Source organism: Rosenbergiella collisarenosi (assembly GCF_018494085.1).
Lineage (GTDB): Bacteria > Pseudomonadota > Gammaproteobacteria > Enterobacterales > Enterobacteriaceae > Rosenbergiella > Rosenbergiella collisarenosi.
The window spans coordinates 1-230,686 of the sequence record NZ_JABBFP010000004.1 but is presented as its reverse complement, the minus strand read 5'-3'; the positions used below and the strand labels follow the sequence as shown (position 1 = coordinate 230,686).

General features: G+C 47.8%; 222 protein-coding genes, 2 tRNA genes, 1 other RNA gene, 7 pseudogenes and 2 riboswitches (1 of these 234 cut by a window edge). Of the genes and pseudogenes, 158 read left to right on the top strand and 74 right to left on the bottom strand.

What is annotated here, in order from left to right:
• The 8 genes from HGT70_RS08990 to HGT70_RS08955 form a co-directional block, all read left to right on the top strand.
• A protein-coding gene (locus HGT70_RS08990; RefSeq protein ID WP_425328685.1) for an ABC transporter substrate-binding protein crosses the window boundary here: on the top strand, positions 1-626 show its 3' portion. The gene continues 307 nt to the left of window position 1, outside the view; the window shows 626 of its 933 coding nt (coding positions 308-933); its start codon lies beyond the left edge, outside the window; it ends in the stop codon at positions 624-626.
• Between the two features lie 9 nt (positions 627-635).
• Positions 636-1,148 (top strand): GNAT family N-acetyltransferase, encoded by a 513-nt coding sequence (locus HGT70_RS08985; RefSeq protein ID WP_214195636.1) that lies wholly within the window; start codon positions 636-638, stop codon positions 1,146-1,148.
• Positions 1,149-1,157: 9 nt separating this feature from the next.
• The gene (locus tag HGT70_RS08980; protein WP_214195635.1) at positions 1,158-2,096 is read left to right on the top strand and encodes an amino acid ABC transporter permease; all 939 of its coding nucleotides are present in this window, start codon (positions 1,158-1,160) and stop codon (positions 2,094-2,096) included.
• On the top strand, positions 2,080-2,859 hold the full coding sequence (locus HGT70_RS08975) for an amino acid ABC transporter ATP-binding protein (RefSeq protein ID WP_214195634.1): 780 nt from the start codon (positions 2,080-2,082) through the stop codon (positions 2,857-2,859). The genes HGT70_RS08980 and HGT70_RS08975 overlap by 17 nt, the downstream gene beginning before the upstream one ends.
• 9 nt (positions 2,860-2,868) lie before the next feature.
• Positions 2,869-3,765, top strand: a complete 897-nt coding sequence (locus tag HGT70_RS08970; protein WP_214195633.1) for a transporter substrate-binding domain-containing protein — start codon at positions 2,869-2,871, stop codon at positions 3,763-3,765.
• Between the two features lie 70 nt (positions 3,766-3,835).
• Positions 3,836-4,402 carry a YceI family protein gene (locus tag HGT70_RS08965; protein WP_071432293.1) on the top strand — a complete coding sequence of 189 codons (567 nt, stop codon included), beginning with the start codon at positions 3,836-3,838 and terminating at the stop codon, positions 4,400-4,402.
• Positions 4,403-4,548: 146 nt separating this feature from the next.
• A complete protein-coding gene (lpxP, locus tag HGT70_RS08960) occupies positions 4,549-5,472 on the top strand; it encodes a kdo(2)-lipid IV(A) palmitoleoyltransferase (RefSeq protein WP_071432291.1) in 924 nt (307 codons plus the stop codon).
• Between the two features lie 87 nt (positions 5,473-5,559).
• Positions 5,560-6,054, top strand: coding sequence for a GNAT family N-acetyltransferase (locus tag HGT70_RS08955; RefSeq protein WP_214195632.1), 495 nt, complete (start codon positions 5,560-5,562; stop codon positions 6,052-6,054).
• Between the two features lie 35 nt (positions 6,055-6,089).
• Here the strand turns inward: HGT70_RS08955 and HGT70_RS08950 are convergent, their stop codons facing one another.
• A complete protein-coding gene (locus tag HGT70_RS08950; protein ID WP_157725381.1) occupies positions 6,090-6,551 on the bottom strand; it encodes a hypothetical protein in 462 nt (153 codons plus the stop codon).
• Between the two features lie 307 nt (positions 6,552-6,858).
• Here HGT70_RS08950 and HGT70_RS08945 point away from each other — a divergent pair, with 307 nt between their 5' ends.
• Both HGT70_RS08945 and HGT70_RS08940 read left to right on the top strand, forming a co-directional pair.
• The gene (locus HGT70_RS08945; protein WP_425328683.1) at positions 6,859-7,086 is read left to right on the top strand and encodes a type II toxin-antitoxin system HicA family toxin; all 228 of its coding nucleotides are present in this window, start codon (positions 6,859-6,861) and stop codon (positions 7,084-7,086) included.
• Positions 7,087-7,151: 65 nt separating this feature from the next.
• A complete protein-coding gene (locus HGT70_RS08940; protein WP_071432285.1) occupies positions 7,152-7,559 on the top strand; it encodes a type II toxin-antitoxin system HicB family antitoxin in 408 nt (135 codons plus the stop codon).
• A gap of 343 nt (positions 7,560-7,902) precedes the next feature.
• Here HGT70_RS08940 and gsiD read toward each other — a convergent pair whose 3' ends face one another.
• From gsiD to HGT70_RS08915, 5 genes are all read right to left on the bottom strand, one after another.
• Positions 7,903-8,811, bottom strand: a complete 909-nt coding sequence (gene gsiD / locus HGT70_RS08935) for a glutathione ABC transporter permease GsiD (protein WP_214195631.1) — start codon at positions 8,809-8,811, stop codon at positions 7,903-7,905.
• A 9-nt stretch (positions 8,812-8,820) separates the two neighbouring features.
• Positions 8,821-9,741, bottom strand: coding sequence for a glutathione ABC transporter permease GsiC (gene gsiC / locus HGT70_RS08930; RefSeq protein ID WP_071432283.1), 921 nt, complete (start codon positions 9,739-9,741; stop codon positions 8,821-8,823).
• A gap of 42 nt (positions 9,742-9,783) precedes the next feature.
• Positions 9,784-11,316, bottom strand: coding sequence for a glutathione ABC transporter substrate-binding protein GsiB (gene gsiB, locus HGT70_RS08925; protein ID WP_214195687.1), 1,533 nt, complete (start codon positions 11,314-11,316; stop codon positions 9,784-9,786).
• Entirely contained in the window at positions 11,316-13,205 is a 1,890-nt protein-coding gene (locus HGT70_RS08920; RefSeq protein WP_214195630.1) for an ABC transporter ATP-binding protein, read from the bottom strand. Before HGT70_RS08920 ends, gsiB begins: the two co-directional genes overlap by 1 nt.
• 233 nt (positions 13,206-13,438) lie before the next feature.
• Positions 13,439-14,212, bottom strand: coding sequence for a deaminated glutathione amidase (locus HGT70_RS08915; RefSeq protein ID WP_214195629.1), 774 nt, complete (start codon positions 14,210-14,212; stop codon positions 13,439-13,441).
• Between the two features lie 132 nt (positions 14,213-14,344).
• Here HGT70_RS08915 and HGT70_RS08910 point away from each other — a divergent pair, with 132 nt between their 5' ends.
• Complete coding sequence (locus HGT70_RS08910) at positions 14,345-14,689, top strand: gamma-glutamylcyclotransferase family protein (RefSeq protein ID WP_071432278.1); 345 nt, start codon at positions 14,345-14,347, stop codon at positions 14,687-14,689.
• 108 nt (positions 14,690-14,797) lie between these two features.
• Positions 14,798-14,874: transfer RNA gene (locus HGT70_RS08905), tRNA-Ile, on the top strand.
• A gap of 157 nt (positions 14,875-15,031) precedes the next feature.
• On the opposite strand, the gene HGT70_RS08900 is transcribed toward HGT70_RS08905, so the two are convergent.
• The 6 genes and pseudogenes from HGT70_RS08900 to HGT70_RS08875 all read right to left on the bottom strand — a co-directional run bounded on the left by HGT70_RS08900 (position 15,032) and on the right by HGT70_RS08875 (position 17,187).
• Entirely contained in the window at positions 15,032-15,250 is a 219-nt protein-coding gene (locus HGT70_RS08900) for a DNA-binding transcriptional regulator (RefSeq protein ID WP_000468307.1), read from the bottom strand.
• Between the two features lie 63 nt (positions 15,251-15,313).
• A pseudogene (locus HGT70_RS08895) lies at positions 15,314-15,802 on the bottom strand (phage late control D family protein); the annotation flags it as partial.
• Positions 15,795-16,043, bottom strand: a pseudogene (locus tag HGT70_RS08890) (phage tail tape measure protein); the annotation flags it as partial. The pseudogenes HGT70_RS08890 and HGT70_RS08895, both read right to left, overlap by 8 nt.
• A gap of 3 nt (positions 16,044-16,046) precedes the next feature.
• Positions 16,047-16,231, bottom strand: a pseudogene (locus HGT70_RS08885) (baseplate assembly protein); the annotation flags it as partial.
• 6 nt (positions 16,232-16,237) lie between these two features.
• Positions 16,238-16,583, bottom strand: a pseudogene (locus tag HGT70_RS08880) (GPW/gp25 family protein).
• A pseudogene (locus HGT70_RS08875) lies at positions 16,580-17,187 on the bottom strand (phage baseplate assembly protein V). Before HGT70_RS08875 ends, HGT70_RS08880 begins: the two co-directional pseudogenes overlap by 4 nt.
• A gap of 136 nt (positions 17,188-17,323) precedes the next feature.
• Here HGT70_RS08875 and HGT70_RS08870 point away from each other — a divergent pair.
• Complete coding sequence (locus HGT70_RS08870) at positions 17,324-18,094, top strand: hypothetical protein (RefSeq protein WP_214195628.1); 771 nt, start codon at positions 17,324-17,326, stop codon at positions 18,092-18,094.
• Between the two features lie 15 nt (positions 18,095-18,109).
• On the opposite strand, the pseudogene HGT70_RS16605 reads toward HGT70_RS08870, so the two are convergent.
• Positions 18,110-18,463 (bottom strand): annotated as a pseudogene (locus HGT70_RS16605) (phage virion morphogenesis protein); the annotation flags it as partial.
• Between the two features lie 279 nt (positions 18,464-18,742).
• On the opposite strand from HGT70_RS16605, the gene HGT70_RS08855 reads away from it, so the two are divergent.
• Both HGT70_RS08855 and HGT70_RS08850 read left to right on the top strand, forming a co-directional pair.
• On the top strand, positions 18,743-19,183 hold the full coding sequence (locus HGT70_RS08855; RefSeq protein ID WP_214195627.1) for an STM2901 family protein: 441 nt from the start codon (positions 18,743-18,745) through the stop codon (positions 19,181-19,183).
• Positions 19,184-19,185: 2 nt separating this feature from the next.
• On the top strand, positions 19,186-19,500 hold the full coding sequence (locus tag HGT70_RS08850; RefSeq protein ID WP_214195626.1) for a DUF1493 family protein: 315 nt from the start codon (positions 19,186-19,188) through the stop codon (positions 19,498-19,500).
• Positions 19,501-19,595: 95 nt separating this feature from the next.
• On the opposite strand, the gene HGT70_RS16855 is transcribed toward HGT70_RS08850, so the two are convergent.
• A complete protein-coding gene (locus tag HGT70_RS16855; RefSeq protein ID WP_214195685.1) occupies positions 19,596-19,907 on the bottom strand; it encodes a lysozyme inhibitor LprI family protein in 312 nt (103 codons plus the stop codon).
• Positions 19,908-20,009: 102 nt separating this feature from the next.
• Between HGT70_RS16855 and HGT70_RS08840 the strand changes: the two are divergent.
• The 10 genes and pseudogenes from HGT70_RS08840 to HGT70_RS08795 all read left to right on the top strand — a co-directional run.
• A pseudogene (locus HGT70_RS08840) lies at positions 20,010-20,325 on the top strand (integrase core domain-containing protein); the annotation flags it as partial.
• A 297-nt stretch (positions 20,326-20,622) separates the two neighbouring features.
• Positions 20,623-21,642 (top strand): HNH endonuclease, encoded by a 1,020-nt coding sequence (locus HGT70_RS08835; protein WP_214195625.1) that lies wholly within the window; start codon positions 20,623-20,625, stop codon positions 21,640-21,642.
• Positions 21,642-22,232 (top strand): class I SAM-dependent methyltransferase, encoded by a 591-nt coding sequence (locus tag HGT70_RS08830; RefSeq protein ID WP_214195624.1) that lies wholly within the window; start codon positions 21,642-21,644, stop codon positions 22,230-22,232. The genes HGT70_RS08835 and HGT70_RS08830 overlap by 1 nt, the downstream gene beginning before the upstream one ends.
• Positions 22,233-22,809: 577 nt before the next feature.
• The gene (locus HGT70_RS08825) at positions 22,810-24,132 is read left to right on the top strand and encodes an MmgE/PrpD family protein (protein ID WP_214195623.1); all 1,323 of its coding nucleotides are present in this window, start codon (positions 22,810-22,812) and stop codon (positions 24,130-24,132) included.
• 16 nt (positions 24,133-24,148) lie between these two features.
• Positions 24,149-25,498 (top strand): LLM class flavin-dependent oxidoreductase, encoded by a 1,350-nt coding sequence (locus HGT70_RS08820; RefSeq protein WP_071432243.1) that lies wholly within the window; start codon positions 24,149-24,151, stop codon positions 25,496-25,498.
• Between the two features lie 2 nt (positions 25,499-25,500).
• Positions 25,501-26,397, top strand: a complete 897-nt coding sequence (locus HGT70_RS08815; RefSeq protein WP_214195622.1) for an ABC transporter substrate-binding protein — start codon at positions 25,501-25,503, stop codon at positions 26,395-26,397.
• On the top strand, positions 26,394-27,296 hold the full coding sequence (locus HGT70_RS08810; protein ID WP_071432239.1) for an amino acid ABC transporter permease: 903 nt from the start codon (positions 26,394-26,396) through the stop codon (positions 27,294-27,296). The genes HGT70_RS08815 and HGT70_RS08810 overlap by 4 nt, the downstream gene beginning before the upstream one ends.
• Positions 27,293-28,054: an amino acid ABC transporter ATP-binding protein gene (locus HGT70_RS08805; protein ID WP_214195621.1), complete on the top strand. Its 762-nt coding sequence runs from the start codon at positions 27,293-27,295 to the stop codon at positions 28,052-28,054. Before HGT70_RS08810 ends, HGT70_RS08805 begins: the two co-directional genes overlap by 4 nt.
• Before the next feature lie 161 nt (positions 28,055-28,215).
• Positions 28,216-29,370 (top strand): FMN-dependent L-lactate dehydrogenase LldD, encoded by a 1,155-nt coding sequence (gene lldD, locus HGT70_RS08800; protein WP_214195620.1) that lies wholly within the window; start codon positions 28,216-28,218, stop codon positions 29,368-29,370.
• Positions 29,371-29,411: 41 nt separating this feature from the next.
• Positions 29,412-29,951 carry a GNAT family N-acetyltransferase gene (locus HGT70_RS08795; protein WP_214195619.1) on the top strand — a complete coding sequence of 180 codons (540 nt, stop codon included), beginning with the start codon at positions 29,412-29,414 and terminating at the stop codon, positions 29,949-29,951.
• Positions 29,952-30,039: 88 nt separating this feature from the next.
• On the opposite strand, the gene HGT70_RS08790 is transcribed toward HGT70_RS08795, so the two are convergent.
• Positions 30,040-31,551: an L-lactate permease gene (locus HGT70_RS08790; RefSeq protein ID WP_241649762.1), complete on the bottom strand. Its 1,512-nt coding sequence runs from the start codon at positions 31,549-31,551 to the stop codon at positions 30,040-30,042.
• A 294-nt stretch (positions 31,552-31,845) separates the two neighbouring features.
• Between HGT70_RS08790 and HGT70_RS08785 the strand changes: the two genes are divergently transcribed.
• The 7 genes from HGT70_RS08785 (at position 31,846) to HGT70_RS08755 (ending at position 39,649) form a co-directional block, all read left to right on the top strand.
• Positions 31,846-33,165: an MFS transporter gene (locus HGT70_RS08785; protein WP_214195684.1), complete on the top strand. Its 1,320-nt coding sequence runs from the start codon at positions 31,846-31,848 to the stop codon at positions 33,163-33,165.
• A gap of 82 nt (positions 33,166-33,247) precedes the next feature.
• A complete protein-coding gene (locus HGT70_RS08780; protein WP_214195617.1) occupies positions 33,248-33,775 on the top strand; it encodes a YtfJ family protein in 528 nt (175 codons plus the stop codon).
• A 128-nt stretch (positions 33,776-33,903) separates the two neighbouring features.
• Positions 33,904-34,800 carry a polyprenyl synthetase family protein gene (locus HGT70_RS08775; protein WP_071435112.1) on the top strand — a complete coding sequence of 299 codons (897 nt, stop codon included), beginning with the start codon at positions 33,904-33,906 and terminating at the stop codon, positions 34,798-34,800.
• Positions 34,801-34,809: 9 nt separating this feature from the next.
• Entirely contained in the window at positions 34,810-36,081 is a 1,272-nt protein-coding gene (locus tag HGT70_RS08770; protein ID WP_071432229.1) for a glycosyltransferase, read from the top strand.
• Between the two features lies 1 nt (position 36,082).
• On the top strand, positions 36,083-37,231 hold the full coding sequence (crtY, locus tag HGT70_RS08765) for a lycopene beta-cyclase CrtY (RefSeq protein WP_214195616.1): 1,149 nt from the start codon (positions 36,083-36,085) through the stop codon (positions 37,229-37,231).
• An 8-nt stretch (positions 37,232-37,239) separates the two neighbouring features.
• Positions 37,240-38,721 (top strand): phytoene desaturase, encoded by a 1,482-nt coding sequence (locus HGT70_RS08760; protein WP_214195615.1) that lies wholly within the window; start codon positions 37,240-37,242, stop codon positions 38,719-38,721.
• Complete coding sequence (locus HGT70_RS08755) at positions 38,714-39,649, top strand: phytoene/squalene synthase family protein (protein WP_214195614.1); 936 nt, start codon at positions 38,714-38,716, stop codon at positions 39,647-39,649. Before HGT70_RS08760 ends, HGT70_RS08755 begins: the two co-directional genes overlap by 8 nt.
• Positions 39,650-39,658: 9 nt before the next feature.
• On the opposite strand, the gene HGT70_RS08750 is transcribed toward HGT70_RS08755, so the two are convergent.
• Together HGT70_RS08750 and HGT70_RS08745 are read right to left on the bottom strand one after the other, a co-directional pair.
• Positions 39,659-40,261: a pentapeptide repeat-containing protein gene (locus tag HGT70_RS08750; RefSeq protein ID WP_071432219.1), complete on the bottom strand. Its 603-nt coding sequence runs from the start codon at positions 40,259-40,261 to the stop codon at positions 39,659-39,661.
• A 5-nt stretch (positions 40,262-40,266) separates the two neighbouring features.
• Complete coding sequence (locus tag HGT70_RS08745; RefSeq protein WP_071432217.1) at positions 40,267-40,773, bottom strand: sterol desaturase family protein; 507 nt, start codon at positions 40,771-40,773, stop codon at positions 40,267-40,269.
• 196 nt (positions 40,774-40,969) lie between these two features.
• Between HGT70_RS08745 and HGT70_RS08740 the strand changes: the two genes are divergently transcribed.
• Entirely contained in the window at positions 40,970-41,344 is a 375-nt protein-coding gene (locus HGT70_RS08740) for a VOC family protein (protein ID WP_071432215.1), read from the top strand.
• A 40-nt stretch (positions 41,345-41,384) separates the two neighbouring features.
• Here HGT70_RS08740 and HGT70_RS08735 read toward each other — a convergent pair whose 3' ends face one another.
• On the bottom strand, positions 41,385-41,798 hold the full coding sequence (locus HGT70_RS08735) for a DoxX family protein (RefSeq protein WP_071432213.1): 414 nt from the start codon (positions 41,796-41,798) through the stop codon (positions 41,385-41,387).
• Between the two features lie 106 nt (positions 41,799-41,904).
• On the opposite strand from HGT70_RS08735, the gene HGT70_RS08730 reads away from it, so the two are divergent.
• From HGT70_RS08730 to HGT70_RS08715, 4 genes are all read left to right on the top strand, one after another.
• Positions 41,905-42,795 (top strand): LysR family transcriptional regulator, encoded by an 891-nt coding sequence (locus HGT70_RS08730; protein WP_214195613.1) that lies wholly within the window; start codon positions 41,905-41,907, stop codon positions 42,793-42,795.
• Between the two features lie 228 nt (positions 42,796-43,023).
• Positions 43,024-43,695, top strand: a complete 672-nt coding sequence (locus HGT70_RS08725; protein ID WP_071432184.1) for an amino acid ABC transporter permease — start codon at positions 43,024-43,026, stop codon at positions 43,693-43,695.
• A 4-nt stretch (positions 43,696-43,699) separates the two neighbouring features.
• Positions 43,700-44,464, top strand: coding sequence for an amino acid ABC transporter ATP-binding protein (locus tag HGT70_RS08720; protein ID WP_071432182.1), 765 nt, complete (start codon positions 43,700-43,702; stop codon positions 44,462-44,464).
• Between the two features lie 17 nt (positions 44,465-44,481).
• The gene (locus HGT70_RS08715) at positions 44,482-45,252 is read left to right on the top strand and encodes an amino acid ABC transporter substrate-binding protein (protein WP_071432180.1); all 771 of its coding nucleotides are present in this window, start codon (positions 44,482-44,484) and stop codon (positions 45,250-45,252) included.
• A 32-nt stretch (positions 45,253-45,284) separates the two neighbouring features.
• On the opposite strand, the gene HGT70_RS08710 is transcribed toward HGT70_RS08715, so the two are convergent.
• Entirely contained in the window at positions 45,285-46,430 is a 1,146-nt protein-coding gene (locus tag HGT70_RS08710; RefSeq protein WP_214195612.1) for an amidohydrolase, read from the bottom strand.
• Positions 46,431-46,650: 220 nt separating this feature from the next.
• Here HGT70_RS08710 and HGT70_RS08705 point away from each other — a divergent pair, with 220 nt between their 5' ends.
• From HGT70_RS08705 to HGT70_RS08680, 6 genes are all read left to right on the top strand, one after another.
• Positions 46,651-47,904 (top strand): OprD family outer membrane porin, encoded by a 1,254-nt coding sequence (locus tag HGT70_RS08705; RefSeq protein ID WP_214195683.1) that lies wholly within the window; start codon positions 46,651-46,653, stop codon positions 47,902-47,904.
• 126 nt (positions 47,905-48,030) lie between these two features.
• The gene (locus HGT70_RS08700; protein ID WP_214195611.1) at positions 48,031-48,840 is read left to right on the top strand and encodes a MetQ/NlpA family lipoprotein; all 810 of its coding nucleotides are present in this window, start codon (positions 48,031-48,033) and stop codon (positions 48,838-48,840) included.
• Positions 48,841-48,968: 128 nt separating this feature from the next.
• Positions 48,969-50,240, top strand: a complete 1,272-nt coding sequence (locus HGT70_RS08695) for an OprD family outer membrane porin (RefSeq protein ID WP_071432172.1) — start codon at positions 48,969-48,971, stop codon at positions 50,238-50,240.
• A 61-nt stretch (positions 50,241-50,301) separates the two neighbouring features.
• A complete protein-coding gene (locus tag HGT70_RS08690; protein WP_241576305.1) occupies positions 50,302-51,672 on the top strand; it encodes an amidohydrolase in 1,371 nt (456 codons plus the stop codon).
• A gap of 269 nt (positions 51,673-51,941) precedes the next feature.
• The gene (locus tag HGT70_RS08685) at positions 51,942-52,199 is read left to right on the top strand and encodes a type II toxin-antitoxin system Phd/YefM family antitoxin (protein WP_071432168.1); all 258 of its coding nucleotides are present in this window, start codon (positions 51,942-51,944) and stop codon (positions 52,197-52,199) included.
• Entirely contained in the window at positions 52,199-52,618 is a 420-nt protein-coding gene (locus tag HGT70_RS08680; protein WP_071432166.1) for a type II toxin-antitoxin system VapC family toxin, read from the top strand. The genes HGT70_RS08685 and HGT70_RS08680 overlap by 1 nt, the downstream gene beginning before the upstream one ends.
• Positions 52,619-52,886: 268 nt before the next feature.
• Here the strand turns inward: HGT70_RS08680 and HGT70_RS08675 are convergent, their stop codons facing one another.
• The 5 genes from HGT70_RS08675 to HGT70_RS08655 form a co-directional block, all read right to left on the bottom strand.
• Positions 52,887-54,518, bottom strand: a complete 1,632-nt coding sequence (locus HGT70_RS08675) for a GMC family oxidoreductase (protein ID WP_214195610.1) — start codon at positions 54,516-54,518, stop codon at positions 52,887-52,889.
• A 29-nt stretch (positions 54,519-54,547) separates the two neighbouring features.
• Entirely contained in the window at positions 54,548-56,029 is a 1,482-nt protein-coding gene (locus HGT70_RS08670; protein WP_342355574.1) for a c-type cytochrome, read from the bottom strand.
• 65 nt (positions 56,030-56,094) lie between these two features.
• Entirely contained in the window at positions 56,095-56,679 is a 585-nt protein-coding gene (locus HGT70_RS08665; RefSeq protein ID WP_244968879.1) for a sorbitol dehydrogenase family protein, read from the bottom strand.
• A gap of 192 nt (positions 56,680-56,871) precedes the next feature.
• Positions 56,872-59,151, bottom strand: a complete 2,280-nt coding sequence (locus HGT70_RS08660) for an FdhF/YdeP family oxidoreductase (protein ID WP_214195609.1) — start codon at positions 59,149-59,151, stop codon at positions 56,872-56,874.
• A gap of 117 nt (positions 59,152-59,268) precedes the next feature.
• Complete coding sequence (locus HGT70_RS08655; protein WP_071432160.1) at positions 59,269-59,685, bottom strand: DoxX family protein; 417 nt, start codon at positions 59,683-59,685, stop codon at positions 59,269-59,271.
• 281 nt (positions 59,686-59,966) lie between these two features.
• Here HGT70_RS08655 and HGT70_RS08650 point away from each other — a divergent pair, with 281 nt between their 5' ends.
• Positions 59,967-60,731, top strand: a complete 765-nt coding sequence (locus tag HGT70_RS08650; RefSeq protein WP_214195608.1) for a tyrosine-protein phosphatase — start codon at positions 59,967-59,969, stop codon at positions 60,729-60,731.
• On the opposite strand, the gene HGT70_RS08645 is transcribed toward HGT70_RS08650, so the two are convergent.
• The 4 genes from HGT70_RS08645 to HGT70_RS08630 all read right to left on the bottom strand — a co-directional run bounded on the left by HGT70_RS08645 (position 60,728) and on the right by HGT70_RS08630 (position 66,173).
• Positions 60,728-61,372: a ZinT family metal-binding protein gene (locus tag HGT70_RS08645; RefSeq protein WP_071432156.1), complete on the bottom strand. Its 645-nt coding sequence runs from the start codon at positions 61,370-61,372 to the stop codon at positions 60,728-60,730. The two genes, HGT70_RS08650 and HGT70_RS08645, sit on opposite strands and share 4 nt — an antisense overlap.
• A 143-nt stretch (positions 61,373-61,515) precedes the next feature.
• Positions 61,516-63,021, bottom strand: a complete 1,506-nt coding sequence (gene proP / locus HGT70_RS08640) for a glycine betaine/L-proline transporter ProP (RefSeq protein ID WP_071435108.1) — start codon at positions 63,019-63,021, stop codon at positions 61,516-61,518.
• Between the two features lie 105 nt (positions 63,022-63,126).
• A complete protein-coding gene (locus HGT70_RS08635; protein ID WP_214195607.1) occupies positions 63,127-64,854 on the bottom strand; it encodes a thiamine pyrophosphate-dependent enzyme in 1,728 nt (575 codons plus the stop codon).
• A gap of 74 nt (positions 64,855-64,928) precedes the next feature.
• The gene (locus HGT70_RS08630; RefSeq protein WP_214195606.1) at positions 64,929-66,173 is read right to left on the bottom strand and encodes an aromatic amino acid transporter; all 1,245 of its coding nucleotides are present in this window, start codon (positions 66,171-66,173) and stop codon (positions 64,929-64,931) included.
• Positions 66,174-66,507: 334 nt separating this feature from the next.
• Between HGT70_RS08630 and HGT70_RS08625 the strand changes: the two genes are divergently transcribed.
• From HGT70_RS08625 to HGT70_RS08600, 6 genes are all read left to right on the top strand, one after another.
• Positions 66,508-67,155: an OmpA family protein gene (locus tag HGT70_RS08625; RefSeq protein ID WP_071432152.1), complete on the top strand. Its 648-nt coding sequence runs from the start codon at positions 66,508-66,510 to the stop codon at positions 67,153-67,155.
• Positions 67,156-67,175: 20 nt separating this feature from the next.
• Positions 67,176-67,595, top strand: a complete 420-nt coding sequence (locus tag HGT70_RS08620; RefSeq protein ID WP_214195605.1) for a DUF2382 domain-containing protein — start codon at positions 67,176-67,178, stop codon at positions 67,593-67,595.
• Positions 67,596-67,603: 8 nt separating this feature from the next.
• Complete coding sequence (locus HGT70_RS08615; RefSeq protein ID WP_214195604.1) at positions 67,604-68,389, top strand: YsnF/AvaK domain-containing protein; 786 nt, start codon at positions 67,604-67,606, stop codon at positions 68,387-68,389.
• A gap of 283 nt (positions 68,390-68,672) precedes the next feature.
• Positions 68,673-70,055 (top strand): uracil-xanthine permease family protein, encoded by a 1,383-nt coding sequence (locus tag HGT70_RS08610; protein ID WP_214195603.1) that lies wholly within the window; start codon positions 68,673-68,675, stop codon positions 70,053-70,055.
• A 134-nt stretch (positions 70,056-70,189) separates the two neighbouring features.
• Positions 70,190-70,852, top strand: a complete 663-nt coding sequence (locus HGT70_RS08605; RefSeq protein ID WP_214195602.1) for a YecA/YgfB family protein — start codon at positions 70,190-70,192, stop codon at positions 70,850-70,852.
• A 17-nt stretch (positions 70,853-70,869) separates the two neighbouring features.
• Entirely contained in the window at positions 70,870-71,712 is an 843-nt protein-coding gene (locus HGT70_RS08600; protein WP_214195601.1) for a GNAT family N-acetyltransferase, read from the top strand.
• A gap of 47 nt (positions 71,713-71,759) precedes the next feature.
• Here HGT70_RS08600 and rpoD read toward each other — a convergent pair whose 3' ends face one another.
• From rpoD to rpsU, 3 genes are all read right to left on the bottom strand, one after another.
• Positions 71,760-73,604 (bottom strand): RNA polymerase sigma factor RpoD, encoded by a 1,845-nt coding sequence (rpoD, locus tag HGT70_RS08595; RefSeq protein ID WP_071432140.1) that lies wholly within the window; start codon positions 73,602-73,604, stop codon positions 71,760-71,762.
• A gap of 227 nt (positions 73,605-73,831) precedes the next feature.
• Positions 73,832-75,577, bottom strand: coding sequence for a DNA primase (dnaG, locus tag HGT70_RS08590; protein WP_214195600.1), 1,746 nt, complete (start codon positions 75,575-75,577; stop codon positions 73,832-73,834).
• 122 nt (positions 75,578-75,699) lie between these two features.
• Entirely contained in the window at positions 75,700-75,915 is a 216-nt protein-coding gene (gene rpsU, locus HGT70_RS08585) for a 30S ribosomal protein S21 (protein WP_001144069.1), read from the bottom strand.
• A gap of 280 nt (positions 75,916-76,195) precedes the next feature.
• Here rpsU and tsaD point away from each other — a divergent pair, with 280 nt between their 5' ends.
• A complete protein-coding gene (gene tsaD / locus HGT70_RS08580; RefSeq protein WP_214195599.1) occupies positions 76,196-77,209 on the top strand; it encodes a tRNA (adenosine(37)-N6)-threonylcarbamoyltransferase complex transferase subunit TsaD in 1,014 nt (337 codons plus the stop codon).
• A 24-nt stretch (positions 77,210-77,233) separates the two neighbouring features.
• Here the strand turns inward: tsaD and plsY are convergent, their stop codons facing one another.
• Complete coding sequence (gene plsY / locus HGT70_RS08575) at positions 77,234-77,845, bottom strand: glycerol-3-phosphate 1-O-acyltransferase PlsY (protein ID WP_071432129.1); 612 nt, start codon at positions 77,843-77,845, stop codon at positions 77,234-77,236.
• Positions 77,846-77,954: 109 nt separating this feature from the next.
• Here plsY and folB point away from each other — a divergent pair, with 109 nt between their 5' ends.
• Positions 77,955-78,317 (top strand): bifunctional dihydroneopterin aldolase/7,8-dihydroneopterin epimerase, encoded by a 363-nt coding sequence (gene folB / locus HGT70_RS08570; RefSeq protein WP_214195598.1) that lies wholly within the window; start codon positions 77,955-77,957, stop codon positions 78,315-78,317.
• 116 nt (positions 78,318-78,433) lie between these two features.
• Positions 78,434-79,252, top strand: coding sequence for an undecaprenyl-diphosphate phosphatase (gene bacA / locus HGT70_RS08565; protein WP_071432125.1), 819 nt, complete (start codon positions 78,434-78,436; stop codon positions 79,250-79,252).
• Between the two features lie 79 nt (positions 79,253-79,331).
• Here bacA and HGT70_RS08560 read toward each other — a convergent pair whose 3' ends face one another.
• Together HGT70_RS08560 and HGT70_RS08555 are read right to left on the bottom strand one after the other, a co-directional pair.
• The gene (locus HGT70_RS08560; protein ID WP_214195597.1) at positions 79,332-80,564 is read right to left on the bottom strand and encodes a multifunctional CCA addition/repair protein; all 1,233 of its coding nucleotides are present in this window, start codon (positions 80,562-80,564) and stop codon (positions 79,332-79,334) included.
• Between the two features lie 2 nt (positions 80,565-80,566).
• Positions 80,567-81,187, bottom strand: coding sequence for a TIGR04211 family SH3 domain-containing protein (locus HGT70_RS08555; RefSeq protein WP_071432121.1), 621 nt, complete (start codon positions 81,185-81,187; stop codon positions 80,567-80,569).
• A 187-nt stretch (positions 81,188-81,374) separates the two neighbouring features.
• Between HGT70_RS08555 and HGT70_RS08550 the strand changes: the two genes are divergently transcribed.
• The 3 genes from HGT70_RS08550 to hldE all read left to right on the top strand — a co-directional run bounded on the left by HGT70_RS08550 (position 81,375) and on the right by hldE (position 87,039).
• Positions 81,375-82,697, top strand: a complete 1,323-nt coding sequence (locus HGT70_RS08550; protein WP_214195596.1) for a CYTH domain-containing protein — start codon at positions 81,375-81,377, stop codon at positions 82,695-82,697.
• 11 nt (positions 82,698-82,708) lie between these two features.
• Positions 82,709-85,525, top strand: a complete 2,817-nt coding sequence (glnE, locus tag HGT70_RS08545; RefSeq protein ID WP_214195595.1) for a bifunctional [glutamate--ammonia ligase]-adenylyl-L-tyrosine phosphorylase/[glutamate--ammonia-ligase] adenylyltransferase — start codon at positions 82,709-82,711, stop codon at positions 85,523-85,525.
• Between the two features lie 89 nt (positions 85,526-85,614).
• Complete coding sequence (gene hldE, locus HGT70_RS08540; protein WP_071432115.1) at positions 85,615-87,039, top strand: bifunctional D-glycero-beta-D-manno-heptose-7-phosphate kinase/D-glycero-beta-D-manno-heptose 1-phosphate adenylyltransferase HldE; 1,425 nt, start codon at positions 85,615-85,617, stop codon at positions 87,037-87,039.
• Positions 87,040-87,082: 43 nt separating this feature from the next.
• Here the strand turns inward: hldE and ubiK are convergent, their stop codons facing one another.
• Positions 87,083-87,406 carry a ubiquinone biosynthesis accessory factor UbiK gene (gene ubiK, locus HGT70_RS08535; protein ID WP_071432113.1) on the bottom strand — a complete coding sequence of 108 codons (324 nt, stop codon included), beginning with the start codon at positions 87,404-87,406 and terminating at the stop codon, positions 87,083-87,085.
• A 176-nt stretch (positions 87,407-87,582) separates the two neighbouring features.
• Positions 87,583-87,732, top strand: a riboswitch (FMN riboswitch).
• 105 nt (positions 87,733-87,837) lie between these two features.
• Here ubiK and ribB point away from each other — a divergent pair.
• The gene (ribB, locus tag HGT70_RS08530) at positions 87,838-88,497 is read left to right on the top strand and encodes a 3,4-dihydroxy-2-butanone-4-phosphate synthase (protein ID WP_071432111.1); all 660 of its coding nucleotides are present in this window, start codon (positions 87,838-87,840) and stop codon (positions 88,495-88,497) included.
• A 518-nt stretch (positions 88,498-89,015) separates the two neighbouring features.
• On the opposite strand, the gene HGT70_RS08525 is transcribed toward ribB, so the two are convergent.
• Positions 89,016-90,893 (bottom strand): hypothetical protein, encoded by a 1,878-nt coding sequence (locus HGT70_RS08525; protein WP_214195594.1) that lies wholly within the window; start codon positions 90,891-90,893, stop codon positions 89,016-89,018.
• A 215-nt stretch (positions 90,894-91,108) separates the two neighbouring features.
• Between HGT70_RS08525 and ygiD the strand changes: the two genes are divergently transcribed.
• On the top strand, positions 91,109-91,891 hold the full coding sequence (gene ygiD / locus HGT70_RS08520; RefSeq protein ID WP_071432105.1) for a 4,5-DOPA-extradiol-dioxygenase: 783 nt from the start codon (positions 91,109-91,111) through the stop codon (positions 91,889-91,891).
• Positions 91,892-91,947: 56 nt separating this feature from the next.
• Here ygiD and tolC read toward each other — a convergent pair whose 3' ends face one another.
• A complete protein-coding gene (tolC, locus tag HGT70_RS08515) occupies positions 91,948-93,450 on the bottom strand; it encodes an outer membrane channel protein TolC (protein WP_214195593.1) in 1,503 nt (500 codons plus the stop codon).
• Between the two features lie 208 nt (positions 93,451-93,658).
• Between tolC and nudF the strand changes: the two genes are divergently transcribed.
• From nudF to parE, 5 genes are read left to right on the top strand one after another with little or no spacing between them, the layout of a single operon-like run.
• Positions 93,659-94,294, top strand: coding sequence for an ADP-ribose diphosphatase (gene nudF / locus HGT70_RS08510; protein ID WP_071432101.1), 636 nt, complete (start codon positions 93,659-93,661; stop codon positions 94,292-94,294).
• Positions 94,291-94,722 carry a DUF1249 family protein gene (locus HGT70_RS08505; protein ID WP_071432100.1) on the top strand — a complete coding sequence of 144 codons (432 nt, stop codon included), beginning with the start codon at positions 94,291-94,293 and terminating at the stop codon, positions 94,720-94,722. Before nudF ends, HGT70_RS08505 begins: the two co-directional genes overlap by 4 nt.
• 39 nt (positions 94,723-94,761) lie before the next feature.
• Positions 94,762-95,586: a 3',5'-cyclic-AMP phosphodiesterase gene (cpdA, locus tag HGT70_RS08500; protein ID WP_071432098.1), complete on the top strand. Its 825-nt coding sequence runs from the start codon at positions 94,762-94,764 to the stop codon at positions 95,584-95,586.
• A 2-nt stretch (positions 95,587-95,588) separates the two neighbouring features.
• The gene (gene yqiA / locus HGT70_RS08495) at positions 95,589-96,170 is read left to right on the top strand and encodes an esterase YqiA (RefSeq protein ID WP_071432096.1); all 582 of its coding nucleotides are present in this window, start codon (positions 95,589-95,591) and stop codon (positions 96,168-96,170) included.
• 30 nt (positions 96,171-96,200) lie between these two features.
• Entirely contained in the window at positions 96,201-98,096 is a 1,896-nt protein-coding gene (gene parE, locus HGT70_RS08490) for a DNA topoisomerase IV subunit B (protein WP_071432094.1), read from the top strand.
• A gap of 12 nt (positions 98,097-98,108) precedes the next feature.
• On the opposite strand, the gene HGT70_RS08485 is transcribed toward parE, so the two are convergent.
• A complete protein-coding gene (locus HGT70_RS08485; protein ID WP_071432092.1) occupies positions 98,109-98,696 on the bottom strand; it encodes an NAD(P)H-dependent oxidoreductase in 588 nt (195 codons plus the stop codon).
• 199 nt (positions 98,697-98,895) lie between these two features.
• Between HGT70_RS08485 and parC the strand changes: the two genes are divergently transcribed.
• From parC to ftsP, 3 genes are all read left to right on the top strand, one after another.
• Entirely contained in the window at positions 98,896-101,133 is a 2,238-nt protein-coding gene (gene parC, locus HGT70_RS08480; RefSeq protein WP_214195592.1) for a DNA topoisomerase IV subunit A, read from the top strand.
• A 136-nt stretch (positions 101,134-101,269) separates the two neighbouring features.
• A complete protein-coding gene (locus tag HGT70_RS08475; RefSeq protein WP_214195591.1) occupies positions 101,270-102,007 on the top strand; it encodes a 1-acylglycerol-3-phosphate O-acyltransferase in 738 nt (245 codons plus the stop codon).
• 54 nt (positions 102,008-102,061) lie between these two features.
• On the top strand, positions 102,062-103,498 hold the full coding sequence (gene ftsP / locus HGT70_RS08470) for a cell division protein FtsP (RefSeq protein ID WP_071432085.1): 1,437 nt from the start codon (positions 102,062-102,064) through the stop codon (positions 103,496-103,498).
• 38 nt (positions 103,499-103,536) lie between these two features.
• Here the strand turns inward: ftsP and dkgA are convergent, their stop codons facing one another.
• Positions 103,537-104,367: a 2,5-didehydrogluconate reductase DkgA gene (gene dkgA / locus HGT70_RS08465; RefSeq protein WP_071432083.1), complete on the bottom strand. Its 831-nt coding sequence runs from the start codon at positions 104,365-104,367 to the stop codon at positions 103,537-103,539.
• Positions 104,368-104,463: 96 nt separating this feature from the next.
• Positions 104,464-105,663, bottom strand: a complete 1,200-nt coding sequence (gene metC, locus HGT70_RS08460) for a cystathionine beta-lyase (protein WP_214195590.1) — start codon at positions 105,661-105,663, stop codon at positions 104,464-104,466.
• Between the two features lie 301 nt (positions 105,664-105,964).
• Here metC and exbB point away from each other — a divergent pair, with 301 nt between their 5' ends.
• From exbB to HGT70_RS08440, 4 genes are all read left to right on the top strand, one after another.
• Positions 105,965-106,690, top strand: coding sequence for a tonB-system energizer ExbB (gene exbB / locus HGT70_RS08455; RefSeq protein WP_214195679.1), 726 nt, complete (start codon positions 105,965-105,967; stop codon positions 106,688-106,690).
• Between the two features lie 5 nt (positions 106,691-106,695).
• Positions 106,696-107,118, top strand: a complete 423-nt coding sequence (gene exbD / locus HGT70_RS08450) for a TonB system transport protein ExbD (protein WP_071432079.1) — start codon at positions 106,696-106,698, stop codon at positions 107,116-107,118.
• Positions 107,119-107,280: 162 nt separating this feature from the next.
• Complete coding sequence (tcuC, locus tag HGT70_RS08445) at positions 107,281-108,582, top strand: MFS transporter (RefSeq protein WP_071432076.1); 1,302 nt, start codon at positions 107,281-107,283, stop codon at positions 108,580-108,582.
• 198 nt (positions 108,583-108,780) lie between these two features.
• Positions 108,781-110,853: a putative bifunctional diguanylate cyclase/phosphodiesterase gene (locus tag HGT70_RS08440; RefSeq protein WP_241576339.1), complete on the top strand. Its 2,073-nt coding sequence runs from the start codon at positions 108,781-108,783 to the stop codon at positions 110,851-110,853.
• A 50-nt stretch (positions 110,854-110,903) separates the two neighbouring features.
• On the opposite strand, the gene ftnA is transcribed toward HGT70_RS08440, so the two are convergent.
• The gene (ftnA, locus tag HGT70_RS08435) at positions 110,904-111,422 is read right to left on the bottom strand and encodes a non-heme ferritin (RefSeq protein WP_071432074.1); all 519 of its coding nucleotides are present in this window, start codon (positions 111,420-111,422) and stop codon (positions 110,904-110,906) included.
• Positions 111,423-111,741: 319 nt separating this feature from the next.
• On the opposite strand from ftnA, the gene prfC reads away from it, so the two are divergent.
• The 9 genes from prfC to HGT70_RS08390 all read left to right on the top strand — a co-directional run bounded on the left by prfC (position 111,742) and on the right by HGT70_RS08390 (position 120,431).
• A complete protein-coding gene (gene prfC, locus HGT70_RS08430) occupies positions 111,742-113,331 on the top strand; it encodes a peptide chain release factor 3 (protein WP_071432072.1) in 1,590 nt (529 codons plus the stop codon).
• A gap of 175 nt (positions 113,332-113,506) precedes the next feature.
• On the top strand, positions 113,507-114,088 hold the full coding sequence (locus HGT70_RS08425) for a BON domain-containing protein (RefSeq protein WP_214195589.1): 582 nt from the start codon (positions 113,507-113,509) through the stop codon (positions 114,086-114,088).
• Between the two features lie 72 nt (positions 114,089-114,160).
• A complete protein-coding gene (locus HGT70_RS08420; protein ID WP_071432068.1) occupies positions 114,161-114,322 on the top strand; it encodes a DUF1328 domain-containing protein in 162 nt (53 codons plus the stop codon).
• Between the two features lie 53 nt (positions 114,323-114,375).
• Positions 114,376-115,167, top strand: coding sequence for a TatD family hydrolase (locus HGT70_RS08415; RefSeq protein WP_214195588.1), 792 nt, complete (start codon positions 114,376-114,378; stop codon positions 115,165-115,167).
• 94 nt (positions 115,168-115,261) lie between these two features.
• Positions 115,262-116,041: a deoxyribose-phosphate aldolase gene (gene deoC / locus HGT70_RS08410; RefSeq protein ID WP_214195587.1), complete on the top strand. Its 780-nt coding sequence runs from the start codon at positions 115,262-115,264 to the stop codon at positions 116,039-116,041.
• A 73-nt stretch (positions 116,042-116,114) separates the two neighbouring features.
• Positions 116,115-117,335: a phosphopentomutase gene (gene deoB, locus HGT70_RS08405; RefSeq protein WP_214195586.1), complete on the top strand. Its 1,221-nt coding sequence runs from the start codon at positions 116,115-116,117 to the stop codon at positions 117,333-117,335.
• Between the two features lie 55 nt (positions 117,336-117,390).
• The gene (deoD, locus tag HGT70_RS08400) at positions 117,391-118,104 is read left to right on the top strand and encodes a purine-nucleoside phosphorylase (RefSeq protein ID WP_071432061.1); all 714 of its coding nucleotides are present in this window, start codon (positions 117,391-117,393) and stop codon (positions 118,102-118,104) included.
• Positions 118,105-118,273: 169 nt separating this feature from the next.
• Positions 118,274-120,256, top strand: coding sequence for a penicillin-binding protein 2 (mrdA, locus tag HGT70_RS08395; RefSeq protein ID WP_157725378.1), 1,983 nt, complete (start codon positions 118,274-118,276; stop codon positions 120,254-120,256).
• 99 nt (positions 120,257-120,355) lie between these two features.
• Positions 120,356-120,431, top strand: a tRNA-Phe gene (locus HGT70_RS08390).
• A 125-nt stretch (positions 120,432-120,556) separates the two neighbouring features.
• On the opposite strand, the gene HGT70_RS08385 is transcribed toward HGT70_RS08390, so the two are convergent.
• Positions 120,557-121,090 (bottom strand): NB-ARC domain-containing protein, encoded by a 534-nt coding sequence (locus HGT70_RS08385; protein WP_214195585.1) that lies wholly within the window; start codon positions 121,088-121,090, stop codon positions 120,557-120,559.
• 396 nt (positions 121,091-121,486) lie between these two features.
• A riboswitch (Fluoride riboswitch) is annotated at positions 121,487-121,556 on the top strand.
• 156 nt (positions 121,557-121,712) lie between these two features.
• On the opposite strand from HGT70_RS08385, the gene crcB reads away from it, so the two are divergent.
• From crcB to HGT70_RS08300, 18 genes are all read left to right on the top strand, one after another.
• Positions 121,713-122,090: a fluoride efflux transporter CrcB gene (gene crcB / locus HGT70_RS08380; RefSeq protein ID WP_071431905.1), complete on the top strand. Its 378-nt coding sequence runs from the start codon at positions 121,713-121,715 to the stop codon at positions 122,088-122,090.
• Positions 122,091-122,156: 66 nt separating this feature from the next.
• Entirely contained in the window at positions 122,157-123,029 is an 873-nt protein-coding gene (locus tag HGT70_RS08375) for a glucosamine kinase nucleotide-binding domain-containing protein (protein ID WP_214195584.1), read from the top strand.
• A gap of 386 nt (positions 123,030-123,415) precedes the next feature.
• Complete coding sequence (locus HGT70_RS08370) at positions 123,416-123,715, top strand: hypothetical protein (RefSeq protein ID WP_214195583.1); 300 nt, start codon at positions 123,416-123,418, stop codon at positions 123,713-123,715.
• A gap of 177 nt (positions 123,716-123,892) precedes the next feature.
• Entirely contained in the window at positions 123,893-124,138 is a 246-nt protein-coding gene (locus HGT70_RS08365; protein WP_071431901.1) for a hypothetical protein, read from the top strand.
• On the top strand, positions 124,138-124,440 hold the full coding sequence (locus tag HGT70_RS08360) for a hypothetical protein (RefSeq protein ID WP_071431899.1): 303 nt from the start codon (positions 124,138-124,140) through the stop codon (positions 124,438-124,440). Before HGT70_RS08365 ends, HGT70_RS08360 begins: the two co-directional genes overlap by 1 nt.
• Positions 124,441-124,507: 67 nt before the next feature.
• Positions 124,508-124,750, top strand: a complete 243-nt coding sequence (locus tag HGT70_RS16715; protein ID WP_157725373.1) for a biofilm development regulator YmgB/AriR family protein — start codon at positions 124,508-124,510, stop codon at positions 124,748-124,750.
• A 450-nt stretch (positions 124,751-125,200) separates the two neighbouring features.
• A complete protein-coding gene (locus tag HGT70_RS08350; RefSeq protein WP_214195582.1) occupies positions 125,201-125,536 on the top strand; it encodes a hypothetical protein in 336 nt (111 codons plus the stop codon).
• A complete protein-coding gene (locus HGT70_RS08345; protein WP_214195581.1) occupies positions 125,530-126,285 on the top strand; it encodes a glycosyltransferase family 2 protein in 756 nt (251 codons plus the stop codon). Before HGT70_RS08350 ends, HGT70_RS08345 begins: the two co-directional genes overlap by 7 nt.
• A 5-nt stretch (positions 126,286-126,290) precedes the next feature.
• Positions 126,291-128,027 carry a hypothetical protein gene (locus HGT70_RS08340; protein WP_214195580.1) on the top strand — a complete coding sequence of 579 codons (1,737 nt, stop codon included), beginning with the start codon at positions 126,291-126,293 and terminating at the stop codon, positions 128,025-128,027.
• A gap of 4 nt (positions 128,028-128,031) precedes the next feature.
• Complete coding sequence (locus HGT70_RS08335) at positions 128,032-128,523, top strand: hypothetical protein (RefSeq protein ID WP_214195579.1); 492 nt, start codon at positions 128,032-128,034, stop codon at positions 128,521-128,523.
• A complete protein-coding gene (locus HGT70_RS08330; protein WP_214195578.1) occupies positions 128,523-129,527 on the top strand; it encodes a WavE lipopolysaccharide synthesis family protein in 1,005 nt (334 codons plus the stop codon). The genes HGT70_RS08335 and HGT70_RS08330 overlap by 1 nt, the downstream gene beginning before the upstream one ends.
• Before the next feature lie 20 nt (positions 129,528-129,547).
• Positions 129,548-130,186, top strand: coding sequence for a PI-PLC domain-containing protein (locus tag HGT70_RS08325; RefSeq protein ID WP_214195577.1), 639 nt, complete (start codon positions 129,548-129,550; stop codon positions 130,184-130,186).
• Complete coding sequence (locus HGT70_RS08320; protein WP_214195576.1) at positions 130,176-130,814, top strand: HAD family hydrolase; 639 nt, start codon at positions 130,176-130,178, stop codon at positions 130,812-130,814. Before HGT70_RS08325 ends, HGT70_RS08320 begins: the two co-directional genes overlap by 11 nt.
• Positions 130,808-131,530 carry a glycosyltransferase family protein gene (locus HGT70_RS08315; protein ID WP_214195575.1) on the top strand — a complete coding sequence of 241 codons (723 nt, stop codon included), beginning with the start codon at positions 130,808-130,810 and terminating at the stop codon, positions 131,528-131,530. Before HGT70_RS08320 ends, HGT70_RS08315 begins: the two co-directional genes overlap by 7 nt.
• A 28-nt stretch (positions 131,531-131,558) precedes the next feature.
• A complete protein-coding gene (locus HGT70_RS08310) occupies positions 131,559-133,568 on the top strand; it encodes an autotransporter domain-containing protein (protein ID WP_214195574.1) in 2,010 nt (669 codons plus the stop codon).
• A 47-nt stretch (positions 133,569-133,615) separates the two neighbouring features.
• Positions 133,616-134,056: an acyltransferase family protein gene (locus HGT70_RS16850; RefSeq protein ID WP_071431881.1), complete on the top strand. Its 441-nt coding sequence runs from the start codon at positions 133,616-133,618 to the stop codon at positions 134,054-134,056.
• Positions 134,056-134,715 carry an acyltransferase family protein gene (locus tag HGT70_RS16845; protein ID WP_369127807.1) on the top strand — a complete coding sequence of 220 codons (660 nt, stop codon included), beginning with the start codon at positions 134,056-134,058 and terminating at the stop codon, positions 134,713-134,715. The genes HGT70_RS16850 and HGT70_RS16845 overlap by 1 nt, the downstream gene beginning before the upstream one ends.
• The gene (locus HGT70_RS08300; RefSeq protein WP_071431877.1) at positions 134,715-134,966 is read left to right on the top strand and encodes a FaeA/PapI family transcriptional regulator; all 252 of its coding nucleotides are present in this window, start codon (positions 134,715-134,717) and stop codon (positions 134,964-134,966) included. Before HGT70_RS16845 ends, HGT70_RS08300 begins: the two co-directional genes overlap by 1 nt.
• A gap of 58 nt (positions 134,967-135,024) precedes the next feature.
• On the opposite strand, the gene HGT70_RS08295 is transcribed toward HGT70_RS08300, so the two are convergent.
• Positions 135,025-135,633: a hypothetical protein gene (locus HGT70_RS08295; RefSeq protein ID WP_214195573.1), complete on the bottom strand. Its 609-nt coding sequence runs from the start codon at positions 135,631-135,633 to the stop codon at positions 135,025-135,027.
• 394 nt (positions 135,634-136,027) lie between these two features.
• On the opposite strand from HGT70_RS08295, the gene HGT70_RS08290 reads away from it, so the two are divergent.
• A complete protein-coding gene (locus HGT70_RS08290) occupies positions 136,028-136,498 on the top strand; it encodes a hypothetical protein (RefSeq protein ID WP_214195572.1) in 471 nt (156 codons plus the stop codon).
• Between the two features lie 169 nt (positions 136,499-136,667).
• On the opposite strand, the gene treF is transcribed toward HGT70_RS08290, so the two are convergent.
• Entirely contained in the window at positions 136,668-138,335 is a 1,668-nt protein-coding gene (treF, locus tag HGT70_RS08285; protein WP_214195571.1) for an alpha,alpha-trehalase TreF, read from the bottom strand.
• Positions 138,336-138,604: 269 nt separating this feature from the next.
• Here treF and HGT70_RS08280 point away from each other — a divergent pair, with 269 nt between their 5' ends.
• Positions 138,605-139,399 carry a siderophore-interacting protein gene (locus HGT70_RS08280; protein WP_214195570.1) on the top strand — a complete coding sequence of 265 codons (795 nt, stop codon included), beginning with the start codon at positions 138,605-138,607 and terminating at the stop codon, positions 139,397-139,399.
• Here the strand turns inward: HGT70_RS08280 and HGT70_RS08275 are convergent.
• From HGT70_RS08275 to trmB, 4 genes are all read right to left on the bottom strand, one after another.
• Positions 139,396-140,385 (bottom strand): MDR family oxidoreductase, encoded by a 990-nt coding sequence (locus HGT70_RS08275; RefSeq protein ID WP_214195569.1) that lies wholly within the window; start codon positions 140,383-140,385, stop codon positions 139,396-139,398. The genes HGT70_RS08280 and HGT70_RS08275 overlap by 4 nt on opposite strands.
• A gap of 50 nt (positions 140,386-140,435) precedes the next feature.
• Entirely contained in the window at positions 140,436-141,152 is a 717-nt protein-coding gene (locus tag HGT70_RS08270; protein ID WP_071431866.1) for a DUF2884 family protein, read from the bottom strand.
• Between the two features lie 71 nt (positions 141,153-141,223).
• Positions 141,224-141,550 (bottom strand): YggL family protein, encoded by a 327-nt coding sequence (locus HGT70_RS08265; protein WP_214195568.1) that lies wholly within the window; start codon positions 141,548-141,550, stop codon positions 141,224-141,226.
• Entirely contained in the window at positions 141,550-142,269 is a 720-nt protein-coding gene (gene trmB / locus HGT70_RS08260) for a tRNA (guanosine(46)-N7)-methyltransferase TrmB (RefSeq protein WP_071431862.1), read from the bottom strand. Before trmB ends, HGT70_RS08265 begins: the two co-directional genes overlap by 1 nt.
• A 143-nt stretch (positions 142,270-142,412) precedes the next feature.
• On the opposite strand from trmB, the gene mutY reads away from it, so the two are divergent.
• From mutY to mltC, 3 genes are read left to right on the top strand one after another with little or no spacing between them, the layout of a single operon-like run.
• Positions 142,413-143,486, top strand: coding sequence for an A/G-specific adenine glycosylase (gene mutY, locus HGT70_RS08255; protein ID WP_214195567.1), 1,074 nt, complete (start codon positions 142,413-142,415; stop codon positions 143,484-143,486).
• A gap of 12 nt (positions 143,487-143,498) precedes the next feature.
• Positions 143,499-143,777 (top strand): oxidative damage protection protein, encoded by a 279-nt coding sequence (locus HGT70_RS08250; RefSeq protein WP_071431858.1) that lies wholly within the window; start codon positions 143,499-143,501, stop codon positions 143,775-143,777.
• Between the two features lie 42 nt (positions 143,778-143,819).
• Positions 143,820-144,896 (top strand): membrane-bound lytic murein transglycosylase MltC, encoded by a 1,077-nt coding sequence (gene mltC, locus HGT70_RS08245; RefSeq protein WP_071431856.1) that lies wholly within the window; start codon positions 143,820-143,822, stop codon positions 144,894-144,896.
• A gap of 74 nt (positions 144,897-144,970) precedes the next feature.
• On the opposite strand, the gene hemW is transcribed toward mltC, so the two are convergent.
• From hemW to HGT70_RS08225, 4 genes are read right to left on the bottom strand one after another with little or no spacing between them, the layout of a single operon-like run.
• Complete coding sequence (gene hemW, locus HGT70_RS08240; protein WP_214195566.1) at positions 144,971-146,116, bottom strand: radical SAM family heme chaperone HemW; 1,146 nt, start codon at positions 146,114-146,116, stop codon at positions 144,971-144,973.
• Positions 146,109-146,720, bottom strand: coding sequence for an RdgB/HAM1 family non-canonical purine NTP pyrophosphatase (gene rdgB, locus HGT70_RS08235; protein ID WP_071435093.1), 612 nt, complete (start codon positions 146,718-146,720; stop codon positions 146,109-146,111). Before rdgB ends, hemW begins: the two co-directional genes overlap by 8 nt.
• Positions 146,721-146,723: 3 nt before the next feature.
• Positions 146,724-147,278: a YggT family protein gene (locus HGT70_RS08230; RefSeq protein WP_071431852.1), complete on the bottom strand. Its 555-nt coding sequence runs from the start codon at positions 147,276-147,278 to the stop codon at positions 146,724-146,726.
• Between the two features lie 13 nt (positions 147,279-147,291).
• The gene (locus tag HGT70_RS08225) at positions 147,292-147,996 is read right to left on the bottom strand and encodes a YggS family pyridoxal phosphate-dependent enzyme (protein WP_214195565.1); all 705 of its coding nucleotides are present in this window, start codon (positions 147,994-147,996) and stop codon (positions 147,292-147,294) included.
• A 14-nt stretch (positions 147,997-148,010) separates the two neighbouring features.
• Between HGT70_RS08225 and HGT70_RS08220 the strand changes: the two genes are divergently transcribed.
• The gene (locus HGT70_RS08220) at positions 148,011-149,048 is read left to right on the top strand and encodes a type IV pilus twitching motility protein PilT (RefSeq protein ID WP_214195564.1); all 1,038 of its coding nucleotides are present in this window, start codon (positions 148,011-148,013) and stop codon (positions 149,046-149,048) included.
• Here HGT70_RS08220 and ruvX read toward each other — a convergent pair.
• The 8 genes from ruvX to metK all read right to left on the bottom strand — a co-directional run bounded on the left by ruvX (position 149,011) and on the right by metK (position 156,175).
• Positions 149,011-149,433: a Holliday junction resolvase RuvX gene (gene ruvX, locus HGT70_RS08215; RefSeq protein ID WP_071431846.1), complete on the bottom strand. Its 423-nt coding sequence runs from the start codon at positions 149,431-149,433 to the stop codon at positions 149,011-149,013. The genes HGT70_RS08220 and ruvX overlap by 38 nt on opposite strands.
• A complete protein-coding gene (locus tag HGT70_RS08210; protein WP_071431844.1) occupies positions 149,433-149,996 on the bottom strand; it encodes a YqgE/AlgH family protein in 564 nt (187 codons plus the stop codon). The genes ruvX and HGT70_RS08210 overlap by 1 nt, the downstream gene beginning before the upstream one ends.
• A 56-nt stretch (positions 149,997-150,052) precedes the next feature.
• Positions 150,053-151,003, bottom strand: a complete 951-nt coding sequence (gene gshB, locus HGT70_RS08205; protein WP_214195563.1) for a glutathione synthase — start codon at positions 151,001-151,003, stop codon at positions 150,053-150,055.
• Between the two features lie 96 nt (positions 151,004-151,099).
• On the bottom strand, positions 151,100-151,831 hold the full coding sequence (gene rsmE, locus HGT70_RS08200) for a 16S rRNA (uracil(1498)-N(3))-methyltransferase (RefSeq protein WP_071431840.1): 732 nt from the start codon (positions 151,829-151,831) through the stop codon (positions 151,100-151,102).
• Positions 151,832-151,903: 72 nt separating this feature from the next.
• Positions 151,904-152,623: a deoxyribonuclease I gene (gene endA / locus HGT70_RS08195; protein ID WP_214195562.1), complete on the bottom strand. Its 720-nt coding sequence runs from the start codon at positions 152,621-152,623 to the stop codon at positions 151,904-151,906.
• A gap of 83 nt (positions 152,624-152,706) precedes the next feature.
• Positions 152,707-153,219 carry a SprT family zinc-dependent metalloprotease gene (locus tag HGT70_RS08190; protein ID WP_214195561.1) on the bottom strand — a complete coding sequence of 171 codons (513 nt, stop codon included), beginning with the start codon at positions 153,217-153,219 and terminating at the stop codon, positions 152,707-152,709.
• A gap of 49 nt (positions 153,220-153,268) precedes the next feature.
• Entirely contained in the window at positions 153,269-154,666 is a 1,398-nt protein-coding gene (locus tag HGT70_RS08185) for a sugar porter family MFS transporter (protein WP_071431835.1), read from the bottom strand.
• A gap of 354 nt (positions 154,667-155,020) precedes the next feature.
• Complete coding sequence (gene metK / locus HGT70_RS08180; RefSeq protein ID WP_071431833.1) at positions 155,021-156,175, bottom strand: methionine adenosyltransferase; 1,155 nt, start codon at positions 156,173-156,175, stop codon at positions 155,021-155,023.
• 596 nt (positions 156,176-156,771) lie between these two features.
• On the opposite strand from metK, the gene speA reads away from it, so the two are divergent.
• The 10 genes from speA to HGT70_RS08130 all read left to right on the top strand — a co-directional run bounded on the left by speA (position 156,772) and on the right by HGT70_RS08130 (position 168,591).
• Positions 156,772-158,748 carry a biosynthetic arginine decarboxylase gene (gene speA, locus HGT70_RS08175; protein WP_214195560.1) on the top strand — a complete coding sequence of 659 codons (1,977 nt, stop codon included), beginning with the start codon at positions 156,772-156,774 and terminating at the stop codon, positions 158,746-158,748.
• Between the two features lie 51 nt (positions 158,749-158,799).
• A complete protein-coding gene (gene speB / locus HGT70_RS08170; RefSeq protein WP_071431829.1) occupies positions 158,800-159,729 on the top strand; it encodes an agmatinase in 930 nt (309 codons plus the stop codon).
• A gap of 37 nt (positions 159,730-159,766) precedes the next feature.
• Entirely contained in the window at positions 159,767-160,177 is a 411-nt protein-coding gene (locus HGT70_RS08165) for a YidB family protein (RefSeq protein ID WP_071431826.1), read from the top strand.
• 122 nt (positions 160,178-160,299) lie between these two features.
• Positions 160,300-162,288, top strand: coding sequence for a transketolase (gene tkt, locus HGT70_RS08160; RefSeq protein WP_071431824.1), 1,989 nt, complete (start codon positions 160,300-160,302; stop codon positions 162,286-162,288).
• A 329-nt stretch (positions 162,289-162,617) separates the two neighbouring features.
• Positions 162,618-163,646 carry an erythrose-4-phosphate dehydrogenase gene (gene epd, locus HGT70_RS08155; protein WP_214195559.1) on the top strand — a complete coding sequence of 343 codons (1,029 nt, stop codon included), beginning with the start codon at positions 162,618-162,620 and terminating at the stop codon, positions 163,644-163,646.
• A gap of 40 nt (positions 163,647-163,686) precedes the next feature.
• Entirely contained in the window at positions 163,687-164,850 is a 1,164-nt protein-coding gene (gene pgk / locus HGT70_RS08150; protein ID WP_071431820.1) for a phosphoglycerate kinase, read from the top strand.
• Between the two features lie 88 nt (positions 164,851-164,938).
• Complete coding sequence (fbaA, locus tag HGT70_RS08145) at positions 164,939-166,018, top strand: class II fructose-bisphosphate aldolase (protein WP_071431818.1); 1,080 nt, start codon at positions 164,939-164,941, stop codon at positions 166,016-166,018.
• 171 nt (positions 166,019-166,189) lie between these two features.
• A complete protein-coding gene (mscS, locus tag HGT70_RS08140) occupies positions 166,190-167,047 on the top strand; it encodes a small-conductance mechanosensitive channel MscS (protein WP_214195558.1) in 858 nt (285 codons plus the stop codon).
• A 132-nt stretch (positions 167,048-167,179) separates the two neighbouring features.
• Complete coding sequence (locus tag HGT70_RS08135; RefSeq protein WP_214195557.1) at positions 167,180-167,821, top strand: LysE/ArgO family amino acid transporter; 642 nt, start codon at positions 167,180-167,182, stop codon at positions 167,819-167,821.
• A 2-nt stretch (positions 167,822-167,823) separates the two neighbouring features.
• Entirely contained in the window at positions 167,824-168,591 is a 768-nt protein-coding gene (locus HGT70_RS08130; RefSeq protein ID WP_071431812.1) for an oxidative stress defense protein, read from the top strand.
• On the opposite strand, the gene HGT70_RS08125 is transcribed toward HGT70_RS08130, so the two are convergent.
• The gene (locus HGT70_RS08125) at positions 168,527-169,435 is read right to left on the bottom strand and encodes a LysR family transcriptional regulator ArgP (protein ID WP_071435091.1); all 909 of its coding nucleotides are present in this window, start codon (positions 169,433-169,435) and stop codon (positions 168,527-168,529) included. The two genes, HGT70_RS08130 and HGT70_RS08125, sit on opposite strands and share 65 nt — an antisense overlap.
• Before the next feature lie 150 nt (positions 169,436-169,585).
• Here HGT70_RS08125 and rpiA point away from each other — a divergent pair, with 150 nt between their 5' ends.
• On the top strand, positions 169,586-170,254 hold the full coding sequence (rpiA, locus tag HGT70_RS08120; protein WP_071431810.1) for a ribose-5-phosphate isomerase RpiA: 669 nt from the start codon (positions 169,586-169,588) through the stop codon (positions 170,252-170,254).
• A 229-nt stretch (positions 170,255-170,483) separates the two neighbouring features.
• Positions 170,484-171,722: a phosphoglycerate dehydrogenase gene (gene serA, locus HGT70_RS08115; RefSeq protein WP_214195556.1), complete on the top strand. Its 1,239-nt coding sequence runs from the start codon at positions 170,484-170,486 to the stop codon at positions 171,720-171,722.
• Between the two features lie 30 nt (positions 171,723-171,752).
• Here the strand turns inward: serA and HGT70_RS08110 are convergent, their stop codons facing one another.
• The 3 genes from HGT70_RS08110 to zapA all read right to left on the bottom strand — a co-directional run bounded on the left by HGT70_RS08110 (position 171,753) and on the right by zapA (position 172,983).
• Positions 171,753-172,349 carry a 5-formyltetrahydrofolate cyclo-ligase gene (locus HGT70_RS08110; RefSeq protein ID WP_425328684.1) on the bottom strand — a complete coding sequence of 199 codons (597 nt, stop codon included), beginning with the start codon at positions 172,347-172,349 and terminating at the stop codon, positions 171,753-171,755.
• 79 nt (positions 172,350-172,428) lie between these two features.
• Positions 172,429-172,612: non-coding RNA, 6S RNA (ssrS, locus tag HGT70_RS08105), on the bottom strand.
• A 41-nt stretch (positions 172,613-172,653) separates the two neighbouring features.
• A complete protein-coding gene (zapA, locus tag HGT70_RS08100; protein WP_048912634.1) occupies positions 172,654-172,983 on the bottom strand; it encodes a cell division protein ZapA in 330 nt (109 codons plus the stop codon).
• A 163-nt stretch (positions 172,984-173,146) separates the two neighbouring features.
• Here zapA and HGT70_RS08095 point away from each other — a divergent pair, with 163 nt between their 5' ends.
• The 9 genes from HGT70_RS08095 to trhA all read left to right on the top strand — a co-directional run bounded on the left by HGT70_RS08095 (position 173,147) and on the right by trhA (position 183,676).
• The gene (locus HGT70_RS08095; RefSeq protein ID WP_071431805.1) at positions 173,147-173,716 is read left to right on the top strand and encodes a YecA/YgfB family protein; all 570 of its coding nucleotides are present in this window, start codon (positions 173,147-173,149) and stop codon (positions 173,714-173,716) included.
• 41 nt (positions 173,717-173,757) lie between these two features.
• Positions 173,758-175,101 (top strand): Xaa-Pro aminopeptidase, encoded by a 1,344-nt coding sequence (gene pepP, locus HGT70_RS08090; protein WP_342355575.1) that lies wholly within the window; start codon positions 173,758-173,760, stop codon positions 175,099-175,101.
• Entirely contained in the window at positions 175,098-176,276 is a 1,179-nt protein-coding gene (ubiH, locus tag HGT70_RS08085) for a 2-octaprenyl-6-methoxyphenyl hydroxylase (RefSeq protein WP_214195554.1), read from the top strand. Before pepP ends, ubiH begins: the two co-directional genes overlap by 4 nt.
• Before the next feature lie 15 nt (positions 176,277-176,291).
• Complete coding sequence (ubiI, locus tag HGT70_RS08080) at positions 176,292-177,500, top strand: FAD-dependent 2-octaprenylphenol hydroxylase (protein ID WP_214195553.1); 1,209 nt, start codon at positions 176,292-176,294, stop codon at positions 177,498-177,500.
• A 9-nt stretch (positions 177,501-177,509) separates the two neighbouring features.
• Positions 177,510-178,151, top strand: a complete 642-nt coding sequence (gene pncA, locus HGT70_RS08075; RefSeq protein ID WP_214195552.1) for a bifunctional nicotinamidase/pyrazinamidase — start codon at positions 177,510-177,512, stop codon at positions 178,149-178,151.
• A 359-nt stretch (positions 178,152-178,510) separates the two neighbouring features.
• Entirely contained in the window at positions 178,511-179,605 is a 1,095-nt protein-coding gene (gcvT, locus tag HGT70_RS08070) for a glycine cleavage system aminomethyltransferase GcvT (RefSeq protein ID WP_214195551.1), read from the top strand.
• 14 nt (positions 179,606-179,619) lie between these two features.
• Entirely contained in the window at positions 179,620-180,006 is a 387-nt protein-coding gene (gcvH, locus tag HGT70_RS08065; RefSeq protein ID WP_071431795.1) for a glycine cleavage system protein GcvH, read from the top strand.
• An 8-nt stretch (positions 180,007-180,014) separates the two neighbouring features.
• Positions 180,015-182,882 carry an aminomethyl-transferring glycine dehydrogenase gene (gene gcvP, locus HGT70_RS08060; protein WP_214195550.1) on the top strand — a complete coding sequence of 956 codons (2,868 nt, stop codon included), beginning with the start codon at positions 180,015-180,017 and terminating at the stop codon, positions 182,880-182,882.
• Positions 182,883-183,022: 140 nt separating this feature from the next.
• Positions 183,023-183,676, top strand: coding sequence for a PAQR family membrane homeostasis protein TrhA (trhA, locus tag HGT70_RS08055; RefSeq protein WP_071431791.1), 654 nt, complete (start codon positions 183,023-183,025; stop codon positions 183,674-183,676).
• A gap of 48 nt (positions 183,677-183,724) precedes the next feature.
• Here the strand turns inward: trhA and ygfZ are convergent, their stop codons facing one another.
• Complete coding sequence (gene ygfZ / locus HGT70_RS08050) at positions 183,725-184,684, bottom strand: tRNA-modifying protein YgfZ (protein WP_214195549.1); 960 nt, start codon at positions 184,682-184,684, stop codon at positions 183,725-183,727.
• Between the two features lie 228 nt (positions 184,685-184,912).
• Here ygfZ and sdhE point away from each other — a divergent pair, with 228 nt between their 5' ends.
• Both sdhE and HGT70_RS08040 read left to right on the top strand, forming a co-directional pair.
• A complete protein-coding gene (gene sdhE / locus HGT70_RS08045; RefSeq protein WP_214195677.1) occupies positions 184,913-185,179 on the top strand; it encodes an FAD assembly factor SdhE in 267 nt (88 codons plus the stop codon).
• A complete protein-coding gene (locus HGT70_RS08040) occupies positions 185,154-185,570 on the top strand; it encodes a protein YgfX (RefSeq protein ID WP_214195548.1) in 417 nt (138 codons plus the stop codon). The genes sdhE and HGT70_RS08040 overlap by 26 nt, the downstream gene beginning before the upstream one ends.
• 4 nt (positions 185,571-185,574) lie before the next feature.
• Here HGT70_RS08040 and fldB read toward each other — a convergent pair whose 3' ends face one another.
• Positions 185,575-186,093, bottom strand: coding sequence for a flavodoxin FldB (gene fldB / locus HGT70_RS08035; protein ID WP_214195547.1), 519 nt, complete (start codon positions 186,091-186,093; stop codon positions 185,575-185,577).
• Positions 186,094-186,234: 141 nt separating this feature from the next.
• On the opposite strand from fldB, the gene xerD reads away from it, so the two are divergent.
• From xerD to HGT70_RS07910, 25 genes are all read left to right on the top strand, one after another.
• Positions 186,235-187,122: a site-specific tyrosine recombinase XerD gene (xerD, locus tag HGT70_RS08030; protein WP_071431785.1), complete on the top strand. Its 888-nt coding sequence runs from the start codon at positions 186,235-186,237 to the stop codon at positions 187,120-187,122.
• Between the two features lie 30 nt (positions 187,123-187,152).
• Complete coding sequence (gene dsbC, locus HGT70_RS08025; protein WP_214195676.1) at positions 187,153-187,854, top strand: bifunctional protein-disulfide isomerase/oxidoreductase DsbC; 702 nt, start codon at positions 187,153-187,155, stop codon at positions 187,852-187,854.
• 4 nt (positions 187,855-187,858) lie between these two features.
• Entirely contained in the window at positions 187,859-189,589 is a 1,731-nt protein-coding gene (gene recJ, locus HGT70_RS08020) for a single-stranded-DNA-specific exonuclease RecJ (RefSeq protein WP_214195546.1), read from the top strand.
• 85 nt (positions 189,590-189,674) lie between these two features.
• Positions 189,675-190,773 (top strand): peptide chain release factor 2 gene (gene prfB, locus HGT70_RS08015; RefSeq protein ID WP_157725366.1). Its coding sequence is split into 2 segments (ribosomal slippage): positions 189,675-189,749 and positions 189,751-190,773, totalling 1,098 coding nucleotides; the frame shifts between segments, so codons are not numbered across the junction.
• Positions 190,774-190,784: 11 nt separating this feature from the next.
• A complete protein-coding gene (gene lysS / locus HGT70_RS08010) occupies positions 190,785-192,305 on the top strand; it encodes a lysine--tRNA ligase (protein ID WP_071431781.1) in 1,521 nt (506 codons plus the stop codon).
• A gap of 644 nt (positions 192,306-192,949) precedes the next feature.
• Complete coding sequence (locus HGT70_RS08005; RefSeq protein ID WP_214195675.1) at positions 192,950-194,416, top strand: capsule assembly Wzi family protein; 1,467 nt, start codon at positions 192,950-192,952, stop codon at positions 194,414-194,416.
• 69 nt (positions 194,417-194,485) lie between these two features.
• The gene (locus tag HGT70_RS08000) at positions 194,486-195,625 is read left to right on the top strand and encodes a polysaccharide export protein (RefSeq protein ID WP_214195545.1); all 1,140 of its coding nucleotides are present in this window, start codon (positions 194,486-194,488) and stop codon (positions 195,623-195,625) included.
• The gene (locus tag HGT70_RS07995) at positions 195,625-196,062 is read left to right on the top strand and encodes an arsenate reductase/protein-tyrosine-phosphatase family protein (protein WP_280527734.1); all 438 of its coding nucleotides are present in this window, start codon (positions 195,625-195,627) and stop codon (positions 196,060-196,062) included. The genes HGT70_RS08000 and HGT70_RS07995 overlap by 1 nt, the downstream gene beginning before the upstream one ends.
• An 8-nt stretch (positions 196,063-196,070) precedes the next feature.
• Positions 196,071-198,236, top strand: a complete 2,166-nt coding sequence (locus HGT70_RS07990) for a polysaccharide biosynthesis tyrosine autokinase (protein ID WP_214195543.1) — start codon at positions 196,071-196,073, stop codon at positions 198,234-198,236.
• 62 nt (positions 198,237-198,298) lie between these two features.
• Positions 198,299-199,702: an undecaprenyl-phosphate galactose phosphotransferase WbaP gene (gene wbaP, locus HGT70_RS07985; protein WP_214195542.1), complete on the top strand. Its 1,404-nt coding sequence runs from the start codon at positions 198,299-198,301 to the stop codon at positions 199,700-199,702.
• Positions 199,703-200,926 carry an EpsG family protein gene (locus HGT70_RS07980; RefSeq protein WP_214195541.1) on the top strand — a complete coding sequence of 408 codons (1,224 nt, stop codon included), beginning with the start codon at positions 199,703-199,705 and terminating at the stop codon, positions 200,924-200,926. It abuts the gene before it with no gap.
• 1 nt (position 200,927) lies between these two features.
• Entirely contained in the window at positions 200,928-201,926 is a 999-nt protein-coding gene (locus HGT70_RS07975) for a glycoside hydrolase family protein (RefSeq protein WP_214195540.1), read from the top strand.
• A 13-nt stretch (positions 201,927-201,939) separates the two neighbouring features.
• Entirely contained in the window at positions 201,940-202,791 is an 852-nt protein-coding gene (locus HGT70_RS07970; protein WP_214195539.1) for a beta-1,6-N-acetylglucosaminyltransferase, read from the top strand.
• The gene (locus HGT70_RS07965) at positions 202,784-203,695 is read left to right on the top strand and encodes a glycosyltransferase family 2 protein (protein WP_214195538.1); all 912 of its coding nucleotides are present in this window, start codon (positions 202,784-202,786) and stop codon (positions 203,693-203,695) included. Before HGT70_RS07970 ends, HGT70_RS07965 begins: the two co-directional genes overlap by 8 nt.
• Positions 203,696-203,697: 2 nt before the next feature.
• Entirely contained in the window at positions 203,698-204,555 is an 858-nt protein-coding gene (locus tag HGT70_RS07960; RefSeq protein ID WP_214195537.1) for a hypothetical protein, read from the top strand.
• An 11-nt stretch (positions 204,556-204,566) separates the two neighbouring features.
• Entirely contained in the window at positions 204,567-205,496 is a 930-nt protein-coding gene (locus HGT70_RS07955) for a glycosyltransferase (protein ID WP_214195536.1), read from the top strand.
• Positions 205,493-206,554: a dTDP-glucose 4,6-dehydratase gene (rffG, locus tag HGT70_RS07950; protein ID WP_214195535.1), complete on the top strand. Its 1,062-nt coding sequence runs from the start codon at positions 205,493-205,495 to the stop codon at positions 206,552-206,554. Before HGT70_RS07955 ends, rffG begins: the two co-directional genes overlap by 4 nt.
• 18 nt (positions 206,555-206,572) lie before the next feature.
• A complete protein-coding gene (gene rfbA, locus HGT70_RS07945; protein ID WP_214195534.1) occupies positions 206,573-207,442 on the top strand; it encodes a glucose-1-phosphate thymidylyltransferase RfbA in 870 nt (289 codons plus the stop codon).
• A complete protein-coding gene (gene rfbC / locus HGT70_RS07940) occupies positions 207,443-207,979 on the top strand; it encodes a dTDP-4-dehydrorhamnose 3,5-epimerase (RefSeq protein WP_214195533.1) in 537 nt (178 codons plus the stop codon).
• Entirely contained in the window at positions 207,976-208,803 is an 828-nt protein-coding gene (locus HGT70_RS07935) for a glycosyltransferase (protein WP_214195532.1), read from the top strand. The genes rfbC and HGT70_RS07935 overlap by 4 nt, the downstream gene beginning before the upstream one ends.
• Entirely contained in the window at positions 208,803-209,744 is a 942-nt protein-coding gene (locus tag HGT70_RS07930) for a glycosyltransferase family 2 protein (RefSeq protein WP_214195531.1), read from the top strand. Before HGT70_RS07935 ends, HGT70_RS07930 begins: the two co-directional genes overlap by 1 nt.
• A 43-nt stretch (positions 209,745-209,787) precedes the next feature.
• Positions 209,788-211,218, top strand: a complete 1,431-nt coding sequence (locus HGT70_RS07925; RefSeq protein ID WP_214195530.1) for a lipopolysaccharide biosynthesis protein — start codon at positions 209,788-209,790, stop codon at positions 211,216-211,218.
• 4 nt (positions 211,219-211,222) lie between these two features.
• Positions 211,223-212,077 (top strand): dTDP-4-dehydrorhamnose reductase, encoded by an 855-nt coding sequence (gene rfbD, locus HGT70_RS07920; protein WP_214195529.1) that lies wholly within the window; start codon positions 211,223-211,225, stop codon positions 212,075-212,077.
• Between the two features lie 131 nt (positions 212,078-212,208).
• On the top strand, positions 212,209-212,412 hold the full coding sequence (locus HGT70_RS07915; protein ID WP_214195528.1) for a hypothetical protein: 204 nt from the start codon (positions 212,209-212,211) through the stop codon (positions 212,410-212,412).
• A gap of 1 nt (position 212,413) precedes the next feature.
• Positions 212,414-212,797, top strand: coding sequence for a hypothetical protein (locus HGT70_RS07910; protein WP_214195527.1), 384 nt, complete (start codon positions 212,414-212,416; stop codon positions 212,795-212,797).
• Between the two features lie 60 nt (positions 212,798-212,857).
• Here HGT70_RS07910 and HGT70_RS07905 read toward each other — a convergent pair whose 3' ends face one another.
• The 6 genes from HGT70_RS07905 to HGT70_RS07880 form a co-directional block, all read right to left on the bottom strand.
• Positions 212,858-213,805 (bottom strand): Csu type fimbrial protein, encoded by a 948-nt coding sequence (locus tag HGT70_RS07905; RefSeq protein ID WP_214195526.1) that lies wholly within the window; start codon positions 213,803-213,805, stop codon positions 212,858-212,860.
• Positions 213,802-216,165 (bottom strand): fimbria/pilus outer membrane usher protein, encoded by a 2,364-nt coding sequence (locus HGT70_RS07900; protein WP_214195525.1) that lies wholly within the window; start codon positions 216,163-216,165, stop codon positions 213,802-213,804. Before HGT70_RS07900 ends, HGT70_RS07905 begins: the two co-directional genes overlap by 4 nt.
• Entirely contained in the window at positions 216,165-216,932 is a 768-nt protein-coding gene (locus tag HGT70_RS07895; RefSeq protein ID WP_214195524.1) for a fimbrial biogenesis chaperone, read from the bottom strand. Before HGT70_RS07895 ends, HGT70_RS07900 begins: the two co-directional genes overlap by 1 nt.
• Positions 216,933-216,935: 3 nt before the next feature.
• A complete protein-coding gene (locus HGT70_RS07890) occupies positions 216,936-217,448 on the bottom strand; it encodes a Csu type fimbrial protein (RefSeq protein ID WP_214195523.1) in 513 nt (170 codons plus the stop codon).
• Between the two features lie 15 nt (positions 217,449-217,463).
• Positions 217,464-218,006, bottom strand: a complete 543-nt coding sequence (locus tag HGT70_RS07885; RefSeq protein ID WP_214195522.1) for a Csu type fimbrial protein — start codon at positions 218,004-218,006, stop codon at positions 217,464-217,466.
• A 640-nt stretch (positions 218,007-218,646) separates the two neighbouring features.
• Positions 218,647-219,555, bottom strand: coding sequence for a LysR family transcriptional regulator (locus HGT70_RS07880; protein WP_214195521.1), 909 nt, complete (start codon positions 219,553-219,555; stop codon positions 218,647-218,649).
• A 119-nt stretch (positions 219,556-219,674) separates the two neighbouring features.
• Between HGT70_RS07880 and hpxD the strand changes: the two genes are divergently transcribed.
• Positions 219,675-220,706 carry a molybdenum cofactor-independent xanthine hydroxylase subunit HpxD gene (gene hpxD / locus HGT70_RS07875; protein ID WP_214195520.1) on the top strand — a complete coding sequence of 344 codons (1,032 nt, stop codon included), beginning with the start codon at positions 219,675-219,677 and terminating at the stop codon, positions 220,704-220,706.
• Positions 220,707-220,714: 8 nt separating this feature from the next.
• Positions 220,715-221,683 (top strand): PDR/VanB family oxidoreductase, encoded by a 969-nt coding sequence (locus HGT70_RS07870; RefSeq protein ID WP_214195519.1) that lies wholly within the window; start codon positions 220,715-220,717, stop codon positions 221,681-221,683.
• Between the two features lie 34 nt (positions 221,684-221,717).
• Here the strand turns inward: HGT70_RS07870 and HGT70_RS07865 are convergent, their stop codons facing one another.
• A complete protein-coding gene (locus HGT70_RS07865; RefSeq protein WP_214195518.1) occupies positions 221,718-222,038 on the bottom strand; it encodes a hypothetical protein in 321 nt (106 codons plus the stop codon).
• A 260-nt stretch (positions 222,039-222,298) separates the two neighbouring features.
• On the bottom strand, positions 222,299-222,649 hold the full coding sequence (locus HGT70_RS07860) for a hypothetical protein (protein ID WP_214195517.1): 351 nt from the start codon (positions 222,647-222,649) through the stop codon (positions 222,299-222,301).
• Positions 222,650-223,352: 703 nt separating this feature from the next.
• Between HGT70_RS07860 and HGT70_RS07855 the strand changes: the two genes are divergently transcribed.
• The 5 genes from HGT70_RS07855 to HGT70_RS07835 form a co-directional block, all read left to right on the top strand.
• On the top strand, positions 223,353-224,519 hold the full coding sequence (locus HGT70_RS07855; RefSeq protein ID WP_071431734.1) for a nucleotide sugar dehydrogenase: 1,167 nt from the start codon (positions 223,353-223,355) through the stop codon (positions 224,517-224,519).
• A gap of 97 nt (positions 224,520-224,616) precedes the next feature.
• Positions 224,617-225,699, top strand: coding sequence for a dTDP-glucose 4,6-dehydratase (rfbB, locus tag HGT70_RS07850; RefSeq protein ID WP_071431732.1), 1,083 nt, complete (start codon positions 224,617-224,619; stop codon positions 225,697-225,699).
• Positions 225,696-226,565: a glucose-1-phosphate thymidylyltransferase RfbA gene (gene rfbA / locus HGT70_RS07845; protein ID WP_214195516.1), complete on the top strand. Its 870-nt coding sequence runs from the start codon at positions 225,696-225,698 to the stop codon at positions 226,563-226,565. The genes rfbB and rfbA (HGT70_RS07845) overlap by 4 nt, the downstream gene beginning before the upstream one ends.
• A 625-nt stretch (positions 226,566-227,190) precedes the next feature.
• Entirely contained in the window at positions 227,191-228,807 is a 1,617-nt protein-coding gene (locus tag HGT70_RS07840) for a ShlB/FhaC/HecB family hemolysin secretion/activation protein (RefSeq protein ID WP_244968884.1), read from the top strand.
• Between the two features lie 10 nt (positions 228,808-228,817).
• On the top strand, positions 228,818-230,686 hold a 1,869-nt coding region (locus HGT70_RS07835; RefSeq protein WP_214195514.1), incomplete at its 3' end, for a two-partner secretion domain-containing protein.

The window sequence follows — 230,686 nt, the reverse complement described above, 5'->3', positions numbered from 1 at the left end:
AATTACGCATCGTACCGACTTCTTGGGAGGACTGGCCGCTCGGTGTGACGAGTGGTAAATACGATGCGGCGATAAGTAACGTGACCGTCACTAAGGCGCGCAAGGAAAAATTCGACTTCGCGACCTATCGCAAAGACCTGCTTGGTTTTTATGTCCCGACGCACAGCTCCATCACTACAATCAGCCGGGCGGCGGACGTTGCCGGCAAACGGATTATTGTTGGCTCAGGAACCAACCAAGAGGCGATCCTGCTCGCCTGGAACCAAGAGAATATCAAAGCAGGATTACCCGCATTGACTCCTATCTATATGACCAGTAGCGCCGCTCAGACGCTAGCCCTGCAATCTGGACGTGCCGATGCCTGGTTTGGTCCAAACGTCAACGGCGCTTGGCAAGCGACACAAACTGGGCGCACACATTTAGTGGGTAACGTGGATGGTGGCTGGCCGCAGGCGGCCCATATCGCGGTCACCCTGAAGAAGGGTAACGACCTTGCCCCTGCAGTGGCGGCGGCCATCGATGGCGCGATAAAAGACGGTAGCTACCAGCGTGTATTAAATCGTTGGGGTGAGGGGATTGAAGCTATTCCCGCCTCAGAGGTCAATCCAGCAGGATTAGGCGATTAAGGGGGAGCTATGTTAGCAGAAGGTTTTCGTCAGGTATCACCCGAAGATAAGCATCTTGAACCGATCCTCACCGGTCTATTCGCCGAATATAGCGCGCGGTACGGCGACTATTTCTCCCGGCACAATGAGGTTGAACTAACCCAGTGGTATTTGCCTCCACAGGGCCTCTTCCTCCAGCTTGAGCAGGACGGCGAGATTATCGCAACCGGCGCGTTTAAGCCTTACGACGCGACGACGGCCGAAGTGAAGCGGATCTGGACCCGTCGAGAGTTACGCGGGCAAGGAATTGCCGCGAGAGTCATGCGCCAGCTCGAGCGTAGCGCTTGGCAGGCCGGTTATCGGCATATTTACCTCACCACCGGGTTTCGTCAACCGGAGGCGGTGGCCTTATACCGTTCATTAGGCTATCAACCGCAGTTCGACGTCTCGCGTGACTTCGAGGAGTATGGGCACCCCCCTTACGATGGCCGCTTACGCTTTACCAAAACACTTAATTTTACCGCCGAGCGCGATGTCGCTTAAGGAGCCGTCATGTCTTCCAAACCCGTACTGACTATTGTTCCGGCCCGTCATCCTTGGCGAATTGTTGGAGGAATTGCAGTTCTATTCATCGCGGCAGTCGTGGTCCAATCTATCGCCTTTAACCCTCGCTGGGAGTGGGGCGTCTTCCGGCAGTGGTTCTTCAACCCTGTAATCCTCGAGGGGCTTGGGCGAACGCTGTTATTAATGGTCTCTAGCGCACTGCTGAGCATCGTGGTCGGGGGGCTATTGGCACTGGCGAGAATGTCGGATTCCTACTTACTGCGCAGTCTCGCTTGGGGCTACATCTGGCTATTTCGTTCCCTTCCCCTGATCGTCGTCTTGATTATTCTCTATAACTTTTCTTACCTCTACGACACGCTAAGCTTAGGGATCCCATTTACCTCGCTGAGCTTCGGGCATTTTCAGACCATCAACGTATTAGGCCAGTTCTCGTCAGCGGTAATCGGGCTTACCTTGGTACAGAGCGCCTATACGGCTGAGATCATCCGTGGCGGCTTTATGAGTGTCGATGCCGGGCAATATCAGGCAGCCGCGGCACTCGGGTTATCGTCTTGGCGTCGTACACGGCGGATTATTCTTCCTCAGGCGCTACGGGCGATCCTGCCCGCTGGATTTAACGAAATCATCAGCCTCGCGAAAGGAACGTCGGTGGTGTATGTATTGGCGATGCCGGAATTATTTTATACCGTGCAGATGATCTACAACCGTAACCAAGAGGTCATCCCCTTACTGATGGTGGGCGCGGCATGGTACTTGGTGATCACCAGCGGACTATCGCTGCTGCAATATGTCGTCGAGCGAGCTATCTCCCGCAGCGAACGGCGCGTTGTGGTCAAGCATCCTGCTAGAACGCGACTTAACCGCTATCTTCCATTACGTTTTGTCACTCGTCAAAAAGTGGAGGCCGCTCATGCTCACACGCGTTAATGCTTTAGGGACTATTTCTATTAGCAATGTCAGTAAGCGCTATGGGACATTTCAAGCCTTAAACAACGTTAACCTAGCGATTCCTGCAGGCTCTGTGACGGTCATTATTGGCCCGTCAGGATCGGGGAAATCGACGCTACTGCGGACCATTAACCATTTAGAGCGGGTTGACCAAGGATTGATCAAAATCGATGATGAGTACATTGGCTACCGACAAAAGGGTGACAAGCTTTATGAGCTTAAGGAGAAGGCGATCCTCAAACAGCGGACGCAGGTCGGTTACGTTTTCCAGAGTTTTAACCTCTTCCCGCATCTCACCGCCCTAGAGAATGTAGCGGAAGCCCCGATCGCGCATAAACAACTATCACGCAAAGCGGCTCATGCTCAAGCGCTGACGTTACTTGAGCAGGTGGGGCTGAAACATAAGGCCGATGCTTGGTCTCGCCATCTCTCGGGAGGGCAGCAGCAGCGCGTTGCCATTGCACGGGCATTGGCGTTACGACCGAAAGTCCTACTGTTCGATGAGCCGACGTCGGCGCTCGATCCAGAGTTAGTCGGGGAAGTGCTCAACGTTATTGAACAGCTCGCTCGCTCTGGGAAAACCTTAGTTATCGTGACGCACGAAATTGCCTTTGCGCGCAAGATTGCCGACCAAGTCGTCTTTATGGTCGAGGGTGAAATTGTGGAGCAAGGCCCAGTAGAGCAGGTGTTGGATGCCCCACAACACAGTCGAACGCGCCAGTTTCTTGCACAAGTCTTATAGGGAGTGCCGATGCGCAATAACCTGTTATCAATACTACTGCTATCGACCGCTTTTCATGCCCACGCCGCGGTCAATCTCAGTGCGAACGAACAACCGTTGACTATCCCTGCTGATCCACAGGCCATCGCGCTGCTGCCGCCTCATTATCAGTTTGCGCATCCCGGTGAATTGACGGTAGCGGTCTCGGCGCAAAACTCGCCGCCGCTGTCCTTACTCGCTAGCGATAACCGCACGCGTATAGGGAGTGACATCGATATTGCGCGCTTGCTCGCGCAGAGTTTAGGCCTAACCCTCCGTATTGTGCCGGTATCGTGGGAAGAGTGGCCTTTAGGGATCACGAGCGGACGTTATGATGTCGCGCTGGTGAATATCGCGGTCACCGAACAGCGCAAGCAACGCTACGACTTCGCGACCTATCGTACCGACTCCTTAGCGTTTAGTGTGAAAAGCGATAGCCCGATCACTCACATTTCTCGTTCACAGGATATCGCCGGGAAACGTGTCATCGTCGGCTCGGGAACCAATCAGGAACGGATCCTATTGGGGTGGAATGATCAGCTACGACAACATCACCTGCCTGTCGCAACACCGGTATACCTCACCGATGACGCAACCACCACACTCTTTCTACAGTCTGGGCGCGCCGATGTTAATTTTGGTCCGCAAGCCGCTGCCGCGTGGAAAGCTGCGCTGAACGGGCGAACTAAGGTCGTTGGGTATAGCCCGAAAAAAGCGTGGGTCGCAACGACGACGCGTAAGGATAGCGGTTTAGTCATTGCTTTGAATCGGGCGCTTAACGATGCCATTGCGCAGGGAAATTATCAAAAAATTCTCACACGGTGGGGAGAACAGCAAGAAGGCGTCATTCAATCGCAGATTAACCCTCCCGGCATTACCTATCCTTAAAAATTATTTCGCTCGGCGCTTCACTCCACGCTAAGCTATAGGCTTAAGGTTAACGGCCGGGGTTGAAACCATGTATCGTGTTGGAGTCTTACTGCTTGCAGGGTTCGGAGGCATGTTCTGCGCCAATGCCGCGCCCCTCTCTTTCCAGCTAGCGGACAGTAGCTATGTTCTATTACGCTGGCAAATGATCGGAAAGTCCGACTACCATGCGCGGATCACTGGGCTACAAGGGGATATTGTGGTCGATCCCGATCACGATGTTGCCGACCGTCTACGGGTCGATATGCCGATAGCACAACTCGATGCGCACCACCGCGTGCTTACGTGGGCATTAAAAAGCCATCAATTTTTCGACCAAGCGAACTATCCCGCGGTAACCTTCACCAGTAGCCGAATTATCGATATGGGGGAGGGACGCTATCGGGTTCTTGGGTCTTTGAAAATTAAACAGATTACTCGACCCGTCATGCTCTACGGTAAACGCAGTGACGATTCGCGCTTAGTTAGCAGTGGCGGATATTTACGTCTTTCTGGTACTATAACCTTATCGCGCCAAGCATTTGGTATGGGGCAGTATCCTGCGTTAGTTGCCGATCCTATCAATGTTGAGATTGTCTTAATCGCCACAACGCCCTAATTTCCTCCGGATACATTTGCTTTCATTATTTCACGCAACGTTGCGGTGACATTTTCCGCTTTCTGCGGTCAAACTAGCTATTGAGGCCATACGTTGCCAAGAAATGTGGAGTTTCTGGCGTAGAGGCTTCTCTCATTGAAGGCTTTATGAAAAAAACTGGGCAATTTAAGTTCAAAATCTTACATCCTCGCTACTGGCTGACGTGGTTCGGCCTGGGTGTGCTCTGGCTCCTAGTGCAACTTCCTTACCCTGTGCTTATTCGGCTTGGGGCAAAAATGGGTAAAATCTCTCGTCGAGTATTAAAACGTCGAGAAGTCATCACCCGCCGCAACGTACAACTCTGTTTTCCCGATATTCAGGCGCAAGAGCTTGAGGTGTTAGTTTCCAAAAATTTTGAATCGTTAGGTATGGCGCTGATGGAAACGGGTATCGCATGGTTCTGGTCCGATAAACGTGTACGTAAGTTCTACTCCGTCTCTGGCCTTAACAATCTGCAACTCGCCCAGCAGGAGCAGCGCGGTGTAATGGTTATCGGTGTCCACTTTATGTCTTTGGAGCTGGGTGGTCGCATTACTGGACTCTGTCAACCGATGATGGCGATGTATCGCCCTCATAACAATCAAGCGATGGAGTGGGCGCAGACTAAAGGCCGTATGCGTTCTAATAAGGCGATGATCGATCGTCGCGATCTGCGCGGCATGGTGCATGCTCTGAAACAAGGCGAAGCGGTGTGGTTCGCACCGGATCAAGACTACGGTCCAAAGGGTAGCGTGTTTGCGCCGCTCTTTGCGGTAGATAAGGTCGCGACCACTAACGGCACCTTCGTATTATCGCGCTTGGCTAAGCCGTCGATGTTAACCATCGTGCTGATTCGTAATAGCGATAAGAGCGGTTATCAACTAATTATCCAGCCACCGCTGCAGGATTACCCTTATGACGATCAACAAGCGGCTGCGAGTTATATGAATAAAGTGATCGAAACTGAAATATTGCGGGCGCCGGAGCAGTACCTATGGCTGCACCGCCGTTTCAAGACTCGCCCGCCGGGCGAAGTCTCACTTTATACCTAGCAGAGAAAAGCGCCGATAAGGCGCTTTTTTTATGCGGCAACGTCATGAGCTCGACTATAGTTACCCCATCAGTATTAACGGGGCATTATGATGGATATTACGCAGTGTGGGCCAGACGAGTGGGCGGATCTTGTCGATATATTTTCTGAGATGGAGCGTTATCACCATCCGCAAGCGATTATCGCCGCCGAGCAGATGGCGAAATATCTTAAAGAGCGCGTTTTTCCGGCTAACTCGGGGACAGAAATCTATAAAGGAATGAGCGATGGACGTATTGTCGCCTTCGCGTGCGTCACCATTCTGTACCCGGTTCCTCGCTATAGTGGTCAGATGTTTATTAAAGAACTGTTTGTCTCTCAAAGTGCTCGTCGACAAGGGCTTGGTCGGCAGATGATGCAATTTATTGCTCAGCGCGCGCAGCAGAAGTCCTGTACACATCTGGATTGGTTATCAGTACGCGATGACAAGTCAGTACAGAGCTTCTATGCGTCTCTTGGCGCTAAAGTGGTGGAAGAGGTTAACTATCATCGCCTCGACCACCATTTTCTTACTCAGCTTGCGAGTAACCAAGATGCGGGATAGCCCATCAGGGTTACGCGTTTAAAGCTGAATAGTGATTATTTCTTGTTAGCCAGATAGTGGTTTAAGAAATTTTGCGCATCCCCTTGCTGAGACAGACTATCGCTATATGCTAAATTTATGGCGATAGGTTCATTCGGTAAATAGAGTTCGCCGTTATTCTGTTTCAAGATCAATACGACGTGGCGCTTGCCTCCTGTAGTCACCGAGTAACGCAGCTCGTCGTTAACCCGCGTGATTTTCATCTTCTGGATCAGGAGATTCCAGTCGTGGTCGACATCTTCGATTTGTACTAATGCCTCGTGGGCCTTACGGTCACCAATTCTCAAGGTCCATATTTTTATGCCCTGATCGCCACGGTAGGCAATAATCCGCTCAGCGACCTCGGGGCGGGGCCCTGCATGGCTGGTAAGCGAAAAAAAACTCAGAAAGAAAAGGGTGGTCAGGGTTAAGAAGAAGGGCTTACATTTTTCACGGAAATAAGGGGTCCAGTTATTCATAATCGCTCCTTGCGTTAAATGAAGTAATAGTATGAAAGTTGAGGTAACCCTTGTGAAGGCGATTCCTTCTGGCGTAAATAGGTTTTGAGAAAAAAGCCGAGTCAGGAAAGAGTTAGCTGCGGGGATGAGAGGAAAAGAGGGCCCTGGATGGGCTAATGCTAATCGTTTAAGGAGTAGCTTACCGATCTGGTGGCTCATGTAAAAGGGTTCATGTTCAACACGGACCCTTTTTAGTAGTGCGTCAACGCTTCCTTAGACATATTTGTGGGTATTATACTCATAAGTAGCTTGATTACCCCCTTTTGTTATGGGTACTATACCCATATGGAAGCGACAAGGAGTGTCGATGCAGAGTAGAGAGTTAATACGTAGGCTAAAGGAAGATGGTTGGGTAGAAGTGAGTCAAAGCGGAAGCCACCGGACATTTGCGAAGGAAGGAGTTCGGGAAGTAATCACAATTCCGCATCCCCGCAAAGATTCCTCAAAAGGAGTAATTAGACAGGCACAGAAATACTCTGGTTTGAAATTACTCTGAGCAGAGCGCGGCGAAAGCCGCCTCTTTAATGCTCTGCATCAGCCCAAATACAAAAGAGGTCTAGCATGATATATCCAATTTTTATCTTTAAAACCGAAAGCGGCGAGTTTGACGGTTACTTTCCTGACGTGGAGGGGTGCTTCTTTTCTGGCGAGACATTCGAAGCGGCTATGAAAGATTCAGAGTCAGCATTTGCTCAACATTGTGGTGTATTGGTTGAACGTGGTGAATTTGTCCCCGCGGCTGCTGATCCGTCTTCTTATCTAGGCGATCATCGGCTACATGAAGACGATGGATTTTTGGCGTTCGTAAACATCGATCCAACAAAATACGAGTCAAAAGCAGAGAAGTTTAATCTAACGATGCCTCGTAATCTGATTAGTGCGATTGACCGCTACATTGATAAATCAGGGGTGTACAAAAACCGTTCTGCATTTCTAGCAGAGTTGGCCAGGAAAGAAATCTCCCGATAGTCCACACAAAAAAGCCCTGGTAGTCAGGGCTTAATCAGAAAAAGATCATTTAGTCGCATTCATTATAAACAATATCCAATTGTCGATTTGCGAGTATATTTTTTCACCATTAACGTAATGATAAAAAACCATCCGATCGCACTGCACCCACTCATCCTGTCATACTTGCGTAAGCCTACGTTAAACTTCTCACGGATTCTCAGAAACGGCGCTTGCCCGTTGTAAAGGCGAACTAGGCGAAGCGCACTGGCAATAATATCGTGCGCGTTGCTGATAGGTATTAATCGGTCGGCGCAGCTGTCTTTAATGAGCGCCGTTTCAAAGCCAGTATTCCTCTGATTATCTATTGCTTACGTAACTTAGGGTCGAGCGCATCGCGCAGGCCATCACCCAATAGATTAAAGGCGAGAACGGTCAGAAAAATCGCCAAAATTGGGAAGAGTGCGACATGAGGCGCCATAACCATGTCAGAGCGCGCTTCGTTGAGCATAGCTCCCCACTCTGGGGTCGGCGGTTGCGCGCCTAAACCGATAAACGAGAGGCTGGCGGCCGAGATAATCGATACTCCAATACGTAAGGTAAAAAAGACGACGATCGAAGAGAAAGTGCCCGGCAGGATATGCTTCAGTAAAATATGCGTATTCGAGGCACCGATACTGCGTGCCGACTCGACCCACGTTAGCTGTTTTAATACCAGCGTATTGCCTCGGACTAGCCGGGCAAAGGCGGGGATACTAAAAATTGCGACGGCTATCACCACGTTCGACATTCCAGGACCCATTAGCGCGACGACCGCAATCGCCAATAGAATACCAGGGAAGGCGAACAGTACATCGCAAATACGCATAATAATCCTATCCGCCCACCCCTCATAATAGCCCGCGATTAACCCAAGTACCGTACCGATTATCGAGCCCAAGGCGACGGAGAAAACCCCGGCTAACAGGGAAATACGCGTTCCTAAAATCACGCGGCTGAAGATATCTCGGCCTAGCGCATCCACGCCAAACCAATGCAACAGGCTCGGTCCCTGATCGATACGGTCGTAATCGAAATAGTTTTCCGCATCGAACGGCGTAAGCCAGGGTGCAAAAATAGCCACAAGGAACAGCGCGATGACAAAGACTGCGGCGATCACCGAGACCGGCTGCTGACAAAAACGCCGCCAAAACTCGCGTAGCGGCGGTTGCGGCGTATGCGGATCGAGAGTCGGTAAAGCCTTTAATGCCGCTGCGCGGCGCCAATTTTTCATGACAACACCTCAGCGGTAACGGATTGTGGGATTCACCCAAGCGTAAAGGACATCAACGATTAAATTGATTACGATAAATTCACAGGAAAATAGCAGAACTAGCGCTTGGATAACCGGATAATCGCGGTTTTCCACTGAGTCGATCAGTAATCGTCCCAGCCCAGGCCAGTTAAAGACCACCTCAACGACGATTGCTCCCCCTAACAATAAGCCGAACTGTAGGCCCATCATGGTGAGTACCGGAATTAACGCGTTGCGTAAGCCATGTTTAAAAATGACTTTACGTGGGCTGAGGCCCTTAGCGCGGGCGGTGCGCATATAATCCTCGCCGAGGACTTCAATAAATGAGGCGCGGGTAAAGCGTGCCATCACCGATGCGACCGCGGCACCTAAGGTCAGGGAAGGTAGAATATAGTTACGCCAGCCATCGGCACCGACCGTGGGTAACCATCCAAGCTGTACGGAGAAAATCTGCATCAATAAAATACCAAGCGCGAAGGCTGGAAACGAGATACCCGAGACGGCGATAATCATCCCTAGCTTATCGGGCCAGCGATTACGCCACACTGCCGAGGCCACGCCAATGAATAGCCCGAATAGCGACGACCAGATCATACTCGTTAAGGTTAGAAGCAGGGTGGGCATAAAGCGGCTGGCAATCTCTTGGCTAACCGGACGCTGCGAAGCCATCGACTGACCGAAGTCGCCATGGACTAGGCGCACCAAATAGTGCCAAAACTGCTGCGGTAGCGGTAAATCGAGTCCCAGTTGATGGCGAACCATGGCCACTACTGAGGCATCGGCATTGGGGCCAGCAAGCAGCCGAGCAGGATCGCCGGGTAAAAGATGTACAAACAGGAAGACGAGAATGGCGACAATCAACAACGTCGGCAGCATCCCTAGCAAGCGTTTGATAAAATAGTTGAGCATGCGAATTCTCGGGTTGTGGGCGGGAAAACCCGCCCGATGCCATTACTTCAGATCGGCATTATCGAAATCAAAACCGGTATCTGGCATTACATTGAAGTGAGTCAGAGCCTTATTATTGGCAGAGACGAGCTTCTCGACCACCAATGGGATCCAAGGCTGGTCGTGCCAGATCTTGTCTTGTGCATCCTTATAAAACGCATTCTTCTTCGCTTTATCCGTGGCGTTTAACGCGTCGCTCAGATCCTTGTCGACCTGTGGGTTGCTGTAGAACGCGGTGTTGAAGATGGCGGGTGGCCAAGAGCTGGTGGCAAACAGTGGAGTGAGCGCCCAGTTAGCCTCGCCGGTGGAGGCGGTCCAGCCAGTATAGAACATCCGCACACCGCTCTCTTTCTGCCCCTTATCTTCGACCTGCGCAGCGCGCTGCCCGGCATCCATCGCGGTGACTTGCGCCTTAATGCCGACCAGCGCTAACTGTTGCTGGGTGAACTGTAGGACTTTTTGCGCCGTAGAGTGGTTATGGGATGACCATAGCGTCGTCTGGAAGCCTTGCGGGTAACCGGCCTCTTTCAATAACTCGCGCGCTTTGGCTGGATCGTAAGGGATCGCCGGGTAGCTTTGTGCATCGGCGATGGCCGGCGGCACGATACCGGTTGCCGGGGTGGCATAACCGGCGAAGGCCACTTTTGCTAGCGCTTGACGGTTAATCGCATAGTTCAGCGCTTCGCGCACTTTCGGGTTATCGAACGGTTTCTGCGTCACATTCAGGCTGATATAGCGTTGCATGATCGACGGCCAGCTAACGACCTGTAACTTAGTATCGGCCTTTAGACGCGGAGCCTGTTCGTAAGGAATCGGGTAGGCAAAGTCTGCCTCGCCAGTTTGTAACATGGCCGCGCGCGTATTGTTGTCGGCGATGGGGCGCCAGACGATGCCGTCCAACTTAGGTAAGCCTTTTTGCCAATAATTAGGCCACTTCTTCACCGTCATCGCGTCGGTCTGGTTCCAGCTGACGAATTGGTAAGGGCCGGTTCCCACCGGATGGAAGCCGATTTGGTTGCCATACTTTTTCAATGCCGCAGGGGAAATCATGACCGCCGACGGGTGAGCCAAGGTGTTGATAAAGGCTGAGAACGGTTTCTTAAGGGTGATTTTTACCGTAAGAGGGTCGACAGCCTCGGTTTTCGCGATATCGTTAAACAGGTTATAGCGTTTTAGGTGGCTATCGGGGTTACTCGCCCGATCTAGGTTAACCTTGACGGCTTCTGCATTAAACGGTGTACCATCTTGAAAGGTCACGTTAGCGCGTAGCTTAAGGGTATAGGTTAACCCATCCTGACTGACCTGATAACTTTCGGCGAGTACCGGCTTGATTTTCATGCTCTCGTCAAAGCCATACAGTCCTTGATAGAACGACTTAGCGACGCTCTGCGAAAGCGTATCGTTAGCGTCATACGGGTCAAGCGTCGTAAAGTTAGATCCGACCGCGACGACGATATTTTTGGCGGCAAAACTGGGCACGCTGAGCAAGCTCGCGGTGACCCCAGCGGCGAGAAGCCAAGGAAGTTGGCGTGTCATCATAAATGTGTGTCTCCTGTCTTCATTGAAAGAGGTGCCGAATGAGAACGCGATACGGACTTCGCGACAAAGTGACCCGGCGACACTTCATTAAGGATTAACCGTGACGGCCCTTCGCCGAGCGGGTAAATGGCGCTAGGGATCTCCTCGACCGCAGAGGAGAGTGCCGGTCGTTGTACAGTAGGATCGGCTACCGGCACGGCTTGTAGCAGCTTTTGGGTATAAGGATGCTGCGGATGTGTAAACACTTCGGCACGCGGGCCGATCTCAACAATTTGCCCTTGATACATGACCGCAACGCGATGGCTAATACGCTCTACGACAGCCATATCGTGAGAGATAAAAAGAAAGGCTAGACCGCTCTCGCGCTGTAAATCGAGTAGTAGATTAATGATCTGCGCCTGAACCGAGACATCGAGGGCGGAGACCGCCTCATCGGCAATAATCAGCTTGGGATCCATCGCTAAGGCCCGTGCAATACAGATCCGTTGCCGCTGCCCGCCAGAGAATTGGTGCGGGTAGCGCTGAGCATGCTCGGGTGAAAGCCCGACTTTCTGGAGGAGCTCGCCGACGCGCTGTTGTGCCTGCTGACGAGAAGCCAGTTTGTGGATCAGCAGCGGTTCCATGATCGAGTAGCCAACGGTCTTACGCGGATCCAGCGAGGCGTAAGGGTCTTGAAAGATAAATTGTATATCTTGGCGTAGGCGATTTAACGCTGTCCCGCTTAGCTGATCGACGCGCTGACCGTCGAAGGTGATCGATCCCTGCTGACTCGCGACGAGCTGAAGTAGCGCGCGGCCGGTTGTCGATTTACCACAGCCCGATTCGCCCACCAACGCTAGGGTCTCACCGGCGCGCAGATCGAAGCTAAGATGCTCGACCGCATGAACCTGGCTAACGAGGCGATTTAATACTCCGGCACGGATTGGAAAACGCGTAACGAGGTCGTTAACCTGGAGCAGAGGTGGCGACTGACGATCGACCGTATCGATCTGCGGTAGTGGCGTTGTAGTGTCGTCAGGTAACGTAAATTTCTGCGGGAAATGATGGCCTTGCATATCACCGAGACGCGGCACCGCCGCGAGTAATTGCCGGGTATAGGCATGGTGTGGCGATCGAAAAAGCGTTTTAACCGGCGCGGTTTCAAGTGGCTCGCCGCGACGCAATACGGTGACACGGTCGGCCATCTCGGCCACCACGCCCATGTCGTGCGTAATAAAAAGTACCCCGGTATCAAGCTCCTGCTGGAGCTCGCGTATTAGCGTCAAGATCTGGGCTTGTAGCGTTACATCCAGCGCGGTAGTTGGTTCGTCGGCAATCAATAAAGCCGGCTTACAGCTAAGAGCCATGGCAATCATGACCCGCTGACGCATTCCTCCAGACAGTTGATGCGGATAGCGCTGCATAATCTGTTTCGCTGCAGGAATACGGACGCGTTCTAATAGTTGTAAGCTTTGCTGGCGCGCAACCGCCACGGAGAGATGCTGATGTAGACGCAGAGATTCGGCGAGCTGATCCCCAACGGTGAAGACCGGATTTAACGAGGTCATCGGTTCTTGGAAGATCATCGCAATATCCGCACCACGCACTTTCTGCCACTGAGTCTCGCTGAGTGCGCTGAGGTCGAGACGTTGTCCATTACGACTGTGCAGCCAGCGCGTGCCACTGACCACCGCTTCTTTGGGTAGCAAGCCCATCAAGGCGAGGGAGCTGACCGATTTACCGGATCCCGACTCTCCGACCAACGCCAACGTTTCGCCACGGTTTACCGTGATATTCAGGTTATTAACGACCGTCGACGAACCCTGCTCACCGGGGAAACTAATCTGTAAGTTTTCAACCTGGAGAACCGGTTGGGGCTGATGCGCATGTTGATCCCTATCCGTCACCGTCGACTCTCCCTTGAATGACACGATTAATGATGTAAATAGCGTGACGATGAATCCGCGTCTTAATGCCGATTACCGATCAAAAAAGTATATGATGTTTCTGGTTTTATGCCATTTTGACTATAAAAATTCTACGCAGGGTTGTAAACCACTAACCCCGAGGCATTGATAACGTTTTGTTATGGTTGTCGCCAAAAAAATCTAACCGCATCGCGCAAACCGAACCCTGGACCTTAGACGAGTCGACAGTTTTGCAGCACCGGCAGTTGTTCACGCACCGCGAGCAGATGCGCTCTATCGATCTCAGTGACAATCAGTTGTGGGCGCTCACCAGCCTGAGCAATGATTAAGCCTAAGGGATCGACGACGAGGCTATGTCCGCAATTTTTCGGCCCACACTCGCCACTCGCGACCAAGTAGCAGGTATTTTCCAGCGCCCGTGCCCGAGTCAACAGCTCCCAGTGCATCTCCTTATTTGGCCCCTTCAGCCAAGCAGCCGGCAATAGAAGCAGCTCTGCACCTTGTAAGGCTAAGGCGCGGGCCATCTCGGGAAAGCGTAAGTCGTAGCAGGTCATCACGCCGACGCTAAAGTCGTCGACCTGTAAGAGGGGCGGTAAGGCTTCGCCAGCTATCACCTTATCCGATTCGCGGACCGCGAAGGCATCGTAAAGATGGATTTTATCGTAGGTCAGTACGATTTCCCCTTGGCGTAGCGCCACCAAGACGTTACGCGCTTTCCCCGCACCCGCAGGGACATGTAGAGTCAATACCGTGGTAATATCCAAGCTACGGCTCGCCGTAAGCAGTTGGCTAATAAAAGGTCCGTCTAGCGCTTGCGCTGCGTCGATAACCCACTGACTATTCTGGTTATCACGCGCGAGGACCGCCTCGGGAAGCACCAGTAAGCGTGCCGCCTTGACCTCGGCTTCCTGCATCAACGCCACGATAGTCGACGCATTCTCTTGCCAGTCGCGGCTGACTTGAAATTGACCTACTGCAAGTTTCATTCACGGCTCCTCGCCCACGGATTACTATAATTAATCAATGTAGAGCCTTTTCTACCTCTCCCCAAGACAATTCTTGCACCCCCAACGCCAAGCGTTGCATGATGGTTAACATCAATAGGGAAGGAGAGCACAATGGCGACACCCCTTTTTGTCTATGGAACGTTGCAACCAGGTCGCGAGAACGAGCATCTGTTAACGCGCATCGGCGGCGAATGGCAGGCCGCCAGCGTACGTGGCACATATTATGAGAAAGCGTGGGGACTTGCCGCCGAGTATCCGGGTCTGGTACTTGACGCAGAGGGCGACGCAGTGCAAGGCTACCTTTTTTATAGCGACCAGCTCACCGCGCACTGGCCCGATCTTGACGAATTCGAAGCGGGCTACGACCGTGTAAGCGTTACGGCGTTAACAACAATAGGTGAGCCGGTGACCGCGTGGGTCTATCAGGTTCAGCCTTTAATCGATAATGGTGACTAGAAAAGTATAAATCCTATCCATTAATACTGAGTTGCCTTAAAAAACAGCAACTAATTCCACAGTACTGGATTACCCGGATCGGATGCTTTATACTCCTTGCCACATTAAGGCCCCTTAGCTCAGTCGGTTAGAGCAGACGACTCATAATCGTTTGGTCCCCAGTTCAAGTCTGGGAGGGGCCACCAAATTTTCCCTGCTAAATCAGGATATTAAGCCACTCGATTGAGTGGCTTTTTTGTTGGTTGATTATCGAGTGGCGATAGAATGGCGGTGGGTTTTTTACCACCATTTTAATGAGGGTATAAAAAAGCCCGCATGCAGCGGGCATTTAGCGGAAATTTTTCAGAGCCACAATGGCCTCTGACCACCGACAGTCGGGTGAGGCGGTGCCGGGTCGATAGATCCCGGAGTAACTATGAAGCGCTCTATCGTTTCCATTGTCATAAACGTACAACTACAGTTGATGTTCTGGCACTGGTGGTAGCGCTCTTTCGTGTTTTCGGTTAGATAGCGGCTCGTTCGCGCATGTGCAGCATGATGGCACTTCGGACAGTGAAACATAACCCCCACCTCATTTCCAAATAGTGAATTAATTATAATTTCACTTTTTGTGAATCTATTTTATTAATCATCCGATTTCTCGCTGTACTCCACATCAGAAAGATTAACCTCAAGCTCTAACCTCGTCGTGAAGCCACTATTATTCAGGTTGTGAGTCACCTTACTGATTAACCAAGATTGCTCGTCTATGACGCGCTTAAAGCCCGGCACGCGCATCAGGGTCTAAGGTAATAAATCAGCCCTATCGAGCGCCAGCGTAATTGAAAACTCCGCAACGCCTCGCTGCAGCTTATCCCACTTAGCCTGAGCGGAGCGCATTGGCTGCGCCTTAGATGCGTAGACCGTCGTCAGTGCCAGCACGTTATCAGCCTCACCTGCCATATATTCACCCTCGCACGCTTCCTGCTCTCTTTTGGCCTTTGCCTTTTCACTGATCGGCTTTGCTTTCGGGTGCTCGAGTGCGCGCAGGTGCTTCTCTTTTGGCTTACGTTTCAGCGTTACTTTCTGCTTTTACGGCTTCGGGTCTTTGGTATGCAACCATTTTGCCAATACCTGCAGCACCAGCCGCTGCCGCCTTACCGGCAAACTTTTTTCCTGACTGATATCGAGCTTTCACCCGGCTTAACTTCGCTTGTTGCGCACTGACGCGCGCCAGTGCCTCACGCTGGCGGTTAAGCTGCGCCGTCGTTTCACTGATGGAGGTTTTGAGCCGACACTCATTGGCAGACAGGGTGCGGGTATTAATACCGGCCTGCGCAGATTCGTTCACCCGCTGACGCCAGATAACTTCACGCTAGGCGTTTTCCTGCAGCAGCTTAACAATCGGCTCCGACTCAAGTGCCAACGTCCGGACAATAGCCTCCTGCTGGTCTTCGAGATAGAGCGAAATCAGTATCGCTTTGCGCTGCGCAGGATGGTTTCATAGTCCAGTTCCTCAACCACGTCGGGAACGGGTAACTGACTCAGGTGAACATTTGCCATAGTGATTTAACTCAGTGAAACGGTGGTTGAAACTGACGCGCTAGTATTAGTATATCCCGGTAATATCGACATACATTTCGCCAGCATCGCCGGTCTTAAAGCTGATAGCGGTAAGCCTGATGCCGTGGCTCCCACTTTTGGCTCGCCGAATAGTACGCCACCATAATTTGCAGCCTGAGCGCCAGGTTTTGCGGCATATCAATCAGTGCCGACAGGAGCGAGCCAGATTCTCGACGCATCACCCGCAATCCGACGGCATCAGCAGAATGTCGCGTATGCTTTGACTGATATGCTCGGTGTCGCTGATGCCGAGGCCTGTATTTCGGTTCATGCTTTGATAGCGAGCCGTCATAATGGAGCCCCAGTTTGTTCGTAACTGTCGTCGGGGTGTTTGTGGGTGTGGATCACCTTGCCATTAGATGAAAGTGACCCGCCTGTATGCTCAATGTTGCCTTTCATCGTGCCGCCTTTCTGTACCTCAAGCGTCGCCGTCGTCAGCTTATTGGTGCAAATCACCTCAGGGGTGTCGAGAGTGATACTGGTCGAGGCTTTCACCAATACCAGCGGCACAGTTGCGGTAATGGACTCCGATGCCGTCACGTCGGCCGTTTTTATGCTGCTGAACGTCAGCACGCCGGTCTCGGGCTCGTACTCAATGACTGCTCCATCAGGAAAAGCCACATGCCACGCATCCGCCGAGGCAGAGGGGGTGGCGTTATCGCAAGAGAAAATCCCCGGCAGCACGAAAGCGGTATCAAGCTCGCCACCGATTGCCAGCAGTAGAACCTGTTTACCGACCGAGGGAGCCCACCACGTCCGCGAACGACCAGCGCGGGTGGTCAGCCAGTTCAGCCATGTTGTTTGGATCCCGCCGCTTTGTACACGGCATAGCCCCTGCTCGGTATCGACCTCAGTTACCATACCTGAGCGGATGAGTTGCGAATCGCGCGCGCTATTAGATGTTGTTTAGTGTATTCATGATTAAAAGAATGAAGTTTTAAAATGTCGTCGGCAATCCACATCTATTAGCCCATCAACTACACAACACCTTAGTAAAATGTTAATTTCATAAAATACGGCAAAGGAGACCTCATGTTTACATCACTCACGTCTAATTTTGACTTCACGTTAAAGGCTGTGGCTTTAGCACTTTTCTTTTTATCCCTTACATATGTCGGTTTCGGTTTTATATTTAGACTATCATTCAAAATGCTCAGAATTAAGTTTTCAAATTCAAAGCTCAGTAAAATTGATGAGCAATTATTCGATTTGCAATTAATAAGACTCTGCCACGGAATTACTCTTGAAACCGTATCTGACATTGAGCTTTATTCTGAGGCAATAAGGTCAGGAGCAATAAAAGCACCAAAGGGATGGTTACTTCCCTCATACCAAGCGGCAGGCCAGAGAAGATTAAAAAAATCAGAATCAGTTGCTACATATTTGATTGCGATACTTCTCGCTGTATTTATAATCGCATTTACAGTTTCGGTCACAAAAGGGCAGAAATATAACTATGCAGAATTTAGTAATTCAAGCAATGAGCATGTTTTGGTGTCAGATATTTATGTATATAACCCAACTACAAAACACTATTACAATAAAAATCGCTGTATTGCATTACCATCAACAAGCAAGGAAATAATCAGAACCGCATGTGATTACATGCTGACTAGCGATCCACAGATGAAAAAAGAACTACAAGATGCTATAAAAACTAACAATAAAAACTTCCGTATTGTGGGGTATATCTGCGCCATGATGTATCTAATTATCATCTGTATATTCTTTGCTTATCCGCGATTTTATAAGTTCAATAACGCTTTTTATGACTATAAAACATCAAGGAAAGACCCATCATAATCGTGTTCATTAAAATTATTTTCCGAGACGTCTGATAATGAAATCTTTAATCATCTGCTCATCATCGCGGGTGAAACCAAGCAACAGGCGCGCCTCGTACTGCACATCCCGGCTGTTGCGGTTTGGCCGGTCTTTGAACCCGTACTGATGTACCCGAGTCATACGCTGCACCTTGCCGGTAGCTTCTACGCCGCGATAACGCTCATACAGCGTGGCTGTCGCCATCGCCGTCACGGCGCTAAGATAGTGAAAAATTCGCACATTCTCACCGTCGATTTCCTCGGCGTCAGGCTCGTCGGAAAGTTGCTTAACCCCGGCGGTAATCTGGCGTAGCCGGTAGTCGTAAAGCTCCGCATTGGTTTCCGCCATGCTACCGGATGTATAAAAAGGATGGTGAGCAGTTAGCGCGCTAACGGCCAGCGTGATCGTGCTCAGTGAGTAAAGTTTATCATCCAGGTAGGCCTAGGGAAGGGCTGTTCGTCGCAATCGGATGCTGGCTGATATCGCGCAACTAGATCGTTGACATTGTTTTATGCTAAGTGGTTCGGGCGATTATCTTATTTATTCGATTAGTCAGTAAGTGTCATAGATAACTCAAATCAGTATAGATAATATGGAAACAGACAATCAACACAGGGAGGTGTGATTATGGATACCGTCGAACAACTCAATGGAAAATTTTTCTTTGATGGAATGAGTGTTGAAAAAGACGAGTTACTTTATTGGCTAATTATTGATGAATTTAAAAATCAGTTTAGAGATATTATCGATTTATTGGCCGTTGCATCATGGCTAACGAGTTTTCCCGTCATTCCGGTGGACGGTAAAATGGGGGGAGCACTCACCAAAGGGACCAGTCCTTTGTCGTTGGCCAGTAGTTCATTAATTCGGCACCGGTTTAAAACAAGACAACGCACGATTACATGGCAACAACTCTTAGAGGGACGGTGGGCTTATACCACCAGTGTTGGAGCTTATATTGGACGTTGGGTACCGTGGTTAGGGGCAATATTAACAGCATGGGATATCAGCGTAATTACAAAAAATGTCCAATATCGATATAAACTCATTACAGGTATAGGGGCTTGAGAATGAGCAGCCAGGCGCTGTTAGTAAAAGAGCTGGTTAAAAAATATTTTTGGGATATGGCGGAGGGTAAGTCTTTAAGCACCGGTAATACACCTGTTTTACCCGAGGATGCCGTGGATTTTTTCGAAGAGTATTTCAATACACTTGGTATCGATCCTGTCGGATTCAACTTGCGTAAATACTTTCCTAATGAGGGTATTCGTTTTTTGCCGAATGTAATCCTTCCTGATTACCTTAAAACCGACCACCACGTTCCACAAGCTTTGACTATAGATATGCTAATTGCCTCGGCAGAAGCCGGATATTGGTTATATTAAGTAGATAGCGTTGTATCTAAAACGAACGAATAGTTATTTTTCTAAGTTTTAATTAAGATAGCTCTACCGATAGTAAAATTCGTATCTTAGCGAGACTAAGATATCGGAATGGGGCGATTAAGAAAATCTATTCGATTATAATTCTCGGTCAGAATACAAAGTTGATATAGATGGGTATAGGCATCGCTGCCCTTAATTGCCGACGACGATAAGTAACGACAGGTAGAATCTCTATAATTTAGCCAATCTTGCTGATTTTGGTTAAAAAATTTTACCGTTTCTCTATCACCGAGCGCTTCTATTTTATTGCGATAGTCAATTAAGCTGACGCTTAGGAGGTGCTCAGAATGTTGATAGACCTTTTCAGTACAAGAAAGATAGCCTAAATAACCATCGGTATGACTGATAGCCTTACAGGTACCTGGGTAGCGTTGTTTTAGCTTTGGATAGAATCGTAATTATTCATAGTATGTGAGCCTCGCGGAAGTTTAGTCCGGTTAGTTATCGTGAAACTGGCCTGCGGTGCGTTAAAGATGGCGCTACGGCGTTTAGAACGTCTGGAAAATATCATTGTTCACACTGTTCGTGGTGGGCAGTATTGTTCGGTAGATTATTAGGTCTGTTTAAACGACATCTCCCACGAGATAGCATGAGTGCGAGGGGCAGCTGTTACGACAATGCTTGCGTAGAAAGTTACTTCCACTCGCTAAAAGTCGAATGCATCCACGGTGAATGCTTTACCAGTCGAGAAACTATACAGGAAATGGTATTTGCTCATATCAAAGGCGTTGTCACAGTGCCTGTGGCGGTCTTAGTCCGGAATAGTTTGAAAATTAGCTCCCAGCTTAGAACTGTGTCCGCATTGCGTGGGTTGAATCAATCTTCGACTTGATTCATAAAAAATGACGACTATCTCTAACATTAGAGAACGACCTCCATTCATAACTAATTAAAAAAATAATAATATTCCTTCTCACTACAATGCCTATCCTTCACTGATCTAGCCCTAGAATTAGGGGGCTAGACAACTAAAATATTAAAAATTACTAACATTCAATATTTTTATCCGTTAAGGATTCGTTATATAAATGCATCCTGCATCTCAGTAGCCTAAGGATTAGCATGCGTTTCTATCAACAAGAACCGACACGGGAAAATTATTGGCGTGGCATTATTCTATTTGGTAAAAACGTCGCCTCCTATAAATTTGCCTTAGCGAATGCGCTTTACGACATCAATTCATCTGGTAATGAGCTTATTCGCTTAGAAGACTTAGCCCTTCCTTACAGTCAACACATCTGTCGGCATTTACAAGGTGCCCCTAAGCAGATTACCTCTCGGTCAAGTACCTTTCTTGATGCTTGTCTGCAATTTAACCAAGGAGAAATTACTCAGGAGGCCTTAATCAATACTACGCTAAGATATGGATTCGCTAATGTCATAGATAAATTTCATAATGTGAATCGTGCAGAGATTGATTGTCGTTTTTATCTTGATGAAAGAAAGACCGAAAAAAGTATCAGGCTGACCGATAATTTTTTTCATCTGACTGAAAGCCCACAATATAAAAATATAGGAAAAGAAACTGAAGCCCGTTGGCGACTAGTGGAAAGCGCATGGGAACTGAACATCTCACAAACCTTACTGGATGTGCACTATGATCCTGAAACAAAGGGACTATATACGGCTGCTAAGACACGCCGTAAAGCGATTACAAGTTGTAGAGCCAGCTTAAATGGCTATCAAAAGGGTAAGTGTTTTTACTGCTATGCACCGATTCATATTGTGTCGTGTACAAAAGATGGGCTAGCAGATGTAGACCATTTTATTCCATGGATAGCCCGCTCCTTAGTCCCTAATATTGATGGTATCTGGAACCTGGTTTTGGCTTGCCAACAATGTAATCGCGGAGTGGGAGGAAAATTTGAAAAATTACCCGGTATCAAATTATTAGAACGATTACATCAACGTAATGAATATTTTATTAATAGTCATTTACCGTTACGTGAAACACTGATTCGGCAAACAGGTAAAACAGAAGTCGCGCGTAAAGATTTTCTTTCCACAGCCTGGAATACTGTGCTAACCAATATGTCCTTCACTACTTGGGCGCCGCAAGCCGCTGCAGAGGATACTTTCTAATGACCATTGAATATTATCAAAATCATGCTGATGAATTTTATCACTCCACTATTGCGGTGGATATGTCAGCTTTGTATACCCCATTTTTAGCTTTAATACCCAAACAGGGTCGTATTCTCGATGCAGGTTGTGGATCTGGGCGAGATACCCAATTTTTTGCCGCTCACGGCTATCAAGTTGATGCGTTTGATGCATCTTCTGAAATGGTGAATCGCGCTCGCCAGTTAACAGGACTGCCCGTTAAAGTGAGTACTTTCGATGCGGTGAACGTGCAAGAGCAGTATGATGGTATCTGGTGTTGTGCATCCCTATTGCATGTCCCCCATCAAGAGCTGAAACAGACGCTTGATAAGTTTATCGATGCACTTAAGTATTACGGTATTATTTACCTGTCTTTCAAATATGGAGACAGCGAGCGAGAAATTAATGGTCGATATTTCAATGATATGAATGAAGAAAAGTTACGGCTTTTGTGTCAAGATTTTCTAAACGTCAGAATGCAAAGATATTGGAAAACTGAAGATAAGCGTAAAGATAGAAACGAAATATGGGTCAATGCATTACTGCAGAAAAGCGGTACGAATCAGTAAATGGGCACAAATATTGCCAACAGGGATTGCTACCCTTCACTAATTACCACTGACATAGCCCCTATTAGACTTTATCTCTTTATAGATTGCGGTATGAAAGGGATAAAGGCGGCTTAATGATGACAATCTGTAGGAATTATTTCCGAAGCTATCCCTTGATGGTTTATCAATCGGCAAGTCTATATATTGCTTTTTCATGATGGATTTTATGAGTGAATGATAAGGAGTGATGCTGAGATCTTCTCCTTTATACTCAGCCATAATCCGGATAAAAAATAGCCAGATTTACACTCACCCAAGATCGTGCGTGACATCTGATGCTTTAACACCACCCTACACTGCCGATTATTTGCGCCAACGGGATATTGGGCTAGATAAGCATTTGCCGTTAAAACTGTTCTTACCTCCTCATCTTCTATCTAATTATCTGATAATAAATAAAAAATAATCACTATTCAAAACTCTTATCTTATTTACTTATGAGTTATAACGCTCTGTTATTAGCTGGTCGGGGTGAAAAGCCCGAGAATAGCCGATCAATAAATTTTCTTACTACTTTATTCACTAAGGCCCGATTTTGGATACCTCGCTGACCGCCGAATTAGCGCAAAGACTTCTTACTGACACGCCGACAGAGCAAGAGCGAGCGGCAGCCCGCCGAGGGATCAAAGATTATCTTGCGAGTACCCTGCCCGTGCTGTTTGCGGTAGTACCAGATGAGGGACGATCGGCCGTACTCGCGACCTTTGACGCAGCGTCTTCAGCAGAAAACAGGGCGGTGGTGCTGGGTTATCTCAGTCATGCGTTGGATTACGACGATTATCACGCCGCGTTTCGCGGGCATCCCTCTACGGTTATCCTCTCTAGCCTGTTCGCGCTATGCCAACACTTCGATCGTTACACGCCTACTGACTTTCTGGATGCTTACATCATCGGAGTGGAGATCGCCGGGCGGTTGGGACGCGCGATGGGAACACGCCATTACAGTATGGGGCTACATAGCACGGCTACGCTCGGTCCGTTGGCAGCGGCGGCTGCCTGTTGTCGCTGGCTTCGACTGGAACAAACACAGACCCAGATAGCGCTCGGTATGGCGGCCACCCAATCTTCAGGGTTACGCGCACAGTTTGGCTCGGCAGTGAAGCCACTGCATGCCGGCTTGGCCGCGCGTAGCGCCGTGAATAGTGTGCTACTGGCCAAGGCGGGTTTTCCCGGGCAGGTAGACACAGTGGTGGAAAGCTTCCTTACCGTATTTGGCTTCAACGTCGAACAGCCGGGTCTATTGCTCGACGAGTGGGCGACACCTTGGCGGATTATTCAGCCGGGATTGGAGTTTAAGCGCTATCCAACCTGCGGTGGTACGCACAGTGCCGCTGAGGCCGCTTTTGTCTTACGCCAATCCTGCCTCGAACAAGGTATCGGCGATATTTGCCAAGCAGTGACTCGGATCGAGGTGAGTTTCCCACCCGGCGCAGATACCGCGCCCAATATCCGAATGCCTCGCGATGGGGTCGAGGCACGCTTTAGTTTGGAATATGTCATTGCCGATGGCTTACTTAATGGCTGCTTAGCCCTCGATCACTACACGGCAAAACCCGTCAATGAGGTGATTGCCGCGTTGGCGGCGCGAGTAACCCGTTGCCCTGATCACTCTGCTCCTGCCGATGAACTCGACCCAGACCGTCGCTTTCATCGCGTGACGCTGCATCTGAGTGACGGTCGACAACTTAGTCACTGCGTGACACGTCGAGAAACGGTCTCTCTCTATACGGATGTTGAGCAAAAATTAGCGACGAGTTTGGCATTACTGCCTGTCTCCTTAGCTGCTCAGTTCTCAGCAACAACCTCTTTAGATAATAGTGAACAGCTGCGACAGCTCACTTCGCTACTCTGCATATAAATAGTAAGGATTTATCATGGCTACTAATCAATCGCCTACTCGTCAACTGCGTTTAGGGCTTTTTGTCCAAGCTCTCGGGCATCATGTCGGCGGCTGGCGCGCTGACGAGGCTCAAGGATCACCCACCGACATAGAGTGGTTCACCTGGATTGCCAAAACGGCAGAGAAAGGGCTGTTCGATATGTTCTTCGTCGGTGATGCATTGGCGACTAGCGTACACCGTCTACCTTCCACCATGTCACGCCTTGAGCCGTTGACGCTACTCTCGGCATTAGCGGTACAAACTACGCATATTGGCCTCGCGGCAACTGCCTCGACGACATTTGATCAACCGTTCCATCTTGCTCGGGCGCTCTCTTCCATCGACCATATCAGTCATGGCCGTAGTGCATGGAACGTGGTGACTTCATTTTCCACCGATGCGGCGAAAAACTTTAGCCGTAGCGACTTACCCAACCATGCGGAGCGCTACGAGATGGCGCGGGAATTCCTCGATGTGAGTTTTAAGCTGTGGGAAGGGTGGGAGCCGGGGGCGATAGTAAAAAATAAAGCCACCGGGCACTATTCCGATGAAACTAAGATCCATCCCGCTAATCACCAAGGGCGCTTTTTCCAAGTACAAGGCCCGCTAAATATCGCGCGCTCGCCTCAAGGGCGTCCGGTCATCATCGAAGCCGGGTCATCTCCCGCAGGACAAAAATTAGCGGCTGAAACGGCTGAAGTCGTCTTTACGGCGGCGGCCTCGCTGGAAGATGGTCAGGCGTTCTACCGTAGCCAGAAACAATTTGTTCAAGAGGCGGGGCGCAATCCCGATCATCTCCTTATTCTACCCGGCGTGATGCCGATTGTAGGGCGCACGCGAGAAGAGGCGATGGCGACGTGGCACCAGCTGAATGAGTGGGTCGATATCGATAACGGCATTGAACAACTCTCGACGCGCTTTGGGGTTGATGTTTCACAGTACCCGCTTGATGAGCCACTCCCAGAGCTTGCCGTCGCCGAGGCGGGGCAAAGTCGAGTAAAGCTACTGCTAGAATTGGCGAAACGAGAAAATCTCACCCTACGACAATTGGCAGCGGTCGCGGCAGGCTCACGTGGGCATAGAGTCGTCATCGGTACGGCCGAAGAGATTGCCGACGACTTCCAATACTGGTTGGAACAAGAGGGCGCCGACGGATTTAATATCATGCCTGCTGTGTTGCCTAATCAATTAGCATTATTTGTCGAATTAGTGATCCCTGAATTACAACGTCGCGGGCTGTTCCGCACCGAATATCAGTTTACTACCCTGCGTGAGAATCTCGGTTTACCCACGCCCGATATTAATTTTAGTGCGGTCTCGCCGCTGGCAACTAATAAGGATTAATGATGAAAAAACACTTACTCCTCTCTCTGATAATGGCCCTCGCACCGGTAAAGAGCCTGCTGGCTGCCGATCAAAATGTGCCCTATGTCAGTAGCGTACACGCTTTTGCCGATACAACATTACATGCGAGCTTACCGCAGGATATTCAAAAACAGGGATTTATCGTTGCCGGGACCAACCCTAATACGCCGCCAACGACTTTCTACCAAGCTGATAACAAGACCTTGGCGGGTCGTGAAATCGATATTGTCAGTGCTGTGGCGGAACGCTTAGGCCTCGCCGTACATTGGCGTGATACTGGCGGCTTCGATAACATTATTCCTGGGTTAAAGTCAGGGCGTTATGATGTTGCTGCCGCGAATATTGATGCGACACAGCAACGATTAAAACAGGTGGACTTCGTTGGCTATTACAATGCTTCTAAGCTGGCACTTATCGCGCGGAAAGACGCAGAACTCGGTCCTTTCCATCAGTTTAGTGAGTTATGTGGGCAAACGGTCGGCGCAGGGGCCGGGACTTCACAGGTCACGCGCTTGCAAACTGCCAGCGAGCAGTGCAAGGCTGCCGGTAAATCGGCCATCACCATCCCAATCTTCCCCGACCGTCCTGCTGGGGTACAAGCGGTGATTAGCGGTCGTGTCCCGATGTTCTTTGGTCCTTACGAGGGACTGCGCTACCAAGTTAGCCAAGTTAAGCCGCTGGCACTGGCCGGTGAGTTGACGATTGAAGATACCATCGTCTCCCTGGCACTCCCGAAAGCTTCGCCGCTAGAGAAGCCGGTTCAAGCGGCCTTAAATTCGTTGATTGCTGATGGAACCTATCAAAAAATCCTCGATAAGTGGCAGATTGGTTTCGGTGCGGTGAAACATGCCGGCCTGAATCAAGAGGTTGCTCGATGAGTGTTCGACCCTCTACAGAGAGTGCAACGCTGAAAATTATCGAGCATCGCCATTATGGCCGCTGGTTTAGTGCCGCAGTAGTATTGCTAGTCTTGGTATTTTTCGGTTCCTCGATTGCCAGCAATCCTAATTTCGAGTGGGGCGTTGTCTTACAAAACCTCACCGAGGCATCGATTCTTAGCGGCGTGATGATGACCATCAAACTCACCTGTATCTCGGTACTCTTCGGGTTTGCTGGGGGGACGCTGCTCGCCTTTATGCGCCTCTCGGCAAACCCTGTGCTGTCATGGGTGAGCTGGGCGTATATCTGGTTCTTTCGCGCGGTCCCGATGCTGGTGCAACTCTTCCTGTGGTACAACATCGCGACGCTCTATCCCAAACTCTCCCTCACGTTACCCTTTTACGGAGAGATCTGGGCCGCGAAGACCAATCAACTGATCAGCCCCTTTAGTGCGGCGGTGATCGCGTTGGTAATGCATCAATCGGCCTATGCGGCAGAGATTATCCGTGCAGGGATCCAGAGCGTTAGCGTTGGACAGCTAGAGGCCGCTAAAGCGCTGGGTTATCGCCCGGCACAGATCTTCCGCCAAACGGTACTTCCACAAGCGATGCGCACGATCCTGCCGCCTGCGGGTAACGAAGTTATCGGGCAGCTTAAGACCACCGCTGTCGTCTCAGTGATCGCGCTGCAGGACGTGCTCTATTCTGCGCAGATTATTTATCAGCGTACCTATGAGGTCGTTCCATTACTCCTCGTTGCGACCGCTTGGTATCTGCTAATGACATCGGTGTTATCCGTCGGACAACACTATATTGAACGCTTTTTCAGCCGAGGTAACGTGGCCGATAAGCCGAAGTGGTTCCGCGCTAAGCAAAAAAATGAAGAGTTAGCATCATGAGCGAGTCGATAAGATTACGGGCCATTCGTAAGCAATTTTCTGGGAAAACCATCCTGCACGACGTCGATCTCGATATCGCCGCTGGATCGGTAACCGTCATCCTCGGCCCTTCGGGATCAGGCAAGTCTACATTGCTACGTTGTATCAATCACCTCGAAAAATTGGATGCGGGTACCGTCCATGTCGGCGAAGCGCTCATCGGTTATCGACAAAAGGGGCAGCATCTGGTGGAGTTACCAGAGCCGATGATTGCCCGGCAGCGCCAGAAGATCGGCATGGTCTTCCAGCAATTTAATCTCTTTCCCCACCGTACCGTTCTACAAAATGTCATGGACGCACCGCAGCGTATCCTCAACGAAAGTGCGACGGTAGTGAAGGCTCGTGCGCTGGAACTCTTGGAACAAGTGGGCCTCGAACATCGCATCGATGCATGGCCACGAGAGTTATCGGGCGGGCAACAACAGCGTGTCGCTATCGCGCGGGCTTTAGCGATGCGCCCGGAGGTCATGTTGTTCGACGAACCGACATCAGCCTTGGATCCTGAATTAGTCGGCGAAGTTTTACAGGTAATGAAAAACCTCGCCCAATCGGGAATGACCATGGTTGTCGTGACGCATGAAATAGGGTTCGCGCGTGAGGTTGCGGATAATATTGTCTTCATGGATCAGGGTAAAATAGTCGAAACGGGAGGTAGTCACCAGCTCCTCGATCACCCGCAGCATCCACGCTTACGGGAATTTTTAGCCAGCGTCCTGTAACGATTTAATCCCCCACCGTTAGCTTGCCCAGCAGAAATGTGGGCGAGCTAACGGCGTAACGCGCCGCGACACTTTACACTGATCGTTCACTCGGCTGAGTGCTAACACTCTGCGGCTCAGTCTCGGGCTGGTATGGCGCCATTGATCAAGGACTCCTGTGCATGATTATCTCCTCAGCAAGCGATTATCGGGCAGCGGCCGAACGAATTCTGCCCCCTTTTTTATTTCATTACCTCGATGGCGGCGCCTATAACGAACATACGCTGAAACGAAATGTTGAAGACCTAGCGGCGATTGCGTTGCGTCAACGCGTGTTGCGTAATATGTCGTCGTTAGATCTGAGTACGACCCTACTCGGCGAGCAGGTCGCGATGCCCGTTGCACTGGCACCGGTAGGGTTATGCGGGATGTATGCTCGGCGTGGGGAAGTGCAGGCTGCTAAAGCCGCGCAACAGCATGGCATTCCGTTTACGCTCTCGACCGTTTCTGTCTGTCCGATTGAAGAGGTTAGCCGCGCCATTCAACGACCAATGTGGTTTCAGCTTTATGTATTAAAGGATCGTGGGTTTATGCGTAATGCGCTGGAACGCGCTAAAGCGGCGGGATGTACCACGCTTATTTTTACCGTGGATATGCCGACGCCCGGCGCGCGCTATCGCGACGCCCACTCTGGGATGAGCGGACAATACGGCAACTTGCGTCGTTATTGCCAAGCGCTGACGCACCCGCGTTGGGCGTGGGAGGTGGGGATCAATGGTCGACCTCACGATCTTGGGAATATCTCCGCTTATCGAGGTAAACCGACTGGGCTTGCGGATTATATCGGCTGGCTAGCGAAAAACTTCGACCCGTCGATCTCCTGGTCGGACTTAGAGTGGATCCGAGATTTTTGGCAAGGGCCGATGGTGATCAAAGGTATTCTCGATGCCGAAGATGCGAAGGATGCGGTGAGGTTCGGCGCCGATGGTATTGTCGTTTCCAATCATGGCGGCCGCCAACTTGATGGAGTACTCTCGAGTGCCCGCGCGCTTCCTGCGATCGCCGAGGCGGTAAAGGGGGACGTGACGATCTTTGCCGATGGCGGCGTGCGTAATGGATTAGATGTGGTGCGGATGTTGGCGTTAGGTGCGGACGCAACGCTATTGGGGCGCGCTTATCTCTACGCCTTGGCGGTAGCGGGGCAGAGTGGGGTGGCGAATGTTCTCTCGCTGATCGAAAAAGAGATGCGCGTGGCAATGACGCTGACTGGGGCGAAATCGATTAGTGAAATCTCCTCTCAATCACTGGTAGATAGCCAAAGAAGCAGCCTCTATTAGCCGCCGCGAAATGAGATATTAACGACTACGAGGAGCTGTAAATGTCACAATGGGAATCAGAGCGCATGGTGTACCGACCACTCACGCAGGAGGATTGGCCGTTTTTTTTGGCACTTCATCAAGATGCAGGGGTGATGCAGTTCATCCATGATCCCCATCCCCCCGAGTATATCGACCATCATTACTTTCAACCGCGACTCGCAGAGTGGCATAAAACGAGCCGGCATTGGTTATGCAAGGTCATGTGTCTTAAGAGTGATGGGACGCCAGTGGGTTTAACGGGGCTTATCAATCGCGGAGAAAACTTAGCAGAAGTGGGCTTTCTTCTTGCCGGTGATGCTCAAGGCAGAGGGCTGGGGAGTGAATCGCTTAATGCTCTGGTAAACCATGCGTTCACCCTTCTAGGCTATCGTAAACTGACGGCCGCGGTGACGGCAGGTAATGAAGTTTCGCGCAAGACGCTATGTAGGGTGGGATTTCGACAAGAGGGAACGTTGCGCGAAAGCTACTTCTTACATCAGCGTTGGCACGATGACTGGATCTTTGGATTACTGGCTAAAGAGTTTACCGCTACTGAGTAGTAATAGTGCGTAGATTGGCTGGAGAACAGGGCAATAAACGCTTACCCACGGGCGTTTACTGCTCTCCTGTTGCTTACTTTCTAGGTTATCACAACACCGTGTAATACACGCCAATACCTAAACCGAGTAGCGCGATATACAGTAGGCAATATTTAAGCGTCGTGGACATGATCTCACCGCTCAGCTGGTCGAGTTTACTGGCTGAAACGGCAATCGCAATACTTTGCGGGGAAATCATCTTCCCTCCCGTTGCCCCTGCGGTATTCGCGGCGGCTAGCGCATGCGGATCGATGCCGAGTTGTTGGGCGGCGGTAGCCTGTAATTTACCAAACAGGACGTTAGCATTCGTATCGCTCCCCGTAACAAAGGTCCCTAGGGCACCGATCACTGGCGAGATAAAGACATAGCCAATACCGGTAGTGGCAACCAGCGTCGTCGCGATCACCGTAATCATCCCGCTTTTATCCATCACGGTTGCCATCGCGACGATCGCGAGGATCGCGACAATCGATTTTTTCAACTGTCCTAAGGTGGCGAAAAACTGCTGTACGAAGACTTTCGGGCGACTCCCTTGGATCCATGCTCCTAACAACGAAGCGGCAAGGATTAGCACGCCCGGGGTGATTAACCATTCAATTTTTAGCTGTAATTTCCCGCCCATAGCGGTGGAAAAATCGATCAGGCTATATACGCTGCCTAGGCTTTGTTTAATTGCGGGAAAGAGCGGCGAACAGAGTACGATAAAGACGAAGGTGAACAGGTAAATCAGTGTCGCCTTAAATAGCGTTAGAAGCGCTACCCCCTCGGTCGAGGTCGCCCTTTTTTGTAACCGTGCGACGACGATAGTGGTCACCAGGCCGCCTAAGCTCCCCGCGAAGGCGGGCAACTCGGCACCAAGATAGCGAGCGACCAGGTATTGTGGAAGCAGTGAGGCCACGCCGCATAACAAGGTAATAAGAAAAACACCGCGGATAGCGCGGATCCCGCCGCCGATAATCGCGACTAACACAAAAGGGAGCAGGATGTTAAAGGCCGCTAACTGTAGAATGATGTGGGTACTGAGTGTTTGCACGGCGAGGCCGGTTTGTTCGGCTAACATAATTACCGGGATACCGACGGCACCAAAGGCGGTTGGTACGGAGTTGGCGATCAGCGAGACGACTGCCGCCTTGAGCGGCGCGATCCCTAACGCGATCAATATCCCCACCGGAATCGCAACAGCAGTACCATAGCCAGCCACCGCCTCCAAGAACCCGCCGAACCCCCAAGCGATAATTAAGACTTGAACACGCTTGTCGTCACTGACTGATGCCAAGGCCTGCTTGATCACCGCCATGCTGCCATTACTGAGCATTAGGTTATAGCCATAAATCGCGGCAAAGATCACGATGACGATCGGCCATAAACCTTTGGCCGCGCCGTAGAGTGACGCCGCAGTCAGCACTTGCAGTGGGAGATGAAATTGCCAACTGGCGATCAGCCACGTTACCACAAGGGTGATTAATACAGCGTAATGCACAGCGATCCTGAGCAGTAATATAAAAATAATTAAAAGGGCAAGGGGCGTTATGGCGAGTAAAAAAGAGAATAAATCCGTTATCATGTCAATTCCCTGAAAAAGACGAGTGTGAGATCATCGTCGAAAAACTATACGGGAATTTCGGTGACTCTTTTTTGATTTACGGCATGCTTAGACTCGCGAACGAGGCCGAGTTAACCCTTATTAATAATCAGTCGAGCCCCCGCCGACAAAACATGCATGCCGTATTTGGGATATGCCTCACATCAATACCGCCTGAGCGATTCGTTTTAGGGTGTGCGAATAGCAAATACCAAGCCGGTTGGCACAGCCCTTGCTTGATCCCTATCTTTATCACGCTAGGGGTTCACCATGATGACTACCGTACGCTACCGTATTTTTGGGCTTATGCTCCTCGTGGCCTTGGTCAATTATATCGACCGTGGAGCACTTTCGTTCGCGGCAACTGCTATCGCGCAACACTATTCGCTCACCCGCGTAGAGCTCGGCGCGCTACTGAGCTACTTCGGTATTGGCTATCTTTTGGGGTCATTATGTGGGGGATTTCTTGCCGACCGCTACGGAACGCGCAGAGTCTGGCTCATTGCGGGGATCAGTTGGTCTTGCCTGGAAGCATTAACGGCGTGGGCGGGAGAGCTGGGTATAACGGTATTCGGCGGTTCGGCACTCCTAGGTTTTGCCGTGTTACGTATTTTATTTGGGTTCAGTGAGGGCCCGGCTTACGCGCTGATGAATAAAACAGTCGCTTATTGGGCGCCGGATCATGAGCGAGGAACTGCCCTCTCGGTGGGCCTGCTCAGTACACAAATTGGTGCAATGTTAACGGCCCCCATCGCCGTGGGGTTACTCTTATTGACCGGACGGTGGCAGAGCATGTTTATCGTATTGGGCGGCTGCTCGTTACTCGTTATGATCCTCTTCGCGCGCTTCTTTCGTGATACCCCACAGCAGCATCCCGAGGTCAACGTAGCGGAGCGGCGCTATATCGCAGATCATCAGCAGAGCCAATGCGAAAGTAGAACAAAACTACCTTGGTGGCGCTTCTTCACCTCGCGAACTCTCGTCTGTAATGCCCTAGGCTATTTTAGTTTTCTGTATATCACCTTCACCCTCGTCACGTGGATGCCGAAGTATTTACAAGATACCTTCCATTACGATCTCCACGCCTTATGGTATGTGGCGATGATCCCGTGGAGTGGTGCGGCGATCACGGTACTGTGTGGTGGGCGGATAACGGATTTTTTATTAACACGCTTTCATCGTTTACGTATTGCACGTAACGCATTTGCCGCCACGAGTCTCGCCTGTGCAGCCGTTTGCTTCATTGCCATCCCATTTGTTGACAGCGCGGCGGCGGTGATTGCATTAATGACACTCGGTAATGCGTTTAATGCCTTGGTGAATAATATCTACTGGTCGGTAGTCATCGATGTGACACCCAAGTCCTCAGTGGGAACGTTTAGTGGGATAACACTGGCCATCGCCAATAGCTCGGCGATCCTTTCTCCTGTACTCTGTGGCTGGCTCGCGCAATATTATGGCTATAACACGATGTTTTTAGTGACGGGGGCGTTTGCCATTGTCAGTATGTGTGCCATGGCCGTTATCCAACCTGAAAAGCGGTTGCATGACGATGAGACAATCTCCGGCACAACAGTTGTATCAACGCAGTGATACGATACGCGCCGTCTAGGCTTAATTAGAAAGAATAAAGAGAGCTTCCTGCATGGCGCGAACAGGTTATAAAACTTTGATAATGGCTGCTCTATTCTGCTTCACGCTCGGCGTTAATGCCGAGCCAATACGGTTAGGTGCTCCTCTGCCCTGGGTGAAAATCGATAACGGTGGGGAGATCGAACTCCACGGCACCCAGACCTCTACACAGCCTTGGCAAAGCACCGCATTAGTAGGGAAAAGTAAACAGCTACTCATCCATGTTGCCGGGCGTTTATCCGCTAAGCAGCAGCTGAGCGATGTTATTCAGCACATACAGCGGGCGGGATTAACCGCTGAACAGGTGCATACCACGACAATCGTAAACATTGATGATAGTCTTTGGGGAAGCGGTCCTTTTGTCGAGCAAAGTATTATCGGCAGTAAGAAAGACCAACCACAGAATAGTTTCGTTATCGATAATAGCGGTATCGCCGCGCATCGCTGGCAGCTATTGGCCCATCGTGCCGCGATAGTCGTCACCGACGCACAAGGTAACGTGCAGTTTTTTCATCAATCACCCTTTTCACCCTTACAGGTCCAGCAGCTGATTACGCTGCTTCAAAATTAACTAAATAGTTAATTAAATTCACTTTTTATCTCACATTTTGGTGTGGCTCAGCTACGCTTAATCTAAATGAGAAAAAAACTAATTTTTCCAATATCAGTGTGGAAGCGAGGGTCCTCATGGCGCTAGAGATGAAAGAAAGTCGTTATTCAGCCTCCGACTCTATCGGGCTCAGTCTCGCGGCGATTGAACAGCGTTTAGATCATTGGCTCCCTCTGGCTTCCGAACGCGAAAGAGTCAGTCTCGCGATGCGTGAAGGCGCGTTGGCACCGGGAAAACGTATCCGTCCCCTCTTACTGCTGTTAGCGGCACATGATCTTGGCGACACGCCTACCACTAATGGCACGCTCGACTTTGCCTGTGCAGTAGAAATTATTCATGCGGCCTCGCTGATATTGGACGATATGCCCTGTATGGATAATGCCGCGACACGGCGTAACCAGCCAACGATCCATCGGCAATTTGGCGAGCCTGTCGCGTTACTCGCGGTTGTCGCGCTGGTGAGTAAGGCGTTTCAAATCATCAGCCAAGCCGAGGGGATTGACGAAAAGGCGAAGAATAACGCTGTTAACGAATTGTCCCAGGCTATCGGGCTACAAGGACTAGTTCAGGGGCAATACCAAGACATTAGCGAGGGACATCAATCGCGTAGCCACGAAGCGATAACCCTGACCAATCATTATAAAACTAGCACCTTATTCTGCGCGGCCTTACAAATGGCGGCTATTGCAGCCGGGGCGAGCGCCTTAGTGCGTGAACAGCTACGCCATTGTTCCTTTAACCTTGGGCAAGCCTTCCAGTTACTCGATGACTTAAGCGATGGTTCGACACAGAATGGTAAAGATCCTCACCAAGACCGTGACAAGTCGACGCTGGTCAACGTATTTGGTACGCAAAAAACCGAGAAACAGCTGCGCGATCATCTTGATGTTGCAGACCATTATTTTACTCAGGCCTGTCCGCATAACCAACAAACGCAGCAGTTTATCCAGCAGTGGTTCAAACAAAAATTGGCAACGCTCCGCTAAGGAATATGGATGAGCCACTATGCGGTTATCGCGCCCCCCTTTTATAGCCATATCAACGCGCTGGAGCAGCTCTCATTGGCGCTGATCGCCGCGGGTCATCAAATCACTTTTTTTCAGCAAATCGATGTTAAGCATTTCATTCAGACGAAAAGCATCGGTTTCTACGCGCTAGGGCGCAGTAGCCATCCTGCAGGGAGCCTACAGAGAACGCTTCATTTCGCCGCAAACCCTTTTGGCCCGGCGATGTTTTCGCTGATTGAACAGATGGCAAAGAGTACCGCGCTCTTTTGCCAAGAGCTACCTGCTGCCTGCCAGCAGCTAAAAATTGATGGCTTGATCGTCGATCAAATGGAGCCGGGCGGGGCGCTGGTCGCAAAAAAGCTCGATCTTCCGTATGTCTCCGTGGCCTGTGCATTACCATTAAACCGTGAGCCGGGGGTTCCGTTACCGGTCATGCCATTTAGCTACCGACAAGATGCGCAGGCTCGCAAACGTTATGAGACAAGCGAAAGAGTCTACGATTGGATGATGCGTAAGCATGATGCGATGATTAGCCAGCAGGCGCGGCGCTTTGGCCTTTCGGGGATTACTCAACTTCATCACTGCTTTTCGCCGCTCGCGCAGCTGAGTCAATTAATCCCGGAACTTGATTTCCCTCGTCACCATTTACCGAGCCACTTTCATAGTGTCGGGCCATTACGCTCTCCGACGAAAGACGCCGTCGACATCTCGCATCGGGAACCTCGAACGCTCAAGGTCTATGCCTCACTCGGGACCCTACAGGGGCATCGCTATACACTTTTTAAAAAGGTCGTGGCGGCTTGTCAACGAGCGGATGCCCAGCTCCTCCTCGCCCATTGTGGCGGCTTATCGAGCGCACAGGGCCAAAAATTGGGGCGTCAGAGCGGAGTGGAAATCGTGGATTTCGTCGACCAGCCGCAAGCTATCGCGGCGGTGGATATGACCCTGACTCATGGCGGCATGAACACCGTCTTGGACAGCATTCAGCAGCGTAAACCGCTATTAGTGGTCCCCTTGGCTTTCGACCAGCCAGGCGTAGCGGCGAGGGTTGTCCATCATGGTATCGGGCAACGCCTCTCACGACTCTCAGGCGCGAAAACATGGTCAACTCAATTGACGCAACTGAGTGGCCAGTCGGAGACACAACATAATTTACAGCGCCTGCAATGCGCACTACAACGGGCTGGTGGGATTTCGCAAGCGGTGAAGGTCGTGACGCAAGCACTGAGTCTCGGTCAGCCAGTCCTAGCGCGGAGATAACATGGAAGAGTACGATCTTATTTTAGTCGGGGCTGGACTTGCCAATACGTTGATAGCGTTACGGTTACAGGAAAAACGTCCCGACCTAACCCTACTACTGATCGAAACGGATGAGCAGATATTGGGTAACCATACGTGGTCCTTTCATCGTCGTGATCTGACGCCCGCGCAATACGAGTGGATACACCCGTTAGTCGACTATTGCTGGCCAGGCTATGATGTGCGTTTTCCGTTATTTTCTCGGGGGTTATCCGGTGAGTACTGCTCGATTACCTCCGAACAGCTGGCGAAAACAGTGATGGCACGGCTAGGCCCCCAGATAATGACCGGATGTACCGTGAATAGCGTGACTGCGACACAGGTGAGAATCGATGATGGACGTATCGTGCAGGCTCACGCTGTGATTGATGGCCGCGGTTTCGCGGTAGAAAAGACGATGTCGATAGGTATCCAAGCCTTTGTTGGGCAGGTCTGGCGGCTCGCAGAGCCTCATGGCCTCTCTCAACCTATTTTAATGGACGCCACCGTCGACCAACAACAGGGCTATCGCTTCGTTTATACCTTGCCGCTGTCCGCTACTGAATTGTTGATTGAAGACACCCACTATATCGACCGAGTCCAGTTGGATCCCGAACAGGCGCGCACCAATATTCGTGATTATGCGGCGAGCCAAGGGTGGCAGCTCGCGACGCTGCAGCGTGAGGAGCAAGGTAATTTACCGATCACCCTAGCCGGAAAATTCTCGCGATTTTGGGCGACAAGATCGGTGGCCTGTAGTGGGTTACGAGCAGGACTGTACCATGCGACGACCGGTTATTCGCTTCCCCATGCGGTTGCCTTGGCGGACGAAATTGCTCAGCTATCCTGTATGACTAGCCCTTGTCTTCGCACGACCGTGCAGCGCTACGCCCAAAAAGCGTGGGGTAGACAGCGTTTCTTTCGTATATTGAATCGAATGCTCTTTCTCGCTGGCCCCGCGACGCAGCGTAGAGGGGTAATGCAGCGCTTTTATCGCCTTAATGCCGACCTGATCGCGCGCTTCTATGCAGGACAGCTTACCTTGTGGGATAAATTACGTATTGTTAGTGGTAAACCCCCTGTGCCCGTCATCGCTGCACTGAAAGCGATCCTCAAACCGCTTATTAAATGAGTCTATCAATGAAAAAAACTGCCGTGATCGGTGCTGGATTTGGGGGGTTAGCACTCGCTATCCGCCTTCAGGCTGCAGGAATTCCCACTCTACTCTTAGAGCAACGCGATAAGCCGGGGGGGCGCGCCTACGTTTATCAAGATCAAGGGTATACCTTCGATGCTGGGCCGACGGTGATCACCGACCCAACAGCGCTCGTCGAGCTATTCACCCTCGCAGGGAAACGTATTGAGGACTATGTCGAATTACTGCCGGTCAAGCCCTTCTATCGACTCTGTTGGGAGAACGGTAAGGTGTTCGATTACGACAACGAACAGTCGCTATTGGATCGGCAGATCTTGGCCTTCAATCCCGCCGATGTCCAAGGCTACCAACGTTTTCTCGCGTATTCTCAGGCGGTCTTCAAAGAAGGCTACTTAAAGCTGGGTACGGTTCCGTTTCTCTCATTCAAAGACATGTTACATGCCGCTCCGCAATTGGGTCGATTGCAAGCGTGGCGCAGCGTTTATAGCAAAGTCGCCAGCTATATTCAGGACGAACACCTACGACAGGCTTTCTCCTTCCATTCGCTATTAGTGGGTGGAAATCCCTTTGCAACGTCGTCGATCTACACCCTGATCCATGCGCTCGAACGCGAATGGGGAGTGTGGTTCCCACGCGGCGGTACCGGCGCGTTAGTTCAAGCATTGGTCCAACTATTTCAAGACTTAGGCGGCGAGTTACTCCTTAACGCTGAAGTCGACCATATGGACTGTAGCGGGCAACGTATCACACAAGTTACCCTCGTCGACGGTCGCGAATTTAGCGTAGCGGCGGTGGCATCGAATGCCGACGTGGTGCATACCTACCGCCACTTATTGCGTAATCACACGCCATCAGAGGAGTATGCCGAGAAATTGGTGAAAAAACGGATGAGTAACTCCCTCTTTGTCCTCTATTTCGGCCTTAATCATCATCACGACCAGCTCGCTCACCATACGGTCTGTTTTGGCCCGCGTTACCGCGAACTTATCGACGAGATCTTCAACCGTGATGGGCTAGCGGAAGACTTCTCGCTATATTTACACGCGCCCTGTGTCACCGATCCTTCGCTCGCGCCTGAGGGGTGTGGCAGCTACTACGTTCTCGCCCCTGTTCCGCATCTCGGAACCGCTGATCTTGACTGGGATATCGAAGGTCCGCGCCTGCGTGATCGGATTTTTGCCTATCTTGAAGAACACTATATGCCAGGCTTACGTAGTCAATTGGTCACGCAGCGGATGTTTACGCCATTTGATTTTCGCGATCAGCTACATGCATGGCACGGATCGGCATTCTCTATCGAACCGATTCTGACACAGAGCGCATGGTTCCGTCCGCACAACCGTGATAGCTCAGTCGAGAACCTCTATCTGGTCGGGGCGGGCACCCATCCTGGCGCAGGAGTTCCAGGCGTTATTGGTTCGGCGAAAGCCACAGCGGGCTTAATGATCGAGGATCTTCATGGATAAGATTGCGCTAGATAATCATGTTAAGCAGACAATGCAGGTAGGATCGAAGAGTTTCGCCGCCGCGTCGGCGTTATTCGATGCAGATACTCGCCGTAGCGTATTGATGCTTTATGCATGGTGTCGGTACTGTGATGATACGATCGACGATCAGGTCTTGGGTTTTCAGGCCGCAACCCCGGCAGCGGCGAGTATCGAACAGCGGCTTGATGGCTTACGCGAACAGACGGCAAGCGCCTTCGCGGGCGAGCCACAAACCATTCCCGCGTTCGCGGCGTTACAATACGTGATTAACCAGCACGGCCTAGAGCAACAATTCGCGCTCGATCACCTTGCAGGTTACGCGATGGATGTGGAAGAGGCGCGTTATCCTACCCTTACGCAGACCCTCACTTACTGTTATCACGTTGCGGGAGTCGTCGGCCTGATGATGGCGCAAATTATGGGCGCTAAGTCCGCTGCCGTTCTGGATCGAGCCTGTGATCTTGGACTAGCGTTTCAGCTAACCAATATCGCCCGTGATATCGTCGAAGATGCCGAAGTAGGGCGCTGTTATTTGCCTGAGGCGTGGTTAGCCGAGGAGGGCTTAACGCGCGATAATCTTGCCGCGCTCGAGCACCGCCAAGCGTTAAGTCGCGTCGCAGCTCGACTAGTCGATCAGGCCGAGCCTTACTATCAGTCATCCTATCAAGGGCTGGTGGCATTGCCGTTACGTTCAGCGTGGGCAGTGGCTACCGCACGGCGGGTATACCGTAAAATTGGTCAGCGAGTTAAACGTGCCGGGGCAGGGGCTTGGCAGGAACGTATTTCGACGTCACGCGGCGAAAAAGTCTATTTATTGCTCGCGGCAATGGGTGACGTATTACTTTCGCGACTCACATCGCACTCGCCACGCCCGCGCTCATTGTGGCAGCGTCCCTCATCGTCGTAGGCGACGCGGTTACTCGATTAGGGTTATCTGTAGGCTGGCTAATAGCGATGCGGCCTCAGGTAACATAAACGTGGCGCGTTTAATCTCGTTGTTGAACAGATTGATGTTATAGCCGTGGGCGTGAGAAAAATCAGCGCTGCGTAGGTCGGTATGGTGAAAGGTCGCGCGGTAGCAATCGCTCCCCGTAAAGTCGGCATGTTCGCACTGGGTCTCCGTGAAATCGACATCGTGCAGTCGACACTCCACCCATTTACACTGCGCCAAATACAGGCCAAAGAACGATGAGTGGTCGAGGATACAGCGGTAGAACTGTAGTGAACCAGGCAGATGAAGGGACGACCATCCCGCCTTCGTCCAATCGATCCCCATCAATTTACATTCCGTGAAGGTGACCTCCCGAAACGTACTCCTCGCGATCTCGCTTAAGCTCAGGTTACAGCGAATAAATTCACACTCGATAAACTTACACTGGCGCAAGGTCGCCGCACTAAAATCGCAGTCGCTAAAGATACAGCGATCAAAGAGAGCGTTTTCCAGCTGAGCGTCTGCCATCGTAAGCTTACTTACGTCGTGATCATAATACTCTTGCTGAGAGTCTACAACTCGTTTCATACCATCTACTTTTCGATATCAGGGCGCTTTTTCAGCCCGCGCTGCCGTTTTTTATAGGCTTTCAGTTGTGCTTGAATTTTATCGACGGGAGGCGCGTAAATAAAGCCGAAGGAGACACAATCTTCCTTACCTCTAACATCATGGTGAAAATGGTGGGCGAGGTAAAGACGGCGTAAGTATCCGCGGCGAGGAACATAGCGAAACGGCCACCGTTGATGGACTAATCCATCATGCAGAATAAAGTAGATAATGCCGTAAAGCGTCATACCTGCACCCACCCACTGTAACGGCCAGATGCCACGCGTACCCGCGAAGATCAATAAGATGGCTAGCCCGGCGAAGACCAGGGCATACAAATCATTGACCTCGAACATGCCATGGCGTGTCTCGTGGTGCGAACGGTGCCAGCCCCAGCCCCAGCGATGCATCACATATTTATGCATACCGGTCGCGACGCCTTCCATGATGCACACGACAACGATGACGATGAGTAAATTAACGAGCCAAGGCATGCGGTCTATCCTCGGTGAAACGGTATGTTTCACGTGGTGGTGAGTCGGTAATGGCCTCAGGAGCCTTTACCCTAAAAGGTGTGCGTCAAAATAGCATAGCTGAGGAAGAGGACGATGACGAGCAGTGCGGTGATAACTTGTTTTTATATCATTAATTCGGCTAACGTAGGTTAACAGCCCTTAACGAGGAAACATTATGTATAGCCATGTCGTCGTCGGTGCGCAGGATATTGAGCGTGCCAAGACTTTTTACGATGCGATTTTTCGTCATATGCCTTTGGATGAGCAAGGCTTTGATAAGTTACAACGCCCCTTTTATCGTCAAGGTAAGCAGCGGTTCATCGTCACTTTACCGATTAATGGACAACCGGCCAGCCCGGCTAATGGCGGAACCATCGGTTTTGAGCTAACGAGTTGTGAAGCGGTATATGCTTGGCATCAAGCTGGCGTAGAGCAGGGCGGGAGTTCTGCAGAGTCAGCCCCGCATATCCGCGAAGACGGAAAATGTGTGGCCTATCTCCGTGACCCATCGGGGAACAAGCTGTGTGCCTTTTACCAGACAGAGGCATAACAGATCCTGCCCGCCTAAACGACTAGGCGGGCGGACCGCGCTACTGTTTATCGACAGAAAAACGACCGGCTCCGCTTACCGAAAGTAACAATAACCCACCGATAATGCTGATGTTTTTATAGAAGTTAATCTCAGCCGCCATCTGTTCTGGGCCAGAGAGCGACCAAAAAGGATGGCCAATAATCGCCGTCGCAAGGGTGTAAACCGCCAAAATAAGCGCAATCGGGCGTGTATAGTAACCGATGACGATCGCCAATCCGGCAAAGAACTCCAGTACGACCGCGATCAGCGCGGCGAGCGTCGGCAGTGGTGTACCCAGTGCCGTCATATAGGTGACCGTCCCGCCGAAGTGGACCAGTTTTTGGTAGCCGAATAAGACAAAAAGCAGCATTAACAATACACGGGCAATCAGTAGTACCAGCGGCTGTTGTTTTGAAAAAGTGAAATATTGCATAGGATATCCCTAACTCAGTTTGCGTGATTAGCGCAGACTTTAGCGTTAGGCCTGTACGGAATAAATAGCTAGAATGAGTAAGATAATTTCATTTATGGGATAATAGATGCGTTCTGATGCGAATGACCTACTGCTCTTCAACCGTGTCGCCGAGGAGGGGAGTTTTACCAAAGCGGCCGAGCGCCTAGAATTGCCAGCCTCAACGTTGTCGCGACGCATAGCGTCATTGGAACAACAGCTGGGAGAACCGCTATTTACCCGGACTACGCGTAAGATGACGATTACGCCGTTTGGGCAGGCTCTATTACGGCATACCCAGCAGATGGCGGCAGAGCTTGGTGCGATCGAGGCATTAATCGAGCATCGACATGCTCTGCCCAGCGGTAAGCTGCGTGTCTCGCTGCCCGGTGACTTCACGCAGGATCTTATCAGCCAATTTTTAGCCGAGTTTATCGAGGCCTATCCAGAGATAAACGTAGAGATCGATGTCTCACAGCGGCGAGTGGACCTGATCGCCGAGGGCGTCGATTTAGCGTTACGTATCGGCACCCTGGCGGACGAAGCGACGCTCGCCGCTCGCTTGTTGGGTTACTTTGAATTGGGGCTGTATGCCGCCCCGAGCTACCTGCGTGGCGCCCCCGCGATCGCTGAGCCACAAGATTTACTCCAGCATCATTTACTGCGGTTACATAGCGATAGTGGCCCGCTGGAGCTTTTTACTGCGCAGCAACATTGGCGCGGGGAACTTGTCACTAAAACCTTGGCGAATTCACCGAATATTCTTGTTAATCTTGCGTTACGCGGGGTGGGAATCACGCGTATTGCGGCGCATTCGGCGCGGCACTACGTCGAAAGCGGTCGGTTAGTCCGCCTCTTACCGGAATGGCAGAGTAAAAAGCGTCCGGTGTGGATTGTCTTTCCAAGCACGCGGTTAATGCCTTCTCGTACACGCGTCTTTATCGATAGTCTGGTACGCAGTTTCGAGCGGCTATCTTGAGGTGCCGGTACCGGGTTTTAGACGCTGTATAAGAGAAAAATATTACCTATACAGTTGGAATGACGTTTTTTTCACCATTTCAACGATAAAAAGCATAGAGAGTTAACTCTTGTTCTAAATCAATATCTAAATGATATTTCCCTCTCCCGGTTTCCTGCCTAGAATAGAGGAAGTGGTTATCAATGTTGGTAACCTTTTGTGTTTAACTTATTCTATGGAAGGTGAACTGTGCCAGATTGGCTAACCCTCGCCGCGGAATCATTCTGGCCGATGCTTCATGCCGGACTGACCTTTACGATTCCCTTAACCTTGCTTGCCTTCGTACTTGGCTTATCGCTAGGCTTCTTAGTTGCTCTCGCTCGATTGTATGGTCCAAAACCCCTACACTATTTGGTACGTTTCTACGTCTGGTTATTTCGTGGGACGCCGTTGCTCGTCCAACTCTTCTTAATCTTTTATGCACTGCCCAGCATTGGGATTACTATCTCTGCCTTCCCGGCCGCAGTCATTGGTTTTTCCTTAAATATTGGGGCTTACTCGTCGGAGATTATCCGCGCCACGATCAAGTCCGTACCGAGTAGTCAGTGGGAGGCCGCGCACTCCATCGGTATGAGCTGGCGTCAGGCTCTGGTACGTATTATTCTGCCGCAAGCCGCAAGAATTGCCGTTCCGCCTTTATCTAATACCTTTATCTCTTTAGTTAAAGATACCTCATTGGCATCGGTGATCACCGTACCTGAAATGTTCTTAGCCGCACAGCGGATAGCGGCGGTTACCTATCAGCCATTAATCCTGTATATCGAAGCAGCGCTGATTTACCTGTTTTTCAGTACCCTTTTATCGGCGCTACAAAACAAGCTTGAGAAGCATTTCTCCCAGGAAACGGTGACAGGAGTATAGCGAGATGATTTCATTACAGGGCATCAACAAATATTTTCAAGACAATCACGTCCTGAAAGATATTAGCCTTACGCTGCCGCGAGGCTCTGTCACCGCGCTGATTGGCCCCTCTGGTAGCGGTAAAAGCACCTTATTGCGCTGCGTTAACTTATTAGAAATCCCCCAGTCGGGCGAGATGCAGTTGGACGAAGCGCGATTAGTGTTTACGCAGAAGCCACCTCGTACCCGCGATATCTATCAAATAAGCCGACAAACGGGGATGGTATTTCAAAACTTTGCGCTGTTCCCCCATAAAACGGTAATTGAAAATATCACCGAAGGGCTGATCGTCGTACATCGTATGCCGAAAGCAGAGGCGATTGCGCGGGCAGAGGCCTTGCTGGAGAAAGTGGGATTAGCCCATAAACGTAATGTTATGCCGGCAACACTGTCGGGCGGGCAACAGCAACGCGTTGCAATCGCGCGCGCACTGGCGCCCTCTCCGCAGGTTCTATTATGTGATGAGCCAACGTCGGCACTCGATCCAGAGCTTGCCGCCGAAGTCGTAGCCGTATTACGCCAATTGGCGAACGAAGGTACGACCATGCTGATGGCAACCCACGACCTACGTTTGGCAGCCTCTGTCGCGAACCAGACTATTTTCCTCGAAGCAGGGGAGATTGTAGAAACCGGAGAATCAGCGACTCTTTTCCGTTCCCCGCAACACGCACGCACGGCGGAATATATCGCCACGTTAACGGCGGGGTTACCCGCAGTCAACCCAACCTAATTTCACCAGGAGTTATTATGAAAAAGCGTTCTCTAGCGTTACTCGCCATGCTCGTTCCATTAGGTTTTGCTAGCTCGGCAATGGCTGATACCCTCGCTAATGTTAAAGCGACTGGCCAGCTAAAAATCGGCACCGAAGGGACCTATGCCCCCTTTACCTTTCACACGATTTCCGGCGATTTAACGGGGTTTGATGTCGAGATCGGCGAAGCCATTGCTAAACAATTGAAGGTTAAGCCGGTCTTTGTCGAGAGTAAGTGGGATGGTCTGATCGCAGGCTTGGATGCCAAACGCTACGACGTCGTGATTAACGAAGTCGGCATCAGCCCTGAACGTCAGAAGAAATATGCGTTCTCCGCGCCTTACATTGCCTCGAAAGCCGTACTGATCGTCAAGAGCGATAACAACAGTATCCATCAGTTCACGGATCTTAAAGGCAAAAACTCAGCGCAGTCGCTGACCAGCAACTACGCACAAATCGCTCGTCATTATGGTGCCCAGTTAGTCAACACTGACGGTTTTAACCAAGCTGTCGACCTCGTGGTTCAGGGCCGGGCCGATGCAACGGTGAACGATAACCTTTCTTACCTCGACTTTAAAAAGCACCGAGCGAATGCACCGGTGAAAGTCGTCGCCTCAGAGGACAATGCAAGCGCTTCTGGTGTGTTGATGAGAAAGGATGACACCGCCCTGCAAACAGCGATCAATACGGCACTCGCTGAGCTGAAGAAAGACGGTACTTATCAGAAAATCTCTGAGAAGTATTTTGGAGAAGATGTTTCGCATTAAGGATGATTCGGCCCCCAACGGGGGCCGAATGGTTATGGCAGCGTGCGCAGACCTGCAACCGCCAGATCAGCTAAATACTGTGCGGTGGGGAGTAGCACTTGGTCATTAATGCGAAACGCAGGGTGATGTAAGGCGTAAGGCTCGCCGGTACCGACCATGATGAAGGCCCCCGGTGTCTGCTGCAGGTAGTAAGAGAAATCTTCGCCAATCGGGCTGGCTTCTACCACCTGTGCCGTCAAACCACTACGTGTCGCTTGCTGCAGGGCAAATTCTGCCCACCGTTCATCGTTCACGACCGAAGGCGGTCCGGCCTGCCAATCGAGATCGATATTCACGGCAAAGGCGGCTGAAAAACCTTGTACGATTTGCTGAAAACGGCTCTCGATTAATTGACGCGCCTGGGCGGAGAAGCTTCTCACCGTCCCCTCTAACCACGCTTTATCCGGAATAATATTCCAAGCGCTGCCGCTATGAAACTGAGTGATCGACACCACGGCGTTATCCGCTGACGGGGTATTACGGCTAATGATCGTCTGTAAACTCGAAACCAGTTGGCTGGCGATGATGATCGGATCCACGCTCTGTTCGGGTTTCGCGGCATGGCTGCCAACTCCCTGTATGGTCAAGGCGAAACGATCGACGGCCGCCGTTAGCGGCCCCGCCTTACAGCCGATAGTACCTGCCGGTAGAGATGGGTCGTTATGGATCCCAAATACCGCATGGGCCTCGCGCAGTGCACCGGTCGCAACGATATCCCGCGCGCCTACGCCGATTTCCTCTGCCGCCTGAAATAAAATACGCACGCGGCCCGATAACGCCGCCTCTTGCCGTTTCAGGATAATGGCAGCACCCAGCGCAGCCGCGCTGTGAAAGTCGTGGCCGCATGCGTGCATCACACCCGGATGTTCCGAACGAAAGCTAACCTCTGCTTGCTCTTCAATCGGTAATGCATCGATATCTGAGCGAAGTACTAAGAGTGGTCCTTCGCTAGGCCCCACCTCCGCCACTAGACCTGTCGTGAGCGGATAATCGAGAATACGGATCTGATGCTGCTCAAGGTGTTGGCGAATACGCTGCGTAGTGGCAAATTCTTGCGAGGAGAGTTCAGGAAAACGATGAAGTTCGTGACGAAAACCGATTAAATACTCGGCAAAGTCTTCGGTGCTGCGCTGTGTCATAACGTCCTCATCGAGTTACAGGATAAAAGTTATCGTGGTAAAAGTTTATCAGCTGGCGAGAGTTTTGTTAAAAACCGAAACTCGTTAAGCTTAGCGATAATCGATATAAGTCAGGCCTTGTTTTACGGGGAAGAATTAAATTAATTTAATAATGGTTAACGAAATAAAAAATAATTAACTATAAAAACTAATTAAAATAATAATAATCCAAGGCGAAATGATGAAGGCTTACCAACTGGTTATAGCGATCCCGGTATTATTTACCGTGCAAGCTACTGCGCAACAGAATAGTTTTACCACCGATAGTCACCTTAACTTTTTATTTAAAAATGCCATGATGAATCGCCATTATAGCGATAGCGATGTCAGGACGCGTCGTGAATGGGGCCAAGCGGCGATTGCACATTTCACCTCTGGTTTTACTCCTGGCCCGGTTGGAATCGGCGCGGATATCCTCGGGCAATTGGCGGTGAGACTCGATGGCGGGAGAGGGCGTAGTGGCGCGGGAGGGATCGATTATTTTTCTCAAAATTCAGACGGTCACGCGCAGAGTACGTTGCGCAAACTAGGCGGGCGTATTAAAGCTAAGGTTGGGCAGACGGTCGTGAGTTACGGGACGCAGCAGCCGCTCATCCCCCTGGTTACCGCCGACACCTCACGCTTACTCTATGAAACCTATACCGGATGGATGCTGGAGTCTCAGGATATTACAGGGGTCGATATCAGTGCGGGTTATTTGACAGCGGAACAACGTAAAAGCTCGAATCATTATAATTCTGGGCTCGGGCGTTTATTCTATGCAGGTGCACGTTATCAAATTAATTCGCAAATATCGGTCTCTGCCTATGCAGAGCATATTCCCCAAGTCATTGATAAACAATTTTCTAGCTTTACCTATACGCATCCTATTTCTACGCAGCAAAAATTCATTCTCGATATTAATGGTTATAACTCACGACTTACCGATGATTATGCGCGGGAAATAAACAGTGGTCGTAGCAATATAATTTGGAGTACGGCTGGACGCTATGTCTATGGCATGCAGAGTTTTAAGCTCGCATATCAGCAAAATAGCGGCAGTACTGGGTTCCAGTATGGGGGATATCGCGATAAGCAGGGGCTAGGCGATGGAGGCATATGGGTCAGTAACTCTTATTGGTCCGATTTTATCGGCCAGGATGAACGATCATGGCAGGTGGCTTATTCTCTGGATCTCACCGGGCTTGGATTATCAGGGTTATCTTATGACCTTGCCTATGTTTCTGGGACGGATATCCACACATCAGCCTCGTCTCACGGTAAAGAGCGTGAAGTTTTTAATCAGCTCGATTACGTAGTGCCGTCAGGGCCCGCTAAGGATCTGCAACTCACGGTACGTTACTCGCGATTACAGGTATCAGCCGATGCCGCAGACTATAACCGCGGCGGCAGCGACTTACGTCTTATTGCACAATACCCGATCACATTATTTTAAGGCGATTAATCTTCTCGCCTATACGGCATTGCTTGCATTAGCCATGCTGATTGATTACATTCATTTGGACGTCTAGGTATCTAGGTATCCATAAACTATTACAGCATCATCTTAAAGGATCAGATCATGGCTCATTCGGTGTTGAAACTCTCGGCGCTACTGTTTAGCGCCTACTTACTCTCGGCGTGTGATAAGGCTCCCGAGGATATGTCGCAAATTAAGGTAGGCGTGATCACCGGGGCGGAAGAGCAGGTGGCTGAAGTCGCTAAGCAAGTCGCGCAACAGAAATATGGACTCAAGGTACAACTGGTCAGCTTCAGTGGCTCTATCATACCGAACGATGCCACCAATCAGGGGGAACTGGATGCCAACGTTTTTCAACATCGGCCTTTTCTCGCCCAAGATAATGCGGCACACGGTTACCACTTAGTGGCCGTCGGAAACACCTTTGTATTTCCCATTGCGGCCTATTCACGCAAGATCCACTCGGTTACGCAGCTCGTCGATCATGCAACGATTGCTATTCCTAATGATCCGACTAACCTCGGACGAGCCTTGTTGCTCCTCCAGAAACAGGGTTTGATCACCCTCGCTCCTAAAAAAGGCCTGTTACCGACCACACTTGATATTACGCAAAACCCTCGACATCTTACACTGCTACAGTTGGAAGCGGCTCAGCTGCCCCATGTGTTAGACGACCCGAAAGTGGCGATAGCCATTATCAATACGACTTATATCGAACAAACCGGTCTTTCACCGGTGCGCGACAGCTTGTTTATCGAAGATAAGCAATCGCCTTATGTGAATATCATTGTGAGCCGCGAGGATAATCGTCAAGCGAAGAATGTTCAGGAATTTGTGCATGCCTACCAATCGCCAGAAGTCGCCAAAGCGGCCGAAACGTTATTTAAAGGCGGGGCGATCCCCGGTTGGTAGTTATCTAAAAAAAGAATAATAAAAGTATTTTTAAGAATTTTAAAACGCGATTAATGATGCTAGATTGTCAACTTAAGTAACAAGTTATGTATAAAAAATCATATAAATTTACACTATAGGCAAACACAGTGAACAAGGTTTTTTCTTTCTCTTTTTTAGCGTTGTTGGTCGCCCAACCCGCTTTTGCAGCGTCTCAACAGGAAAGTAACGGTTTTTTGGAAGACAGCCATCTTAATCTGCTGATTAAAAATGCGATGATCAACCGTAATTATAAGGACGAAGGGGTACGTACCCGCCGCGAATGGGGCCAAGCTTTTATTGGTACTTATACCTCTGGCTTTACTCAGGGCTCCGTTGGATTTGGCGTCGATGCGATTGGCCAATATGCGGTTCGACTTGACGGCGGACGCGGACGCAGCGGCGCAGGCGGCATCGACTACTTTTCACAAGATAGCGATGGACGCGCGAAGAAGGATCTGGCGAAATTTGGTGCGACGGCGAAGATGCGTTTCTCCAATACCGTATTCAGTTACGGGACACAACAGCCAACCCTGCCTATCCTCACCTCGGATAGCTCTCGACTGTTAGCAGAGACCTACACCGGCTTTATGCTCGACTCGCAAGAGATCGACGGCTTAGATATTACCGGTGGCTATTTCACCGCCGAGCAGCGTAAAAGCGCCGAAAGTCACGATTCAGGGCTGGATAATATCGCGTTTGGTGGGGCGAAATATGTCTTTAACGATCAGTTCACCGCGTCTGCCTATGCGTCGCACGTTCAAGATGTTGATAATAAACAATATCTAGGCTTTACCTATACCCAACCCTTCACTGAAAAACAGAAAATGGTCTGGGATTTTAACGGTTATAACTCACGCCTAGATAAAGCCTACGCTGAAAGCATCAATAGCGGTCGTAGTAACACTATCTGGAGCCTCGCGGCTAGCTATACCTACGATATCCATACGTTCAAGGTTGCGTACCAGCAAAATACCGGCAGTAGTGGCTATATGTATGGCGGCTACCGTAATAAAGGTGGTATCGGCGATGGCGGTAACACGATATGGCTGGCGAACTCCTACTGGTCTGACTTCAACGGCGAAGATGAGCGTTCGTGGCAAGCCGCGTATTCCGTTGACCTTGCCGGCCTCGGGATTGAAGGACTCCGTTACGATGTGGCCTATGTACGCGGGGATAACATCAAGACTTCTGCCTCCAGCAATGGTCACGAGCACGAGTTCTTTAACCAGATCCAATATAAGATCCCTTCTGGGTTCGCCAAGGATCTTCAGCTAGGTGTGCGTTACTCCGTGCTGCGCGTGTCGTCAGATGCGGCAGACTACAATGCAGGCGGTAACGAGATCCGGGTGATCGCGCAGTACCCACTGTCGATTTTCTAATAACAAAAGCGTCGTAGTTATCCGACTGCGACGCTAATCCCCTAACGCTATTAAGGTTAACGTGCTAAATACACGTGGCTTATCCTACGACAAAGCGTTTAAGCAAAAATTGCCACACTCTTTTTCCTCTGTCGCAGTACAACTGCTTATCTATTGTCGACGAGGTTCCATTATGCACGCTACCATTGCGCAACTGCGCCCAGATATTACTACGCTTATTCCTAAGCTCACTGCGATTTATCGAGATCTCCATCAGCATCCCGAACTTTCCATGCAAGAATTTCGAACTGCTCGGATCGCCGCTGAACACCTGGAAAAACTCGGGTATGAGGTAACTGAAGGCTTAGGCATTACGGGCGTTGTCGGACTGTTACATAACGGGTCTGGGCCTACGGTAATGCTGCGGGCAGATATGGACGCACTACCGATGGCAGAGAAGACCGGCCTAGATTACGCCAGCCAAGTCGTCGGCGAAATGCCGGACGGCAATAAAACGCCGGTATCGCATATGTGTGGTCACGATCTGCATGTCGCATGGTTGATGGGCGCGGCAGAATTATTAGCGGCTCATCGTGAGCAGTGGCAAGGTACGCTGATGGTGGTTTTCCAACCGGGAGAAGAGATCGGTAAGGGAGCCTTAGCCATGATTGGCGACATGCAGCATTTTCCCAAACCCGATATTATTCTTGGTCAACACGTGATGGTGGGTAAGGCAGGGACGATCGGTTATCGGGCCGGGGCGATTCTGACGGCGGGTGATAGCCTACACGTTAAATTTCATGGTAAAGGCGCTCATGGATCGATGCCGCAAAACGCTATCGATCCGGTGATGATCGCCGCGTATTCAGCGGTACGCCTGCAGAGCATCATCTCGCGAGAAACCGCGCCGCTGGATAGCGCGGTGCTGACTATCGGCTCGATCCAAGCGGGGACAAAAGAAAACATTATTCCCGATGATGCCGTACTTAAGCTGAATATGCGCAGCTATAAAGATAGTGTGCGGGATAAAATGATTAGTTCGGTTAAACGGATCTGCTGTTGCGAAAGCCATGCCTCGGGAGCGGGGGACCCGGATATCGAATTTATCGACAGTTACCCGGTGACGGAAAACGATATCGCGGCTACCGAACGTCTGAGCCAGCAGTTTATTGCACATTTTGCGGAGCGCTGCTTCGAAACCGAACCGGCCACGGCGAGCGAAGACTTTAGCCAGTTTGGCCGCCATTGGCAGGTTCCCTACGTATTCTGGTTTGTCGGCGGAACGGACCCTCAGGTATGGCAGAGAGCACTAAAGGCCGATTCGCTCGAAACGATCCCGGCCAACCACTCCTCACAATTTACCATTCATTTAGACGATACTGTACAAGCAGGGCTTGAGGCGATGTTAGTAGCCGCGCTAACCTGGCTGGCGGTTGACTCCGAGCATTTATAACGGCAGAGATCTTGCTTTGCTCTTCTTAATATCGCGAGTATGGAGAAGAGCAAAGATGGCAAAAATCGTACACGAATATTAGCACGAAGCGGTTCCGTGACGATGGCTCCTCCGCTTTTGTCAGTTCCAGATTTTACTCGATGATCAACAATGGCGACATAAGCGGTACAGGCTTCACTAAATGCCAAAGTTTAAAACTGATTAATACTTGACCAATCTGACTAGACTGGATAACTTACTACTGTTGCAGTATAAAAGAGGTTTCTATTATGGAAAAAATCAACATATATGAAGCAAAAACTCATCTTTCCAAAATTATTCAGGAGGTTGCCAATACCGGTGAACCAGTGATGATTGCTAAAAATGGGAAGGTAATGGTTAAGTTAGTTGCTTACACTGAGGAAAAGGAAAAAAGAAAACTAGGGTTTATGATTGGACATGATGATATTCCAGAGACTTATATAGAAGACTTCGATCAATTGAATAAAAAAGATATAGAAAGCTTATTCAACGGACATGGCGAGTAATGAAAGATGTTTTCACCAATCATTACCTAGCCGATACTAATATTTTACTCTTTATGGGATATAAACCAGAAAGAGTAAGTTCCGACGTAAAATATATTTTAGAGGATACTGATAATAAAGTTATGTTCTCCGTGGCATCAATATGGGAAATCATGATCAAATCACAACTCAATAAGCCTAATTTCAGTATCAATGTAGAGGTTTTTAGACGGCATCTACTAAAAAATGGCTTTTTAGAGCTTTCTATTGGTGGTGAACATGCAATATCTGTCGGTAATCTACCTGAAAATCTACATAAAGATCCCTTTGATAGAATCATCGTATCGCAAGCTAAAACAGAATCTTTAACCTTGATTACTAGTGATAGTTTGATTATTAAAAGTTGTTCTAACTATATCAATATAATTCCAAATAACTAAATTGAGAATTAATTTAATGTTTTAGGAGTATTAAATTAATCGTCAATGACTTCTAATAATATTTTCTTATTAGATTATGCTAATCATATCTCTTCATCAATAACATCATAACTGTAATTCATATAATTATTATCGATATTAAATAATACGTGTGGCCAATAGGCTGTAGCAAAAAGATACTTTAAAAAATAACCGTCGAGCGCGAGTCAGTGAACAACTGGGATAAACGGCAGCATATCGCCCTCTGATCCGAGGGCGATATCATCGCTTAGCTATGTAACATCTCTTGCTTAATGCTATCGCAGGCGCGTAACGATAACGCAACCATGCTCAGCGTTGAGTTAACAGTACCCGCTGCGGCCATCGCACCACCGGAGGCGATGTAGAGATTTTTATGGTCGTGGGTACGCAACCACTTATCCACGACCGAGTCTTTCGGGTCATGGCCCATAATCGTCCCACCCATAATGTGGTTATTAGGGTTAAACCAGGGAGTCATCTCGATTTCAGTTGCGCCAAATAGCTTCGCAATATTCATTAAATGCTGGCGAGAATGTACTGCTGAACGACGCACGTAATCGCCGACGTCGTAAGTCACATGTGGGAAAGGGATCCCCAGCTTATCTTTGCGTTGTGTACTTAAGGTCAAGCGGTTATCGGGGTTCGCTAATACGTCGTGGTTAACGTAGATATCCATCCCGCAGGCGGCGCGACGACGGATTTCTGCGTCGAGTTTCTTACCGACTAGCCCCATCTGTAATGCCTTGACACCCGCCTTATGGTTTTGCGAGGTGTTGTTCATCCCAATCTGGATAGCTGAGTGGTCGCGACGGAAATCGCCATCACGGAAGTTAGTGATTGAGCTCATCTGTACCGAGCCACCCCCGGTCCAGATAGGCTCTGCCGCTTGGAAGCTCATTAAGATCCCAGGGTGGTCCATCATATTACGACCAACCTGTCCTGAGCTATTGGCGATGCCGTTCGGGTTACGGTCGTTGGCAGCCAGTAGCAGGAGTTTTGGTGTCTCAATGCCGTTGCCCGCTAAGACAAAGGTTTTCGCGGTAACGGTGTGCGAGACTTTGTCTGGGTCGTAGTAGTGCATCGCGGTGATATTATTGTCTTTATCTGTATCGATACGATAAACCACGGCGTTGGCAATGAATTTCGCTCCGGCAGCTTCTGCCTTCACTACGCTATGAATACCATTGAACATCGCCCCTATCGGGCAGATGGGCATACAGTTGTTATTACCACAGCATTGTGGACGGCCATCGTAAGGACGGCTATTACGGCCTTGTGGCACAGGCGTATTCTCATACCCAGCTTGAGCAACGACTTCGGTAAAGCGACGGTCGGCGGGACCGTAAGGCATTGGCTCCATCGGGAACGGCTTTTTACGTGGGGCAACGTATTTTAGCGACGTATCATTGGGGCCATTCACGCCGATTAGCACTTCCGCGCGGTAATAGTAATCTTCGAGCTCGTCATAGGTGACGGCCCAATCCCGGCCGACCCCATAGGTGCTGTGTAGCTGTAAATCGGCAGGGAGGAAACGCCAGCAAGATGCAGCCCAGTGCCAAGTGGTTCCCCCAATCCCCTTAATCATCCCCTGACGAAAGGCACTGGCATCAGGGCCTGAAACTTCAGGGTACTCATTGTAAGGGTTCATCTGTGGGTGCACCGCCCAAGGCTGGGCGGGGTAAGGTGTCGCATAGTCAGATTCTGACTTATTCACCGGCGGCATATTGCGCCAGTTTTCTACGACCTCACCGCGCTCCCAACGCGGGCCAGCCTCAAGGACTAACACTGATAAACCCGCTTCCGCTAACTCTTTAGCCACCGTACCGCCGCAGATCCCTGCTCCAACTACGACGACATCTGCACTATATTGTTCTGACATAACACCCTCTCACTGCGAATTCGAATGGTTTATCCACGGGACTTTTTACGCGAACGGCGGATAACCAGTAATAAGACAATCAACACCACTACCACGCCACCACCAATGGTGGCTGGGCCCGCGATGCGAGCGAGTAACGGCTGTTCTCCACCCTTACGCAGTGCGGTAACCTGTTCAGGCGTTACATGGAGATCAGGATTGCCATATTGTTGGAAGATATAATTACTGAGGCTAGCAATTTGCTGGTCGCTGAGCGCTTGTACCTGAGAGCCAGGACCAAAGCTTGGCATTAAGACTTCTTTGCCTTTTACCTCACGCTGCACGCCAAATAGAATGGCGGAGATCAGGTTATTCGGGGTATTGCCACCGGTTGCCGTGTTATGGGAAAGAGAGGGATAGAAATGATCGGTAGTCCCTTGGCCATCTGGCTGGTGACAGCTCGCACAGGCACTGTCATACAGCGCTTTGCCGCTCATATCTTGCGGTAAACCAATCCCTAAGCCCGCCGTCCCGCGCACGTCACTGTCGACGTTAGACGCTTGTCCAAAATCACCGGTCGCTTTAGCTTGGTGAGATTGCGCCTGTGCCGGAAGACTTTGCAGATAAGTGATAATCGCTTCAATGTCTGCATCATGCAGATGTTGTAGGCTGTTAGTCACCGCCTCGGCCATTGGGCCCGCAGCTTGAGCTTTACCTGGGACATCGCCAGTTTGCAAATACTGTTTGAGTTGATCACGTGACCAGCTACCTAGACCACTCATTTTATCTGCAGTCAGGTTAGGCGCATACCAGCTGCCCAAGGCGGCACCGCTAAGGGCATCTGCTCCCTGTTTTTGTGCCATCATCAAGTTACGAGGTGAGTGACACTCCCCACAGTGCTCAAGGTTATCGACGAGATATTTCCCACGGTTCCATTCGGCACTTTGTGAGTCATCGTTCTGATAGGCACCCGATTTTAGGAACAGTAGGTTCCACCCGAACATCATCTGCCGAATATTGAACGGGAAACTCAAGGCAGTAGCCTTGTTCTCAGTATTTACCGGTGCAACGCTATGCATAAAGTAGGTGTATAGCGCGTGAATATCGTCGTCGGTTAACCCGGCATACGAAGCATAAGGCATAGCAGGGTAAAGATGGCTACCATCGCCGCGAATACCGTGACGGACTGCCTGTTCAAACTGTTGTTCGCTATAGGAACCGATGCCATATTGTTGCGACGGAGTGATATTCGTGGAATAGATCACGCCCATCGGTGAATGGATGGCGTATCCGCCCGCAAACGGCTGCTTCGTTGTCGGGTCGGTGTGGCAGGCAGCACAGTCCGCGGCAATCGCTAAGTATTGTCCTTTAGCTACAAGATCTTGTTGCGTTTGCTGCACAGTCGGGGCTTGTACCGGGACTTGCTCAGCGGCTTGGGTAAAGCCTGCGAAGCCACCCATGCCAAGACAGATCGCCGAAATATTCAGCGCTAAGTGACTCGCGCGTAGGCGAGTTGAAAAAAAATTTCTCACAGTAACTCCAAAGGGTGGAATTAGTTATCGGTAACATTTTTGCCTGGGCAGAGACCCTTGGAAAATTAGAATGTTAATAAACGATCGACCGGTGGCGGTTCTGCTGTCCAATAGTCAGGCCCATTGTGCGCATAGGTCGGAATGACCATGCCGTCACGGGGTACCTGATACATCAATGCATTCTGATAAGAGAGGACTTGTGCATGATGACTATTATCGACGACGCCGAGGTACCATCCACGAATGATGTTCATCATCACGTCGTGTAAGGGTTGTCCTTGCAACTGCTGATCCAGAGCCTCAACGTCTACAGGGTGATGATCGTCGATCCACTGGCTTAGGGCTGCATATTGACTGGCGAACTGTTCGGAGTGTTGATGAAACGCCTCCCACAGACGCTGGCCCAACGTGGTATCGAGCGTTTGATGTCCGGTCAGTAAGCGAGAAACTTTGAGAAATTGATTGAGAGTTTGCGTATCGGGTGACGATACCGCAGGGGTACTGGGTGATGCTGCGATGGCTTGTCCGGTCAGGACACTCCCAATAGCGAAACTGGCGACGAGTCCACCAGATTGACCGAAGAGGCGACGACGCGTTGCCCCTTCTTTACTTAGACCTTGCTCGGAAATTTTTTTTTCGTCTTTCATCATAGTTATTCTTAGAGTGAGTCGTTACGGAAACGCTGTGCGTAACAAAAGAGTAACGTAATTTTTTGTAAAAATACGAAAAAATAAGATTTAGATCACAAAAAAAACATTTCTAAACAATTTTTAGCGGTATCGCGTGGAAATTATAAGGGCAACGTTGGCCAACAGGGCGACAAACCCCGTTGGCTGGGTAGGTTATGCGGTTGCCGTCTCGCGCAGCACCACGTTAACCGGTAGAGACTTATAGGCTGGCGTCCCGCTCTGTGGATCGCGATAACTCAATGGGATCAGAATATTGGCCTCAGGATAGTAAGCGCCGACAGAACCGCGGGCGATGGCATACTCAATTACGGTGATGCTTTCCATGCGAGCCTCACAGTCTGGCAATGCCGTGACAATATCAACCACATCGCCATGTTCAAGGCCTTGCTCGCTCATATCCTCTGGGTTCATAAACAGCACATCTCGTCTTCCAAAAACGCCGCGGTAGCGATCGTCCAATCCATATAACGTGGTGTTGTATTGATCGTGGCTACGCAGAGTGATCAGCCGAAGCGCACGTTGTTCACGCAATGCCTCGTCTTCATTGAGCCCTGGATAAACCATAAAGTGGGCAAGTCCTGACGGGGTCGGCCACTGGCGCTGGGTGGGGGGAAGGGGCATCCGGAACCCGCCGGGCTGCTTAATCCGTTGATTGTAATCGTTAAAGCCAGGGATCGTAGCCTCGATCGCCTCGCGAATTCGCGCATAGTCCTCAACATAATGGGCATAATCAATGCGGGAATGAGGCAAGGTCGCCTGGGCGATCCCGGCAACGATGGCGATTTCTGAGAGTAATGCTGGTGAGGCAGGTTTAAGTTTCCCTGCAGAGGCATGCACCATCGACATACTATCTTCCACGGTGATTGATTGTGGGCCAGTTGCTTGCTGATCGATTTCGGTACGTCCTAGACAGGGTAGGATAATGGTTTCTTTGGCGACCAATAAGTGACTACGGTTTAATTTGGTCGCGACGTGTACGCTAAGATCCAACTCTTTTAAGGCTGGGAAGCAGTGCTCAGGATCGGGGAGGGCGACGGCAAAATTTCCTCCTAAACAGACAAGAGCCTTCGATTCGCCGCGAATTATCGCTTCCATTGCGGCACCGGCGTCATGACCGTGCTCACGCGGTGAATGGATCCCAAAGTACTGGTCGAGATCGTTAAGAAAGCGTTCGGTAGGTTTCTCAGTGATCCCGACCGTGCGGTTCCCCTGTACGTTAGAGTGGCCGCGTAGCGGGCAGATCCCTGCACCTTGCTTACCGAAGTTTCCGCGCATAAGTAGTAGGCTGGCGATGAGCTGCACATTTTGTGTCCCGTGCTCATGCTGAGTAATCCCCATCCCGTAAGTGATGATGGTGGCTTTTGAATTCGCATAATGCTCGGCAACCCGCGTGAGATCTTCGACTTTTAATCCGCTGGCCTGTTCGATGGCATCCCAAGACGTTGCACGGATATCATCGGCAAATTCAGCGAAGTCCAGGGTATGTTCATCGATAAACTCACGGTCAAGCACATCGTGGCTAATGTCTTCAGCCTCTAACAAGGCTTTAGCGATACCCTTAAGTGCCGCAACATCGCCGCCCGCCTTGACTTGATAATAAGAAGAGGCGATATCGGTCGATTGGTAAGTGGCCATCTCAATTGGGTTCTGCGGGTCGGCGAAGCGTTCTAGGGCGCGTTCTTTCATCGGATTAAGTACGATAATCGGCACATTACGCCGCGCCGCTTCATGCAGCGTCCCCATCATCCGCGGATGGTTGGTACCAGGATTGTGGCCGATGGAGATAATAAGCTCGGTTTTATCGAAATCTTCTAGCGACACAGTGCCTTTGCCGATGCCAATAGAGTGCGGTAGCCCCACACTGGTTGCCTCGTGACACATGTTGGAGCAATCGGGAAAGTTATTGCAGCCATAGTCGCGGATCATCAGTTGATAAAGGTAAGCCGCCTCGTTAGAGGTTCGTCCCGATGTATAGAATTCGACTTGCTCTGCAGGCAGCTGTTGCAGCCGTTCACCAATAAGGGTGAAGGCCTCTTCCCAATTAATCGGCTGCAAGGTGTCGGAAGCGGCGTCGTAGCGTAACGGTTGGGTTAAGCGTCCGTAACCCTCTAGCTCGTAGTCGCTACGGGTCAGTAGAGTGCTTACCGGTGTTTTACTCAGAAATTCCGCGGTCACCCGCCGCGAGGTGGCTTCCCAAGTCACCGCCTTGGCGCCATTTTCGCAAAATTGGAAAGTAGAGTGGTGGTTCTTATCGGGCCAAGCACACCCCGGGCAGTCGAAGCCATCGGGCTGGTTAGTATTGAGAAGTGCCTTCGGCGCGACTAAGGTATCCATCTGGGTTTTGACGGCAATCGCCGTCGCTTTTAATGCCCCCCAACCGCCAGCCGGTCCATTATAGGGATGAATACCAGGGACATGACGCTTAGTTGACATAACTCACTCCAAGAGGATAGGGGAAGAGTTTTAATTATAGGCGCCTAGGGGGAGCAAGCAAGGGTGAGAAGTGTGTCTGGAAATGAGGAGGCGAGTGGTGTCTCACCTCCTTGACGCTTACGCTTTGGAAATACTGTATTTTCCGGGGCCAAGCAGCATAACGAGTAGGCCACCAAATAGATAAAGTGCTTCGGTTTCGAGCGCCCAAGCGCCCACGTCGGTAGTCGTCCAGAAGTTAGCGCCGGCAATCAGAACGACGGCGAAGACCATGTTCACCGCATAAACTAACCCGGCAAGCCGCGCGAACAGTCCTAAGATAATACAAATCGGCGCGACCACTTCACCGATATAGGCGCCATACGCCAGGACACTAGGAAGATGGTGTGCGGCAAGGATCGGGGCAATCCACGATACGCCATGGGTCAGCTTGAAAAAGCCGTGGAATAGCATTAATACGCCCAGTACACAGCGGAGCAATAAACGCCCAGCATCGGGGTGATCCACCGCTTGATTAAATTTAGTGAGTAAAGTCATCGCATCGTCTCCTGTTAAAAACTAATCATATAGCGGAATAGTTTCTCGATGAAATTGAATAAATTTGAATATGATCGCCGTAAAATTTGTGGATGATTACAATCAGTTAATCGATCTCTACGCGAAAATTATGCGCACGAGATTATAGTTCGATCAGGCTGAGATGCCTTTCCACGATGACAATCATGATGGCGATCAGGGTCTACTGAGCCTAAGCGCGGTATGATGGAAGCCACCATCGTCTATGATTTACTGAGTAGATTCAGGGAGATAACGCGACAATGACTCAAGAAATAATACTAGAAAGTATTGCCAACTTCCGCCAACTCGGGGGATTAATTGGGGCTGATGGCAGAAAAGTTAAACCTAATCGGCTCTTTCGGTGTAGCGCATTAGACTGCTTAAGCGAGCAAGACACACATACGTTAGAGCAACTCCCCGCACTGACCATTCTGGACTATCGCGATAGTCATGAAGCTAAGGCGAAGCCCGATCGACAAGTTTTAGGGGCGTGTTATCTCAATCTTCCCGCTAATCCGCCGGATCTTGCTGTCGATGCAAAAGTAGTCGAGTTTTCACCCCAGGCTATCGAGGCGTTAGCGGTCGATCGATTCATGACTCAGCTCTACCAACAATTACCCTTTCATAACCCCGCTTGGCGACAGCTGATTACGACGCTTAGCCAGGCTGAGACGCAAAGCGTTATTCAGCATTGCGCGATAGGCAAAGATCGTACAGGGGTAGGCTGCGCATTAACGCTGTTACTGCTGGGCTGTGACGAGTCGACGATCATTGAGAATTATTTAGCGACGAATGGGCAATTGGATAGTATTGGTCAGCGGGCGCTGGACTATTGGCCCACCACGATTAGCGATAAGGCGCGGAATAACTTCCGGCAGCTACTGTCTGCCGAAGAGGAGTGGCTGGTTGCAGCCTTACGCGAGATTAAACAGCGTTATGGCACGACCGATCGCTGGCTTGAGCAAGAGTATGGCGTCACGGTAGCGCAACGCCAGCTGATTCAAAACAAATGGCTAACCGCTTAGTGATGGAGCATATCGTCGATGATCTCTTTATCCATCATCTGATAGGGAAAGTAGGTCGGCCAATGGTGCATTTCCTTCAATAGCGCCTCTTGCGAATCATTACCGAGAAAGATATGGAAGTGGTCGGAGTGATGTGGCGCGATACGGTGATCGCTAAATTGTAAGTAACGCGGAGCGTGTGAGGCAGGATCGCGACATTCAAACAGATACCTGACCCCGCGCTTACCTGAAGGGTAGGTCAGAATTTTATAACCGGCATTTTGATAATGACAGGCAGACTTCTCCTTCCCTCGAATAAATTCCACCTTATCGTTTTCGATTTCAATACTCTCGATATCGGTCTGATAGCCGGTTTGATAATAGCGCGTAATTTCAGCGATAGAGGTGTGCTGTGCGGCGGCTTTCGCCTCAAAGACTGGCGTGAGTGCGCCTTTTTGTAAAAGAGGATAAACCGACTGCCAGACACCATCCCAATCAGACAGTGGACGCGCAGCCACTTGTTGGTCGGTGAATACCCCCTGGGTAATTCTTTTCTCTTCGGCGCTCATCGTGTGGCCATGGCTACCGTGCGCCCACGTCACACCCTGCACTGTGCAAAGTAACCCAAAGAGGATGCTTTTTTTTATAGAGGTAAACGTCATGACTAACCCTTAATTATGTTTTGTTATAACATAACACAAAGTAAGGTGAAGGATAAGGGGTTTGCATGAAAGAGGAGAGTGCGCAGGTGAGCGAGAGTAGTCGCAAGAAAACGGCTACCTTCTAGGTAGCCGTTGGTCAGTGTTTAGTGATCAATTTTTGGATGTTGATCGACTAAGTTACGACGTTTACGTTTTAGCTCCTCAAGCTCTTCATCGATATCTTCAATCCTTTGTTCGATACCATCGTGATGCTCTTGAAGGAGTTCTTTCGCTTCCTCAAGAGAAGAGGCTGCAGGCGTTCCACCATAGAGTGGTTTATTCGCCGTTTCACGCATAGTAATCCCCGTTATTACCCCAATAATACCGACCACGACGAGGTACCAACCCGGCATATAAAGGTTACCCGTCGTTTCAACTAACCATGCGGTCAGCGTTGGAGTGATCCCCGCGATCAAGATCGAGATATTATAGGTACTGGCCAGTGCGCTATAACGGACTTCTGTTGGGAACATCGCGGGTAGAGTTGCCGCCATGACGCCAATTAAGCAGTTAAGGATAACGGCCTGGATCAGTAGTCCGAAGAATAACGCGACCAAGCTGTGATGGGTGATTAGCATAAACGACGGGATAGAAAAGAGTACCATCGCGACGCTACCGATTATGATGAACGGGCGGCGGCCAAATTTATCGCTAAGTAGCCCCATGATCGGCTGTACAAAAAGCATCGCGACCATGATGACCACGATAATAAAGACGCCGCGGTTCTCGGAATAGTGTAAATCGTGAGTCAGGTAGCTAGGGACATAGGTCAATAGCATGTAATACGCGACATTGGTGGTGATCACGATACCGATACAAGAGATAAGATTACGCCAGTGTTTACGCGCGACCTCTCTGAAGGGGACGGAAGGGCCTTCGCTTAAGCCTTGCTTAGAACCTTCTTCCAATGATTCAACGTGTTTTTGGAAAGCGGGGGTCTCTTCTAATGCATGGCGAAGATAGAGGCCGACCAATCCTAATGGTAGCGCCAGGAAGAACGGGATGCGCCAGCCCCAATCGTTGAAGGTCTCTTGACCTAAAATCGCGTTAAGAAGTACAACGATGCCTGCTCCGCAGATAAATCCGACCAACGAGCCGAAATCAAGCCAGCTACCCATAAACCCGCGTTTACGGTCTGGAGAGTACTCGGCAACGAAGATGGATGCTCCGGTGTATTCGCCTCCTACCGAGAAACCCTGCACCATCTTGGCGATTAATAGCAAGATAGGCGCCCAGATACCAATGGTGTTATACGAGGGAATGAGACCGATACAGAAGGTACTCAACGTCATTAAAATTATGGTCATGGCAAGGATTTGTTGACGACCATATTTATCGCCTAAGCGACCAAAAAACATCCCACCGATTGGGCGAATAATGAAGGGAACGGAGAAGGTGGCGAGTGCGGCAATGATTTGTATACCGGGTGACGCATGAGGGAAGAAGACTTTACCCAGAACCGTCGCGACATAGCCGTAGACCCCGAAATCGAACCACTCCATGGCATTACCAAGGGCGGCGGCGGTGATCGCTTTCTTGAGGCGACCATCGTCAATGATAGTCACATCATTGATGCCCATCGGTTTGACTTTTTTACGTTTAATTTTCAGCATAGGCTGTCCTTTATCCTGTTAATACCCTGAATGACACAAAGTTATAAGCATAGACGAAACTCCCCGAAGCGTGGCCTAGGGGAGTGAAATACCTGCCTTCTATTATTTGCCGAGTTTTTGGCTTATCTCGCTACCTATCAGGCTCGTCACGTCAGAGAGGCGACCATGGAACACCGCTTTGGCGGCGTAGAGCGCGGTATCGGCCACCTGACTCAACGAAACCTCAGGCGGCATGACTAGCTCGTTTGGATGGGTATGTACATCTAACAACGCGGGCCCTGGATGGGCGAGAAAACGCTGCACCGCTTCTTCTAGCGTTTGCGCTTCAATCACTTTCTGACTATAGAGGCCGATGGCACCGGCAACTTTCGCGAAGTTATCATTCTTTAATTTAGTGTAATGATCGAGCAGGCCTTCGATCTTCTGTTCCAACTCGACGAAATTGAGTGAGCCATTATTGATCACCACCAGTTTCACGGGTAACTCTTCTTGAACCAGGGTAAATAAGTCACCGAGTAGCATACTCAGACCGCCATCTCCACATAAGGCGATAACTTGGCGTTGAGGAAAGGCGACCTGCAGGCCGATCGCCTGTGGCATTGCATTGGCCATGGTGCCATGCAGTAGACTCGCTAACGTACGCCGAGTCCCCAAGCTATCGATATGACGGAGTAGCCATACCATGGCCGAACCACCATCGGCGGTGAATAAAGCATCTTTTTCAGCGTGGCGATTCAGGAGGCTCACCAAGTACTGCGGATGGATAGGGTGGCCGGTAGCACGGCGTTCTTCTTTATGGCGTCGTTCGACGGATTTATCATGTACCTTCATAATCTGCCGCAGAAAGTGGTCGTCCTGCCGCGTTTCGACCAACGGAATAAGTGCTGTTAACGTATCACTAACGTGGCCCACAGCACCGAAGGCAATAGGATGACGGCGACCCAGATGCGTCGCATCTTGGTCAATTTGGATAATCGTTGCCTTCTGTGGATAGAATTGAGACCACGCGAAATCGGCCCCCAATAACAATAAGACGTCGCACTGCTTAATAGCCTCGAAACCGGCTTCACTACCGAAAATACCGGTCATTCCGACTGAGTAAGGGTTATCGTATTCGATAAAGTCTTTACCGCGAGAGGTGTTAACGATGGGGGCTTGTAGCTTCTCCGCCAGAGCGACTAATGCGTCATGTGCACCTTCGCAGCCTGCTCCCGCGTAGAACGCTATGCGTTTCCCTTTGTTAAGTAATGCAGCGATAGTCTGTAGTTCGTCGGGGTTGGCGAGTAATTGCGGTTGCGGGCGCCAGATAGACTGCGTCAACGCTTGGGTTTTGGCTTTACTAATATCGACGGGAACAATGACAACGGCCACGCCGCGTTGGTTGAGCGCCGCTTGGCAGGCGCGACGGATCACGGCAGGGGCTTGGTCGGCAGTAAGTATTTGTTCGCAGAATACCGAACAGCTCTGATAGACGGAGCGGAAATCGACTTCTTGAGGGAAATCGTTACCCAGTAATTCGCTGCTGATTTGACTGGCGAGTAAAATGACTGGCGCACGATTACGATGGCTTTCAAATAGACCGTTGATAAAATGGAGTCCGCCGGGACCGCATGATCCGGCGCATGCAGTCAATCTATCGGCTATCAAAGCCTCAGCCCCTGCGGCAAAGCCAGCTACTTCTTCATGACGAACGTGTACCCATTGGATACTGCTGCGGCTCATCTCGTCGGTGATATAATTCAGCGTATCCCCGACAACGCCATAACAATGTTCTACACCCGCTTTTTCCAGCTGTTCAATGATGAGTGAAGCCACAGACCGTTCAGACATGATAGACCCTCAAGATACTTTTTAAGTAAGTATAGTGCGGGTCCTTTAGTCTGCGTTGAGCGCAGCACGTATCCTCAAAAAATAGGGATGAGCTGGAGCTGGCTTGCACACCAGGCCACGATGTTGACGATGCCGAAGGTAACCACTAACCCGATTGATAACGTCTGGGATAGACGACGAGGCGTCTTAGGCGTGAAACGGTCATGTGCCTTCCAGGCTAACAGCGCAGGGGTAAAGAGCGCCCACAGCGTCGCCAGCAGTCCCGCGTAGCCAATCGCCAGCAGAAACCCTTGCGGAAAGAGAATCGAGGCGATGAGTGGTGGACAAAAGGTGATTAGTGCAGTCTTTGCTCGCCCGGTCTTGCTGTTATCGAAGCCGAGTTTATCTGCAATAAAATCAAATAAACCGACGGTGACCCCTAGGAATGAGCAGATAACGGCAAAGTGAGAGAAGATATCGAGCAATAAGCCAAGTGAGCGCTGAGAGATACGATCGTGCATCGCTTGGATTAACGCATGGATATCGCCCCCCTGACGACTAATATCCGGGAAGGCGGAACGAGGAATATTCCCCATGGTGCAGGTTAGCCAAAATAGATAGATAACCAGTGCAAAGAGCGTTCCCCAGATTAAGGCTCGCTTAACTTTTCCTGCATGACCTTGATAGTAACTTATCAACCCTGTGATATTGCCGTGAAAACCGAACGAGGCGAGGCAAAAAGGCACAACTGCGAGTAGATAAGGGAAATAGGCCGGATGCGCGGTACTATCGCCCGGAGAGAAGAGCTGCGCGAGTTCCACATGGTGGATGAGCCCACCGAACAGCATAAAAAAGAGGAGCAGTTTTGCGACAAGACAGAGTGTGATCAGCCGGCTCACCCCTTTCGTCCCAAGCCATACCACAAAGCCGACGACTGCGGTCAATAAGATTTTCGCCTCGGCATCGTTGATGGTTATCCCTGTGGCGGTGATCGACTGCTGGTACACAGGCCCGCTCGCGGAAATGTAGGCATAGGTGAGGATACCTAGCACGAAACTGATACTTAAGCCGTTCAATTTTCGCCACCAGCGCGGGGTGAGGACTTGGGTAAGAGTGTCGTAACCCGCTCCAAGTGGAAAATTGAGGCTCACTTTCATAAAGAGTAAGCCGGATAGCAGCATGCAGAACCAGCTGATGACCAGCATGATCACTGACCAGCTGTACCAAGCACCGGCCATGACGACAGGCAGTGTAAACATCCCCGCTCCCGCGACAGTGCCACAGATAACCATTGCTCCCCAGGCACTGGAGGGCAGTACCTGCGTCTTAGAAGGGGCCATATGTACTCCTCAATGAGAACGCTAAAAAGTCGCAAACTATAGCAGTTCTTACTCAGCAGCACTAACGAAGATTAACCGACTAATTTCATTAATTTTTTTTATTTATTTATCTTTTTCTCTCACTACAGATAATTCTTAACTTTACTTTTTTAAAAAAAGTTTTTTAAGAAAGCTTTGATTATTTTCAGCAGGTTAACGTTTTTAACCGGATATTTTGGAATTTTAGTTTCTTGATATAATTCAACCTTGTTCTAGGATTAAAGTTAAGTTTACGGAATACGAAACTTTTGATTTTTAACTTTATGATGCTGAGTTGAATTTACTGAGGTGATTTATGGATAAAAGAACTGATAAGAAATTTGTGGACCCCGTTATCGATCAACAAATCATTAAACAGAAGAAAGGTAAAGGGATCTGGTGGCTATTATTAGCTATTGTCATCGTTATTCTAGCCATCTGGTTTAGTACCAAAAAACACGATAGCGATGCTGATACTGCTCCTGCGTCATCTTCCTCCGCGATGGTTCAGCCAGAGCAACAACCGGCCACTGATAATAACTCGGCAGCCTTAACAGATAACGCTAGCGCCTTAACGGCCTTACAACAGTATTACTCGGGTGAAGGCAATGACGACAGTCAATGGATCAACCTTAATCAGGTGAGCTTCGCAACGGGTAACGCGACACCTACAGTCAATGACGAGCAGTCGCTTAACCAGGTCGCCACCTTGATTAGCCAGCATCCCGACCACGCCATCGTCGTTCGTGGATACACGGATAGCACAGGCACTGAAGCTATCAACCAGCCTCTGTCTGATCAGCGCGCCAATGCTATTAAAGAATGGTTAACGCAACACGGAGTAGACGCCTCTAAAGTCACCATTGAAGGCCAAGGTGCGGATCATGCTGTGGCTAATAACGACACCGCTCAAGGTCGCGACCAAAACCGCCGCGTTGCGCTGCAAGTAAAAGCTGCACAATAAGTTAACAGGGAATAAGTGTAATGAGCGCTGATAATTATCCAGACGAAAACGACACTCCCCACACAAAATCAGAGGAATTAGTCATTCCTCTGATGGAAGAAAGACTTGAGATCGACAAGCAGCAATTTGTACAAAGTCAATTTCACGTTGAAAGAAAAACGGAATCTAAGCAAGTCGAAATTAATGAGTCATTAATTAGCCGACAGGCAGAAGTTAAACATGTACCCATCGGTAAATACGTTGATATTATTCCGACAGTGCGTGATGAAGCTGGGGTTAAAATTATTCCAGTCTTCGAAGAGCACATTGAAATAGTAAAAAGAATTTATCTTAAGGAGGAGATTAGAATAGAAAGTCATGAGGTTATTAACGAATTTAAATCTGAAGAAACGCTGAAGTATCAAACCGTTTCACACAAAAGAATATCCACCGATAAATGAGGTATAATATGTCTAGCGAAAAAATCGTCACATTATTTGATACTGTTGAACACGCACAAGCGGCTGAACGTAATCTCATTAAAGCTGACTTTAAAGAAAGCGATATCAGTGTGATCCATGGTCGCGAACTTGATGGCGACAGCACCGTTTTCAAAGATACGAGTATTTGGAAGCGCCTGTTTGGAAACGATGTTGAAGAAGAACATGCAGAGCTATACAGCGAAGCGCTACATAAAAATGGCGCAGTGTTAACCGTTGTTGCGCATGGTGAAGATGAGCACGCTAAAGCGCTCTCTATCCTGAACCGTCACCAACTGGTGGATGTGCCGGCTAAAGCACGTGGTACAGAGACAGCAGCTGCGCCTGTTGCGCCAACGCCTCGCGATACCCGTCCGCACCTAACAGGTAATGAAACGAAAGACGAAATCCTGCAACTGGCGAAAGAAGAGCTAGAAGTTGGTAAACGTTTGGTGAAAGAGGGGACCACCCGTATTCGCCGCTACGTAACGACTGAAGACGTTTCACAGAAGGTTAATCTTCGTGAGCAACACGCAGAAGTCGTTCGTAACTCAGTAAATCGTCCAGTGACAGGTCAAGACATCGACTGGAGCGAGAAAAGTGTAGTGGTCGACGAATTGGCCGAGAAGCCGGTCGTTAACAAAACTGCTCATGTCGTCGAAGAAGTGGTCGTGAAGAAAGTGAATACTAACCACGACGAAGAGATCAAAGATACTGTACGTCAGCAACACGCTGAAGTTGAGCGTCAGCGTCATGGCGACGAACTCAAGAAGTAATTAGCGGTTCTGAGTAGCAACCCGGCGATAGCCGGGTTTTTTTTATGGTTTATTATCGGTCTTAGCGACTAACAATCAGTGCCATTGTTTGGTGCAGAGCGCTGCGATGGTGCATGGGAATAGTAGATTGTCACAAAAATTTGGACACTGTACAGTCATCTGGGAGTTAAGTTTCAGCATAATTTATCTACTTATCAGTAGATTATTTTTAAAACAATTAATTACTTAAGTCTGGCCTAAAAATTGCAAAAAAAGTTTCATTGCAACTTTTGGAGCCACGATCATGGACCAGCACACTCGCCAACCTCACATTCTCTACGGTTTAAACGAGAAAATGCCGCTGACCGCGGGACTATTTACGGCGATTCAACATATTTTGGCGAGCATTGTTGGGGTAATCACCCCCCCTCTGATTATCGGCTCTACTCTAGGTTTAACAAATTACTTACCTTATTTAATTAGCATGTCATTGTTTGCATCCGGCTTGGGTACCATGGTGCAAGCTGGGCGCTTTATGAAGGTCGGCGCAGGGATGATTTGTCTGCAAGGCACCAGTTTTGCCTTCCTGGGCGTCATCATCTCCGGCGGACTTGCAATGAAACAGCAAGGCGCATTACCTGAAGATATCTTGGCGATGATCTTCGGCTCAAGCTTAGTTGCCGCCTTAATTCCGATTATTGTCAGTCGTTTTATTCACCTCTTTGCGAAAATCCTAACACCCTTGGTAACAGGTATCGTTATCGTTCTTATCGGAATAAGTCTGGTAAAAGTGAGTATTACCGATTGGGGCGGTGGGGCGACGGCTAAGGATTTTGGTGCGCCGTCGCACTTAATGTTGGGGGGGATTACGCTAGCGGTTATCATTGCGCTCAATTGCTGTAAGTCGCCTTGGCTGCGTCTTTCATCGATTGTTAGCGGTATTGTAGTGGGTACGATTGTTGCAGCGTTTCAGGGGAGTTTTCATCCACAGCTGACCTTCGCAGGTCCAGCGATAACGTTGCCCATACCCTTTCGCTTTGGGTTTGCTTTCAGCTGGAGCATGTTTATCCCTATTGCTCTCGTAGCCTTAATCGCCATTATCGAAGCCGTCGGAGATCTCACCGCAAACTGTATGATTTCTCAGCAACCGTTAGAGGGACCTGAGTTTGCACAACGAATTAAAGGCGGAATAATGGGGGATGGTGTGAGTTGTTTGATCGCCGCCACCTTTAATTCTTTTCCAAACACTACCTTCGCGCAAAATAATGGTGTGATCCAGATGACTCAGGTCGCGAGTCGCTATGCCGGTTATTGGATCGGTGGGTTGCTGCTATTGCTCAGTTTCTTTCCCATGTTTAGCCATTTCTTACAACAACTCCCTAAGCCAGTACTAGGTGGCGCAACGTTAGTTATGTTTGGAAACGTCATTGCGGCGGGGATCCGTATTATGACCCGCGAAGCCTTAGATAACCGGAGTATGTTGATCGTCGCTATCGCCTTTGGTGTAGGGTTAGGGATTGAAACACAGCCAGACATTATTCGTGGCCTCCCCGTCTTTTTGCAAAGCTTACTGCATGGCGCTGTAACAAGCGGTGGTTTGGTGGCCATACTGCTAAATATTCTTCTCCCTCGGACAGGTTCTGCGCCGTTTAAGGCCAAAGTGCTACCTATTACGCGTATCGAATGATTATCGGCTTCCCACCCGATTGGGCAGGATAAGGTCGGGTTGAAATACGCTAACTTTAGCGTGTCAAACGCTTCGCTGGTATGATAGGACTTTCAGGCGCTTCTTGCGCCTGGTGTTTTTGCGGAGAAAAGAAAATGAAACAAGGCCCACTTACAGAAAACGAACTGCAATGGCTTGATGACACGCTAGAGCAGTATGCAAGTGAACACTCAGTGATCGATGTTTCCGAGCTGGATGGCTATCTCACCGCAATACTCTCCGTCCCGGTGACGTTAGAACCCGAGTTCTGGATGGTGGCATTATGGGGCGGCGAAAAGCATATTCCGCAATGGAAAAATACCCGTGAGCGAGACCGCTTCATGGATCTTACCTTCCAACATATGGCGGATATCGAAGAGCGTTTAATCGATTTCCCTGAGCAGTTTGAGCCTCTATTCGGCGAGCAAGAATTAGAAGGGCAGAGCTTTACGGTAATTGGTGATTGGTGCTACGGCTATATGCGCGGTATCAAACTTGCCCAATTACCTCCGGTCTCTGAGCAACTAAATTCTGCTTACCAGCTGATCGCGATGCATGGCTCGCAAGCCTATGCTGAAGAGGTCGATTTATTGACGGCTGAACAATTTGAAGCGCATATCGCAGCCCTACCCGCCTCAGTCCTAGATCTCTACCAATATTGGTCTTTCTTGGCGCAACAAAATACCCCGCAGCCGAAAATCGCAGAGACCAAGGTCGGACGTAACGACCCTTGTCCCTGTGGTAGCGGTAAAAAGTTTAAGCAGTGTTGCCTCCACTAAGGCCAAGGTAAGTTCGGATGCTGCGACGTAAATTACAGGCTAGCGATGCGGCGGCGGGTTTTCGCTTAACGCAGCAGTACGGCTGGCCGCACCGCTTAGAAGACTGGCAACTGCTATTAACGCTTGGTCAGGGCTATGCCATGCAGCATGACGAGCAAGTCATTGGCACCGCTATGGCATGGTGCTGGGGTGACGGCCACGTTTCTATCGGGGTAGTGGTTGTCGATAAGGCGTGGCAGGGAAGGGGGATTGGTAAGCAATTAATGCAGGTATTAATGGCAGACTATCCTGATGCCGAACTGCGCTTACATGCCACCGAACAAGGGGCCGGGTTGTATCGTCAATTGGGATTTGTGCGGCGAGGAGCGCTGGGTCAGCACCAAACACCGTGTTTACCAACGATCCCTTACCCCCGATTACCTTTAGGTTATCAGGTCGCGTTAGCGACTCTTGATCAGCAACCTCAATTAGAATTACTCGAACATTGTGCAACGGGTTTCCAACGTCAGACGTTATATCGCTACTTATTGCAGTCTCAGCGCGTATTTGTATTAGTGGATGCAACCGGGGAGATTATTGGTTCTCTCGGGTGTCATCGCTTTGGCCATGGGATGAGCTTGGGCCCTTGCTATAGTCGTGACAATGCACTCATCCCATTATTAATCCAAGCGGTATTGAGTCAGTTAGAAGGCGGCTTTGTGCGTCTAGATGTCGACGAGCAATATTTATCTGATGAGTGGCTGAGGCAATGGACCCTGCAACGGGTTGATACCCCAGAGATTATGGTTAGAGCGGGGAGTTTCCCGAGCCGTTCTCTCTCAGCGTATCAGGTTGCCGTCATGACACCCGCATTAGGCTAGGCAAAAAAAAGCCCTTCGTCAGGAAGGGCTTTTCTATCATCGCTGCTCTATTCGTCGAGGAAGCTGCGCAGCACCTCTGAACGGCTCGGGTGGCGAAGCTTACGTAGTGCTTTCGCTTCAATCTGACGAATACGCTCACGCGTAACATCAAACTGCTTGCCTACCTCTTCCAGAGTATGGTCGGTGTTCATATCGATACCAAAACGCATACGTAGCACTTTCGCTTCACGCGCAGTGAGTCCAGCGAGGACGTCATGCGTTGCTGAACGCAAGCTTTCTGAGGTCGCCGAATCGAGCGGTAACTCCAGCGTGGTATCTTCGATGAAATCCCCTAAGTGCGAATCTTCATCATCGCCGATTGGCGTCTCCATAGAGATTGGCTCTTTAGCGATTTTTAATACCTTACGGATCTTATCTTCAGGCATTAACATGCGCTCTGCCAACTCTTCCGGCGAAGGCTCGCGTCCCATCTCTTGCAGCATTTGCCGAGAAATACGGTTCAGCTTGTTGATGGTCTCGATCATATGCACTGGGATACGAATAGTACGAGCTTGGTCAGCAATCGAACGCGTGATTGCTTGTCGAATCCACCAGGTTGCATAGGTTGAGAACTTATAACCACGACGGTATTCAAACTTATCTACCGCCTTCATCAAACCGATGTTACCTTCCTGGATCAGATCCAAGAATTGCAGGCCACGGTTGGTATATTTTTTAGCGATGGAGATAACGAGACGTAAGTTAGCTTCGACCATCTCTTTTTTCGCGCGGCGAGCTTTCGCTTCACCGATCGACATGCGACGGTTAATATCTTTAACTTGCTCGATCGTCAAGCCCGTTTCAGCCTCGATATGCACAAGCTTCTGTACAAAGCGTTGGATCTCTTCTTCGTTCTGTTTGAGTGCCTCACCCCAAGGCTTTTTCATCGCCAGAGCGGCTTCAAACCATGTTGGGCTTGTTTCATTGCCAGTGAAAAGAGTGATAAAGTTCTTTTTCGGCATTTTGCTGAGTTCAACACAGATCTTCATGATAGTACGTTCTTGTAAGCGAACGCGGTCCATCATTTGACGCATATTGTTGACTAAGTAATCAAATTGCTTTGGCACCAGACGGAACTGTTTAAAGACTTCTGAAAGATTACTGATCTCTTTCATCGCGTCTTTATGGCTGCGACCTTTCGCTTTAATCACATCACGAGTGGTCTCGTATTGCGTACGTAGCTCAGCGAACTTCTCACGGGCGAGTTCTGGATCGATAGAGTTATCGTCTTCACTGCTATCGTCATCGCCATCTTCTTCTTCGTCTTCCTCGTCGTCGCGGTCTTCTTGAGACAGCTCAGAACCGACGTGAGTCGCGGTTGGCGCGATGTCTTCTTCGGCATTAGGATCGACAAATCCAGTAATAATATCGGAGAGTCTTGCTTCTTCAGCCTCCACCCGGTCGTATTGTTCCAGCAAATAAGTAATAGCTTCTGGATATTCGGCAACCGAACATTGCACCTGGTTAATCCCATCTTCGATACGCTTCGCGATATCGATTTCACCTTCACGGGTTAACAGTTCAACGGTACCCATTTCACGCATATACATGCGTACAGGGTCAGTGGTGCGGCCAATTTCCGATTCAACACTGGACAGAACCTGAGCGGCGGCTTCGGCAGCGTCTTCGTCAGTATCTGTGCTGTTTTCGTTCAGCATCAAGTCATCGGCATCAGGCGCTTCTTCCACTACCTGAATACCCATGTCGTTGATCATCTGAATGATGTCTTCAATCTGATCGGAGTCGACAATATCTTCCGGCAGATGGTCATTGACCTCAGCATAGGTCAGATAGCCTTGCTCCTTACCACGGGTGACAAGTAGCTTAAGCTGTGACTGCGGGTTTTGCTCCATAAGACGGTATCCACACTTCTGTTAGTATAAAGAGGTAATTGGCAGAACCAATTAAACTGTAAAGGCGTTTCAGGGGCTGCAGCCTTTGCGCAGCAACGGGCATCCGCCCTCAATAATCGGCACTTAAGCCGCAGCATAATTCTATTTTTGCAGTTCTGTATCTGTCATTATAGTGTCACTCTACCAATTATGTCAGAGTAATGACGTAAACTTCATCATGATTCCGGCTATTTTCTCGCTAATGCCGTGACGAGAGCTTGCAGCTCCTGTCGTTCTTCTCTGCTCAATCCCGCAGTACGTTCGCGCGCGATGAGTGACTCTAATCGTTGTTCAAGTGCGACATTATAAATACTGGCAAGAGAGTCGATAAAAACGGCTTCGACCTCTTCATCAACTATCATATGGTGCCAAGTCGCCAGCGTTTCAAGGGTCTGACGTAATTCGTTGTCGCGGTAGTGCTCTAAGATCTGCCCAGTGGTTACCCCTGGATGTGCCGTACAGTACGCCACTAACTCGATAAATAGAGGTAGCCCCGGTAGCTTCACCTCTTTTAGGGCATCAAGTTGTGGTACTGCACTGACTAATGCTGGCCGCTGTAGTAATAAGGCAATCAGCACCCGCATAGTCGTACGTTTTAGCGTTGGAGCCGGTGTTGTACTAGGATTGGCACCTTGTTGCGGCAGTAATTTTTCTAACTGCTGATCATCCAATATCCCAATTTTTTGTCCAAGCACTTGCCGCAGATAGATGCGTAAGGCTCCCCCCGGTACTTGATTGATTAACGGGATAGCTAAGTGGCTAAGACGTGCCTTACCTTCGCGACTGCTGAGATCGACTTGCGGCAGCAGGCTGTCGAACAGGAAGTCGGATAAACTAGTTGCTTGACTGATCCGTTGTTCGAAGGCCGCTTTACCCTCTTGACGAATCAGTGTGTCTGGGTCTTCGCCGTCGGGTAAAAACATAAATTTTAATTGACGCCCATCACTCAGGTAGGGAAGGGCGGTCTCCAGCGCACGCCATGCGGCTTCGCGGCCGGCTCGGTCACCGTCGTAGCAACAGACAATATTGTCAGTATTACGATAAAGCAGTTGAATATGTTCGCTGGTCGTCGATGTCCCCAACGAGGCAACTGCGTAGTCGACACCATACTGGGCGAGTGCGACGACATCCATATATCCCTCAACCACGAGGATATGTACAGGAGTATTATGTGCCTGACCCACTTCGTACAAACCGTAGAGTTGACGACTTTTATGGAAGATGGTCGTTTCCGGTGAGTTTAAGTACTTCGGAACCTCATCGGTTAATACCCGGCCGCCAAAGCCGATCACCCGACCACGCTTGTCTCTAATCGGAAACATGATACGGTCGCGAAAACGGTCGTAGTGCTGGCCGTTTTCTTTGGTTACCAGCATTCCCGCCTCTACCAATGACTGGCGGTCTTCGTTATTTTTACCGAAACGCTTCAGGGCATTATCCCAACCCGCCGGTGCATAGCCGATGGCGAATTGAGTGGTGACCGCCTCGCTAAGTCCCCGTTTCTCTAAATAACGGGAAGCGGAGGTCGAGGCAGACTGCGTCAGGGCCTGTTGGTAAAATTGACTTAATCCATCCAGCAGCTGATAAAGGCTTTGTCGCTTATGACGCTCCATCGGGGTTGCGGATTGCCCGGTTTCGTGAGGAACCTCTAAGCCGTGTAAGGTGGCTAACTCTTCAATTGTTTCGACAAAATCGAGTCGATCAAAGTTCATCAAGAAATCGATGGCATTACCGTGTGCACCACAGCCAAAGCAATGGTAGAACTGTTTGTCGCTATTAACGGTAAAAGAGGGTGTTTTTTCATTATGGAAAGGGCAGCACGCGTGGAAGTTTTTACCCTGTTTCTTAAGGCGTACCCGTGCATCGACGATGTCGACAATATCGGTTCGCGCTAGCAAGTCATTGATAAAACTACTCGGTATTCTACCAGCCATGACACCTGTTTTTTCTATGCTTACAAACGACAATAAGCCGCGCTTCCTTTCGGAGCACGGCCTAATACTTGACTCAGTCTGCGAAATTAACGCAGTAGGAGAAGATAACTTCTCCGTTACTACTAGTACAGACGAGTACGGCGTGCGTTTTCGCGAGCTAATTTCTTAGCGTGACGCTTAACAGCAGACGCTTTAGCGCGCTTACGTTCAGTAGTAGGTTTTTCGTAAAACTCACGACGACGAACTTCTGCAAGAACGCCTGCTTTTTCACAGGAACGCTTGAAGCGACGTAGTGCTACGTCAAATGGCTCGTTTTCACGTACTTTGATTACCGGCATGTAACTCTCACCTCGATAAATTCGATTTTCGACTGGCTGTGTCGCCAGCATATTTCAAAATGGTGCAGTATTTTACTTCAGCATGACCTGTAAAGTAAAGCACCATGAATAATTTCAAACCAACGGAACAATGCCTGTGCAGTGGATGCCGGTTTTAAGAAGGCGCAAATTATAGCCTAATACCCGTGGTCAGGTCGATAAATATTTAAATGCGTGCGGGTGAATTATTTGCTTAATCCTCGGCTGTGTTACACTGCGCGGCAATGAGAGAGGGGGAAACATGCGTATATTAGGTATTGAAACATCTTGCGATGAAACAGGCGTAGCCATCTATGATGAGGCTGCTGGGTTGCTTGCGAATCAACTTTACAGTCAGGTTGAGCTACACGCTGATTATGGCGGGGTGGTGCCTGAACTTGCCTCTCGCGACCATGTGCGAAAAACACTTCCTTTAATCGATGCCGCGCTGCAAGAAGCCAATCTCACTAGCGACGATATTGATGCCGTCGCTTATACCGCTGGGCCAGGGCTGGTCGGTGCATTAATGGTGGGTGCAACGGTAGGCCGTTCTCTTGCCTTTGCTTGGAACGTTCCGGCTATTGCGGTCCATCATATGGAAGGCCATTTACTGGCGCCGATGCTCGAAGACACGCCTCCCTCTTTCCCTTTTGTGGCACTGTTAGTCTCTGGAGGACATACTCAATTGATAAGCGTAACGGCTATCGGTGAGTATCAGTTACTCGGTGAGTCTATCGATGACGCGGCGGGAGAGGCATTTGATAAAACAGCCAAACTACTCGGGTTAGATTATCCTGGTGGCCCGCGACTGGCGAAAATGGCAGCAGCGGGCGAAGTTGGGCGCTTTACCTTCCCACGGCCAATGACTGACCGCCCCGGTCTTGATTTTAGTTTTTCGGGACTTAAGACCTTCGCCGCCAACACTATCCGCGCTAATCCCAATGACGCACAGACGCAGGCCGATATTGCGCGTGCTTTCGAAGATGCGGTTGTGGATACCTTATTAATTAAATGTAAGCGTGCGCTGCAACAGACGGGATTTCAAAACTTAGTGATCGCCGGGGGCGTCAGCGCCAATCAGAACTTACGTGAAAAACTGTCGGTGATGATGTCTGGGCGCGGCGGGGCGGTATTTTATGCGCGTCCTGCTTTTTGTACCGATAATGGCGCGATGATCGCTTACGCCGGAATGGTTAGATTAAAGGCAGGCTCTACGGCTGATACACGAATAATAGTACGCCCCCGCTGGCCGCTCTGCGAACTATCCCCTCTTTAATAGCAATTACCCGGCCTGTCCGGGTTATTTCTTCCCTAAACGAAACCAGCGACGTTTAAATAATTTCTTCTCATTCCCCCGCCAAAGTCGCTGAATATTCTCATGATGACGTAGCAAAATTAGGCACGATAACATCGCGACGGGAAAGGTGAATTGCGGTTTAAACCACCACACATAAAAAGGCGCTACCAGGGCGCTTAGAATCGCTGCGAGGGACGCATAACCACTGAGTAAAACGGTTAATAGCCAAGTCCCTAACAACAATACGCTAAGGTCTACGCCAATAGGGGCTATTGCGCCTAAGGCAGTTGCTACGCCTTTACCACCTTGAAAGTTAAAGAATAGTGGATAGATATGGCCGACACAGGCGGCTATAGCCACGAAGCCTAAGATCATTGATGGGAGATGTAAATGGTAAGCCAACCAGACCGGTAGCATCCCTTTAATGATGTCAAAAAGAAGCACGCCCAGTGCTGCGAGGGGGCCGCCTAATCGCAGTACATTAGTCGCGCCAGGATTTCCGGAACCGCTAAGGCGGGGATCAGGGAGTCGTGTAATTTTACACAGCACGATAGCGCTCGATATCGATCCACAGAGGTAGGCAAATATGATCATTCCTACGGCGATAGCTGTCATAATATTTCCATACCGAGAGGTATACAGTCGTTAGCAATAGCTAAGATAATACCCATAAATATCGGCAAGTGGTATCACCTAGGTACGATTAAATAGAGAGAGTTAAGAAATGGATATTGTTTTTATCGAGCAGTTAACGGTCTTTACGACCATTGGGGCTTTTGCGTGGGAGCAGCAGATTACACAAAAACTGGTTCTGGATATTGAGCTTGCATGGGATAACCGACTCTCTGCCAAAAGCGACGATGTTAAGGACTGTCTGAGCTATGCAGAGGTAGCAGAGAGGGTTCTCAGTCACCTTGAGAATCAGAGTTTTGCGTTAGTCGAGCGGGTAGCAGAAGAGGTAGCTGAACTTCTTATGAAGGAGTTTGGTACGCCAGGTGTACGCATTACGGTCAATAAACCCGGTGCAGTCGCTCAAGCACGCAGCGTTGGGGTTAAAATTACGCGTGGGGCTTTCCCTCACTATTAATAACCAGTCGCGAAACTTTTATGGGACTCAGCGGTCATATTTTTCCGTATTAACTATAAATTACTAAAATATCTAATAATTTTTCTATTTTAAGGTCATGACAAGAGGAATCACCAATGATAGATGTTCACCCGCTGGGTGTTGCGACGCTGCTCGGTATCGTAGAAGGACTCACTGAATTTTTGCCGGTATCTTCCACCGGGCACTTAATCATCGTCGGTCACTTACTAGGGTTCCAAGGAGAGAAGGCAGAGACTTTCGAGATCGTTATTCAGCTAGGTTCCATCCTTGCGGTAGTGGTGATGTTCTGGCGCCGTCTATTCGGCTTAATCGGTATTCATTTCGGTAAAGTCCCCCATGAAGGTGTGGGCCAAGGCCGCCTCTCACTTATCCATATCCTTTGCGGCATGCTACCTGCTGTGGTTCTAGGCTTGGTGCTTCACGATAAGATCAAGAGCCTATTTACCCCAGAAAATGTCTTCTATTCGTTAATCGCGGGGGGGATTTTATTAATTGTCGCGGAGTGGCTAAAACCCGCCCAGCCCAAGGCTGTGGGGGTTGACGATATTTCATATCGCCAAGCTTTTCTAATCGGCTGTTTTCAATGTTTGGCTCTGTGGCCAGGCTTCTCACGTTCCGGTTCCACCATCAGTGGTGGGCTACTGCTCGGAGTGAGTCGCTATGCAGCGTCAGAATTTTCATTCTTGCTCGCAGTGCCTATGATGATTGGCGCAACCGGCCTCGATTTGGTGAAGAGCATCGGGTTCTTGTCGCTCGATGACCTCCCAATGTTTGCAACGGGCTTTATTGCTGCATTCTTGGTGGCGCTATTGGCGATAAAGGCTTTCTTGGCAGTGATCAAACGTATTTCATTCGTTGCCTTCGCTTTTTATCGCTTCTTCATCGCGCTACTGGTGTGGATGGTATTCATGTAGGTCGGCTGCGCGCGTAATCCAGTACGACGAAGGGGCGGTAATTCGAAATGAATACCGCCCCTTCTGCCTTCGGGAGAATTTACTGATTGTCAGACTGAGACACGGCATCTTCCACGGCTTGAATACGTAGTCGAGTCAATTCATCGCGTACCGCTTTACCCGTAAAACCTGCTGCAATGATCGGCGCGACGCTCACCGCTTGTGCGGCGGCAAAGCGCTGACCGAGCTGTGCGGCTTGTGGGTAAGGCTTATCTTGCCATCCCAGTCGCCCACGCACATCGGCTTCGCTGATAATAGCAAGTTGTGCCACACGCTCGGGTTTTCGCCATGCATCGAGTTTATCAAACAGCGCAATAATTTGTTCTGCCGAATAGTGATCGATACTGTGCACCATGTCATGAAACTCGGTGGCTAAGCGTGCAATATCGCGATAGTGATTCGGTACTTTAAGTCGTAGGCAAAGCCCTTCAATAAGCGGGACGCCTGCAAGGCCATGGCCGGGATGCGAGGGCCAACGCTCTGGAGGCGTTAATCCTTTACCTATATCGTGCATCAAGGTCGCAAAGCGTAAGGCAGGCTCTGGGGTGAGTTGCGTCGCCATCTCTAACGCCATCAAACTATGAATACCGGTGTCGATTTCCGGGTGCCATTTCGCCGGGGCAGGTACACCGAATAATGCATTGAGTTCTGGGAACAGGATGGCGAGCGCCCCGCATTCGCGTAATACAGAAAAGTAAGTCGCTGGCGAGTCGGTCAATAGAGCCTTTTCCGTCTCCTTCCATACCCGCTCATGAGTGAGAAAGGCCAACTCACCACTCTGTGCGATCTGTTGCATCAATACCATGGTTTCGTCGGCGATCGTAAAGCCAAGTGAGGCAAAGCGCGCGGCAAAGCGCGCTACACGCAAGACGCGCAGCGGATCTTCGACGAACGCCTCCGAAACGTGTTTAAGCCGACGTTCAGCAACATCCCGCTGGCCCTGCCAAGGATCGATGATCGCGCCCGTATCGTCTTGCGCCATGGCATTGATGGTCAGGTCTCGGCGTTGGAGGTCTTCCTCGAGTGTGACCTCAGGAGTGAAACGGGTATCAAACCCCGTGTAGCCACTGCCGGTTTTACGTTCGGTACGGGCGAGCGCATACTCCTCATGGGTGACAGGATGCAGAAACACCGGAAAATCGCGGCCAGCCTGTTGATAGCCCTGCGCCAGTAACGCGTCGGGCGTAGCGCCAACGATAACCCAATCCCGGTCGGTAACGGGTAATCCGAGTAACCGGTCTCTGACCGCGCCTCCCACAAGATATTTTTCCAAAGTTACATCCAACGGTTTTTATTTTTACGACGTGGGATCATATGAGGCAAAAAGAGCCCGCAAATCAATCCGACACCTAAGACCCCACCACCATACAAGAACCACTGCATAATGATTGCACGTTGCTTATCATCAAGCTGAACATTTGCGGCATCGACCTTTTTCTGTGCGACGATCAATGCATTTTTTAAACGCTGATTTTCATCTTTTAACTGGTTAATGGCCCCATCGCTGCCTGCCACCTTTTGCTGCATATCTGCAGTACGCTGGTTCCAGCTATTATCGATGTTCGCCAGCTTGTCGCTAAGTGTTTTAACTTGCTGTTCAAGCTGCGGGACACGAACTTTAAAGCTTGGGGTATCATTGAGCTGGGAGTCAGGGATCCACACAGTGCGGCCTTGCTGGTCGCGAATTTGCGCGTAATGTGTATCGGGATTAGTGCTCAATAGCGTGACTTGTTCACCGGCGTTTACCTGCCCAACGAGACGATATTGGTTCCCCGGCCCGCTGCGTACCCATGTTGAAAGGTCGTCGGAGATATAGCGGTTGGTGTCGGCCTGAGCAAGCGTGAGTGATTGACCTAATGTCAGCAGCAAGCACCCTGCAAAAATAATTTTTTTCATGTGATAAGAATTCTAAAAGTAAGCGTCGCCACAGTCTGTAGGCGGCAAGTTATGTTATAAATGAGAACTTTCCTGTTCTCCCTGTAGCATGATCCTAACAAATCGAAGACAGCACGTCTTTAGTGGATTACCCTGCTGGCATGAACAGTGAAAGATCTCGCATCAAAAGTGCAGTAACAGGATACCTATGACCATCGAAATCGAATTAAAGTTTCTTGTCGACCCAAATCAAATCGACGTCATTCAGCAACAGCTGACGAACTTGCCTCATCGCCATACCGCGGCAGTGAAGCTTGCCAATCATTATTATGAGACCGCAGATAATCAATTACGCCGCTGGGACATGGGGTTACGGGTACGGGGCAAAGCCGATCAGTATGAGATGACATTGAAAACCGCGGGACAAGAAATAGGCGGGCTGCATCAACGCCCGGAATATAACGTCCCACTTGCGACAAGTCAGCTCGATATCACTCTCCTACCCGAGAACGTATGGCCAACCGGTACCGATATCCCAGCCCTACAGCAAGCCCTGACGCCTTTATTTAGTACTGACTTTACTCGGGAAAAGTGGGTAGTCACCGTGGGAAGTAGTGAGATTGAGGTCGCTTTAGACCAAGGCTCAGTCTTCGCAGGGGAACACACCACGCCATTATTAGAAGTTGAGCTGGAGCTACTCACAGGCCAACGATCGGATATTTTCGCTCTCGCCCATCAGCTCGCAGAATTGGGTGGATTACGATTAGGCTGGCAAAGTAAAGCTGCGCGTGGCTATGGCTTAGCACAAGGCAGCCTATTACCGGCAGTCACGCCGCTCATGCAAATCCCTGTAAAGCCGAAATCGACTTGTGAACAAGGCCTCTCAACGTTATTAACCGGACTTATACGTCGTTGGCAATTACTCGAATCCCACTGGATCGAAGGCGATAACCAAGCGCTGCCACTCCTACAGCAGACGTTACTGGCCATTCGCGAAACCTTTACCCTTTTTGGTGGCGTAATACCGCGCTCGGTGAGTAGCACTCTGCGCCAGCGATTACTCATCATTGAAGAGGCCCTGCAGCAGAAAAAAACCGATGCGCAGGAAGTTTGCTTCTCTGTTGACTGGGTCGGTGGACAGTTACAACTGACCGAGCTGATTGTAGAGCAACAGTGGCGTCAGGTAGTTAATGCTCGTCAGCTCAAACGTCTGGAAGGCTCGTTTAAACGCTTTTGTGATGTGATGTTAAGCCGTTGCGCCGCGGAACTGCACGAGCTTGCTGCCGAGACCCTACTCGCCAATCAACGCAACGTGACTTTTTTAAGACTCGATAAGTTAACGCTTGCCATCGGATTGCTCAGTAGCGCATACCCTATAGAGCAAGTGGAAGCTTGGCTAGCACCCTGGTTATTAGCTCGACAACATCTCGTGTCAGCTGGATCAGAGGTTATTCGCTTACCTCTGGCGACACGGCCACTCGCGCCATTTTGGTTAACGAGCAATACCGCGAAAGACTCACTTAACGATTAAGAGAGAAGACCATGTTGCCACTCCCGTTAGCATTGACTCACCAAGCAGAATCCCGCGTGCAAGGGCAGATTACCTCTGCGGACCCTCTGTTTAACGTACTCGCCTTCAGCGATTTTGTAGCCGATAATTTGCAACAACACCCGGAGTGGCAGCAACGTCTGCTGGGTAGCCCCCCTTATGCGCAGGAGTGGCAACAGTATCGTCAGTGGCTGGAAGATCAGCGCACACCCGCAGAGACGGAGGCGCAAGTCATGCGCCGGTTAAGGTTATTTCGTCGTGAGATGTTGGTACGTATCGCGTGGATGCAGACCCTTATGCTTTCGACCACCGAACAAACACTACAGCAGCTCAGTGTGTTAGCCGAGCTACTGATTAGTGCTGCCCGCGACTGGTGCTGGCAGCAATGTTGTCAGGAAATGGGGACGCCTTGTAACGCGCAAGGGGAGGCTCAGCCCCTACTGATTCTGGGAATGGGAAAATTGGGGGGAGGGGAACTTAATTTTTCCTCTGATATCGACCTGATTTTTGCCTGGCCGGAAAATGGGGTAACGCAAGGAGGGCGGCGTGAGTGGGATAATGCCCAATTTTTCATGCGCATGGGTCAGAGGCTGATTAAATTACTCGACCAACCCACTATTGACGGTTTTGTTTATCGCGTAGATATGCGCTTACGGCCCTTTGGCGATAGTGGCCCACTGGTAATGAGTTTTGCGGCACTTGAGGATTACTATCAAGAGCAAGGCCGTGAGTGGGAACGCTATGCGATGGTGAAGGCGCGGTTAATGGGTGAGGAACAATCGTCTTATCACGAGTCGTTACGACAATTATTCCGGCCGTTTATTTATCGACGTTATATCGATTTCAGTGCCATCCAATCGCTGCGCACGATGAAAGGTAAAATTCATCGAGAAGTAAGGCGGCGCGGACTGAAGAATAATATCAAGCTTGGGGCCGGTGGCATCCGCGAGTGCGAGTTTATCGTACAGGTTTTTCAGTTAATTCGCGGTGGGCGAGAACGCAGCTTACAAAGTCAGTCTTTTCTAGAGGCGCTAACATCAATAGCGACTCTGGGCCTACTCCCTACCGAACAAGCGCAAGCCCTACATTCCGGCTACCTTTTCCTGCGGCGTATCGAAAATTTACTACAGAGCATTGGCGATCAACAAACTCAAACCTTGCCCGAAGACGACCTAAATCGGCAACGATTAGCTTGGGCGATGGGACGAGAACAGTGGCCTGACTTAGTTATAGACCTAGAGCAGGTAATGGGCGTGATACATGCCATCTTTGTCGAACTGATTGGTGAAGAAGAGTCATCGCCGGAGCAGCCAGAAAACCATTACCAACATTTATGGCTGGAAGCACCGGACCCCGAGGAGCTAGCGTTATTAACGCCACAACTGAGTGCAGACCAGCAGCAACAGCTACTCGCCTCGTTACAGCATTTTCAACACGATATAAATCGGCGTACAGTGGGCCCGCGCGGGCGTCAGGCGCTCGACCAATTGCTCCCGGTTATCTTAGCGCACGTCTGTCCACGCCTCGATGCCGCGGTGACGTTCTCTCGTCTCGCCGAAGTCTTACTCAGCGTCGCTAGCCGCAGCACCTATCTGGAACTCTTTATTCAATATCCCGGCGCGCTGCATCACTTAGTTCGACTATGCGCGGCGTCGCCGATGGTCGCGACTCAACTTGCTCGTCACCCGTTGCTGCTTGATGAGTTACTCGATCCGCAAACACTCTATCAACCCGCACCTAACAATAGTTATCGCGAAGAGTTGCGCGAGTACCTGTTGCGTATTCCTCAAGAAGATGAAGAGCAACAGGTGGAGGCACTGCGCCAGTTTAAACTCACCCAACAGTTACGGATCGCTGCTGCCGATATAGCCGGGACCTTACCGGTGATGAAAGTCAGTGACCATCTAACCTGGTTGGCAGAAGCGCTGCTAGAGGTAGTGGTATGGCAGGCATGGCAGCTGATGGTACAACGCTATGGCCGACCCAACCATCTTACCGAGCAACAGGGGCCGGGGTTCGCCGTGGTGGGATATGGCAAGTTAGGCGGCTGGGAGCTTGGGTATCGATCCGATCTCGACCTAGTCTTTTTACACGACTGCCCGCCGGATGCGGTGACGACGGGGGAGCGCAGCATCGAAGGCCGTCAATTCTATTTGAAGATGGCTCAGCGTATTATTCATCTGTTTAGCACCCGTACCGCATCCGGTATTTTATATGAGGTGGATGCGCGGTTACGACCTTCTGGCTCGGCGGGGATGCTGGTCACTACCTTTGAGGCCTTCGCGGATTATCAACGGCGAGAAGCGTGGACATGGGAGCATCAGGCCTTAGTCAGGGCGCGCACGGTAGTTGGCGATAGGGGATTAGACGAAAAATTCACGCAGATTAGGCAGGCTATCCTCTGCCAATCCCGTGACGATCACGCGCTCGCGACCGAGGTGATGCAGATGCGCGAGAAAATGCTAAAACACTTGGGCAATAAGCATCTGCCGATGTGGGACATCAAAGCGGATTTAGGCGGGATCACCGATATTGAATTTCTGGCGCAGTATTGGGTGTTACGCTTTGCCGCTGACTATCCTGACCTGACGCGTTGGACGGATAATGTGCGGATTTTCGATATTCTTGCACAGCGTTCATTATTGACCGAGCATCAGGCGCAAGCGCTGACGCATGCCTATATCACCCTGCGTGACACGCTGCACCACCTTGCGTTGCAAGGTGAGAATGGTGTGGTAGATAATAAAACGTTCCTTATCGAACGGGCTTTGACTCAGGATACTTGGCAGCAGTGGCTAAGCCGCGAGTAGGTAAGCGTTGATACCCGCGCCAATATTCTAAACAGGCTGTGATATGATAGGCGCGAACTATTACATCAATCTAGCTTGGAGTTGCTGGCATGAAGGTTTCACTGCCTGAATTTAATCGTGCAGGAGTATTAGTGATTGGCGATGTAATGCTAGATCGCTATTGGTATGGGCCGACACAACGGATCTCCCCGGAAGCACCTGTTCCTGTCGTTAAAGTTGACGAGGTGGAGCAACGTCCGGGAGGGGCGGCCAATGTTGCGATGAATATCGCCTCGCTCGGCGCAGCATCACGGATCATCGGCTTAACCGGCGAGGACGAAGCGGCGCAACAGCTACAGACGGCGCTGACCGAAGTAGGGGTGGATTGCCAGTTTGTTGCCTTAGCGACTCATCCAACCATTACCAAATTAAGAGTGTTATCGCGTAACCAGCAACTTATTCGTCTCGATTTCGAAGATGCCTTCGACCGGCAACACAGCGTGAAAATTGCTGAGCGTATGCCTCTTGCCCTCAATAATATTGGTGCGGTAGTGTTATCCGATTATGCCAAGGGTGCCTTAGCCGACATTCAGCCGCTAATTACTCAAGCGAGAGCCGCGGGTATTCCAGTATTAATCGATCCGAAAGGTCACGATTTTATGCGTTATCGCGGCGCAACATTACTCACGCCGAACCTCTCGGAATTTGAAGCAGTAGTCGGTAAGTGCCACTCAGAAGCGCAGCTGGTCGAAAAAGGGATGGATCTGCTGGAAAAGTGTCAGCTCGACGCCCTTCTCGTGACGCGCTCAGAACAGGGCATGACACTGCTACAGCCGGACCGCGCCCCCGTTCATCTGCCGACCCAAGCCCAAGAAGTCTTCGATGTAACCGGGGCAGGTGATACCGTGATTGGCGTGCTTGCCGCATCGATAGCCAATGGCTGTAGTCTTGAAGAGGCCAGTTTCCTAGCGAATACGGCGGCAGGGATCGTGGTAGGTAAGCTCGGCACGTCGACGGTCACGCCGATCGAGCTTGAAAACGCCTTACATGCTCGCCCCGAAGAGGGCTTTGGTATTATGACCAAGGCAACGTTGCAGCGAGCGCTTAGCGCGGCGCGTCAGCGTGGTGAAAAGATTGTAATGACCAATGGCTGCTTCGATATCCTCCACGCCGGCCATGTCTCCTATTTAAGTCATGCTCGTAAATTAGGCGATCGGCTGATAGTTGCCGTTAATAGTGACGCTTCTACCGCCCGACTTAAGGGACCGACTCGCCCAATAAACCAGCTTGAGAATCGCATGATTGTCCTAGGTGCATTGGGTGCCGTCGATTGGGTTATTCCCTTTGAGGAAGATACGCCGCAACAATTGATTGCCGAGCTATTACCAGATCTATTAGTGAAAGGGGGGGATTACCGCCCGGAAGAGGTAGCAGGTGGAGAAGAGGTTATCGCGAACGGTGGCGAGGTGCGCATCCTGAATTTTGAAGAAGGCTTATCGACAACGAACATCATCAAGAAAATCTCACAACCCTGATGCGGGTTATTCACGTCGCTCGGCGAGAGCGACGTGGAAAATATTAGTCTTTCTTTACTTCCGGTATAATCGGGGTTTCGCTGGAAACCTCAGCGGGACTCACTTCTTGCGGCTCACTACCTGCCGCTTGCTTGCCTTCGAGCGCATCAAGACGCTTTTCGAGTAAAGCCAGCTTTTCGCGTGTACGCACTAATACCTGGGTCTGTACATCGAATTCGTCGCGGTTAACCAACTCCATACGACTGAGCTGGGCTTGAAGTACCTGACGGATCTTCTTCTCGACATCGTCGCCAAGATTACGGATGCCTTGTGGTAAAGAGTCTTGAACTTGGCGGGCAATCTGTTCAATTTTTTTTGCGTCAATCATAATTATTTCCTGAGGTTAACGCCGGAGTAACAATGACACTTCGGGCGTGCAGGCGGTAAGTGATTTAAGTGTAATCGCTAATCTCTTAAGGATAAACCTAATTTCTGCACATGAAATGACAATTTTAGCAATTAGGGTTCATTGCGTAATAATTATTTTGCCGATATAGTGATTAAGCTTATTCTCAGGGCGGGGCGCAATTCCCCACCGGCGGTAAATCAGACTCTCTGAAAGCCCGCGAGCGCTTTATCCTGTTGGGATAAAGGTCAGCAGATCCGGTGTAAATCCGGGGCCGACGGTAATAGTCCGGACGGGAGAGGGTAAAGATACTGTTCCGATCACTTCGATCTCTGCTGTATTACTACGTCTAACGACGTCACTCCTATGCCCTGATTCTGGTAATTTTATTAATATATATAGGATTTTTTACCATGAATCAGAACACACTTTTATCTGAATTCGGCACGCCAGAACAGCGTGTAGAATCTGCTTTACAGGCACTTCGTGAACAACGAGGTGTGATGGTCTTAGATCACGAAGACCGTGAAAATGAAGCCGATATGATTTTCGCCGCCGAGACGATGACCGTCGAACAGATGGCTCTTACCATCCGTCATGGTAGTGGCATCGTCTGCTTATGTATCACCGAGCAACGTCGCCAGCAATTGGCCTTGCCGATGATGGTCGAGAATAACTCCAGTGCTTATGGCACAGGTTTTACCGTAACCATCGAGGCTGCGCAAGGCGTGACTACGGGTGTTTCTGCTGCAGATCGGCTGACAACGGTGCGTGCAGCGATAGCTGAACATGCCGTGGCCGATGATCTCAACCGTCCCGGTCATGTCTTCCCACTGCGTGCGCGCGAAGGTGGGGTGCTGACTCGTGGCGGACATACCGAGGCGACGATCGATCTGGTCAGATTAGCAGGCTTCTCACCTACGGGCGTATTATGTGAGCTGACTAACGATGACGGGACGATGGCCCGTGCACCCGAGGCGATTATTTTTGCTAAGCAGCATAATATGCCGGTCGTGACCATCGACGATCTCGTCGCTTGGCGTCAACGTTATGATCAACAGAAAGCGGTATAAACCCTACGCTTAATGTTTATCGCTATCGGCTCTCCGCTAAGTTTTAGCCTCGAGCCGGTAGCATAAGCCGCGTTCAGTTGAGCCTCGATATCCCTCGAATAATATCCTCGCGAGTGACGGGGGCAAGTAGATAATCGAGCCCGCCATCTAATAAAAACATGATGGTAATAAAAATAATAAAACTGAAGAAAAGATAGTTATTAATCATCATATCCCTAATGATTATTTTCTTTTGTTTCAGCGGTAATTTTTTTATAAAATGAAACTCGTCTGCAGATATTCTCCTTAACCAACGTTGAGTAGAGTCGTAATTTTTTATTTTCAGTAACTTTCTATACACTCCGGGTCGTGATCGTGTCCAGTATTTCAGAGGAAAATTTTCCTGCCAGTAGAAGATAGGATATCTCCCAAATCTCTTATGATAAGATTCATCTAGCTCTTTATAAAAACTCTCTCTTTTTTTATCCAATATATCGAAAGTGACAACTACCGATATAAAGGAGATACTTATTAGTATCTTACTTAGACTCATCTTGATTCTCGATAACACTATATAAAATATCACCTGTGGATTCTCCGAAATAAGCACCTACTTCTGCGCCGATTATGCTTAATCCGAGAAAGCAACCCATAGAACTCCAAGGACCTGTAAGAGTCATTGCCACACAGAGCGATGCTCCTTTGGCTGCTCCGGCTATTCCCCCTGCCATCCCTCCTGTAAACTTTCCTATCTCTCTAAATTTGGCCCGCTTACATTCATTCTCCCTGCCTATCGAGCAGGCATGATAAATTTCGTTCGCTGAATTAATCGCGCTAAACGCAATACCGACATAACCTGCAGTTTTCATTATACCGATTAACTTACCGGCTTTTTTTAGATGCGTTGCATAGCCAGGAATATCAGTAATACCCGATGTTTTCCAATGATGAACAATAGATTTGGAAGAAAGACGTAACGCTGATTTTATTTTTACATCTTGCGGAAGATTTAACACTTGGCGTAAAAATGACTTCTTAAGTAGAGTATCAAGCTCCGAAAAAAGGGCCCCTCGACGTAAGTAATAAGCCTCACCACCCAGCGCAGCATTTCCCACATAAGTAGATTTATAGAGTTGATCGATTTGATTTAAGATTTTGTTGATTCTGCTGAAATAGACTTCACCAGCCGTACCCGCTATCCCGACGCCTTGTGAACCGATCGATGAAAAATTTGAGAGAGTGGCATAATTTTTAAGAAAAAAGTCACTATTGACACCCTCTTTATCAACCACTTCTAGCGTAAGTTGGGCTGTCTTTTGTGCTGATATCAACTGAGAAATTTCTTTCTCATAAGGGGAGTCAGGGTCGGCAAGGAGTAAAATATTCCCTGCTTTGATTTGTTTATCACTTGGACCGTTTAATTTTCTAAATAACTCGATGGCTTTAAAAGGAGACTCGGTTGTAAATATCTCACTTTCTAATTGGTGTAAGGGTGCGTCACTTTTTACAATAGTAAAACCGAGCGTTTCTCTCTTCTCTATTAATGGATTACCATTAATTATCTTAACGCGAGCACTAGAATTTCCATCATCGTTAAAGGTGATGGTACAGAATAACTCCTTAATATTGATCAGAGTAGTACAGCGTACGTGCAGGGAGATACTGCCTGGGCGTATAGAACAAGCCCCCACGGAAAAACAAGAGCTTCCATCGGAAAACGTTTGGTCGCTTCCCCAATAACCTAGGTCGTCGTCGACCTCATCTTCTTCTCCATCTGTCCTGACCCACTCACAGAACTTAGTAAAGTAAGAGAAGGAGTCAGCGCTATCACCGGAAACACTTACTCCATAGTCTTTACACTCGCCGTAAAGAGAGTGCTCAGTATAGATTTTTAATACAATATCATCGCTATCGACCGCAGACGCAGTACTCGAGAAAGCTAGAGCTATGGAGGCCCTATGGCTCGCTAGTTCAATACTGAGAGTGGGAGGGGAATCGTTGAATTCATCGGGTTTATGATCAATGAACGACGCATCAGTGACTAAGGTCGTCGCGTAGCTGAGTGACTGACTCTCTCGCTCAAAATGACTATATTGATTGAAGTCACCGTAATTTTGGTCAGCGTCATAGTGGGCATCAAAAGAATCTTCTAATTCTTTTTCAATTTTATCTCGCTCAGAAATAAGCGCTGTAAGAGTTTCTTTTAATATTTCCAACTCTTCCGTATATCTTGGTGAGTCATGATCGTTTTTCTGAAACTCATCAATGCTATAATTTACATCAAATATTTTATTACTGATTTTCTGGCATTGATCACGTGCTTTATTTTCATTAAAGAAGTAGGTCGAGATATTGATGTCGAATCCTACGATCCCCTTATTGTTTGGATCCAGAATCGGTCTTTTAGTCATGTCCATAATCACTCCTTGATTGCCTTCCTCTTTTACCATTTGACGACAGAGTATTATGTTAATGAGATCTCAAATTAATACTCGGGCGTGCTCAGCGTCGTCGATACATAAAAGGTGGCCGATATTCAAATTTTTTGAAAATGATCATCATGGCTCGCTAGGTGTGTTTTTTATCCAGCAGCGTATCCTTGGCATAAATTCTTGTGAGAAGAGGAGTTATTATGACTCAACGTATGCCTGCACTGTTCCTAGGACACGGTAATCCGATGCACGCCATTCAAGAGAACCGTTATACCGAGGTCTGGCGCCAACTGGGTGAACAGTTACCTCGCCCCAAAGCCATCTTAGCGATCTCGGCACATTGGATAACCGAAGGTACGGCGGTGACGGCAATGGATCGGCCGAAAACGATCCACGACTTTGGCCGTTTTCCACAGGCGCTATTTGATGTTCGCTATCCGGCCCCAGGGGATCCGCAGCTAGCGCAATCGATCAAACAGCGTTTAGCCTCGTCAAATGTGACACTCGATCAACACTGGGGTTTAGATCATGGTACTTGGGGAGTTTTAGTGAAAATGTATCCTGAGGCAGATATCCCCGTTGTTCAACTCAGTTTGGATGCGGCCTTGTCAGCCGAAGAACATTACCAGCTGGGCAAACAACTTTCTGCACTGCGCGATGAGGGGATCTTACTGCTCGCCAGCGGCAATACTGTGCATAACCTAGCGATGGCGCGTTGGGGGGAGCAAGGAAATATCTATCCGTGGGCGGAGGCGTTTGATGGCTTGGTTAAAGAGGCGTTAAATTCTGCGACAGAGGATAGTCATCATCCACTCGTCGATTATCAGCAACTGCCCGATGCACAATTGGCTAACCCGACGCCTGAACATTTCCTCCCCCTATTATATATTATTGGGGCTGCACGGGCTGACGATACCCTTACTGTACCCGTTAGCGGAATGGATATGGGTAGTATTAGTATGACCAGTGTCTTAGTACAGTAATGAGGTGTCGATCAACGTTGGCAAGCCATTAATAGTCTTGCCAACGTTTTAATCAGTTATCCGCGAAAGGGATTACCTGATTGTGTTGTTGCGGACGAACTCACCGTTGAAGAGTGTGTCACTGGAGCAGCTGAACGTAGCGACGCTTGTTGCGTCTGCACAGGCGCAACGCCATCGGCACGATTATCTTGGACTGGATTATCCGGGGCAACGGCTTGCGGCGAGGTTGAAACGTCCTTGCCTAGGGTACTGTTAAGCGCGGTGATATCTTGCTCGTTAAGGGTGCCCAACGCGTATTTGATATTGATTTGGTTAATCAGATAGCCATAACGTGCATCGGAAAGCTGTTGCTTAGCATTGTACAGCGTGGTGGTGGCATCCAACACATCGACGATGGTACGGGTACCTACTTGGTAACCGGCTTCCATTGCATCTAATGAGCTCTGCGCGGAGACTACGGCCTGGCGGTAAGCATCGATGCTACTGATCGAGGCATTCACGTTGTTAAATGATGAGCGAACGGTTTGCACGGCTGAGCGGTGCGCACTTTCTAACTTTTCACTAGAACTCACAAAGCTATACTCAGCTTGTTTCACCTGCGAGGTCACCGAACCCCCACTATACAGCGGGATAGATAAGCTTACGCCTACTTGATTATTGCCACCAATAGAGTCTTGCGTGGTAGTAGTCGTGTGGGCGCGATAACCGTTATATTTGGTATTGGTCAGACCGGTTGAGGCATTGAGGCTCAAGGTCGGCATATGACCGGTTTCGTAATAACGAATTTGCTCGCGCGCTAAGTCTTTAGAAAGACGTGCGGAAAGCAAAGAAAGGTTATGGTTTTCAGCTTTAGTCAGTAGCGCATCGATCGGCTGTGGTCTTTCGGTTCTAAAACGATTGATATCGAGAGAGGAAAGGGAGAAGTAGCTATTGCCTGTTACCTGACGCAAGGCCTCCATTTTATTGTCGATATCATTACGCGCAGTGACTTCGCTCGCCAGTACGCTATCGTATTGCGCACGCGCATTCTGGACATCGGTAATTGCTACTAAACCAACATTAAAGCGCTGGGTAGTTTGGTCCAATTCGCGGTAGATCGATTGTTTCTGCGCTTCAACGTAGGAGAGCGTATCAATCGCATTTAACACATTAAAGTAAGCGGTAGCCGTATTTAAAATCAGATCTTGTTGCGCGACTTGGTAAGTCACATCTTGAATACCGGCGGTCTTCTCTTGCAGAGTCAGTTTACGCCACTTCGACATATCGAAAATGATCTGACTTAATTGTAACGAACCGCTCCAAGCATTAGAACGCACGCCACTGTTATCACGGTAGCCGCTGTTAAAGGCGTAATCGCCACCAAGGCCTAGCTGTGGCAGCAATGGGCTACGGGATTCATTAATTTTCTCAAACGCAGCATCACGATCAGCCGCTGCACTACGTAAATCAGGATTGGTATCACGTGCTTGTTGATAAACTTGTAATAAGTTCTCGGCATGGCCCAGATTACTGAAGCCAGCTAAGCTCAGACCAACGAGTACGGGGAGCAATTTTTTCATTTGCGTTCCTTTGTGTTGCAGCGAAATTGCAAAAATAAAGTTGTCAGGTCGAAAAATATGTCGAATTGTACCAGACAGACAGAATGAAATAAGTTGGCTGAACGTGCCTTAAACGGCGCATTAGCGTAAAATATTGCCTGAATAGCGCAGTTTTTTAGTGAAAATCGTCTTGGGTCGTTGGAACAACCCTATATCCGAGGTCTATTATATGTGCAAAAAGACAAAATCTCCCACCCAATTTACACGCGACGATGTTGAAATTTTGCACGAAGCACCCATGTATAAGGGATTCTTTTCAATAGTTAAATATCGTTTTCGTCATCGGCTCTATGCCGGAGGGATGAGTAAGCCTGTTGAACGCGAGGTATTTCAACGAGGCAAGGCGGTGGTTTTATTGCCCTATGACCCAGTTCGTGACGAAGTCGTGCTTATCGAACAAATTCGTATCCCTGCCTTAGAGAGCGGCAAAACACCTTGGTTACTAGAACTAGTAGCAGGCATCTGTGAACCAGGGGAGTCTAATGAGGCCGTCGCGCGGCGAGAGGCTAAAGAAGAAGCAGGGGTAGAGGTGGGGCGCATGAAGCCCCTACTGAGCTATCTATCCAGTCCCGGAGGAAGCAGCGAGCGATTAGCTGTTTTCATCGGTGAGGTTGATGCAACAAAAGCAGAAGGGAATCATGGGTTAGCGAGTGAGAATGAAGATATCTTAGTCAGAGTCGTCAGTCGAGAGCTTGCTTATCAGTGGGTCGAATCAGGTATCATCGATAATGCAGCGTCGATTATCGCGCTGCAGTGGCTCGCCCTGCATCATGAGCAAATACGTAATGAGTGGTTATCTCCATGAAACAGCAATACATCCCAAATTTTCCGGAAATGATGCGCCTCAACGAAACCAATTATGCGCAATTACGCAGGTTAATCCCTAAAGAAGAGGTCAGCGGCGCAGCGCTGACTTATCAAGTTAACGGTATCCAGTATCAAGTCGTTATCGAAGAGTCTACGCGCTACACCACTAAAGTGATGATTAAACAAGTCGCACCAGTGGTGAGCTACTGGCAATTACCGTCGATGTCGGTCAGGTTATATCATGACGCAATGGTTGCAGAAGTGTGTTCAACACAACAGATCTATCGCTTCAAAGCACGCTATGATTATCCGAATCGTAAACTGCATCAACGCGATGAAAAGCATCAAATTAATCAGTTTCTTTCTGAATGGTTACGTTATTGTCTGGTACAAGGTGTCATGGCGACGCCGTTGACTGAGATGTGAAACAATAGTGATTCCACAGCTGAAAAAAGGTGAGTTTTAGTGAATTCTTTAGTGCCAGAGATCGCTGATAATCAATGCATTCGACTGCTACAACTCACTGACATGCATCTGTTTAAAACTCAACAGGAAAGTCTCCTTGGGGTTAACACATGGCAAAGCTATCAAGCTGTTCTCAATGCGGTGCTGGCTGAGCGGCGTGATTTTGATTTAGTCCTCGCCACCGGGGATCTCGCTCAAGACCACAGCCCCGAAGCTTACCGTACCTTTGCCACAGGGATCCGTCAGCTAGACCGGCCCTGCGTCTGGTTACCCGGAAATCATGATTTTCAGCCCGCGATGGTAAATATGCTGGCCGACGAGGGAGTCTGTGAGCAAAAATCTGTCTTACTAGGTGAAAACTGGCAGCTTTTATTGCTCGATAGCCAAGTACATGGCGTGCCACATGGCCTATTAAGTGACTACCAATTACAGTGGTTGCACGATGCCCTCGCGCGCCACCCCCATCGTCACACGATCGTTTTTCTTCACCATCATCCCACGCCTTCAGGTTGCAGCTGGTTAGATACGCATAGTCTACGTAACCCTCATCAGCTAGCGGAAGTATTACAGCCTTATCCTCTGGCGAAAACGCTCGTCTGCGGTCATATCCACCAAGAGATGGATACGGTGTGGCTCGGACGACGAGTACTGTCTACGCCGTCGACCTGTGTGCAGTTTCGACCACAATGTAGCGGATTTACGATAGATAACGTGTCACCTGGATGGCGGTGGCTTGAACTCGGCCCTAACGGCGAAATTCATACAGAGGTACGGCGTCTGCCGGACACTCAATTTCAACCCGATTTCCATTCGGAAGGCTACTAGCGATGGCAACATTGTTATATCTGCACGGTTTTAACAGTTCACCACGATCGGGAAAAGCGACGCTATTCTCGCAGTGGCTCGGTGAGCATGCCCCCGAAATCGCCTTGTCGATCCCAGCTCTGCCTGCAACGCCTGAAAATATCGCCGAGTTTCTCGAGGCTCAATTGACACAATGTAAAGAGCCTCCTGTTGGAATTGTGGGGTCATCACTAGGCGGGTATTATGCGACGTGGTTGTCGCAGCGTTACCATGTTCCGGCAGTTGTTATCAATCCTGCAGTGAGGCCTTTCGAGCTATTATTGAATTTTTTAGGTGATAATCAGAATCCCTACACCGGACAAAAATATGTGTTAGAGTCTCGCCATATAGACGATTTAAAGACGCTACAGGTAGCGTCTTTAGTCGAGCCTGAATTGCTGTGGTTACTCCAACAGACGGGTGATGAGGTGTTAGACTACACCGAAGCCGTCACTTACTATTCAGCCTGCCACCAGACGGTTGAACCAGGAGGGAATCATGCTTTCCTCTCCATTGAGCGCCACTTTCCAGCAATAATCGAATTTCTTGGTTTAACGCGTTGTTAACCACTCACACTGTATAAACGAAAGAAGATAATGACTCAATCAAGCTATAATGCCGCCGATATCGAGGTCCTCACCGGCCTTGAACCCGTACGACGTCGTCCCGGTATGTATACCGATACTGTTCGACCTAACCACTTAGCACAAGAAGTGATCGACAATAGTATCGATGAAGCGTTAGCAGGGCACGCTAAGCGTGTTGAGGTCATTCTTCATGCCGATCAATCGCTGGAAGTGATTGATGATGGGCGAGGAATGCCTGTCGATATTCACCCCGAAGAAGGAGTTCCGGCGGTGGAGCTTATTTTCTGCCGTCTCCATGCTGGGGGAAAATTCTCTAATAAGAACTATCAGTTCTCCGGTGGTCTACACGGCGTTGGGATCTCCGTCGTCAACGCTTTATCGACGCGAGTCGAAGTCACGGTAAAACGAGGCGGCGAAGTCTATGATATGGCCTTTGAGAATGGCGATAAGGTACAGGACCTCACCTTGACCGGTACGGTCGGTCGCCGTAATACAGGGACGCGTGTACGCTTCTGGCCTGACGGGCATTTTTTCGATACCTCAAAATTTTCGGTAAGTCGCCTCAGTCATCTCTTGAAAGCCAAGGCGGTACTCTGCCCAGGTGTTGAAATCATCTTCAAAGATCACGTGAACGATACCGAACAGCGCTGGTGTTACCAAGATGGGTTAACCGATTATCTGCGCGAAGCGGTCAATGGATTGCCGACACTCCCCGAAGATCCGTTTGTTGGTGTGTTCGCGGGTGAAACGGAGGCGGTCGATTGGGCGCTGCTCTGGTTACCCGAGGGGGGAGAGCTACTGACCGAAAGTTATGTCAACTTGATCCCGACCATGCAAGGTGGAACTCACGTTAATGGTTTACGTCAGGGCCTATTAGACGCCATGCGTAATTTCTGCGAGTACCGCAATATCCTGCCGCGTGGCGTTAAGCTCTCAGCGGAAGATATTTGGGATCGTTGTGCGTATGTGCTGTCAGTAAAAATGCAAGATCCGCAATTTGCTGGGCAGACAAAAGAGCGTTTGTCATCGCGTCAATCGGCAGGTTTTGTCGCCAATGTCGTGAAAGATGCCTTTAGCTTGTGGCTAAACCAAAATGTACAACTCGCTGAGCAACTGGCTGAGTTAGCTATTGCCAGCGCCCAACGACGCTTGCGCGCCGCAAAAAAGGTCGTGCGTAAGAAGTTGACGAGTGGACCCGCGCTACCCGGTAAATTGGCGGATTGTACTGCGCAGGATCTATCTCGTACCGAACTCTTTTTAGTTGAGGGTGACTCTGCGGGCGGATCGGCGAAACAGGCGCGTGAACGTGAGTTCCAAGCCATCATGCCGCTTAAAGGAAAGATCCTTAATACGTGGGAAGTTTCTTCTGATGAAGTGTTAGGGTCACAAGAGGTCCACGATATCTCTGTCGCAATTGGTATCGATCCGGACAGCGAGGATCTCAGCCAGCTACGCTACGGTAAAGTCTGTATATTAGCGGATGCCGATTCCGATGGCCTCCACATTGCCACACTACTGTGCGCGCTATTTGTTAAGCATTTTCGTAACTTAGTCCGCAACGGCCATGTCTACGTTGCTATGCCGCCGCTTTATCGTATCGATCTGGGTAAAGAAGTGCATTACGCGCTAGATGACGAAGAGAAAGCGGTGATCATCGATAAACTTAGCCGCAAGCGTGGAAAAATCAGTGTTCAACGCTTTAAGGGACTGGGTGAGATGAACCCTTCGCAACTACGTGAGACAACGCTCGATCCCAATACTCGCCGTTTGGTTCAGCTTACGATAAGCGACGAGGATGAGGCCGAAACGCTGCGTGTTATGGATATGCTGCTCGCGAAAAAACGCTCGGAAGATCGCCGTAATTGGCTGCAGCAACAGGGCGACCAGGTTGAAATAGAACTCTGATCGCCGCTAAGGCTACGCCTGGCCGAATAGAGCGGTCAGGTGTTTGCGGTAGTCATTAATATAGGTCGGAACATCCGGACGTTTAATGACATCGTTGCAGATAAAGGTAGGGTGTGCGCTCATCCCCAAAAACTGGAACGCCTTATGCGTATGCAGATAAACGCCATCGACGCCGACACCCTCAAAAAATTGTTCTTTATCGGTAAAGGCTTGCAACGGCGCATTCCAAGTTAGGGACAGTAGGTATTTTTTACCTTGGAGCAGGCCACCTGAACCATACTGTTTTTCACCATCCGCGCGGCTACGCCCATCATTGGCATACAGACGGCCATGACCAATGGTGAACACTTCATCAATATATTTCTTTACTGTCCATGGCTCGCCCATCCACCAGCCGGGCATTTGTAGGATCAGGCTATCGGCAGCAAGAAAGTGTTCAATCTCCTGTTCAATACTGTAGTCGTCGGTGACACAGGTCTTAGTGACTTGATGACCAAGCGTCGTCAGTGTTTCTACAGCGGTTGTCGCTAAGGTGTGGTTAAGTTCACCTTGTGAGTGGCCGAAGGCCGTACCGCCATCAATGATATGGATATGACTCATCAATAATTACCCAGTTAAATGTTTTAAAAAGAGAGACGGAAAGTATGACTGATATTTCCGTAAAAAATTAACGCGCCATGCGATCACAAGCTCGCATTGAAACAGAGTTGTTGTGACTAACGATGCCTAATAAGGTACTATCGCGAACAAATAATCCCGCCAGAAACAGATATCCCGGGAGTGAAGTGAGGAATAATTCATGAGTGTCATCACGCAGGACGGTGTTGAGCGCCGTGCACTACACGAGTTTACTGAGAATTCTTATCTCAACTATTCGATGTACGTCATTATGGACCGCGCATTGCCTTACATTGGCGATGGGCTTAAACCCGTGCAGCGTCGCATTATTTATGCGATGTCGGAGCTGGGGCTTAATGCTAGCGCAAAATTTAAAAAGTCAGCGCGTACCGTCGGTGATGTGCTCGGTAAGTACCACCCACACGGTGACAGTGCATGTTACGAAGCCATGGTGCTGATGGCGCAACCCTTCTCTTATCGTTATCCATTAATCGATGGACAAGGGAACTGGGGGGCGCCGGATGATCCTAAATCCTTCGCGGCCATGCGTTATACCGAATCTCGCCTCTCCAAATATGCGCAAACGCTGTTAGCGGAGTTAGGGCAGGGGACCGTTGACTTCATTCCAAACTTCGATGGCACATTGGAACAGCCGAAGATGCTGCCCGCGCGGTTGCCGAATATTCTACTGAACGGAACGACAGGTATCGCGGTAGGGATGGCCACAGATATCCCGCCGCATAACCTGCGCGAAGTCGCGCAGGCGACGATTGCGTTGATCGATAAACCCGAAACCTCTCTCGAAACGCTTTTAGATATCGTTCAAGGGCCGGATTTTCCGACGGAAGCTGAGATAATCACCCCGCGTAAAGAGATCCGTAAAATCTATGAAACGGGACGTGGCAGTATTCGCCAGCGTGCGGTATGGCAGCTGGAAGACGGAGAAATTGTCGTCACGGCTCTTCCTCATCAAGCCTCTGGTTCCAAAGTCTTGGAGCAGATCGCGACCCAAATGCGCAATAAGAAGCTGCCAATGGTCGAGGATCTTCGCGATGAGTCCGATCACCAAAGTCCAACTCGTATTGTCATCGTTCCGCGCTCGAACCGTGTCGATAGTGAATCCTTGATGAATCATCTCTTCGCGACGACGGATCTGGAAAAGAGCTATCGCGTTAACCTCAACATGATCGGGCTCGATAACCGTCCGGCAGTGAAGAACCTGCGTGAGATCCTAAGCGAATGGTTAACCTATCGTCGCGATACGGTTCGTCGCCGCCTCTCGTATCGCTTAGAAAAAGTATTGAATCGATTACATATTTTAGAAGGCCTGCTGGTGGCGTTCTTGAATATCGACGAAGTCATTGAAATTATTCGTCAACAAGATGAGCCGAAACCCGCACTCATCGCCCGTTTCGGGCTAAGTGAGACGCAGGCGGAAGCGATTCTCGAATTAAAATTACGCCATCTTGCTAAGCTGGAAGAGGTGAAAATCCGTGGCGAGCAACAAGAGTTAGAAAAAGAGCGTGATGAGCTACAAGCATTGTTAGCCTCAGAGCGTAAAATGAGTAATTTGTTGAAGAGAGAGCTCCAAGCCGACGCCAAGCTATACGGCGACGACCGCCGCTCGCCGCTGCAAGAACGCGCCGAAGCCAAAGCGATTAGCGAAACCGAACTGCTGCCTTCTGAACCGGTCACCGTTGTGCTATCACAAATGGGATGGATACGGGCGGCACGTGGTCACGATATCGATCCTACAGGGTTGAGCTATAAAGCGGGTGATAGCTATCTTGGCTCCGCTAAAGGCAAGAGTAATCAACCGGTCAATATCATTGACTCGACCGGACGTAGCTATACCTTAGATCCGAGCACGTTACCTTCTGCCCGAGGACAGGGAGAGCCGGTAACCGGAAAAATTACTCCTCCTCCTGGCGCGACGGTACAGCAGATCCTGATGGAGCCTGACGAGACCAAACTCCTCATGGCGTCGGATGCTGGGTATGGATTTATCTGTACCTTTGCGGACTTACACTCGCGGACCAAATCCGGTAAGGCCTTACTGACATTGCCGGACCAAGCTAAAGTCATGGCGCCACAAGTGATCGACGACTCAAAAGATCAGCTTCTAGCGATTACTGAAGCGGGTAGAATGCTTATGTTCTCGGTCGATGACTTACCGCAACTCTCGAAAGGAAAAGGGAATAAAATTATTTCTATTCCGGGGGCTGACTTCGTGGCGGGTAAAGATAAGCTATTATGGCTGCTATTAATCAATAATCAGAGTACCGTTACCCTTTATGTCGGCAAACGTAAGCTGAAGCTACGTAGTGAAGAACTACAGAAATTTAAAGCTGAAAGGGGCCGTAAAGGGACGCTACTTCCGCGAGGTCTACAACGTATTGACCGTGTCGATATCGAATAGCCACCTTTCTCTTGAATGGGGCTTGTCGAAGTAGATAGCGAGGTTCAGTCTTTGCTTAACGCGCAGAAGGGACCAGGATTATTTGGATATATTATTAGGAGGAGGGAAGATACCCTCTTCCTCTTTTGAGGATGCTATGCTGTTACTATTACGTGCGATCTTGGTTGTCGTATACTCTATTGTCGTCTCCGTATTCGGGTGCCTATGGTGTTTGTTCTCACCGCGCAATCCGCGCCATGTTGCGACGTTTGCTCATCTATTCGGTAAACTCAGCTATCTTTTCGGGATCAAGCTCGAGCTGCGTAAGCCAGTAGGGATCGAGAAAGTAGGCAACGCTATCTATATTGCTAATCACCAAAATAATTACGATATGGTAACGGTGGCGAACATGGTACAAGCGCCGACCGTAACAGTAGGAAAGAAGAGCCTTGTATGGATCCCTTTTTTCGGCCAACTCTATTGGCTGACAGGAAACTTATTGATCGACCGCGACAATAAAGCGAAAGCGCATAACAGTATTAACCAAGTCGTGGACCAGCTAAAAGAAGGCAATGTCTCGTTCTGGATGTTTCCCGAAGGGACGCGTAGTCGTGGACGTGGATTGCTTCCGTTCAAAACGGGTGCTTTTCATGCAGCATTAGCCGCAGGAGTGCCTATCATCCCGATCGTGGTGTCTGATACTCATGACAAAATCAATTTCAATCGCCTTAAAAATGGGTTAGTGATTGTCGAAATGCTACCGCCGATCGATACCACCCCCTTTAAAGACCAATCAGCAAGAAAATTGACCAATCACTGCCGTGAAGTGATGCAGCAGAAGTTGGATGAGTTAAACGCTGAAGTTAAACGTCGCGAAGCTAACCACGTAAATTAATTACGCTACATGCCATTGCTTACTTGCTGCCATTTTGTTTAAGGTTGATTATTAATGTCCTTTACCCGACGCAAATTTATTCAGTTTTCAGCGGCCGCGGCTGTTGGTCCTGCTTTACTACCGAAATCGGTATTTGCTGCAGACAATGAGGGGAGTAATCCTCTTTATATTCCGCCGTTGATTGAGTCGCGTCGCGGTCAACCGATATTTTTAATGATGCAAGAGGCGCACTGGGCATTTAACGGGCGTAATCAGGCCGACTGTATTGGCTTTAATGGCATGTATTTAGGCCCCACGGTCAAAGTCTGGAGCGGCGATGACGTTAAACTGATTTATAGTAATCGCTTAACGGAATCCGTATCGATGATGGTGGGCGGTTTGCATGTTCCGGGGCCATTGAGTGGCGGGGCGCCACGGTTAATCTCTTCAGAGGTCGACTGGTCACCTATCCTTCCTATTCGGCAACCCGCCGCAACGCTTTGGTATCACGCCAATACCTATCAACATGCCGGATCACAGGTCTATCGCGGGCTTGCGGGACTATGGTTGGTTGAAGACGAAGTGAGTAAACAGCTCCCGCTCCCTAAACACTACGGTGTCGACGATATTCCTTTGATTATTCAAGATAAACGCTTGGATAATTTTGGTACACCGGTCTATGAGGACGAGTCCACGGCTTTCCTCGGTGATACGCTACTGATTAACGGCACGCAGAAGCCTTATTTCAATGCTTCTCGTGGGTGGGTGCGCCTACGATTACTCAATGCATCTAATGCACGGCGCTATATGCTGCAACTCAGCGATAATCGTCCTTTTACGGTTATCGCAGGGGATCAAGGCTTTATGTCTTCGCCGGTTAGCACTACGCAGCTCTCCTTAGCGCCTGGTGAGCGACGCGAGGTATTGATCGATCTCTCCGATGGACATAACGTCTCGATTAGCGCCGGGACTGAGGCCACGATTATGGAAAGGATCCGCGGCATATTTGAACCCTCAACCGTATTAACCTCTACGCTCGTCTTGACCCTGCGGCCCACTGGATTGCTGCCCTTAGTCACTGATAGCGTTCCGACCTCCCTCGTGACAGCGCTTGAAACCGGAATGACAAGCCAGACTCGACATATACGGCTAAATGATTCGCCAGCTGGGGTTAACGATAAAGCCTGGGATATGACGCGTGTCGATACGACGGTTCAGCAGGGAAGTTTTGAACGCTGGACCATAGAGGCGGATCTTCCACAATCCTTCACAGTGCAAGGCGCGATGTTCTTAATCAAAAGCGTCAATGGTGCACCGCCAATGGTGGAAGATAGAGGCTGGAAAGATACCGTGTGGGTGGATGGTAACGTAGAATTACTGGTGACTTTTCCGCAGACCTCGTCGGCACATTTCCCGTTCATCTATGGAAGCCAGAACTTAGAGCTGTTCGATCAGGGGGCGGTAGGGCAACTACTCGTGCAGCCTTCTCAGGCGTCACTTAATAATTACTGATCCTAGCACCTCCCGGTCGGGAGGCGCTAGGAAGCACTTTATAATTTCTCGAAACTACCTGGTTCAGGGCCGAGGCGTTTGCCGCTATCTAACGTGGCAATCGCTTTCAGCTCTTCTTTTTCTAATTTAAAATCGAAGACGGCAAAGTTCTCGTCAATACGTTTAGGTGTAACGGACTTAGGAATAACGATAAGGCCGCTATCCAAGTGCCAACGAATGACGATCTGCGCTGGCGTTTTCTGATATTTCTCTGCGAGTTTTTGAATAATCGACTGATCGAAAACACCTTCGCCACCCTGTGCCAGTGGGCTCCACGACTCGGTATGGATCTTGTGTAGCGCATTCCAGGTATGCTGCTGACGCTGCTGAAATAACGGATGAAGCTCGATCTGGTTAACAACCGGCGTTACGCCTGTCTCTTTGATGATGCGCTCCAAGTGGGTTTCTTGAAAATTACAGACCCCAATACTTTTCACTAGCCCTTGACGTTGCAGATCGATCATACCTTCCCACGCCTTAACGTAGTTGTCCTGTTGTGGGCAAGGCCAGTGCATGAGATAGAGATCAACATAGTCGAGTTGTAATTTACCCAGACTTGTTTCTAACGCGCGTTGCCAGTCGGTTTGGTCGGAGTTCCACAGTTTAGTGGTGATAAAGATGTCATCCCGAGCAAGGGAAGTATCTTGTAGAGCCTGACCGACCCCTTCTTCATTTTTGTAGACGGCAGCGGTATCGATGGATCGATACCCGGTATTGAGAGCGTGGTTGACGGCTTCTCGAGTTTGTTCAATCGAGGCTTGCCAGACACCCAAGCCGAGTTGCGGCATGGTACGACCATCGTGTAGCGTGACATTAAGCTGTTCAGACATCTTAGGCCCCTTCTCTTGATCAAATAATGTAGATAATGAGCCTAAGTGTAGACAAAAACGGCAGGTTGTGAGAGCTCCCTACCGTTTTAGGAGTGTTTACCCCATAGCTTTTAAGCGATCGAAGCCCCGTTCTAAGTCGTCTATCAGATCTTGTGGGTGTTCTAACCCAATATGTAAACGAACTAGTGTTCCACTAAAATCAAGCTCCCCGACGGGGCGGATCGCTGCAATCTCTTCGGGCTGATTGGCGAGGATCAGTGATTCGAATCCTCCCCAGGAGTAAGCCATGCTGAAATGCTCGAAATGATCGAGATAGTCGGCAAGCGCTTGTGGGCTGAGCTTTTCTTTCAGGATAAAAGAGAATAACCCACTACATCCAGAAAAATCACGCTGCCAGAAGGCGTGGCCGGGAGATTCAGGCAGTGCTGGATGATTTACGCGGAAAACCTCTTCACGTAGGCTGAGCCACTGCGCAATCTCGATACTCGCCGCTTGGTGTTGGCGCAGTCGGACAGCGAGGGTACGTAATCCCCGTGCGGTAACGTAGGCCGTATCCGCGTCAACCATCTGTCCCATAAGATAAGAATTTTCGCGTAGTTGTGCTAAGCAGCGCTCGTTTGCTACGGCGGTACCAATCATAGCATCAGAGTGTCCGACTAGATATTTGGTACCAGCCTGAATAGAAATATCCGCACCGGCTCCTAACGCATCGAATAAGATCCCCGCCGCCCAGGTATTATCGATGATAATCACCGCCTGTGGAGCGATACGCCGCACCGTAGCGATAATCGTCGGAATGTCTTGGACTTCCATGGTGATAGACGACGGTGATTCAAGAAACACAACACGTGTAGTTGGACGTAGCCATTGGGCAATTTCCTCACCGGACAGGGCGGGGAAATAGCTCGTTTCGACGTTAAGTTTTTTAAGGATATGCGTACAAAAGTCTTGAGTCGGTTCATAGACGGAACCACTGACGACAATATGGTCACCGGCTTCGACGAAGGCGAGGATAGCATTAGCGACGGCCGCTGCGCCGCAAGGGTAGAGTACGCATCCAGCCCCTCCCTCAAGTTCGGTCATGGCATCTTGTAGTGCAAAGTGCGTTAAGGTACCGCGACGCCCGTAAAATAATTCACCTTTCGCCCGACCTGCGGTAGCCCGCTTTTTTTCCTCTACTGACGGGAATACAAGGGAGGAGGCTCTTTGTACAACACTATTCACTGCACCTTGGGTGTAGCGAGGTTTGCGTCCAGCGCTAATCAGAGTGGTTTCAAGATGATGTTTGTCCGACATGGAAGAGAGTCCTGAGCTGAAAGAATATGATTAGCGCCTAGAGTAGGCACAGTTTTCACAAAAGGGGAGGGTTTTCTTAGGTTAATCGGTGATAACGGTATACTTATTGCCTCTTAAAATTATCCACCGTATTTATGATTATAACTTCCTGTTTTAAGCGAACATTATTCGACACTATAATTTTCTATATGTAAATAGTAATGATAACTACTATCAATAGAATTTGCTTTTGGTATCATGTCCGCAATTGTTTTATGCAACAAGCTGAGGCTAGAGAATGAGTGTCGTAACTACTAATCTGATGCAAACAGATTTATCCGTGCTGGGCATGTACCAACATGCTGATATCGTCGTTAAAGTCGTGATGATAGGTTTACTCATCGCCTCGGTTGCGACTTGGGCGATTTTCTTTGCTAAGTACACTGAACTGAGTGCAGCTAAGCGTAGACTTAAGGCCGATCAGCTCGCGTTAAAAGAGGCGCGTACATTAGAGGGTGCAGGGAAAATCGCCCAGAACTTCTCTAAAAACAGCCATGCAGCCTTACTCGTCGCGGAAGCCCTCGATGAGCGCATCCTCTCCGCACAGAGTGATGACCAAGGCGCGATTAAAGAACGTACGGTATTTAGACTCGAACGCCAAGTTGCACGTATCGGCCGTCATGCGAGCCGCAATAACGGTTTCTTAGCGACCATTGGTTCCGTTTCTCCTTTCATCGGGTTGTTCGGAACAGTGTGGGGAATCATGAATAGCTTTATAGGTATTGCTAAGACGCAAACCACTAACTTGGCGGTGGTTGCTCCGGGTATCGCTGAAGCGCTATTAGCGACAGCGGTGGGCCTAGTTGCGGCGATTCCAGCAGTTGTTATCTACAACGTATTCGCGCGTATGATCGCCGGTTATAAGGCCTCGCTGGGCGACAGCGCTGCACAGATTATTCTCTTACAAAGCCGCGATGCTGACCTACAAAATAGCGCTTATAAGCCAGTGACGCAGAACGGTTCTACTCAAAAACTACGTGTGGGTTAATTGTTATGGCAATGCGACTCAATGATGAAGTGGAAGGCGATGGTGAAATGCATGAGATTAACGTCACGCCTTTTATAGACGTGATGCTGGTGCTGCTGATTATCTTCATGGTCGCCGCTCCGCTAGCAACGGTAGATATCCGCGTTAACTTACCGGCCTCGACCAGTACACCTCAGCCTCGGCCAGAGAAACCGGTGTATCTCAGCGTAAAAGAGGGCAACCAGCTATTTGTGGGAAATGATGCCGTCGATAAGCAGGACCTTGTGCAGAAGATCATCGCTCAGACGCAAGGGAATAAAGAGACGACTATCTTCTTCCAAGCGGACAAAAGTATCGACTATGCGACCTTAATGAGCATCATGGATGAGCTTCGTAGCGCGGGGTATTTGAAAATAGGGCTAATGGGCTTAGAGACTGCCGCAAAGTAGCCAGTATTCAATGCTTAACTATCCTCCTTCGGGAGGATTTTTTTTATGCGCGAGATATTATGTTTATATTTTGTTATATAATTTTTAATGAAAAGTGACTCGATTAACATTAAAACAGGATAACGTTAGGTACAAAAGATAAAAAAATGTGAGAGCTGTCCAATGAGTTATTCTGAATCTCCCTCAAGTCCTTCCGCTTGGCAAAATGCTAAATCGATATTCCGCGTCACCAGCGGTAACTTTCTAGAAATGTATGACTTCATGGTATTTGGGTATTACGCGACGGCGATCGCGAAAACCTTCTTCCCAGGCAGTAACCCATTCGCCTCGCTGATGTTGACGCTAATGACATTCGGTGCTGGATTCTTAATGCGCCCATTGGGTGCGATTATTCTCGGCACTTATATTGACCAACATGGTCGTCGTAAAGGGTTATTGATTACTCTTGGATTAATGGCCCTCGGCACGTTGACCATTGCCGTAGTTCCGGGATATAGCACCATAGGCGTTTTTGCACCGATACTGATATTGGTTGGCCGCTTATTACAAGGCTTTTCCGCGGGGGTTGAGTTGGGCGGCGTTTCTGTCTATCTGTCAGAAATTGCGCCACCTGGTCGTCGTGGTTTTTTCGTCAGCTGGCAATCGGGTAGCCAACAGGTCTCCGTCATTTTTGCAGCCTTACTAGGACTTGCGCTTAATCATCTATTGGGGAAAGAGATCGTTTCAGAGTGGGCATGGCGAATTCCGTTTTTTATTGGCTGTATGGTTGTGCCGTTCCTGTTCTACATTCGACGTTCGCTCGAAGAAACCGAAGCCTTCAAAGAAAAGAAACATCGTCCTGGGATGAGAGAGATCGCACGCTCGGTACTACGCAACTGGGCTTTGGTGATTGCGGGAATGTTTATGGTCGTTACCACAACGGTGATGTTCTATATGATAACCGCATTCACGCCAACATTTGGTAAAGCCGTACTCAACATGAGTGACCAGCAAAGCTTTCTGGTCACGCTGTTTGTGGGTATTTCGAACCTATTCTGGCTACCGATTATGGGGGCACTATCAGACCGAGTCGGCCGTCGGCCCCTCCTTATTATCTTCACATTACTAATGATCTTCACGGCATGGCCAATCTTACGCTGGTTAGTCGCCGCGCCGACCTTCGCACACCTAATCGAGACCGAGCTATGGCTCTCCTTCCTCTACGCAAGCTACAACGGCGCAATGGTCGTCTGGTTGGCAGAGGTGATGCCCGTCGACGTTAAGGCTTCAGGTTTTTCCCTTGCGTATAGCCTAGCGACTGCGCTATTTGGTGGATTTACCCCGGCAATATCAAGCTATCTTATCCATAGTACTGGCGATAAGGCCATGCCAGGTGCATGGTTGACGTTCGCCGCATTATGCGGATTTATCGGCGCGCTCTGCTTGGGTTGGCTCGCAAAGCGCCATAGCCCGACGACTGATTAGTATTTTGTACTATAGCGAGCAGCAGCAGACAATTATCTGCTGCTAGAACAAAACGCTCGATTATTTAATCATCATAATCCTAAAATAATTGTTCACTGACCAATGAATCACGTAAGATTACGGTAATTAATCATTTTACGTTCGGTATGAAGAGGGATCTTCTGCAGTAACGCTGATCAGGAGAGCCAATTGGATACGATGAATATGATGCATGTTGGTTGGGATAGTGGCCTAGTGATGGCCTCCGTATTTATCGCCTTCTTAGCCTCCTTTTCAGCGCTAGATACTGTGGCGAGAGTTGCTGATAGCCGGGGTCTGCATGCGGCTTTGTGGTTAGTCGGCGGCGGCGCGGCGATGGGGATTGGTATTTGGTCAATGCACTTCATCGGTATGATGGCGATGCATTTCGATACCCTGATGCGCTACAGCGTAAGTGAGACGATCTTTTCCATTGCAGCCGCCGTATTAGGCTCAATCATTGCGTTATGGGCAGTCTTCCGGCATAACCAATTTACGCTACCTAACTTGCTTCTCGGCTCGCTCATGCTTGGCTCCTCAGTGGTTGCGATGCATTACATTGGTATGGCCGCGATGCGTGTTAGCCAACCCATCGTATGGCATAGGTTGCCCGTCATCTTTTCAATCGTGATTGCGTATAGCGCCTCGGCGGTCGCTTTGTGGTTGGCCTTTAGATTACGCAACAATGAAACAGGCGTACTGTATCGACGTTTTCTCGCCGCGATAGTGATGGGAATTGCGATAGCCGGGATGCATTACACGGGCATGTATGCCGCTCATTTCCATACCACGATGCAGGTCATACCCGGTGGCCTTGGCTCACAGAGATTGACCATTTGGGTATTCGTTTTCACCTTGGCGATATTAGGCAGTAACCTATTTGGTGCGATGATCGAGTCGCAACGCCGAGTCTCTCGTTTGGCGGACGAATTAAAGCTGACTAACGAAGAGTTGCGCCAGATGGCTCTTCACGATCCGCTAACGAATTTAGCGAATCGTACCTTGTTCGAAGAGAAGCTTAACGACTATATCGCCCGAGCCAAACAAAATACGTCGACGTTCAGTTTACTGTATATGGATCTCGATGGGTTCAAAATGGTTAACGACGCTTATGGTCACGATATTGGTGATAAGCTATTGGTTGAAGTCGCTAAGCGTCTTACTCAGGTCATCACAGCGAGCGATACCTTAGCTAGAGTGGGGGGAGACGAATTTGTTCTTTTGTCTAACGCTAACTCAGAGGAAAATGCCTCAAATTTAGCGGCGAAGCTGGTTGAGATAATAGAGCCTGAATTTCACGTTGAAGGTTTTGAGTTACGAGTTTCATTGAGCGTGGGTATCGCAATGTTCCCGTTACATGGCGGTGAAGCACGCGAAATGTTATTCAATGCCGACTCAGCCATGTATCACACTAAAAATAGCGGCCGAAACGGCTTTAGCCTTTATCAACCCTCGATGAGCCCTATCGGGCGGAGTCAAGTTCAACTGAAGAATGAGTTATGGCGAGCGATCCATAACGACGAATTGCGTTTATTCTACCAGCCTAAGCTAAACGTCACCTCTGGTGAGGTTATTGGTTACGAAGCACTAGTGCGCTGGCAGCATCCCGAACGTGGATTAAAGACCCCAGATAAATTTTTACCCATCGCCGAACAGACAGGAATGATCCTATTGTTAGGGGAGTGGGTACTTAACGAAGCGTGCCGCCAATTGGCGCTATGGCATAAAGAAGGCGCGACACACCTTAGTATTTCGGTGAATCTTTCCGCACAGCAGTTTGAGCAAAAAAGCTTAATTTACTTAGTCACCAGGACCCTTGCAGAGTACCAACTCCCTGCGGATAAGCTGATTTTAGAAATCACCGAAACCACGGCTATGCGTTATCCTCAAGAAAGTATTACGATTTTGCAGGAGCTTAAAGCGGTAGGCGTACAAGTTGCTATCGATGATTTTGGTACGGGCTATTCAAGTCTTCTTTACCTACAGAATATGCCGGCTACAGAGTTAAAGATCGACCGCGCCTTTATTAATAGTATTGGTCACAAAGATACCGACCCGCGTCTACTCTCAATGATTATTGAGCTGGCGAAGAATATGAATTTGAATATTGTTGCGGAAGGTGTTGAAAGTGAAGAGCAACAAACCTATTTGGTTAATCTAGGCTGTGATATCCATCAAGGCTTTTATTTTAGTCGGCCGGTTCCACCTTCTGAAATCTCGGTGAGCGCTACTCAATATCTGGCTCAGGCGTAAGCGTCTATACGGTTACGGGACTTTTATGAAGCCCGTAACCGTTACCGTAATCAGCTATGTGCGGTTCCTGGATGAGAGTCAGCATTCATCGCAGCAAGATCTTTATCAATTAAGAACAGACCATTCGAGCTGTTCTCCAGCATGCCCAACTTATCGAGTACAGTTTTAAATAACTTCTCTTCTTCATGTTGCTCGGCAACATACCACTGTAGGAAATTAAACGTCGAGTAGTCTTGTGACGTCATGGCAGCGTGGGCTAATTCATTAATCTTCTGGGTGATAAGCAGTTCATGACGATAGGTGAGATTAAATAAATCACTCACTGAATCGAAGGTGATAGGGGGAGCTTCGATGGTACCGAGCACGGGCAGTGCACCTGCATCGCTTAGATAATTAAACAAGCGTTGCATGTGATCCATCTCTTCACGTGAATGGCTGCGCAGGAAAGAGGCTGCTCCCTCAAGGCCTTTATCGCTGCACCAAGCACTCATTTGTAGGTAGAGGTTAGCAGAGTAAAACTCAAGATTGAGCTGGTCATTTAAACGTGAAACCATATCAGGCGTCAGCATAGTTATATCCCCAAAAGTAATATCGATAGTTTATGGTTAATAATTATGCACCATGACAGGCTATAAATAAAGACAACAGATGAAATAAAACCATTAAAATCAATTAGTTAATAATAAAAATCATTTCATAAACTGAATCTAACTGTGAATCATTCTTAGTCCGTATTGCAAAGCAGCTTGGGTGGGACGGCCAACACTGATTTTTATCCTTATCGAAATTATTGGGTAATATCGAAAAAAAGGGAATTCGTGTAAACTAGCAGCAATTGTATTTAATGAGTCTCTAAGTACTCACGAACGTCAGGAATTAAGAGAAAACATGTCTACAGAACGTCTTCTGCAAGAAGTCGCCCTTCGGCGCACTTTCGCAATCATTTCTCACCCCGATGCCGGTAAAACGACCATTACAGAAAAGGTTTTACTCTTCGGGCAAGCTATCCAAACAGCAGGAACCGTCAAAGGCCGTGGCTCGAATCAACACGCGAAATCGGACTGGATGGAAATGGAAAAACAGCGGGGGATCTCAATCACGACCTCCGTCATGCAGTTTCCTTATCGCGATAAACTCGTCAATTTACTCGATACCCCTGGTCACGAAGACTTCTCGGAAGATACCTATCGGACCTTAACGGCGGTTGACTGCTGCTTAATGGTGATTGATGCCGCGAAAGGGGTCGAGGATCGTACGCGTAAGTTGATGGAAGTGACTCGCTTACGCGATACGCCTATCCTCACCTTTATGAACAAATTGGACCGTGATATCCGTGATCCAATGGAAGTGCTTGATGAGGTGGAAAGCGAGCTAAAAATCGCCTGTGCACCGATTACCTGGCCTATTGGTTGCGGAAAGCTTTTCAAAGGCGTTTACCACCTTTACGACGACGAAGTCATCCTTTACCAGTCAGGTAAAGGGCATACTATTCAAGAAGTTCGTAAAATTAAAGGGTTAGCTAACCCTGAAGTCGATGCGGCGATCGGTGACGAATTAGCCGGACAGCTTCGCGACGAGTTGGAGCTGGTACAGGGCGCTTCCCACGAGTTTGATCGTGACCTGTTTTTAAAAGGTAAGCTAAGCCCGGTGTTCTTCGGGACGGCGCTCGGCAACTTCGGTGTTGACCATATGTTAGACGGCTTAATCGAATGGGCGCCTACACCTATGCCACGCTCGACCGACCAACGCCCGGTCACCGCCGCTGAGGATAAATTTTCTGGGTTTGTTTTCAAGATCCAAGCCAATATGGATCCGAAACACCGTGACCGTGTTGCCTTTATGCGTATTGTTTCCGGTAAGTATGAGAAAGGGATGAAGATGTACCAAGTCCGCACCGGAAAAGATGTCGTGATCTCCGACGCACTGACCTTTATGGCCGGTGACCGTGCGCATGTTGAAGAGGCGTGGCCGGGGGATATTATCGGATTACATAACCACGGAACGATCCAGATCGGTGACTCATTTACGCAAGGCGAGAAAATGAAATTTACCGGCATTCCGAACTTTGCACCGGAACTTTTCCGTCGTATTCGCCTACGTGACCCATTAAAACAGAAGCAATTACTGAAGGGGCTGGTTCAGCTCTCCGAAGAAGGGGCCGTGCAGGTTTTCCGCCCGGTAAGCAATAATGACTTGATTGTGGGGGCGGTAGGGGTCCTACAGTTTGATGTCGTAGTCGCGCGCCTTAAATCTGAATATAACGTAGAAGCAATTTATGAGTCGATTAACGTTTCTACCGCTCGCTGGGTAGAATGTGGCGACGTAAAAAAATTCGATGAATTCCAACGTAAGAATGAAGTCAACCTCGCGCTAGATGGCGGTGACAACCTTACTTATATCGCACCGACGATGGTTAACCTCAATATAACCCAAGAGCGCTATCCGGACGTTACTTTCCGTAAAACCCGCGAACACTAGTCGATAGGAACCCACCCATTAAGGTGGGTTTTTTTTCATATATCCCAGTCAGTTAATTCTTAAAACCCTACGTATTTTTCAAACTCTACTATAGTTATAAATGAATAAATTGAGGGATTGAATAATGTCTTCTCTACGCAGGGTCTAGGCCTAAGCGTTTAAGAAGAATCATGTTATGAAAGCGAAACTAACTTTAATAAAACTCCTGCTAGTACTGGTAGGTCTAGGCGCATTGGCTAGCGTAAACGTTACTGCCGAACAGACTCACTCTCTAGTGAGTCAGTCTGTTAATCATGTAGGGCATTTCCTAGACGATACAACCGTCACTGCAAATGTTAAAGCGGCAATTTTAGATGATAAAAAAACGCAAGTATCCTCGTTATCCGTGAACACGGATCATGGCAAGGTTACGGTAAGTGGATTCGTTTCTTCACTGGAAGAAAAAACCCGCCTGCAGCGTCTATCTGAAAATATACCGGGCGTAAGACAGCTGGATAATCAGTTGCGTGTGCGACATGCAAAGGGGAGTTCGGTCAGAGTCTATGCCAGCGATGTCGCGACAACGAGTGAAGCGATCATGCGTCTTCTGATAGATAAGCAGATCACCACGCGCCACTTGCATGTAACGACGAGGCATGGAGAAGTGTTTTTAACAGGTTCGATCCCTACTCAATTAGAAAAGCAGCAAGCCGGAAAACTGGTGCAAGGTATTTCGGGAGTCCAAAAAGTAAAAAACGAGCTGAAAGTCGTTAACTAATCTGTCTATATTACAGAGTGCAATTTCGAACTCGCTCAATAACGTTATGATAACTAAATAAAGGGGTGGCATATGTTTCGTTGGGGAATTATCTTTCTTGTCGTTGCACTCATCGCAGCGGCGCTCGGTTTCGGTTCTTTAGCGGGTACCGCGGCTTGGGCTGCGAAAATCGTCTTCGTGGTCGGTATTATTCTGTTCTTGATTAGCCTCTTTACTGGGCGTAAAAAGTTATAGTCTATACACGATAACTTAGCTGGCATGGATGCCGGCACAACCCACTCACTCTTATGCACTATATCGATACCCACTGTCATTTTAACTTCCCCATCTTTGCCGGTGATCTTGAGCATAGCCTCGCGCAGGTACGTCAAGCAAATGTGACCGGAATCGTTACGCCTGCGACGAATGCCGACGATTTTGTCCCTATTACTCAGCTTGCTCGCCGCATCCCCGAGGTCTTCGCCGCATTAGGATTACATCCACTCTGGACGCAACACCACCATGATGACGATGTATTACGACTCGAAAAACACCTAGCAGAGGATGACACTATTCTTGCTATCGGCGAAATCGGCGTAGATTTCTATACACCAGAACTCTGTGCGCTGGCCGCACGTCAATGGCAACTACTATCGGCACAGCTCGATCTGGCTAAGTCATATTCACTACCCGTCATCCTCCATTCACGCAAAAGTCATGATCCTTTAGCTAAGTTACTTAAAGATACTCAGCTTCCGGCAACGGGCGTCATTCACGGTTTTACGGGGAGTTATCAGCAAGCGAAGCGGTTTATTGACCTTGGCTTCTACCTCGGGGTAGGCGGAAGTATTAGTTACCCCCGAGCGCATAAAACTCGAGATGCCATCAGCAAGATCCCCCTCGAATATCTGGTCGCAGAAACTGATGCGCCAGACATGCCGCTGCAAGGCTATCAAGGGGAGGCAAACCGACCTGAACGCGTCATACAAGTTTGCAATATCTTGGCTGAACTAAAAAAGCTCCCCATCGAGGCACTACAAGAAGCGGTATGGCAAAATAGTCTGCGACTTTTTCCTAAGTTAGCGCGAGTTCTGTCCTAATTATCGACGTGAATAGGACATATCACTAATCGCTCACACTTATTTGTTATCAGTTTGGTATAATTACCAAAACATAACAATTGAGTAATAGATAATGACCGATGTAACCCAGACCGCTAAATATGCTTTAGGGCTGATGGACCTGACTACGCTTAACGATGACGATACTGACCAGAAGGTCATTGCCTTATGCCGCCAGGCGAAAAGTGCGTTAGGAAATACTGCAGCAATCTGCATCTATCCACAATTTATTGCTATAGCGCGTCACGCTTTGCAATTGCAAGAAACCCCCGATATTAAAATCGCTACTGTGACCAACTTTCCTCACGGTAATGCTGACGTTACCGTGGCCGTGGCAGAGACGCGTGCGGCGATAGCGAGCGGAGCGGATGAGGTCGACGTGGTTTTTCCATGGCGTGCACTACGTGATGGGGATACGGAGATTGGTTTTACCCTAGTACATGAGTGTAAAACGGCCTGTGCATTAAGTGGCGTATTATTGAAAGTCATCATCGAAAGCGGCGAGCTCAAGGATCCACAACTGATCCGCCAAGCCAGTGAGATCGCGATCGATGCCGGTGCCGACTTTATCAAAACCTCGACGGGTAAAGTCCCGGTTAATGCCACCCTTGAGGCAGCTCGCATTATGCTAGAAACGATCCGTGATAAAAATAAGGCGGAGTCAGTCGGCTTTAAGGCTGCGGGTGGCGTGCGTACGACCGAGGACGCCGCGGCCTATCTTGCGCTCGCTGCAGAGATAGTAGGCCCTGACTGGGCGGATAAAAGACACTTTCGCTTTGGGGCATCAGGGCTGTTAAGTAGCTTGTTGGCGACTTGTGGTCAGGGTGAGCAGGACCTGCACGCAAAATATTGAGACTCTTATTACTGATCGGTGCATACTGTCCTGATCGATAACTTTTATCTCACGCTCATATTAAGGAGTGAACATGAAACGTGCTTTTGTAATGGTTCTTGATTCATTTGGAATTGGCGCTAGCCAAGACGCTGAGAAGTTTGGTGATAAAGGATCGGATACCTTTGGTCATATCGCTAAGGCCTGTGCACAAGGCTTAGCCGATCAGGGTCGAAAAGGGCCGCTGACGCTCCCTAACTTGACCTCGCTGGGCTTAGTAAAAGCCGCCGAATTATCGACCGGAGTTATTGCAGCGGGTATGGACGGCGATGCCGAGATCATCGGTGCCTATGCCAGTGCGCAGGAACTCTCCTCTGGGAAGGATACGCCTTCTGGTCACTGGGAGATTGCCGGTGTACCCGTGCTGTTCGATTGGGGCTACTTTCCAGAAAAAGAGAACTCTTTTCCAGAGAGTCTCTTAAAGCAATTGGTCGAAGAAGCTGACCTACCGGGCTATCTAGGTAATTGCCACTCTTCGGGCACCGTCATCCTCGATGCACTGGGTGAAGAGCACATGCGCTCCGGTAAGCCGATCTTTTATACCTCTGCCGACTCTGTCTTCCAGATAGCATGTCATGAAGAGACTTTTGGCCTTGAGCGACTCTATGCACTGTGTGAGATTGCACGTAAAGCGCTTACCGATGGTGGCTATAATATCGGGCGTGTGATCGCACGGCCTTTTATTGGCGATAAAGCAGGTCACTTCGAGCGCACCGGTAATCGGCATGACCTCGCGGTAGAACCACCTTCTCCGACTGTCCTAGCTAAGCTAAAACAGGCTGGGGGAGAGGTCGTTTCGGTGGGTAAGATTGCAGATATTTATGCCGAACAAGGGATAACCAAGAAAGTCAAAGCTACCGGACTTGATGCCCTATTTGATGCCACGATCAAAGAGATGCAACAGGCTCCAGATAACAGCATAGTGTTCACCAATTTCGTTGACTTTGACTCAAGCTGGGGCCACCGTCGCGACGTAGCGGGATACGCAGGCGGCTTGGAACTCTTCGATCGCCGTCTTCCACAATTAATGGCCGAGGTGAGAGAGGGAGACATCCTGATCTTAACTGCCGATCATGGCTGTGATCCAACATGGCCCGGAACCGATCATACGCGCGAACATATCCCTGTTTTGGTCTATGGCCCGAGCGTTACGCCCGGCTCATTAGGCCAGCGTGAGACCTTCGCCGATATTGGGCAAACCTTGGCAAAATTCTTCGAGCTAGAGCCGATGCAGTACGGTAAAGCGTTATTTTAATGATTGTCGAGCGGCTCCCAATGAGTCGCTAATAAAGTGAAAGGAAGATGTAAAGATGGCTACTCCACATATTAATGCAGAAATGGGTGATTTTGCTGACGTCGTGTTAATGCCCGGCGACCCATTACGAGCAAAATTTATCGCAGAAAACTTCCTTGATAATGCGGTTGAAGTGAATAACGTCCGCGGTATGCTGGGTTACACTGGCACCTATAAAGGCCGTAAAATCTCGGTCATGGGGCATGGGATGGGTATTCCATCTTGCTCGATTTACGCGAAAGAGCTAATCACTGAGTTTGGGGTTAAAAAAATTATTCGTGTCGGGTCTTGTGGTGCGGTGTTACCACAGATTAAGCTACGCGATGTCGTGATTGGGTTAGGGGCGAGTACCGACTCAAAAGTTAACCGTATGCGTTTTAAAGACCATGATTTTGCGGCAATTGCCGATTTCGATATGGTCAACAATGCAGTGAATGCAGCAAAGGCCTTAGGAATTGACGCTAAAGTCGGTAATATTTTCTCAGCGGACCTGTTCTATTCACCACAACCCGAAATGTTTGATGTGATGGAAAAATATGGCATCTTGGGTGTCGAAATGGAAGCCGCAGGGATTTATGGTGTTGCCGCCGAGTTCGGTGCAAAAGCCTTAGCGATTTGCACGGTATCTGATCATATCCGTACTCATGAGCAAACTACCGCAGAAGAGCGCCAGACAACCTTTAATGATATGATTAAGATTGCTCTGGAATCAGTATTACTCGGTGACTAACTCGTTAGTGACCCGGTATCATCATTAAAGAGAAGGGCGCTTTAAGCGCTCTTCTTTGTTATTAAATGACACACTTTATTCACGCCAAGTGGCGAATGTTACTGGCGCTGATGTTGAATCCCTTTATGATAGGCGCTGAAATTTTGTGGCCCACCAATAGTAGTTGTCGATGAATCTGCGTAATTTTGAAACTGAAGAAAAGTTATTTATCCGTCGAGCGCTGGTGGCGCTAGGCTTAGTCTGCCTATGCTTTGTCATCCTAGGTATCAACCTCTGGCATTTACAGGTTCAACAACACGCTTATTATCAAACACGTTCCAATGCCAACGATATTAAAATGATCCCGATCGCGCCGACGCGCGGTATGATCTATGACCGTAACGGCATTCCTCTCGTTCAGAACGTGACGCAATATGATCTGCAGCTGACCCCTTATAACATCACCGATATGCAGCAGACACTCGATCAGCTGGCTCCGGTTATCGACTTATCCCCTGAAGATATTGCAGACTTCAAGAAACGGCTTAAAGCGACAAGCCGTTATAAGCCTATTGTCGTGAAAGAAGAATTAAGCGAGGAGGAGATCGCTCGCTTTTCTGTGAACGAATATCGATTCCCAGGGGTGAGTATTGACTCGTTTCAAGACCGCTTCTACCCTTATGGCGCTTCGTTAGCCCATGTTGTCGGCTACGTATCTAAAATCAACGATCGCGATGCGCAACGGCTTAATGCGGCAGGCGTCGGGGAAAACTACGCGGCCGACCATAATATCGGTAAGCAAGGAATCGAAGGGTATTATGAATCGGCGCTACACGGTAAGACAGGCTATCAAGAGGTTGAGGTCGATAACCACGGACGCATTATTCGTGTATTAAACGAGGTGCCACCGACTGCCGGAAAAAATATTTGGCTGACCCTCGATCTACACCTACAACAGTATGTCGAAAGCCAGTTGGTAGGACAACGTGCCGCCGTATTAGTAGAGGATCCCCATGATGGCTCGGTTCTGGCGATGGTCTCTAGTCCCAGTTACGACCCCAACCCTTTCGTTAAAGGGATTAGTTATCAGTCCTATAAGCAGTTACTCCAAGATAAAGATCTGCCATTGATTAACCGGGTGACGCAAGGCCTCTATCCGCCTGCTTCGACAGTAAAGCCTTATATGGCGATGTCTGCCTTACTGAATAATGTGATTACCCCACAAACGAGCTTCTTCGGCGCACCGACCTGGACACTCCCCGGTACCGATCGACGTTACCGCGACTGGAAGAAAACGGGGCACGGCATGTTAAACGTCACGCGTGCTATCGAGGAGTCTGCGGATACCTTCTTCTATCAAGTCGCCTATATGATGGGGATCGACAGAATCCATCATATGCTTAGCCAATTTGGCTATGGAAAACTATCGGGTATTGACCTCAATGAAGAGTACCGAGGCCTATTACCTAGCCGAGACTGGAAACTAAAAGCACGCAAAAAAGCCTGGTATCAGGGCGATACAATCTCGGTAGGTATTGGGCAAGGTTATTGGATAGCGACGCCGATTCAGATGGAGAAGGCTCTTGTCACGCTATTGAACAACGGCAAAGTGATGATCCCCCACCTTCTACAAAAGCAGCAACTCGGTAACCAAGTCGAGCCCTACCAAGCACCTAAAGCGTTTACGCAAGTCGGGACTGCCGACTCACCCTATTGGGGGTTGGTGCGGCGTGCGATGTTTGGAATGGCTAATGCGCCGAACGGGACGGGTTATAAATATTTCCATACCGCACCTTACGGTATCGCGGCGAAAAGTGGTACCTCACAGGTATTTAGCCTTCGCCAGAACCAGGTGTATAACGCCAAAATGATCCCGGTACGGTTACGTGACCATATTTTTTATACCGCGTTTGCGCCGTTTGATGACCCAAAAGTCGCGGTGACTCTGATATTAGAAAACGGCGGCAGCGATGGCGTTGTGGCTGCACCGGTAATGAGAAAAATACTGGATCATATTATGCTGCCACACCCACAAGAGAATAGCTTAACGCCTGGAGAAGGTGTTCCCGCGATGTTACCTGTCGAGAGCGCACACTCCGGTGCAATTCTCGCGACACCTACTGAGCCGGTGACCAGCGCGACCCCTTCACCGGCAGTCGCGCAGCCACGCTGATGCTAAACTCGGCAACTTGTTGCAAAGTTGAGCAAACAGGTTTAATTTGATGAAAGAGTGTTGACGAAGATGAGTGAATAGGGTTTAATGCGCCCCGTTGCCCGAATAGCTCAGTCGGTAGAGCAGGGGATTGAAAATCCCCGTGTCCTTGGTTCGATTCCGAGTTCGGGCACCACTTTTTCAAAGGCCTCGCAGAAATGCGGGGCTTTGTCGTTTCTGGTCCATGGTCATTGCAAAGGCACCACGGCTTATCTACTCAATACCCTCAGTATGACGTTTCTCTGTCCTCTCTCAAGCCTATTATATATCCCAGCTTTGATAGCAGGCATCAATATCACTAGGATTTACCAACATGAGTTTTGGAATCGTTGCTTGCTCGAAAATTATCCTGTGACCAAGGTGGTTTTTAGGCGCACTATGCACGATGTATTTGAACATCTCCCATGTAACATTCTCCCTTCGGGTAGTGAGCCCTCCTATACGTGGCTTTGACGAGTAACAGCGGCGTATATAGCGCCACAAAGCCGTTGTAACGGGTACATCAAGCAGTATAAGACCTGTAGCGCGTTTAAGTCGGGATTGTATGCACTTCGTGTAATTACCCTCTATTATCCATCTCTCTTCACAAATAGCCTCTTCATGTAATTGATAAAAATCTTCTGTCTTACGGGGCACCCAATTTGTGTAAGGTAAATGGTGTAATTGATCGAGGTGTACCAATGGTAATGACTGCTTAGAAGCTATTGCTTTAGCCAGTGTAGATTTACCGCTGTTAGAAGGTCCCATGATGCAGATACGTGGGCCGAAATCATCTAATGAAAAAGTGGTGTCCACCTATCCCCCTAGAATATCAATTAATTCAGATGAAAAGCTAAGCGGATACCGTTACGAGAGAAGATTCGTTGATATATTCAACTAGCCTATCTGGACGATATACCCATCTACGCTAAGGCCCAATTATGCAAAAAAAGGGAATAGTGGACATCCGTTTGATGGAAATCTTCTGGCATAAGCATTTACCTGCAGATAACGCTACCCACGTTCATTATTCTTATTACGATTCAATATACGGCTCCTCTTTTTCAAACGCAGCGTAGAAAGGCGAGTAGGGTCTTTCTAAGCGAACAATCCTGCACGGTATTGGCCATCTATATCAACGGTAATTTATCTCTATAACACGTACTTACCACCGGCTACACATTTGCAGTCCATACCACTATCCAGTATGCTTCTCCACAAGGTGATGGTGTTCCACCTTTCCCAACCGCCAACTATTTTGGATGATGACGCCTGATATATAACGATGCTCTCGATGAATGGCTTATATGTCAGGACGGTCAATGAACAAAATACTACAATTCTCTCTTTCGATACTGACCCTATCCCCAGTTGAATCCATCTTTTTCACCATGAATGGGTTAGCTAATTCTGATGATTTTTTGATTAGGAGATAAAGATGATTAAGTCTTTGTTAGCCGTCATTATTGGCGGCTCGTTAGGATGTGTCATTCGGTGGCTATTAACACTCCGGTTAAATAGTTTATTTCCAAACTTACCGCCGGGTACCTTACTGGTTAACTTAGTGGGTGGCTTAATCATCGGGGGTGCGACAGCCTATTTTCTCCGTCAGCCGCAACTTGATCCCTACTGGAAATTACTCATAACCACGGGGTTGTGCGGTGGAATGACTACCTTTTCAACATTTTCTGTCGAAATATTTTCCCAGTTACAAATGGGTAATTATTTGTGGGCGATGGGATCTATCCTGGTGCATGTGACAGGTTCGGTATTAATGACGGCTTTAGGATTTATAATTGTTTCAGCGCTGACATAACAGCGTTGTAAAGCAATCAGTCACAGGCTCAAGGATTACAAAATGAGAGGTGAAATGGAGATGGGTATGATGAAATATAGAATAGGGATTGATGGCGGAGGAACGCATTGTCGGGGACGATTAGTTGATGATAAAGGCTATTGTCTCGCCGAATTCGTGGGTGGTTCAGCAAATGTCTATACCCAATATCAATCGGCCTTAGATGAAGTCGAAACAGTGGTAGCAGAACTCTTCAAGTTAGCTAACCTCCCTTGCTCAGAGTACGTTAATAGCATTCTTGTGGCGGGTCTGGCGGGAGCTAATGTTCCCCAAGTGAAAGCGCGCCTTGAAAGTTGGAAGTTACCAGGGTTAACTCACAAAATCGTCTCTGACGTTGAAACCGCCTGTATCGGTGCGCATGCTGGAAACCCAGGTGCTGTATTTATTTGTGGAACCGGCAGCCAGGGCGCAGTATGGGATGGGGAAAGTTTCCATCTAATCGGAGGATGGGGGTTTATGTTATCCGACCTCGCATCAGGGGCTGAACTTGGAAAAAATGCATTACGTATGGCATTGCTCGCTCACGAAGGGATAATCCCCCACAGTAGTGCTACGCAGCAATTAATGAGCGAATTCAAACATAGCGCCGAGGAAATGTTGTTATGGACTCAACGGGCACAACCGAGGGATTGGGCGCGATACGCAAAGCAAATATTTGAATTTGCGCAACATCAAGACGGCCATGCTCAGACGTTGGTAAAACAATGTGTTGCCGACGCCGAATTGATGATAGATGCATTGATGGATCGTTGCCACAATGAACTAACTCTACTAGGCGGCATGGCCCAGCCCTTAAAAGAATGGTTACCTCAACGTATCGTTAACAGACTGTCTGTAGCGAAAGGCGACGCGTTGGATGGCGCACTATACCTTGCGAGGCACTACTCATTTTCGGAATGATCTCACTATAACTATATCGATGGTAGCCGAAGATTTAAGAACATGAAAATATTGGATAATGGTGAACGAGATATGAAGATTTATGATTTAAAATCAGTCGATTATAAAAGTTTCTCTTATTAGGTCAACAAGGATAAAGATAGAACCCTATTTGGAATAATAAGGATTTATTGACCAATATATAATATTAAAATCTTTTTAAATCATGCGCTTATTAAGTGTGTCTTTACAATTAAGCTTGTCAGCTTCTATACTTCACCATAATAGTAAAAGTGGGTAGGGTAGCTACTACAAAGATTCACGTTTATGCTGGAAATTACTCATTTTTTGACTACAATTAACCAGTAGAAAGTTGTTAGGTCTTACTCCGATATGAGGAGGTTTATTTGTATATTTCTGATGAAGTAAAGCGTAACGAGTTGATTGGTGAAGTTACCATCCGCCTTATCTTCAACAGGGAAGAAGTCACTACAGACAATCTCGTTAGCGAGCTGAAATTGATGGCCGAGAATGAGGCCGATGAGATCCGTCTGTTATTGATGCATGAAGTCAGACGTTGGTTATTAGGTTACTTAGGCGTCGGTTGCCTAACACCCGAGCGGGCAGGTTGGTTAGACAAACTTGAATCTGTGACGCTGCGCACCCCCGCCGACCTCCGGTTAGTGGTATCGCGTGATGATGAGTAACTCTTACTAACAGGGCTTGTAACGGACACTCAAGCCCTATACCTCTTAGAACTCCCGCCTTAACTGTAAATGATCCCTTAATACACCAATAAAGTTAATCTTATCTGTACAATCGCGGCACAATTGTTTATTTTGTAGGTAATAGTTAGGGTCCTATGAATAGACAGGGAGCTAAGAATGCGCCAGCAAAACCATGAGTCACACCTTGCCATGCCAAATCACTCTTTAGCATCGTTCGATACCTTATCAGATGACCAACTGATGGGAATGCTTATCGTTGAACTACTCGAGTCAGGGAAGAGCCTGAGTCGTAAAACTATTTGCACCAAGCTTCTAAACTGGATTGAATTAGCTGAAAGCGACCGTGAGATCAAACGGTACCAAGATCTGATGCTACTAGTATTAGATAGAGAAATAAATTAATGGTGATAGAGAGCGGATTGAAACAGAAATATGTCGACGACATGATAGGCGAGGCCGTGATTGTGTTACTTAAGTCCGGGGGGCCGATCACGACGACTAACCTGCTGAGTCAGCTTACAGATATGGCATTGTTATCGAACGACCAGGATAGAGCTGATGCCTGTAACCAAGGTATTATGGAGATCAAACAAAGTATCTCCAAAAACTACGAAAAACGTAGCCATTTTCTAAAACAACAAAGTTCTCTATACGAGACGACCAACCCACTGCAGCCTCGCCATCAATATGACACTAAACATTGATTTTTTCTTAGGAGACGCGTCTTCTAGGCCACACTCCACGACCACAGAAAATACTAGCTATCATTTAGTGAGTCGTCCACCTACGGCGGAAGATTTTATCACAACCATCGACAACCGATTCGAAAAAGAGAAAAAGCTACTAGGAAAAACGGTAAAAATGCTCCTTATTGAGACAGGTAAAATCAGTAATAAAGCAATTATTATCAGTCTCGTTAAACAACTTGAGCTTTCGTACGACAGTGAAAAAACGGCTATCTTGCGTAGTGCCCTCGAAATTATTGTCGGTATTACACCAGACGACATCTTTTAAATCAGTCCTTCTCCCCTACTAGATCCTGTCTAAAAATCAATCCAGATAAAATTAATTAGTCTCTTTTAAATTAATACATTAAAGTGTTATACGTTAAAGTAAAACATCTTATTTAATTCTATTTTTTTAAATAAATTTTATATATCGTTCACTCTATGATTAGCGATCTTTTAGAATAATGCTTTATTTAAAACGATTATAATCGAATAGTAATAGTTTAATATCCTAGTTTTTTATATCGCAATTTATTGTTTGTTTAATTTGAAATTTTAAAACCAACATTTTACAGCGTAAGAAAATAGATATACTATATCGAGAATGTCTCGGGCTGTTTAAATATCATTGTTATAATGTCTTTATTTATTTATATAATAATTAAATTATTTTTATATAAAAAGTAACAGCCCTTATTAGTTTATTAAAAATCAATTAATACTTAATCGGTGGAATATGGATATATCTACACTAGATCTTATGGACAGAGGCTGGTTCATCGGTGGTTTTAATCCATCTGTTTACTTGACCCAAGATGTCGAAGTAGCCATTAAGAAATATAGAAAAGATGATGAAGAACATAATCATATTCATAAAATCGCTACTGAGATAACGGTGATTGTGGCCGGAAAAGCCAGGATGAATGATCGTGTATTTAGCGATGGAGATATCATTACTATTTTTCCTGGTGAGGAAGCCAATTTCTGTGCAATGACGGATGTAATAACAGTGGTTATTAAGTTCCCGAGTGTAGTCAATGATAAGTATATAGTTGAGAAATCTCCATGTTAAATATTGTAATACCTATGGCCGGAGAGGGAAGTCGATTTAAACAGGCGGGATATAAGGATCCTAAGCCTCTAATTGAAATTAATAATAAGCATATGATAGAGATTGTAATTAATAATCTCACCCCTAAAAGGGAGCATAGGTTTATATTTATATGCCAAGAGAGACATTTATTAGAAACCTCATTGGAAAGAAAACTGAAAAAAATTAATGAGAATTCTATCGTTATCTCATTGAAAAATGTGACCAGAGGGGCCGCAGAAACGGTTTTACAGGCTGAGAAATTTATCAATAGCGATTCACCATTGATGATAGCTAATTGCGATCAATGGATAGATAAAAGGATTGATGAATATCTGACTGAATTAGATAGTCGTGAGTGTGATGGCATGATTATGAGTATGACCGCTGATGACGAGAAATGGTCATACCTTAAACTAGATAGCCAGGGTAGAGTTGTAGGCGTCAAAGAGAAGCAGGTCATCTCAAATGAAGCCTCGGTTGGGATATACAATTTCAAAAGGGGAAAAAGTTTCTGTACTGCCGCGAACAAGATGATTAATGAAAATAATTTATCAGCAGGGGAGTTTTATGTTGCGCCAGTCTACAACTATCTGATTCATGAACAAGATGCAATCGTAGAATACTACAATATAGGTAAAGAGTTTAGCGGCATGTATGGACTAGGGATACCTAGTGATTTAGATAAGTTCTTAAAAAGCGATATTCATTTGAAAGCTACTAATTTCTAATAATTATGAAAATCCTACAATGCATCAATGACAAAAACCTAGGGATTAAAAAATCCTTTAGAGAACTAAAATTAAGCGATTATCAATTTTTAGAAAAAAAAAGTTTAACAATAATAACTTTCTCTAAAGTAATTACATCTTTACCAGTTGATAAGGTAGTTATAAATGGCGTAAAAAGAATATATTTGGAAGAAAAAAATAATATCTTTCTATATAACATACAATGCGAATCACCATTCTATGCACAAATACTGTGGGACATTTCTCATGAATTGAATATTAATGGATACTTATACATTGAAGAAGCCTTAAATGTTGATGGTTTTTTAGATAAACCTTACTACAAAGAAAGTTTTAGATTGGTAGAGGTTATCGAAGGAAAAGTTTATAAGTATGAAAAGGTCTTGCCTCTACTGATTGAGCAAGATAAAGGTATCGATGCATGGAGTTTTTGTATTCCCACTGGTAGTGGTGATCCTATCTTCCTCAATCGATGTGTAGAAAGGATCCTGAATATCGATATCCCCCTCAAAGAGATTATTCTTTGCGGAAAGGTTAATGCTAATTTTAAATATTTAGATAAAGTTACACTTATTGATGATGGCAATGATGGGGAGACTAATCATCTGACTAGGAAAAAAAATATCTTAGTAGAAAACGCCTCTTTCAACAACGTATGTATAATTCATGACAGAGTACTGTTACCACTAGAATTTTATAAAGCAGTAAAGGATTTTGGAGATTATTATCCATTGACGGGGTTTCAATCATTTTACTTTCAAGATAAGTATAACTTCTTACCGAGAAAATATTCTGATTTTAATACTATATCTCAAGATCTCACTAAAGAGATAGATATCGAAAACGTAACTAAAAATGATACTAATATTATTAGTAAACTATTTTACTGTTATCAGCATCCGGTGAGGTGTAATTTTGGTCACGATTACCTAACAGGGAGTTTGTATTTAACCAAAAAAAGCTTATGGCTTAAGTATTCTCAGAATGAAAATCTATTTTGGAACGACTATGAAGATATTGAATATGGTATAAGAATTAGTAGCTATGGTATACCATGCCGAATAAATCCTCATGCTATTACTCAGAGTATGACCTCTCGTTCAGTAATACATTATTACGGCTATGTCGCTACGTATAATGTAGCAGGTAAAATCACAATGTCGCGTTGTATGCTTGAGCGGCTACCTTTCATACAACGTAAGCCGCTATTTAGAATATCTAAAGAAGAGGCCAGACAGAGAGCTTACACATTTGCTAAGAAATATGGTGCGAGTAAACAGACGCTACTCCATATCTCTTCTGCAAGTATGACTGGAATATCACGTTATTTAATTATTAAAAGAATTATTGCTGATGTGACAGTAAAACTTGATTTAATCGATGAATTTATGGTGGACTTTTCGACATACATCCTATGTGAATCGATGGCTCCTAATGAATTCGACGATATTATAAGAATTATGTTTTCATCAGCCAGTCCTAAAACCAAGAAAAAAACACTAGTGATGAGTTTTATTTTAAATAACCAACTCTTTCATTCTTTTAGTTCATCTCCTTTTTTCAAGGAAAAAGAAGATTGGTTTATCAAGAAAGGATGGTTAAGTAATATTGGTAACTTTATATCAGCGGTTAATCTAAAGTTTTTTATCCCTGGCGTATACTTTAACGGAGGGGTAAAAAAAGTAAAAAATATGTTAAATGATACTACCCCTTGGAAATAGTAAAATGGAAATAATAATAAAAGGAATTACTGAGGAAGAGTATGGATTATGGTTTAATGGCGTTAAAGGTGAAGAAATCACAAGAGGATATACTCATGATGGATGTATTATAACAAGGATAGGTTTTAATTTAGAAGGTATTAAAAGTTTTGAATTAGATATGAATCATTCTGAATATGTATTTTTTATCAAGGTACACAACGATAAGACGTATGACGTTTATAGAGAACATCTTATAACACTAATAAAGATGCTGATTCTTAACAAAAAGACATACATTATCTCAATATATATAGTTTCAGATAAATTTCAAGATTATAAAAATGAACTAACAAACTTTTATAATCTTAATACTCATTATGAAAAAAATAATAGATATGGGCAGTATGCTTCTTTAATAAAATGTTTTTGTATGAGGTTTATAGGTTTTAATATTACCAATTTTTCTATAAGTATTTTATCGAAAGTTAGCTATTTATTAAAAATTATAAAATAATGGATAATGTATCTTTTGTATTTCAGGGTAGTTATTTATATAATAGAAGTTATGAATGTGTTATAAATAACATAGTCAGGGTCAGAAAAGTCTATCCTAAGTCACAGATTATATTATCTACATGGTCGATAGATAATATAACCGATGAAATTATTTTAAACGCGGCAAATGAAATAGATGTAATAGTAATATTCAATCCAGATCCAGGTTCGTTAATCTATAGAGATGGGAAGCATCAATGGAAGACTAATATAAATAGAATGTTATTATCTTCATTGACCGGGATTCGGCGAGCAGACCGATATTATGTGGTCAAGCTAAGAACAGATAGCTTTTTATATAATAACAATCTGAAGAAAATTTTATCAAAGAAATACCTAATTGATAAAAGATTTGAAAGGGATAATGAATTTTCTATTTTTGATGAGAGAATAATAAACTGTAACCTTTTTGCGAGGAATAGCCGATCATACAAGCCTTATCTCTTCCATCCTGGGGATATCATGTTGCTAGGAAAGAAAGAGGATCTATCAAAGCTGTTTAGTGCGCCTCTAGCAGAAGAAAATATATTTAATCCTATATTTGATTTTTCTATTTTTAGTCTTATGAAGTATGTTCCAGAACAGTATTTTTGGGTCTATTGTATAAATAAAAAAAACCAAGGTAATGTTTTTCTTGGAAATGGATATAGTAATAAACACTCTAGGGTTTTATCAGAAAAATATTATATAAATAATTTCATACCATTCGATTGTAATCAACTTGGCTTTACGTGGGATAAATATAATTCTAAGTATAATAATAAAGGGAAAGGAACTATTTATTATTTTTACGATTGGTTAAAGTTAAATCGTATTTACAATTATAAAAAAAATCCGAATGAATATACCTGTTTTTTTTGGTTTAAAGTTTTAATGATGAAGTTATTTTATTTCATATGTTATCTACCCTTAAGGTTTCGCTTCCTTAGAAGAGTAGTAATGGATCTTAAAAGTAGGGAGTAATGATAAATGGAGTTATCGATATGATCTTAATATCACATAGAGGGTACTGGTTAAATCCGAGTGAAAAAAATTCTATGGTTGCTTTCAAAAGATCTTTTTCTCAGGGATATGGAACTGAAACAGATATTAGAGATTTTAACGGTGAATTAGTTATAAGTCACGATATTCCTAATGAGCGCTGTATGAGTTTCGAAGATTTTATGAAGTTGTTTATTTTCTATGATGATAATTTACCTTTAGCACTTAATATAAAATCAGACGGGTTATCTGAAAAAATATTTGAATATATAAAGTTTTATAAAATAGAAAACTACTTTTGCTTCGATATGTCTGTACCTGAAACGATAAGATATTTAGATGCAGGTCTGAATGTATTCGTACGTCGAAGTGAATATGAAGTAGACAATGATCTGTTTGTGAGTTCGAAAGGGGTTTGGTTAGATAATTTCTATCAAGAATCTCTGGATGAAAAAAATCTAATGAGCTATCTAGAGTCTGGAAAAAAAGTTTGTATCGTATCACCCGAACTACACCGTCGAGACGAAAAGTTAATGTGGGCGAATATTAGAGCACTATCTAATTCTACGTATCGTTCTGAACAACTTATGCTTTGTACCGATAAGCTTGAGAAAGCAGGTGAGGTTTTTTATGGACAATAAAATAAAAGCAATAATATTCGATATGGATGGTGTACTGATAGATGCCAAAGAGTGGCATTATCATGCTTTAAATAAAGCACTTGATGTATTTGGGATGAAAATAGAATACGAACAGCACCTTCGAAGATTCGATGGACTACCGACTAGGGAAAAGCTTGCTATACTCAATAAAGAAAATAATTTACCTCATAAACTATTTGATTTTATTGACCAACTAAAACAAAAATACACTTTAGAATTAGTCGAAACTATGTGCTCGCCTACGTTTCAACATGAATATTTATTATCGAGGTTCTCGACTGAGGGGTATAAATTAGCCGTAGCATCTAACTCTATTAAAAAGACCATAGAAACTATGCTCTCTAAAGCTAATATACTTAATTTTTTTGATTTTTATCTATCCAATCAGGATGTAAAAAAAAGCAAGCCTTCGCCAGAGATTTATATTAAAGCTATCAAGAATCTAAATTTAATTCCTAAGGAATGCTTGATTGTAGAAGATAATGAAAATGGTATAAAGGCTGCTATAGCAAGCGGTGCTCATGTTTTAGCAGTGAAAAGCATAGAAGAAGTCAATTATTACAATATTAAAAATAAGATTATATCTCTTGAGGATGTAGTATGCTAAATATTATTACCCCCATGGTCGGCGAGGACCTATATGAAACCTCTTCAGATAACTCTTTTCCAAAAATATTAAATGATATTCAAGGAAAAACTATCTTAGAGTATTCACAGCAGTATTTAAAAACTATAAGCGATAGTTATAGGAATATTTATATATTACCAGCCGCTACAAATAATTTATATAGTATTGATAATATTATTAGAAGAATAGTCGGGGATCAGGCAGTGATCGTTGGTGTAGAAAGAAGTACCGCAGGGGCTTTATGCACGAGTTTACTCGCTGCTGAAAATTGGGATGACGAAGATGAGTTAATTATTACCTCGGCAGATCAGTTGATAGACATAGATTGTAATAAAATACTTAGTTGTTTCAGAGCTGCCAATGTTGATGTTGGTCTAATAAGCTTTTCTTCTATTCATCCTAAATGGTCTTTTATAAAAAGAGATGACAATTATAAAATAATTGAAGTTGTTGAAAAAAAAGCGGTTAGTAATGAGGCATTGGCCGGTTTTACTTATTTTCGACGTGCAAGTTTATTTTTTGAACTTGCTAAGTTAGCCATAATGAAGTCACGCTCAATCAATAACGTTTTTTATATTTCGGCCTGTGTTAACGAGGCTATTTTAAAAGGAGTTGTAATTTCTGCAATAAAAATTGAAACTAATCAATACTATAATTTCTATGACTTCAACGCTGTAAGTCGATTCAATCAATAAATTATTTATTATTTAATAAGGATATTAAATGAATAAATCATTTACTTTAATGGTTTTTCTAACTTGTATTAACACTTCTGCTTTTGCTTTCAATAATGTAGTGAGTTTCGGTGATAGTTTGAGTGACGGAGGAAATTTAGGTTTCCTTGACTCAACTACGAGATACATTGCAGGAGATAGTTCGCTTCTTTATAACGAAATTCTATCTTTGAACTTCACAGGAAAGGAATTAAAAGTTAGTACGGAAGGAGGAAGTAATTATTCTCTATCCGGAGCAACTGCAAGTAACACTCCTTTGTTAATCTACAAAACAGAGAATCAGGTAAAGGAGTATTTAAATAAGAATAATGGCCGAGCCAATAAAGATGATATGTACATTTTTTGGGCGGGAGCTAATGATATTACGACTGATGTCGAAATGAATTTATTAAAATTTCAGTTCAAGAACCTTTTTCACGAAGGTGAAAACTATATTCTTTCTGATGCCCCTCAAGCCGTTGCTCGACAGGTCGGTATGTTGCTCGAAAAGGGGGCTGGCCTGGTGATAGTGCCAAATCTACCTAACGCTGGACTTAGCCCATGGACGGCGACCGCTCTTTTTGGCTTCTCTCAAATTCTTCTAGGGGGAAATATTCTTGATCTCCCTGGGTTATACGCGATCCAAGACGCAGCACTACGTCAACAAGGAAGCGTTTTTGGGGAGGAACAGAGACAGGAAGCAGTGATCACTTCTTTATCTACCGTATTGAATAATTATGGTTTAACTCTTCCTCACGAAGTTGTTGCCACTGTCTATCGTACTTTGCTATCAATGGAAAATCGTCTAACTCAGCAATTCAACCACGACCTTGAATCTAGCCTCTCAGCTCTGACCGGAAATATAGCCTATGTTGATAGCTATGGTTTGTTTCAAGAGATGATTGATGAACCTTCCGTCTATGGTTTCGATAATATTCTAGTACCCATTTGCCGTATTGGCGTAGCTGCCCCTTTTTGTAATCAATCTAATCCTTCTTGGCATAATGATCAAACGTACTTATTTTCTGACTGGTTCCATCCGAGTCCTGAAGCGCATGCCATCATTGCACAATATATTACCGCTCTCATCAATGCACCGTTGGTCGTTAGCCAACTCGCGGAGCCAGTTCAAAGTTTGATGGCGGGACAAAATAGTTATCTGATGTCTCAACTTTCTCTTCTACGTCAAAATAAGTTCAGTTCAAGTCCCTATCAACTCTTCGGGGGCTACCAAGGAATACGCTACTCTTCCCATCATTCTTCAAGAAAGAACGGCGGACAGAATAATTTAGGCTTTATTATTAGTGTTAATGATCAGTTAAGCATTGGCGGGAGTATGAGTATTGGAAAAACCGACAATTTAAAGTTAGGTTCTTCCTTACAGACAGATTATACGAATAAAATGATGTCTATTTTTGCTCAGTTACTGCTAGGAAATTCCTGGGTTAATACACAACTAAGCGCCGGTGACATCAAATTCGATAATATAAGAAGAACGATATCTTTAGGTAAAGCGCAAAGAACTGAGCATTCCGCCACTAGTGGGGGGTACTTTAGTGGTTCAATTAATACAGGATACGATTTTACTATCAGTGATCAAATTTCACATGGTCCTCATCTCTCCGTACTCTATCGTAAAGGGAAAGTTAACGGGTTTGTCGAAAAATCTTCGACCAGCAGTTCGATGATGTTTGGTCGCCATCGCTTTTCAGATTCTTTTCTATCAACCGGATGGCATTTTTCTTGGAAGAATAAAAAAATAAATCCATTTTTCGAAGTTAACTATATTCATCCCCTTTATAAAAATGAAAGTGCGATTAAGTCAAGTTTAAAAAATACCGTTACTAATTTTACTTCTGACAGTAAGAATAATAAAGAGAGTTCAAATATTAATATCAAGCTTGGAACGGCTTTTACTATTAATAATAGCGCTCAAGCTTATGCAACAGTAGACCTTCCACGCGTGAGAAACGGTCTTTCAGATGTTTACTACGTCGCGGGACTAAATTTCTCCTTCTAATCTATCCCTAATAGGGGGGGCAGCCCTCTATTAGGTACGAGGTGGATATGATAAACAATAATAAAAATAAAATTGAGGCACTAGATGGACTACGCGGTATCGCTGTGATAGCCGTTGTTCTTTACCATTATAGTTGGTTCGTACATCCACTAGAATTAAGTTTTCTACGTAGAGGCTACATTGGTGTCGATATATTTTTTATAATAAGTGGTTTCCTAGCTTGCTATACGACTAAAAACTATGGGTTATCAATTAAAAGTGCAATCAAGTATTTATGCTTAAGGCTAGTAAGGGTATATCCTGCTTATTTTATCGTGACAATAATAGTTTTCTCAATAAATAATATTTTCAGTCTTTCTTCGTATGAGTTTTCGGCACTAGCTAAAAGCCTACTGTTCATGCCTCAATCCCGGCTAGATCCTCCTTCCTATGGTGAGCCAATACTAAATGTGGGATGGACACTTAACTATGAGTTTTTTTTTACCTAATAGTATCATGTAGTTTAATTTCAAAGCTCAATAGACTTTTATTTATCACGTTATCCTTCGTTATTGTAGCTCTTACTCATTGGTTTTTTTTAGTTAGCGGTTTAACGATAAATAGCAATGTACTAGCTTGGTTTACTATGGCTTCCAACCCCATAGTTATTGAGTTTATTATAGGCTATATCATAGCCAGTTATTTTAATGAAACAATTAAAATTATTAATAGGGTGGGTGATGTATATTATAACATTATCAATTTTTTTATTATTATATTGCTATATTTAGAAGTTAAAACATTACCTATGTTCGATGATCTACATATGGGTGTGGGGTTTATACCCTCTGTATATCTTTTCATATACAGTATTAAGTTATTTAATGGAGGTGGTATGAAATTACCTCGGTTTCTGTCATTTACTTCGAGGGTTTCATATTCTATCTATCTGTTACATATGCCAGTTATATTCATTGTGATTACTATTTCTAAACTTATTTTTGGAGAGATGGTTTTTGATTTTTTCTTTTCTAGAGTAATTATGTTTTTTGTCTCTTTGTCAGTTTCATGGTTTGTTGGTTATTTATTTTACAGTTCAGTCGAAGAAAGATTATCCAAAGTACTTAAAAAACTATTTTTACGAGTTAAAGATAATGGAGTTATATAATGAGTAAAAAGGAAGATGTGTTAAAAGCGGTATTCGAGCTTTGTGAGCAACATAAAGATTCTAAATTTCAGCGAGGACAATTACCTGACCTCGATTTCTGGCCTAAAACACGTGATATTTCTGATAGATGTGACACTAGTATTTATGTGACTCGCAGCCTATTATTACAGCTTGTTGAAGAGGGGAAGATTATCAAATCCCCTCAATTATACTCTAATTCTTTGCGTTGGTTTATTAAGTTACCACGTTGAATTTAAGCGAATAAAACGCTAAAGGCTTCGCTTTGAATATAGCGCAGCCTTTAGCGCATTAGGGGTTAATTAGTCTCCCTATATCCTTATAGAAACTCGGTCTATTTTTCCCTTTCTTTAATGTCCCTTCACGGTAAAAATAAACTTTTCGTAGGTTGCATTGTAAAATATCAGCAATATTTTTTGTGTTTAAGTTTAATAAATAGCCACGTAAGAGAGAAACTTGTTCCTTTGATAGATTTAAACGATCATAGAAAACGACACTATAATTTCTTTTGCAGCGTTCGCTATCGTTTTGACATAAAATTCTCGTGAAAAAGTTAAAATCTTCCAAAGAGAGTCTTTTATCTATTTCATAATCAGCGCTTTTTATAGACATAAACTGATGAAGTATAGAAAAAACGCATATTTTTACACCGCTAATATTATCCTTTATTTTTTTTATATCTGCATCTGGATCGATAATAATGCTATTAGTCGTAAGTGTATCATAAAATACAAGATCAATTTGAGTGCGCTGTGGGTATTCGACAAGTTCCTGTATCGAATTAAAGCGTAGGACCCTTATTTTTTCAGAGATAGTATTGCAGACTGATTCAATTGCAATTCTGGTAAAATTGCACGTATCAATGATAGCGATAGAACGAACGTATTCCTTGTTATTCATATAACACCAATCATTATGGTTAAAGTTAAATGTAAAATAATCTATTAATGATAGATTTCTTGGCTATTTTTATGTCTCCTTTTAAAATTAGATTATGTTGATTATGTCAGGCTTTCTCTTTCTCTTCCATATGCAAATATAAAAAACATTTAAAATAAGAATGCTTCAATTTAGAATTTAATTTTTGGTAAATTCTTATTTTTTTAAGAGATAGTAATAGTGGTGATCTCAAGGTTAACCAAATATCTTACTTGTACCCGAATTGTTTAATTCTGTCTCCACCTGGTAGGCGTTATCGGTTAAGAAAATTCCGTTTTCATATCGATGACTTGTCAGTTTTACTATTGGTTGCTATGTTTTTACTAGGCATTATCACTTACAAGGATTGACTGAGATGAAAAAGACTCTTACTGCAGTAGCGATTTCGATGACATTTTTAGCTTCTCACGCATTTGCTGATACTACACCGACCCCTTCACAGCAGCTGCAAGAGAAAACTCAGCAACTACAAAATAGAGCTTCTGAAACCTCGCAAAAAGCTCAGGATCGCGCGTCAGAAACGACAACTGAATCTAAAAATCGCCTGAATGAAAACGTAGATAAAGCTAAACACCGTCTACAAGGTGACAACAGCGACACGACTAAAGCCAAAGAGAGTGCTCAACATCATTGGAATAAAACCAAAGAAGGCACTACCGAAGGCTGGAATAAAACCAAAGAAGGCGCTAAAGAAGGCTGGAACAAGACCAAAGAAACCACCTCTAAGGGCGTAGACAGTACTAAGCAAGGCGCGAGCAGCGCATGGCAGAAGACTAAAGACGCAGCCGCTAGTGCGAAAAAATCGATCACCGATTCAACTAACTAATTCATACTCAAATCTTCTTTAATTGTATTAGTATTCAACACCCCATCAACCCAAGGTTGGTGGGGGGTTTTACATAGTAGTCACCAATGAAAACTCCTCCTTTGCCATGCACTGTGTCACTCTCATCCCTGCCAATAAGGTGTCTTCTTTATCCTGAAAGCTACCATTCTCAATCCTCAATGAGGTGACCATATTCACTCATCAAGCATTGGGTTACTCCATTCGTCCAACCGAACCCATCTTGTAATGGATATTCCCCTCCACCGCCCTGACCATTAGTTTCATCCATGACATTATACTTTTCGACCAGCTTATGATTTTCTTTAAAAAGTTTATTAACTGTTTTTAACCAGCGTATCGCTATTTCTGTCGCGAGTTCTTGTTGTTGGTACTTGTTTAGACCTTGGATCGTCATCCATTGTAGCGGGGCCCATGCATTGGGTTTATCCCATTGCTCTCCGCTCTCAACCGTTGTGGACAGGAGGCCACCAGGCGCTAAAAGTTGTTCTCGAATTTGTCGGGCGATTCGCTGGGCCTGTTGAGATGTGGCAACACCGGTAAATAGTGCGACAGACGTTGCGGCACTGAACATCCCGAATTGTTGCCTACGCCAGTCGTAATCTCGAAATACCTCAGTATTTTCATCCCACATCCAACGATTGATAGCTTGTAGGCGTGCCTCAGCTTTTTTCTGCCATGCCAGTGCGCTAAGTTCTTCTCCTGATGTTTGGGCGATGGTAGAAATAGTGCACTCTAGCTTGTACAAAAAGGCATTCAGATCGATAGGGATATACTGCGTGGTACGTATGCTCGCTAGCCGAGTAGGATCCCTTAACCAACGAGATGAATAATCCCAGCCGGAGGCAGCGCCAGCGCGTAAATCACGGAATACCTCTTTCGACGGTCGATTAGAAGAGGCTGCTGTGGCAATATCCTCGCGCCAAGACTCATCACGTGGAGTATCACGGTCATCCCAATAGCGATTTAACAAGGCACCATCTGGCATCTTAACGACGTGGCGAAAAGCCTGATTATTATTCAGCGAGATCGCACCATCCATCCAATAATGATATTCGGAAATCAGATACGGGAGATAGTGCTCACTTCCGGGGATATTCGCCGACTCACACAACTCGACCATCAGGGCAAAAACCGGTGGTTGTGAGCGGCTGAGGTAATAGGTTCTATTCCCGTTGGGAATATGCCCATATTTCTCAATCAACCAAGCGAAGTTATCCGCCATATTCTTGAGTATATCGATTTTACCGCTTTCGGCTAAGCCCAGCATCGAGAAATACGAGTCCCAATAATACACTTCAGTGAATCGTCCACCGGGTACTACATAGGGTTTAGGTAACGGGAGCAAAGAAGTATTGGGATGATGACTTTGCGGGTTTCGGATCATTATCGGCCATAGTGCTTCGATATGTTCGCTAAGCGTCCTTTGTTCAGTCTCGGCGTGGGCGTAATTATGAGGCTCTTCCGGGAGATGGAAGTTTTCCTCCACGAAGCGGCGCAGCGAGAAGTTTTGACTACGACGAGCCAGTTTTCGATATAAGATCAGGATATCGACGGGATCGTACTTCGGTGCGCAGTCGGCAAAGGTTTTACTATCCTCGAAAATATGCTGATTCTGCACATCTTCGAATAACTCTAAATAGCGGTCGGACGGCGTGAGCGCATCTGCTGAAGGCATACCCGCAATATGTTCTGGTTCAGGCTCATGGCCGTCGTCAGCACCGTGAAAGTCGAGTTCATGAGGTTCGGTATGAAGATCATGGTCGGGGCGAAGATGACTATCGTTCTCAGTGAACTGTTCTTTAGCGTGTCGCGACATAGCGAACCGTCTCCTTAACAGGGGGATTTTCATAGCGATGTACGGATAGGATAAGTATAGACAACACGGGGGGAGTGATAGAGGCTTAGGGCATTAATTGTCGTCGACGACTCATTTTAGTCTAAGTCTTATTTTACCCCCTGCGCATGGATCTCGTAACGTTGAAAGGAGTTAAGGAATGACACTTACGGTAACATGATAATAAGAATTATTACTATTAAAGTTGAGAGGGGAGAGGTAGACTCATTCAGACATTTGAAGGAGAATCTATGACCCAAACGTTAAGTTCAGGACGAAAAGTTCCTCAGCGCGTACGCAACGAATTGAAGTTCCGCACACTCACCGTTAGTGATAAACAACTTGTCGCTCAACAATTTTGGCGAATTAGTTTTCGGTCTGAAGCCTTAGTTGGCTTTACTTCACCGGGTAACGACGACCATATCAAACTATTCTTTCCAGAGAGTACATTATCTCCACCGCCTATTCCTTCAGTGACCGACGAAGGGATTGTGTGGCCCGATAACCAGCGTCCAGAGTCGCGCGATTATACGCCCTTGGAATTTAATGGTCGGGATTCACTGACTATAGATTTTTTTCGTCATAAGCACGGTGTTGCTAGCGAATGGGCAGAGCACGTCGAGATTGGCGAGACGTTGACTATTGGTGGACCGCGCGGTTCGCTAGTCATCCCTGAAGACTATGCCCAACAGCTGTATATTTTTGATGAAACCGGGCTACCTGCCATGAAGCGTCGGCTCCTTAGCGTCAAGGCAGAAAATATCATGTTAATTGCCTTTGCCGACCGCAAAGTGGTAGAGGAATATCTAGGCGCACAGCTCGCCGATCACACCTTGCATTGTCTTGAAGGCAAAGCGATGGATGAGTCTGGTGTCGCCGACTGTATTGGCCTGACCAATCCACTACACTTCCCTAGCGATGACCATTTCGTATGGCTGACCGGTGAAGGTAAGGCGGTGAAGGCGTTAAGCGATCACTTTGTTGAACAGCGAGGTTGTTCTCCAGAACTTGTTCGCGCGGTTGCTTACTGGCACGCTAAAGGCTAAGACGCCGTTTTAACTATAATGCGTCCTCGAACCTCACCCGTTAATAGCCGGTCAGCAAACTCGATCGTTTGTTGTAGAGTGATTGTTTGGCATGAAACGGGGAGAGGTGCTTCACTCAGCAAAGAGGCAAAGCGTCGCCACGCTTGGTGACGTTTTCTTCTTGCACAATAAACGCTGTCGATCCCCACTAGACGAATACCCCGTAGTATAAAAGGCGCGACGCTAGTTGTTAGGTCTAGGCCTTGCGCCATCCCGCAAGCGACGACGCATGCGTTGCGCCGAGCACCTGCCAGTATGGTGGCAAGCGTATGACTTCCCACACAATCGATAGCCCCAGCCCATTGCTCGGGAAGGAGTTTTTTAGCTGGGGTAGAGAACTCGCTTCTCGGTAACACAGAGTGCGCGCCGAGGATATCCGTTAAATACTCGGCTGATGTAGGGTCGCCACTAATCGCGATAACCTCGAAGCCGAGTCTAGCTAAAATCCAAGTACTAAAGCTGCCTACGCCGCCACTGGCGCCGCTAACAACAATCGGCCCTTGCTCAGGAGTAATCCCTTGCTGCTCGAGTTCTAAGACGGCGAGCATCGCAGTTAGCCCGGCGGTACCTATTGCCGCCGCAGAACTAGGTAAAAGGGTCGTAGGGAGCTCCTCAAGCCACTCCTCTTTAGCGTAAAACATCTCGGCTAATCCACCGTGATGACGTTCGCCGATCCCCCAGCCCGTGACGACCACCTGCTTTCCGACAGGCCAAGCTTCTACCTCACTCGCAATGACTTCTCCAACCATGTCGATACCAGGGATGAGTGGAAATTGTCGAACAATAGGCGCTTTGGCGCTAATCGCTAGGGCATCTTTGTAATTGAGTGAGGAATATAAGACGCGCAGGGTAATAGGATAGTGGGAGAGGGGAGGGAGGTCGACATCTCGAAGTGTTGCCGGGATACCCTCTTGAGGGTCAGTGAGCCAAATCGCTTTAAACGCCATCTTTTTTCTCTCCCCTATAGACTAAAAAGAGGCTCTAGGAGCCTCAGTCGTTATTTTGCTGACTTATAAAGCGCGATACGCTGGGTTTCTAACTGTGTGACCCGTTGGCAGACCTGCTGTCCAAATTGTTGGAAATCATCTTCGTGCTGTTTCCACTCTTGTTGAACGGCCTGTTGTAATCCGCCGAGGTTACCCACCAATGCTTGCAGTGGGTTGCCGTTACTGCTGAGGTTCTTCATGTTACCCATTTCATTCAGGCTGTCTTGCAGTACACCACCCATCGCATTCTGTACTAGCTTTTCGCTATCCTGATGCACGCTATCGATAGCGCTGTGATGGTAGGTCATTACGCCATTGCTCTGGGAGAGCACGCGTGCGAACTGCAGTTTAAGCTGAGAATTTAAGTTATCTAAACGCTGATGGATACCGCTTTGCGCACCCAGTTTTTCAGTGATGATACGGTCTAACGCTGTTTTCGCTTGATCAAGACGTTGGTGAGCACCCTGATTAATCCATGGCATATCTTTACGCACGGCTGCTTGATAGTTAATCGCCTGTTGGCGCAGGGCAGCAGAAGGCTGTAGTGCCTTATTATTAAAGGTAATATCACCGTTTGGCGTAATAACCATGGTGCCATCACTACCAACGATAGCGACGCTCTGAGGCGCAACAGTGATGTCGTCTTTAGGGATTGAATCACACTGATAAGCGGCATGGGCTTGCACTGCTGAAACGAGAAGTGTTGCAAGTAGAACTTTGCGTAGCATGATATCTCTCCAGAGGGGGGAAGGTAGACGGATAAGCGAGGAGGCATTATCCGTCTAAAGGTTATACTGACTTAGTCCCACCAAACATCAAACAGTTCCGTGACTTGGACGTTTTCCAAGCCCTGTTCGGTTAACCATTGACTTACTACGGTACGGTGTTCTTCAGTACATTTACCTGTTTTTTGTAAGCACACTAAGCCTTCCCATTGAAGGTAGCCGCTGCCATCGTAGGCCAGGCCTTGTGGCTCGATGACTTCGTTAATAAACGCATCGACAGTCTTATCGATGGTGGCAGTATCGGTGCCAGCAGGGAAAGACCATGCGACTGAAAAACCTAACTCTTTAAACTCATCTAGGTGAAGCTTTTTACGTAAACGGCGACTACGGTTAACAGCCATTATTTAATCCTCTCAAAAAGTAAATCCCATACCCCGTGTCCTAAACGATGACCTCGTTGTTCGAACTTAGTGAGTGGGCGTGAATCGGGTCGCGGGGCATAATTACCCGCAGGCGATTGGTTAACATAACCGGGAATAGATTGCATAACTTCTAGCATATGCTCGGCATAATTCTCCCAGTCTGTGGCCATATGAAAAACGCCACCAAGCTTTAACTTACGCAGAATCAGCTCTGCAAACGGGATCTGTACAATACGGCGCTTGTTGTGGCGAGCTTTGTGCCAAGGATCTGGGAAAAAGAGTTGTGCCAGGCGTAACGAATTATCAGGGATCATCTTCTCCAGGACCTCAACGGCATCGTGGCACATGACGCGTAAATTAGTAACGCCTGCTTCTTCAGCACTAGCTAAACAAGCGCCAACGCCGGGAGCATGCACCTCAATACCTAAAAAGTTCTGGTGAGGATTCGCCTTCGCCATCTCGACTAAGGAGGCACCCATACCAAAACCGATTTCAAGGACTAATGGCGCTTCACGACCAAAAACCTGCTGGAAATCCATTGGCTCGGCATTGTATTCAATCCCGTTAATTGGCCAGAGCTCATCTAGCGCATGTTGCTGGCCTTTGGTAAGACGGCCTTGGCGGCGAACAAAACTTCTTATCCGGCGTAATGGACGCCCATCTTCATCAAATTCTGGTGTAATGACGTCATTAATCATAATAAGCCTACAAATATTTCAATTTTAAACGCGGATTATGCAAAGTTAAGCATGATAAGCAAGCCTTTACCAAGCAGTGGTTTACTTAATGCGAGGTGTATGCTGCAATTTATCCACCTCACTTCGCGAATTCTATATAAACGATGTTAAAAACGACCTCAGCGTCACCTTTTGCTAGCCAAGTCCTCACATGGTACCACCAGTTTGGACGAAAGACGCTGCCCTGGCAGCAAGAAAAAACGCCTTACAAGGTCTGGTTATCAGAAGTCATGCTTCAGCAGACCCAAGTTGCCACGGTTATCCCCTATTTTGAACGATTTATGGCGCAATTTCCAACCGTTGCCGAGTTAAGTGCCGCGCCTATCGATCATGTGCTACATCTGTGGACCGGACTTGGCTACTACGCGCGTGCCCGAAATCTGCACAAAGCCGCTTGCCAAGTAATGACTGAGCATCAAGGCAAATTTCCCGAAGAGTTTGAACAGGTCGTTGCCTTGCCAGGAGTGGGGCGATCCACCGCAGGGGCGATATTATCTCTATCGCTAGGACAACATCACCCCATTTTAGACGGTAACGTAAAGCGCGTTCTCGCTCGCTACTATGCTGTTAAGGGATGGCCAGGCCAACGAGAAGTAGAAAATAAATTATGGGCTTTAAGTGAAGCGGTAACGCCGCAGCATGAGGTCGCCGCATTTAATCAGGCGATGATGGATTTAGGGGCGACGGTCTGTACTCGCTCGCGCCCTAAGTGCTCATTGTGCCCGTTAAGTGACGGCTGTATCGCTCATGCTCAGCAAAGCTGGCAAGATTATCCGGGAAAAAAACCGAAAAAAGATCTCCCAACTCGCGAAGCTTGGCTATTGTTAATAAAGCAAAAAGACCGCGTTCTCCTCGAAAAGAGGCCGGGAGCAGGGATCTGGGGTGGATTGTATAGCTTCCCGCAATTTGCCGATCAGCAAGAAATGGAGCAGTGGCTATTGCAGCGTGGTATCAAGGGAAGCCAGCAAGTACTCACCAGTTTTAGGCATACCTTTAGCCACTTCCATTTACAGATAATTCCGGTGTTGTTAGACGCTCCTTCCATGACGGCTTTGATGGAGGAATCTGTTACTCTCTGGTATAACTTAGCTCAGCCGCAATCTGTAGGGCTAGCGGCACCCGTTCAACGCATATTGCATGAGTTAAGCCATGAATTAGCCATGGCGAATAATCACTAACAGGATTGACCTATGAGTCGTACAATTTATTGCACATTTCTACAACAAGACGCCGAAGGCCAAGACTTTCAGCTCTACCCAGGTGAGATCGGTAAGCGTATCTTCCAAGAGATCTCTAAGCCTGCATGGCAGCAATGGATGACTAAGCAGACCATGCTTATCAATGAACAAAAATTGAACATGATGAATCCTGAGCACCGTAAAACGATTGAACAAGAGATGGTAAGCTTTTTGTTTGAAGGCAAAGACGTTCAGATCGACGGCTATACGCCTCCAGAGCAGTCACACTAATAAATTATAATACTTTACGCTAAGCAGCCAGAACTTCACCTTATGAAAAAATTGATTCCTTTAATGCTCATTGCGCCACTGCTTATCTCTTGTTCAAGCGATAAAAAAAGCGTCTTCCATGAAGATTGGGTAAAAGATACCAATGGTTTTGATATCCTGATGGGCCAGTTTGCTCACAATATCGAAAACATCTGGGGAATAAACGAAGTTCTGATTGCAGGTCCTAAAGACTACGTAAAGTATAGCGACAACTATTACACCCGCAGCCACATCAACTTCGAAAGCGGTAAGATCACCATCGAGTCGATTTCGGGGACTAACCCGATGGCGAGCTTACGCGATGCGATCATCACCACGTTGCTAATCGGTGAAAACCCTGGAAATGTCGACCTTTACTCAGATGCCAACGACATTAACGTCAGTCGAGAACCCTTACTTTATGGTCAGGTGTTAGACAATACGGGGCAGCCCATTCGCTGGCAAGGTCGCGCGGGAACCTTCGCAGATTACTTGCTGAAGTATAAATTACATCGTCGTGTGTCGGGCATGCACGTTATTTGGTCCGTTACCATTCCTATGGTGCCGAACCACTTGAACCAACGGGCCCACCGTTATCTTCCGATGGTCCGCAAGGCTTCTGATCAGTATGGGGTGGACGTCTCTTTGATTCTGGCCATCATGCAGACCGAGTCGAGTTTTAACCCCTATGCTGTCAGTAATGCCGATGCACTAGGCCTGATGCAAGTCGTGCAGCATACCGCAGGGGTCGATGTCTTTAGGATGAAAGGGAAGTGGGGTAAACCGAGTCGGAGTTATCTGCTCGATCCTGAAAATAATATCGATGCGGGTACCGCCTATCTCTCCATTCTGCAAAATAGTTATCTCGCAGGGATTATTGACCCGCAATCGCGCCGTTATGCGGTGATCACCGCCTACAACGGTGGGGCGGGCAGCGTACTGAAGGTCTTCTCGAGCAATAAAGATAAAGCGGTCGCGATAATTAATGCCATGCCACCTGCCGAGGTATATCGTATCTTAGTGCGCAACCATCCGGCAGCCGAATCACGACGTTACCTTTATAAGGTCGATAAGGCACAACGCAGTTACTTCCGTTATTAAGAAAAAAGGCCTTGCAGGCCATCTAACTAAAAGTGTCCAAGTTTATGGGGTCACTTCAGAGCAAGGCATTTTTTTTATGCGGTTTCCGGTAAGAATGCTTCGAGCAGTGAATTTAAGAACAGCTTACCTTGTGCGGTTATCTGCCAAACATCGGGCGTTTCCTGCAGATATCCGGCCGCAATGGCCTTATCTAACGCGCCGCGGACATGCTCTTCTGGTAGTCCTGTAAGCGCGGTGAAATCCTGACGCGGGCAAGCTTCCAGCAATCGAAAACGATTCATAAAAAACTCAAAGGCTTTATCTTCGTCGGCCACCATAAACTGTCTATCGAGGTACTCACCCCGCATATAACCTTTTGGGTGGCGAGTTTTCACGGTACGCATAATCGAGCCATCTGCCAGCGTTATTTTGCCATGGGCGCCACAGCCGATACCGAGATAATCCCCGAACCGCCAATAGTTGAGATTGTGCTCGCAGCGATAGCCCGGTTTGGCGTAAGCAGAGGTCTCGTATTGCTCGTAACCCGCCTCACGGAGTAACTGGTCGCCTTGCTCAAAAATATCCCACAAATCGTCATCGTCGGGTAATTTAGGAGGGCGTGAGGCGAAAAGGGTATTCGGCTCGATGGTCAGTTGGTACCAAGAGAGGTGCGGGGGATTTAGCGCTATCGCTTGGCGTAAGTCATCTAAGGCCTGTTCGATACTCTGATCGGGCAGCCCGTGCATCAAATCAAGATTAAAACTACGTAATCCTAGTCCGGTCGCCAACTCAGCTGCGCGGATCGCTTCCCCTGGGCCGTGGATCCTACCTAGACGCGTAAGCTTCTGCGCATCGAAGCTCTGCACGCCAATCGAAATACGATTAATCCCCGCTTGTTGATAACCGCTGAACCGCTCGGCCTCAACGGTGCCTGGGTTCGCCTCCATGGTGACCTCAATCTCTGCAGCGAACGGGATACGTTGACGTACCCCATCCATCAGGTCTTGCATCGCCTGGCTACTTAATAAACTCGGCGTGCCACCGCCGATAAATATCGTCGCGAGTTGACGTCCCTGTACCAAGTGAAGGCTATTATCGAGATCGTTGAGGAGATGCTCGACGTACTCCTGATGGGGCACCTCGCCCTTTAAAGCATGCGAATTGAAGTCACAATAGGGACACTTCTGTACACACCACGGAATATGAATATACAGACTTAATCTGGGCAAGCCATTAGCCATTACGTAACGCTTCCATCAGTTGCTGTAAGGCCTGACCACGGTGCGAGACCGCAGATTTTTCTGCCTTACTCATTTGCGCGGCACATCGCTGTTGCTCAGGGAGATAAAAGATGGGATCGTAGCCGAACCCGCCTTCTCCCATCGGCTGACGTGCAATTATGCCTGGCCAGCGGCCATAACAAACGATCGGCGTCGGATCGTCAGCATGTTGCAAATAGACTAACACACAATGGAAAGCCGCTTGACGCTGCGCATCTGGGATATCTTGCATCGCATCGAGTAACTTTGCCACGTTATCGCTATCGGTAGCTTCTTCACCGGCATAGCGCGCAGAATAGATGCCGGGAGCGCCTTGTAAGGCATCGACCGCTAACCCTGAGTCGTCAGCGATAGCCGGCAGGCCAGTGACGCGGGCGGCATGTCGAGCCTTGATCAGGGCATTTTCGATAAAGGTGAGGCCAGTCTCCTCGACTGAGTCCACGCCTAACTCGGTCTGTGCCGTGATGGATAATCCAAAATCTTCGAGTAAATACGCCAGTTCGCTGACTTTACCGGCATTACCGGTAGCCAATACGACGTTTTGTGGCGAGAGATGATTTGTCATCATTTATAACCACACCCATAAGTTAGGAAAGAGATCCATGCCCAGATAGTTCAACGCGTAAAGAATCAGGATAACAATCATCGCCGAGAAATCGATACCGCCCATAGCCGGTAACCAGCGTCTAATCGGAGACATTAACGGCTCGGTAAGCTGGTAGAGCACATAGTCGACAGGGCTTCTGCCTTGGCTAACCCAGCTCATGATAGAGCGGATCAAAATAACCCAGAAGACTAAGTTACCCGCCGACTTCAGTAGCGACAACACGCCAATCAGCAGTAAGCTCAGTGACAGTGAGAACCCCCCATTATTGATCGCGACAAGTAATGGATACTTAAGGGTCGTCAATACAAATGCGAGGAGTAACGATGCACTATCGATCGGGCCAACGGCGGGAATGACACGGCGTAGCGGTCCGATAATCGGTTGAGTAATTTTCACGACAAACTGGGCGAGAGGATTATAGAAATCGCAACGCGCCCACTGCATCCAAATCCTTAGGAGTAGAACGAGCACATATAGCTCGATCACGGTTTTGACCAAAAACGTCAAGGTATACATAGAGTTCCTTAGCTTACACTGATGGAGAAGGATAGTGGCGGGCGCCAAAGATTGCGCTACCCACCCGTACAAGGGTACTGCCTGCAGTAATCGCGGCATCAAGGTCGTCACTCATTCCTAATGAAAGAGTATCGATACCTGTAAAGCGTTGCGCCAACTGCTGATAGAGCTGAGCCATACGCTGGCAGACCGCCAGCTGCTGGGTATAGTCAGGTTCTGGCGCCGGAATAGCCATAATACCTCGCAATGTTAAGCGAGGTAATTGGCTGATCTCGGTCGCTAATTGGAAAAGCGCCTCCTCGTGGATCCCCGCTTTACTCGATTCATCGCTGATATTAATCTGAATTAATACATTAAGCGGCGGCAGGTGATCGGGACGTTGATCCGCAAGGCGTTGTGCGAGCTTCAATCGGTCAACGGTATGGCACCACGCAAAGTTTTCAGCCACTAAACGACTTTTGTTCGACTGCAAAGGGCCAATAAAGTGCCAGTCGATTCCCGGCAAGTGCGACAAGGACATGATCTTGCCAACGCCCTCCTGCACGTAATTTTCCCCGAAACAACGCTGTCCTGCCGCGTAGGCTGCAGCGATATCGCTCTCAGGTTTAGTTTTACTTACTGCAAGTAAGGTAATTTCTTGGGTAGAACGCCCACAATGCTTGGCAATATCGGCGATCCGTTGTTCCACTGAGTGTAAATTTTGAGAAATGGATGTCATAACCGGAAGTCACTATGGAGTTAACAGAATTAATTGCGCGTAGTGTAAAACATAACGCGAGCGATCTACACCTGTGCTGCGGAGAATTTCCGCGTTGGCGCCGAGAAAACATGATTCACGTCATCCCTGATACCGAGCGATTAATGCGTCGTTGGTTTACTGACTTCGTAGATCTGCGCGTCACGGGAAGGCTTGAGATGCTATTAACTGAGCAAGGGCACTGCGACTTTGCTTTTTTCAGTGAACAAGGTGTGCGTGTCCGGGCATCTCTCTTCACCCAACAGCATGGCTATTCTCTTACACTACGCATACTTCAGACCACCGCGATGCCTATTGAATCTTTACATTTGCCGGCTTCATTAGTTAATCAGGTAAGTTGTGACAATGGTCTGTTACTGGTTACCGGCGCGACCGGGTCGGGGAAAACGACCACCTTAACGTCATTGATCGATTACCTTAATCAACATTACCAACGGCATATCATTATGCTCGAAGATCCTATCGAATTTTGCCATATCCATCAGAAATGTTTAATTCAGCAACGAGAAATTGGTGTGCATGTCGCCGACCTCGCGAGTGGAATTACCGCCGCGCTACGTCAGGACCCAGATATTATCGTTATTGGTGAACTACGCGATAAAAGAACGATTCAACTCGCACTCACCGCAGCTGAAACGGGGCATTTAGTTATCGCGACGCTGCATAGCACGGATACGACTCATGCATTACAACGGTTAATCGATGCTTTTCCCAACCATGAACGAGATACCGCCCGTCACCAACTCGCACAGACCCTGCGTGCGGTATTAGCTCAACAGCTCCAGTTCAGCGATGGAGCAGTAATACCTTTATATGAGCTGTTGATTAATACTAAGGCAGTGGGTAGCCTGATCCGGGAAAATAAACTCCATCAGCTGCATGGCCAATTAGAGCAGGCTCATCAAGATGGGATGTGTTCGTTTCGCCAATCTCTTGAGCGGCAGAGTAGAGCGGATATAGCCTTAGAGCAGGAGGTTACGAATAGAGATTTTCAAACCAGCTTTCTAAGATGATAACCGCCGATTGCGAATCGACACGACCTTTCGTTAACGACTTAAACCCGCCTTTCTCAAAGAGTCGTGCGCGCGCCTCAGTGGTACTCAGTCGCTCGTCCTGTAGCTCTACTCTTTTACCCAATCGTCCATGAAGACGATTAGCAAACTTTCTTGCGCGCTGGGTGAGTTCTTGTTCACTGCCATCCATATTGAGGGGCAGGCCGACGACCAAATAGTCGGGTTGCCATTCGTTAACCAGCTTTTCGATAACGCTCCAATCGGGGATACCCTCTTGGGCTTTAATGGCGGCTAGCGGGGAGGCGGTAGCGGTTAACGTTTGCCCGACGGCAACGCCAATACTGCGGGTGCCGAAGTCGAAGGCGATAAGGGTTTGATTGCTCATTAACTGTGTCCTGCCTCGCTAGCGATCATATGAATAGCGATCCCTAGCTTTGCTGCTGCCGCGGACCAGCGTTCTGATGCCGGTAAACGGAAAATAATATCGTGTGAGGCTGGAACTGTCAGCCAAGCGTTATCGAGAATTTCATTCTCAAGCTGCTGCTGTTCCCATGCACAATAACCCAAGGCGACTAGTACCTGTTCTGGATGATGATCAGTCGTTAAGGCTTCCAGGACATCCTTAGAAGTGGTGACGACAGTTTCAGGCGAAACCTCAATACTGGACGCATACTTGTGCGGCATTGAGTGCAGGATAAATCCGCGATCCTCCGACATAGGGCCACCAGCAAAAACAGGTTGCTCCAGTTGACGTGAGGAGTCATTACCGGAAAGCTCAATATCGAGTTTTACCAACACGCCTTCAACATTAATATTGTCTAACGGCTTATTGATAATGATCCCCATTGCGCCTTCGTCGTTGTGTTCGCAAATATAAATCACAGAGCGTTTAAACAACGGATCTTCTAATGTGGGCATTGCGACGAGGAAATGGTGCTGTAAGTTCATACCGTCTCGAGTGGTTGGGTTTCTGATAGCCACAGGGCTATCAGAAAGATTTAAAATTACGCTTTCGCTATACGTTTCTCAATAGCGTCCATCAGCATACCTGTAATCGAGACTGGGAACTCTGCTTCAATTTCACGAATACAGGTCGGGCTAGTCACGTTTATCTCGGTTAATTTATCTCCGATGATATCCAGACCAACGAAAATCAGCCCTTTCTCTTTGAGAGTTGGGGCTACTTTACGTGCAATCGCCCAATCGCTTTCAGATAATGGGCGAGGCTCGCCACGACCTCCGGCCGCTAAGTTACCGCGTGTCTCCCCTGACTTAGGAATACGCGCTAAACAATAGGGGACAGGTTCTCCGTCTACAACCAGTACGCGTTTATCGCCTTGTGTGATCTCCGGGACAAAGTTTTGCGCCATGCAAAATTGAGATCCTTGCTGAGTTAAGGTTTCCCAAATGACTGAAAAATTGGGGTCGTCTTGCTTAACGCGAAAAATAGACGCGCCACCCATCCCATCTAACGGCTTCATGATGATATCGCCGTGCTCTTGCCAGAAATCACGCAGCGTTTCGCGGCTGCGGGTGACGAGGGTATCTGGAGTCAGATCGGCAAACCAAGCGGTGAACAGTTTCTCGTTACAGTCGCGTAAACTTTGTGGCTTGTTAACAATCAGCGTCCCTTGCTCTTCGGCGCGTTCTAAAAGGTAGGTCGCATAGACAAACTCGGTATCGAAGGGTGGGTCCTTACGCATCAGGATCACATCAAGATCGGCGAGCGGTAGGGTTTGTTCGCTAGTGAACTCAAACCACTTTTCTTCGTTTTGCATTACGGTCAATCCACGAGTCCGAGCGGAGGCAACACCCTTACGTAACGATAAATCGCCCATCTCCATATAATGGATCTCGTAACCACGACGTTGTGCTTCGAGTAACATCGCAAAACTGCTGTCTTTCTTGATATTGATGGTAGTAATCGGATCCATCACTATGCCGAGCTTAATCATACCAACCCCTTAAAAATAAATAGTATTTGCAAGCAATGGACTCAGTATATCAACGGGAAAAGTACCCATTTTACTGAAAATGCCTGATAAAAAATATTATCCTAAATCGCCAAAACGTACCTGAAGAGCGGTGATGGCTGTCAATGCAGTGGTTTCGGTACGTAATACCCGCGGACCCAGTAGAATATCGGTAAAATGATCGGCACTAGCTTGTGCAATCTCTGTGGCCGATAGTCCACCCTCAGGCCCAATCAGTAATCTTACTTTATTGTTGGCCAGAGTGAGGCGGTTGATGCTTTGCGAGGCTCGCGGGTGAAGATTCAATTTGAGTGCATCACTCGGTTCACTTAACCATTCGCCTAATGTCATCACGGGGCGAATATCTGGAATACGATTACGTCCACATTGCTCACACGCGGCGATCGCAATTTTCTGCCATTGTGCGAGTTTCTTCTCGAGGCGCTCTTTATCCAGTTTTACACCACAGCGCTCTGAGATCAAAGGCGTAATCGTATTTACCCCCAGTTCGATCGATTTTTGGATAGTAAATTCCATCTTTTCGCCGCGAGACAGGACCTGTCCCAGATGAATATTGAGAGGTGATTCGCGATCATCGACCTCTGCAGTACCTGTCAGAACGGTAACCTGTTTTTTAGTGGCTTCGACGATCTCTGAGAGAAAAATATGATTACTGCCATCGAACAAGAGTACCTGTTGGCCGGCGACCATGCGTAAAACCCGGCCAACATGGTTGGCGGCGTCTTCGCTAAGCTGAATACGTTGCTGACTGTGGAGTGTTTCGGGATGAAAGATGCGAGGAATGCGCATGGTCTACTCTCTTAATAAAAAAACAAATGAAATCCGCTACCACTATACCTGATAGCTCGTGGCCTGCGTGGACTAATTATACGTTGTACGTGTCAGTTGTAACGACTGACACTGCCTCGCCACCCACGGGTTAGCATTGCCTTGTAGTTTAGTTATACGTTGATCGCGCTGACATTCCCAAGGGGTGACCGGGTAGAGTTTATCCCACGCCATAAAAAGTTGAGTCTGCTGGCGAGAAAGCGATAAATGGTATTGATCGCGCATATATAAGGTTATCCGAGCGATAGGGCCACGGGCACGTACTGCGGGCTGCGTTAGCTTCGCCTTAAAGTCGTTAATCATATCGCAAGCACCGTATTGAAAGGGCTGGCCATTCCATTGGCTGTACGCGAAGTTATTCCTATCGCCATTCACTTCGCCGATTGCTGGTTCGAGGTTATGTAGATCTGATTCAATGCGGCGGTATTCACTATCTTTGCGGCAATTTTTTCTTCCACCCTGTTGCCAACATTGACGCTGGTGGCCGAATACCCAAGCGGGGACGACATGTTCCCATTCAATGCGTGCGGCTCGCTGAGCATTCTTTCTCGGCTGATACCCGCAGGATGCCAAATCTGGAATGCCTTTTTTACCCTGCCACTGAATCGTACATCCGCAATAAAACTCTTGAGCGCCCTGATTAACGTCTACGGCCGCTTTTTTTGCCGCTTGAAAATTATTCTGTTGATAAGAGGTAGCTAGGACTGGCGAAGATAAGACAAGTAAGGCTAAGAAATTGAGTTTGAGGCGCATATTCTAATAAATAAATTCAAGTTACATCGAGGGCCTATCATACCGCATCTTGCTCGCAACAAGAGACTAAAAGCGGATGATATTTAGGGCTGGAATTCGCCGAAGATCAGCGTCTGTGCACACTGGCGACAGCGATATTCGGTCTCACCGCGTACGACACGATTATGACGACGCACGGTCAATGCGTGCTGTTGGCAGTGGCAATGGTAGGGGAAGGTCTGACCGGCTACGGAGGTAACCTCAAACTTATGCGTGCGTTCTGCGCTGACGCTAAACACCGTCTCCATCATCCAACGCCATTCTCGGCCATGTGGCGCAACCCGGCCAAATTTCTTCCAGACGAGTAGATGGGCGAGTTCGTGAGGGATAACCTCGTCGACAAATGCCTGCTGGTTTTCTAGACACAGTACGGGGTTGAGCCGAATTTGCCACTCGCTAAGCCAGGCACTGCCTGCAGTGGTACCGCGTTGTTGCCAACTTATCGATGGCTCACAGAGTGGGGAGTCAAAGAGAGGGGCGGCAAGGCTGAGATAGTGGCGCAAGGAACGGTAAATCGCTTGATGTAGGGCGGTGGGGAGGCGAAGGTTTTTTTTCATTGGATAAGAATAACATAAAAAAAGGGGTGACTGCGTCACCCCTTATCGATCAATCGCGTGAACCGATATCCTTCAACTTCTTACCTTTCATTAGGTTTCTTTCAATGTGCTCTAGCGAAACATTTTTCGTTTCCGGAATGAGGCATATAGTCAGAATAATGAAGACCACGTTCAAGGCTGCGTATAGCCAGAAGGTTCCTGCATTACCTAAATTATTCAGTAAGGTTAAGAAAGTCGCACCAACGATCATATTCGCAATCCAGTTCGTCGCGGTAGAGACGGTGATACCAAAATCACGTCCTTTAAGCGGCTGGATCTCAGAGCAAAGTACCCAAATTAATGGACCCGCACTCATTGCGAAACCGACGATAAACATTAATAACATAGCGATAGCGAAGTATTGTGCGCCAGATGAGTGAATGCCTAGGTGCAGCATCGTCCCCAATACGCCCATACCGGTAGCCATCACGATAAAGCCGAGCACTAGCGTAGGCTTACGGCCCCAACGGTCAACCAAACCAATCGCGATGAAGGTCGCAAGGACGTTGACTAGACCAACAAATACGGTGCCCCACATTTGCTCTGTCGTATTGGTGAAACCGGCGATTTCGAAAATCTTCGGTGCGTAATACATGATGACGTTCATACCTGTAAATTGTTGAACGACTTGTAGTAACACACCTAGGTAGACAGCACGGCGGAAGTTGCTGTTATCTTTGAACAGCGCCCAGCCCGTCTGTTTGATTTTCAGACTTTCACGAATTTCATCCAATTCACGCTTCGCTTGCTCGCTCGTATCACGAAGGCGGTCTAGGACTTTCTGTGCGTCGTAGAATTGACCTTTCGCCGCTAACCAACGTGGGCTATTAGGCAGGAAGACGACGCCGACAAGTAATAGCGCTGCAGGGATAGTAATAACTCCCAGCATCCAACGCCAGTCACCGCTATAACTAAGCGCGGTATCAGATAGATACGCACCAAGAATACCGATGGTGATCATCAGTTGATAGAGAGAGATCATGCTCCCGCGGATTTTTTCCGGAGCAATTTCCGAAAGGTAAAGTGGCGCGGTATAAGAGGCGATACCCACCGCGAGGCCCAGAAGCACCCGTGCGGAGATCAGCATCTCAGGCGAGGTCGCTAACGCTGACCAGAGAGAGCCGATAACGAATAGGATAGCACCCGCCATTAAACTCTTTTTACGTCCTAGGGAGGACGACATCCAGCCGCTACCCACCGCACCGACGGCAGCACCGAACATCATGGAGCTTACGATCCACTCTTGTTGATGAGGGGTCACGTTAAATTCTTTGGCGATGAAGGGAAGGGCTCCCGCGATAACGCCGATGTCTAAACCAAATAATAGCCCTGCAAGTGCAGCGAGAAAGCAAACGAAAAACGTCATCATTTTATTCGACGTTCTACGCTTTGGGGTATTTACAGGCATGAATGCCTCCGATGTTAATTTTCTTATCGTTGTGATTTTACGTAATTATATGTCAACTATCAGTGAGCCAGATCACAGCGATGTAATCGATTACATCTAGAGCGACCTAAATGATACTCAATAACTTCAATAAGCTAGCTAGCGTTGATTGTTGACGTAACTATACATACATATCGTGCATTTATAGTCGTTATGGCCTAACAAATCACACTTTTTCTACCAATTAGTTTAATAGGCGTAATTAAGGTTAAGAGTAAGTTGTGTAATCGTTATCACTCAGAGGGTTATAGGTGTGAAATGCGGGGGGCAGGGGGATGACTAGGGCGGACATTACTCCGCCCTAGCGTTAAACATTTACTTCAGATTTGCCGCATCACGCAGGGCAGCAGCTTTATCTGTCTTCTCCCATGGGAAATGCTCACGGCCAAAGTGACCATAAGCCGCTGTCTCACGGTAGATTGGGTGCAGAAGATCTAACATTTGGATCAGGCCATAAGGGCGCAGATCAAAGAACTCGCGTACCAGAAGCGTCAGCTGCTCGGTAGGCAGTTTCTCAGTGCCGAAGGTTTCAACCATAATTGAAGTCGGCTCTGCTACGCCAATCGCGTAAGAAACTTGAATTTCACACCGATCGGCAAGGCCAGCGGCAACGATGTTCTTCGCAACATAGCGTGCGGCATAGGCTGCTGAGCGGTCGACTTTCGAAGGATCTTTACCCGAGAACGCACCGCCACCGTGACGAGCCATACCGCCGTAGGTATCGACGATAATTTTACGGCCGGTCAACCCACAGTCGCCCATCGGTCCACCGATAACAAAGCGTCCGGTTGGGTTAATAAAATATTTGGTATCCGCTTTCAGCCATTCAGTCGGGAGTACCGGCTTAATAATGGTTTCCATTACGGCTTCTTGTAACTCTTTCTGTCCGATATGCTCTGCATGTTGAGTGGATAACACTACAGCATCGATACCGACGATTTTGCCGCCGTCATATTGAAAGGTTACTTGGCTTTTCGCGTCCGGACGTAACCACGGCAGAGTGCCATCTTTACGCACCTCTGATTGACGCTGTACAAGGCGGTGAGCATAGGTGACCGGGGCAGGCATCAGCACATCGGTCTCATTGGTCGCATAACCAAACATCAGCCCTTGGTCGCCAGCACCTTGCTCAAGAGGATCTTGACGGTCAACGCCTTGGTTGATGTCAGGAGATTGTTTACCAATCGCGTTTAGCACGGCGCAGGAATTTGCATCAAAGCCCATGTCTGAGTGGGTATAACCGATATCGCGTACGGTTTGACGGGTAATCTCTTCGATGTCTACCCATGCAGAGGTGGTGATCTCGCCACCGACCAGCACCATGCCGGTTTTTACGTAAGTTTCACAGGCGACACGGGCTTTCGGGTCTTGCTCGAGGATTGCATCTAATACTGCGTCAGAGATTTGATCGGCGATTTTATCAGGATGCCCTTCTGAAACGGATTCTGAAGTGAAAAGATGTTTAGCCATTATATAGTTACCTTGCTTAAGGGATTTTATGTGCGTGCACTTAACCTAAGTGCTGTCTCAATGTCGACACTTAATCGCTGAGAGTATGACGACCTTGTCAAATAGAGTACGAGGAAAACGTTAACGGATGGTTTTCCATCTGGACGGCTATTCTAGGGCAGTATGGTCTCGTAATTCCAGTGATTTTTCCGAATTAGCGCATCGATAGCCACGTCCATGCAGTTTATAGCCTAGATGCCGGACAAACTTTTTGCATTTTTATTCCCTTAGGGGTATAAATCGCGAAGCCATATTTACCGGTAACGACTCATCAAAGTCTATGATAACGATGTAGTTTTACCGTTTATTGGCATAACGGGCTAGAGACGTGGCGGCCTGACCCAATCACTGAAAAAGTCAGTAACACTCTTCGTCCCTATCCCCTGGGGACGGCAGCGATAAACGGGAGTAAACTTGCCGTTGCGACCATGCTGTAGGGTCTAAGAAATTACCCTGTTCTTTGATAAAAGCGTTCGACCAATGACGAGTATTTGCAGTGCTTAGTGGGTTGCGCTAGGGTAAATACTTATTCGTTTTTTTCGATATAGAGGCATGAGATGACCGACGTCATTAAAAATATTCGAGGTTCATCCGCTGGCGAACATGGTGAGCTGCGTTCGATGCAAGAAGTTGCCGTTAACGACCAAGAAGCTAGTCGCATGTTACGGACCTATAACATTGCTTGGTGGGGAAATAACTATTATGACGTCAATGAACTCGGTCATATTAGTGTCTGCCCGAACCCCGATATTCCGTCCGCTCGCGTTGATTTAGCTAGATTGGTTAAAGAGCGCGAAGCACAGGGACAGCGTCTTCCTGCGCTGTTTTGCTTTCCGCAAATCCTTCAGCACCGTTTGCGTTCCATCAATGCCGCGTTTAAACGTGCGCGTGAATCCTTTGGCTACCGTGGCGATTACTTCCTCGTCTATCCGATCAAAGTTAACCAACATAAGCGGGTCATTGAATCGCTTATTAACTCGGGTGAACCTTTAGGGCTAGAAGCAGGATCGAAAGCAGAATTAATGGCGGTACTCGCGCATGCGGGGCAAACGCGCTCGGTCATCGTCTGTAATGGCTATAAAGACCGCGAATATATCCGTTTGGCGCTGATCGGCGAAAAGCTAGGCCATAAAGTCTATCTAGTCATCGAGAAAATGACGGAGATTCGGCTGGTCTTAGAAGAGGCTGAACGCCTAAATGTGGTGCCGCGTCTAGGTATCCGTGCGCGTCTGGCCTCGCAAGGCTCGGGCAAGTGGCAGTCGAGCGGCGGGGAAAAATCGAAATTCGGACTTTCAGCATCGCAAGTGCTGGAGCTTGTCGATATCATGCGTCAAGCTGGCCGCTTAGAAAGCCTACAGCTGCTTCATTTCCACCTTGGATCGCAGATGGCGAATATCCGCGACATCTACACCGGTGTCCGCGAATCTGCACGTTTCTATGTCGAACTCGCCCGCTTAGGGGTACAGATCAAATGTTTCGATGTAGGCGGCGGCTTGGGCGTCGATTACGAGGGAACTCGCTCGCAATCCGACTGTTCCGTCAATTACGGATTAAACGAATATGCGAATAATGTCATTTATGCCATCGGTGAGGCATGCGAAGAGCATGGCTTAGAGCATCCGACAGTCATTACGGAATCTGGGCGTGCCGTTACCGCGCACCATACCGTATTAGTATCAAATATTATTGGTGTAGAGCGTAATAGCTTCACTCCGCCGCATGCTCCTGAAGCCGATGCGCCTCGTCCACTGCTTAGTATGTGGAAAACGTGGCAAGAAATGCACGAGACGCAAGGACATCGTTCTCTGCGAGAGTGGCTCCACGATAGCCAAGTCGATTTATCGGACATTCATACCGGTTACTCTTCCGGCATGTACACCCTAACGCAACGCGCATGGGCTGAGCAGTTATACTTGAATATCTGCCATTACACGCAACAGCATCTTGATCCAAGTAACCGAGCACACCGGCCTGTGATTGATGAGCTTCAAGAGCGTATGGCCGATAAAATTTATGTGAACTTCTCTCTATTCCAATCCATGCCAGATGCATGGGGAATCGATCAGCTGTTCCCCGTTCTGCCTCTCGAAGGTCTAAATAAGCAACCACAGCGCCGTGCGGTATTGTTAGATATCACCTGTGATTCCGATGGTACTATCGATCACTATATCGATGGCGATGGCATTGCGACCACGATGCCGATGCCGGAGTACGATGTAGAAAACCCACCGATGCTCGGTTTCTTCATGGTCGGTGCCTACCAAGAGATCTTGGGGAATATGCACAACCTGTTTGGGGATACCGAGGCGGTCAACGTCTACGTTAATGAAAATGGCGCAGTGGACGTTGAGTTATCTGATGAAGGCGATACCGTGGCCGATATGCTGGAATATGTGCAACTCGATCCGCAGGAGCTGCTCAGACTGTTTTACCAACAAGTCAAAGCGAGCGATATCGCTGAAGAACTTCGCGATCAGTTTTTATCTGAGTTCGAAAGCGGCCTTTACGGCTACACCTATTTAGAAGATGAATAATCCCTAGTCTATTAAGGCGCCGTGTAAGCGGCGCCACTATAAGGATAAAATATGTATAACACCTTAGGTAACGAGTACGACAACTCACTGGTGTCTAACGCCTTCGGTTTTCTGCGTTTTCCCGTCAATTTTCAACCCTACGATAGCGACGCAGAGTGGGTCATTACTGGCGTTCCTTTCGATGCGGCAACATCAGGCCGTCCGGGAAGCCGTCTTGGCCCCAACGCTATCCGCCAAATCTCTACCCAACTCGCGTGGGAAGGGTGCCGTTGGCCGTGGAAGTTCGACCTGCGCCAACAACTTAAGGTCGTCGATGGTGGTGACCTCGTCTATGCTTTCGGCGACTCCGCAGATATGTCTGCAAAGTTACAGGCACACGCTGAAAAGCTTCTGACTAAGGGGAAACGCCTGTTGACCTTCGGCGGAGACCACTACATATCGTTGCCACTATTGCGTGCACATGCAAAACATTTCGGTAAGATGGCCTTGGTCCATTTCGATGCCCACACGGATACCTACTCGAACGGCCCCACTTTCGATCACGGCACAATGTTCTATACTGCACCCAAAGAAGGGCTTATCGATCCTGCCCATTCGGTGCAAATTGGTATCCGTACCGAATACGATCCGTCGTTAGGGTTTAATGTCCTGGATGCGGGGTGGGTCAACGATACGCCAGTCGACGATATCCTGGCTAAAATCCGCCAGACTGTCGGCGATCTGCCGATTTATCTCACTTTCGATATCGATTGTCTCGATCCGGCTCACGCCCCAGGTACAGGTACTCCAGTGGTTGGCGGGTTATCCAGTGATAAAGCGACTAAGTTGCTACGCGGTTTACAGGGGCTAAACATTGTAGGTATGGACTTGGTAGAAGTCGCCCCCGGCTACGATCATGCCGATATTACAGCGCTCGCTGCTGCAACTGTGGCTCTCGATATGCTGCATGTTCAGGCAGCAAATAAGCAGGCTAAGCGTTAATCGTTTCTGTTAACAATTTATTTATGAGGAGTGAAAGATGGGATTACTCGATAGCATTGTAGGATCGCTCACTGGTGGAGAGGGTCAACAAAACTCGCTGAGTCAACTTCAAGCAGTCTGGTCTTGGGTTCAAGAGCAAGGCGGCGTAGAAGTGCTAATTCAGAAGTTTCAGCAAGGCGGGCTAGGGGAAATCCTCTCTTCATGGCTTAGCAACGGTAGCAATCAATCCGTGAGTCATAGCGACATTCAATCAGCCTTTAGCCAGCAAGATCTACAATCGCTCGCAGATAAACTCGGCACCGATGTGCAGGGCGCTTCTGGCACACTGTCGGCGGTCCTTCCGCAGTTAATGGATAAGATCTCTGCGCAAGGCGAAGTGCACCCAGAAGCTAGTGGTAATGCGCAAAATGACCTTGGCTCGCTCGTCGACTCTATCTTCAAGCGTTAAATTGTGCGGATCGAATGTACTTTCATTCGATACATCATGTACATTGGAACAACTAAGTTTCCAATTTGTGTTGAAAATGTTTAAAAATCGACACAACTATATCATCCGATCTGGAGTGAAAGATGCCTTCTGAAAAAAAACTCGCTAATGCTATCCGTGCACTCAGCATGGATGCGGTCCAACGTGCTAAATCTGGCCACCCAGGCGCACCGATGGGCATGGCAGACATCGCGGAAGTACTATGGCGTGAATTTTTAAATCATAACCCTAAAAACCCATCATGGGCAGATCGTGACCGCTTCATCCTGTCTAACGGCCACGGTTCCATGCTGATTTATAGCTTGTTGCACCTCAGCGGTTATGACCTGCCTATCGAAGAACTGAAGAATTTCCGTCAGCTGCACTCTAAAACCCCTGGCCACCCTGAATACGGTTACACCGCGGGTGTCGAGACGACAACCGGTCCACTAGGACAAGGTATTGCTAACGCTGTTGGTTTCGCGATTGCTGAACGTACGCTAGCGGCGCAGTTCAACCGCCCTGGCCACGACGTCGTCAACCACTACACTTACGCCTTCATGGGCGATGGTTGTATGATGGAAGGGATCTCGCACGAGGCTTGCTCGCTGGCGGGTACGCTGCAACTCGGTAAACTAATTGCTTTTTATGATGACAACGGTATCTCTATCGATGGTCATACTGATGGTTGGTTTAGCGATGATACCGGTCTACGTTTCGAAGCGTACGGTTGGCATGTTATTCGTGGCGTTGATGGTCACAACAGCGAATCTATTCGTCGCGCTGTAGAAGAGGCCCGTGCGTCAGAACGCCCTACACTTATCATGTGTAAAACCGTTATCGGCTTTGGTTCACCGAACAAAGCAGGGACCCATGACTCCCATGGTGCACCGCTGGGCGATGACGAAATCGCTCTGACTCGTAAACAACTTGAGTGGGACTCTGCGCCATTCGAAATTCCTGCTGATGTCTATGCTGCATGGGATGCTAAAGAAGCGGGCGCGAAGAAAGAGCAAGCGTGGAATGAGAAATTCGCCGCTTATGCGAAAGAATTCCCTGAACTGGCGGCTGAATTTAAGCGCCGTACTGCGAACGAGCTCCCGGCTAACTGGGCGGCAGAGTCACAGAAATTCATCGAAGATCTACAAGCTAACCCACAAAAGATTGCTAGCCGTAAAGCTTCACAAAACGCGATCGAAGCTTATGGCAAGTTGTTACCAGAATACATGGGCGGCTCCGCTGACTTAGCGCCAAGTAACTTAACCATCTGGTCAGGCTCTAAGTCAATTAAAGACGATCACGCTGGTAACTACATTCACTACGGTGTCCGTGAGTTCGGTATGACAGCGATCGCTAACGGTATCTCGCTGCACTCTGGTTTTATTCCTTACACCGCTACCTTCTTGATGTTCGTTGAATATGCGCGTAACGCTGCACGTATGGCGGCATTGATGAAACTTCGTCAAATCTTAGTCTATACCCATGACTCAATCGGGTTAGGCGAAGATGGTCCAACGCACCAGCCGGTAGAGCAGGTAGCAAGCTTACGTACTACGCCAAACATGAGCGTATGGCGTCCTGCTGACCAAGTGGAAACTGCGGTAGCTTGGAAAGAAGCCATCGAGCGCAAAGATGGTCCTTCGGCACTGATCCTGTCTCGTCAGAACTTAGCTCAGCAAGAGCGTAGTGCTGAACAACTAGCGGCAATCAGTAAGGGCGGCTACATCCTGAAAGATAGCGAAGGTCAACCTGAGCTTATCTTTATCGCAACCGGTTCAGAAGTTCAGTTAGCGGTCGATGCTGCAGAGAAACTGACCGCTGAAGGCCGTAAAGTGCGTGTTGTATCGATGCCTTCTACCGATCATTTCGATAAGCAAGATGCTGCTTACCGCGAGTCTGTATTGCCAGCTGCGGTGACGGCTCGTGTAGCGGTTGAAGCGGGTATCGCCGACTACTGGTATAAGTACGTCGGCCTACAAGGTGCTATCGTTGGTATGACAACCTTCGGTGAGTCAGCGCCTGCTGAGCAACTATTTGTAGAGTTCGGCTTCACTGTCGATAACGTTGTAGCAAAAGCGAAAGCGATTCTGTAACACTATCGCTTATCGACTAAGCATGGCCCTGGGCCATGCTTTTTTTTTGCCCAATAGCCGGCTAGAGGATAGTGAGCGGTACTGTTGTAGATCGAAAATCGCACTCAGACATCCTAGGATATCGCGTGAATATGTGATCTTGATCGTACTTTGCAAAGCACAGTTGATCTCTATCATTCCGTACGGTCACGAGTTGATTTATTCTCAAGTGAATCGTTCCAGCTCGGCTGAAATAAGGTATCTAAATTTATCGAATCGTTGTAGCCTCAAAAGATAATCTCTGTAGTAGGAAGGATCCCTTCTTACGTCATCAAGGTGATAAACAAGCAATGACTCTTAGAATTGCGATTAATGGTTTTGGTAGAATAGGTCGAGCGGTAGTACGTGCCCTCTATGAAACAGGTCGACATCTCGACGTAACGGTCGTGGCGATAAACGAGATTGCTGAAAGCCGCGGCATGGCACACCTCCTGAAATACGATACCACTCATGGTCAGTTCGCTTGGGATGTCAAACTAGAGGGTGAGCAGCTATTTATCGGTAGAGATGCGATTACTTTACTTCATCATGCCTCGCTCTTTGACCTGCCTTGGCGCGACTTGGATATCGATATCGTTCTAGATTGCACAGGGATATATGGAAGCCGCGCTGACGGTGAAGCCCATTATCAAGCTGGCGCGCGTAAGGTCTTATTTGCACATCCAGGTGAGGCGGATCTAGACGCTACCATCGTTTACGGTGTGAATCATCATAGCCTCCTTCCCGAACATAAGTTTGTTTCTAACGCCTCGTGTACCACAAACTGTATCATTCCAATTATCAAGCTGCTTGATGACGCCTATGGTATAGAGTCGGGTACAGTCACGACTATCCATTCGGCGATGCACGATCAACAGGTCCTTGATGCCTACCATCCCGATTTACGCCGAACGCGCGCGGCCAGTCAATCTATTATCCCGGTTGATACGCGTCTCTCTGCAGGAATTACGCGTATTTTCCCGAAATTTCTCGACCGGTTTGAGGCGATTGCGGTACGTGTCCCAACGATCAACGTAACCGCAATCGATCTGAGCGTCACACTCGAGCAATCGGTTAGCGCACAACAAGTTAATCATCTATTGCAAGAAGCCGCCAACGGCTGCTTTCATGGTATAGTCGATTACACGGAGCTGCCGCTGGTTTCCGCCGATTTCAACCATGATCCCCACAGCGCCATCGTTGATGGATCGCAAACGCGGGTCAGTGGTGGGCACCTCGTGAAAACGTTAGTATGGTGTGACAACGAATGGGGATTCGCCAATCGAATGATCGACACCTGTTTAGCAATGTCTGACAACACTTTCAAGCCTGTCGCCTAAGCGGCAGGATTAACTTAAAGAATCAATAAGAGGATTCACCATGTCTGTAATCAAAATGACCGATCTGGATCTGGCTGGCAAACGTGTTCTGATTCGTGCTGATCTTAATGTGCCCGTCAAAGAGGGGAAAGTGACGTCAGATGCGCGGATCCGTGCATCGCTACCGACCATTGAGCAAGCGCTCAAGCAAGGGGCAAAAGTGATGGTGACCTCCCACTTAGGCCGCCCGACGGAAGGTGAGTACAACGAAGAGTTTTCTCTACAACCGGTCGTCAACTACCTAAAAGAGAAACTGGCAAGCACCGAAGTCAGCCTGGCCAAAGACTACCTTGATGGCGTCTCGGTAGAAGCGGGTCAGTTAGTCGTCCTGGAGAACGTTCGCTTTAACAAAGGCGAAAAGAAAGACGATGAAACGCTAGCGAAGAAATATGCCGCACTCTGCGATGTTTTTGTTATGGATGCATTCGGTACCGCTCACCGTGCACAGGCTTCTACTCATGGCGTCGGTAAGTTTGCGCCCATCGCATGTGCCGGCCCACTGCTATCAGCAGAATTAGAGGCACTAGGCAAAGCGATGAGTAACCCAGCGCGTCCAATGGTGGCGGTGGTGGGTGGTTCTAAAGTCTCTACAAAATTTGACGTACTACAATCTCTAGTCAACATTGCCGATACTGTCATCGTCGGTGGCGGGATCGCGAACACCTTCGTTGCAATTGAAAATAACGTCGGTAAATCACTCTACGAACCTGACTTCGTTGAAGCGGCTAAAAAGCTACGCGACGAGCACGGTATCCCAGTACCGGTTGACTCACGTGTGGGCACCGAATTTTCCGAAACCGCGCCTGCAACCGTGAAGCCGGTTAACGAGATCCAAGATAACGAAGAAATTATGGATTTTGGTGACGAGACAGCGGCGCAAATGGCAAAAATCTTGAAAGAAGCCAAAACTATCCTGTGGAACGGGCCGGTCGGCGTCTTTGAATTCCCTAACTTCCGTAAAGGGACTGAGGTTGTGGCGAATGCTATCGCAGATAGCGATGCGTTCTCAGTAGCCGGTGGCGGTGATACGCTTGCGGCAATCGATCTCTTTGGTATCGAAGATAAAATTTCTTATATCTCCACGGGTGGCGGTGCATTCCTTGAGTTTGTGGAAGGCAAAAAGCTCCCAGCTGTCGCAATGTTAGAAGAGCGTGCTAAACAATAAAAAATTCTGAGGAGGGCGGTAGTCCTCCTCAATATTCTACCGCTGAAAGTAGATCTCAGCTTACGACCAACGAAACAGGACAAAACTCATGTCTAAAATTTTTGATTTCGTAAAACCGGGTGTCGTTACTGGCGAAGACGTACAAAAAGTTTTCCAAGTAGCTAAAGAGAATAAATTCGCATTACCTGCTGTTAACTGTATCGGTACTGACTCGATCAATGCGGTATTAGAAGCTGCGGCGAAAGCTAAAGCGCCAGTGATTGTTCAGTTCTCTAACGGCGGTGCAGCATTCCTCGCAGGGAAAGGCTTTACCTCAGATAAACCGCAAGCGGCGGCTATCCTCGGTGCCATTACCGGAGCACAGCACGTCCACCTGATGGCAGAGCAATATGGCGTGCCGGTTATTTTACATACCGACCACTGCGCGAAAAAATTACTGCCATGGATCGATGGGCTACTGGATGCGGGTGAAGCACACTTTAAAAATACCGGTAAACCGCTCTTCTCTTCCCACATGATTGACCTTTCCGAAGAGTCTTTAGAAGAGAATATCGAGATCAGCGGTCAATATCTCGCGCGCATGGCGAAGATGGGTATGACGCTGGAGATCGAACTCGGTTGTACCGGTGGAGAAGAAGATGGCGTGGATAACTCACACCTCGACAACTCTGCGCTGTACACGCAGCCGGAAGACGTCGACTACGCTTATCAAAAGCTGAACGCTATCAGCCCTAACTTCACGATTGCGGCTTCATTCGGTAACGTTCACGGCGTTTACAAGCCGGGTAACGTACAATTAACGCCAAAAATTCTAAGAAATTCTCAAGACTATGTGAGTGAGAAATATAACCTCCCTCACAATAGCCTGAATTTCGTCTTCCACGGTGGATCTGGTTCTTCAGCTGAAGAGATCAAAGAGTCTATCGAATATGGCGTAATCAAGATGAATATCGATACCGATACTCAATGGGCGAACTGGGACGGTATCCTACAGTTCTACAAAAAGAACGAAGGCTACCTGCAAAGCCAACTGGGCAACCCAGAGGGCGATGATAAGCCTAACAAAAAGTACTATGACCCACGCGTATGGCTGCGTGCGGCGCAAAGCTCGATGGTCGTACGCTTAGAGCAAGCCTTCCGCGAGCTGAATGCTATCGATCGTCTGTAATACCCAAGGCGCCAGATGAATTGGCGCCTTTTTCTCCTCGCATTCCCCCCAATATGAGTAAACCCGCTCTGTAAGTTGGCAATCTGCCACTTTTTGGTTACCCTTTTCTCAGGACATCTTGCACAGATGACCCTACGCTTTTTATTGGGAACTTAATGATAGGACGATCTCATGCAAGATCTTAACGTAGTAAATGGCCTTCACAACGCCAGTAATTGGATAGAACGCAATCAGGGGCTGTTATTAGGCTATGTCGTTAATATTGCGGCAGCGCTGGTTATCTTATTTATCGGCTTTACAGTGGCTAAAATTGTCGCACGAACCATTAATAAACTATTAATCGCCCGTCATATCGACCAAACGGTTGCTGACTTTATTGCCATGATCGTCCGCTATGCGATTATCGCTTTCACGCTTATCGCCGCAGTAAGTCGCGTAGGCGTGCAAACCGCCTCCTTTATCGCGGTACTCGGTGCGATTGGTGTAACCGTCGGTCTAGCCCTGCAAAACTCGCTGTCTAACTTTGCGGCAGGGGTATTACTCGTAACCTTTAGGCCGATCCGTGTCGGTGAGTTCGTCGACGTCGGCGGTTGCTCAGGGACTGTGCTTAACGTACAGATATTCCAGACGACGCTGAAAACCTCAGACGGTAAAATTGCCGTAGTCCCTAATGGATCGATCTTCACCGGTAAGATTATTAACTACTCGCGTGAGCCTGAGCGCCGTAACGAATTTATTATCGGCGTTGCTTACGATGCAGATATCGACGTAACGATGAAAGTCCTACGCGACGTTGTCGAAGCCGATAAGCGGGTTATCAAAGAGAAGGGTGTCGTAGTCGCACTTAATGAGATGGCACCATCTTCGCTAAACTTCATTGTGCGTTGTTGGAGCAAAAGCGACGATCTACAGCAAGTCTACTGGGATCTAATGGCTGACTTCAAACGAGCCCTCGATAAAAATGAGATTGGTATTCCTTTCCCACAGATGGATGTTCATCTGATCCGTAATAAAGACGTCACCGAGTAATAAGTATCCGCAGCTAACGTAATGTTGGCTGCGGAGTATTAATCCTGCTAATACCCCATCGATTTTTTCAATTTCCTATCACTAATCATTTCATTGCACACTCATCGCCTTAACTATTTAGAGAGGCGTGATATGTTATTTTTTCTTCAGGGATTAGCGGTAGGTGCCGCACTCATCCTACCCTTAGGGCCACAAAATACCTTGGTACTCCGCCAAGGCATCTTCAAGCGTTATGCCTTTATCGCAGCGACCTTCTGCGTGGTGAGCGATGCGCTGTTGATTAGTACGGGGGTGATGGGAGGTAGTGCGCTATTGCAGCAGTCGTCCACGGTTCTATTAGTGATTACTTGGGCTGGCGTACTCTTTCTACTGTGGTACAGCTACGGCGTTGCTAAAGAGGTTAAAACCCCGGCTTCACTAGCGAACTGGGATAGTGCTCCTGCCACACTCACGAAAGTGCTGCTCACCTTGACGTTAGTCACCTGGTTAAACCCCCATGTTTATTTGGATACCGTGGTCTTACTGGGTAGCATCGGCAGTCAAATCCCGACCGAACAGAGGATCTTCTTTGTCATGGGCGCAATCTTGGCGTCGGTATTATGGTTTTATTCGCTGGCAGGGGTGGCAAGACTCCTCTCGGGCTGGTTAGTTCAGCCCAATGTGCAGCGAGTCATCAATGTCGTGGTGGTGATCATCTTACTGACTATGGCCTTTCGACTCGCAAAGGAAGGCGTGGTAATGTTGGAGCAGCTGTTTCACACTCAAGGGAGTTAACGATGAAGAACGCTGCACTTGCACTCGGATTATTTACCGCCAGTTGTGGGCTATCGTCGCTAGCCTGGGCGGAGACAACGCCTACTGCGCCGCATTTAAGTACCTCTGGGCAGGGTAAAGTCCAAGCTCAACCCGATATGGCAACCCTCGTCATTGATGTGAGTACAACACAAGCTCAGGCGTCGCAGGCAAAAAAACAGACCGATGCTCGGGTCGCGCGCTATTTTGACTTTTTGCATCAGCAAGGGATCGTCGATAAAGACATCAATGCTGCCAACGTTACCACTCAAGCCCAATACGACTACTCGGTACAGGGCAAGCCTAAGCTTATTGGCTATCAAGCCTCCCGTACTGTGACGGTAACCGTGCACCAGTTGACTAAGCTGAATCCCCTGTTGGATGGCGCGCTAGCGGCAGGACTCAACGAGATCCGTTCTGTCTCAATGGCGGTCGAACACCCTGAGCAGTATCAGCAGCAAGCACGCCAAGCAGCGGTCAACGACGCCATCAGCAAAGCGAAGAGTCTTGCCGCAGGTTTCAACGCGACCTTAGGGCCCGTCTGGAGCATTAACTACCAGACGCAGTCTCACGAAGCCATGCCGATGGTCAGGATGATGAGTGCAAAAGCCGCCGTGGCCGATACCTCGGCCGACCAAACCTACCAGCAGCAAAAACTCGATTTTTCCGATAACGTCGACGTCGTGTTTACGCTAAACACTCACTCTCTTGGCGCAGAACCCGGCGACCATACTCCACCAAAGAATCCGTAACGCGTCCCATCACGCGGCTTTCTGGCGCAAACCGGTGCCAGTAAAGCATACGGCGCTGATATAGCCCAGGGGTCAAATCGATTAACGAGCCTTGAGCGAGTTCGGTTTCGATCTGTAAATGCGGGATCATACAACATACTGATCCCTGCTTGGCTAGCTGTACAAAGGCTTCCGAAGAGTTAACGATATGGCAGGGTAGGCTACCCGGCGGTAAATCGAAATTTTCCTGCAAAAAGGCTTGGTGCATATCGTCGAGGTGGTCGAACGAGACGGCAGGGGCCTTGAGCAGTGTCTGGCGGTTAACGCCTTGTGGAAAATAACGCGCAGCAAACTCTGGTGACGAAACAAATAGATAATCTAAGGCGCCGAGCGTATCGACGTGGCAGCTAGGTAGCGCGCGTGGCTGGATACTGACCGCGCCGACGACCTCCCCACGTCTTAGGCGCTCAAGCGTTCGGCTCTCATCCTCGACCTGTAAGTTGAGACGCACAGGGAGGTCGGCCAAAACATCACGTAAGGCGGGTAGTAGCCAAGTTGCGAGGCTATCGGCGTTGACCGCGATGGAAAGGAGTAATGGGGTACTCCCCCCTTTTTCGTCCGTCAGCCACTGCTCCTCCAATAGTTCAACTTGATGAAGTAGGGCGAGCAGTTTTTGACCCTGTTCGGTTGGACGAGGCGGGACTGTGCGCACCAATAGTGGCTGACCGAATTGTGTTTCGAGTTGCTTGATACGCTGCGATACCGCCGACTGAGTAATACACAGTTTATTTGCCGCACGCTCAAAGCCGCGCTCGCGAATAACAATATCGAGCGCCTGCAGGTTACGGTAATCGGGTCTTTTAATCATGCTAACTCAGTCCCTGACTGAAAAGAAAAATCGGTTTGTTTTGAGACTGAACGCGTAAAGCCACTATTCAATCAATGAAAAATCACTATTTAAGGTAAGCTTGATTTATACTACGGCTACCAAAATACGTATAGGTTTTAACATACCATGACTCAGGACGAACTTAAAAAAGCAGTAGGCTGGGCGGCACTCGAATATGTTCAGCCCAATACGATAGTTGGTGTGGGGACCGGTACAACTGCTGCACATTTTATCGATGCATTAGCAACGTTAAAAGATCAGATCATCGGTACGGTTTCCAGTTCAGAGGCATCAACCGAGCGCTTAAAATCTTACGGCATTCCCGTCTTCGATCTCAACGATATCGACTCGCTGTCTGTATATATTGATGGGGCAGACGAAATTAACCCCGACTTACAGATGATTAAAGGCGGCGGGGCAGCACTGACCCGTGAAAAAATCATTGCCGCGGTGGCAGATACCTTTATCTGTATCGCTGACCAATCGAAGCAGGTCGACTGCTTAGGCCATTTCCCCCTCCCGGTCGAAGTTATCCCTATGGCGCAAGCTTACGTAGCTCGCGAGCTAGTCAAGTTAGGGGGCCGCCCAGAGTATCGGCAAGATATCGTCACCGACAATGGTAACATCATTCTCGACGTCTACGATTTAGCAATTGAAGATCCAGATACCCTAGAAGTCGCTATCAATGCGCTACCCGGTGTCGTGACGGTTGGACTGTTCGCTAAACGCGGAGCAGATATCGCGCTAATCGGCGGCGATAACGGCGTAAAGAAAATTATTCGTCGCGGTTCCTAAAAAACGTAGCAAGGTATAATCAGTGATTTATATCACAAAAAGTTGCCGTATCGTGTTAATCCGCTGAGTCGTTGCCCCTATCTAGTGATTTGCTGCTAAATGGCGAGAAGGTAAACGATTGCGTAAATCTGTTCTGTAATGTTTAAGGTATTGCTCTTAGTCTATTTTTTTCTTATGTTGGCAGTTAGCTAAGGGTATTTAACGATAATCAATTGCATAGGGTCGGGTAATGGCTAAGGTTTCACTAGAAAAAGATAAGATTAAGTTTTTATTAGTGGAGGGCGTTCACCAAACTGCCCTCGATAACTTAAAAGCTGCGGGTTACACCAACATCGAGTTTCATAAATCTGCGCTTAGTCCAGAGCAGCTAAAAGAATCGATCCGTGATGCCCACTTCGTCGGGCTTCGTTCCCGGACACAACTTACCGAAGAGATCTTCGCTGAGGCTGAGAAACTCATCGCCGTAGGGTGTTTCTGCATCGGGACTAACCAGGTTGATCTTAATGCGGCGGCGTCTCGCGGTATTCCCGTCTTCAACGCCCCATTCTCTAACACGCGCTCGGTTGCCGAGCTGGTGATTGGCGAACTTCTACTATTAATGCGTGGTATCCCAGAAGCGAACGCGAAAGCACACCGTGGCGTGTGGAATAAAAATGCGAAAGGGAGCTTCGAGGCGCGTGGTAAGAAGCTAGGGATTATCGGTTACGGTCATATTGGTATGCAGTTGGGCGTACTTGCTGAAAGCCTAGGGATGTATGTCTACTTTTATGATATCGAAAGTAAACTCCCATTAGGTAATGCCACTCAGGTCGGGTCGTTAGATAAGCTTCTTGCGATGAGCGACGTGGTCAGCTTACATGTTCCTGAGACCGCAAACACCCAAGACATGATCGGCAAAGACCAATTGGCTGCCATGAAGCCTGGGGCATTACTTATCAATGCCTCTCGTGGCACGGTCATCGATATTCCCGCGTTATGTGACGCGCTAGAGAGCAAACATCTAGGTGGGGCAGCGATCGACGTTTTCCCTGTAGAACCTGCCTCAAACAGCGATCCTTTCGACTCCCCGCTCTGCAAGTTCGATAATGTTATCTTGACGCCACACATCGGTGGTTCGACACAAGAAGCGCAAGAGAACATTGGGGTAGAAGTGGCAGGAAAACTGGCTAAATACTCCGATAACGGCTCTACGCTCTCTGCGGTTAACTTCCCAGAGGTGTCTCTGCCCGCACACAGCGCATCGGCGAGCCGTATTCTGCACATCCACGAAAATCGCCCAGGTGTATTAACGGCGATCAACAATATTTTTGGCGACCAAAATATCAATATCGTTGGACAGTATCTACAAACCTCACCGCATTTAGGTTATGTCGTGATCGACGTAGATGCAGAGCAGGAAGTGGCAGATAAAGCGTTGCAGCAGATGAAGCAAATCCCCGGCACCATTCGTGCCCGACTGCTTTACTGATAATCGACCTAAAGAGGCCATTAGGCCTCTTTATTCCCCCCATTGCCACAATTTAGTGGGGGTGATCACGGCAGGCAAAGGAACGTCCCAAGGTTCAATCGGCAGGTTATCAAGGTGCTGACAATCATGCGCAATACCGATAGGAAACACGTGGGTCTGCTGCCAATCTGCTAATAAACGATCGTAAAACCCTCCTCCAAATCCCAGTCGATGCCCATGACTATCGAAGGCGACTAACGGCACACCGACTACATCCAATTCCTCGAACTGGCAGCACTCAGACAAGTCTTCCTGCGGCTCGAGCATACCTAGATGATGCTTAACTAATTGGGTATCCGGCGTGTAACGTTGAAACAACAGGCGAGTAGGACTCAGAGGATCGATACGAGGTAAATAGACGCGCTTTCCCAGATGCCACAGGCGAGCGATTAAGGGCCGGGTATTGATCTCACCATCTATCGGTAGAAAAAGCGCAATATTTCGAGACTGCTCGATAACCGAAAATAAAATGGCATGTTCTGCAAGTTGTTGGCTCGCGGCATAATGTTGTGCGTCGCTGAGAGAACGCCTTAACTGGCGCATGTGCTGACGTAGAGCGTGACGTTGTGGCTTGAGCGAGAGTTCCATCATGAGTCATCCTTGTGGGGGCACTAAAGGATAATAGGATGAGGAAAAGAGTCAGTAAAGAGAAAATACGGAGAAGGGGGGGATCTCCGAGATGCCGCTGCGAGCTGTAACCCTTGAACCCTTGGTTCAAGGTGAACATGTCGTCATACCCATTAGGCTTCTCGGACGAACCGAGCATGCACACAAGATATGAGGCGCCACGTTCTAGTAGTACTAAATATCGGCTCAGGGGACTGGCCCGCTTGCAAACATCTCAGAGAATTCGTTGTTCGAGGATAATTATAGCACAGGATCCTCGAAGACTTTATTCGAATTTAGATTCCGGACGATCACTGATTCGCCCTTGTTCGACTAATGCCTGTTCAATAGTCTGTTGCAATACTCGGATGCGCTGTTCCATATTGCTAGCATAATCACGAGTCTTGTTCTTTTCTTGCGCAAGCTCATGGCAAATATTCAATGCTGCAATGAACACTAGTTGCTCGGTATTGGTGACACGTGTTCTATGTTTTAAATCCTGCAGGCGTTGGTCTAGATCTTCGGCCGCAGAAAGCAGAGCTTCTTTTTGCTCTGGTGGACAGTTCACGCGAAGTGAACGACCAAAAATATGAATATCTACCGGTTGCGCAGACATGTTACCTTCCTGATAATTACGTTGTCCGCTCCCAAAGTCACTTGCTTTGGAAGGGCGCCACTATATCTACCTGAGGCAGAAGTTACAACCCCTTTTCTGGAATCGACGAGGGGGCTAATGGTAGCATAGGCCTAACTTCACTTTCCTAAGACTATGGATAATTATGACTTCACCGAATTATAACACGCTTAATAGCGAACTCGCGACGCAAGGTGTCGGCATGACCGCCGCTGAGATGCATGGATTACTCAGTGGTATTCTTTGCGGTGGGACTAAAGATCATAGCTGGAAAGCATTGGTTCACGATCTGACTAACGAAGGCATCGCGTTCTCTGCCCAACTCAATCAATCCCTGCAAGCGGTCTACGATAATGCATTGCAGTCTCTTGAGGAAGACGGATTTAATTTCCAACTCTTTCTGCCGGTCGATAACGACGAAAACCTATTCGAAAGAGCCGATGCGCTAGCGGGATGGGTCAATCATTTTCTACTCGGATTAGGCGTCACTCAGCCTAAACTCGATAAAGTGAAAGGCGAAGCCGGTGAAGCGATTGACGATTTGCGTACTATTGCACAATTAGGCTACGACGAAGATGAAGATCCGGAAGAACTTGCACAATCTTTGGAGGAAGTCATTGAATACGTCCGAGTGGCTGCTTTACTCTGTCATGAAACGTTCAATACACCTCAAGCGGACGCCTCAGCGGTAACGCAGGGTCCGACACTGCATTGATCCTCATTCGGTAAACAGGATTTTAGGGAGCTTAGGGTATGATTTCGCAAAAAAACTATCAGCAACGGCGTCAGGCTCTGCTTAAACACATGGAACCAGGTAGTGCCGCATTACTGTTTGCCGCACCTGAGGTAACCAGAAGCCGCGATACCGAATATCTCTTTCGCCAAAGTAGCGACTTCTGGTACTTCACTGGCTTCAACGAGCCTGAAGCACTGCTTATTTTGGTTAAGAGCGACGATCACCATAACCATAGTATTCTCTTTAACCGTTACCGTGATCCACTCGCTGAAGTGTGGTTTGGTCGTCGGCTTGGGCAAGAGGCTGCTATCGATATACTCGGTGTCGATAGGGCGCTACCTTGGGGGGAGCTCGATCAACAATTAGCGCAAATCCTTAATGGTCTCACCACTATCTACCACGCGAGTGGCGAATACCCGTTTGCCGATGAAAAAGTCGCAGTTGCGTTAAAAACGCTGCGGGAGGGTAGCCGACAAAACCTCAAGGCGCCGACCACCGTCGTTGATTGGCGACCGCTGGTCCACGAGATGCGCCTCATCAAAGATCATGAAGAACTTGCGGTTCTTCGTGAGGCAGGGCGGATCAGCGCCTTAGCGCACCAACGTGCGATGCAGCAGTGTCAACCCGGCATGTATGAGTATCAACTGGAAGGCGAAATTCATCACGAGTTTTCCCGTCATGGTTCACGCTTCCCCTCTTACAATACGATTGTCGGAGGAGGGGATAACGCGTGCATTCTGCACTACACCGAGAACGAGTCCCGGTTAGCAGCGGGGGATTTAGTCTTAATCGATGCGGGCTGCGAGCTAAAAGGCTACGCCGGTGATATCACCCGTACCTTCCCGGTTAACGGGAAATTCTCGACGGCGCAGCGCGAACTATACGACATTGTCTTAAGGGCGTTAACCACCGCGTTAACCTTGTTTCGCCCAGGAACAACAATCGCCGAAGTGACCGCCGCCGTTATCCAGATCAAGGTCGAAGGCTTAGTGCAACTCGGTATCCTTAACGGCGATGTGACCCAACTCATCGAAGACAAAGCCTACCGCCCCTATTTCATGCATGGCCTGAGCCATTGGTTAGGGCTCGATGTCCATGATGTGGGTAGCTATGGCAGCGCCGACCGGACTCGAGTCCTCGAACCGGGCATGGTGTTAACCGTGGAGCCAGGATTATATATCGCCCCTGACGCAGAGGTTCCCGAGCGTTATCGTGGTATCGGTATTCGGATCGAGGATGATATCGTTATTACCGAAACTGGAAATGAGAACCTAACGGAACAGGTCGTTAAAGATCCCGATGCCATTGAGCAATTGATGCAGGCGGCACAAGCCACACGCTCAAGCGGAAATGATCCACTATGAGCGTAATCATCGTTGGCGGGGGGATGGCGGGGGCAACGCTTGCCCTCGCATTATCGACCCTGTCTAAAGGTAAATTACCGGTCACCTTAATCGAGGGTAGTTCTCCTGCGGGTGCTGCACATCCTGGCTTCGATAGTCGTGCTATCGCGCTAGCGGCGGGAACTTGTCAGCAACTCGATCGCATCGGTGTCTGGTCCGCGCTCAAGCCGTTAGCGACTCCGATCACCGATATTCACGTTTCAGATCGTGGTCACCTTGGTCAGGTTTCCTTATGCCGAGACGATTACCATATCCCAGCGTTAGGGAATGTCATCGAACTTCATGCCGCCGGAAAAATATTATTTCAGCGTCTACAGCAGGCGCCGGGCGTCACGGTACTCTGCCCAGCGAAAGTGGCCAGTATGACGCGCTCTGCACAGCAGGTGTCAGTCACCCTAGAAAATGGCGAACTACTTACCGCGCAAACGCTGATCATCGCGAGTGGTAATCGTTCCGCCTTGGCGGCAGAAGCGGGGTTTAGCTGGCAAAGCGAAGACTATGGGCAAGTTGCCATCATCGCGAATATTAGGAGTACGCAACCTCATAACGGTAAAGCATTCGAGCGCTTTACCTCTAATGGCCCGATCGCCTTATTACCGATGTCGGGTAATCGCTTATCACTGGTCTGGTGCGTAGACGCGGCGCAAAGTGCGGCGATCTTAGCGGCCGATAACGGCGCGTTTCTACAGCAGTTACAGCGCGAATTCGGTTGGCGATTAGGGCAGTTCACTGAAGTGGGAAGGCGGGAAGCATATCCGTTGAGCCTACACCGTGCAGATACGCTCACGACTCATCGTGCCGTAGTCATCGGTAACGCGGCACAGTCCTTACACCCCATTGCAGGACAGGGCTTCAACCTAGGATTGCGGGATGTGATGAGCTTAGCGGAAAACCTAACCGAGGCCTATACTGCACACCAAGACTTAGGGAGCTTCACCGTGCTTAATCGCTACCAGCAGCGAAGGGTAGCCGATAGAGCCACCACTATTGCGATTACTGACGGATTAGTGCGTCTATTTGCTAATGACAACCTGCCACTGATCATCGGTCGTAATCTAGGGTTGATGGCGATGGCGCGAGTATCTGGATATAAACACCAGCTGGCCAGCCGTACTTTGGGTTGGGTTAAACGTTAATTAAAGAGAAGATGCATGCAAAGCTACGATATTATTATTGCCGGCGGGGGAATGGTCGGTCTCGCTGTGGCGTGTGGGCTGAAAGAGTCGGGGCTGAGCGTTGCGGTACTCGAGCAGGGACCTGCGCCGACGTTTACCGCTCAAGACCCATTATCGGTCCGTGTCAGTGCCATCAACCGCGCGAGCCAGCGGCTACTTGATAAGGTAGGCGTTTGGCAGGATATCCTGCAAAGCCGTGCCAGCTGCTACCACGGCATGAAGGTATGGGATAAAGACAGCTTCGGTCACATTGCCTTCGACGACAGTCAGATGGGCGGCCAGGGCTTGGGTCACATCGTCGAGAACACGGTGATCCACGCGGCGCTTTGGCAGCGAGCGGAAAAACTCCCGCACGTTACCCTTATCCCGCAAGCAACCTTACAACAGGCGGCATTTGGCGATAACGAAACCTTCGTTAGCTTACAAGATGGCACAATGCTTACCGCCCGTTTACTGGTGGCGGCAGACGGCGCCCACTCTTGGCTGCGGAGTAAAGCCGATATCCCGCTGACCTTCTGGGATTATAAGCACCATGCTTTAGTCGCAAACATTCGTACTGAGCAACCGCATCAAGGCATTGCACGTCAGGTCTTTCATGGCGAAGGTATCTTGGCATTTCTGCCGTTTAGCGATCCGCATTGCTGCTCTATCGTCTGGTCGACCGAGCCGCAAATGGCGAAGAAGCTGAGCGCGATGGATGAGTCACTATTTTGTAAGCAGCTGGCTGTCACCCTCGATATGCAGCTGGGGCCTTGCACGCTAGAGAGTGAGCGCAAGACCTTCCCGTTAACCGCACGTTACGCCCGTCAATTTGCCAGCCACCGCTTGGCCTTGGTCGGCGATGCGGCGCATACTATCCATCCGCTAGCGGGCCAAGGGGTTAACCTAGGCTTTATGGATGCGGCAGAGCTGATTGGACAACTCCTTCGCCTGCAACAAGAAGGGAAAGACATCGGTCAGCATCTCTACCTTCGCCGTTATGAGCGTCTGCGTAAAGTGAGTGCGGCCAAAATGCTCGCGAGCATGCAAAGCTTCCAAGACCTATTCGCTGGGCAGCATCCGCTGAAAAAAATGGTGCGTGACATCGGCCTGACGCTTGCCGATAAACTTCCCGGCATCAAACCCCAGCTGATCAAACAAGCACTCGGTGAGCACGACCTCCCCGATTGGCTACGTAAAGAGTAGAGGTGAAGGATGCCGCAACCTGAACTCCATATCGATGCCCATACAGCACTCATCGTCGTCGATGTACAAAACGATTTTCTCCCCGGGGGAGCGTTAGCGGTCACCCAGGGTGATGATATTATCCCCGTGATCAACCGCATTGCGCCTCGGTTTCAGAATGTAGTGATAACTCAGGACTGGCATCCGGCAGGCCATCTCTCTTTCGCCTCATCCCATCCGGGCTACGACCACTACCAACATATTGATATGCCCTATGGACCACAGTGTTTGTGGCCGGATCACTGCGTGCAAGGTAGCACCGGCGCAGAATTAGCTGAGTCTTTAGCTATTCCCCATGCAAGGCTGATCCTGCGCAAGGGGATCCATCGTGATATCGATAGTTACTCTGCCTTTTTAGAAGCCGACCGTACCACCCCAACCGGCCTACTGGCTTGGCTACAAGCTCAGCATATTCAGCAAGTGGTTATCGTTGGGTTAGCGACCGACTTCTGCGTGGCGTGGACGGCGATCGATGCCGCACAGGCTGGATTAGTCACGTGGGTCATGGAAGACGCCTGCCGAGCTATCGACATCGATGGCTCGTTACACCAAGCAACGACTACGATGAAAGAGGCCGGTGTGACTATCGTCACATCTTGTTCATTGCACTAGGATAGTGAAAATTGATTTATTCTAATTAGTCGGCAATATTTGAATTAGAAAAACTAATCTGAATCACCCTCTCGACGAATACCTCTTGTCGTTCATTTTAATATCTGATTTTATCCTGCCGCGAAAATGGTGACAAAGGTCGCCATCTTTCGCTAACCGCAGCGAACAGAAACATATCCCTCAAGCTCAGCTCCGCCGCACCATCTTGGTGCTCTCTTATTTGACCCTATTTCAGCTTATAGCTAAGCCTAGTGATGAGTGATAACTTATCGAGAAGATAACGTTTGCGTATCACCCTCTCTGACGGCAAACCTAACTAAGCTAACGCACCGCGTACTTTATGCGGTAGAAGGAGTGTTATGAGTCAACAAACCCCTCTCTTTGCACAGCATCAAGCCTGCGGCGCGCGGATGGTCGACTTTCACGGTTGGTTAATGCCGCTGCACTATGGTTCACAACTCGACGAACACCATGCCGTCCGCCGCGCGGCTGGCATGTTCGATGTTTCCCATATGACGATTGTCGACCTCACCGGCGCCCGTACGCGAGAATTCCTACGCTATTTACTCGCGAATGATGTCGCGAAATTGACACTACGCGGTAAGGCCCTCTATAGCGCTATGCTCAATGCATCCGGCGGCGTTATCGACGACTTAATTGTCTACTTTATCGATGAGCATCATTTCCGATTAGTCGTCAATTCTGCAACGCGTGAGAATGACCTAACGTGGATCGCAGAACAATCGCAAGGCTATGGTATCCAGATCAGCGAACGGCGAGACTTAGCCTTGATCGCGGTGCAAGGTCCTGATGCAATCGCCAAGGCGCAATCGGTGATGTCTGCGCAACAGCGCCAAGCGGTTAGCGGGCTTAAACCCTTCTTTTCGGTAGAGAGTGAGGGCTGGTTCATCGCTACAACCGGCTATACCGGCGAACAGGGTTATGAAATTGCCCTTCCTGCAGAACACGCTGCCGAACTATGGGGAAAACTCCGCCTAGCGGGGGTGAAACCGGCAGGGCTAGGGGCGCGTGACACGCTCCGTCTAGAGGCAGGGCTGAACCTCTATGGTCAGGACATGGATGAATCGACCTCTCCCTTGGCGGCGAACATGGCATGGACTATCGCCTGGCAACCGGAGGATCGCGAGTTTATTGGCAGAGAGGCGCTCGAACGGCGTAGGGCGCTAGGCGATGAAAAACTGGTTGGCTTGGTATTACATGAAAAAGGTGTGCTGCGTAACGAACTTCCGGTCTTGTTTACCGATATCGACGGTAATCCACAGCAGGGAATAATCACCAGCGGCTCCTTCTCGCCAACGCTTGGCTGCAGTATCGCCTTAGCCCGCGTACCGGCGACGATCGGCGATAAGGCCGTCGTCCTGATCCGTCAGCGAGAGGTCCCCGTGACGGTGACCGCACCCTGTTTTGTCCGCGCAGGAAAATCTTTGATTTAACAATGGAGACGACAATGAGCAATGTTCCACAACAATTAAAATATCGTGAAAGTCATGAATGGGTTCGTCAGGAAGACGATGGTACCGTCACCGTAGGCATTACTGAGCATGCGCAAGGCCTCCTCGGGGACATGGTGTTTGTCGATCTACCGGAAATTGGCCGTGAAGTTACCGTGGGTGACGACTGTGCCGTAGCGGAATCGGTCAAAGCGGCCTCAGATATCTATGCCCCGGTCAGTGGTGAGATTATCGCAGTCAACGAAGCGCTGAGCGATAGCCCTGAGCAGGTCAATACCTCGCCTTACGACGCAGGCTGGCTCTTTAAGATAAAGCTCGCCAATCCTCATGAGCTAGAGCAATTACTGAATGCCGCCACCTACCAATCCCTGATTAACGAGTGAGTGAAACGATGACGCAAACACTTTGCCAGTTAGAAAACCCAGATGCCTTCATTCGCCGCCATATCGGTCCGGATATCGAGCAACAGCAGCAGATGCTTCACCAGATTGGTGCCTCTGACTTATCGACATTGGTTGCGTCTATCGTTCCTGAAAATATCCAACTCGCGGCCTCACCTCTACAGCTGCCTCCCGCTAGCGAACATCAGGCGTTAAGCGAGTTAAAGGCGATTGCCGCGAAGAATCTGCGCTTCAAATCGTATATCGGTATGGGCTACAGCGCGGTGCACACACCGCCGGTTATTCTGCGTAACCTACTAGAAAATCCCGGTTGGTACACGGCTTACACTCCCTACCAGCCAGAGGTCTCTCAAGGCCGGCTAGAGGCTCTGCTTAATTTCCAGCAAGTGACCTTGGATCTGACCGGCATGGATGTCGCGTCCGCATCGCTACTCGACGAGGCGACAGCCGCCGCAGAAGCGATGGCGATGGCGAAGCGGGTGAGTAAACGTAAGCATGCCAATAAATTTTTTATCGCAAAAGATGTTCATCCACAAACTATCGACGTCTTAAAAACCCGCGCAGAGACCTTCGGTTTTGAGCTGGTGATCGACGATGCCGAGCGGGCATGTGACCATCACGATCTCTTCGGGGCTTGTTTACAATATTGTGGATCGCAGGGGCAGCTGCACGACTATCGCCCGCTTATCGCATCGTTATCCGAGCAGGGCGTTATCGTGTCAATGGCCGCCGAATTTATGGCGTTAGTACTTCTAGAGTCACCAGGAAAATTAGGGGCCGATATCGTTTTTGGATCCTCCCAGCGTTTTGGTGTACCTATGGGCTACGGCGGTCCACATGCGGCTTTCTTCGCGACTAAAGAGGCCTTTAAGCGCGCGATGCCGGGACGAATTATCGGTGTCTCTCGTGATGTACAAGGTAATACGGCGTTGCGTATGGCGATGCAAACCCGCGAACAGCATATCCGTCGGGAGAAGGCCAACTCCAACATCTGTACCTCACAAGTGCTATTAGCCAATATTGCCGGGATGTATGCCGTGTGGCATGGTCCACAGGGGCTAATGCGTATCGCACAGCGTATCCACCGTTATACACAAATCCTCGCTCTTACCTTACAACAGCAAGGACTAAAGCTGCGTTACGTGCAGTGGTTCGACACACTAACGATAGAGGTTGCGGATAAAAATGCGGTGCTTCAACGCGCCAAACAGCAGCACATTAACCTACGTACCGACCTGCCTAATGCTGTCGGTATCACACTGGATGAAACCACACAGCGAGCGGATATTGTCACCCTCGTGGAAGTACTACTGGGGCGCGAGCTACCCCTCGACTTTGCACAACAAGACGTGGCGGCATGCCAGCAGTCTATTATCCCAGAGGGCTTACGGCGTAGCGACGCGATCCTCGCTCATCCCGTGTTCAATCGTTACCACAGCGAAACCGAGATGTTGCGCTACCTACACAAGCTTGAGCGTAAAGACTTGGCGCTTAACCAAGCGATGATCCCGCTGGGGTCCTGTACCATGAAGCTGAATGCGGTTGCCGAAATGCTCCCCATAACTTGGCCGGAGTTTGCCGAGCTACATCCTTTCTGCCCGACTCACCAAGCGGCAGGCTACTTACAGATGATCGAACAGCTCTCCGAATGGCTGATTACCCTTACGGGTTACGATGCGCTCTGTATGCAGCCTAACTCTGGGGCACAGGGGGAGTATGCAGGCTTGCTGGCAATTCGTCGCTATCATGAGAGCCGCCAGCAAGGGCAGCGCTATATTTGTCTCATTCCTGCCTCGGCGCATGGGACAAATCCCGCGTCGGCACAAATGGCTGGTATGGAAGTCGTGGTGGTGGCCTGCGATGCGCAAGGTAATATCGACGTCGCGGATTTACGTAGCAAGGCGAGCGAAGCGGCGGAGAATCTCTCCTGCATCATGGTCACCTATCCCTCTACCCACGGCGTCTATGAACAGACCATCCGTGAGGTCTGTGAGATTGTGCATCAGCACGGCGGGCAGGTCTATCTCGATGGCGCCAATATGAATGCGCAAGTAGGGATCACCACTCCCGGCCATATTGGGGCAGATGTCTCGCACCTCAACTTGCATAAGACCTTCTGTATTCCGCATGGTGGCGGGGGACCGGGAATGGGGCCGATCGGGGTTAAGGCGCATCTCGCGCCTTTCGTTCCCGGGCATAGCGTGGTCAGCTCAACGCTGCTGACCGAGCAGGGGGCTGTTACCGCCGCCCCGTTTGGTAGTGCCTCTATCCTGCCGATCAGTTGGATGTATATCAGGATGATGGGCGGTGAGGGGCTGAAACAGGCTAGTTCCATCGCCATTCTCAATGCTAACTACATTGCCACCCGCTTAGCTCCTGCCTATCACATCCTCTACAGCGGCCCCGACGGCCGTGTCGCGCACGAATGCATATTGGATATTCGTCCGATAAAGGAGCGCACGGGAATTAGTGAGATGGATATTGCCAAGCGCCTGATCGACTACGGTTTCCATGCGCCGACTATGTCTTTCCCGGTAACGGGAACCTTGATGGTAGAACCTACCGAGTCGGAAAGCCTCGTCGAACTCGATCGATTTATTACTGCGATGCTGGCGATCCGCCAAGAAATTGAGCAGGTCGCAAACGGTGTATGGCCGCTAGACGATAACCCACTGGTAAATGCGCCACATATTCAACAGGAACTGCTGACAGATTGGTCGCACCCTTACAGCCGTGAGGTAGCCGTTTTTCCTACCGCGACGGACAATAAATATTGGCCGACCGTCAAAAGGTTGGACGATGTGTATGGCGATCGCCATTTGAGTTGTTCCTGCGTACCGATTAGCGACTATCAATAAAGGCCTCGATAACCCTCCTTACTGGGGAGGGTTGTTACACCTATTCACAGTTTTAATTGAGCGTACAGGTGTACTCTGAATTTATTCTCAGTTAGTGTAGTGAAACAGTCATCGCAACATTAGGAGTTAATATCGCGGTTATGGCCAAAACACAGACTCTCTCTCCCGGTTATTCATTGGCGGAAGAAATAGCGAATAGTGTAAGTCATGGCCTAGGTTGTCTGTTTGGGGTTGTTGGCTTAGTGTTGCTGCTCTCCCAAGCTTTACAACGCGACGCCGATACCATCACGCTGATCAGTTACAGCTTGTATGGTGGCAGCATGATAGTGCTATTTCTTGCCTCGACGCTTTACCATGCCATCCCTTATGAGCATGCCAAACCTTGGTTAAAAAAAATTGACCATTGCGCAATCTATCTACTCATCGCGGGCACCTACACCCCCTTTTTACTCGTCGGATTGCGTTCGCCTTTAGCCGAGGGGTTAATGGTGGTGATATGGCTACTGGCACTGATGGGGATTATCTTTAAATTAGTATTTGCCCATCGATTCAAGGTGCTATCGCTGGTCACCTATCTCCTCATGGGCTGGTTGTCGCTAGTGGTGATCTACCAAATGGCAACTAAGCTGTCAGCGGCAAGCGTATGGCTACTCGCGATTGGTGGGATAGTCTACTCGTTAGGAGTGATCTTTTATGCGAATCGTCGCATCCCCTTCAACCACGCGATATGGCATGCCTTTGTATTAGGCGGAGCGATCTGCCATTTCTGCGCTATCTATTTCTATATTAAATAATGATAAGCAGGGAGGGCGCTGATCGTAAGTGCCCTCCCTGATCAAGGGCTAAGCGTCTTCGAGTGAATAGGGCAGTGGCTGAATACGCAGTTCGCTATCAGGTTGACCCTCTACTCGAAATAGCTCATCCACACCGAGGTCGTTGTTTAACACAATTTGTACCCACAGCTGATGGGCATTTACCAGTACGGAACTCAGTACGGTGCCGGTCTTACGCCATTTATCACCCATCTGTAATTCAATAGCATGGCCCGCGGGGACTGCCTCAGTCGCCGAACCCGCTAGCCAGTATAGCGCGCGCTTATTCGCTCCACGGTATTTCGCTCGCGCCACCATCTCTTGTCCGCTATAGCAGCCTTTTTTAAAACTAATGGCGCCTAAAGCCTGTAAGTTGGTGGCCTGTGGAATAAACTGCGCGGCATTCACCGCATCGATAATAGGAAGCCCGGCAGCGATATCGGCCGCTAGCCAGCGTTGTTGATCCCTGACGGCGTCAGAGCAAAGCAGGGCTTCGGCTTTGGTGGCATCGGTAATGATAAGGTAGCGGTTATCGGGCGTCGCTAACCACAACAGCACAGATGTACCCTCGACCACTTTAGGGTGCGAGGCATCGGGCAGCTGTGTAAAATATTGCGCGAGGTATTCTGCCGCCTGCTCGCCCATAACGCCGATCAGCGTTCGACTATCGTCGGCGGCAAAGGTGATTTTTGAGAACACCGCGTACTTCTTAATTTCGGCGAGTTGCTGCTCACGGACTTCGCGGCGTAACAGATAGCTATATCCCTCACCGTCGTGAAAAATACGCAGATTACTCCACATCTTTCCTTTCGCATCGCAGTGTGCGGCCAGTTGATGAGTATCCTCCGCCAAGAGACTCAGGTCTGCAGTCAGTTGCCCCTGTAGATAGGCGGTGGCATCCGCACCTTGCGCGGTGACGAGCGCCCAGTCTGTCAGGGAGCAGATGAAGAGATCTTCAGCAGCGGGGGCAGGGGTCGGTTGGGAATTCATGGCTATCTCCTGTCGTACAACAGTGAAGAAGCAAGCAAGGGTGCTGCTTGACAATATGGCTATCATTATTCAATAAAGCGTAAAGCCTGAAAAGAGATTAGCAAGCTTAAAAGTGCGAGATAGGCCGAATAGCGGGTGATTTACGCTGCCGTTTATCCAGCCTCTGAGGTACACTCTTCGCCTCTCGTTAAGGTAATCATAGAGGAATGAAGTGTGGACACAACAGAAATAGGCATTGAAGAGACGTCGCGTATTAACTGGGCTTGTCGTCGGGGTATGTTAGAGCTAGACATCGCCGTGCGCCCTTTTTTCGAATACGAATATCACACTTTAACCGACGAACAGAAACGTACGTTTATCGCCTTACTCAAGGCCGACGATCCCGATTTATTTAATTGGTTGATGGGCCATGGGCAACCGGCGAACGACGCGCTGAAAAACATGGTGGAACTAATCCGGACGCGCAATAGTGCACGCGGGCCTGTGGCAAACTGAGTTACGCGTTTCACGCCATGCCCTATGGGTGGCGAATGGCTGGATATGCGCTGGCCTCGTACTGATTCTCCTCACACCTTGGCATGGTGGCTTCTTTCTACTCAAACCGCTCGCGGTGCTGGCACTCGCGGTTGAGCGGCGATACCTATTACGGCGTATTCAATCGCGGAGCGGAATAGTGAGTTTCGATGATCAAGAGGCTTGGACGTGGCAGCAGCAACAGTGGCGACTCACCGCGCCACTGTGTTGGATGCCTTGGGGGGTAATGCTGAGCTGGCGTTGCGGCCCTCACCACCATCGCTGGTGGCTAATGGCGGATAGCATGTCCGAACAAGCGTGGCGTGAATTGCGCTTCTATTGGCTAAAGGGACGCAATCGGCGGTGGCAGTAGGTAGCTATAATAGCGCCGACACTTCGTTAAGCACCTGCTCACACCAGTTCTCGATACGGCTATCGGTCTCTTCGAATTGGTTGACATCGTCTAAGGCCAAGCCAACGAACTGCTCGCCGTCTGCGGTTAAAGGCTTGCGGCTGATAAACTCATAGCCACTTATTGGCCAGTAGCCGACGAACGTAACGCCTTTCGCTTGTAAGAGATCATGCAGCATACCCAGCGCATCTAAAAACCACTCGCTATAGCCCGCCTGGTCACCCATTCCGTATAGCGCGACAATCTTACCGCTCAGATCCAGATCGGCCAGCGTCTGCCAATGTGCCTCCCAATCTTCCTGTAATTCGCCGAAATCCCATGTTGGCATCCCGAGGATCAGTAAATCGTAGTCGTGCATTGTGGCGAGCGCGTCGTCTTTAACATTATGTAAGGTCACGAGATCGTGGCCGATAAAGGCCTGAATTTTCTCGGCGGCCATCTCGGTGTAGCAGGTACTCGAACCGTAAAATAACCCTATTTTCATACTCGATTGACTCTCAGGTTCCTATTCTGGGGTGAGTGTATCAGAAAGCATACAGCGAGGCGTAGTTGATGCATAATAGCGGCAGTTTAGCTTATGCCATCGGACGAGGGATCTATGTCGACATCGACGCCAATACCGTCAATGGACCCGTTACTCGAAGGGTTCCTTGACCAGTTATGGATAGAACGTAACTTAGCAGAGAACACCCTAGAGGCTTACCGTCGCGACCTTAAACAGCTCGTAGAGTGGCTAGATGCCCATCAGCTGGCGTTACTCACCGTCAGTGCCCTAGACTTACAAGGTTTCTTGGCCGAAAAGCTTGAGGGTGGCTATCGCGCGACTAGCTCGGCGCGGCAACTCAGTGCGATGCGCCAGTTATTTCAATACCTCTATCGCGAGCAGCTGCGTGTCGACGATCCGAGTGCGTTGCTCTCCTCGCCTAAACTTCCGCAACGCTTACCCAAGGATTTGAGCGAGGCACAGGTCGCACGCTTACTGGATGCCCCCTCGACGGAGATCCCCTTAGAGCTGCGCGACAAAGCGATGATCGAGTTATTATATGCCACCGGGCTGCGGGTCTCGGAGCTAACCGGCCTCACGCTTAGCGACATCAGCTTGCGCCAAGGCGTCGTGCGGATCCTCGGTAAAGGGAACAAGGAGCGATTAGTCCCGTTGGGCGAGGAGGCGGTATACTGGCTAGAAAATTATCTGGAACATGGCCGACCTTGGCTGATTAATGGCGCAAAAATTGATATAGTCTTCCCCAGCAAGCGTGGGCAGCAGATGACGCGACAAACCTTTTGGCACCGCATTAAGCACTATGCGCTGCTCGCCGGTATCGACAGCGCTAAGCTCTCACCGCACGTGTTACGCCATGCCTTCGCCACACATTTACTGAATCATGGCGCCGATCTGCGCGTCGTGCAAATGCTGCTCGGGCACAGTGACCTCTCGACCACGCAAATTTATACGCATGTTGCCAACGAACGACTTCGTCAACTGCATCAACAGCACCATCCTCGTGCGTAAATTGGGATGGCAAATAAGGATACGGAAATGCTGAAAAAATCATTGATCTCTATGGTGGCGTTATTAGCGACCTTCTCGACGGCGAGCTACGCCAACAACGCGGGGATCATCCAGTCACTGACTAAATTGGGCGTAAGTATCAGCGATATTCAGCCATCGCCACTCTCTGGTGTGAGTACCGTATTAACCGATAACGGTGTGCTATATGTCACCGACGATGGTAAGCAGATGATCCAAGGTCCGCTCTATGACATCAGCGGCAAAACCCCGGTAAACGTTACCTTCCAGACGCTGGATAAAAAAGTGGAAGCGCTAGCTCCGCAGATGATCGTGTACAAAGCACCGAAAGAGCAACACGTTGTTACGGTGTTTACCGATATCACCTGTGGCTACTGCCATAAGCTCCATCAACAGATCTCAGACTATAATGCACTGGGCATCACCGTGCGCTACTTAGCCTTCCCGCGCGAAGGGCTACAAGGCGACGTCGCGAAGGCGATGAAAAATATCTGGTGTGCAAAAGATCGTAATGCCGCATTCGATGCGGCGATGGCCGGAAAAACGCCAGCCGCCGCCAGCTGTAATGTCGATATCGGCAAACAATACCAACTTGGCTTGTTGTACGGCATTCAGGGTACCCCAGCTATTTTGACGAAAAATGGGGTGATGATCCCCGGCTATCAAGGTCCGAACGAGCTAAAACAGTATCTGGACCGCATCAACGCAGGATAATCTTTTGTCTTCACGCACTATATCGGTACTACAACGACGTCAGCCATCGGCTGACGTTACCCTTGCGGGCGACCTTCCACCGTTACTGCAACAGCTCTATCTACAGCGGGGGATCACCGATGCCGCGCAGTTAGAGCGCGGTGCAAACCACCTCTTACCCCCTAACGGGTTAACCGGTATCGATCAGGCCGTGCAGCTATTGCATCAGGCTATGCGCGATAACCTGCATATCATGGTGATCGGCGATTTCGATGCCGATGGCGCAACCAGTACCGCACTCTCTGTGTTGGCGTTGAAAGAATTTGGCGCGCAGCATGTGAGCTACTTGGTGCCTAACCGCTTCGAGCAGGGCTATGGCCTGAGTCCCGAGGTCGTCGATCTCGCGCATGCACGACACGCACAGTTAATTTTTACGGTCGATAATGGCATCTCCTCGGTCAGTGGCGTGGCACATGCCACTCAGCTGGGGATCCCGGTGATTATTACCGACCATCACCTACCAGGTGAAATCTTGCCTGCAGCGGCCGCAACGGTGAATCCTAACTTGCTTGATGCGACCTTCCCCTCAAAAAATCTAGCGGGGGTAGGGGTGGCCTTCTACGTAATGTTGGCGCTACGCGCTTATCTGCGTGAGCAGGGCTGGTTTAGCGGAACGCTTCCCAACCTCGGGGCTTATCTCGACTTAGTGGCGCTCGGCACGGTGGCCGACGTGGTACCGCTCGATGCCAATAACCGTATCTTGGTATGGCAAGGGTTGCAGCGTATTCGCGCCGGAAAATGCCGGCCAGGGATCCGCGCGTTGCTCGAGGTCAGCCAACGGCAAGCCTCGCGTCTCGCCGCCAGCGATCTCGGCTTCGCCCTCGGCCCCAGACTCAATGCGGCCGGACGTTTGGACGATATGTCCCATGGCGTCGAGCTCCTGCTTACCGACAACGAGGCGCAGGCAAGAATGCTCGCGGTTGAGTTGGATGCCCTCAATCAAACGCGTAAAGAGATTGAGCAGGGCATGCAGCAGGAGGCGCTGGTGATCTGCGAGCAACTGGAGCAGCAACAGCATTTGCCTAGCGGCTTAGCCTTCTACCATCCGCAGTGGCACCAGGGCGTCGTCGGCATTGTCGCCTCGCGCCTCAAAGAACGCTTCCATCGTCCGGTCATCGCCTTCGCCCCGGCTGGGGACGGCACGCTGAAAGGCTCTGGCCGCTCGATCGCCGGTCTACATCTTCGTGATGTATTAGAGCGCCTTGATAGCCAGAATCCCGGGCTGATCCTGAAGTTTGGGGGGCATGCGATGGCGGCAGGCTTAAGCCTCGCAGAGGATCAATTCCCTCGTTTTCGCGACTGTTTCGCGCAACTGGTCACCGATTGGCTAGAGCAGGACGCTCTACAAGGCGTAGTCTGGTCTGATGGCGAACTCGGCGCACAGCATCTAAACGTCGAGACGGCGGAGATGCTGAGAAATGCAGGCCCTTGGGGACAGACCTTCCCGGAGCCGCTGTTCGACGGCGAATTCAAGCTGCTCCAGCAGCGCTTAGTCGGGCAAAAGCATCTAAAACTACTGCTCGAACCGGTAAACGGCGGCCCGCTGATCGATGGCATCGCCTTTAACGTTGACCTGCGTCAGTGGCCGGATCCGAGCCTGCAGCGTGCGACCTTGGCCTATAAGTTAGACGTCAACGAGTATCGCGGACAACGTAGCGCGCAATTATTAGTCGAGTACCTCTGGCCGAAAGCCTAAAAAGAGGTTACACGCCGAGGGTGGTTTCGGGTAGAATCTGCACCCTCTGATTTACTTTTTTATCTTCAACTTAAGACGACAAACCATGTTTGAAATCAATCCGATAAAAAATCGTATTCAAGACCTTACCGAGCGCAGCGATGTTCTTCGGGGGTACCTTTGACTATGATGCAAAAAATGAGCGTTTAGAAGAAGTTAACGCTGAACTTGAACAATCTGATGTCTGGAACGAACCCGAGCGCGCGCAAGCGCTGGGTAAAGAGCGTTCCACCCTCGAAGCGATCGTCGAGACCTTCGACCAATTAGCGCAAGGGCTAGAAGACGTCAGCGGTTTACTCGAACTTGCGGTTGACGCCGACGATGAAGAGACGTTTAACGAAGCCGTTGCCGAGCTGGATGTGCTCGATAAGAAGCTGGCAGAGTTAGAGTTTCGTCGCATGTTCTCCGGTGAATACGACAGTGCCGATTGCTATATTGACTTGCAGGCGGGTTCAGGCGGAACGGAAGCTCAGGATTGGGCAAACATGTTGTTGCGCATGTATCTGCGCTGGGCCGAGTCAAAAGGCTTTAAGACCGAGATTATCGAAGTCTCCGACGGTGATGTGGCGGGAATTAAATCTGCGACGGTGAAAATCATCGGCGATCACGCCTTCGGCTGGTTAAGAACCGAAACCGGCGTACACCGCCTAGTGCGTAAGAGCCCCTTCGACTCTGGTGGCCGTCGCCATACCTCCTTTAGCTCGGCCTTTATCTATCCAGAAGTCGATGATGATATCGATATCGATATCAACCCGGCAGATTTACGTATCGACGTCTATCGTGCCTCGGGAGCCGGTGGGCAGCACGTTAACCGTACCGAATCCGCCGTGCGTATCACCCACGTCCCGAGTGGGATCGTGACGCAGTGTCAGAACGACCGCTCGCAGCATAAGAACAAAGATCAAGCGATGAAACAGATGAAGGCTAAGCTGTATGAGCTGGAGATGCAGAAGAAGAATGCCGAGAAACAGGTGATGGAAGATAACAAATCCGATATCGGCTGGGGCAGCCAGATCCGCTCTTACGTTCTCGACGATTCGCGCATTAAAGATCTGCGCACGAGTGTCGAAACCCGAAATACGCAGGCCGTCCTCGATGGCGATTTAGACCGATTTATTGAAGCTAGCCTGAAAGCTGGCCTATAAGGAACCTTTTTATGTCAGAACAAACTCCAGCACCGGCAGATCTCGCCCAAGAACTGAATAACGAACTGAGCGCGCGCCGTGAAAAACTCGATGCGCTGCGCGAGAAGGGTAACCCTTTCCCGAATGACTTCCGTCCTACCGATCGCTCCGACGAATTGCACCAGCGTCACGACGAGCAGAGCCAAGAAGAACTCGAAGATCTCGGTATCGAAGTGACGGTAGCAGGCCGGATGATGACGCGACGCATCATGGGTAAAGCCTCTTTTGCCACGCTGCAAGATATTGGCGGCCGTATTCAGCTGTATGTCTCGCGTGACGATTTAGCGGAAGGCTACTACAACGAACAGTTTAAGAAATGGGATCTCGGCGATATTCTGGGGGCACGCGGCAAGCTATTTAAAACCAAGACCGGCGAGCTTTCTATTCACTGTAGCGAGCTACGCCTATTGACCAAGGCGTTACGCCCGTTACCCGATAAGTTCCACGGCCTCGCGGACCAAGAGACGCGTTACCGTCAACGCTATCTCGATCTGATCGCCAACGAAGAGTCGCGTCATACCTTCCAAATCCGCTCGAAAATCATGGCGGGCGTTCGCCAGTTTATGGTCGACCGTCAGTTTATGGAAGTCGAGACGCCGATGATGCAAGTCATCCCAGGTGGCGCGGCGGCACGTCCGTTTATCACCCACCATAACGCGCTCGATATCGATATGTACCTGCGTATCGCGCCGGAACTCTATCTAAAACGCCTAGTGGTTGGCGGCTTCGATCGCGTTTTCGAGATCAACCGTAACTTCCGTAACGAAGGCATCTCCCCGCGCCATAACCCAGAGTTCACCATGATGGAACTCTATATGGCCTACGCCGACTACCGTGACCTGATCGAACTGACCGAGAGCCTATTCCGTACCTTGGCGCAAGACGTACTCGGCACTACCGAAGTCCCTTACGGCGAGCATACCTTCGATTTCGGTAAGCCATTCGATAAGTTAACGATGCGTGAAGCGATCAAAAAGTACCGTCCAGAGACCGATCTCACCGACCTCGAAGATTTCGATAAGGCCGTCGCCATCGCGCAGGCTATCGGTATTAAAGTCGAGAAAAGCTGGGGCCTCGGCCGCGTAGTCACCGAAATTTTCGAAGAGACCGCGGAAGCACAGCTGATCCAGCCAACCTTTATTACCGAATACCCGGCTGAAGTCTCACCGTTGGCGCGTCGTAACGACGATAATCCAGAGATCACCGATCGCTTCGAGTTCTTTATCGGCGGACGCGAGATCGGTAACGGCTTCTCCGAGCTGAACGACGCACAAGATCAGGCCGAGCGCTTCTTGCAGCAAGTTAATGCCAAAGACGCGGGTGACGACGAAGCGATGTTCTACGACGAAGATTATGTCACCGCGCTGGAGCACGGCTTGCCGCCGACGGCGGGACTAGGCATCGGTATCGACCGTATGGTGATGTTATTCACCAACAGCCATACCATTCGTGACGTTATTCTGTTCCCGGCACTGCGTCCCGGTAGTAAATAAGCCAGAGTCTAAGGCTTAACAGCTAAACCCGCTTCGGCGGGTTTTTTTACGTCAATGGGTAAGTAATATTTATAAGAAAAGTGTAAATTTTTAGAAATTAAGAATTAATCTGTTTTAATCCCCGCCAATCCCCTTTAATGTCATGACAAATTTTGACAAATCTCTACTTTTAAAGAAGAATAGGTTGACTTTAATCAAGGTATTTTCTAGCTAAGTCTATGATTAAGGGCAGGAATTTGTAACGATTCAGCGATATTTTAGTGATTCTATTCGGTAATCTTATATTTTATCGATGATTAATTTTTTTCATTGTAAGAAGTAAATTGGCTTTTTAATCGCAGCCGATAAACTGTTAAGATAATTCTCTATTAGAAACAAAATGTTGTAAAGGTGCTCTGGTTACTACAAGCCAGGGGCGGTAGCGTGCCTAAAACGGTCTTACCGCTAATTGGGGCAGTAATCGTTTTTTTAGTTAAAGTCACCTTATATTAAGGGTAGACTCTTAGCCCGATAGCGCAATAATTCGACTAATAAAAAAATAAATAACAAAAATTACTCTTTCACCTTGGTCAACCGAATCCCCCACCCCTGATCGACCCATCGGGTAGCGGGCAAATTTAATGGATGTTACGGAGAAACAACAGATGCAGCGAGCGTCAGGTGCGAAACGTGTTAATCGACACTCTTTATTAGCCTTAGTTATTGGTATTTCCCTTTATCCTTCCCTGAACGCTACCGCTGCCGGGCTGATCCTTCCAGACAGTGACCTACGCTCTGACTTAAGTTGGCTTGCCGATCGCGGCGTGATCAAACTTAGCCTTAGCACTTGGCCGCTTAGCCAAGAGGCGATCGAACACGCCCTAGATAAGGCGCATCCTTCTTATGCCTCCGAACAGCTTGCCGTCGAACGCGTCCAAGAGCGCCTACAGACATTAAAATCCGACGTTCGCGTCAACGCCTACGGCGCGACCGATAATAGCGGTCAGCCGCGTAGCTTCGCTAACTCGCCGACCGCCGATTCTAAGCTCTCCGTCACCGCCAGCAATAGCGGCGAATGGTGGGATGTAAACCTTCAGGGTAATCTTGAGGGCGACCGCCAGATCCAATCCCCTTCCCACGCTAACCTGAACAATAGCTACGGTGCCGTAAAACTATGGGGACAGTGGCTTTCCTTCGGTGAGACGCCGCAGTGGTGGGGCCCGGGTTACGAAGGCAGCTTGATTCGCTCCGATAACGCCCGCCCGCTGACCGGCTTTATGCTGTCACGCTCCAAGCAGACCGCCCCGGAAACCTGGTGGCTAAACTGGGTCGGCCCTTGGCAGTACCAGATCTCCGCCGCGCAAGAATCGCAATATAGCGCGGTGCCACACACCAAGATTATCGGTATGCGCCTAACGGTCTCGCCGTTCGACTCGTTAGAACTGGGGGCCAGCCGCATTATTCAATGGGGTGGGCGGGGACGCCCACAATCTATGGGTAATTTCTGGGATGCCTTCTCCGGCAACGATAATACCGGGGCCAACGACCCTAACGAACCGGGCAACCAGCTAGCCGGCTTTGATGGTAAATTAAAACTCGAGCCAACCCTCGGAATTCCAATTAGTCTTTATGGTCAGCTAGTCGGAGAGGATGAAGCCGGTAAACTGCCATCTTCTAATATGTATCTTGCTGGGATTGAAGGGCACCATAGTATCGGTCGCAACGCCCTAAACTGGTATGTCGAAGGCCACGATACCCGTACAGACTTTAAAAATAAAAACTACAGCTACCAGCACCATATCTATACCGATGGCTATTATCAGCAGGGTTATGCATTAGGCGACACTTTAGGCGGCGATGGCAGGATGTTAGTCGGTAAGACCGAGCTGGTCACCGAAGATAACCAACGCTGGAGTGCCCGCCTATTCTGGGCCAAGGTTAACCCAGAGGACCAACGCCAAAACCGCACCTTCCCACATGCGGATACCCTTAAAGGCGTGACCCTTGGCTGGGGCGGCGATATCTATAAATCGGTAAGGCTAAACCTCGCGACCTGGTACACCGATGCCAATCATAACGATAGCGACGATGTTGGGGCCAGTGCCTCAATAGAAGTACCTTTCCAATTATAACAATAACCGCTGCTGACTAACTGGAATCGGTTCTGGCAGCGATTTACCCACTTTAGTGAATATAATCTGATGAAAAAACTCGCACTTAAACTCTCTGCAGCCGCAGTGCTGACCGCACTGTTGAGTGGCTGTACTATCGTCCCTGGCCAAGGCCTAAATAGCCTACGTAAAAACACTGTGGAACTGCCGGATAGCGACTATGACTGGGATAAACTAGTCAACGTCTACCCGATGACTCCCGGACTGATCGAGAAACTACGTCCTGCATCGGTGATCGCACAACCTAATCCGCAGCTGGATAAGCAGTTACAAAATTATCAATACCGCATCGGCCCCGGCGATGTGCTGATGGTGACCGTCTATGATCACCCGGAACTGACCAACCCGGCGGGAACCTATCGTTCCGCTAGCGATACGGGTAACTGGGTCGGTGCCGATGGCACCATCTTCTACCCCTATATCGGAAAGGTCAATGTAGCGGGTAAAACATTGGCGGAAGTGCGCCAACAGATCGCCGCGCGCTTAGCGCAATATGTTGAAAGCCCACAGGTGGATGTTGCAGTGGCCGCCTTCCGTTCGCAGAAAGCCTATGTGACCGGTGAGGTGAGTAAATCGGGACAATTACCGATTACCAATATTCCACTAACTGTAGTCGATGCCATTAACGCAGCCGGCGGTTTCGCCGAGAATGCCGATTGGCGCCACGTAGTATTAACCCATAACGGTAAGGATAGCGTGCTATCGATGCAGGCACTGATGCAACGCGGCGACCTACAGCAGAACCGAATGATGTACCCAGGCGATATTCTATTTGTGCCGCGTAACGATGATCAGAAAGTGTTTGTGATGGGTGAAGTCGGCCAGCAATCGACGCTGAAGATGGATCGTAGCGGTATGACCCTAGCAGAGGCGTTAGGTAGTGCACAGGGTGTAAGCCAACAATATGCCGATGCCTCGGGAATTTTCGTTATCCGCCAAATTCCAAAAGATAAGAATGGTCGTATCGCAAATATCTATCAGCTAAATGCGAAAGATGCCTCGACGATGGTGATGTCTACCGAGTTTGAGCTGCAGCCTTACGATATCGTTTATGTAACGACTGCACCAATCGTACGCTGGAATAGAGTGGTCTCTCAGATTGTTCCAACCATTTCAGGCGTACATGATCTAACTGAAACAGCAAAATGGGTGAATAATTGGCCAAATTAATGTTTAACTCAATTTTAGTGGTCTGTACCGGCAATATTTGCCGCTCGCCAACAGGTGAGCGTTTATTACGTCAGGCATTACCTGGGATGAAAATCGATTCTGCTGGTACCGGAGCATTAAAGGGTCATGCGGCTGATGCGACTGCTAGTTTGGTGGCAGAGGCACATGGACTTTCCCTTGCAGGACATGAGGGCCAACAGCTTACTCGCCAACTTGCGCAGCAGTACGATCTTATTTTAGTAATGGAAAAACATCACCAGGAAGAGGTGTCGAGTATCGCACCAGAGGCGCGTGGTAAGACGATGTTGTTTGCCCACTGGGTGAACAATAAGCAGATACCCGATCCTTATCGCAAGAGCCAAGAGGCCTTTGAACACGTTTATCAATTGATCGAGCAAGCGTCACAGGCTTGGGCGACGAAACTGGGTACTAAATAGGAAGCATTATGTCATCAGTGATTCAACATAAACCCACTAATCCAGATTCGGATGAGATCGATTTAGGTCGACTACTAGGTGAACTGCTAGATCATAAAAAATTAATTATTGCGGTTACGGGGTTATTTACCTTTATTGCGATTTTTTATGCCTTATTTGCAACACCGATTTACCAAGCTGATGCGCTGATACAAGTTGAGCAGAAGCAGGGTAATTCTATTCTTAGCAACCTAAGTCAGATGCTACCCAACAGCCAACCAGTCTCAGCACCAGAGATTGCGCTGCTTCAATCGAGGATGATTCTAGGGAAGACGGTAGATGATTTAACCCTTCAGGCACAAGTGCAGCAGAAATACTTGCCTATTTTTGGCCGTGGCTGGGCACGCTTGACAGGCCAACAACCAGGACAACTTTATGTAAGTAGGATTTACGTTGCTAGTCATAATGGTAAAGTTCCAGAGTTAATTATAACTGTAGTTGATCAAGAGCATTACCTCTTAGAAGGTGCTGGTTATGAAATTAAAGGAGAAACTGGACAACCTATATCAGCTAAAGGACTTTCATTACAGATTGACAAGATTAACGCTGAGTCTGGTACTAAGTTCAAATTAAATTATATTACTCGACTGGATGCCATTACAGGCCTTCAACAAATTTTTACCGCCGCGGATCAGGGAAAAGATACGGGGATGCTGAATCTTACGCTTATAAATCCCAATCCCCAGTTAGCACAAAGTGAACTACAAAGTATTAGTGAGAATTATTTAGCTCAAAATATTGCCCGACAAGCGGCGCAAGATAGTAAAAGCTTAGAGTTTTTAGAACGGCAATTGCCGCAAGTACGTAGCCAGTTAGATGATGCAGAAAATAAGCTCAGTGCTTATCGGAAGCAAAGCGATTCGGTAGACCTTAATTTACAGGCTCGCTCGGCTTTAGACCAGATTGTCAATGTTGATAATCAGTTAAATCAGCTGACATTTAGAGAGGCAGAGGTATCGCAACTCTATACAAAAGATCACCCAACTTATATTGCTCTTCTACAGAAACGGAAAACGCTAGAGCAAGAAAAAGCTAGATTAAATAAGCAAGTTTCAGGAATGCCAGCTACTCAGCAGCAAGTATTGAAATTAAGCCGAGATGTTGAATCGGGTCGCGCAGTCTATATGCAGTTACTGAATCGTCAACAAGAGCTAAGTATCGCGAAAAATAGTGCGATCGGCAATGTACGGATTATCGATGATGCAGTCACTGCACCTAAACCAGTAAAGCCTAAAAAAATCTTTGTAGTTTTGATCGGCGCTGTGTTGGGTGGTTTTATATCAGTGGGCTTAGTATTACTAAGAGTATTCTTGCGTAGAGGTATTGAATCGCCAGAACAACTCGAAGAATTAGGAATTAACGTTTATGCAAGCGTGCCGGTTTCTGAATGGATGGCTAAACAGCAGCCTAAAGGGATAAAATCCAGAAAGAATAAGCAGAAAGAGAATTTAAGCTTCTTAGCAATAGATAATCCGGCTGATTTAGCTATTGAAGCGATCCGGAGCCTGCGTACCAGCCTACATTTTGCAATGATGGAGGCGTCGAATAATATACTAATGATTTCTGGTGCTAGTCCCAATGCGGGTAAAACCTTTATTACCACCAACTTAGCGGCAGTACTAGCACAAGGGGAGCAAAAGGTACTATTTATCGATGCTGATATGCGTAAGGGCTATGCACATCAAATATTCAATCAATCGTTAGATAATGGTTTATCTGATATTCTCTCGGGTAAATCTAACTCTGAACAAGGTATAAAAGCAGTAAATGGGGCAAACTTTGATTTTATTGCTCGTGGCAAGACACCGCCAAATCCTTCAGAATTGCTGATGCATAACCGTTTCCAGAAGCTACTAAGCTGGGCGAGCGAAAACTACGATATCGTTTTAGTAGATACCCCACCAATTCTCGCAGTGACAGATGCTGCAGTAATAGGTCGCTATGTAGGCAGTACATTATTAGTGGCGCGATTTGAGGAAAATACGGCTAAAGAGATGGAAGTTAGTATTAAACGCTTCGAACAGAGTGGTATTGATGTGAAAGGTTGTATTCTTAACGGTGTGGTGAAAAAAGCTAGTTCTTATTATGGCTACGGTTATAGTCATTATGGATATAGCTACGACGATAAAAAATAAATACCCTACCCCCATCTAAGTGGGGGTAATAACTTTCGCTAAAGCTCTGTGGTGAGGAATCAATGACACGCTTATCCCGAAATCTGCTGGCTAGCAGCGGTTTAATATTATCTGATTTATTTAGTTTAGTAATAAGTCTATATTTGGCTGAGGTTCTTTTTGGTGATGATACAGTATCACCGAAAATTCTTAGTAATTGGTACCACTTACATTGGTTGATATCGCTCTGTTGTGTCGGTTGGTATGGTACGAGGCTGCGGCACTATTTTTATCGCAAAACATTTTGGTTCGAACTAAAAGAAATTGTAAGAACTATAGTTATCTTTGCAATTTTTGAAATTGCAATCATAGCGTTCACGCAATGGTATTTGTCAAGAGTTACTTGGCTAATAACTTGGTTGTTAATTGCTTTATTATTACCTGTAATGAGAGGTGTTACTAAATTAATTTTAAATAATTTAGGTGCATGGCAACGTGATACGATTATTATTGGCTCTGGACATAATGCTCATGAAGCTTACAAAGCGATTTGCAGTGAAAAGAATCTTGGATTTAAGACAATAAGATTCATTGGGAAGGCTAATAATACTAACTATATAGGTAATATTCCTGTTAGTCATGAGTTACCCAATGAGTTGACAAAAACAATAGATAAACGTATGCAGTTTATTATAGCTGTAGAAAGTGATGAGAGTGATTTACGTAATGCGTGGCTACAGCAATTAATGCTTAATGGTTATCGCTATGTATCAGTTATACCAACCTTGCGTGGCATGCCTGTAGATAGCACGGATATGTCGTTTATTTTTAGCCATGAAGTAATGATTTTTCGAGTTCATCAAAACCTAGCCAAATGGCCATCTAGGATATTGAAGCGTAGTTTCGATATACTCGCCTCGATAATCATCATAGCGATGCTATCACCAATTCTTTTTTATATAAGTCGTAAAGTAAAAAAAGATGGTGGCCCAGCGATTTACGGGCATGAAAGAATAGGAAAGAGTGGGGTGCCGTTTAAGTGCTTAAAGTTTCGCTCAATGTCAGTGAACTCTCAAGAACTACTTGCAGATTTACTGAGGAAAGACCCCGAGGCTAGAGTTGAATGGAATGAAACCTTTAAATTAAAAAATGATCCACGTATTACAAAAATTGGTCATCTACTACGTAGAACGAGCATGGATGAACTACCCCAGCTGTTTAATGTTTTAAAAGGTGAAATGAGTTTAGTCGGGCCTAGGCCGATTATTTATGAAGAGCTGGAGCGTTATCGTGACCAAGTTGATTACTATCTAATGAGCAAACCCGGCATGACAGGTCTATGGCAAGTCAGTGGGCGTTCAGACGTGGATTACGAAACCCGTGTTTATTTCGATGCATGGTATGTAAAGAATTGGTCAATGTGGAATGATATAGCAATACTTTTCAAGACTATTTCAGTAGTCTTGAAGAGGGATGGAGCTTACTGAATGAACTTTCGTAAACATACACTTTTGTCATTTATATTTTTGATGATAAATCCATTTTTGTGCTTATGCTATAATCTCAAAAATATTATAAATAATAAACTACAAGTATTTACGTTTTCATTTTCTCTTGCGCTAATATTTAGTTATTTACCAATAATGTTTGATACATCCTCTAATTTCTTTGTGTATTTTTATAATACCCAGAAAGATATATTTGATATATACACATATCTACCTATAATATTTAAAGGTGACAGATTTAATTATATATTTTTTATCTTCCTAACAATTTTTATCACTATTTATTCTTGGACGAAGATATGTATAAATAACTTTAGTGGAAATGAAAAAAAAAGCATCACTGTATTACTGTGTGTACTATTTTGTTCGTTCCACTACAGGGATTTAATGGATTTGAATAGAAATATTTGTGCATATGCATTGGTTTTTATTTATATATTTTATCTTAAAGAAAGGTTTAAATATTCAAGAGTATTATTACCAATTTTTGTTGTTTTAACTTTTTATATTCATTTGTCGGTTATGGTGCTTTGGTTTTTTTATTTTATATCAAAAGCTGTTAAGTTTAAAACGAAATTGAGTTATTTAATTTTAATTGCTTCGGCGGTTTTAGGAGTTTTACTACCAACATTGATGGGCTTGATGCAGTCTTTGTTATCAATGCTTCCAGGTCCTATAGGCTCAAGGATTTTCTTCTATATATATGGTAGTGAATTTGGTGTGCAAACGTTTAGTACTGGACAAGCGTTACAAAAAGTTCTTAATTTCGTTGTTATTTTATCGAGTGGTTTTTATTTAATAAAAATAAATAAAGATAAGTTAGATAAATTCACTAGAGAAAGAAATTCATTTTGTTTTATGGTCATATGTTTAACTTTAATAGTTTTGATGTACATGACGCTATTTGAAAGATTAAATTTAGCAACAAATTTCATATATGGATATTTAATTCTAAGGTTTTACGATAGTAAGTATTTATTATCAAAACTGATAGTGTTTATGATAGTTTTTAGATCGTTTGTTATAAATTTCATAGTATACTTACCTCTGATAGCATATCAAAATGCAGGAGTATTTAATGATAGCACCGATATTTTAGGGTTTGCTTTAAAGACTACGTATGACAACACTATTTATTTACTCGATTTTGATAATGGTTATAGTGATGATTATCTAATTCAGCATTTAGAGTGGGGGAGGTAGTATGAAAAGAGTGTTATTTAATATTATTTTATTTTCAATTGCGTTTCTTTATATTGGAAACACCAAGGCAGGAAATTGTAATATATTATTAGGATTTGATAATATAAATGCTCATGGTGGTAATATTATTAAATATGAGAATTTCTATTATTTGTTTGGTGAGAATAGGAATAATAAAGGAGTTGTTAAAAACATTAATGTATATAAAACTTCAGATTTTTGTTCTTGGACCTTTTCTGGTAATGCATTTTATTCGAACAATAATCATAACATTGGTGCATCAGGAATTATTGAAAGGCCTAAGGTGATATATTCTGTTAGTAAAAAAAGGTTTTATATGTACTTTCATCACGAGCTACCCAATACTGGTTATAACTCAGCTTTAATTGGAGTCGCAAGTTCACAAAATATAGTGGGACCTTACAAATACATTAGAAGTTTTCGGATTAATCCAGGTGTTCTTCCAAGACATACTAAAAATATTAATGAATTAAAGTATAGTGATTTTTTTAAAAGAGATTTCCATAAAGGCCAAATGTCAAGAGATTTGACTGTTTATCAAGAAGGTGGGGATGTTTTTTTAATTTCTTCTTCAGAAGATAATTCAACTTTAATTGTAAGCCAATTAGATAGTACACTTGCTAATCTAAATGGTAATTATAATCGTATTTCACCGCACGGATATAATGAAGCGCCTATCCTATTTAAGGAAGGTAACACATATTTTTTGATTACATCGGGTGTCAGTGGCTGGAAACCAAATAAAGCTAAACTGTATAAGAGTAAAAATTTACTTGATGATTGGGTTTACGTAGGTACACCAATAAGAAGTAGCAAAAGTAATATAAATACAACTTTTGGTGGTCAGGGGGCCTTTATCTTTAAATATAATATGGATGATTATATATTTTTAGATAGTTGGGATTCCGAAAATCTTTCGAAAAGTAATATTCTGATTAAGAAAGTATATTGGGAAAATGGAAATCCTTACTTGAAATAACAATGGTGATAAGATGAAAACTGCAGTACTTATACAGGCACATAGTAATCTTGATTACATATTATTACTCATAAAAAAAAATAAAAATATATATTTTATAATACATTTCGATAAAAAATTCATGATTCCTGAAAAATCATTGTCTGATATTAAAAAAAATAATAATGTACTAGTGCTAGAAGGAATTAATAGAGTAGAAGTTTTTTGGGGTGGATATTCCCAGCTAAGAGCAACATTGAATTTGATTAACGTTGCAAATAAGATAGAAGGAATAGAGCTTTTTCATTTTATTAGTGCAGAATGTTTACAGTTATTAGATTTCGAAAAAATCTATGACGAATGGTTGAGTTTAGGTTCCAAAAACTTTATTGAATGCAGAAAGCGGCTAAGTTCAGAGTGGCGCTTGAAAGTTAAAGTTTTTTATAGTGAAACCAAGTTTACAAGAAGTTTTTTAGGTCGCGTATCTAATAGACTTCATAAAATAATTGGTAATAAATTTAATCCCTGTAAATGGGATGACCATTTGCAATGGTACGGTTCATGCTGGTTTTCTTTAAATAGGTTTATGATTAATGAAATATCCAATTACGATATGAATTATAATTATTTCGAAAAATTTAAATACCACCCTTGCGTTGATGAGCACGCTTTGCAAGTATTCGCTAAAGAGAAAAATATAGAAGTAACTGATAATAATAAAAGATTGGTTCTATTTAAGGGAGAAAAATCAAGTCCAGAATATTTCAATAATCTAACAATTGAAGATCTTATATCTTACCGTAATCTTGGGTATTGGTTCTTGAGGAAGGTTAATCAAAAAGAATCTATGAGTTTCTTAAAAATTGACAAGGATAAATATGATTAATCCACTCGTATCTGTGATTATTCCAACATTTGGTCGGCCTGATTTGTTATCTCGTTGCATTGAAAGTGTCATGAATCAAACTTATAAAAATATTGAAATAATAGTTATAGACGACAATGGTAAAAATACTATTAATCAGCATTTAACAGCTAGTGCATTGATGAAGTTTCCGAATGTTAAATATATTATTTCTGAAATAAATTGCGGGGCTGGAACGGCAAGAAATTTAGCAGTAAAGGCTTCGACAGGTACATTACTCACATTTTTAGATGATGATGATATTTATTACCCTGAAAAAATAGCTAAGCAAGTCTCATTTATAATTCGTAATGATGTGGATATATGTTTATGCCATATGAATTTAGTTAATCATGGTATCGAAGTATTTGATCAAAGTTATTCTTTTGCTAAGGGTACTGATCTAAGAGAGTTTTTACTAAAAGGTGTTTCATTCACACCAATGATTATGCTAAAGAGGGCCTCATTCGATGACGTTGGTGGATTTATTTCTACACCTAAGTTTCAGGATCATACATTGATACTAAAGTTGCTACACGCAGGATGTACTTTAAAAATACTTGATGAGAAATTATTTGATCATAATTCATATCCCATAGAAAGAATAAGTAACTCTAAAAAAGCTATCAAAGGGTACTTAATTAAACATTCTTTAGAGAATAAAATATGTATTGATAGAGGGATTGATAGAAAAGAATTACTTTTTAATAGAGCGTTAGAGATCCGTTATATTATTTTCAATAAATACAATTTTGGTTATGTTGTTAAGTTTATACTAATTGCCTCAAAATTTAGAACACCATTTTTCAATATGAAATTGTTTTTTGTTTTACTGAGAAATTATACTGGTTTTTTGGTGAGAAATAAAATTATCAAAAAAGGTTGAGTATGAGTATAAATATACTGGTAGTCATTTATGGTAAAGAAATTAATCAGTCATTAACTATGAAGTCCTTGTGTCAAATAAACTCCCCTTTCAATTTAGTAGTTTATAATAATGGCCCAAATTTAATTAATCCTGAAAATAATTTTTTTTTACTTTTTCATGAAAATTCAAAAATAAAGATAATACAAGACTTAAAAAATTCCCCACTAAGTATGGTATACAACGATTTTATGGCTGGTGGCTTTTTCGATATTGCAGATTTCAATGTTATTTTGGATGACGATAGTGATTTGCCAATAAACTATTTCGAAAATTTAAATGAAGAAATAGAAGTTTACTTGCCTATTATAAAAAATGAAAAAGGTAAGGTTTTCTATCCATCAATTAATAGTAAATCGGTTAGTTCACAAGTGGAAATTAATGAGGATGATGTTGTTTTTAGTATTGGTTCTGGGTTAATTATATCTAAATCATTGATCGAGGTTTTTGATAATCATCATACTAAATTATTTAATGAGAGTTTTTCTCTATATGGGGTCGATTTCAGTTTCTTTAGAAATATTAGCTATCTTAAAAATATTGGATGCCAGATAAATATTTCTATTAAGTCTTGCTTAATACATGACTTATCTTATGATGGAAGAGAAATGAGTTTCTTTAGAGATAAAGAAAGAAAATTGGACTTTATACTTTCTCATAAAATTTATTCTGAAGATAAAAAAATTCATAAATATATTTGGCTATTAAAGTTTATTGTTCGCAGTTGTATTTTTTCCAAGGTTAACAGGATAAATAACATCAAATCTATACCTTTATACTGCTGGGTCTTTTATACTGGGAAGCATCCAAACTGTAAATGATTGGGATTTATATGAACAAGAATATCGCGGTTATAATGTCTACATTTAATGGTTCTGAATTTATTCTTGAACAATTAACAAGTATTAGGAATCAATCATTAAAAGTTGATAAGGTAGTAATTTGTGATGATTTTTCAACCGACAATACATGTAATATAATTGATAAATTCATTACCGAAAATGAATTGTCTGATACATGGACCCTTATCAGAAATACAGAGAATATTGGATGGAGAAAGAATTTTCATCAGTTGATCAAAAATATAAATTTTGATTACATTTTCTTATGCGACCAAGACGATATCTGGTTTAATGATAAAGTCTCATGTATGGTTGAATGCTTGGTTGAAAATCCTAATATTGAGGTTTTAACAAGTAATTTTCAACAGTTTTCAAAAAGTGATGAAATTTTATTTACTAATAATTTAGAGAATGAAAAAAAAGAATTTTTTACTTGGGATATTTCATTTTATAACTCTGTGGAAAGGCCTGGTTGTTCTTATCTCATCAGGGGAAGTTTCATACGTGACTTAAATAGATCGCCACTTTTTGATGGTCAAAATGCTCATGATGCTGTTATTTGGTCTGTTTCATGTGTTAGAGGTACACTATATAACCTTGACCAAGTTCTTATATTTTGGCGGAGACATCAGTCCAGTGCAACGTTAAATAATAATAAGTTGAAAGTAGGTGATGAATTAATAGTTGATCATTGTAGAACAATAAATAGAATCGGGATTTCCAGAGAGTTGAGTGATTCTATTAATTATATTTACTTAGATAGGCTACTCGACTTCTATAAGAAAAGATTAGCTCTAGCTGAGAATGGTTCTTTTTTCAAGTTCATGTTTTTTTCAATATATAATATGAATTTATTCAAAGGGAAAAAAGACTGGTTGAATGATTTTTTATATATTATTGGTAAGGTGGTAAAACGATGAAAATATTAATAACTGGTGGTGCTGGTTTTATCGGTTCAGCAGTGGTTCGCAATATTATTGAAAACACAAATGATGAAGCCCTTGTTATTGATAGCTTGACCTATGCGGGTAATCTGGAGTCTTTAAACACAGTCGAAAAAGATAGCCGTTATCATTTCGAAAAAGTGGATATCTGTAAACGGGCTGAATTAGATCGCTTATTTACAAAATACCAACCCGATGCTGTTATGCATTTAGCTGCTGAAAGCCATGTAGACCGTTCAATCGACGGTCCGGCAGCTTTTATCGAAACCAATATTGTTGGCACCTACACGTTGTTAGAGGCGGCGCGCAGTTATTGGAACGCTCTTGAATCCGATAAGAAGCAGGCTTTCCGTTTTCACCATATTTCTACAGATGAAGTATATGGTGACCTACATGGTACCGATGATCTGTTTACCGAAACCACGCCTTATGCACCGAGCAGCCCTTATTCAGCTTCTAAAGCATCAAGCGATCACTTAGTGCGCGCTTGGCAACGTACATATGGTCTACCCACTATCGTGACTAACTGTTCGAATAACTATGGTCCGTATCATTTCCCAGAGAAATTGATTCCCCTCATTATTCTTAATGCGCTGTCAGGTAAATCTTTACCTGTTTACGGTGATGGTTCACAAATTCGCGACTGGTTATATGTAGAAGACCATGCACGTGCACTGTACACAGTTGTTACCGAAGGTGTAGTAGGTGAAACCTACAATATCGGTGGTCATAACGAGCGTAAAAATATCGACGTAGTGAAAACTATTTGCCAATTGTTGGAAGAGCTGGTGCCGAATAAACCTAACGGTTTGAACCACTACGCCGATCTGATCACCTATGTTAAAGATCGTCCTGGTCATGATGTACGCTATGCGATCGATGCAAGCAAGATTGCTAAAGAGTTAGATTGGACCCCAGCAGAAACTTTCGAAACGGGTATCCGTAAAACAGTAGAATGGTACTTAAACAATGAAACCTGGTGGCAGCGTGTATTGGATGGCTCTTATGCAGGCGAACGTTTAGGCTCAATCTAATTTAGGAATTTATTAAAAATGAAAGGTATTGTATTAGCAGGTGGTTCCGGAACCCGTTTATATCCTATCACCCAAGGTGTATCGAAGCAGTTAATGCCGATTTACGATAAACCTATGGTGTTTTACCCTATCTCTGTACTGATGATGGCCGGGATCAGTGAAATATTAATCATCTCTACACCGGATGATATGCCAGGCTTTAAACGCTTATTGGGCGATGGCAGTCAATTTGGTGTTGAATTTAGTTATGCCATCCAACCGAGTCCGGATGGCTTAGCTCAAGCATTTATTATCGGTGAAGAGTTTATTGATGGCGATAGCTGTGCATTAGTCCTCGGCGATAATATCTACTTCGGTGAAAGCTTTGGTAAGAAACTTGAGAATGTAGTACAGCGTAGCGAAGGAGCTACTGTTTTCGGATATCAAGTTCTCGACCCCGAGCGTTTCGGCGTAGTGGAGTTCGATGAAAGCAATCGTGCGATCTCTTTAGAAGAGAAACCCGAACAACCTAAATCAAATTGGGCAGTCACCGGTCTTTATTTTTACGATAAAGATGTGGTAGAAATGGCAAAACAAGTTAAACCCTCTCACCGTGGTGAACTTGAAATTACCACCCTGAATGAAATGTATTTAGAAAAAAATAGTTTACACGTTGAAAAACTGGGCCGCGGATTTGCTTGGTTAGATACTGGTACCCACGATAGCTTACTAGAAGCCTCTCAATTTATACATACCATCGAAAAACGCCAAGGTTATAAAGTTGCTTGCTTAGAGGAAATTGCCTACAAAAAGGGCTGGTTAACTAAAGAGCAAGTCGCTTCGCAAGCTAAATTGCTAGCAAAAACTGGCTATGGTCAATATTTACAACGTTTAGTGGATGCTGAATAAATGCAAATTATAGATACCAAAATCGCCGATGTGAAAATTATTCAACCCAAAGTCTTCGGTGATGAGCGGGGTTTCTTTTTAGAAACTTTTGAAGCAAACCGTTATAAAGAAGCTCTGAATATCGATCTTGATTTTGTGCAGGACAATCATTCTCGCTCATCTAAAGGTGTACTAAGAGGTTTGCACTTTCAAACTAAAAATCCACAAGGAAAATTGGTTCGTTGTGTACGAGGCGAAGTTTTTGATGTGGCGGTGGATATTCGTAAAAAATCACCTACTTTTGGACAATGGGTTGGTATTATTCTCTCAGAAGAGAATAAAACACAATTTTGGATTCCTCCTGGTTTAGCTCACGGATTCGTTGTATTATCTGAAATAGCTGATTTCGAATATAAATGTACAGATTACTATATGCCTGGTGCTGAAGGTTGTCTGATGTGGAATGATCCTACAGTTAACATTCATTGGCCTATTAACTTTGATCCTATTCTTTCTGAAAAAGACTTGAAAGGCGATACATTGAAATCGTTGTTATGAATAAATATAATTTAAGTTTTTCTGTTCTTTGCTCACTTTATAATAAGGAGAGTAAGGAAAACTACTATTTTATGCTTGATAGTTTGTATCATCAAACTGTACTTCCTTCAGAAGTTGTTATTGTTTATGATGGTTTTGTCCGAGAAGAATTATCTAATATTACACTCGATTTTTCTAATAAACTAAAAATAATCGTAATACAACTCGAGCATAATGTTGGATTAGGTAAAGCACTGGATATTGGCCTTAGGTCTTGTAATTATGAGATTGTAGCGAGAATGGATACTGACGATATATGCTACAATAATAGATTCGAATTACAATTGGAACAGTTTTATCATAATCCTAATATTGATATTTTAGGTGGAGCAATCTTAGAATTTGATGATGAAAATAGCTTAGAAAGATTAAAAAAACTTCCGCTTAGTAAAGAAGATATAAAGAAATATTCTAAGAAAAAAAATCCAATCAATCATATGACTGTGATGTTTAAGAAAAACAGAGTTTTAAGCTGCGGTGGTTATCAACACCATCTTTTTATGGAGGATTATAATTTATGGTTAAGGTGTATTTCTTTAGATTATAATATCAAAAATTTAGAACAAGTTTTAGTCAAAGCTAGAACGGGAATTGATATGGTCAAAAAACGACGTGGTATAAAGTATATTTCTAGTGAGATAAAATTATTAAAGCTTAGGATGAGTTTGTTCAAAGATCCTTATTTATCGACATTATATATATTTTTTGTTCGTGTTTTTTCTAGATTACTTCCTTATAAAGCACTTAACGTATTATATAAAATTGAAAGAAAGAAGGATGTATAATGCTTCTAAGTATAATAGTCCCTGTGTATAATGTTGAAATATTTATCGATAGTTTTATTAAAAGTATATTAAGTCAACTAACTGACGATTGTGAGATCATCTTTATAGATGATGGTTCACCTGATAAATCTAAAAATATAATAAAAAATTATATAGCTAATAATGAAAGGTTAAAACTATTTGAACAAAAGAATCAAGGCTTAAGTTCTGCAAGGAATACTGGGATATCTAAATCAAGAGGGGATTTCTTAGCCTTCATTGATCCAGACGATTTAGTATCTCCGAACTATATAAACCGCATCATAAATTGTATCAAATCTCAAAATTTTGATATATTGACTTTTAATGCTAATAGAATTGATGCTGATGGTAATTACTTATCTGAATGTACTATTTGTAGTCCAAGTAATAATCGATTAGATTGTTTGAAGGATATATTTAATCGAGGTAGGTGGTATGCTTGGGCTAGAGTATACCGTAAAGAACTTTTTGCTTCAATTCAATTTCCTGTAGGTAAAAGATTCGAGGATTTATTGACAGTTCCCGAACTATATAAGTTATCAAACTCACTATTAAGTATTTCAGACATTTTAATATCGTATCGAGTCAACCCTAGTGGAATAACGAGTAATCCTAAAATATCGGATCTCAAAGATGTATCTGATTTCACAAATAAATATATGAAAATTATTAAGAAGAGTCGAACTATAGATTTTGATTATTTTTTAGATCTTTCTATTTATCTTTCTGGTGTTAAAACCTTGTTTTATATCAGTAGGGATGTTATGGGTGGGCGTAATTCATTTTTATACTTAATTAAGTATATTAAATTTAATTTAGCAATTAGGTTTGGAAATATCACTTTTTTAAATAGAAATAATAAGGTTTTTTTGAAGTTTATACCGGCTTATTATCTTTATTACTCTCTTTTTAAAAAATAATTCGTAGTTATTGTTTTGTAGAATATAAGGTGCGGTATTGTTAATGAGTTTATTATCAAATGCTAAGTGGAACGCGTTGTCTCAAATATTCAAAATTTCACTTCAACTGTTGAGTTTAGTATATCTCGCCAAAATAATACCGCCCAATGAGTACGGGTTAATGGCTATGGCTGCTGTTTTCGTGAACTTGGGTATATTGCTTAGAGATTTAGGTACATCAGCAGCACTTATTCAACAAAGGGTAATCACGGAGGAACTTAAAAATACTATTTTTTGGCTTAATTTAATATTAGGTTTTATTATATTGATAGCTCTGTGCTCTGTGGCTGGTTTTATATCGAGAATATATAATCAACCAAAGTTAGAGTATGTGTTTTATCTACTTAGTTTAACATTTCCCTTATCAAGTTGTGTTTCAGCTCATTTGGCTTTATTGGAAAGAGATTCTAAATTCAAAGTTATTTCTTTTGTTGAAGTTTTTTCATCTTTATTTTCTGTTGTTATTGCTATAATATTAGCAAGGAAAGGATTCGGAGTTTATAGCTTAGTAGTTCAAGCAATATCTTTAAATCTTATCTCTGCTATTTTTTTTTGGTATATATCTAAATGGAGACCATCGTTAAAGTTATTTATTAATAAAGAAGAGCTGCGAAGAATTTTTTCTTTTAGTGCGAATCTTTCTATATTTAACTTGATTAATTATTTTGCTAGAAGCGGAGATAGCTTTATTATTGGAAGGTATATGTCTGCTTCGATATTAGGAAGTTATAATTTAGCATATAGAATTATGCTTTTCCCTTTGCAAAGCCTATCATTTGTAGCCTCACGGTCCTTATACCCCATACTTAGCAATGCACAGGATGATAATCGACTAATATATCGTACATACTGTGATTGTGTATTTGTTATAGTATTAATTACAGCGCCATTGATGACAGGTATAGCAATATTCAGCACTCCCATTATTAACATATTTTTCGGTGAGCAATGGTCAGTTACATCTCAAGTGTTGAAATTGCTAGCTCCTACTGCAATAATTCAATCTATCCTTAGCACTACAGGTTCCGTTTTTACAGCTAAGGGAAGAACAGATGTTCTAATGAAGTTGGGTATTTTAGGTACTATATTACAGTTTGGGTCTTTTTTAATAGGTGTTAATTATAATATTCAAAGTTTTGCCTTGTGTTATCTTGTCGCTAATATACTAAATTTCTTTCCGGTAATGATTGTTTTGATGAATGTTATTTCTGGGAGTTTCTATAAATTTATTTTCAATTTATTTCCTGTATTTTTATCTACTATAATAATGTTTTTCATACTTCGCATTATAGATTTTTATTTTTATAAGTTAGACGAGGTTAGAGATTTTTTTATGCTTTTAGTTATTGGCTGTGGCGGTGCTTTAATTTATTTTATTGTGTTGTATTTTATTTCTAAAAGATTTAGAAGTTTTTTCTCAATAAACTTAAGGTGAAAAATTGAAAATCCTCCTAACAGGCGCTAACGGCCAGCTTGGCCGTTGTTTACAAGATCTTTTCCCAAAAAATGCTGAAGTATTGGCACTCGGTTCGGCTGAACTCGATATTAGCAATCAATCAGCAGTTATCGCTCAAGTTGAACAGTTCCAACCGGCTATCATTATCAATGCAGCAGCCTACACTGCAGTCGATAAGGCTGAATCCGAGCCAGAACAAGCAGCGGCGGTTAATACCTATGCGCCCGCTTATTTAGCTAGTGCGGCAAAAAAAGTCGGTGCCAAGTTCGTTCATGTCTCGACTGACTACGTATTCGAAGGTAATGGTACTCAGCCTTATACCGAGTCCGATGCGGTCTATCCGTTAGGTGTGTACGGCAAGACTAAACTTGCCGGTGAGTTACTGGTACAAAGCATTTTACCGGAAGCCATTATTATCCGCACCGCATGGGTATTCAGCGAATACGGTAATAACTTCGTTAAAACCATGCTGCGTTTAGCGAAAGATCGTCCAGAGCTAGGTATTGTCGGCGACCAACTCGGTTGTCCTACCTACGCAGGGGATATTGCCAAAGCGATATTGGCCACAACCGAAAAATCAGCACCAGGCGGTATCTACCATTTTTGTGGTGATGAGCAAGTCTCCTGGGCAGAATTTGCTTCGGCAATCTTCGAGCAGGCTGAGCAGCAGGGTAAACTCCCTAAGCAACCAAAAGTGAATGCGATCACTACTGCCGATTTCCCGACTCCAGCTAAACGACCGGCTTACTCGGTAATGTCTACGGCTAAAATCGGCGAATTCGTTGCCGCCTCTCCTTGGCGTCAATCGCTGTCTACGGTCTTAGCTCGTATCGACTAATCACTCCAAGACCACCTTAGGGTGGTCTCCTTCAGACTCCCCCCAAAATCCTTCTCTCATCTAGAATTTCACCGATATTCATCTAACGCCATATTTTTTATGCTCGTTGCCTCATCATCAGGAGGTGCACGATGCCATGGATCTACCAGCAGTCGAAAGGGCGCTTATATCACAATCAACGATTTATCGAACAAGGCTACAGCGGTTACCCTCCACATACCAATCGCGGGCAGTCGCAGCATCTCGCCGATCTCGGGCCGATTCCTATTGGTGACTATTTAGTAGGTGGGACTACGCTTTCTCGAACTACGCTGACCGCCAATTGCAGGTGGTAAGATGAAAAGACGACTCCTCGCATTATCCTGCTATCTCGCGCTACCTACTTGCTATGCCTTATCGAATACCGACTACTGCGCTACTTCGCAAGCCTGGGCGGCACAAATCACTGTCGCTAAGCTGCGTAATGAACACTTCGATCCGCAGCCCCTGCCAAAGGTTGAATTATTGTCGCAACAAAGGCTCAGCGGTACGCACGGGCTGCGAGCCTCTAAAGACTTTGGCGAACTCTATAGTCAAACCTTATTAATCACAGTCAGCTCTCAGCGGCCAAAGCAGGCGGCTAAGCACTTCATTGTTAGCTCCATTATCTCCGACCAAGAGTGTTCCATGTCTGAACCCATCATCATTGATCGATCGCTGTTGGGTGAAGATAGGCCATGACCTGATGGTATGCGCTTCAATATCGAGAGTGGGTAATCCCATTCATTCTTCGATGGCACCCTAATAAGTTACCGTCACCGTAACCGTATCGCTGTAGTTGCCAACCGGCTGATTAGTCTGGCTAGGATTAACCAATGCGGTGTAACTTACCGTCTGCGCGTTACCCGTTCCGGTAACACTGAGCGGATTGCTGTCCGTCCAGACAACCCCGTTACTTTGCAATAGCTGGTATTGCAGATAGGCGGTTCCGCTTGAGGTGGTCGCGGCCATTCGCCGCCAATCACCACTCGGCGTATTACTGCTGGTGAGGTTCACCTTATAGCTAGCGTTAGCGGTACAGCGTATGGCTAAAGAGGCAGAGATATGGCTGAAGTCTGCGGGCAGGGCGGCACTCCCAAAATTAATATCGGGAGCGCTATTAATGGCACAATCGTTAGTCACTATCATGGTAACCATGATGGTCGAGGTCGCAACGCCGGAATCACTTGCGCAAAGTCCTAATAGCCCTAAAGTACAGATGTTGTAGCGCCAATTTAAGGTCAGGGTATCGGTATAAGTGCCGGCAGGCACATTCACGCCGCTAGTTGTTTTCAAGTACAGGGGCAGGGTGCCATCACTCGAGTTGAATAAGCCAAGTAGCCCCAGTAACGAGGTTGAACTCCAGGTCTTCGCCCCGCCAATACTATAGGTACTACTGCAGGCGCTATCCCCACATAGCGTATAAGGAATATATCCCCCCGTGCCACTGTTATACAGCCGTGGCGTAGTCCCCGAGCCATTAGCAGAGCTGGAAAAGGTAGCGGTAACGGTATTAGTGCCGAGCAGCGATAGCACGCTTCCTGAGCAGGTAAAGCCCGTTCCCGACTCGACTATTTGCGAGCTACTAGCAAGGCTAAACGAGCTGAGACTCCCAAAGCTGGTACTGCTGGATGAGGCGGAGCATGCGGCGAGTGCGCTGTGGGCGGTTAATATCCCGACAATGCATAATAGATAGATAAGGCGCTTCATGGTGAAACCTCACTAGATGGGCTGCGGGGGCAAATAATTTTCTGGGTATCTAACTGATCGTCGTGATGATCACCCGCTAGCGTATAGACACAGCTTGCTGAGGGGCCCACGGAAATTTTACTGCTTTGCGGCGCATCAGCGAACCATGCTTGTCCACCATAGCCAATCGACGTCGACTGGCCGCTGATCAACTCTTTGACCTGGGTTCCCTGGGCGAGAGGCTGGTCGTGCTGATCGACGATGGTTAACAACAGTGGGTGGGTCATATGCATCGCAAATGTCGCTAGCGCGCCGCTTCCTTCCCTGACGGCGACGTGTTGCTCGACCGTCGCCAGCAGCATATTCGGCGGTAGGCCGAGGGGATCGATATCGAGTTTTGCAGGGTACCAGGCACTGACATAGGGGACGAGCAGATGCCCATAGCGATTTGTCTTGCCTAAGTAGCGATTTTCATAATTAACCGGAATATCGCGATAACCACTGGTACTCACAACGATAAAGGCATCGTTAATTTTACTGCTCGCAAACAGATCATCATCCATCCACACCAAGGAGCCACTGACATCCGTCCACTGAGTGTGGTTACCCGAGCTTCCATATGTTCCGCCGCTCAGTAAGGCGTAATCGGTTTTCCACGATAAATCGGCCTGACGATACCCTTGCTGCCTTGTATCGCTGGCGAGGTTCCACCCTAGTCCCCCTTCCGTCGGTATGGCGCGACTATAGGTCAGCGTTTGCGAGGTTTGGTTATTCGTATCCCGACGCTGGGCGAGCGCCAGCGAGCTGTCGTGACCGAAAGGAATAATCAGTTGTAATTGTCCTGCCACGCCATCATCCCCTAAGGTCTTATTCAACGAGAGGTTGATACTGCTACTTCCCCATAGGCTCTTACTCCACGATAGATTAGCGAGGCGAGTCCGCGTGTGATCCTGCGAGGTAATCGCAAAGTAGCCCAAGCCAATATTGCCGATGGCATGGCCGAAAGGCGCGAAACTGAGTGTCGCTTGCTCCGATCGGCGGCTCAGGGATGCTGTGGTGTCGTAGACAGAGAGATCGCTAAAGGCGCGAGTACGCTGTAAATGGCTAAGGCTCAGATTGAACAGGGGAGAGATCCACGAATAGCCGACAGAGAGCTGCTGTCCGGTCTGCTGCGCAAAAGATTGACTGGCGCTCAGCGACAACGTACCTAAACGCCAAGGCGCGATATCGATACCCACGCCACTCTTAACTAAGCCCTGCCTCGCTTCGCCCTCAACGGCGAGCGTGAGGTGATCCGACACGCCATAGCGGTAATAGCTACTTAACGCCCCCGCCGTGTAGTCAACACTGCGCGTACCATAATGATTTCGCAAGGCGCCGGCGCTGAAATCGTAGTCGCTTAAGCCCGGTTTCAAGAGTTGGTTTGCTACATAGAAAGGAAGACTTGTCTCCACCCGCCGTCCCAATGCATCGGTCGTGACGACGGTCGCGTCGCCAGAGCCATTAATGTAGGGCGTATTGGTCAACGTCCACGGGCCGGCATCTACCGTATTATTACTGGCTTTATAGCCGTTGATAAAAAGATCGACACTACCGGGAACGGCCGCCGTTCCACTAACGTTCAATAGCGGATAGGTCACTAGATCGGGACGAATCGAAAAATTACGGCTGACCCTAATCCCTCCTAAGCGCACGGAGTTACTCCAACTAAGTGAATTACTGATCACATCGCCGACTTGGTAACTGACCATGCGGTCGATATCGCTATAGCGCCATGTGGTGTCGTAGCGCAGGTAGCCTTGATCAGCGTCGTTCCCGCCTCGCCAGTTTTTACGTAGCGTTCCGGTATTAGAAAGGTAACCGCTACTTGAGAAATAACGCTGCTCTAACCATAACGTGGAATAGCGGTTGTTATGTGTGCTATTAGTGGAGTAAAGGTCGTAATTGAATAGCAGTCCCTGTGAACTACTAATCGACTGTCCAATAGCGTTATTTTCCCGAAACGATTGCAGAGGCAACCAACTATCAGGCACCCGAAGTTTTAATACTTGGTGCTGGCTATCGTAAAGGGTCGTTACCCCGGGGAGGGTGGCGGTATCCACCCATTCCTGGTTATCTGAAGTATGGATGTAATGTTTTTTTAGTACTTGGTTTTCAACAAAATAATGTTGGTTTTCCACCTTCACAGGTGTCACCGCTCCATCATTACGGCCATTAGTCTCAATGGTTAACCAGAGGGAATAGCGCTCCACCGGGGCGGATACTGTGCTGGGCTTGGGGAGGGCGTCGTAATCAGCCGCATAGGCCAACCGAGTGGCTAACGCAACGAGTAAGGTGAATGATGAAGGGCATGATAGCCTTACTCGTAGCTTTACGATCATTATCTTAAGGCAATAATCTGGCCATTATCTTCCAGTTTTGCATAGAGATGCAAAGTCGATACATCCTGACTACTTTTCGGTAGCGGGAAGGTCATAGACTGGCCTGCCAATACATACCCTAATAACCCCTTATTCACGACGACCGCAGAGCCATCGAGGATGGGCTGCTTAGCGAAGAACACATCGGTCAGTCGTGCATGGACCTGCCCGTGATTGGTGATCGTCAATTGCGGCTGAGTTTGGCGTGCGACGCTCCACGATAAGGCGGGTGTGGTAGCCGTCGCCGCATCTCGTGGTTTATCGGTACGCGGCTGTGTCCATACACCCTGGGCGTAGGTAAATAGTGGTAGCACATAGCGCATTTGTAACTGCAGTCCTGCACTGTCCTTTGGACTACTTGCACTGCTCGGGGGAAGCTGGTCGAGAATAATACGGTAGGCTTGCTCGCCGCTACGAGGAACGGCACCGGTACGAATTAACCGCACTAACTGCTTCTGTCGCGGGGGAATATCGATAAATGGTGGGCTTGCCACTACCTCTGTTTGATCGGCATAGTGGTCTTGCGACCCTCGCTGTTGCCAGCTAAAAATGCGTACCTGTAGATGAATATCGCTATCACCACGGTTTTCTAACCATAGTGCGCTACCGCTTTGGTCGGCCTCGATGGTCTGCAATATCGGCCACACTAACAATGCATTACCGGCGGCGTTCGACTTGCCTACGCAGAATATCGTGATAAAAAGAGCGAGTAGTCTAATGATTTTCATGACTTAATAAACCAAGGTTACAGTGATGGTGTCAGTATAAGTCCCCTTATTGGGCAGGGAACTCATCGAAAATAGCCGACCATAAATGGTATAGGTCTGCGTTGATTGAGGGAAAGAACTGACGCTATAGGCCAGTGAGCCGCTTCCCCAGACATTACTGTATGCAGCGTCTTGATAAAGTTGGTAGCCCAAGACACTTGACCCATTAGAGAGGTAGCGCTGAGCCGCCGTTCCTCCATGGATGCCATAGTCAAGAGAGAGCGTAATCGCGGTGCCCGGCGTACAAGTCACCACGATAGATCCCGCCCCCACGCTACTGGCAACCTCCACGTTATTACCAATAGCGGTTATAGTACCGAAACTTATCGTACCGAAGTTCCCGCTACTACTGACCTGAGTCGTTCCAAACTCGCAGCCACTAGTGATTACCGCCGAAACCTGGAAGGTATCGCTGGTGGTCCCTGCTGATGCGCTAGCCAAGAATAGGAAACAGCCAAGAATGGCTATTTTACTCACCCAGCCCAAGCCGCCTTACCAACTCAAGGTTGCGGTAACAGTATCGGTGTAGGTTCCTGCAGTCGGTGCGCTCGATTTCTGGTCGCCGGGCAGAATTCGACCGTAGAGGGGAATACTTTGAGCAGTGCCATCCGCGGCAAGCGCGATACTGCCATTGACCGGGATCTCCTTGCTGTATGACGAGTCAGAATAGAGTCGATAAGGGATCGTCGTACTACCCGAGACCATGCTACGTAACTGGTTGGCCTGATTGCCTCCGCCATTGAGCGTGAGGGTCGGTGATAACCCAGAGGTACAGGTCACTGTAACGGTATCGGTTCCATTCGAGCCCAAAACGGTACCGTTGATAATATTGGATAAGTCCGCATAGGTACCAAAGTTAATACTTCCCCATTCGTTGGCGGTTCCTGATGAGGTGTTATTTCCTACGGTACACCCTTCACTAATAATAACTTGTACACCAACTTGACCGCTCAAGGTGCCTTCAGTCGCCGCAGAAGCGGGTAAGGCTGATAACGATAACAATGGAATAATGAATAGGAATGGCCGTAATTTCATATAACACCTCTTGGCTTCAGTTCTGTTTTTTTAAACTGTAATAGTGGCCGAAAAAACGCCGCTAGGAATAATCCTATGGCGCTATAAAATTGTCAATTAACATTAGAGGTATTTAATGAATCCTTACGCTTACCAACCGATCATTAGAGGGGATAAATGATTGGTAAGGAAGTTTAATGAGCTTTTTTAGGTTATTTAACTAATAATATCAACAAGATAAAAAATAATCTTTTTATTACCATCATTAATTTTTATTTTTGGGTTTTGATGAAAATTATCAAGATAAAATGATAAACATTGAGCTGGTTTTCTTGTTTAAAAAAACAGACATTATTTTTCTTAGCAAAAATAATAGGCTTATCGTCAAACTAACACGTGCAAGCCGAATACCTACCAAGGACGTACAGTTTTATTAATTGATAAATAGGGTAGGTGTCTACCTATTTCTATTATTAACAGGCTAATCCTAGGTTAGCATTTTTTTATCGATAAAATTATTACATGGAAGATGGCTTTTAGATAATGAATAATCTTTAGCCATCAATCCCTTCAGTATCCTCTTCGTTATGTTTATTCTCGTGGGCTACACCCTATGTCATACAGCTTGACGTAATAACAACTATCACTTATCTGTTAACGACTATTTCGTCGCGATGATCTCGATACTCTCGCTTAACTGTTGAATAACCCGTAGTGCGGCCCGCGAAAGCTGGCGTGATGGCGCAACGCATAATGCCAAGGTTAACGGCAAAGTCCGGTTGTTGTGGAGGGGAATAAACACCAAGCTCCCTTCCTCTATCTCTCGCTGTACGTCGAGCTGACATAGCAGCGCTATTCCACTATCTTTAGTTACAAAGTGACGAATAAGCGCTATATCGTTGCAGATAATCGTATTCTCCACAGACAGCGCCGCGCGCTGATACAGCGCAATTACGCGTTCGTGCACTACTAGGTTCTCACCCGGTAGAATATGGCGTTGCCCATGTAACTCACTAAGCCTCAATGTTTTTTTCGCTGCCAACGGATGGCGAGGGGAAAGGGCGACACCTACGTCGAGTTCACAAAAACTCCTGACCTCGAGACCGGACACCTCCCCCGGATCCAGTAATAATCCCACATCTAGATTAGCCGTTCGTAACTGTTCGCCGATCGCCTTACTACTCTCGATCACGATTTCTAACGTTAACGACGGGTACTGCTCGACCAGACGTGCTAAACAATCGGCAATTTCACCTTGATTGAGGGCTTGCACTAAGCCGATCTTAACCTTACCCCGCTGTAGCCCCTGGATCTCATCGAAACGCTGTTTCGTCACCTCAAACTCTCGCTGCCAGCGTAGCAGGTCGGCGTACAGCAGCTCACCCGCCGTCGTCATGCGTAACCCATCGGCGAGTCGCTCAAACAGTGGCGTTCCGAATGACGCCTCCGCCTGTAAAATCTGCCGATTGATCGCCGAGGCAGAGATATGCAGGCGTTCGGCAGCCTTGCGTAGGCTACCGCTGCGAACTACGGCGAGATAATAGAGGGCGAAGCGGGAAAATGGGCTCATGGTAAGTGTTCTCTTTTTTGCAACAGCATACTGAATTATTAATGATGGATTAGAACAGGTAAAAGGTTTATCACTTATCTCATAACAAAAATAGTCCGGCGATTATTAAGGAACCCATTATGAGCAACGTAACCCCTCCCGCACACTGTACCTTCGAGCCTGACGATTGGTTAAAACTCGCCGCGCAATGGCACCCCGTCGCGCGCGCCATGGATATCGGCGGGGCACCGGTAAAAGCGGTATTACTGGACGAGCAACTGGTGCTCTATCGCATCCAGGGGGAGGTGGTTGCGGCGCGCGATGTCTGTCCACATCGCGGGGTACCCTTAACGCTAGGTTTTCATGATGAGCAGGGGATTGTCTGCCCCTACCATGGCTTACGCTTCGGCGCAGGCGGTAAGTGCAATCGCATTCCTTCTAGCCCTGACCAAGCCATACCGGCCAAGCTCAATCTCTCGACCTATAAAGTAGAAGAACGTTACGGCCTGATCTGGGTCTGTCTCGCATTCGATGCAGAACAGCCCGCTAAGCTGCCGGTGATGCCGCATTGGGAAAGCGCCGGTTTCCAACAAATTAACTGCCCGGGCTTCGAGGTCAATGGCTTCGCCGGGCGGCAGGTCGAAGGCTTCCTCGATGTCGCGCACTTCGCGTGGATCCATACTGACACCTTTGCCGATGCCAGCAACCAACAGGTTCCCGACTATCAGGCTATCGAGCGCGACTATGGCTTCGAGGCTGACTATTGGAGTACCGTCGGTAACTATCCTGCTAGCAGCGAGTTCCGCGCCCCAGAAGGGTTCAAGTGGTTACGCCACTTCGAGATGCACCTTCCCTTTACCGCTACCTTAACCATTCATTTCCCCGGCGACGCGCGGTTGGTCATCATGAATGCCGCCTCGCCAGTCTCGGCGCGTAAAACGCGGATGTTCGCGCCCATCGCGCGTAATTTCGATCTCGATATCCCGGTCGAAGACGTGTATGCCTTTAACCAGCGCGTGTTCGAGGAGGACCGTCTGATGGTCGAAACGCAGATGCCGGAGCGGCTGCCCCTCGACCTTAGCCTTGAGGCACATATCCCTGCGGATCGCAGCTCTATCGCCTATCGGCGTGGACTGAAAAAAATGGGCTTCGGCGATTTCTTCTTAGTGTGAGGTGGGCGATGCAACAGTTATCAGTGATCGTGGAGAGCCTGTGCTTGCAAGGCTCTGGAAATTTAGCGGTGAGCCTGATGGCCGAGGCGCCAAATAGCGAATTGCCATTTTGGGAGGCAGGGGCGCATATCGATATACAGCTTGCCCCGGGCTTATCACGCCAATATTCACTCACCGGGTCGAACCGCGATCGCCACCGCTACCATATCTGTGTTGCCTTTGATACTGCCTCCCGTGGTGGGTCACGCTTCGTACATCAACAGCTGCGCCCAGGCGATCGTTTACTGATCTCGCCACCGCGTAACCTCTTTGCGCTGCAACCCGCCAAGCGCGTGGTGCTGATCGCCGCGGGTATCGGGATCACCCCGCTGTATGCGATGGCGCTGCAGTTAGAACAGCAAGGGGTGGCCTTCACGCTCCATTATTACTGCCGTCAGGCACATCAGGTGGCCTACCTGTCAGCACTCTCTACTCCATGGCAGCAGGGTGAGTGCCATCTCTGGTTGAGTGAGCAGGGCAACAGCCCACGCCAGCATATCGCGTGTGATCTTACCCAGCCTGCGCCTGACACCCTGATCTACCTCTGCGGGCCGGAAGGTTTTATGCAACAGCAGCGCGAGTGCGCCATCGCTTATGGTTGGCCCGCAGAGGCTGTCTTTACCGAAGCCTTTAAGCCAGCCAGCACCCCGCGTCAGGCGGGAGCCGACGAGAGCTTTATGGTGACTCTAGCGTCAACCGGTCAACAGTGGCCAGTCGCACCGACGCAGACGATCGCACAGGTGTTACTCGAACAAGGGGTGGCGATTCCGCTTTCCTGTGAAATGGGAATGTGCGGTGCCTGTCTAACCGGCGTGGTCGCGGGGGAGGTCGATCATCGGGATACAGTGCAGAGCGAGCAGGAGAAGTGTGGGCCATCACAGCAGGTTGCGCTGTGTTGTTCGCGTAGTCGTAGTGAAGTATTGGTGCTGGATCTCTAATAAAGCCCTATCCAGTGATAGGGCCTAGCGGTTACTAAGGTGAGATGTCGTTTTTCAGATCCTCGGCACCTTCTTTAGTTTTATCCCAACCCTTCTCAGCGCCTTGCTTGGTGCTATGCCAGGCTTTTTGCGAGCCTTCGGAGATTTTGCTACCGGTTGAGTTGGCTTTACCTTCCGCCGCATGTTGTGCTTTGAGCTTTTGCTGCGCGCCTTTATTTTGCGCGGCGTGTAATTTCTCTTTAGCCGTATCCGCGCCTTTATGGGCGGTGGCGAGGGCATCCTCGCTAGCTTGTGTCGCCGCGAAAGCGCCGAAAGAGAGGGTCAATGTGCAAACGAGGATAGCTATTTTTTTCATTATCATTCTCCCAGAAGAAAGTATCGTCACTCAGTATAGTCGATTCTCTTAACATTGGATGTACGTGCCCATAGATTACAGAAATATCTGGGAGGCTTGTTTGAAAACTGTGATGGCCAAGCTGAAAAGTCATGAGCTCTGACTTATCGCGGTTGATAAGCTGGGCAAGCAGGTTTTATTTATAGAGCTTAGTCGCGAATAGCCCACTGCATGGCGAGCTATCTTGCGGGAACCGACATCTAACTCTAGATACGGATGATTTAATAGGTGCCATTTAAAAAATGAGCCTCTGCGGTATATTCATTAGCCAGGCATTCGTATTTATTGGCTGTCTCTGCATCGGTATTGAGTGAGTCAAGAATAGCAAGTCGACATTTTATTTTGGTGGTTTGCCCCCATAGCTCATGTAATTTTAGGATGTTTGATTTTTCTTTGGGTAGGTTTACGATTGCTTCCTTTATCGCTAATTCTAGTTTTTTCCTAGCATCAATTTCTTCTTTTATATATTTTTCATTTATCTCTCTTAATTGCGTCATTTCGGGTTGCGTAAATGCCGCGCTAATCTGAAACGAAAACAGTATTGTTAAGGCAATAAATTCTCTATTCCTCATAATAAGTCACTCTCCGGTTAAATCTGTCAGCAGGGACTTTTATCCAACAATTCCAAATAGAAATGGCTTTCCAAAACCATTCATATCGCCAGCGTAAGCCCTCCTTTGTCTGCACTCTCGGGATTTTGGCGTATCCTGTTTTTTGCACTCGCCTAGGTTTCATTCCCTTATCCATTAAGCACTTTATCTATGACAAGATTTATCTCCCCTTTTATTGACCTTGATGAGAGATATGACGTTTTTTTGGCTACTCTCCTCGCGAATCGTGGATTATCGTCCCAACAGGTAGCGATTGGCGACAAGGAGCCACGTATCTCGTTGCTCGCTACGCAGTGACAGCAACTCGCCAGCCTTGAAGTCGGCGCGTAGCCGATAGATACCGCCTTCAGCCCAGACGATAAAACGTTGATTGTGGCAAATAAAGGCGACGTACTATGGAGCGTCATTGATTTAACGCGCTTGCCGGTGGGGGGTGTTGAGTTATTTGATCTTGGGCCCGCTATAGCGAAAATCTTCCTCGAGGGCGTGGCAGTCATTACCCCAGCGATTTTTAAGCCTTATTTTAATAAGAAAAAACGCTTTTAATCCGAAAATTAAGGGCTTAAGTCATTTATTTTCGCAGAAGCGTAATAAAACAGGCATAATATCGATTCAAAAAATTAAAAATTCTTATTATTTCGACCTAAATACAGGAACTCAGGTAATGAAGATTGCGATTGCTGGCACGGGATATGTTGGACTCTCAAACGGAATTCTGCTTGCGCAACATAATCAAGTGGTTGCGTTAGATATAGACCAACAGAAGGTCGAAAAATTAAATAACCAGCAATCGCCGATTGTTGATCGTGAAATCGAGCACTATCTCGCCAACAAGCCGCTGAATTTCACTGCCACTACCGATAAGCAGTTCGCTTACCAAGATGCGCAATTCGTTATCGTCGCAACGCCGACGGACTATGACGTAGAGTCTAACTATTTCAATACCCGTAGCGTCGAATCGGTGATCCAAGATGTGCTGGCGATCAATCCGCAAGCCACCATTATTATTAAATCGACGATCCCTGTCGGTTTTACGCGTAGTTTGAAAGAAAAACTCGGAGTTGAGAATATTATTTTCTCGCCAGAGTTTTTGCGCGAAGGCAAAGCCCTCTACGACAACTTATATCCTTCGCGCATTGTGGTCGGTAGCCAGAGCGAGGCCGCTCGCCAGTTCGCGCAACTGCTCGTTGATGGCGCGGAAAAAGAGGATATCCCGGTACTCTTTACTGACGATACCGAAGCCGAAGCTATCAAACTCTTCGCCAATACCTACCTCGCACTGCGTATCGCCTACTTCAACGAACTCGATAGCTATGCCGAGCATCATGGTCTCGATGCACGACAAATCATCGAAGGGGTGAGCCACGATCCGCGTATCGGCAATCACTATAACAACCCGTCATTCGGCTATGGGGGGTATTGCTTACCAAAAGACACTAAGCAGTTACGCGCGAACTACGAGCAGGTACCCAACAACATCATTACCGCTATCGTCGACGCTAACCGTACCCGTAAGGATTTCGTGGCCGAAAGTATCCTGAAAAAGCAGCCCAAACGCGTTGGTATCTATCGCTTAGTGATGAAGGCCGGCTCTGATAATTTCCGCGCCTCCGCCATCCAAGGCATTATGAAGCGCTTGAAGGCGAAAGGGGTTGACGTGATGGTGTACGAGCCAGTCCTCAACGAAGAGACCTTCTTCAATTCGCCGGTCACCCATGATCTGCAGCAACTCAAGCAGGACTGTGATCTAATCATCGCCAACCGACTGGTTGAAGAGTTGCAGGATGTACGAGAAAAAGTCTATACCCGTGATCTGTTCGGCAATGACTAAGCTTTCCTAATAAATAAGGCTGACTTTTGTCAGCCTTTTTTATTTTGTGCGGTACACTACCCCGAGTAATAAATAAGACCCAGCACAGGGAAGCAAAATGAGAATAGCGGTTACTGGCGGCGCAGGCTTTATCGGCTCCGAGGTTGTGAGACAAATTATTGAACACACGACGCATCAGGTATTAGTGATTGACGCGTTAACGTATGCGGGGAACCTTCATTCGCTCAGCTCGGTTGCCAGCCATCCTCGCTATCGCTTTAGTCATACTTCTATTGGAGACAGACCGGCGATTACTCAGCTATTCAGTGAATTCCAACCGCAAGTTGTGATGCACCTCGCCGCAGAGAGTCACGTTGATCGCTCTATCTCTGGACCCGATAACTTTATCGAGTCGAATATCCTCGGTACCTTCGAATTACTAGAAGCGACACGTCACTATTTTCAACAGCTTCCCGAAACCGAGCAGGCAACTTTCCGCTTCCATCACATCTCTACCGATGAAGTGTTTGGCGATTTAGCGCATAGCGATGACTTCTTCACTGAGCAAACGCCTTATGCGCCAAGTAGCCCCTATTCGGCGTCGAAAGCGGCTAGCGACCATCTAGTACGTGCCTGGCATCGTACTTACCAGCTACCGGTGATCGTAACTAACTGTTCAAATAATTACGGGCCTTATCAGTTTCCTGAAAAATTAATTCCACTGGTTATCCTCAATGCATTACAGGGTAAACCGTTACCGATTTACGGTATGGGAGAACAGATCCGCGACTGGCTCTATGTTGCCGACCATGCGCGGGCGCTACTCTGTGTCGCCCTCGAAGGGAAAGTTGGTGAGACCTATAACATCGGCGGACATAACGAGAAGCGCAATATCGATGTGGTAAACAGTATCTGCCAATTGCTCGACGAGCGGTTCCCGGATAAACCTCAAGGCATCGACAGTTATACACAACTGATCCAGTTTGTTACCGATCGTCCTGGGCACGATAAGCGCTACGCGATCGACGCGACCAAAATCGCTCAGCAGCTGAATTGGCACCCGCTGGAAACCTTCGAGTCCGGTTTACGTAAAACGGTAGACTGGTATCTCGCGAATCCAGAGTGGTGGCAAGCGGTTCTCGATGGCAGCTATGCGACGTTGACGACGAGCGCTTCTCAAGTGGAAGGAGTCCAACTATGAAAGGTATCGTACTCGCGGGGGGATCGGGAACGCGTCTCTATCCGATCACTCAAGGCATCTCTAAGCAGTTATTACCGGTTTACGACAAACCGATGATCTATTATCCAATCTCGGTATTAATGATCGCCGGGATCCGTGACATCCTAATTATTACCACGCCGGACGATCTCACGTCTTTTCAGCGACTCTTGGGAAATGGTCAGCAATTTGGCCTGCGTTTAACCTATGAGGTACAACCTAAGCCAGAAGGGCTGGCTCAGGCCTTCCTGATTGGCGAGACCTTTATTGCCGGCGAAAATTGTGCGTTGGTATTGGGCGATAATGTGTTCTTTGGACAGGGATTCGGTAGTAAATTAGTGTCGGTGGCGGAGAACTTAGCGGGCGCAACCGTCTTCGGTTATCAAGTCCGTGACCCTGAACGCTACGGAGTGGTGGAGTTCGACCACCAGTTTAAAGCGCTGTCATTGGAGGAGAAACCTCTCGCGCCTCGCTCAAACTGGGCAGTGACTGGCCTCTATTTCTACGATAATCAAGTCACTGAGATGGCGAAGCGCGTAAAACCGTCGTCGCGTGGCGAGTTAGAAATTACCGCGATCAACCAAATGTATCTCGAACAAGGACAGCTTAACGTCGAACGGTTAGGGCGCGGCTTTGCATGGTTAGATACTGGCACCCACGAAAGTTTATTAGATGCCTCGCAATTTATTCATACCATAGAAGAGCGTCAGGGCTTCAAGGTGGCGTGTTTAGAAGAGATTGCCTATCGTCAAGGCTGGTTAACGCGCGAACAGGTATTGGCACAAAGCCAACGTCTAGCTAAAACACGTTATGGCGAATATCTGGCTACCGTGATCGAGCTATTCTAACCATGCACCATGGCAACATCAGGTTGCCATGGTGAATGTTTCCCCATCACGGTGAGTCGTTTCCAATTGGCCACAGAGCCAGTGTCTTCTAATATTCGTAGCGTTTTTGTCGAGTCATTATTAAGGTGAAGATATTAGCCGACATAATAAATATTTATAAGAACGCTTAGAATTATTAATAACATAATTATCTAACCTATTATTTAAAATAACTCGCCCCCCCAATCAACGACAATAGTTAACATAACCTCTATTTATTATCCGCGAAGCTCAACCGCGTTATTCATTAATATCGATATATCCCGCTGCAACACATTATATAAAAGACTAATTTACCCGCCGAACGTTGTGACGTAACACAAAATATTGTGTAAAAGCTCTCACTTGTCATAAATAACGCTGTATTTATATTACCGGTCGTTGCTAGGGTGATAATAGTACTCGGCAGCGACGTGTAACAGGATGGTTACGCGCTAACACGTAAGGGAATAACGTGGTCTATTACTCAGCCTCTTTTCGGCATCGACTCTTACTGGCCCTGTGGCCGATCTCATTTACCCTATCAGGCGAGGCATCAGCCAAGCTCCTAGAGCGGACAGGTGCGGCCGTCGGGCAAGTCGTGACGATGTCTACGCTGCCCGATAACGACCAGCAACTGATCCATCAGCAAGCCCAGCAGCGTGCCTTGGAACAGCGCTTAGCGTTACCGGACCCAGATGTGCGTGTCGAACTACCCTCCGACATCTCACTAATGAAAGGTTTTCCTCAAGAAACGCCTTGCTTTCCCCTACGACAGGTCACGCTCTCTGGCAACGAGGCGTTCCCGCGCTGGCTTGCCCTACAGCGACTCGCCAATACCGCCGTCGGTCAATGCTTAGGGAGTCAGGGGATAAATTTGCTGATGCGCCGCCTACAGAATCGGCTGGTGGATCACGGCTATGTCACAAGCCGCGTGCTGGCCACAGAGCAAGACTTGACCCGTGCAGTCCTTCACCTCACGCTAGTCCCCGGCAAGGTCAGGCAGCTGACCACTGGGCCTGAGCCGCGTAGGGGCATCTCCCTTACCACTGCCTTTCCCGCACGATCCGGGGCGTTAGTCGATCTTCGCGATCTCGAACAAGGACTGGAAAATTTACAACGCCTGCCGTCGGTACAGGCGAGTATGGAAATAGTTCCGACCGAGCAGCCAGGAGAGAGCGATATCGTCGTCAACTGGCAGCAAGCGCGCCAGTGGCGGCTCGGCCTCTTCCTCGACGATTCGGGCACACGCAGCACCGGCCGCTACCAAGCCGGAACTACCCTCTATCTCGATAACCCGTTGACGCTCAGCGACAGTCTGTATCTCAACGCAGGCAAAGCCCTGTTTGCCCGCGGCGGCAAGGGAACCCACAACTATACCGGACAGTACACGTTGCCTTATGGCTATTGGCTGGCCAGCCTTACCGGGAGTTATAACGATTATTACCAGACGATTGCCGGGGCCCACGCCGATTATCGTTATCGTGGGCAGAGTCAACAACTGGCGCTACAACTGGGTCGCATCATTCATCGCGGCGCACAGCATAAAACTCGGCTGACCGGCGCGGTGACGATGCGTGGGTCGAAGAATTTTATCGATGATACGGCTATCGCGACTCAGCATCGTAAAACAACATCGTGGAAAGCGACACTTCACCATCAACATTTTATTCAAGCCGCCACCCTCAATCTTATGGCGAGTTATCAGCAGGGTACCCGATGGTTTGGCGCGCTGCCTGCGACAGAGGAGGCCTTTGGTGAGGCGACGGCGTTAAGCCGTATTGTGCAACTCAATGCCGATTTTACCCTGCCGTTTACGCTGGGATCGCAGAATTTTCGCTATCAATTGCTCTATCAGCAGCAGCTCACCCCTACGCACTTAACCCCCACGGAACAATTTTCCATCGGTGGCCGCTGGACGGTGCGTGGCTTCGATGGTGAACGTTCCCTCAGTGCCGATCAGGGGCACTTACTTCGTAATGAATGGAGTTGGTTCACTCCCTTCGCCGCGCAGCAGCTTTATCTAGGGGTGGACTATGGCGTGGTTAAAGGACACAGCACCACGCCATTACTGGGACGCACCCTGGTCGGCAGCGTGGTGGGGATCCGCGGGCAGGTACTCTCCACCGGCTACGACACCTTTATCGGTGTACCCCTATCGGCTCCGCAAGGCTTTATGCAAGACCGTGTAACGCTGGGCTTTACGCTTAATTGGTTCTATTGAGGATTCAAGGATGAATAAAAATCGCTATCGGATCGTGTTTAATCGCGCCCGGGGGATGGCAATGGTGGTCGCCGATATTACAGTAGCGACGCAGTCACTCAGTGCTCCTTGCCCGCGCATCGCCCGCCAGTCAGCCTCGGGGGCTTTTCGTCTGACTCGGCTTAGCTTAGCGTTACTGCTCGCGGCGGGGAGCATTAGCCTACCGGCACAGGCTAGGATCATTGCAGACTCGCAAGCCGCTCAGCGACCGACCGTCGTGCAAACGGCGAGTGGGATGGAGCAGGTCAATATTCGACCGCCCAGTGCCGCCGGCGTCTCGCACAATACCTATACTCAGTTCGATATCGAACGCCAAGGGGCCATTTTGAATAATGGCCGTACCGCCAGCCAAACCCAGCTCGCGGGTTATGTCACGGCCAACCCTTGGCTCGGCAGGGGCGAAGCAAAGGTTATTCTCAATGAAGTGAATAGCCGTGACCCCTCGCGCCTGCATGGCCTGTTGGAGGTAGCGGGTCGCCAGGCCGATATCATCATCGCGAATCCTGCCGGGATCACCTGCGACGGCTGTGGTTTTATTAATGCTAATCGTGCCACGCTCACCACGGGCAACGTTGCGCTTACCGACGGCCAGCTCAGTCATTACGCCGTCGAGCGAGGCCTGATTCGGGTCGAAGGCAAGGGGATGGATAGTACGCGCCAAGATAGCACCGAGCTGCTGGCCCGTGCGGTAAAAATCAATGCGGCAGTGCACGCCAAGGCGCTGGCGATAACCGTTGGGGCGAATAAGATTGATGCGCGTAACGGCGCGGTCCACGCCCAGAGCGCCCGCGATGGCGAACGCCCACAGTTTGCGGTGGATGTCTCCCAGATCGGCGGTATGTATGCCAATAAAATTGTCCTGCGAGGCACCGAAGCGGGCGTCGGGGTACGTAACGCCGGGACGCTCGGCGCGGCGGCGGGGGAGGTAGTGATCACCACGGCGGGAACGCTGACGAACAGCGGTAACCTGCAGGCGAGCCAGCATATACAGCTCACCGCCGGCGGCGACCTAACCAGTAGCGGCGTACTGGCCGCAGGTATTGCGCCGCAGGGACAAGCGGGTCAATCCGCCAACCTGACCCTGACCAGCGCAGGCGCTATCGCGCTCAGTGGCGTACAGCGCGCGCAAGGCAACGTACGGGTGAGCGCGCAACGGGTCACGGCCAACACCAGTCAGACACAGGCCGAAAGCGTCGAGCTCAACGCGAGTGCGGGTAACGTCGAGACGCGCAACGCGCAGGTGGTCGCAAAACGCATCACGGTGAGTAGTACGGCGGATGTGATCAACGATGGCGGGCACCTGAGCGGCGAAACGCTAGCGATCCGCGCCAACCGCCTCTCGAATCGAGGCGGAACCCTCGCGCAACAGGGCGAGCAGGCCCTCACGCTTGCTCATCAAGGCGGGATCGATAACACGCAAGGCCGCATCCTGACGCAGGGCCAGCGCCTGTCTCTCAGCGGTTCACAGCTACTTAATCAGCAGGGGGAAATCCGTGGCACCGAGATTGACGTCAACACCCCCTCATCTCTACTTGATAACCAACAGGGGGTTATTGCGGCCTCTCGTCGCATCGGGCTGACCAGTCAGGGGCTTAATAATAATAGCGGGCTGATCCAGGCCGGTGAGTCACTGACGCTCGCCCTACAGGGTGGGCGCTTAACTAACCGCGGTAATGCAGCGTCGGGCGGTATCCTTAGCGAGGGCCGCTTAACGCTGAGTAGCGGAGACCTCGATAATCACCAAGGGATCATCGCGGCTCGGGAGGAGGCAACCTTAACCACCGCAGTGTTAACCAATCAGGGCGGGACGATCCTCGGCGGGGCGGATCTTCGCATAACC

What these genes read in the sequence shown, in the direction of transcription:
- HGT70_RS08985 (WP_214195636.1), top strand. Translation starts at nt 636, where the DNA reads ATGTTAGCAGAAGGTTTTCGTCAGGTATCACCCGAAGATAAGCATCTT.
- HGT70_RS08980 (WP_214195635.1), top strand. Translation starts at nt 1,158, where the DNA reads ATGTCTTCCAAACCCGTACTGACTATTGTTCCGGCCCGTCATCCTTGG.
- HGT70_RS08975 (WP_214195634.1), top strand. Translation starts at nt 2,080, where the DNA reads ATGCTCACACGCGTTAATGCTTTAGGGACTATTTCTATTAGCAATGTC.
- HGT70_RS08970 (WP_214195633.1), top strand. Translation starts at nt 2,869, where the DNA reads ATGCGCAATAACCTGTTATCAATACTACTGCTATCGACCGCTTTTCAT.
- HGT70_RS08965 (WP_071432293.1), top strand. Translation starts at nt 3,836, where the DNA reads ATGTATCGTGTTGGAGTCTTACTGCTTGCAGGGTTCGGAGGCATGTTC.
- lpxP (WP_071432291.1), top strand. Translation starts at nt 4,549, where the DNA reads ATGAAAAAAACTGGGCAATTTAAGTTCAAAATCTTACATCCTCGCTAC.
- HGT70_RS08955 (WP_214195632.1), top strand. Translation starts at nt 5,560, where the DNA reads ATGATGGATATTACGCAGTGTGGGCCAGACGAGTGGGCGGATCTTGTC.
- HGT70_RS08950 (WP_157725381.1), bottom strand. Translation starts at nt 6,551, where the DNA reads ATGAATAACTGGACCCCTTATTTCCGTGAAAAATGTAAGCCCTTCTTC.
- HGT70_RS08945 (WP_425328683.1), top strand. Translation starts at nt 6,859, where the DNA reads ATGGGTACTATACCCATATGGAAGCGACAAGGAGTGTCGATGCAGAGT.
- HGT70_RS08940 (WP_071432285.1), top strand. Translation starts at nt 7,152, where the DNA reads ATGATATATCCAATTTTTATCTTTAAAACCGAAAGCGGCGAGTTTGAC.
- gsiD (WP_214195631.1), bottom strand. Translation starts at nt 8,811, where the DNA reads ATGAAAAATTGGCGCCGCGCAGCGGCATTAAAGGCTTTACCGACTCTC.
- gsiC (WP_071432283.1), bottom strand. Translation starts at nt 9,741, where the DNA reads ATGCTCAACTATTTTATCAAACGCTTGCTAGGGATGCTGCCGACGTTG.
- gsiB (WP_214195687.1), bottom strand. Translation starts at nt 11,316, where the DNA reads ATGACACGCCAACTTCCTTGGCTTCTCGCCGCTGGGGTCACCGCGAGC.
- HGT70_RS08915 (WP_214195629.1), bottom strand. Translation starts at nt 14,212, where the DNA reads ATGAAACTTGCAGTAGGTCAATTTCAAGTCAGCCGCGACTGGCAAGAG.
- HGT70_RS08910 (WP_071432278.1), top strand. Translation starts at nt 14,345, where the DNA reads ATGGCGACACCCCTTTTTGTCTATGGAACGTTGCAACCAGGTCGCGAG.
- HGT70_RS08900 (WP_000468307.1), bottom strand. Translation starts at nt 15,250, where the DNA reads ATGTTTCACTGTCCGAAGTGCCATCATGCTGCACATGCGCGAACGAGC.
- HGT70_RS08870 (WP_214195628.1), top strand. Translation starts at nt 17,324, where the DNA reads ATGTTTACATCACTCACGTCTAATTTTGACTTCACGTTAAAGGCTGTG.
- HGT70_RS08855 (WP_214195627.1), top strand. Translation starts at nt 18,743, where the DNA reads ATGGATACCGTCGAACAACTCAATGGAAAATTTTTCTTTGATGGAATG.
- HGT70_RS08850 (WP_214195626.1), top strand. Translation starts at nt 19,186, where the DNA reads ATGAGCAGCCAGGCGCTGTTAGTAAAAGAGCTGGTTAAAAAATATTTT.
- HGT70_RS08835 (WP_214195625.1), top strand. Translation starts at nt 20,623, where the DNA reads ATGCGTTTCTATCAACAAGAACCGACACGGGAAAATTATTGGCGTGGC.
- HGT70_RS08830 (WP_214195624.1), top strand. Translation starts at nt 21,642, where the DNA reads ATGACCATTGAATATTATCAAAATCATGCTGATGAATTTTATCACTCC.
- HGT70_RS08820 (WP_071432243.1), top strand. Translation starts at nt 24,149, where the DNA reads ATGGCTACTAATCAATCGCCTACTCGTCAACTGCGTTTAGGGCTTTTT.
- HGT70_RS08815 (WP_214195622.1), top strand. Translation starts at nt 25,501, where the DNA reads ATGAAAAAACACTTACTCCTCTCTCTGATAATGGCCCTCGCACCGGTA.
- HGT70_RS08810 (WP_071432239.1), top strand. Translation starts at nt 26,394, where the DNA reads ATGAGTGTTCGACCCTCTACAGAGAGTGCAACGCTGAAAATTATCGAG.
- HGT70_RS08805 (WP_214195621.1), top strand. Translation starts at nt 27,293, where the DNA reads ATGAGCGAGTCGATAAGATTACGGGCCATTCGTAAGCAATTTTCTGGG.
- lldD (WP_214195620.1), top strand. Translation starts at nt 28,216, where the DNA reads ATGATTATCTCCTCAGCAAGCGATTATCGGGCAGCGGCCGAACGAATT.
- HGT70_RS08795 (WP_214195619.1), top strand. Translation starts at nt 29,412, where the DNA reads ATGTCACAATGGGAATCAGAGCGCATGGTGTACCGACCACTCACGCAG.
- HGT70_RS08785 (WP_214195684.1), top strand. Translation starts at nt 31,846, where the DNA reads ATGACTACCGTACGCTACCGTATTTTTGGGCTTATGCTCCTCGTGGCC.
- HGT70_RS08780 (WP_214195617.1), top strand. Translation starts at nt 33,248, where the DNA reads ATGGCTGCTCTATTCTGCTTCACGCTCGGCGTTAATGCCGAGCCAATA.
- HGT70_RS08775 (WP_071435112.1), top strand. Translation starts at nt 33,904, where the DNA reads ATGAAAGAAAGTCGTTATTCAGCCTCCGACTCTATCGGGCTCAGTCTC.
- HGT70_RS08770 (WP_071432229.1), top strand. Translation starts at nt 34,810, where the DNA reads ATGAGCCACTATGCGGTTATCGCGCCCCCCTTTTATAGCCATATCAAC.
- crtY (WP_214195616.1), top strand. Translation starts at nt 36,083, where the DNA reads ATGGAAGAGTACGATCTTATTTTAGTCGGGGCTGGACTTGCCAATACG.
- HGT70_RS08760 (WP_214195615.1), top strand. Translation starts at nt 37,240, where the DNA reads ATGAAAAAAACTGCCGTGATCGGTGCTGGATTTGGGGGGTTAGCACTC.
- HGT70_RS08755 (WP_214195614.1), top strand. Translation starts at nt 38,714, where the DNA reads ATGGATAAGATTGCGCTAGATAATCATGTTAAGCAGACAATGCAGGTA.
- HGT70_RS08750 (WP_071432219.1), bottom strand. Translation starts at nt 40,261, where the DNA reads ATGAAACGAGTTGTAGACTCTCAGCAAGAGTATTATGATCACGACGTA.
- HGT70_RS08745 (WP_071432217.1), bottom strand. Translation starts at nt 40,773, where the DNA reads ATGCCTTGGCTCGTTAATTTACTCATCGTCATCGTTGTCGTGTGCATC.
- HGT70_RS08740 (WP_071432215.1), top strand. Translation starts at nt 40,970, where the DNA reads ATGTATAGCCATGTCGTCGTCGGTGCGCAGGATATTGAGCGTGCCAAG.
- HGT70_RS08735 (WP_071432213.1), bottom strand. Translation starts at nt 41,798, where the DNA reads ATGCAATATTTCACTTTTTCAAAACAACAGCCGCTGGTACTACTGATT.
- HGT70_RS08730 (WP_214195613.1), top strand. Translation starts at nt 41,905, where the DNA reads ATGCGTTCTGATGCGAATGACCTACTGCTCTTCAACCGTGTCGCCGAG.
- HGT70_RS08720 (WP_071432182.1), top strand. Translation starts at nt 43,700, where the DNA reads ATGATTTCATTACAGGGCATCAACAAATATTTTCAAGACAATCACGTC.
- HGT70_RS08715 (WP_071432180.1), top strand. Translation starts at nt 44,482, where the DNA reads ATGAAAAAGCGTTCTCTAGCGTTACTCGCCATGCTCGTTCCATTAGGT.
- HGT70_RS08710 (WP_214195612.1), bottom strand. Translation starts at nt 46,430, where the DNA reads ATGACACAGCGCAGCACCGAAGACTTTGCCGAGTATTTAATCGGTTTT.
- HGT70_RS08705 (WP_214195683.1), top strand. Translation starts at nt 46,651, where the DNA reads ATGAAGGCTTACCAACTGGTTATAGCGATCCCGGTATTATTTACCGTG.
- HGT70_RS08700 (WP_214195611.1), top strand. Translation starts at nt 48,031, where the DNA reads ATGGCTCATTCGGTGTTGAAACTCTCGGCGCTACTGTTTAGCGCCTAC.
- HGT70_RS08685 (WP_071432168.1), top strand. Translation starts at nt 51,942, where the DNA reads ATGGAAAAAATCAACATATATGAAGCAAAAACTCATCTTTCCAAAATT.
- HGT70_RS08680 (WP_071432166.1), top strand. Translation starts at nt 52,199, where the DNA reads ATGAAAGATGTTTTCACCAATCATTACCTAGCCGATACTAATATTTTA.
- HGT70_RS08675 (WP_214195610.1), bottom strand. Translation starts at nt 54,518, where the DNA reads ATGTCAGAACAATATAGTGCAGATGTCGTCGTAGTTGGAGCAGGGATC.
- HGT70_RS08665 (WP_244968879.1), bottom strand. Translation starts at nt 56,679, where the DNA reads ATGATGAAAGACGAAAAAAAAATTTCCGAGCAAGGTCTAAGTAAAGAA.
- HGT70_RS08660 (WP_214195609.1), bottom strand. Translation starts at nt 59,151, where the DNA reads ATGTCAACTAAGCGTCATGTCCCTGGTATTCATCCCTATAATGGACCG.
- HGT70_RS08655 (WP_071432160.1), bottom strand. Translation starts at nt 59,685, where the DNA reads ATGACTTTACTCACTAAATTTAATCAAGCGGTGGATCACCCCGATGCT.
- HGT70_RS08650 (WP_214195608.1), top strand. Translation starts at nt 59,967, where the DNA reads ATGACTCAAGAAATAATACTAGAAAGTATTGCCAACTTCCGCCAACTC.
- HGT70_RS08645 (WP_071432156.1), bottom strand. Translation starts at nt 61,372, where the DNA reads ATGACGTTTACCTCTATAAAAAAAAGCATCCTCTTTGGGTTACTTTGC.
- HGT70_RS08635 (WP_214195607.1), bottom strand. Translation starts at nt 64,854, where the DNA reads ATGTCTGAACGGTCTGTGGCTTCACTCATCATTGAACAGCTGGAAAAA.
- HGT70_RS08630 (WP_214195606.1), bottom strand. Translation starts at nt 66,173, where the DNA reads ATGGCCCCTTCTAAGACGCAGGTACTGCCCTCCAGTGCCTGGGGAGCA.
- HGT70_RS08625 (WP_071432152.1), top strand. Translation starts at nt 66,508, where the DNA reads ATGGATAAAAGAACTGATAAGAAATTTGTGGACCCCGTTATCGATCAA.
- HGT70_RS08620 (WP_214195605.1), top strand. Translation starts at nt 67,176, where the DNA reads ATGAGCGCTGATAATTATCCAGACGAAAACGACACTCCCCACACAAAA.
- HGT70_RS08615 (WP_214195604.1), top strand. Translation starts at nt 67,604, where the DNA reads ATGTCTAGCGAAAAAATCGTCACATTATTTGATACTGTTGAACACGCA.
- HGT70_RS08610 (WP_214195603.1), top strand. Translation starts at nt 68,673, where the DNA reads ATGGACCAGCACACTCGCCAACCTCACATTCTCTACGGTTTAAACGAG.
- HGT70_RS08605 (WP_214195602.1), top strand. Translation starts at nt 70,190, where the DNA reads ATGAAACAAGGCCCACTTACAGAAAACGAACTGCAATGGCTTGATGAC.
- HGT70_RS08600 (WP_214195601.1), top strand. Translation starts at nt 70,870, where the DNA reads ATGCTGCGACGTAAATTACAGGCTAGCGATGCGGCGGCGGGTTTTCGC.
- rpoD (WP_071432140.1), bottom strand. Translation starts at nt 73,604, where the DNA reads ATGGAGCAAAACCCGCAGTCACAGCTTAAGCTACTTGTCACCCGTGGT.
- dnaG (WP_214195600.1), bottom strand. Translation starts at nt 75,577, where the DNA reads ATGGCTGGTAGAATACCGAGTAGTTTTATCAATGACTTGCTAGCGCGA.
- rpsU (WP_001144069.1), bottom strand. Translation starts at nt 75,915, where the DNA reads ATGCCGGTAATCAAAGTACGTGAAAACGAGCCATTTGACGTAGCACTA.
- tsaD (WP_214195599.1), top strand. Translation starts at nt 76,196, where the DNA reads ATGCGTATATTAGGTATTGAAACATCTTGCGATGAAACAGGCGTAGCC.
- plsY (WP_071432129.1), bottom strand. Translation starts at nt 77,845, where the DNA reads ATGACAGCTATCGCCGTAGGAATGATCATATTTGCCTACCTCTGTGGA.
- folB (WP_214195598.1), top strand. Translation starts at nt 77,955, where the DNA reads ATGGATATTGTTTTTATCGAGCAGTTAACGGTCTTTACGACCATTGGG.
- bacA (WP_071432125.1), top strand. Translation starts at nt 78,434, where the DNA reads ATGATAGATGTTCACCCGCTGGGTGTTGCGACGCTGCTCGGTATCGTA.
- HGT70_RS08555 (WP_071432121.1), bottom strand. Translation starts at nt 81,187, where the DNA reads ATGAAAAAAATTATTTTTGCAGGGTGCTTGCTGCTGACATTAGGTCAA.
- HGT70_RS08550 (WP_214195596.1), top strand. Translation starts at nt 81,375, where the DNA reads ATGACCATCGAAATCGAATTAAAGTTTCTTGTCGACCCAAATCAAATC.
- glnE (WP_214195595.1), top strand. Translation starts at nt 82,709, where the DNA reads ATGTTGCCACTCCCGTTAGCATTGACTCACCAAGCAGAATCCCGCGTG.
- hldE (WP_071432115.1), top strand. Translation starts at nt 85,615, where the DNA reads ATGAAGGTTTCACTGCCTGAATTTAATCGTGCAGGAGTATTAGTGATT.
- ubiK (WP_071432113.1), bottom strand. Translation starts at nt 87,406, where the DNA reads ATGATTGACGCAAAAAAAATTGAACAGATTGCCCGCCAAGTTCAAGAC.
- ribB (WP_071432111.1), top strand. Translation starts at nt 87,838, where the DNA reads ATGAATCAGAACACACTTTTATCTGAATTCGGCACGCCAGAACAGCGT.
- HGT70_RS08525 (WP_214195594.1), bottom strand. Translation starts at nt 90,893, where the DNA reads ATGGACATGACTAAAAGACCGATTCTGGATCCAAACAATAAGGGGATC.
- ygiD (WP_071432105.1), top strand. Translation starts at nt 91,109, where the DNA reads ATGACTCAACGTATGCCTGCACTGTTCCTAGGACACGGTAATCCGATG.
- tolC (WP_214195593.1), bottom strand. Translation starts at nt 93,450, where the DNA reads ATGAAAAAATTGCTCCCCGTACTCGTTGGTCTGAGCTTAGCTGGCTTC.
- nudF (WP_071432101.1), top strand. Translation starts at nt 93,659, where the DNA reads ATGTGCAAAAAGACAAAATCTCCCACCCAATTTACACGCGACGATGTT.
- HGT70_RS08505 (WP_071432100.1), top strand. Translation starts at nt 94,291, where the DNA reads ATGAAACAGCAATACATCCCAAATTTTCCGGAAATGATGCGCCTCAAC.
- yqiA (WP_071432096.1), top strand. Translation starts at nt 95,589, where the DNA reads ATGGCAACATTGTTATATCTGCACGGTTTTAACAGTTCACCACGATCG.
- parE (WP_071432094.1), top strand. Translation starts at nt 96,201, where the DNA reads ATGACTCAATCAAGCTATAATGCCGCCGATATCGAGGTCCTCACCGGC.
- HGT70_RS08485 (WP_071432092.1), bottom strand. Translation starts at nt 98,696, where the DNA reads ATGAGTCATATCCATATCATTGATGGCGGTACGGCCTTCGGCCACTCA.
- parC (WP_214195592.1), top strand. Translation starts at nt 98,896, where the DNA reads ATGAGTGTCATCACGCAGGACGGTGTTGAGCGCCGTGCACTACACGAG.
- HGT70_RS08475 (WP_214195591.1), top strand. Translation starts at nt 101,270, where the DNA reads ATGCTGTTACTATTACGTGCGATCTTGGTTGTCGTATACTCTATTGTC.
- ftsP (WP_071432085.1), top strand. Translation starts at nt 102,062, where the DNA reads ATGTCCTTTACCCGACGCAAATTTATTCAGTTTTCAGCGGCCGCGGCT.
- dkgA (WP_071432083.1), bottom strand. Translation starts at nt 104,367, where the DNA reads ATGTCTGAACAGCTTAATGTCACGCTACACGATGGTCGTACCATGCCG.
- metC (WP_214195590.1), bottom strand. Translation starts at nt 105,663, where the DNA reads ATGTCGGACAAACATCATCTTGAAACCACTCTGATTAGCGCTGGACGC.
- exbB (WP_214195679.1), top strand. Translation starts at nt 105,965, where the DNA reads ATGCAAACAGATTTATCCGTGCTGGGCATGTACCAACATGCTGATATC.
- exbD (WP_071432079.1), top strand. Translation starts at nt 106,696, where the DNA reads ATGGCAATGCGACTCAATGATGAAGTGGAAGGCGATGGTGAAATGCAT.
- tcuC (WP_071432076.1), top strand. Translation starts at nt 107,281, where the DNA reads ATGAGTTATTCTGAATCTCCCTCAAGTCCTTCCGCTTGGCAAAATGCT.
- HGT70_RS08440 (WP_241576339.1), top strand. Translation starts at nt 108,781, where the DNA reads ATGAATATGATGCATGTTGGTTGGGATAGTGGCCTAGTGATGGCCTCC.
- ftnA (WP_071432074.1), bottom strand. Translation starts at nt 111,422, where the DNA reads ATGCTGACGCCTGATATGGTTTCACGTTTAAATGACCAGCTCAATCTT.
- prfC (WP_071432072.1), top strand. Translation starts at nt 111,742, where the DNA reads ATGTCTACAGAACGTCTTCTGCAAGAAGTCGCCCTTCGGCGCACTTTC.
- HGT70_RS08425 (WP_214195589.1), top strand. Translation starts at nt 113,507, where the DNA reads ATGAAAGCGAAACTAACTTTAATAAAACTCCTGCTAGTACTGGTAGGT.
- HGT70_RS08420 (WP_071432068.1), top strand. Translation starts at nt 114,161, where the DNA reads ATGTTTCGTTGGGGAATTATCTTTCTTGTCGTTGCACTCATCGCAGCG.
- HGT70_RS08415 (WP_214195588.1), top strand. Translation starts at nt 114,376, where the DNA reads ATGCACTATATCGATACCCACTGTCATTTTAACTTCCCCATCTTTGCC.
- deoC (WP_214195587.1), top strand. Translation starts at nt 115,262, where the DNA reads ATGACCGATGTAACCCAGACCGCTAAATATGCTTTAGGGCTGATGGAC.
- deoB (WP_214195586.1), top strand. Translation starts at nt 116,115, where the DNA reads ATGAAACGTGCTTTTGTAATGGTTCTTGATTCATTTGGAATTGGCGCT.
- deoD (WP_071432061.1), top strand. Translation starts at nt 117,391, where the DNA reads ATGGCTACTCCACATATTAATGCAGAAATGGGTGATTTTGCTGACGTC.
- mrdA (WP_157725378.1), top strand. Translation starts at nt 118,274, where the DNA reads ATGAATCTGCGTAATTTTGAAACTGAAGAAAAGTTATTTATCCGTCGA.
- crcB (WP_071431905.1), top strand. Translation starts at nt 121,713, where the DNA reads ATGATTAAGTCTTTGTTAGCCGTCATTATTGGCGGCTCGTTAGGATGT.
- HGT70_RS08375 (WP_214195584.1), top strand. Translation starts at nt 122,157, where the DNA reads ATGATGAAATATAGAATAGGGATTGATGGCGGAGGAACGCATTGTCGG.
- HGT70_RS08365 (WP_071431901.1), top strand. Translation starts at nt 123,893, where the DNA reads ATGCGCCAGCAAAACCATGAGTCACACCTTGCCATGCCAAATCACTCT.
- HGT70_RS08360 (WP_071431899.1), top strand. Translation starts at nt 124,138, where the DNA reads ATGGTGATAGAGAGCGGATTGAAACAGAAATATGTCGACGACATGATA.
- HGT70_RS08350 (WP_214195582.1), top strand. Translation starts at nt 125,201, where the DNA reads ATGGATATATCTACACTAGATCTTATGGACAGAGGCTGGTTCATCGGT.
- HGT70_RS08345 (WP_214195581.1), top strand. Translation starts at nt 125,530, where the DNA reads ATGTTAAATATTGTAATACCTATGGCCGGAGAGGGAAGTCGATTTAAA.
- HGT70_RS08340 (WP_214195580.1), top strand. Translation starts at nt 126,291, where the DNA reads ATGAAAATCCTACAATGCATCAATGACAAAAACCTAGGGATTAAAAAA.
- HGT70_RS08335 (WP_214195579.1), top strand. Translation starts at nt 128,032, where the DNA reads ATGGAAATAATAATAAAAGGAATTACTGAGGAAGAGTATGGATTATGG.
- HGT70_RS08330 (WP_214195578.1), top strand. Translation starts at nt 128,523, where the DNA reads ATGGATAATGTATCTTTTGTATTTCAGGGTAGTTATTTATATAATAGA.
- HGT70_RS08325 (WP_214195577.1), top strand. Translation starts at nt 129,548, where the DNA reads ATGATCTTAATATCACATAGAGGGTACTGGTTAAATCCGAGTGAAAAA.
- HGT70_RS08320 (WP_214195576.1), top strand. Translation starts at nt 130,176, where the DNA reads ATGGACAATAAAATAAAAGCAATAATATTCGATATGGATGGTGTACTG.
- HGT70_RS08315 (WP_214195575.1), top strand. Translation starts at nt 130,808, where the DNA reads ATGCTAAATATTATTACCCCCATGGTCGGCGAGGACCTATATGAAACC.
- HGT70_RS08310 (WP_214195574.1), top strand. Translation starts at nt 131,559, where the DNA reads ATGAATAAATCATTTACTTTAATGGTTTTTCTAACTTGTATTAACACT.
- HGT70_RS16850 (WP_071431881.1), top strand. Translation starts at nt 133,616, where the DNA reads ATGATAAACAATAATAAAAATAAAATTGAGGCACTAGATGGACTACGC.
- HGT70_RS08300 (WP_071431877.1), top strand. Translation starts at nt 134,715, where the DNA reads ATGAGTAAAAAGGAAGATGTGTTAAAAGCGGTATTCGAGCTTTGTGAG.
- HGT70_RS08295 (WP_214195573.1), bottom strand. Translation starts at nt 135,633, where the DNA reads ATGAATAACAAGGAATACGTTCGTTCTATCGCTATCATTGATACGTGC.
- HGT70_RS08290 (WP_214195572.1), top strand. Translation starts at nt 136,028, where the DNA reads ATGAAAAAGACTCTTACTGCAGTAGCGATTTCGATGACATTTTTAGCT.
- treF (WP_214195571.1), bottom strand. Translation starts at nt 138,335, where the DNA reads ATGTCGCGACACGCTAAAGAACAGTTCACTGAGAACGATAGTCATCTT.
- HGT70_RS08280 (WP_214195570.1), top strand. Translation starts at nt 138,605, where the DNA reads ATGACCCAAACGTTAAGTTCAGGACGAAAAGTTCCTCAGCGCGTACGC.
- HGT70_RS08275 (WP_214195569.1), bottom strand. Translation starts at nt 140,385, where the DNA reads ATGGCGTTTAAAGCGATTTGGCTCACTGACCCTCAAGAGGGTATCCCG.
- HGT70_RS08270 (WP_071431866.1), bottom strand. Translation starts at nt 141,152, where the DNA reads ATGCTACGCAAAGTTCTACTTGCAACACTTCTCGTTTCAGCAGTGCAA.
- HGT70_RS08265 (WP_214195568.1), bottom strand. Translation starts at nt 141,550, where the DNA reads ATGGCTGTTAACCGTAGTCGCCGTTTACGTAAAAAGCTTCACCTAGAT.
- trmB (WP_071431862.1), bottom strand. Translation starts at nt 142,269, where the DNA reads ATGATTAATGACGTCATTACACCAGAATTTGATGAAGATGGGCGTCCA.
- mutY (WP_214195567.1), top strand. Translation starts at nt 142,413, where the DNA reads ATGTTAAAAACGACCTCAGCGTCACCTTTTGCTAGCCAAGTCCTCACA.
- HGT70_RS08250 (WP_071431858.1), top strand. Translation starts at nt 143,499, where the DNA reads ATGAGTCGTACAATTTATTGCACATTTCTACAACAAGACGCCGAAGGC.
- mltC (WP_071431856.1), top strand. Translation starts at nt 143,820, where the DNA reads ATGAAAAAATTGATTCCTTTAATGCTCATTGCGCCACTGCTTATCTCT.
- hemW (WP_214195566.1), bottom strand. Translation starts at nt 146,116, where the DNA reads ATGGCTAATGGCTTGCCCAGATTAAGTCTGTATATTCATATTCCGTGG.
- rdgB (WP_071435093.1), bottom strand. Translation starts at nt 146,720, where the DNA reads ATGACAAATCATCTCTCGCCACAAAACGTCGTATTGGCTACCGGTAAT.
- HGT70_RS08230 (WP_071431852.1), bottom strand. Translation starts at nt 147,278, where the DNA reads ATGTATACCTTGACGTTTTTGGTCAAAACCGTGATCGAGCTATATGTG.
- HGT70_RS08225 (WP_214195565.1), bottom strand. Translation starts at nt 147,996, where the DNA reads ATGACATCCATTTCTCAAAATTTACACTCAGTGGAACAACGGATCGCC.
- HGT70_RS08220 (WP_214195564.1), top strand. Translation starts at nt 148,011, where the DNA reads ATGGAGTTAACAGAATTAATTGCGCGTAGTGTAAAACATAACGCGAGC.
- ruvX (WP_071431846.1), bottom strand. Translation starts at nt 149,433, where the DNA reads ATGAGCAATCAAACCCTTATCGCCTTCGACTTCGGCACCCGCAGTATT.
- HGT70_RS08210 (WP_071431844.1), bottom strand. Translation starts at nt 149,996, where the DNA reads ATGAACTTACAGCACCATTTCCTCGTCGCAATGCCCACATTAGAAGAT.
- gshB (WP_214195563.1), bottom strand. Translation starts at nt 151,003, where the DNA reads ATGATTAAGCTCGGCATAGTGATGGATCCGATTACTACCATCAATATC.
- rsmE (WP_071431840.1), bottom strand. Translation starts at nt 151,831, where the DNA reads ATGCGCATTCCTCGCATCTTTCATCCCGAAACACTCCACAGTCAGCAA.
- endA (WP_214195562.1), bottom strand. Translation starts at nt 152,623, where the DNA reads ATGCGCCTCAAACTCAATTTCTTAGCCTTACTTGTCTTATCTTCGCCA.
- HGT70_RS08190 (WP_214195561.1), bottom strand. Translation starts at nt 153,219, where the DNA reads ATGAAAAAAAACCTTCGCCTCCCCACCGCCCTACATCAAGCGATTTAC.
- HGT70_RS08185 (WP_071431835.1), bottom strand. Translation starts at nt 154,666, where the DNA reads ATGCCTGTAAATACCCCAAAGCGTAGAACGTCGAATAAAATGATGACG.
- metK (WP_071431833.1), bottom strand. Translation starts at nt 156,175, where the DNA reads ATGGCTAAACATCTTTTCACTTCAGAATCCGTTTCAGAAGGGCATCCT.
- speA (WP_214195560.1), top strand. Translation starts at nt 156,772, where the DNA reads ATGACCGACGTCATTAAAAATATTCGAGGTTCATCCGCTGGCGAACAT.
- speB (WP_071431829.1), top strand. Translation starts at nt 158,800, where the DNA reads ATGTATAACACCTTAGGTAACGAGTACGACAACTCACTGGTGTCTAAC.
- HGT70_RS08165 (WP_071431826.1), top strand. Translation starts at nt 159,767, where the DNA reads ATGGGATTACTCGATAGCATTGTAGGATCGCTCACTGGTGGAGAGGGT.
- tkt (WP_071431824.1), top strand. Translation starts at nt 160,300, where the DNA reads ATGCCTTCTGAAAAAAAACTCGCTAATGCTATCCGTGCACTCAGCATG.
- epd (WP_214195559.1), top strand. Translation starts at nt 162,618, where the DNA reads ATGACTCTTAGAATTGCGATTAATGGTTTTGGTAGAATAGGTCGAGCG.
- pgk (WP_071431820.1), top strand. Translation starts at nt 163,687, where the DNA reads ATGTCTGTAATCAAAATGACCGATCTGGATCTGGCTGGCAAACGTGTT.
- fbaA (WP_071431818.1), top strand. Translation starts at nt 164,939, where the DNA reads ATGTCTAAAATTTTTGATTTCGTAAAACCGGGTGTCGTTACTGGCGAA.
- mscS (WP_214195558.1), top strand. Translation starts at nt 166,190, where the DNA reads ATGCAAGATCTTAACGTAGTAAATGGCCTTCACAACGCCAGTAATTGG.
- HGT70_RS08135 (WP_214195557.1), top strand. Translation starts at nt 167,180, where the DNA reads ATGTTATTTTTTCTTCAGGGATTAGCGGTAGGTGCCGCACTCATCCTA.
- HGT70_RS08130 (WP_071431812.1), top strand. Translation starts at nt 167,824, where the DNA reads ATGAAGAACGCTGCACTTGCACTCGGATTATTTACCGCCAGTTGTGGG.
- rpiA (WP_071431810.1), top strand. Translation starts at nt 169,586, where the DNA reads ATGACTCAGGACGAACTTAAAAAAGCAGTAGGCTGGGCGGCACTCGAA.
- serA (WP_214195556.1), top strand. Translation starts at nt 170,484, where the DNA reads ATGGCTAAGGTTTCACTAGAAAAAGATAAGATTAAGTTTTTATTAGTG.
- HGT70_RS08110 (WP_425328684.1), bottom strand. Translation starts at nt 172,349, where the DNA reads ATGGAACTCTCGCTCAAGCCACAACGTCACGCTCTACGTCAGCACATG.
- zapA (WP_048912634.1), bottom strand. Translation starts at nt 172,983, where the DNA reads ATGTCTGCGCAACCGGTAGATATTCATATTTTTGGTCGTTCACTTCGC.
- HGT70_RS08095 (WP_071431805.1), top strand. Translation starts at nt 173,147, where the DNA reads ATGACTTCACCGAATTATAACACGCTTAATAGCGAACTCGCGACGCAA.
- ubiH (WP_214195554.1), top strand. Translation starts at nt 175,098, where the DNA reads ATGAGCGTAATCATCGTTGGCGGGGGGATGGCGGGGGCAACGCTTGCC.
- ubiI (WP_214195553.1), top strand. Translation starts at nt 176,292, where the DNA reads ATGCAAAGCTACGATATTATTATTGCCGGCGGGGGAATGGTCGGTCTC.
- pncA (WP_214195552.1), top strand. Translation starts at nt 177,510, where the DNA reads ATGCCGCAACCTGAACTCCATATCGATGCCCATACAGCACTCATCGTC.
- gcvT (WP_214195551.1), top strand. Translation starts at nt 178,511, where the DNA reads ATGAGTCAACAAACCCCTCTCTTTGCACAGCATCAAGCCTGCGGCGCG.
- gcvH (WP_071431795.1), top strand. Translation starts at nt 179,620, where the DNA reads ATGAGCAATGTTCCACAACAATTAAAATATCGTGAAAGTCATGAATGG.
- gcvP (WP_214195550.1), top strand. Translation starts at nt 180,015, where the DNA reads ATGACGCAAACACTTTGCCAGTTAGAAAACCCAGATGCCTTCATTCGC.
- trhA (WP_071431791.1), top strand. Translation starts at nt 183,023, where the DNA reads ATGGCCAAAACACAGACTCTCTCTCCCGGTTATTCATTGGCGGAAGAA.
- ygfZ (WP_214195549.1), bottom strand. Translation starts at nt 184,684, where the DNA reads ATGAATTCCCAACCGACCCCTGCCCCCGCTGCTGAAGATCTCTTCATC.
- fldB (WP_214195547.1), bottom strand. Translation starts at nt 186,093, where the DNA reads ATGAAAATAGGGTTATTTTACGGTTCGAGTACCTGCTACACCGAGATG.
- xerD (WP_071431785.1), top strand. Translation starts at nt 186,235, where the DNA reads ATGGACCCGTTACTCGAAGGGTTCCTTGACCAGTTATGGATAGAACGT.
- lysS (WP_071431781.1), top strand. Translation starts at nt 190,785, where the DNA reads ATGTCAGAACAAACTCCAGCACCGGCAGATCTCGCCCAAGAACTGAAT.
- HGT70_RS08005 (WP_214195675.1), top strand. Translation starts at nt 192,950, where the DNA reads ATGCAGCGAGCGTCAGGTGCGAAACGTGTTAATCGACACTCTTTATTA.
- HGT70_RS08000 (WP_214195545.1), top strand. Translation starts at nt 194,486, where the DNA reads ATGAAAAAACTCGCACTTAAACTCTCTGCAGCCGCAGTGCTGACCGCA.
- HGT70_RS07995 (WP_280527734.1), top strand. Translation starts at nt 195,625, where the DNA reads ATGTTTAACTCAATTTTAGTGGTCTGTACCGGCAATATTTGCCGCTCG.
- HGT70_RS07990 (WP_214195543.1), top strand. Translation starts at nt 196,071, where the DNA reads ATGTCATCAGTGATTCAACATAAACCCACTAATCCAGATTCGGATGAG.
- wbaP (WP_214195542.1), top strand. Translation starts at nt 198,299, where the DNA reads ATGACACGCTTATCCCGAAATCTGCTGGCTAGCAGCGGTTTAATATTA.
- HGT70_RS07980 (WP_214195541.1), top strand. Translation starts at nt 199,703, where the DNA reads ATGAACTTTCGTAAACATACACTTTTGTCATTTATATTTTTGATGATA.
- HGT70_RS07975 (WP_214195540.1), top strand. Translation starts at nt 200,928, where the DNA reads ATGAAAAGAGTGTTATTTAATATTATTTTATTTTCAATTGCGTTTCTT.
- HGT70_RS07970 (WP_214195539.1), top strand. Translation starts at nt 201,940, where the DNA reads ATGAAAACTGCAGTACTTATACAGGCACATAGTAATCTTGATTACATA.
- HGT70_RS07965 (WP_214195538.1), top strand. Translation starts at nt 202,784, where the DNA reads ATGATTAATCCACTCGTATCTGTGATTATTCCAACATTTGGTCGGCCT.
- HGT70_RS07960 (WP_214195537.1), top strand. Translation starts at nt 203,698, where the DNA reads ATGAGTATAAATATACTGGTAGTCATTTATGGTAAAGAAATTAATCAG.
- HGT70_RS07955 (WP_214195536.1), top strand. Translation starts at nt 204,567, where the DNA reads ATGAACAAGAATATCGCGGTTATAATGTCTACATTTAATGGTTCTGAA.
- rffG (WP_214195535.1), top strand. Translation starts at nt 205,493, where the DNA reads ATGAAAATATTAATAACTGGTGGTGCTGGTTTTATCGGTTCAGCAGTG.
- rfbA (WP_214195534.1), top strand. Translation starts at nt 206,573, where the DNA reads ATGAAAGGTATTGTATTAGCAGGTGGTTCCGGAACCCGTTTATATCCT.
- rfbC (WP_214195533.1), top strand. Translation starts at nt 207,443, where the DNA reads ATGCAAATTATAGATACCAAAATCGCCGATGTGAAAATTATTCAACCC.
- HGT70_RS07935 (WP_214195532.1), top strand. Translation starts at nt 207,976, where the DNA reads ATGAATAAATATAATTTAAGTTTTTCTGTTCTTTGCTCACTTTATAAT.
- HGT70_RS07930 (WP_214195531.1), top strand. Translation starts at nt 208,803, where the DNA reads ATGCTTCTAAGTATAATAGTCCCTGTGTATAATGTTGAAATATTTATC.
- HGT70_RS07925 (WP_214195530.1), top strand. Translation starts at nt 209,788, where the DNA reads ATGAGTTTATTATCAAATGCTAAGTGGAACGCGTTGTCTCAAATATTC.
- HGT70_RS07915 (WP_214195528.1), top strand. Translation starts at nt 212,209, where the DNA reads ATGCCATGGATCTACCAGCAGTCGAAAGGGCGCTTATATCACAATCAA.
- HGT70_RS07910 (WP_214195527.1), top strand. Translation starts at nt 212,414, where the DNA reads ATGAAAAGACGACTCCTCGCATTATCCTGCTATCTCGCGCTACCTACT.
- HGT70_RS07905 (WP_214195526.1), bottom strand. Translation starts at nt 213,805, where the DNA reads ATGAAGCGCCTTATCTATCTATTATGCATTGTCGGGATATTAACCGCC.
- HGT70_RS07900 (WP_214195525.1), bottom strand. Translation starts at nt 216,165, where the DNA reads ATGATCGTAAAGCTACGAGTAAGGCTATCATGCCCTTCATCATTCACC.
- HGT70_RS07895 (WP_214195524.1), bottom strand. Translation starts at nt 216,932, where the DNA reads ATGAAAATCATTAGACTACTCGCTCTTTTTATCACGATATTCTGCGTA.
- HGT70_RS07885 (WP_214195522.1), bottom strand. Translation starts at nt 218,006, where the DNA reads ATGAAATTACGGCCATTCCTATTCATTATTCCATTGTTATCGTTATCA.
- HGT70_RS07880 (WP_214195521.1), bottom strand. Translation starts at nt 219,555, where the DNA reads ATGAGCCCATTTTCCCGCTTCGCCCTCTATTATCTCGCCGTAGTTCGC.
- hpxD (WP_214195520.1), top strand. Translation starts at nt 219,675, where the DNA reads ATGAGCAACGTAACCCCTCCCGCACACTGTACCTTCGAGCCTGACGAT.
- HGT70_RS07870 (WP_214195519.1), top strand. Translation starts at nt 220,715, where the DNA reads ATGCAACAGTTATCAGTGATCGTGGAGAGCCTGTGCTTGCAAGGCTCT.
- HGT70_RS07865 (WP_214195518.1), bottom strand. Translation starts at nt 222,038, where the DNA reads ATGAAAAAAATAGCTATCCTCGTTTGCACATTGACCCTCTCTTTCGGC.
- HGT70_RS07860 (WP_214195517.1), bottom strand. Translation starts at nt 222,649, where the DNA reads ATGAGGAATAGAGAATTTATTGCCTTAACAATACTGTTTTCGTTTCAG.
- HGT70_RS07855 (WP_071431734.1), top strand. Translation starts at nt 223,353, where the DNA reads ATGAAGATTGCGATTGCTGGCACGGGATATGTTGGACTCTCAAACGGA.
- rfbB (WP_071431732.1), top strand. Translation starts at nt 224,617, where the DNA reads ATGAGAATAGCGGTTACTGGCGGCGCAGGCTTTATCGGCTCCGAGGTT.
- rfbA (WP_214195516.1), top strand. Translation starts at nt 225,696, where the DNA reads ATGAAAGGTATCGTACTCGCGGGGGGATCGGGAACGCGTCTCTATCCG.
- HGT70_RS07840 (WP_244968884.1), top strand. Translation starts at nt 227,191, where the DNA reads ATGTCTACGCTGCCCGATAACGACCAGCAACTGATCCATCAGCAAGCC.